Source organism: Clostridium sp. CTA-7 (assembly GCF_054768095.1).
Genome location: NZ_BAAAAV010000002.1, coordinates 57,672 through 288,357 on the forward strand (window position 1 = coordinate 57,672; position 230,686 = coordinate 288,357).

Annotated in this window: 223 protein-coding genes, 3 tRNA genes, 1 riboswitch and 1 other annotated feature (1 of these 228 running past the window's edge); of the genes, 193 read left to right on the forward strand and 33 right to left on the reverse strand. The window is 27.9% G+C overall.

Annotated features, from left to right (window positions below):
- From ACYUEX_RS03280 to yaaA, 15 genes are all read left to right on the forward strand, one after another.
- Positions 1 to 280: the final stretch of a two-component regulator propeller domain-containing protein gene (locus ACYUEX_RS03280; RefSeq protein ID WP_460286555.1), read on the forward strand. The gene continues 2,960 nt to the left of window position 1, outside the view; only the last 280 of its 3,240 coding nucleotides appear in the window; its start codon lies off the left edge, out of view; the stop codon is at positions 278 to 280.
- A gap of 215 nt (positions 281 to 495) precedes the next feature.
- Positions 496 to 1,344 carry a BglG family transcription antiterminator LicT gene (gene licT, locus ACYUEX_RS03285; RefSeq protein WP_411168960.1) on the forward strand — a complete coding sequence of 283 codons (849 nt, stop codon included), beginning with the start codon at positions 496 to 498 and terminating at the stop codon, positions 1,342 to 1,344.
- A gap of 75 nt (positions 1,345 to 1,419) precedes the next feature.
- Positions 1,420 to 3,462, forward strand: coding sequence for a glucose-specific PTS transporter subunit IIBC (gene ptsG / locus ACYUEX_RS03290; RefSeq protein ID WP_460286556.1), 2,043 nt, complete (start codon positions 1,420 to 1,422; stop codon positions 3,460 to 3,462).
- Positions 3,463 to 3,611: 149 nt separating this feature from the next.
- The gene (locus tag ACYUEX_RS03295) at positions 3,612 to 3,794 is read left to right on the forward strand and encodes an alpha/beta-type small acid-soluble spore protein (RefSeq protein ID WP_322389989.1); all 183 of its coding nucleotides are present in this window, start codon (positions 3,612 to 3,614) and stop codon (positions 3,792 to 3,794) included.
- Positions 3,795 to 4,135: 341 nt separating this feature from the next.
- Positions 4,136 to 4,510, forward strand: coding sequence for a GntR family transcriptional regulator (locus tag ACYUEX_RS03300; RefSeq protein WP_460286557.1), 375 nt, complete (start codon positions 4,136 to 4,138; stop codon positions 4,508 to 4,510).
- Positions 4,503 to 5,201: an ABC transporter ATP-binding protein gene (locus ACYUEX_RS03305; protein ID WP_460286558.1), complete on the forward strand. Its 699-nt coding sequence runs from the start codon at positions 4,503 to 4,505 to the stop codon at positions 5,199 to 5,201. Before ACYUEX_RS03300 ends, ACYUEX_RS03305 begins: the two co-directional genes overlap by 8 nt.
- Positions 5,202 to 5,215: 14 nt before the next feature.
- Complete coding sequence (locus ACYUEX_RS03310) at positions 5,216 to 5,914, forward strand: hypothetical protein (protein ID WP_460286559.1); 699 nt, start codon at positions 5,216 to 5,218, stop codon at positions 5,912 to 5,914.
- Between the two features lie 11 nt (positions 5,915 to 5,925).
- Entirely contained in the window at positions 5,926 to 6,705 is a 780-nt protein-coding gene (locus ACYUEX_RS03315) for a DUF4097 family beta strand repeat-containing protein (RefSeq protein WP_460286560.1), read from the forward strand.
- 183 nt (positions 6,706 to 6,888) lie between these two features.
- A complete protein-coding gene (locus tag ACYUEX_RS03320) occupies positions 6,889 to 8,019 on the forward strand; it encodes a metallophosphoesterase family protein (RefSeq protein ID WP_460286561.1) in 1,131 nt (376 codons plus the stop codon).
- On the forward strand, positions 8,006 to 10,750 hold the full coding sequence (locus ACYUEX_RS03325; RefSeq protein ID WP_460286562.1) for an ATP-binding protein: 2,745 nt from the start codon (positions 8,006 to 8,008) through the stop codon (positions 10,748 to 10,750). The genes ACYUEX_RS03320 and ACYUEX_RS03325 overlap by 14 nt, the downstream gene beginning before the upstream one ends.
- A gap of 76 nt (positions 10,751 to 10,826) precedes the next feature.
- Positions 10,827 to 11,756: a metal ABC transporter substrate-binding protein gene (locus ACYUEX_RS03330; protein WP_460286563.1), complete on the forward strand. Its 930-nt coding sequence runs from the start codon at positions 10,827 to 10,829 to the stop codon at positions 11,754 to 11,756.
- A gap of 225 nt (positions 11,757 to 11,981) precedes the next feature.
- Positions 11,982 to 13,784 (forward strand): MutS-related protein, encoded by a 1,803-nt coding sequence (locus ACYUEX_RS03335; RefSeq protein ID WP_460286564.1) that lies wholly within the window; start codon positions 11,982 to 11,984, stop codon positions 13,782 to 13,784.
- Between the two features lie 134 nt (positions 13,785 to 13,918).
- Positions 13,919 to 14,812: a 3'-5' exonuclease gene (locus tag ACYUEX_RS03340; RefSeq protein ID WP_460286565.1), complete on the forward strand. Its 894-nt coding sequence runs from the start codon at positions 13,919 to 13,921 to the stop codon at positions 14,810 to 14,812.
- Positions 14,813 to 14,927: 115 nt separating this feature from the next.
- On the forward strand, positions 14,928 to 15,344 hold the full coding sequence (locus tag ACYUEX_RS03345; RefSeq protein WP_411168949.1) for a CBS domain-containing protein: 417 nt from the start codon (positions 14,928 to 14,930) through the stop codon (positions 15,342 to 15,344).
- 25 nt (positions 15,345 to 15,369) lie between these two features.
- Positions 15,370 to 16,134, forward strand: a complete 765-nt coding sequence (yaaA, locus tag ACYUEX_RS03350) for a peroxide stress protein YaaA (RefSeq protein ID WP_460286566.1) — start codon at positions 15,370 to 15,372, stop codon at positions 16,132 to 16,134.
- A 53-nt stretch (positions 16,135 to 16,187) separates the two neighbouring features.
- Here the strand turns inward: yaaA and ACYUEX_RS03355 are convergent, their stop codons facing one another.
- From ACYUEX_RS03355 to ACYUEX_RS03365, 3 genes are read right to left on the reverse strand one after another with little or no spacing between them, the layout of a single operon-like run.
- Entirely contained in the window at positions 16,188 to 16,835 is a 648-nt protein-coding gene (locus ACYUEX_RS03355; protein WP_460286567.1) for a DUF1292 domain-containing protein, read from the reverse strand.
- A gap of 8 nt (positions 16,836 to 16,843) precedes the next feature.
- Entirely contained in the window at positions 16,844 to 17,497 is a 654-nt protein-coding gene (locus ACYUEX_RS03360) for a PspA/IM30 family protein (protein WP_411168946.1), read from the reverse strand.
- Positions 17,498 to 17,513: 16 nt separating this feature from the next.
- Positions 17,514 to 17,660 carry a hypothetical protein gene (locus tag ACYUEX_RS03365; protein ID WP_460286568.1) on the reverse strand — a complete coding sequence of 49 codons (147 nt, stop codon included), beginning with the start codon at positions 17,658 to 17,660 and terminating at the stop codon, positions 17,514 to 17,516.
- Between the two features lie 67 nt (positions 17,661 to 17,727).
- On the opposite strand from ACYUEX_RS03365, the gene ACYUEX_RS03370 reads away from it, so the two are divergent.
- On the forward strand, positions 17,728 to 18,480 hold the full coding sequence (locus ACYUEX_RS03370; protein WP_460286569.1) for a hypothetical protein: 753 nt from the start codon (positions 17,728 to 17,730) through the stop codon (positions 18,478 to 18,480).
- 476 nt (positions 18,481 to 18,956) lie between these two features.
- Positions 18,957 to 20,105 (forward strand): 30S ribosomal protein S1, encoded by a 1,149-nt coding sequence (rpsA, locus tag ACYUEX_RS03375; protein WP_460286570.1) that lies wholly within the window; start codon positions 18,957 to 18,959, stop codon positions 20,103 to 20,105.
- 98 nt (positions 20,106 to 20,203) lie between these two features.
- Here the strand turns inward: rpsA and pyk are convergent, their stop codons facing one another.
- Entirely contained in the window at positions 20,204 to 21,622 is a 1,419-nt protein-coding gene (gene pyk / locus ACYUEX_RS03380; RefSeq protein WP_460286571.1) for a pyruvate kinase, read from the reverse strand.
- Between the two features lie 157 nt (positions 21,623 to 21,779).
- On the opposite strand from pyk, the gene ACYUEX_RS03385 reads away from it, so the two are divergent.
- From ACYUEX_RS03385 to ACYUEX_RS03510, 26 genes are all read left to right on the forward strand, one after another.
- Positions 21,780 to 23,234, forward strand: coding sequence for an aminoacyl-histidine dipeptidase (locus ACYUEX_RS03385; protein WP_460286572.1), 1,455 nt, complete (start codon positions 21,780 to 21,782; stop codon positions 23,232 to 23,234).
- Positions 23,235 to 23,444: 210 nt separating this feature from the next.
- Complete coding sequence (locus tag ACYUEX_RS03390) at positions 23,445 to 24,152, forward strand: SPOR domain-containing protein (RefSeq protein WP_411168941.1); 708 nt, start codon at positions 23,445 to 23,447, stop codon at positions 24,150 to 24,152.
- Between the two features lie 243 nt (positions 24,153 to 24,395).
- The gene (locus ACYUEX_RS03395; protein WP_460286573.1) at positions 24,396 to 24,962 is read left to right on the forward strand and encodes a Maf-like protein; all 567 of its coding nucleotides are present in this window, start codon (positions 24,396 to 24,398) and stop codon (positions 24,960 to 24,962) included.
- Positions 24,963 to 25,018: 56 nt separating this feature from the next.
- Positions 25,019 to 25,708 carry a RadC family protein gene (gene radC / locus ACYUEX_RS03400; RefSeq protein WP_460286574.1) on the forward strand — a complete coding sequence of 230 codons (690 nt, stop codon included), beginning with the start codon at positions 25,019 to 25,021 and terminating at the stop codon, positions 25,706 to 25,708.
- 17 nt (positions 25,709 to 25,725) lie between these two features.
- Positions 25,726 to 26,745, forward strand: coding sequence for a rod shape-determining protein (locus tag ACYUEX_RS03405; RefSeq protein ID WP_411168938.1), 1,020 nt, complete (start codon positions 25,726 to 25,728; stop codon positions 26,743 to 26,745).
- On the forward strand, positions 26,745 to 27,596 hold the full coding sequence (gene mreC / locus ACYUEX_RS03410) for a rod shape-determining protein MreC (protein ID WP_411168937.1): 852 nt from the start codon (positions 26,745 to 26,747) through the stop codon (positions 27,594 to 27,596). Before ACYUEX_RS03405 ends, mreC begins: the two co-directional genes overlap by 1 nt.
- Positions 27,597 to 27,606: 10 nt before the next feature.
- Positions 27,607 to 28,098, forward strand: coding sequence for a rod shape-determining protein MreD (mreD, locus tag ACYUEX_RS03415; RefSeq protein ID WP_460286575.1), 492 nt, complete (start codon positions 27,607 to 27,609; stop codon positions 28,096 to 28,098).
- On the forward strand, positions 28,095 to 31,079 hold the full coding sequence (locus ACYUEX_RS03420) for a penicillin-binding transpeptidase domain-containing protein (protein WP_460286576.1): 2,985 nt from the start codon (positions 28,095 to 28,097) through the stop codon (positions 31,077 to 31,079). Before mreD ends, ACYUEX_RS03420 begins: the two co-directional genes overlap by 4 nt.
- A 145-nt stretch (positions 31,080 to 31,224) precedes the next feature.
- Positions 31,225 to 31,866, forward strand: coding sequence for a septum site-determining protein MinC (gene minC, locus ACYUEX_RS03425; protein ID WP_460286577.1), 642 nt, complete (start codon positions 31,225 to 31,227; stop codon positions 31,864 to 31,866).
- A 17-nt stretch (positions 31,867 to 31,883) separates the two neighbouring features.
- Positions 31,884 to 32,678 carry a septum site-determining protein MinD gene (minD, locus tag ACYUEX_RS03430; protein ID WP_411168933.1) on the forward strand — a complete coding sequence of 265 codons (795 nt, stop codon included), beginning with the start codon at positions 31,884 to 31,886 and terminating at the stop codon, positions 32,676 to 32,678.
- A gap of 16 nt (positions 32,679 to 32,694) precedes the next feature.
- The gene (gene minE, locus ACYUEX_RS03435; protein WP_411168932.1) at positions 32,695 to 32,961 is read left to right on the forward strand and encodes a cell division topological specificity factor MinE; all 267 of its coding nucleotides are present in this window, start codon (positions 32,695 to 32,697) and stop codon (positions 32,959 to 32,961) included.
- A 156-nt stretch (positions 32,962 to 33,117) separates the two neighbouring features.
- Entirely contained in the window at positions 33,118 to 34,245 is a 1,128-nt protein-coding gene (rodA, locus tag ACYUEX_RS03440) for a rod shape-determining protein RodA (RefSeq protein WP_460286578.1), read from the forward strand.
- Positions 34,246 to 34,639: 394 nt separating this feature from the next.
- A complete protein-coding gene (locus tag ACYUEX_RS03445; protein ID WP_460286579.1) occupies positions 34,640 to 35,131 on the forward strand; it encodes a peptidase M23 in 492 nt (163 codons plus the stop codon).
- 101 nt (positions 35,132 to 35,232) lie between these two features.
- Entirely contained in the window at positions 35,233 to 36,081 is an 849-nt protein-coding gene (locus tag ACYUEX_RS03450; RefSeq protein ID WP_460286580.1) for a site-2 protease family protein, read from the forward strand.
- A 155-nt stretch (positions 36,082 to 36,236) separates the two neighbouring features.
- Positions 36,237 to 38,090: a TIGR03960 family B12-binding radical SAM protein gene (locus ACYUEX_RS03455; protein WP_460286581.1), complete on the forward strand. Its 1,854-nt coding sequence runs from the start codon at positions 36,237 to 36,239 to the stop codon at positions 38,088 to 38,090.
- On the forward strand, positions 38,074 to 38,775 hold the full coding sequence (locus ACYUEX_RS03460; protein ID WP_460287049.1) for a TIGR03936 family radical SAM-associated protein: 702 nt from the start codon (positions 38,074 to 38,076) through the stop codon (positions 38,773 to 38,775). Before ACYUEX_RS03455 ends, ACYUEX_RS03460 begins: the two co-directional genes overlap by 17 nt.
- A 13-nt stretch (positions 38,776 to 38,788) precedes the next feature.
- Entirely contained in the window at positions 38,789 to 40,237 is a 1,449-nt protein-coding gene (locus ACYUEX_RS03465) for an Rne/Rng family ribonuclease (protein ID WP_460286582.1), read from the forward strand.
- A 132-nt stretch (positions 40,238 to 40,369) separates the two neighbouring features.
- Positions 40,370 to 40,681 (forward strand): 50S ribosomal protein L21, encoded by a 312-nt coding sequence (gene rplU, locus ACYUEX_RS03470; RefSeq protein WP_322413093.1) that lies wholly within the window; start codon positions 40,370 to 40,372, stop codon positions 40,679 to 40,681.
- Positions 40,682 to 40,686: 5 nt separating this feature from the next.
- The gene (locus tag ACYUEX_RS03475; protein ID WP_322545663.1) at positions 40,687 to 41,061 is read left to right on the forward strand and encodes a ribosomal-processing cysteine protease Prp; all 375 of its coding nucleotides are present in this window, start codon (positions 40,687 to 40,689) and stop codon (positions 41,059 to 41,061) included.
- Position 41,062: 1 nt separating this feature from the next.
- Positions 41,063 to 41,362 (forward strand): 50S ribosomal protein L27, encoded by a 300-nt coding sequence (rpmA, locus tag ACYUEX_RS03480; RefSeq protein ID WP_008676729.1) that lies wholly within the window; start codon positions 41,063 to 41,065, stop codon positions 41,360 to 41,362.
- A gap of 233 nt (positions 41,363 to 41,595) precedes the next feature.
- The gene (obgE, locus tag ACYUEX_RS03485) at positions 41,596 to 42,885 is read left to right on the forward strand and encodes a GTPase ObgE (RefSeq protein ID WP_460286583.1); all 1,290 of its coding nucleotides are present in this window, start codon (positions 41,596 to 41,598) and stop codon (positions 42,883 to 42,885) included.
- A gap of 11 nt (positions 42,886 to 42,896) precedes the next feature.
- Positions 42,897 to 43,193 (forward strand): ribosome assembly RNA-binding protein YhbY, encoded by a 297-nt coding sequence (gene yhbY / locus ACYUEX_RS03490; protein ID WP_411168926.1) that lies wholly within the window; start codon positions 42,897 to 42,899, stop codon positions 43,191 to 43,193.
- 13 nt (positions 43,194 to 43,206) lie between these two features.
- Positions 43,207 to 43,821: a nicotinate-nucleotide adenylyltransferase gene (gene nadD, locus ACYUEX_RS03495; protein ID WP_460286584.1), complete on the forward strand. Its 615-nt coding sequence runs from the start codon at positions 43,207 to 43,209 to the stop codon at positions 43,819 to 43,821.
- 34 nt (positions 43,822 to 43,855) lie between these two features.
- Positions 43,856 to 44,422 carry a bis(5'-nucleosyl)-tetraphosphatase (symmetrical) YqeK gene (yqeK, locus tag ACYUEX_RS03500; protein WP_460286585.1) on the forward strand — a complete coding sequence of 189 codons (567 nt, stop codon included), beginning with the start codon at positions 43,856 to 43,858 and terminating at the stop codon, positions 44,420 to 44,422.
- 48 nt (positions 44,423 to 44,470) lie between these two features.
- On the forward strand, positions 44,471 to 45,820 hold the full coding sequence (locus tag ACYUEX_RS03505; RefSeq protein WP_460286586.1) for an LCP family protein: 1,350 nt from the start codon (positions 44,471 to 44,473) through the stop codon (positions 45,818 to 45,820).
- Positions 45,821 to 45,865: 45 nt separating this feature from the next.
- On the forward strand, positions 45,866 to 46,762 hold the full coding sequence (locus tag ACYUEX_RS03510) for an RluA family pseudouridine synthase (protein WP_460286587.1): 897 nt from the start codon (positions 45,866 to 45,868) through the stop codon (positions 46,760 to 46,762).
- 84 nt (positions 46,763 to 46,846) lie between these two features.
- On the opposite strand, the gene ACYUEX_RS03515 is transcribed toward ACYUEX_RS03510, so the two are convergent.
- A complete protein-coding gene (locus tag ACYUEX_RS03515) occupies positions 46,847 to 48,112 on the reverse strand; it encodes a D-alanyl-D-alanine carboxypeptidase family protein (protein WP_460286588.1) in 1,266 nt (421 codons plus the stop codon).
- A 171-nt stretch (positions 48,113 to 48,283) separates the two neighbouring features.
- Between ACYUEX_RS03515 and ACYUEX_RS03520 the strand changes: the two genes are divergently transcribed.
- The 8 genes from ACYUEX_RS03520 to ACYUEX_RS03555 all read left to right on the forward strand — a co-directional run bounded on the left by ACYUEX_RS03520 (position 48,284) and on the right by ACYUEX_RS03555 (position 56,564).
- Positions 48,284 to 48,967: a helix-hairpin-helix domain-containing protein gene (locus ACYUEX_RS03520; protein WP_460286589.1), complete on the forward strand. Its 684-nt coding sequence runs from the start codon at positions 48,284 to 48,286 to the stop codon at positions 48,965 to 48,967.
- A gap of 92 nt (positions 48,968 to 49,059) precedes the next feature.
- Positions 49,060 to 49,275 (forward strand): DUF350 domain-containing protein, encoded by a 216-nt coding sequence (locus ACYUEX_RS03525; RefSeq protein ID WP_411168919.1) that lies wholly within the window; start codon positions 49,060 to 49,062, stop codon positions 49,273 to 49,275.
- A gap of 163 nt (positions 49,276 to 49,438) precedes the next feature.
- Complete coding sequence (locus tag ACYUEX_RS03530) at positions 49,439 to 50,107, forward strand: hypothetical protein (protein ID WP_460286590.1); 669 nt, start codon at positions 49,439 to 49,441, stop codon at positions 50,105 to 50,107.
- Between the two features lie 36 nt (positions 50,108 to 50,143).
- Complete coding sequence (locus tag ACYUEX_RS03535; protein WP_460286591.1) at positions 50,144 to 50,557, forward strand: hypothetical protein; 414 nt, start codon at positions 50,144 to 50,146, stop codon at positions 50,555 to 50,557.
- A gap of 19 nt (positions 50,558 to 50,576) precedes the next feature.
- Entirely contained in the window at positions 50,577 to 51,938 is a 1,362-nt protein-coding gene (rlmD, locus tag ACYUEX_RS03540) for a 23S rRNA (uracil(1939)-C(5))-methyltransferase RlmD (RefSeq protein ID WP_460286592.1), read from the forward strand.
- 162 nt (positions 51,939 to 52,100) lie between these two features.
- Complete coding sequence (locus tag ACYUEX_RS03545) at positions 52,101 to 52,364, forward strand: DUF4190 domain-containing protein (RefSeq protein ID WP_411168915.1); 264 nt, start codon at positions 52,101 to 52,103, stop codon at positions 52,362 to 52,364.
- Between the two features lie 475 nt (positions 52,365 to 52,839).
- Positions 52,840 to 55,128, forward strand: a complete 2,289-nt coding sequence (locus ACYUEX_RS03550; RefSeq protein ID WP_460286593.1) for a glycoside hydrolase — start codon at positions 52,840 to 52,842, stop codon at positions 55,126 to 55,128.
- Between the two features lie 695 nt (positions 55,129 to 55,823).
- Positions 55,824 to 56,564, forward strand: coding sequence for a TMEM164-related integral membrane acyltransferase (locus ACYUEX_RS03555; protein ID WP_460286594.1), 741 nt, complete (start codon positions 55,824 to 55,826; stop codon positions 56,562 to 56,564).
- Between the two features lie 139 nt (positions 56,565 to 56,703).
- On the opposite strand, the gene ACYUEX_RS03560 is transcribed toward ACYUEX_RS03555, so the two are convergent.
- Entirely contained in the window at positions 56,704 to 56,829 is a 126-nt protein-coding gene (locus tag ACYUEX_RS03560; protein WP_460286595.1) for a hypothetical protein, read from the reverse strand.
- A 194-nt stretch (positions 56,830 to 57,023) separates the two neighbouring features.
- Here ACYUEX_RS03560 and ACYUEX_RS03565 point away from each other — a divergent pair, with 194 nt between their 5' ends.
- The 24 genes from ACYUEX_RS03565 (at position 57,024) to ACYUEX_RS03680 (ending at position 85,337) form a co-directional block, all read left to right on the forward strand.
- A complete protein-coding gene (locus tag ACYUEX_RS03565) occupies positions 57,024 to 57,257 on the forward strand; it encodes a hypothetical protein (RefSeq protein ID WP_322390298.1) in 234 nt (77 codons plus the stop codon).
- A 50-nt stretch (positions 57,258 to 57,307) separates the two neighbouring features.
- Positions 57,308 to 58,714: a GH1 family beta-glucosidase gene (locus tag ACYUEX_RS03570; RefSeq protein WP_460286596.1), complete on the forward strand. Its 1,407-nt coding sequence runs from the start codon at positions 57,308 to 57,310 to the stop codon at positions 58,712 to 58,714.
- 126 nt (positions 58,715 to 58,840) lie between these two features.
- Positions 58,841 to 59,734: an ROK family protein gene (locus ACYUEX_RS03575; protein ID WP_460286597.1), complete on the forward strand. Its 894-nt coding sequence runs from the start codon at positions 58,841 to 58,843 to the stop codon at positions 59,732 to 59,734.
- 87 nt (positions 59,735 to 59,821) lie between these two features.
- Positions 59,822 to 60,553, forward strand: coding sequence for a MurR/RpiR family transcriptional regulator (locus ACYUEX_RS03580; protein WP_460286598.1), 732 nt, complete (start codon positions 59,822 to 59,824; stop codon positions 60,551 to 60,553).
- Between the two features lie 262 nt (positions 60,554 to 60,815).
- Entirely contained in the window at positions 60,816 to 62,255 is a 1,440-nt protein-coding gene (locus tag ACYUEX_RS03585; protein ID WP_460286599.1) for a glycoside hydrolase family 1 protein, read from the forward strand.
- A gap of 36 nt (positions 62,256 to 62,291) precedes the next feature.
- Complete coding sequence (locus tag ACYUEX_RS03590; RefSeq protein ID WP_322459296.1) at positions 62,292 to 62,597, forward strand: PTS sugar transporter subunit IIB; 306 nt, start codon at positions 62,292 to 62,294, stop codon at positions 62,595 to 62,597.
- A gap of 46 nt (positions 62,598 to 62,643) precedes the next feature.
- On the forward strand, positions 62,644 to 63,981 hold the full coding sequence (locus tag ACYUEX_RS03595) for a PTS sugar transporter subunit IIC (RefSeq protein ID WP_460286600.1): 1,338 nt from the start codon (positions 62,644 to 62,646) through the stop codon (positions 63,979 to 63,981).
- 292 nt (positions 63,982 to 64,273) lie between these two features.
- Positions 64,274 to 64,822, forward strand: coding sequence for a phosphatase PAP2 family protein (locus ACYUEX_RS03600; RefSeq protein WP_460286601.1), 549 nt, complete (start codon positions 64,274 to 64,276; stop codon positions 64,820 to 64,822).
- Positions 64,823 to 65,061: 239 nt separating this feature from the next.
- Positions 65,062 to 66,009: a PucR family transcriptional regulator gene (locus tag ACYUEX_RS03605; RefSeq protein WP_460286602.1), complete on the forward strand. Its 948-nt coding sequence runs from the start codon at positions 65,062 to 65,064 to the stop codon at positions 66,007 to 66,009.
- A 119-nt stretch (positions 66,010 to 66,128) separates the two neighbouring features.
- Complete coding sequence (locus ACYUEX_RS03610; RefSeq protein WP_460286603.1) at positions 66,129 to 67,337, forward strand: sugar ABC transporter substrate-binding protein; 1,209 nt, start codon at positions 66,129 to 66,131, stop codon at positions 67,335 to 67,337.
- A 64-nt stretch (positions 67,338 to 67,401) separates the two neighbouring features.
- Positions 67,402 to 68,319 carry an ABC transporter permease subunit gene (locus ACYUEX_RS03615; RefSeq protein ID WP_460286604.1) on the forward strand — a complete coding sequence of 306 codons (918 nt, stop codon included), beginning with the start codon at positions 67,402 to 67,404 and terminating at the stop codon, positions 68,317 to 68,319.
- 1 nt (position 68,320) lies between these two features.
- A complete protein-coding gene (locus ACYUEX_RS03620) occupies positions 68,321 to 69,214 on the forward strand; it encodes a sugar ABC transporter permease (RefSeq protein WP_460286605.1) in 894 nt (297 codons plus the stop codon).
- A gap of 93 nt (positions 69,215 to 69,307) precedes the next feature.
- Entirely contained in the window at positions 69,308 to 70,327 is a 1,020-nt protein-coding gene (locus ACYUEX_RS03625; protein WP_460287051.1) for a LacI family DNA-binding transcriptional regulator, read from the forward strand.
- Between the two features lie 206 nt (positions 70,328 to 70,533).
- Positions 70,534 to 72,009 (forward strand): 4-alpha-glucanotransferase, encoded by a 1,476-nt coding sequence (gene malQ / locus ACYUEX_RS03630; RefSeq protein WP_460286606.1) that lies wholly within the window; start codon positions 70,534 to 70,536, stop codon positions 72,007 to 72,009.
- Positions 72,010 to 72,130: 121 nt separating this feature from the next.
- Positions 72,131 to 72,418 (forward strand): DUF503 domain-containing protein, encoded by a 288-nt coding sequence (locus ACYUEX_RS03635; protein WP_411168901.1) that lies wholly within the window; start codon positions 72,131 to 72,133, stop codon positions 72,416 to 72,418.
- 93 nt (positions 72,419 to 72,511) lie between these two features.
- Positions 72,512 to 72,659: riboswitch (SAM riboswitch) on the forward strand.
- Between the two features lie 95 nt (positions 72,660 to 72,754).
- On the forward strand, positions 72,755 to 73,792 hold the full coding sequence (locus ACYUEX_RS03640; RefSeq protein WP_460286607.1) for a methionine ABC transporter ATP-binding protein: 1,038 nt from the start codon (positions 72,755 to 72,757) through the stop codon (positions 73,790 to 73,792).
- Positions 73,792 to 74,427, forward strand: coding sequence for a methionine ABC transporter permease (locus ACYUEX_RS03645; RefSeq protein WP_460286608.1), 636 nt, complete (start codon positions 73,792 to 73,794; stop codon positions 74,425 to 74,427). The genes ACYUEX_RS03640 and ACYUEX_RS03645 overlap by 1 nt, the downstream gene beginning before the upstream one ends.
- A 137-nt stretch (positions 74,428 to 74,564) precedes the next feature.
- Positions 74,565 to 75,392, forward strand: a complete 828-nt coding sequence (locus ACYUEX_RS03650) for a MetQ/NlpA family ABC transporter substrate-binding protein (RefSeq protein ID WP_460286609.1) — start codon at positions 74,565 to 74,567, stop codon at positions 75,390 to 75,392.
- Between the two features lie 189 nt (positions 75,393 to 75,581).
- Entirely contained in the window at positions 75,582 to 76,781 is a 1,200-nt protein-coding gene (locus ACYUEX_RS03655; protein ID WP_460286610.1) for an alanyl-tRNA editing protein, read from the forward strand.
- 516 nt (positions 76,782 to 77,297) lie between these two features.
- Positions 77,298 to 78,071 carry a Na-translocating system protein MpsC family protein gene (locus ACYUEX_RS03660; protein WP_460286611.1) on the forward strand — a complete coding sequence of 258 codons (774 nt, stop codon included), beginning with the start codon at positions 77,298 to 77,300 and terminating at the stop codon, positions 78,069 to 78,071.
- A gap of 494 nt (positions 78,072 to 78,565) precedes the next feature.
- On the forward strand, positions 78,566 to 82,756 hold the full coding sequence (locus ACYUEX_RS03665; RefSeq protein ID WP_460286612.1) for a MucBP domain-containing protein: 4,191 nt from the start codon (positions 78,566 to 78,568) through the stop codon (positions 82,754 to 82,756).
- Positions 82,757 to 83,262: 506 nt separating this feature from the next.
- Positions 83,263 to 83,955: an N-acetylmuramoyl-L-alanine amidase family protein gene (locus ACYUEX_RS03670; RefSeq protein WP_460286613.1), complete on the forward strand. Its 693-nt coding sequence runs from the start codon at positions 83,263 to 83,265 to the stop codon at positions 83,953 to 83,955.
- Positions 83,956 to 84,408: 453 nt separating this feature from the next.
- Positions 84,409 to 84,675 (forward strand): hypothetical protein, encoded by a 267-nt coding sequence (locus ACYUEX_RS03675; protein ID WP_460286614.1) that lies wholly within the window; start codon positions 84,409 to 84,411, stop codon positions 84,673 to 84,675.
- A 194-nt stretch (positions 84,676 to 84,869) separates the two neighbouring features.
- Positions 84,870 to 85,337, forward strand: coding sequence for a hypothetical protein (locus tag ACYUEX_RS03680; RefSeq protein WP_460286615.1), 468 nt, complete (start codon positions 84,870 to 84,872; stop codon positions 85,335 to 85,337).
- Positions 85,338 to 85,381: 44 nt separating this feature from the next.
- On the opposite strand, the gene ACYUEX_RS03685 is transcribed toward ACYUEX_RS03680, so the two are convergent.
- Positions 85,382 to 87,142 carry an ATP-dependent metallopeptidase FtsH/Yme1/Tma family protein gene (locus ACYUEX_RS03685; RefSeq protein ID WP_460286616.1) on the reverse strand — a complete coding sequence of 587 codons (1,761 nt, stop codon included), beginning with the start codon at positions 87,140 to 87,142 and terminating at the stop codon, positions 85,382 to 85,384.
- Between the two features lie 223 nt (positions 87,143 to 87,365).
- On the opposite strand from ACYUEX_RS03685, the gene ACYUEX_RS03690 reads away from it, so the two are divergent.
- The 6 genes from ACYUEX_RS03690 (at position 87,366) to ACYUEX_RS03715 (ending at position 92,588) form a co-directional block, all read left to right on the forward strand.
- A complete protein-coding gene (locus ACYUEX_RS03690) occupies positions 87,366 to 87,827 on the forward strand; it encodes a hypothetical protein (protein ID WP_411168890.1) in 462 nt (153 codons plus the stop codon).
- A 25-nt stretch (positions 87,828 to 87,852) separates the two neighbouring features.
- Positions 87,853 to 88,809, forward strand: coding sequence for a YkvA family protein (locus ACYUEX_RS03695; protein ID WP_460286617.1), 957 nt, complete (start codon positions 87,853 to 87,855; stop codon positions 88,807 to 88,809).
- Between the two features lie 32 nt (positions 88,810 to 88,841).
- A complete protein-coding gene (locus ACYUEX_RS03700; protein WP_460286618.1) occupies positions 88,842 to 89,468 on the forward strand; it encodes a ribonuclease H1 domain-containing protein in 627 nt (208 codons plus the stop codon).
- An 82-nt stretch (positions 89,469 to 89,550) separates the two neighbouring features.
- The gene (locus ACYUEX_RS03705; protein ID WP_411168887.1) at positions 89,551 to 89,724 is read left to right on the forward strand and encodes a YtxH domain-containing protein; all 174 of its coding nucleotides are present in this window, start codon (positions 89,551 to 89,553) and stop codon (positions 89,722 to 89,724) included.
- A gap of 284 nt (positions 89,725 to 90,008) precedes the next feature.
- Entirely contained in the window at positions 90,009 to 91,310 is a 1,302-nt protein-coding gene (locus ACYUEX_RS03710; RefSeq protein ID WP_411168886.1) for a helix-turn-helix domain-containing protein, read from the forward strand.
- Positions 91,311 to 91,328: 18 nt separating this feature from the next.
- On the forward strand, positions 91,329 to 92,588 hold the full coding sequence (locus tag ACYUEX_RS03715) for a helix-turn-helix domain-containing protein (protein ID WP_460286619.1): 1,260 nt from the start codon (positions 91,329 to 91,331) through the stop codon (positions 92,586 to 92,588).
- A gap of 304 nt (positions 92,589 to 92,892) precedes the next feature.
- On the opposite strand, the gene ACYUEX_RS03720 is transcribed toward ACYUEX_RS03715, so the two are convergent.
- Positions 92,893 to 94,959, reverse strand: a complete 2,067-nt coding sequence (locus ACYUEX_RS03720) for a helix-turn-helix domain-containing protein (RefSeq protein WP_460286620.1) — start codon at positions 94,957 to 94,959, stop codon at positions 92,893 to 92,895.
- Between the two features lie 184 nt (positions 94,960 to 95,143).
- Here ACYUEX_RS03720 and clpB point away from each other — a divergent pair, with 184 nt between their 5' ends.
- The 4 genes from clpB (at position 95,144) to ACYUEX_RS03740 (ending at position 98,142) form a co-directional block, all read left to right on the forward strand.
- A complete protein-coding gene (clpB, locus tag ACYUEX_RS03725; RefSeq protein WP_460286621.1) occupies positions 95,144 to 97,747 on the forward strand; it encodes an ATP-dependent chaperone ClpB in 2,604 nt (867 codons plus the stop codon).
- A gap of 135 nt (positions 97,748 to 97,882) precedes the next feature.
- Positions 97,883 to 97,959, forward strand: a tRNA-Arg gene (locus ACYUEX_RS03730).
- Positions 97,960 to 97,970: 11 nt separating this feature from the next.
- Positions 97,971 to 98,046 (forward strand) — tRNA-Lys (locus ACYUEX_RS03735).
- A gap of 21 nt (positions 98,047 to 98,067) precedes the next feature.
- Positions 98,068 to 98,142, forward strand: a tRNA-Cys gene (locus tag ACYUEX_RS03740).
- Between the two features lie 40 nt (positions 98,143 to 98,182).
- Here the strand turns inward: ACYUEX_RS03740 and ACYUEX_RS03745 are convergent.
- The 3 genes from ACYUEX_RS03745 to ACYUEX_RS03755 all read right to left on the reverse strand — a co-directional run bounded on the left by ACYUEX_RS03745 (position 98,183) and on the right by ACYUEX_RS03755 (position 99,426).
- Positions 98,183 to 98,365 (reverse strand): alpha/beta-type small acid-soluble spore protein, encoded by a 183-nt coding sequence (locus ACYUEX_RS03745; RefSeq protein ID WP_411168882.1) that lies wholly within the window; start codon positions 98,363 to 98,365, stop codon positions 98,183 to 98,185.
- Between the two features lie 38 nt (positions 98,366 to 98,403).
- A complete protein-coding gene (locus tag ACYUEX_RS03750) occupies positions 98,404 to 98,586 on the reverse strand; it encodes an alpha/beta-type small acid-soluble spore protein (protein WP_411168881.1) in 183 nt (60 codons plus the stop codon).
- A 213-nt stretch (positions 98,587 to 98,799) separates the two neighbouring features.
- Positions 98,800 to 99,426, reverse strand: coding sequence for an ECF transporter S component (locus ACYUEX_RS03755; protein ID WP_460286622.1), 627 nt, complete (start codon positions 99,424 to 99,426; stop codon positions 98,800 to 98,802).
- A gap of 250 nt (positions 99,427 to 99,676) precedes the next feature.
- On the opposite strand from ACYUEX_RS03755, the gene ACYUEX_RS03760 reads away from it, so the two are divergent.
- Positions 99,677 to 100,390, forward strand: a complete 714-nt coding sequence (locus tag ACYUEX_RS03760; protein WP_460286623.1) for an ABC transporter ATP-binding protein — start codon at positions 99,677 to 99,679, stop codon at positions 100,388 to 100,390.
- On the forward strand, positions 100,383 to 101,981 hold the full coding sequence (locus tag ACYUEX_RS03765; RefSeq protein WP_460286624.1) for a putative ABC transporter permease subunit: 1,599 nt from the start codon (positions 100,383 to 100,385) through the stop codon (positions 101,979 to 101,981). The genes ACYUEX_RS03760 and ACYUEX_RS03765 overlap by 8 nt, the downstream gene beginning before the upstream one ends.
- A gap of 40 nt (positions 101,982 to 102,021) precedes the next feature.
- Here ACYUEX_RS03765 and ACYUEX_RS03770 read toward each other — a convergent pair whose 3' ends face one another.
- Entirely contained in the window at positions 102,022 to 102,219 is a 198-nt protein-coding gene (locus ACYUEX_RS03770) for a PspC domain-containing protein (protein ID WP_411168877.1), read from the reverse strand.
- A gap of 165 nt (positions 102,220 to 102,384) precedes the next feature.
- Between ACYUEX_RS03770 and ACYUEX_RS03775 the strand changes: the two genes are divergently transcribed.
- From ACYUEX_RS03775 to ACYUEX_RS03805, 7 genes are all read left to right on the forward strand, one after another.
- Complete coding sequence (locus ACYUEX_RS03775; protein ID WP_460287052.1) at positions 102,385 to 102,765, forward strand: GntR family transcriptional regulator; 381 nt, start codon at positions 102,385 to 102,387, stop codon at positions 102,763 to 102,765.
- A gap of 10 nt (positions 102,766 to 102,775) precedes the next feature.
- Entirely contained in the window at positions 102,776 to 103,906 is a 1,131-nt protein-coding gene (locus ACYUEX_RS03780; RefSeq protein WP_460286625.1) for a DUF1648 domain-containing protein, read from the forward strand.
- A gap of 28 nt (positions 103,907 to 103,934) precedes the next feature.
- Positions 103,935 to 104,390 (forward strand): hypothetical protein, encoded by a 456-nt coding sequence (locus ACYUEX_RS03785; protein ID WP_460286626.1) that lies wholly within the window; start codon positions 103,935 to 103,937, stop codon positions 104,388 to 104,390.
- 65 nt (positions 104,391 to 104,455) lie between these two features.
- Positions 104,456 to 105,001, forward strand: coding sequence for a DUF5808 domain-containing protein (locus tag ACYUEX_RS03790; protein WP_460286627.1), 546 nt, complete (start codon positions 104,456 to 104,458; stop codon positions 104,999 to 105,001).
- A gap of 36 nt (positions 105,002 to 105,037) precedes the next feature.
- Positions 105,038 to 105,838 (forward strand): YhfC family intramembrane metalloprotease, encoded by an 801-nt coding sequence (locus tag ACYUEX_RS03795; RefSeq protein WP_460286628.1) that lies wholly within the window; start codon positions 105,038 to 105,040, stop codon positions 105,836 to 105,838.
- Positions 105,839 to 105,944: 106 nt separating this feature from the next.
- Positions 105,945 to 106,409: a GNAT family N-acetyltransferase gene (locus ACYUEX_RS03800; RefSeq protein WP_460286629.1), complete on the forward strand. Its 465-nt coding sequence runs from the start codon at positions 105,945 to 105,947 to the stop codon at positions 106,407 to 106,409.
- A gap of 52 nt (positions 106,410 to 106,461) precedes the next feature.
- Positions 106,462 to 106,965 carry a GNAT family N-acetyltransferase gene (locus ACYUEX_RS03805; protein WP_460286630.1) on the forward strand — a complete coding sequence of 168 codons (504 nt, stop codon included), beginning with the start codon at positions 106,462 to 106,464 and terminating at the stop codon, positions 106,963 to 106,965.
- A 109-nt stretch (positions 106,966 to 107,074) separates the two neighbouring features.
- On the opposite strand, the gene ACYUEX_RS03810 is transcribed toward ACYUEX_RS03805, so the two are convergent.
- Positions 107,075 to 107,842 (reverse strand): PHP domain-containing protein, encoded by a 768-nt coding sequence (locus tag ACYUEX_RS03810; protein ID WP_460286631.1) that lies wholly within the window; start codon positions 107,840 to 107,842, stop codon positions 107,075 to 107,077.
- 148 nt (positions 107,843 to 107,990) lie between these two features.
- Between ACYUEX_RS03810 and ACYUEX_RS03815 the strand changes: the two genes are divergently transcribed.
- The 14 genes from ACYUEX_RS03815 (at position 107,991) to ACYUEX_RS03880 (ending at position 122,480) form a co-directional block, all read left to right on the forward strand.
- Positions 107,991 to 108,332 carry a hypothetical protein gene (locus ACYUEX_RS03815; RefSeq protein ID WP_411168869.1) on the forward strand — a complete coding sequence of 114 codons (342 nt, stop codon included), beginning with the start codon at positions 107,991 to 107,993 and terminating at the stop codon, positions 108,330 to 108,332.
- A gap of 150 nt (positions 108,333 to 108,482) precedes the next feature.
- Positions 108,483 to 109,595 carry a TcaA 3rd/4th domain-containing protein gene (locus ACYUEX_RS03820; protein ID WP_460286632.1) on the forward strand — a complete coding sequence of 371 codons (1,113 nt, stop codon included), beginning with the start codon at positions 108,483 to 108,485 and terminating at the stop codon, positions 109,593 to 109,595.
- Positions 109,596 to 109,612: 17 nt separating this feature from the next.
- A complete protein-coding gene (locus ACYUEX_RS03825; protein WP_460286633.1) occupies positions 109,613 to 110,953 on the forward strand; it encodes a murein hydrolase activator EnvC family protein in 1,341 nt (446 codons plus the stop codon).
- Between the two features lie 415 nt (positions 110,954 to 111,368).
- Entirely contained in the window at positions 111,369 to 111,548 is a 180-nt protein-coding gene (locus tag ACYUEX_RS03830; RefSeq protein ID WP_411168866.1) for a hypothetical protein, read from the forward strand.
- A gap of 77 nt (positions 111,549 to 111,625) precedes the next feature.
- Positions 111,626 to 112,426, forward strand: a complete 801-nt coding sequence (locus ACYUEX_RS03835) for a hypothetical protein (RefSeq protein ID WP_460286634.1) — start codon at positions 111,626 to 111,628, stop codon at positions 112,424 to 112,426.
- A 109-nt stretch (positions 112,427 to 112,535) separates the two neighbouring features.
- A complete protein-coding gene (gene tig / locus ACYUEX_RS03840; protein WP_460286635.1) occupies positions 112,536 to 113,819 on the forward strand; it encodes a trigger factor in 1,284 nt (427 codons plus the stop codon).
- A gap of 156 nt (positions 113,820 to 113,975) precedes the next feature.
- Positions 113,976 to 114,578 (forward strand): ATP-dependent Clp endopeptidase proteolytic subunit ClpP, encoded by a 603-nt coding sequence (gene clpP, locus ACYUEX_RS03845; RefSeq protein WP_411168863.1) that lies wholly within the window; start codon positions 113,976 to 113,978, stop codon positions 114,576 to 114,578.
- Positions 114,579 to 114,607: 29 nt separating this feature from the next.
- Entirely contained in the window at positions 114,608 to 115,903 is a 1,296-nt protein-coding gene (gene clpX, locus ACYUEX_RS03850) for an ATP-dependent Clp protease ATP-binding subunit ClpX (RefSeq protein ID WP_411168862.1), read from the forward strand.
- Between the two features lie 203 nt (positions 115,904 to 116,106).
- Entirely contained in the window at positions 116,107 to 117,783 is a 1,677-nt protein-coding gene (lonB, locus tag ACYUEX_RS03855) for an ATP-dependent protease LonB (RefSeq protein WP_460286636.1), read from the forward strand.
- A 269-nt stretch (positions 117,784 to 118,052) separates the two neighbouring features.
- Complete coding sequence (gene lon / locus ACYUEX_RS03860) at positions 118,053 to 120,383, forward strand: endopeptidase La (RefSeq protein WP_460286637.1); 2,331 nt, start codon at positions 118,053 to 118,055, stop codon at positions 120,381 to 120,383.
- Entirely contained in the window at positions 120,379 to 120,987 is a 609-nt protein-coding gene (gene yihA / locus ACYUEX_RS03865) for a ribosome biogenesis GTP-binding protein YihA/YsxC (RefSeq protein WP_460287054.1), read from the forward strand. The genes lon and yihA overlap by 5 nt, the downstream gene beginning before the upstream one ends.
- Positions 120,988 to 121,142: 155 nt before the next feature.
- Positions 121,143 to 121,571, forward strand: a complete 429-nt coding sequence (locus ACYUEX_RS03870; RefSeq protein WP_460286638.1) for a hypothetical protein — start codon at positions 121,143 to 121,145, stop codon at positions 121,569 to 121,571.
- 25 nt (positions 121,572 to 121,596) lie between these two features.
- A complete protein-coding gene (locus ACYUEX_RS03875; RefSeq protein ID WP_411168858.1) occupies positions 121,597 to 121,836 on the forward strand; it encodes a hypothetical protein in 240 nt (79 codons plus the stop codon).
- A gap of 107 nt (positions 121,837 to 121,943) precedes the next feature.
- Positions 121,944 to 122,480: a hypothetical protein gene (locus tag ACYUEX_RS03880; RefSeq protein WP_411168857.1), complete on the forward strand. Its 537-nt coding sequence runs from the start codon at positions 121,944 to 121,946 to the stop codon at positions 122,478 to 122,480.
- A 159-nt stretch (positions 122,481 to 122,639) separates the two neighbouring features.
- On the opposite strand, the gene ACYUEX_RS03885 is transcribed toward ACYUEX_RS03880, so the two are convergent.
- Positions 122,640 to 123,569 (reverse strand): hypothetical protein, encoded by a 930-nt coding sequence (locus ACYUEX_RS03885; protein ID WP_460286639.1) that lies wholly within the window; start codon positions 123,567 to 123,569, stop codon positions 122,640 to 122,642.
- A gap of 93 nt (positions 123,570 to 123,662) precedes the next feature.
- Entirely contained in the window at positions 123,663 to 124,070 is a 408-nt protein-coding gene (gene perR, locus ACYUEX_RS03890) for a transcriptional regulator PerR (RefSeq protein ID WP_411168855.1), read from the reverse strand.
- Between the two features lie 305 nt (positions 124,071 to 124,375).
- Here perR and ACYUEX_RS03895 point away from each other — a divergent pair, with 305 nt between their 5' ends.
- From ACYUEX_RS03895 to ACYUEX_RS03905, 3 genes are all read left to right on the forward strand, one after another.
- Positions 124,376 to 124,708 (forward strand): hypothetical protein, encoded by a 333-nt coding sequence (locus ACYUEX_RS03895; RefSeq protein WP_411168854.1) that lies wholly within the window; start codon positions 124,376 to 124,378, stop codon positions 124,706 to 124,708.
- A 109-nt stretch (positions 124,709 to 124,817) separates the two neighbouring features.
- The gene (locus tag ACYUEX_RS03900) at positions 124,818 to 126,023 is read left to right on the forward strand and encodes an EAL and HDOD domain-containing protein (protein WP_460286640.1); all 1,206 of its coding nucleotides are present in this window, start codon (positions 124,818 to 124,820) and stop codon (positions 126,021 to 126,023) included.
- Between the two features lie 117 nt (positions 126,024 to 126,140).
- Positions 126,141 to 126,362, forward strand: coding sequence for a hypothetical protein (locus ACYUEX_RS03905; protein ID WP_322379512.1), 222 nt, complete (start codon positions 126,141 to 126,143; stop codon positions 126,360 to 126,362).
- A 21-nt stretch (positions 126,363 to 126,383) separates the two neighbouring features.
- On the opposite strand, the gene ACYUEX_RS03910 is transcribed toward ACYUEX_RS03905, so the two are convergent.
- Complete coding sequence (locus ACYUEX_RS03910) at positions 126,384 to 127,850, reverse strand: nicotinate phosphoribosyltransferase (RefSeq protein ID WP_460286641.1); 1,467 nt, start codon at positions 127,848 to 127,850, stop codon at positions 126,384 to 126,386.
- 160 nt (positions 127,851 to 128,010) lie between these two features.
- On the opposite strand from ACYUEX_RS03910, the gene ACYUEX_RS03915 reads away from it, so the two are divergent.
- The 6 genes from ACYUEX_RS03915 to ACYUEX_RS03940 all read left to right on the forward strand — a co-directional run bounded on the left by ACYUEX_RS03915 (position 128,011) and on the right by ACYUEX_RS03940 (position 136,212).
- Positions 128,011 to 130,002 (forward strand): ATP-dependent helicase, encoded by a 1,992-nt coding sequence (locus ACYUEX_RS03915; protein WP_460286642.1) that lies wholly within the window; start codon positions 128,011 to 128,013, stop codon positions 130,000 to 130,002.
- A gap of 63 nt (positions 130,003 to 130,065) precedes the next feature.
- Complete coding sequence (locus ACYUEX_RS03920; RefSeq protein ID WP_411168850.1) at positions 130,066 to 130,224, forward strand: hypothetical protein; 159 nt, start codon at positions 130,066 to 130,068, stop codon at positions 130,222 to 130,224.
- 38 nt (positions 130,225 to 130,262) lie between these two features.
- Positions 130,263 to 132,287 carry a cell division protein FtsA gene (locus ACYUEX_RS03925; protein WP_460286643.1) on the forward strand — a complete coding sequence of 675 codons (2,025 nt, stop codon included), beginning with the start codon at positions 130,263 to 130,265 and terminating at the stop codon, positions 132,285 to 132,287.
- Between the two features lie 66 nt (positions 132,288 to 132,353).
- Positions 132,354 to 133,544, forward strand: a complete 1,191-nt coding sequence (locus tag ACYUEX_RS03930; protein ID WP_460286644.1) for a M20 metallopeptidase family protein — start codon at positions 132,354 to 132,356, stop codon at positions 133,542 to 133,544.
- Positions 133,545 to 133,610: 66 nt separating this feature from the next.
- Positions 133,611 to 134,582, forward strand: coding sequence for an RluA family pseudouridine synthase (locus ACYUEX_RS03935; protein WP_411168847.1), 972 nt, complete (start codon positions 133,611 to 133,613; stop codon positions 134,580 to 134,582).
- A gap of 13 nt (positions 134,583 to 134,595) precedes the next feature.
- A complete protein-coding gene (locus ACYUEX_RS03940) occupies positions 134,596 to 136,212 on the forward strand; it encodes a putative polysaccharide biosynthesis protein (protein ID WP_460286645.1) in 1,617 nt (538 codons plus the stop codon).
- A gap of 114 nt (positions 136,213 to 136,326) precedes the next feature.
- Here ACYUEX_RS03940 and spoVB read toward each other — a convergent pair whose 3' ends face one another.
- A complete protein-coding gene (spoVB, locus tag ACYUEX_RS03945) occupies positions 136,327 to 137,826 on the reverse strand; it encodes a stage V sporulation protein B (protein WP_460286646.1) in 1,500 nt (499 codons plus the stop codon).
- A gap of 176 nt (positions 137,827 to 138,002) precedes the next feature.
- On the opposite strand from spoVB, the gene ACYUEX_RS03950 reads away from it, so the two are divergent.
- The 23 genes from ACYUEX_RS03950 to ACYUEX_RS04060 all read left to right on the forward strand — a co-directional run bounded on the left by ACYUEX_RS03950 (position 138,003) and on the right by ACYUEX_RS04060 (position 161,440).
- Positions 138,003 to 139,295: a hypothetical protein gene (locus tag ACYUEX_RS03950; protein WP_460286647.1), complete on the forward strand. Its 1,293-nt coding sequence runs from the start codon at positions 138,003 to 138,005 to the stop codon at positions 139,293 to 139,295.
- A gap of 148 nt (positions 139,296 to 139,443) precedes the next feature.
- Positions 139,444 to 139,938, forward strand: coding sequence for a hypothetical protein (locus tag ACYUEX_RS03955; protein ID WP_460286648.1), 495 nt, complete (start codon positions 139,444 to 139,446; stop codon positions 139,936 to 139,938).
- A 22-nt stretch (positions 139,939 to 139,960) separates the two neighbouring features.
- On the forward strand, positions 139,961 to 141,631 hold the full coding sequence (locus ACYUEX_RS03960) for a B12-binding domain-containing radical SAM protein (RefSeq protein ID WP_460286649.1): 1,671 nt from the start codon (positions 139,961 to 139,963) through the stop codon (positions 141,629 to 141,631).
- A 206-nt stretch (positions 141,632 to 141,837) separates the two neighbouring features.
- On the forward strand, positions 141,838 to 142,164 hold the full coding sequence (locus ACYUEX_RS03965; RefSeq protein WP_411168841.1) for an ATPase: 327 nt from the start codon (positions 141,838 to 141,840) through the stop codon (positions 142,162 to 142,164).
- Positions 142,151 to 144,106 carry a V-type ATP synthase subunit I gene (locus ACYUEX_RS03970; RefSeq protein WP_460286650.1) on the forward strand — a complete coding sequence of 652 codons (1,956 nt, stop codon included), beginning with the start codon at positions 142,151 to 142,153 and terminating at the stop codon, positions 144,104 to 144,106. Before ACYUEX_RS03965 ends, ACYUEX_RS03970 begins: the two co-directional genes overlap by 14 nt.
- A gap of 13 nt (positions 144,107 to 144,119) precedes the next feature.
- Entirely contained in the window at positions 144,120 to 144,605 is a 486-nt protein-coding gene (locus ACYUEX_RS03975) for a V-type ATP synthase subunit K (RefSeq protein ID WP_411168839.1), read from the forward strand.
- Positions 144,606 to 144,623: 18 nt separating this feature from the next.
- Positions 144,624 to 145,214 (forward strand): V-type ATP synthase subunit E, encoded by a 591-nt coding sequence (locus ACYUEX_RS03980; protein ID WP_460286651.1) that lies wholly within the window; start codon positions 144,624 to 144,626, stop codon positions 145,212 to 145,214.
- 12 nt (positions 145,215 to 145,226) lie between these two features.
- Positions 145,227 to 146,228 carry a V-type ATP synthase subunit C gene (locus ACYUEX_RS03985; protein WP_411168837.1) on the forward strand — a complete coding sequence of 334 codons (1,002 nt, stop codon included), beginning with the start codon at positions 145,227 to 145,229 and terminating at the stop codon, positions 146,226 to 146,228.
- A complete protein-coding gene (locus ACYUEX_RS03990) occupies positions 146,221 to 146,532 on the forward strand; it encodes a V-type ATP synthase subunit F (protein WP_460286652.1) in 312 nt (103 codons plus the stop codon). The genes ACYUEX_RS03985 and ACYUEX_RS03990 overlap by 8 nt, the downstream gene beginning before the upstream one ends.
- Positions 146,533 to 146,549: 17 nt before the next feature.
- A complete protein-coding gene (locus ACYUEX_RS03995) occupies positions 146,550 to 148,328 on the forward strand; it encodes a V-type ATP synthase subunit A (RefSeq protein ID WP_460286653.1) in 1,779 nt (592 codons plus the stop codon).
- Complete coding sequence (locus ACYUEX_RS04000) at positions 148,321 to 149,703, forward strand: V-type ATP synthase subunit B (RefSeq protein ID WP_411168834.1); 1,383 nt, start codon at positions 148,321 to 148,323, stop codon at positions 149,701 to 149,703. Before ACYUEX_RS03995 ends, ACYUEX_RS04000 begins: the two co-directional genes overlap by 8 nt.
- A gap of 2 nt (positions 149,704 to 149,705) precedes the next feature.
- A complete protein-coding gene (locus ACYUEX_RS04005; protein WP_411168833.1) occupies positions 149,706 to 150,347 on the forward strand; it encodes a V-type ATP synthase subunit D in 642 nt (213 codons plus the stop codon).
- A gap of 149 nt (positions 150,348 to 150,496) precedes the next feature.
- On the forward strand, positions 150,497 to 151,450 hold the full coding sequence (locus ACYUEX_RS04010; protein WP_460286654.1) for an MraY family glycosyltransferase: 954 nt from the start codon (positions 150,497 to 150,499) through the stop codon (positions 151,448 to 151,450).
- A 190-nt stretch (positions 151,451 to 151,640) separates the two neighbouring features.
- Complete coding sequence (locus ACYUEX_RS04015) at positions 151,641 to 152,183, forward strand: GNAT family N-acetyltransferase (protein ID WP_460286655.1); 543 nt, start codon at positions 151,641 to 151,643, stop codon at positions 152,181 to 152,183.
- A gap of 257 nt (positions 152,184 to 152,440) precedes the next feature.
- Entirely contained in the window at positions 152,441 to 152,917 is a 477-nt protein-coding gene (locus ACYUEX_RS04020) for an NADH-quinone oxidoreductase subunit NuoE family protein (protein WP_460286656.1), read from the forward strand.
- Between the two features lies 1 nt (position 152,918).
- Positions 152,919 to 154,823: an NADH-ubiquinone oxidoreductase-F iron-sulfur binding region domain-containing protein gene (locus ACYUEX_RS04025; protein ID WP_460286657.1), complete on the forward strand. Its 1,905-nt coding sequence runs from the start codon at positions 152,919 to 152,921 to the stop codon at positions 154,821 to 154,823.
- Entirely contained in the window at positions 154,819 to 156,549 is a 1,731-nt protein-coding gene (locus ACYUEX_RS04030) for an NADH-dependent [FeFe] hydrogenase, group A6 (protein WP_460287055.1), read from the forward strand. The genes ACYUEX_RS04025 and ACYUEX_RS04030 overlap by 5 nt, the downstream gene beginning before the upstream one ends.
- Before the next feature lie 273 nt (positions 156,550 to 156,822).
- Complete coding sequence (locus tag ACYUEX_RS04035; protein WP_460286658.1) at positions 156,823 to 157,383, forward strand: DUF5317 family protein; 561 nt, start codon at positions 156,823 to 156,825, stop codon at positions 157,381 to 157,383.
- A gap of 12 nt (positions 157,384 to 157,395) precedes the next feature.
- Positions 157,396 to 157,857 carry a hypothetical protein gene (locus ACYUEX_RS04040; RefSeq protein WP_460286659.1) on the forward strand — a complete coding sequence of 154 codons (462 nt, stop codon included), beginning with the start codon at positions 157,396 to 157,398 and terminating at the stop codon, positions 157,855 to 157,857.
- On the forward strand, positions 157,850 to 158,527 hold the full coding sequence (locus ACYUEX_RS04045; protein ID WP_460286660.1) for an accessory gene regulator ArgB-like protein: 678 nt from the start codon (positions 157,850 to 157,852) through the stop codon (positions 158,525 to 158,527). The genes ACYUEX_RS04040 and ACYUEX_RS04045 overlap by 8 nt, the downstream gene beginning before the upstream one ends.
- The gene (locus tag ACYUEX_RS04050; protein ID WP_460286661.1) at positions 158,511 to 158,645 is read left to right on the forward strand and encodes a cyclic lactone autoinducer peptide; all 135 of its coding nucleotides are present in this window, start codon (positions 158,511 to 158,513) and stop codon (positions 158,643 to 158,645) included. The genes ACYUEX_RS04045 and ACYUEX_RS04050 overlap by 17 nt, the downstream gene beginning before the upstream one ends.
- A gap of 57 nt (positions 158,646 to 158,702) precedes the next feature.
- Positions 158,703 to 160,400: a bifunctional diguanylate cyclase/phosphohydrolase gene (locus tag ACYUEX_RS04055; RefSeq protein WP_460286662.1), complete on the forward strand. Its 1,698-nt coding sequence runs from the start codon at positions 158,703 to 158,705 to the stop codon at positions 160,398 to 160,400.
- A gap of 131 nt (positions 160,401 to 160,531) precedes the next feature.
- A complete protein-coding gene (locus tag ACYUEX_RS04060; RefSeq protein ID WP_460286663.1) occupies positions 160,532 to 161,440 on the forward strand; it encodes a Gfo/Idh/MocA family protein in 909 nt (302 codons plus the stop codon).
- Between the two features lie 24 nt (positions 161,441 to 161,464).
- Here ACYUEX_RS04060 and ACYUEX_RS04065 read toward each other — a convergent pair whose 3' ends face one another.
- Complete coding sequence (locus ACYUEX_RS04065) at positions 161,465 to 162,604, reverse strand: AI-2E family transporter (protein ID WP_460286664.1); 1,140 nt, start codon at positions 162,602 to 162,604, stop codon at positions 161,465 to 161,467.
- A gap of 163 nt (positions 162,605 to 162,767) precedes the next feature.
- On the opposite strand from ACYUEX_RS04065, the gene ACYUEX_RS04070 reads away from it, so the two are divergent.
- The 17 genes from ACYUEX_RS04070 to ACYUEX_RS04150 all read left to right on the forward strand — a co-directional run bounded on the left by ACYUEX_RS04070 (position 162,768) and on the right by ACYUEX_RS04150 (position 177,618).
- Positions 162,768 to 163,358: an NUDIX hydrolase gene (locus ACYUEX_RS04070; RefSeq protein WP_460286665.1), complete on the forward strand. Its 591-nt coding sequence runs from the start codon at positions 162,768 to 162,770 to the stop codon at positions 163,356 to 163,358.
- A 155-nt stretch (positions 163,359 to 163,513) separates the two neighbouring features.
- Complete coding sequence (locus ACYUEX_RS04075) at positions 163,514 to 164,503, forward strand: alpha/beta fold hydrolase (RefSeq protein ID WP_460286666.1); 990 nt, start codon at positions 163,514 to 163,516, stop codon at positions 164,501 to 164,503.
- 137 nt (positions 164,504 to 164,640) lie between these two features.
- Entirely contained in the window at positions 164,641 to 165,192 is a 552-nt protein-coding gene (locus ACYUEX_RS04080) for a GNAT family N-acetyltransferase (protein ID WP_460286667.1), read from the forward strand.
- A gap of 17 nt (positions 165,193 to 165,209) precedes the next feature.
- On the forward strand, positions 165,210 to 165,647 hold the full coding sequence (locus ACYUEX_RS04085; RefSeq protein WP_411168819.1) for a MarR family winged helix-turn-helix transcriptional regulator: 438 nt from the start codon (positions 165,210 to 165,212) through the stop codon (positions 165,645 to 165,647).
- Between the two features lie 114 nt (positions 165,648 to 165,761).
- Positions 165,762 to 166,154, forward strand: a complete 393-nt coding sequence (locus tag ACYUEX_RS04090; RefSeq protein WP_460286668.1) for an HsmA family protein — start codon at positions 165,762 to 165,764, stop codon at positions 166,152 to 166,154.
- A 236-nt stretch (positions 166,155 to 166,390) separates the two neighbouring features.
- The gene (gene sufC, locus ACYUEX_RS04095) at positions 166,391 to 167,143 is read left to right on the forward strand and encodes a Fe-S cluster assembly ATPase SufC (RefSeq protein ID WP_460286669.1); all 753 of its coding nucleotides are present in this window, start codon (positions 166,391 to 166,393) and stop codon (positions 167,141 to 167,143) included.
- A gap of 16 nt (positions 167,144 to 167,159) precedes the next feature.
- A complete protein-coding gene (gene sufB, locus ACYUEX_RS04100) occupies positions 167,160 to 168,569 on the forward strand; it encodes a Fe-S cluster assembly protein SufB (RefSeq protein WP_411168816.1) in 1,410 nt (469 codons plus the stop codon).
- Entirely contained in the window at positions 168,569 to 169,675 is a 1,107-nt protein-coding gene (gene sufD, locus ACYUEX_RS04105) for a Fe-S cluster assembly protein SufD (protein WP_460286670.1), read from the forward strand. Before sufB ends, sufD begins: the two co-directional genes overlap by 1 nt.
- The gene (locus ACYUEX_RS04110; protein WP_460286671.1) at positions 169,668 to 170,897 is read left to right on the forward strand and encodes a cysteine desulfurase; all 1,230 of its coding nucleotides are present in this window, start codon (positions 169,668 to 169,670) and stop codon (positions 170,895 to 170,897) included. The genes sufD and ACYUEX_RS04110 overlap by 8 nt, the downstream gene beginning before the upstream one ends.
- Before the next feature lie 5 nt (positions 170,898 to 170,902).
- The gene (sufU, locus tag ACYUEX_RS04115) at positions 170,903 to 171,334 is read left to right on the forward strand and encodes a Fe-S cluster assembly sulfur transfer protein SufU (RefSeq protein WP_411168813.1); all 432 of its coding nucleotides are present in this window, start codon (positions 170,903 to 170,905) and stop codon (positions 171,332 to 171,334) included.
- Positions 171,335 to 171,553: 219 nt separating this feature from the next.
- Positions 171,554 to 172,885, forward strand: coding sequence for a hemolysin family protein (locus ACYUEX_RS04120; protein ID WP_460286672.1), 1,332 nt, complete (start codon positions 171,554 to 171,556; stop codon positions 172,883 to 172,885).
- A 185-nt stretch (positions 172,886 to 173,070) separates the two neighbouring features.
- A complete protein-coding gene (locus ACYUEX_RS04125; RefSeq protein ID WP_460286673.1) occupies positions 173,071 to 173,307 on the forward strand; it encodes a DUF1292 domain-containing protein in 237 nt (78 codons plus the stop codon).
- 313 nt (positions 173,308 to 173,620) lie between these two features.
- Positions 173,621 to 173,851 carry a hypothetical protein gene (locus tag ACYUEX_RS04130; protein WP_460286674.1) on the forward strand — a complete coding sequence of 77 codons (231 nt, stop codon included), beginning with the start codon at positions 173,621 to 173,623 and terminating at the stop codon, positions 173,849 to 173,851.
- Positions 173,852 to 173,942: 91 nt separating this feature from the next.
- Positions 173,943 to 174,617, forward strand: a complete 675-nt coding sequence (locus ACYUEX_RS04135) for a hypothetical protein (protein ID WP_460286675.1) — start codon at positions 173,943 to 173,945, stop codon at positions 174,615 to 174,617.
- Between the two features lie 117 nt (positions 174,618 to 174,734).
- Positions 174,735 to 175,502: a TMEM164-related integral membrane acyltransferase gene (locus ACYUEX_RS04140; RefSeq protein WP_460286676.1), complete on the forward strand. Its 768-nt coding sequence runs from the start codon at positions 174,735 to 174,737 to the stop codon at positions 175,500 to 175,502.
- 58 nt (positions 175,503 to 175,560) lie between these two features.
- A complete protein-coding gene (zupT, locus tag ACYUEX_RS04145) occupies positions 175,561 to 176,361 on the forward strand; it encodes a zinc transporter ZupT (RefSeq protein ID WP_460286677.1) in 801 nt (266 codons plus the stop codon).
- A gap of 90 nt (positions 176,362 to 176,451) precedes the next feature.
- Positions 176,452 to 177,618: an AI-2E family transporter gene (locus ACYUEX_RS04150; protein ID WP_411168807.1), complete on the forward strand. Its 1,167-nt coding sequence runs from the start codon at positions 176,452 to 176,454 to the stop codon at positions 177,616 to 177,618.
- 40 nt (positions 177,619 to 177,658) lie between these two features.
- Here the strand turns inward: ACYUEX_RS04150 and ACYUEX_RS04155 are convergent, their stop codons facing one another.
- Entirely contained in the window at positions 177,659 to 178,447 is a 789-nt protein-coding gene (locus ACYUEX_RS04155) for a TPM domain-containing protein (protein WP_460286678.1), read from the reverse strand.
- Between the two features lie 2 nt (positions 178,448 to 178,449).
- Positions 178,450 to 179,019, reverse strand: coding sequence for a LemA family protein (locus ACYUEX_RS04160; protein WP_460286679.1), 570 nt, complete (start codon positions 179,017 to 179,019; stop codon positions 178,450 to 178,452).
- 243 nt (positions 179,020 to 179,262) lie between these two features.
- Between ACYUEX_RS04160 and ACYUEX_RS04165 the strand changes: the two genes are divergently transcribed.
- From ACYUEX_RS04165 to ACYUEX_RS04210, 10 genes are all read left to right on the forward strand, one after another.
- A complete protein-coding gene (locus ACYUEX_RS04165; protein ID WP_460286680.1) occupies positions 179,263 to 180,312 on the forward strand; it encodes a galactose ABC transporter substrate-binding protein in 1,050 nt (349 codons plus the stop codon).
- 81 nt (positions 180,313 to 180,393) lie between these two features.
- The gene (mglA, locus tag ACYUEX_RS04170; RefSeq protein ID WP_460286681.1) at positions 180,394 to 181,893 is read left to right on the forward strand and encodes a galactose/methyl galactoside ABC transporter ATP-binding protein MglA; all 1,500 of its coding nucleotides are present in this window, start codon (positions 180,394 to 180,396) and stop codon (positions 181,891 to 181,893) included.
- A gap of 16 nt (positions 181,894 to 181,909) precedes the next feature.
- The gene (gene mglC, locus ACYUEX_RS04175) at positions 181,910 to 182,932 is read left to right on the forward strand and encodes a galactose/methyl galactoside ABC transporter permease MglC (protein WP_411168802.1); all 1,023 of its coding nucleotides are present in this window, start codon (positions 181,910 to 181,912) and stop codon (positions 182,930 to 182,932) included.
- A gap of 21 nt (positions 182,933 to 182,953) precedes the next feature.
- Entirely contained in the window at positions 182,954 to 183,118 is a 165-nt protein-coding gene (locus ACYUEX_RS04180; RefSeq protein ID WP_460286682.1) for a hypothetical protein, read from the forward strand.
- A 182-nt stretch (positions 183,119 to 183,300) separates the two neighbouring features.
- Complete coding sequence (locus tag ACYUEX_RS04185) at positions 183,301 to 184,911, forward strand: response regulator (RefSeq protein WP_460286683.1); 1,611 nt, start codon at positions 183,301 to 183,303, stop codon at positions 184,909 to 184,911.
- Positions 184,912 to 184,921: 10 nt separating this feature from the next.
- On the forward strand, positions 184,922 to 186,712 hold the full coding sequence (locus ACYUEX_RS04190) for a sensor histidine kinase (protein WP_460286684.1): 1,791 nt from the start codon (positions 184,922 to 184,924) through the stop codon (positions 186,710 to 186,712).
- Entirely contained in the window at positions 186,712 to 187,683 is a 972-nt protein-coding gene (locus tag ACYUEX_RS04195; RefSeq protein WP_460286685.1) for a geranylgeranylglyceryl/heptaprenylglyceryl phosphate synthase, read from the forward strand. Before ACYUEX_RS04190 ends, ACYUEX_RS04195 begins: the two co-directional genes overlap by 1 nt.
- A gap of 26 nt (positions 187,684 to 187,709) precedes the next feature.
- A complete protein-coding gene (locus ACYUEX_RS04200) occupies positions 187,710 to 188,756 on the forward strand; it encodes a galactose ABC transporter substrate-binding protein (protein ID WP_460286686.1) in 1,047 nt (348 codons plus the stop codon).
- A 144-nt stretch (positions 188,757 to 188,900) separates the two neighbouring features.
- Positions 188,901 to 189,138: a binding site (T-box leader), on the forward strand.
- Positions 189,139 to 189,263: 125 nt separating this feature from the next.
- Complete coding sequence (locus ACYUEX_RS04205) at positions 189,264 to 190,562, forward strand: dicarboxylate/amino acid:cation symporter (protein ID WP_460286687.1); 1,299 nt, start codon at positions 189,264 to 189,266, stop codon at positions 190,560 to 190,562.
- 216 nt (positions 190,563 to 190,778) lie between these two features.
- Positions 190,779 to 191,048 carry a TIGR04540 family protein gene (locus ACYUEX_RS04210; RefSeq protein ID WP_460286688.1) on the forward strand — a complete coding sequence of 90 codons (270 nt, stop codon included), beginning with the start codon at positions 190,779 to 190,781 and terminating at the stop codon, positions 191,046 to 191,048.
- Between the two features lie 125 nt (positions 191,049 to 191,173).
- Here ACYUEX_RS04210 and ACYUEX_RS04215 read toward each other — a convergent pair whose 3' ends face one another.
- Positions 191,174 to 192,175, reverse strand: a complete 1,002-nt coding sequence (locus tag ACYUEX_RS04215) for a glycosyltransferase (RefSeq protein WP_411168794.1) — start codon at positions 192,173 to 192,175, stop codon at positions 191,174 to 191,176.
- 242 nt (positions 192,176 to 192,417) lie between these two features.
- The gene (locus ACYUEX_RS04220; RefSeq protein ID WP_460286689.1) at positions 192,418 to 193,767 is read right to left on the reverse strand and encodes a [Fe-Fe] hydrogenase large subunit C-terminal domain-containing protein; all 1,350 of its coding nucleotides are present in this window, start codon (positions 193,765 to 193,767) and stop codon (positions 192,418 to 192,420) included.
- A gap of 314 nt (positions 193,768 to 194,081) precedes the next feature.
- Here ACYUEX_RS04220 and ACYUEX_RS04225 point away from each other — a divergent pair, with 314 nt between their 5' ends.
- Positions 194,082 to 194,843 (forward strand): DUF2087 domain-containing protein, encoded by a 762-nt coding sequence (locus tag ACYUEX_RS04225; protein ID WP_460286690.1) that lies wholly within the window; start codon positions 194,082 to 194,084, stop codon positions 194,841 to 194,843.
- Positions 194,843 to 195,706: a GNAT family N-acetyltransferase gene (locus ACYUEX_RS04230; protein WP_460286691.1), complete on the forward strand. Its 864-nt coding sequence runs from the start codon at positions 194,843 to 194,845 to the stop codon at positions 195,704 to 195,706. The genes ACYUEX_RS04225 and ACYUEX_RS04230 overlap by 1 nt, the downstream gene beginning before the upstream one ends.
- Before the next feature lie 399 nt (positions 195,707 to 196,105).
- Here the strand turns inward: ACYUEX_RS04230 and ACYUEX_RS04235 are convergent, their stop codons facing one another.
- A complete protein-coding gene (locus ACYUEX_RS04235) occupies positions 196,106 to 196,651 on the reverse strand; it encodes a DUF3231 family protein (protein WP_460286692.1) in 546 nt (181 codons plus the stop codon).
- A 434-nt stretch (positions 196,652 to 197,085) separates the two neighbouring features.
- Between ACYUEX_RS04235 and ACYUEX_RS04240 the strand changes: the two genes are divergently transcribed.
- The 3 genes from ACYUEX_RS04240 to ACYUEX_RS04250 all read left to right on the forward strand — a co-directional run bounded on the left by ACYUEX_RS04240 (position 197,086) and on the right by ACYUEX_RS04250 (position 200,840).
- The gene (locus ACYUEX_RS04240; protein WP_460286693.1) at positions 197,086 to 197,289 is read left to right on the forward strand and encodes a hypothetical protein; all 204 of its coding nucleotides are present in this window, start codon (positions 197,086 to 197,088) and stop codon (positions 197,287 to 197,289) included.
- Positions 197,290 to 197,788: 499 nt separating this feature from the next.
- Complete coding sequence (locus ACYUEX_RS04245; protein ID WP_411168788.1) at positions 197,789 to 198,745, forward strand: SGNH/GDSL hydrolase family protein; 957 nt, start codon at positions 197,789 to 197,791, stop codon at positions 198,743 to 198,745.
- A 28-nt stretch (positions 198,746 to 198,773) separates the two neighbouring features.
- Positions 198,774 to 200,840, forward strand: a complete 2,067-nt coding sequence (locus ACYUEX_RS04250; RefSeq protein WP_460287056.1) for a methyl-accepting chemotaxis protein — start codon at positions 198,774 to 198,776, stop codon at positions 200,838 to 200,840.
- Between the two features lie 340 nt (positions 200,841 to 201,180).
- Here ACYUEX_RS04250 and ACYUEX_RS04255 read toward each other — a convergent pair whose 3' ends face one another.
- From ACYUEX_RS04255 to ACYUEX_RS04270, 4 genes are all read right to left on the reverse strand, one after another.
- Positions 201,181 to 202,608 (reverse strand): 6-phospho-beta-glucosidase, encoded by a 1,428-nt coding sequence (locus tag ACYUEX_RS04255; protein WP_460286694.1) that lies wholly within the window; start codon positions 202,606 to 202,608, stop codon positions 201,181 to 201,183.
- Positions 202,609 to 202,625: 17 nt separating this feature from the next.
- Complete coding sequence (locus tag ACYUEX_RS04260; RefSeq protein ID WP_460286695.1) at positions 202,626 to 204,527, reverse strand: beta-glucoside-specific PTS transporter subunit IIABC; 1,902 nt, start codon at positions 204,525 to 204,527, stop codon at positions 202,626 to 202,628.
- Positions 204,528 to 204,718: 191 nt separating this feature from the next.
- The gene (locus ACYUEX_RS04265) at positions 204,719 to 205,459 is read right to left on the reverse strand and encodes a MerR family transcriptional regulator (RefSeq protein WP_460286696.1); all 741 of its coding nucleotides are present in this window, start codon (positions 205,457 to 205,459) and stop codon (positions 204,719 to 204,721) included.
- A gap of 345 nt (positions 205,460 to 205,804) precedes the next feature.
- The gene (locus tag ACYUEX_RS04270) at positions 205,805 to 206,254 is read right to left on the reverse strand and encodes a VOC family protein (RefSeq protein ID WP_460286697.1); all 450 of its coding nucleotides are present in this window, start codon (positions 206,252 to 206,254) and stop codon (positions 205,805 to 205,807) included.
- 121 nt (positions 206,255 to 206,375) lie between these two features.
- Here ACYUEX_RS04270 and ACYUEX_RS04275 point away from each other — a divergent pair, with 121 nt between their 5' ends.
- The 3 genes from ACYUEX_RS04275 to ACYUEX_RS04285 all read left to right on the forward strand — a co-directional run bounded on the left by ACYUEX_RS04275 (position 206,376) and on the right by ACYUEX_RS04285 (position 208,392).
- Complete coding sequence (locus tag ACYUEX_RS04275) at positions 206,376 to 207,314, forward strand: helix-turn-helix transcriptional regulator (protein WP_460286698.1); 939 nt, start codon at positions 206,376 to 206,378, stop codon at positions 207,312 to 207,314.
- 75 nt (positions 207,315 to 207,389) lie between these two features.
- Complete coding sequence (locus ACYUEX_RS04280) at positions 207,390 to 207,800, forward strand: peptide deformylase (protein WP_460287057.1); 411 nt, start codon at positions 207,390 to 207,392, stop codon at positions 207,798 to 207,800.
- Between the two features lie 64 nt (positions 207,801 to 207,864).
- Complete coding sequence (locus tag ACYUEX_RS04285; protein WP_460286699.1) at positions 207,865 to 208,392, forward strand: putative immunity protein; 528 nt, start codon at positions 207,865 to 207,867, stop codon at positions 208,390 to 208,392.
- An 80-nt stretch (positions 208,393 to 208,472) separates the two neighbouring features.
- Here ACYUEX_RS04285 and ACYUEX_RS04290 read toward each other — a convergent pair whose 3' ends face one another.
- Positions 208,473 to 209,051 carry a manganese efflux pump MntP gene (locus tag ACYUEX_RS04290; protein ID WP_460286700.1) on the reverse strand — a complete coding sequence of 193 codons (579 nt, stop codon included), beginning with the start codon at positions 209,049 to 209,051 and terminating at the stop codon, positions 208,473 to 208,475.
- Between the two features lie 412 nt (positions 209,052 to 209,463).
- On the opposite strand from ACYUEX_RS04290, the gene ACYUEX_RS04295 reads away from it, so the two are divergent.
- From ACYUEX_RS04295 to ACYUEX_RS04340, 10 genes are all read left to right on the forward strand, one after another.
- Positions 209,464 to 210,129, forward strand: coding sequence for an ATP-binding protein (locus ACYUEX_RS04295; protein WP_460286701.1), 666 nt, complete (start codon positions 209,464 to 209,466; stop codon positions 210,127 to 210,129).
- 14 nt (positions 210,130 to 210,143) lie between these two features.
- On the forward strand, positions 210,144 to 210,353 hold the full coding sequence (locus ACYUEX_RS04300; RefSeq protein WP_460286702.1) for a 4Fe-4S dicluster domain-containing protein: 210 nt from the start codon (positions 210,144 to 210,146) through the stop codon (positions 210,351 to 210,353).
- Between the two features lie 9 nt (positions 210,354 to 210,362).
- Positions 210,363 to 211,430 carry a 3-methyl-2-oxobutanoate dehydrogenase subunit VorB gene (vorB, locus tag ACYUEX_RS04305; RefSeq protein ID WP_460286703.1) on the forward strand — a complete coding sequence of 356 codons (1,068 nt, stop codon included), beginning with the start codon at positions 210,363 to 210,365 and terminating at the stop codon, positions 211,428 to 211,430.
- 1 nt (position 211,431) lies between these two features.
- Positions 211,432 to 212,181, forward strand: a complete 750-nt coding sequence (locus ACYUEX_RS04310) for a thiamine pyrophosphate-dependent enzyme (RefSeq protein ID WP_460286704.1) — start codon at positions 211,432 to 211,434, stop codon at positions 212,179 to 212,181.
- 1 nt (position 212,182) lies between these two features.
- On the forward strand, positions 212,183 to 212,731 hold the full coding sequence (locus ACYUEX_RS04315) for a 2-oxoacid:acceptor oxidoreductase family protein (protein WP_460286705.1): 549 nt from the start codon (positions 212,183 to 212,185) through the stop codon (positions 212,729 to 212,731).
- Positions 212,732 to 212,797: 66 nt separating this feature from the next.
- Entirely contained in the window at positions 212,798 to 212,971 is a 174-nt protein-coding gene (locus ACYUEX_RS04320; protein ID WP_411168779.1) for a (2Fe-2S)-binding protein, read from the forward strand.
- A 148-nt stretch (positions 212,972 to 213,119) separates the two neighbouring features.
- On the forward strand, positions 213,120 to 213,299 hold the full coding sequence (locus ACYUEX_RS04325) for a hypothetical protein (protein WP_411168778.1): 180 nt from the start codon (positions 213,120 to 213,122) through the stop codon (positions 213,297 to 213,299).
- Between the two features lie 285 nt (positions 213,300 to 213,584).
- Entirely contained in the window at positions 213,585 to 213,974 is a 390-nt protein-coding gene (locus ACYUEX_RS04330) for a zinc-ribbon domain-containing protein (protein WP_460286706.1), read from the forward strand.
- A 106-nt stretch (positions 213,975 to 214,080) separates the two neighbouring features.
- Positions 214,081 to 214,764, forward strand: a complete 684-nt coding sequence (locus ACYUEX_RS04335) for a response regulator transcription factor (protein WP_460286707.1) — start codon at positions 214,081 to 214,083, stop codon at positions 214,762 to 214,764.
- The gene (locus ACYUEX_RS04340; RefSeq protein ID WP_460286708.1) at positions 214,765 to 216,138 is read left to right on the forward strand and encodes a sensor histidine kinase; all 1,374 of its coding nucleotides are present in this window, start codon (positions 214,765 to 214,767) and stop codon (positions 216,136 to 216,138) included.
- A 332-nt stretch (positions 216,139 to 216,470) separates the two neighbouring features.
- Here the strand turns inward: ACYUEX_RS04340 and ACYUEX_RS04345 are convergent, their stop codons facing one another.
- On the reverse strand, positions 216,471 to 218,237 hold the full coding sequence (locus ACYUEX_RS04345) for an urease accessory protein UreH domain-containing protein (RefSeq protein WP_460286709.1): 1,767 nt from the start codon (positions 218,235 to 218,237) through the stop codon (positions 216,471 to 216,473).
- Between the two features lie 314 nt (positions 218,238 to 218,551).
- Here ACYUEX_RS04345 and ACYUEX_RS04350 point away from each other — a divergent pair, with 314 nt between their 5' ends.
- The 4 genes from ACYUEX_RS04350 to ACYUEX_RS04365 all read left to right on the forward strand — a co-directional run bounded on the left by ACYUEX_RS04350 (position 218,552) and on the right by ACYUEX_RS04365 (position 221,903).
- Positions 218,552 to 219,169 carry a superoxide dismutase gene (locus ACYUEX_RS04350; RefSeq protein ID WP_460286710.1) on the forward strand — a complete coding sequence of 206 codons (618 nt, stop codon included), beginning with the start codon at positions 218,552 to 218,554 and terminating at the stop codon, positions 219,167 to 219,169.
- A gap of 294 nt (positions 219,170 to 219,463) precedes the next feature.
- The gene (locus ACYUEX_RS04355; protein ID WP_460286711.1) at positions 219,464 to 220,564 is read left to right on the forward strand and encodes a peptidase S41; all 1,101 of its coding nucleotides are present in this window, start codon (positions 219,464 to 219,466) and stop codon (positions 220,562 to 220,564) included.
- The gene (locus tag ACYUEX_RS04360) at positions 220,561 to 220,992 is read left to right on the forward strand and encodes a ribosomal maturation YjgA family protein (RefSeq protein ID WP_460286712.1); all 432 of its coding nucleotides are present in this window, start codon (positions 220,561 to 220,563) and stop codon (positions 220,990 to 220,992) included. Before ACYUEX_RS04355 ends, ACYUEX_RS04360 begins: the two co-directional genes overlap by 4 nt.
- A 182-nt stretch (positions 220,993 to 221,174) precedes the next feature.
- A complete protein-coding gene (locus ACYUEX_RS04365) occupies positions 221,175 to 221,903 on the forward strand; it encodes a glycerophosphodiester phosphodiesterase (protein ID WP_460286713.1) in 729 nt (242 codons plus the stop codon).
- A gap of 215 nt (positions 221,904 to 222,118) precedes the next feature.
- Here ACYUEX_RS04365 and ACYUEX_RS04370 read toward each other — a convergent pair whose 3' ends face one another.
- Positions 222,119 to 222,931, reverse strand: a complete 813-nt coding sequence (locus ACYUEX_RS04370) for an alpha/beta fold hydrolase (protein ID WP_460286714.1) — start codon at positions 222,929 to 222,931, stop codon at positions 222,119 to 222,121.
- A 189-nt stretch (positions 222,932 to 223,120) separates the two neighbouring features.
- Between ACYUEX_RS04370 and ACYUEX_RS04375 the strand changes: the two genes are divergently transcribed.
- On the forward strand, positions 223,121 to 224,038 hold the full coding sequence (locus ACYUEX_RS04375; protein WP_460286715.1) for a DUF2935 domain-containing protein: 918 nt from the start codon (positions 223,121 to 223,123) through the stop codon (positions 224,036 to 224,038).
- 187 nt (positions 224,039 to 224,225) lie between these two features.
- Here the strand turns inward: ACYUEX_RS04375 and ACYUEX_RS04380 are convergent, their stop codons facing one another.
- Positions 224,226 to 225,686 (reverse strand): hypothetical protein, encoded by a 1,461-nt coding sequence (locus ACYUEX_RS04380; RefSeq protein ID WP_460286716.1) that lies wholly within the window; start codon positions 225,684 to 225,686, stop codon positions 224,226 to 224,228.
- Positions 225,687 to 225,867: 181 nt separating this feature from the next.
- Positions 225,868 to 226,554, reverse strand: coding sequence for a hypothetical protein (locus ACYUEX_RS04385; protein ID WP_460286717.1), 687 nt, complete (start codon positions 226,552 to 226,554; stop codon positions 225,868 to 225,870).
- A gap of 366 nt (positions 226,555 to 226,920) precedes the next feature.
- Between ACYUEX_RS04385 and ACYUEX_RS04390 the strand changes: the two genes are divergently transcribed.
- Positions 226,921 to 229,446, forward strand: coding sequence for an MGH1-like glycoside hydrolase domain-containing protein (locus ACYUEX_RS04390; protein ID WP_460286718.1), 2,526 nt, complete (start codon positions 226,921 to 226,923; stop codon positions 229,444 to 229,446).
- Positions 229,447 to 229,587: 141 nt separating this feature from the next.
- On the opposite strand, the gene ACYUEX_RS04395 is transcribed toward ACYUEX_RS04390, so the two are convergent.
- Complete coding sequence (locus ACYUEX_RS04395) at positions 229,588 to 230,184, reverse strand: hypothetical protein (protein WP_460286719.1); 597 nt, start codon at positions 230,182 to 230,184, stop codon at positions 229,588 to 229,590.
- Positions 230,185 to 230,236: 52 nt separating this feature from the next.
- Here ACYUEX_RS04395 and ACYUEX_RS04400 point away from each other — a divergent pair, with 52 nt between their 5' ends.
- Positions 230,237 to 230,407: a hypothetical protein gene (locus ACYUEX_RS04400; RefSeq protein WP_460286720.1), complete on the forward strand. Its 171-nt coding sequence runs from the start codon at positions 230,237 to 230,239 to the stop codon at positions 230,405 to 230,407.
- The gene (locus ACYUEX_RS04405) at positions 230,404 to 230,547 is read left to right on the forward strand and encodes a hypothetical protein (protein ID WP_460286721.1); all 144 of its coding nucleotides are present in this window, start codon (positions 230,404 to 230,406) and stop codon (positions 230,545 to 230,547) included. The genes ACYUEX_RS04400 and ACYUEX_RS04405 overlap by 4 nt, the downstream gene beginning before the upstream one ends.
- The last annotated feature ends 139 nt before the right edge of the window (positions 230,548 to 230,686 follow it).

Below are 230,686 nucleotides of genomic sequence, written 5' to 3' on the forward strand. Positions count from 1 at the left end.
AGGGAAAATAGAAGTAAGAATAGTAGATATGGGGAAATTAGTAAGAATATCAGTTAAAGATTCTGGAATCGGAATAGATAAAAAATATCATAAAGCAATATTTGATAGATTTGGACAAGCTTATAATGATATATCAGAAGAGCATGGTGGAAGTGGACTTGGATTAACACTAACAAAACAATTAGTAACACTTCACAATGGAAATATAGTTGTTAAGAGTGAGCCAGGATTAGGTAGTGAGTTTATAATTATATTACCAACTAAGCAAAATACAAAGTAATTAGAAATAGATTGAATATTAAAATGATTACATTTTTTTATTGTCTGATATAATGTACAAGAGTAATACTATCTTGACACTACATATTCTCAATGATAATATGATAGATATATGGGTACATGGATTTTTACTGTAAAGTAGATAATACCTAAATTAGGGTGATTTTTATCTTAATTTAGGTATTTTATTTTCCAATGCAAGGAGAATGAGAGAATATGATTGTAGAAAAAATATTAAACAATAATGTTGTTGTCTCAATAGATCCTAAAACTAAAAACGAAGTTATCGTTATGGGATCTGGAATTGCTTTTAAAAGAAAAGTAGGTCAAGAAATAGAAGAAGACAAAATTGAAAAGATATTTGTAGTAGATGATAAAAGAATGGGAAATAAGCTTAAAAAACTTATAAACCAAATACCAGATGGTATATTTGAATTGTCACATGAAATTATATCTTATGCTAATAAACAACTAGGTAGAAATTTGGATAAGCAAATATATATTTCTTTATCAGATCATATTGCCTTTGCAATTAAAAGATATAAAAGTAATGTGCAAATAAAAAATGATTTTCTAAATGAAATAAGAAGAATACATAGGGAAGAGTATAAAGTTGCATTATGGGCTGTTGATTATATAAATAAAAGATTAAAGATAAACTTGCCAGAAGACGAAGCAGGGTTTATTGCATTACATTTAGTTAATGCAAGTTATCAAGAAACAGCAAAAGAATCATTAATATCAACTAATATAATTAAAGGGATTTTGAATATAATACGATATTATTATTCAGTTGAATTTGATGAAGAAGATATAAACTATGATAGATTATTAACCCACCTTAAGTATTTTGCGAAAAGAGTGATTACAAATAATCAAAATGAAGATAATAATAGCGAATTTTTAGAAATGGCATTAAAGAGCTATCCAGAGGCTTATAATTGTGCTGAAAAAATAAAATTATATATAGAAAGTAGTTATGATTACAAAGTAAATGAAGATGAAATAGTATATCTAACAATGCACATACATAGAGTTATTTCAGTGTTAAGAAATAATCATTAGTACGCACAATGGGACTTAAGCTAAATATTTTGATGCTTAAGTCTTTATTTAAGTGTAGAGTTCTTAGGAGGAAACATGAATACTATATTTTTAAAGAAGTCATTTGGAATACTTCAAAGAATCGGTAAATCTTTGATGTTACCAGTTGCATTATTGCCGGCTGCTGGACTTTTAATAGGATTAGGCACAGTATTACAAAATCCAGATATAATAAATAATATTCCAATTCTAGCAGGGGATAAAATTCAATTAATAGCAAATATAATGTCATCTTCTGGAAATATTATATTTTCTAATCTTCCTTTAATTTTTGCTGTAGGAGTAGCAATAGGAATGAGTAACGGAGATGGAGTAGCGGCATTAGCATCAATAGTTGGATTTTTAATAATGAATATGACTATGGGAATAACTGCAGGCGTAGACTTATCACAGGTTGGTAAAAATCCAATGTATGCTACTGTATTGGGAATTCCTACTCTACAAACAGGAGTGTTTAGTGGAATAGTAATGGGAATAACTTCAGCAATAATATATGAAAAATTTTACGATATTAAATTGCCGGAATTTTTAGGCTTTTTTTCAGGGAAAAGATTTGTACCAATAGTCTCAGCTATATCAGGTGTCCTATTAGGAATTGTAATGGCAGGAATATGGCCACCAATTCAAAATTTTTTACTGAACTTTTCTAGAAGTATGATAGGAGCAAATGAAACAATTTCGGCATTTATATTTGGGGTAGTACAAAGAGCATTAATACCCTTTGGATTACATCATATATGGTATAATCCATTTTGGTATCAATTTGGTGAATACACAAATTTAGCAGGTCAACTTGTAATTGGAGATCAAGCAATATTTTTTGCTCAATTAAAAGATGGAGTTGAGTTTACAGCAGGTACATTTATGACAGGCAAATTTCCCTTTATGATGTTTGGGCTTCCAGCAGCAGCTTTAGCGATGTATCATGAAGCTGATGAGGATAAGAAAAAATTAGTTTCAGGAATATTATTTTCAGCAGCATTAACATCATTTTTAACAGGTATAACAGAACCAATAGAGTTTATGTTTTTATTTGTTGCACCAATATTATTTGCGATACATTGTGTATTTGCAGGATTATCTTTTATGATAATGCAGCTATTAAATGTAAAAGTCGGATTAACATTTTCAGGTGGACTTATAGACTTTATATTATTTGGTGTATTACCTAACAGAACAAAATGGTGGTGGGTAATAATAGTTGGAATAATATTTGCAATTATATACTATATAGGTTTTAGATATGTAATAAGGAGGTTAGACTTAAAGACTCCTGGTAGGGAAAGGGAAGAAAGTGAAGTAGATATAGATATATCAGATGGAGATTTAGCTTATAAAATTTTAGATGCCTTTGGAGGCTCTAAGAATATAACATATTTAGATGCATGTATAACTAGATTGAGGATTACTGTAAGAAACTTAAAATTAGTAAATAAGAGCAAACTTAAAACTTTTGGATCAGCAGATTTAATGATAATAGGAGATAATATACAAGCTGTATTTGGACCGAAATCTGATATGCTTAAAGAGCAAATGAAAGATATTATTAATGGAAAAGAAGTTATAGTTAAAAAAGAAAAAAAGATAGACTTAATTAAAAAAGGAATAAAGATTGAGAGTTCAATTATGATTCCTGTTACTGGAAAACTTTTAAGGTTAGAAGAAGTTCCTGATGAAATATTTTCTATGAAACTTATTGGTGATGGATTTGCTATAAACCCTAAGAAAAATATTTTAATATCGCCTATAAAAGGTACTATATTAACTATATCACCTACAGGTCATTCAATAACTGTTAGAGGATTAGATGGATTTGATATATTTATTCACATAGGAATAGACAGTATAAATTTAAAGAGTAATGAATTTAAAGCATTTGTTAAAGAAGGAGACTTAGTAGAAGAAGGTGACTTGTTAATAGAGTTTTCATTAGAGGAAATGATGAAAAAACTAAAATCACCTATTATAGCAATAATATTTAAAGGTTTGCCAAAAGAAAAATTTATTTATTTTAATAGTGATATAGATGTAATTTCTGGAGATATAAATAAAGTAGAAATACATAAAAAATATGATTAATTAAATATAACAAAATATCTATAAATTACTAAGTATACAAATTTATATTCAGGTTAATATAATAGTGTAAACAAAAGAACTTTTAAACGAGAGGGAGTTCAACTTTAAAAGTATGTTTACAAAACCAAAAGCCAAGGGAGGGATTACAAATGGCAAAAACATTAGTTCCAGAAGCAAGACGAGGGTTAAGCGTATTCAAGAATGAAGTTGCAGCAGAGTTAGGAGTACCATTTAGTGATTATAATGGTGACTTAACATCAAAACAATGTGGTTCCGTAGGTGGCGAAATGGTAAAAAGAATGGTTGAACAATACGAAAATTCAATAAAGTAAGCCACAGGAACAATTTAACTAGGGTTTAATAGACAGGATGGATATACCGCCAAAGAATTAAGTATTGTAACCATTCAAAAAAAGAGAAGGCTATTTCAAAATAAAAACTATGTTTTAATTTTGAGTAGCTTTCTTTTTTGTATAATAAAGTTATGATAACGATATATAACATTAAATTTATTCTTATAATATATTAGCATGAAAAATAAAGAAAATGCATAAAAAATAGAGATAAACTAATTTAACATCAAATTATTGTACTAAATAAAAGTAGCAATAAACTCAGTGTTAGTGTACTATTTAATTAATACACTAACACTGTCGAGAAAGGAGATAAGCTAATGGTACTTGAATTAAATTCAAAGGAGCCCATATATCTTCAAATAATTGCTTATATAAAAAAGAAAATAGTTTCAGGTGAATTAAGAGGGGGAGAGAGAGTCTTGTCAGTAAGAGAATATGCAACTGAATTAAAGGTTAATCCAAATACAGTACAGAAAGTCTATGCAGAGTTGGAAAATCAAAATTTAATATATACTCAAAGAGGAATAGGAAAATTTGTTACGGAAGATGAAAATATAATTAATGATTTAAGACAAGAGCTATTTAATGAAACTATAGATAAATTTATTGAAGACTCTAAAGGACTAGGATTCACAAGAGAAACAATATTAGCAATTATATCAGAACGATATAAGGAGGATATAAATGAGTAATTTATTAGAGGTTAATGATATATACAAAAAAATTAAAGGAAAACAAGTTTTAAATGGACTGAGTTTTAATTTAGAAAAGGGTAAAGTACTAGGAATTATGGGGCCTAATGGCCAAGGAAAAACAACATTATTAAATATAATACAAGGTTTTCTAAAAGTTGATAAAGGAACTATAAAACTTGATGAAATTTCAATAGGAACAGAAACTAAAAAATATATTGCTTTTTTACAAGATAGAAATATTTTTGATAAATCAATGAAAATAAAAGATGCTATAAATTTATACTCAGATTTTTTTAAAGATTTTAATAAAGAAAAAATGAAAAATTATTTAAAGTTCATGGGTTTAGATGAGAATGCAAGAATAAAAGATTTATCAAAAGGAATGAGCGAGAAATTTAGCTTATCTTTAACTCTAAGTAGAAAAGCTAAGTTATATATGTTAGATGAGCCTATATCAGGAGTAGATCCTGTTTCAAGGGAGAAAATTCTTGATGCCATATTAGAAAATTTATCAGAAGAAAGCTCCATGATAATAACAACACATTATATTGGAGAGCTAGAAAGAATTTTTGATGAAGTTGCATTTTTAGGAGAAGGTAAAATAATAGAAAGTGGAGATGCAGAAGAACTAAGAGAAAAATATAAATCATCAATAGATGAAATTTATAGAAAAATATTTGCAGAATAAAAGGGGAAGTGCATATGAATAATGTTTTAAATATTTTAAAATATAATTTCGGAAAATATAATTCAGGAATAAGCAAAATATTATATATTATAGCTTTTATAATTTTATGTTTATTATCCTTTGGAACTTTCATAAAAATACCTTTTATAGGAGAGATTGTTTCAGTAATTAATATTGCAGTTATTTCAACATTTTTAGCTGTTAACCTAATAGTATCAATAATAAAGTTTTCATTACAAATTTCTAAAGAACAGGGGAAACTACTATTTACATTACCAGTTAATTCATGGGAATATATAATCGCTAAATATATAGAATTTACAATCTTACAAGGTAGCATAGTGCTTGTAGTATATATAATATCAATTTTCTCAAGAAATTCTATGGCTAATATAATTAATTTAGTTTCAGCATCAACTGCCTTTGGAACTTTAATTGCATATATTATAATTACGTCATTTATAACAATATTTTCATCATATATTCATAATACAGCATTGTGTGTACTAGCAGTTATATTTTTAGGTGGAATTATCCAAAGTACTGTTGAGATAATTAAATGGATTATAACTGGATCACTTCCATATGTTTATTTAAGAATAGGATCTTTTATAGAAATTGATTTAATATCAACAATGTTGGGAGCGGTATGGCTAGTTGCTATTGTTTCATTATCGGTAAATCATTTAGGCAAAAAATTAGATATTAGATAGGGGGAAATAATATGAAAAAAGTTGTAAAAATACTATTGGCTTTATCACTAAGTACAATACTAGCAGGATGTAGCATAAAATTTGGTGTTGAAAGTAGAAAGTCAAGTAATTATGCTGGTAAAAGTATAAATCAAATAGAGTCTATAGAAGGAATAAATAATCTTAATATAAATATAGATGTTAGTAATGTTGATATCAGATATTATGAAGGAAAAGATATAGAGATTTCTGGAGTACTAGGAAATTTATCTAAGGGAATAACGGTAGATAGAAACTCTAGTGAGTTGGATATAAATGAAAGGTCTAATAGAAGTGTAAGCATTAAGAAAGATACAACAAGTAATTTAAAGATTAATATACCCAATAGCTATAATGGAAATATAAAGCTTACATTGGGAGTTGGAGAATATAAAGTAAATGATGTAAAAGCTGATAATATGAAAGTAGAAACAGGTGTAGGTAAATTAAGTATGAGTAATATATCATTTAATAGATTGGATTTAGAAAGTGGTGTTGGAGAAGTTGATATTGATACAAAAGAGAAGACTGGGGAAATAATTATTGATGCAGGAGTCGGAGATATTAATATAAAGCTAGGTAATATAAATGGTAACTTAACATTTGATGGTGGCATGGGGAGTACAAGAATAAGTATTCCACCTGATTCACCAGTAAATATAAAAACAAGTTCTGGACTAGGAGAAAGTAATGTAACTGCAAAGACATCAGGAGAAAATAAGTACATTTTCGATGTTAGTATGGGAATTGGAGAATTAAATATAACAAACTAATTGTTTGCAGGTGAATATCACCTGCATTTTTTATTTTAAAATATAAATACAAATATAAATTTTATTAATTTAATTTGTTATAGTTAATAACTCAATAATACGTTTTATTATTGTCTATTCAAAAGAAAAATGATAAAATGAGAACAAAAGTTCGTTTGAAATATTGAAAATAAAGGTGATAATATGAAAAAAGTTAAGATATTACAAGCTGGAGATTTACATTTTGATACTCCATTTAAGGATTTAAATAAAGAAATATCACTAATAAGCAAAGAAGAGCTTTTAGAGGTATTTAGCAAAATAATTAGCTTATGTTTAGATAATTGTGTTGATATTTTATTATTAACTGGGGATATTTTTGATAACTTAACAGTAAATAAGAAAACATTAGTTTTTATCAAAGACCAATTAAAGAGAATAGATACTATAAAAGTATTTATAGCACCAGGAAATCATGATCCATATAATGAAAAATCATTTTATAAAATGGTAGATTGGCCTAGTAATGTACACATTTTTAAGGGAAATGTTGAAAAAGTATTTTTAGATAATTTAGGTGTAGTTATATGGGGAGCAGCATTTAATTCCCATCATATCCAAAAAAGTATGCTTAAAAATATAGAGGTTGATGATAAGCTTATAAATATTATGACTATTCATGGAGACATATCTAATAATGATGAAGGAAATGAGTATAATCCAATAACTTTAAGGGATATAGAAAATAGTAAATTAGATTACATAGCAATAGGACATAGACATAATTACAGTGGTATATTAAGAGAAAAAAATACTTGTTATGCATATTCAGGATGTCCACAAGGAAGAGGATTCGATGAACTTGGAGATAAAGGAGTAATAGTTGGGGAAGTATCCAAAGAAACTGTAGACTTGAGGTTTATTAAAACATCTAAAAGAAATTACTATGTAATAGAGATTGATATAAGTAATTCTATTAGCTACGAGGAAATTAAAGATAAAATACTAGTCTCTATAAATAAAGAAGAAAGAAATAACAATTTATATAAAATTATTTTAAAAGGAGAAATAGAATCATACATAAAATTAAATGAAAATGTGATACTTGAAAAAGTAAAAGATTACTTTTATTTTGTAAAAATAGTAGATAATACAGAAGTTAAATTAGATTTTGATAAAATATCAAAGGATTATTCAATTAAAGGTGTTTATGCAAAGAAACTTCTAGAGAAATTAGAGGATGATAATTATGACGATGAAATTGTAAAAATGGCTTTGAAAATAGGAATACAATGCCTATCTGATGAGGAAGTGAATTTAAATGATTATAAATAAAATACATATAATATCTTTTGCTGGGTTAAAGGATAAAATAATAGATTTAACTGATGGAATAAATTTAATATATGGTGAAAATGAAAAGGGAAAAAGTACAATTCAAAACTTTATAAGAATTTGGTTATATGGAATGAATTCTAAAAGGCGTAGAGATATTAAAAATAATGATAGAGTTAGATACATGCCTATCGATGGGGATAAAATAAGAGGAGAACTATATGTTTTTCATAATGGAAGAAAATATATTATAAGAAGAAGCTTTGGAACAACTAAAAAAGAAGATATAGCAGAAGTTTTAGATGCAGAATCAGGGGAAGTAGTTTTAAATATACCAAATGATGAACCAGGAAAATATTTTTTTAATGTAAACTCATCAACTTTTGTAAAAACCTTATTTATAGGTCAATTAGGAGTATCCATATCTAAAGATAAGGAAGAAGAAATAATAGATAAAGCTGCTAATCTATTAGGAAGTGGAGAAGAAAAGGTATCAGTACAAAAGGCTTTAGAAAAATTAGAAGTTATAAAGAAGTCTCTAACTACTTCAAGGAAAACAGGGGAATTAGATTTACTTAGAAATAAATATAATTCATTAATTGAAGAAAGATATGAAGGATATAAACTATCGGAAGATAACATAGAAAAAGAACAAAGATTAATAAACTTAAAAGAAAAAAGAGAAGAGTTAAGAAAAGAACTTAAAAATTTAGATATATATAAGAAATATATGAAAAAAATAAAGCTTCAAAAGGAATATGAAGAAATAACTGAGTATTTAAAGAAGAGAGAGGAACTAATAAAGAAAGAAAGATACATTGAGGAGAGTATTTCCTCAAAAAATGGAGTAATAGATGAAGGATTATTAAATGATATAAAAGACGAAAATTCCTTATATCTTAGTATCCTAGACATGTATAAGGAAGCAGAAGAAAAATTAATTAATAGTAAAGAGATTTATATAATAAAGAAAAATGAGTTTAAGGATATATTTTTTATAGATGATTTATCTATTGAAGATAAAAATAAATTTATAAAATCTGTTATGGAGCAGGAAACTTTAAATGAGAAAATAAAAAGCCATGATTCTTTAGTCGATGATATAAATATAATAAAGAATGATATACAAAAAAAGAAAGAATTTATAGGAAGTTCAATAAAGTTTAATGAAATAAGAGAAGAAGTTGGGAATCTATTAGAAAAATACGAAGACAAATTAAAAGAGCTTAAGTTTAAAGTTGAACATTATTCACATAGTTCAAAGGATGAAAATATTAGTAATAAAACTGATAATAGATATAAGTATATAAATATTTTCATTGCTATAGTATCTATTTTATTAACATTAACTATTATTAAAAATAACTTACTTTTAATAATACCTTTATTTAGTCTATTAATATTTTTAATCTTCAAATTCATAACTCTAAAAATAGCAAAAAAGTCTACTGGCAAATTAAATAGTAATATATTTAGCATAGATAAATTAGAAGAAGCTATAAATGAAATTGAAAAAGAAATATTTAGATATACAAAGGTAGTAGGGGCAACTTCATATGAAGATTTTATTAGAAAGATAAAACTTTTTGATGAATTTACTTTATACGAAGAAAAGCAAAATATAAAAATAAATGAAAAAGAAATTCAATTATCCTTAATAGATATAAAGGCTATAAAAAATAATTATAGAATTAATGAGGAGTATATAAATCACATATTAGATTTAGCTCAAACATCAGATGTAAATCAAGTAATATGTATGTTATCGGAATATGAAAAAGTTAGTAAAGAAATTTTATCAATAAAAATAGATATAGAAAAGGAAGAAGAGTCAATAAAAAAATTAGAAAAAGAACTGGCTATAAGAGAAAAAAGAATTAGGGAAAAGCTAGAATTTATTGGTTTAGAAGATATAGGTTTATTTAGTTTAGAAGAAAAATTACTAGATCTGAAAGAAAAAATAAATCAAAGGCATGAAATAATAAGAAGTTTAAAAAGCATAGAAGAAACCTATAAAGCATTAACTAAAGATAAGGATATAGAAACAATAAAAGAAGACTTAAAAGATATAATAAATGAAAATATAAATTATACTTATTCTTCAGAAGAAGAGATAGATAAACAAGTATCATTGAAATCAAATGAATTAATTGAAGCTGAAAAGACTATAAAAGATGTAGAAAATGATATAAATAATAGGTTTATAGGAAAAAGATTTATACCACAAATTGAAGAAGATATAGAAGAGGTTAAAGAAAATATTAATAAACTTGAGATTAAACTGAAAGCAATAGAATTAGCTATAGAAAAAATGAATGAAGCTTTAAGAGAAGTTAGGGGAAATTTCGGAAATATTTTAAACTCTAATGTTATAAGTTATTTTAAGGAGTTAACAGCCGAAAATTATGATGATGTCATGGTTTCGGATTCATATGAGATGAAAGTAAGGAAGGGGACAGAGGTATTACCTGGTGGTATATTAAGCAATGGAGCTAATGATCAACTATACCTATCGTTAAGATTAGCTTTTATATATATGATATATAAAGATATAGAATTTCCAGTTATATTAGATGATGCATTTATTCAATATGATGATAATAGAACGGAAAAAGCAATTGATTTAATAGTTAGATGCAAATTTAAACAACTAATAATATTTACATGCCAAAGAAGAGAGGAAAGTATATTAATAAATAAAAATATAGAAAGTAATTATATTTATTTGTAGTATTGACAATAATAGTATAAGAGTATAGAATTATATCAGTAAATAATGCGAATCATTTGCAAGAAGAGGTGGAAGAATGAAGAAAAAGTTATTAGCTGTAACTCTTATACTAGGAGTTATACTTTCCTTTTCTGGATGTATAAATAAAGGGAATAATGATAATGGAGAAAAATTAAGAGTTGGGGTTACTATAAGTCCTCTTAAGGATTTCACAGAAGCTATAGGGGGAGACAAAGTAGAGGTGTTTTCAATAATCCCTAATGGAAGTGATGCACATAGCTTTGATCCTAAGCCAAAGGATTTAAAGGACTTAATAAACACTGATATGTTTATATATAACGGACTTGGAATGGAAGAATGGATTGATTCTGTTTTAGGAACTATAGAGGGAAAAAACATAAAGGTAGTGGAAGCAAGCCAAGGTATAGATTTTATAAATACATCAGAAGAAGATTTACATAGTGATGAACATGGAGAAGAAGAACATAATCATGGAGGAAAAGATCCTCATGTTTGGTTAAGTTTAGAGGGCGCAACAAAGGAAGCAGAAAATATAAAAAATGCTTTAGTTGAAATAGACCAAAAAAACAAAGAATACTATGAAAAAAATTATCAAAAATTAAAAGAAGATTTCAGTACTCTTCAAGCTGAATATAGAAATAAGTTTTCAGAATTAAAAAATAAGGATTTTGTTACTGGACATGCGGCCTTTGCTTATTTATGTAGAGATTTTGGATTAACTCAAAAAAGTATAGCAGATGTATTTGGAGAAGGAGAGTTAACGCCTAAAAACTTAGAATCTCTTATAAAGTATTGCAGAGAGAATAATGTTAAAGTAGTATTTAACGAGTCAGCAGCAAGTTCAAAAGAATCAGAGACTTTAGCAAAAGAAGTTGGAGCAAAGGTAGAAAAAATATATAGTCTTGAAACTAAAGAAGATGATAAGAGTTATTTAGAAGGTATGAAATATAATTTAGATACTATATATAACTCATTAAAAAAATAATAACATTTAAAAGAGTGGATTTAATTCTACTCTTTTTATAGTATAGAAAATTATAAAATTTCTACTTTAGTAACCTTAAGTGTGGATAGTAGTTTTATGGGACTTGGAGCGAAGTGACAGAGTAAAGAAAATTACTATCCATACTTTTCAATTAGATTAAATATATTTTCATTAGATTAAATATATTTTCATGTGGTAAAATAATGGAATAAGGGTGGTGTAAATATGAGCAAAGCTTTAGAGTTTTATGAAGAACAAATAGAAAAATATAATAAAGATATAAAAGAGTTAAATGGTGATATATCTAAATTTTCTATTTTAAGATTAATTATAGTTATAATGGTAGCTATAACTTCTTATTATTTTTATAGAAAAGAAAATATTATTTATTTAATTTTATCCATATGTATATTCGTGACAATATTTATTTTAGTGGCCTATTATCATAATAGAAAAATAAATAAGAAAAAAGAATGTGAAGTATATGTAAAAGTAAATGAGACTGGAGTTTCTAGAATAAATGGAAGTTTTAAAGATAAAGAAGACAATGGAGAAGAGTTTATAGATGATAAACATGCCTTTATAAATGATTTAGATGTATTTGGCAGAAACTCTCTTTTTCAAATGATAAATTCAACTAAAACCAAATTTGGTAGAATAAAATTATATGAGATGCTAGGCTTGAAAAGGACTCCTAGTAAAGATGATATATTAAAAAAACAAGAGGCAATTAAAGAACTAGGAGATAAAGTTGAGTGGAGACAAAGGTTAGAAGTTAAGTCAACTCTTAAAAAAAGTGGATCAAAAGATATAGATGATCTTTTAAAGTGGGCAAAGACAAGTGGAAATATAAATAAAGCATTTGAAATAGTTCCATATTTATTTATAGGACTTACTATGATCTCTTCATTATTAGTAATTTTAAGAATATTACCAATAAGTTATCTGATATTAATATTCATGATTAACTATCTTGTTGTAAAAATACTTACAAAGGATTTAGTACCAGTAATAAAGTTATTTGATAAACATAAAAAAGACATAGAAGCATACACAAATTTATTAATATTAATAAATCAAGAAAATTTTGATTCTAAACTTTTAAATGAATTAAAATCAAAGTTAAATAGTATTGAAAGTCAAAGTTGTGTTGAGAAAATGAAAGCTCTTAAAAGATTAGTTGATTGGTTAGGTGACAGCTCATCTAATGCATACTATCTATTATTAAATGTAACAGTATTATCTGATATCTTTATATTAAGAAATTTAGAACAATGGAAAAGAGAAAATGGAAAAAATTTAGAAAATTGGCTTAATATAATGGGAGAAATTGAAGCATTGTCAAGTATAGCTAATATTACATTTGACTTTAAGGAATGGAGTTATCCTACAATAAGTAATAGTAATATAATAGAAGGAATAGATATAGGTCATCCTATGCTAGGAAAAAAAGCTGTTGTAAATAGTTTTAAATTAGATTCACAGGCAAAGGTAGCATTAATTACAGGTTCAAATATGTCAGGAAAAAGTACATTCTTAAGAACTATAGGATTAAATTTACTATTAAGTTATATAGGTGCTCCAACTTATAGCGAAAGCTTTAGTTGTGGAATTTTTAGTATATACACATGTATGAGAACAAAGGATAATTTAGAAGAAAGTATATCATCATTTTATGCTGAAATACTAAGAATAAAAATACTTATAGAAGCAGCAAAAAAAGGGGAAAAGGTATTTTTCTTATTAGATGAAATATTTAAAGGAACTAACTCAAAAGATAGGCATGAAGGAGCAAAGGTTCTTATAAATCAATTAGTAAATAATAAATCTGTAGGGATTGTATCAACCCATGATTTAGAATTATGTGATTTAGAGAAAACAAAGGTTTGGTTAAAAAACTATAATTTTCAAGAGTATTATAAGGAAAATAATATAAAATTTGATTACAAACTAAGAGAAGGAAGAAGTAGGACTCAAAATGCAGTTCATTTAATGAAGCTAGCTGGTATTGATTTTAATGATAACTAGAAAAGTGAAAGTAGCAAAGTCTTGCTACTCTTTCTTTTTAAATTTATTCAAGTAAAAATCCCATTTTATAGTGAAAAGTATCAAGAAAAATGGCATAATATACCTATGAGTATAATTGATTGAGGGGTATATCAATGGCGTTTATAATAATTGATTTAGAATTTAATAATTTAGAAGGAATACATAAGTATTATCCAAATATATTTAAGGAATATCCAAATTTAAAGAGTCTAGAACTAGATAACGAGATAATAGAAATAGGTGCGATAAAACTAGACAACTATATGAAACCAATGGAAGAATTCAAAACATATATTAAACCATCTTTAATTACTGTATTAAATCCCAAAATATCTGAAATTACAAATATAAAAGAAAGTGATTTAGAAAATGGAGTAACATTTCAGGATGGTATAGAACAGTTAGCTACTCTTATAGATGAGGGAGATATTATTTGCTCATGGGCGAAGGATGATATTATAGAAATAATAAATAATGCAATATATCATAAATATGATAATTTAAACTGGTTAAAAAATTATCTGGATATACAAGAATATTCAACTAAGATATTAGCTAAAAAGAAGTCTTTAAGCTTGAAAAATGCTCTTGAAGAGTTGAAAATAAAAGTTGATAATGATAAATTGCATGATGCGTTAAATGATGCTATATATACTTCCCTTGTTTTTAAAAGAATATATAACTCAAGAGTATTAAAAAACTATATTATAAAAGATATTTATAATATGCCAGCAGTAGATGTTAAGAACTTAGAAGAATATGAGCTAGATGTAAATAAGATTAAAGAAAAATGTCCAAAGTGCAATATTGATTTACAAATTGAATACAATTTAAGACCTATAAAATGGAGATTTGTTTCAATAGGAAAATGCCCAAAATGCAATAATAAGGTTATTAATGAAGTGATAATAAAAAAGACTTTTACAGGTGAAGAAGTTTACAAGGAAATTTCTACAATTATTAATGAGGTAGAATATATGAATTATAGCTATAGGATGGAAAAGTAGATCATAAATTAATAAACTATTAAATAATTAAAATTTTAAAACAATTACATTATAATTATGATAAAATGTATATGTGATCGAGTTTTAAATTTGATGTATGGGAGAATGATAAAATATGAATATAGCATTTTTTTTAACACCTAAAAATGAAGTTATATATGAATATTTAGATGCAACTATGAGACAAGTTATAGAGAGAATGGAACATCATGGATATACAGCTATTCCTTTAATAGATAAAGAGGGAAAATACGTAGGAACGCTTACTGAAGGTGATTTGCTTTGGAAACTTAAAAGTACACCTGATTTAAATTTTAAAAATACAGAAAATGTAAAAATTATAGATATTCCAAGAAAAAGAAAACATAAGAGTGTTTCAATAAATTCAGATGTAGAAAGTTTAATTTCACTTTCTACAAACCAAAATTTTGTACCAGTAGTAGATGATGAAGGAATATTTATTGGTATAATAAAAAGAAGTGATATAATTAATTATTGCTATGGTGAAATGATAAAAAAGAAAATAGTATAATTTTAAATATAAAGGAGGATTGGTTATGATAATAGTTATTTCTCCTGCAAAAACTTTAGATTTTGAAGAAAAAGATAATAACTTACCAATGAATGAACCAAGATTTTTAGAAAAATCCAAGAAGATAATGAAGGAACTTACTAATTTTGATAGCTATTCTTTAGAAAAGCTTATGAAAATAAGCAGTAAACTAGCAGTATTAAATAAAGAGAGATTTGAAAAATGGACAACTAATTTAGAAACTTCCAAACAAGCATTATTGGCTTTTAGGGGAGATGTATATAGAGGGATGGATGTAGGAAGTTTATCACATTCAGAACTTTTTTATGCAGATGATCATTTAAGAATTCTATCTGGATTATACGGAGTATTAAGACCTTTTGATGGTATTAGTGAATACAGATTAGAAATGGGAACAAAGCTATCTGTAAATAATTTTAAGGATTTATATGAGTTTTGGGGCGATACTTTAGAAGAAAGCATTTTACAGGAGCTAAATACTCATAAAAATAAAACTTTAATAAATTTAGCATCACAAGAGTATTTTAAAGCTATTGAAGGTTTAACTAAAAGTCAAGAAGTAAATGTAGTTACTCCTATATTTAAAGAGTTTAGAGGAGATAAGTACAAGATAATATCTTTAAATGCAAAGAAAGCTAGAGGCATGATGACTAGATATATAATTCAAAATGAAATAGAAGATATTCAAGAGATTAAAAAATTTGACTTAGATGGATATCAATATAATGAAGAGTTATCTACAGAGAAAGAACTTGTATTTACAAGATAATTAACTTAATAAATTAAAAAATATACCCCGCCTTTTTAGGTGGGGTATATTTTTTAAGCTTGTTCATAAGTTTCGACAATAAGATTAAACTCATTTTCATCGGTTATTTCACCAAATTCATCTGATGAAATTCCAGGGTAGTAATATAAGATGAATTTATCATTAGAATCTTGAATGTTTTCTAAGACTATATATAATCTATCATCTTCACAGTTTTCTAATGTGGCTAAAACTTTATATCTACTTGCTTTACCTGTATTATTATTAGTTAAATCTAAAATGAAATCTTTATGGGACCTAACATTTAATTTAGATTTATCACAATTTTTTATATATGAGTTAAATCTACAACCACTGCAACTTTTAAATTTACATTCTTTTATGCAATTTAAACATGAGCATTTGGAACAATTGCTAAACTGATTAAATGCCTCAAGGTTATTTTGTTTATAGTCTGTTAAATTTAATATGGTGTCATCTTTTTTAAAGAAGCTAAATTTTTTATTTCTAGCAGAATACTCTTCATCATTTAACATTTCCATATACTTCTTTAAAATAGGGAGCTTAGAATAATACTTTCTTTTTCTTAAGATACTTTCATCAAGAAAAGGACTGACTTCACTTATTGCATATGTTATATCAGTATAAACTTTTCCAATGCTATCCTTTTCCTTATTTATAAAATCAATAGTATTTGACATTTAATCACCTAATTTAAGTTTTTATATTTTTCAAGTTCTAAATCTAAATCAACAGTATCTAAAGCTTCAAATTCACTATCAAATGTATCAACATCTTTAAGCTCACCTAATCCGTTAGCTAAGGCTTCATGTTTTTGAATTTTTCTTTCTATGCTATCAATTTCGATGGAGTTTGATTTTGTTTGAACATTAGCAAGAACTTCATTAACCTTTTGCGTAGCTTGTGCATTACTATATCTAGCAGCAGCTTCATCTCTATAATTTCTTGTTTTTTCAATTTCTGATTCTAATTCAGCAAGATTTTTCTTAATTGCATCAGCTTGGCTTCTTGCAGTTTCATAACTAGATTTTAAGCTTTCATATTTCTTTTCAGCTTCAATTTTCTTTGCTAAAGCTCTTTTAGCTAAGTCTTCATTATTTTTAGAAAGAGCTAACTTAACTTTATCATCAAAATCTTTTACTTCTAATTGTGAAGCTTCCATTTTCTTTTTTATTTCATGTGCATTACCGATTATTTGAGCAGAGTTTAATTTAGCTGAGTTAAGTTGTTTTTCCATATCCCTAACTTTTTGATCTAGTAATTCTATTGGATTTTCCATTTCGTCTAAAGTAGAATTAACTTTTGATTTAAACATATTTGACATTCTTGTAAAAATACCCATAATGATCCTCCTAAAATTAATATTTTCTATTTTTTAAATAAACCTTTACTACAACAACTATAATTATAAAGATTAGTGCTACGGTAAATATTGATCTAAAAGAGAAACCAGTTCCCCCTCTGCCAAAGCCAAAATGTCTCATAGCAGATAAACCATAGGCCATTTCACCAAAAGATGATCCACCACCATAACTACTTGTTGTGTTCTTATAATCTTTATCTTGGGTGCTTTTGTTTTCATTTGAAGAACTATCTGAACTATCTTTCTTCTCATTATCAGTAGTGCTGAATGAACCAGATGAGAAGTTTTTAGAAGATCCAGATTTTCCTTTATCTACATCGCTAAATGAACCACTCTTATATCCACTTGATGAAGTAGACTTTGAATCTGAACTTTTAGTATCAGTTTTGTTATCACTTGTTTTAGAACTAGTAGAGCTACTAGAATTACTTGTTTTAGAACTACTAGATCCATTACTAAAAGATCCACTTTTAAAAGAGTTTGAAACATTTGATTTTCCACCACTAGACTTAGAAGTGCTGGAGCTAGATTTAGAGCTAGAACTAGATTTAGAGCTAGAGCTAGACTTGGATCCTCCAGAACTTGTAGGTTTAGCTGATACTTCTTTTTTCTCATTATCATTAGTGCTAAATGAACCGGATGAGAAGTTTTTAGAAGATCCAGATTTTCCTTTATCTACATTGCTAAATGAACCACTCTTATATCCACTTGATGAAGTAGATTTTGAATCTGAACTTTTAGTATTAGCTTTGTTATCACTTGTTTTAGAACTAGTAGAACTACTAGAATTACTTGTTTTAGAACTACTAGACCCATTACTAAAAGATCCACTTTTAAAAGAGTTTGAAACATTTGATTTTCCACCACTAGACTTAGAAGTACTGGAACTAGATTTAGAGCTAGAGCTAGATTTGGACCCTCCAGAACTTGTAGGTTTAGCAGATACAGTTATCTCTCCATGAGTAACATTATCAAAAATAGATATTGTATCAATTAGAAAACTAGAAGTTAGAAAAACAAAAGTTAAAATTAAGGTAAATATTAGTTTTGTATTATTCTTTTTTATATATGTCACCTCCAAGAATAAAGATTGTATTTATATATTATAGTAAAAAATGTAATTCCTCAAAACTGATTTAAAGGCAAATTTGGGTAAAAAAATAAGAAATATCTCTTAAAACTTACATTTGCTTTTGAAATCGTAATTATACTTACATTTAAGGATAATATTAAACTTATTAAGAGTTAATACATAACCCTTAAATAGTATTTTCTAAACTACTTAATTTAATAATATACTTAATTATAGCATATTTAAATTCAATAATAGTAATGCTATATTTAATTATCAAAATATTAATAATCTTAAATACTTGTAATCAATATCATATTATTCTAAAATTAATTTATGATACAACAATTTTAAGGAGTGAAATACATGACAAATCAAAATTTTGAAGAAACAATGGGGGATTTATTAAAAGATTTCGATGTTAAAAGAATAAGTACAGGAGATATTTTATCTGGTGAAGTAATCGATGTTAATGATAAAGAAGTTATGGTAAATATCAACTATGCATTCGATGGAATTATTTCTAAGGGGGATTTAACTAATACTGATAAAAATCCAATGGAAGTCGTAAGTAAAGGAGATAAAATAAAAGTATATGTTTTATCACCTAATGATGGAGAGGGATATGTTAAGCTTTCAAGAATAAGAGCTTTAGAAATAGCTGAAAAAGAAGAGATTGAAAAAGCTTTTAATAATGAAGAAAACATAACTGTATATGTTAAGGAAGAAGTTAAGGGTGGATTAGTTTCTTACTACGGAAATATAAGAATATTTATACCAGCTTCATTAGCTTCAAGAGAAAGAATAGAGCTAAGTACATTAGTAGGAAAAGAAATAGAAGTTAGAATTATAGAGTTAGATTTTAAATCAAGAAGAATAGTTGCATCAAAGAGAGTTTTAGAAGATGCTATATATGAAAATAAGAAAAAAGAGTTATGGAAATCAGTTAAATCAGGAGAAAAGAGAACTGGAGTAGTTAAAAAAATAATTAGAGCTGGAGCAATAGTTGATATTGGAGGAATAACTGGCTTAATTCATTTAAATGACTTATCTTGGGGCAGAGTACACAGAGCGGAAGATATAGTTAATGTAGGCGATAAAGTTGAAGTATTTATTGGAGAAGTAGATAGTAAAAATCAAAGAGTATCTTTAATATTAAAAGACATAGATAAAGATCCATGGGAGACAAATGGAGCAAACTTAAAAATAGGAGAAATTTTAGAAGGCAAAGTTGTTAAATTCCTTAACTTTGGAGCATTTGTAGAGTTATTTCCTGGAGTGGAAGGGTTAGCTCATATAAATGAAATATCAGAAGAAAACATAGCTAAACCATCAGATGTATTAAAACTAGGACAAAATATAAAAGTTAAAGTTTTAGATGTTGATAAGGCTAATAAAAAAATATCATTAACTATAAAAGATGCGGAAGAAAAATCAAAGGAATACTTACAATATAATGATTCAGATGAAGGCGTATCCTTAGGGGACTTATTTAAAGGATTATTTGAAAAATAAAGAATTAATTAAAAAACTCCCAAATGGGAGTTTTTTAATTTTTTGTAATTAAGAAATGATTAATTATAGAATTAAGTAATATAGTTACTAATTTAATATTATACTTTTTCAATTTTCAACATATTAGTTCCACCAGTAGTAGCACTTGGCATTCCACCAGCAATTATTATATCATCACCTTTTTTAGCAAATGATAAATTAGTTGATACCTTTTTTGCTTCACTTAATATTTCATCAGTAGTAGTAAATATTTCGCATTTAGTAGGAAAAATACCAAAATTAAGGTTTAATCCTCTTCTAACTTCTTCATAAGGAGTTATGGCTATAATAGGACATTTTGGTCTGTATTTAGATATAAGTTTTGCTGTTGCGCCACTATTAGTAGCAGCAACAACTGCTTTTGCATGTAAAAGGTTTGAACTTCTACAAGCAGAATGACTAATTGCTTCAGAAAATGAAGTTAATGATGGTTCTTTTAACCTCTTATTTAAATAATTATAGTCTAAATTTACCTCTGTTTCTATTGCAATTCTAGACATAGTTTCTGCAGCTTCTATAGGGTAATTTCCACTTGCGCTTTCTCCACTTAGCATTATTGCATCAGTTCCATCGAATATTGCATTACATATATCGCAAGCCTCTGCTCTAGTAGGAAGAGAGTTTCTGATCATAGAGTCTAACATTTGAGTAGCTGTTATAACTATTTTACCAGCTTCATTACATTTTCTAATTATGTTCTTTTGAATTATAGGAACTTTTTCAATTGGAATTTCAACTCCCATATCACCTCTAGCTACCATAATTCCATCTGAAGCTTCTATAATGGAGTCAATATTATCTACACCTTCTTGGTTTTCTATTTTAGCAATTATTTGTATATAATTTCCATTATGGTTTTTTAGTACATTTCTTACATCTTCTATATCAGAAGCTTTTCTTATAAAGGATGCTGCAACAAAATCAATTTTATTTTCACAGCCAAAGACTAAATCTTCTTTGTCCTTTTCTGTAATTGAAGGTAGATTAATCTTAACATTAGGAACATTAACTCCCTTATGGTTTTTAATAGTTCCTCCTACAGTTACCTTACATTGAATTTCGTTGCCTTTAACATTTTCAATTCTAAATCTTAATAAGCCATCATCAACTAAAATTTCACCACCAACTTTTACATCTTTGCAAAGGTCTAAATAAGATATAGTACACTTTTTATTATCTCCAAGAATTTCATCTCCACAAATAAATGAAAAATCTTGTCCTTCGTGCAATTCAACTCCATCATTTATAAAATTATGAGTTCTAATTTTAGGACCTTTAATATCCAATATAATTGCAGTAGGAGAGTTCATGTCTTCCCTGACTCTTTTTATAAGATCTATTTTCTCTTTATGTGTTTCATGAGTTCCATGTGAAAAATTTAATCTAGCAGCACTCATTCCAATTTTAATAAAATTTCTTAGAGTTTCTTCATTATCACTTGCAGGGCCAATTGTAAAAATCATTTTTGTTTTTTGCATAAAAATCACCTCACACTTAAAATTATTATGATGATAAAATTAAGAATATTTTGAATAATTATAATAAAAAAATAGAATTTAAGTATCATATATACTATGATATACTTAAAGCTATATAATAATTCTAACATAATTTACTAGGAAGGGAGAAAAAAACATGAATATTTTACAAAATTTAGAGCCTAAAAATGTTTTTAGATACTTTGAAGAAATATCACAAATACCTAGAGGATCAGGTAATGAAAAAGTCATAAGTGATTATCTAGTTAATGTTGCTAAAAAATTAAATTTAGAAGTTATTCAAGATGAGGCACTAAATGTTATTATAAAGAAGTCTGGAACAAATGGGTATGAAAACTCCAATACTGTAATACTTCAAGGTCATATGGACATGGTTTGCGAAAAGAATAAAGGAACAAATCATGATTTTGCAAAAGACCCATTAAAATTAAGAATTATTGATGATATGGTTTATGCAACAGACACAACTTTAGGATCAGACAACGGAATTGCAGTAGCATATGCCTTAGCTATATTGGATTCAGCTGATATACCACATCCACCACTTGAAGTTTTAATAACAACGGATGAGGAAACAGGAATGTCAGGAGCAATGGCAGTTTCAAAAGAGCATATAAAGGGTAAAATATTATTAAATCTAGATAATGAAGAAGAAGGACATCTTTTAGTAAGTTGTGCTGGCGGTATTAGAAGTAGGCACATTCTAGATGTAGAATTAGAAGAAGCAAATACTTATAATAGTTTTTTAAATATAGCAGTAAGAGGATTAAAGGGTGGCCACTCTGGAATGGAGATAAACAAAGAAAGAGGAAACTCTAATAAAATAATGGGAAGAATTTTAAAATCTTTATCATCAAATATAGATTTTAGATTAGTTTCATTAAATGGTGGATCAAAAAATAATGCTATACCAAGAGAAGCAGATGCATTAGTAGCAATAAAAGCAGATGACATAGAAAAAGCTAAAGATATAGTAATTAAGTGGAATGATATTTTATTAAATGAATTAAAAACACAAGATCCTGGAGTTAATATTTCTATTTCAGAAAGTAATGAAGTTATAGAAAAGGTATTTACAAAGGAATCAACTGATAAAGCTATTAATTTATTATATTTAATACCAAATGGAATAAATACAAATAGTTTAGAAATAGATGGATTAGTTGAAAGTTCAACTAATTTAGGTGTAGTTACAACTAATAAGGATAAAATTGAGTTCGATAGCGCTATAAGAAGTTCTGTTGCATCATTAAAGGACGAAATAGTTTTAAGAAGCAAGACTGTAGCAGATATCATAGGAGCAAAATTTAAAACAACTGCTGGATATCCAGAATGGCAATATGATAGCGATTCTAAAGTAAGAGAAATTTGCCAAGATGTGTATAAGAGAATGTATGGAAAAGATGCTAAAATAGTTGCAATACATGCAGGTGTTGAGTGTGGACTATTTAATGAAAAACTGGGTAAACTAGATATGATTAGTTTTGGACCAGACCTTTATGATGTACACACACCACAAGAACATATGAGTATAAAATCAGTAAAAAATGTTTGGGAATACTTATTAGAAGTTTTAAAAGAATTAAAGTAATTTTATGAATAAATAAAAATATATTTAAATAAAAAATAGTTAGGCTAGAAATTTAGCCTAACTATTTTTTATAGCTTTAATATTTGTACTTTCAAGAAATTTTTGTATTATAAAAAAATATATTAAATAATTTGAAAAATAAATTTACATAATGAATATTATTAAATGCAAAAGAATATATATTAATATAAAAGTGAGAGGGAGGATAAAATGAAGTACACGAAATATCAATACAAAAAGAAAAATGAAGGAGCAAAATTTTTAACTTCCTTGATTATGACTACTTTAACAGCAGTAGTTATAGGGATAATTGCAGCTTGGATATTATTAAAAATTATTCCTAATATAAATAATAGTGGAATAGCTGAAGAACCTGGGATAAATGTAAGTAATAATACAGAAGTTAACACACAAGTAAAAGAACAGAAATTTTCACTTATACAATGCGGTTATTTTTCAAAAGAAGATAATGCAAAACAGGTATTGGCTAAAATAAATAGCGATTTAAATTCTTTTATAGTAAAAGATGAAACAGGAAAGTTTAGAGTTTTAGCTGGAATATTTAAAGAAGAAGAAAGTGATAAAATAGTAGAAAAGCTAAAGGGAAAGGGGATAGAAAATGCTAAGATAAGCTTAGCATTAGATAAAAATGATAAAGTTCAAGGACAAATAGGTGCTATAACAGAAGGATATTTACAAATAATAAACACTGTAAGTGAAGATGAAGTGAAAGGTATAAATACAACTGATTTTAAGAAATGGACAAAAGAGTTAGATGAGATAAAAAGTGGGGATGGAATAGATGTTTTAAAGGAATATAAGAATCACATAGAAGCCTTACCAGAAGAAATAAGCAAAGAAAATACTGTAACTGAGTTAGAGTATATTTATTCAGTATTAAGCAAGATTAAAAAGTAAAAAAATAAGCTTTGGATAAAAATTACAAAACTATTACAAATAAATAAAAATTAAATAAAGAAAGGCAAAGCCACTTGTTTGAAATCTTATATAATGATAAACTATATAAGATATAAGATTGGTATAAGTGGCTTTGCCATTATATCTATGCATTGCTAATTTAAGTATTTTAAGATTTGCGTGTTTAAACCATACCATTTTGTCAATACTATAAAATATGTATAAAAATAGGATGTGATAGGTTTGAAATATGTTTTAGCGTCAGGATCAGAAAGACGACAAGAACTATTACACAGAATAGTAGATGAGTTTGACATAATAGTAAGTGACTTCGATGAAAGTAAGGTTTTATTTAAAGATAATATAGATGATTATGTAATTAATTTAGCTAAAGGAAAATCCCTTAGTGTTAAAGAGAGTCTAAGAGAAGATTCTATAATAATTGCAGGGGATACGATTGTTGTTTTAGAAAATAAAATCTTAGGCAAACCTAGTAATGAAAATGATGCGTATAACATGTTAAAGTTACTTAGTGGAAAAACTCATAGAGTTTATTCAGGAATAGTAGTTATAAACATGTATAATAAAAAAATAGAACAAGAATCTCTTTATACAGAAGTAAAATTCTCAAATTTAAGTGATGAAGAGATAAAAGCTTACATAAAAACTGGAGAGCCATTTGATAAAGCAGGAGCTTATGGAATACAAGGGTATGGTGGAGTATTTATAGAAAGTATAAATGGTTGTTATTACAACGTAGTAGGATTACCGTTAAATCTTTTAAATAAAATGCTTAATAAGGTTAAATAGTAATAATTAAGGGTATATTTATTAATAAAACTATTATTATTTTGAGGTGTAATTATATGAATAATAGTATAAAAGTTATAGATATACCAAAAGAAGAAAGACCTATAGAAAAATTATTGGTTAATGGACCTGAAGTATTAAGTAATGCAGAACTTCTTGCTGTGATTTTAAGAACAGGAACAAGAGGAGAAAATGTAATTTCACTAAGCACAAGGATACTTTCTGAGTTTGATGGACTAAATGGATTGTTGGAAGTAGGAATTAGTGAAATAACTAGTATAAAGGGAATAAAAAACATAAAAGCAAGTCAAATTTTAGCTGTGGTAGAACTTTTTAAGAGATTTAATACTTTAAAGCTAACCAGAACAAACCAAAGAATATCATCTCCAAATGATATAGGAAGGCTTTTAATAAATGAGATGATGAATTTAAAACAAGAAGTGTTAAAACTAATAATGTTAGATACAAAAAATAATATTATAGGTATTAAGGATGTATTTAAGGGAAGTTTAAATGCATCAATAGTTCATCCAAGAGAAGTATTTAAAGAAGCTCTTAAAAAAAGTAGTTCAAGCATAATAGTTTGCCATAATCACCCTTCAGGAGATCCTACGCCAAGCAAAGAAGATATAAATATTACAGTAAGATTAAAAGAGTGTGGTAGAATAATGGGGATTGATTTATTGGATCACATAATAATTGGAAAAGAAAAATTTATAAGTTTAAAAGAAAAAGGAATAATATAAACGAAAGGGGAATTCATATGGGATTTTTCAGTAGTAATAAGGACATGGGAATAGATTTAGGAACAGCAAATACACTTGTGTTCGTTAAAGGAAAAGGTGTAGTTTTAAGTGAGCCTTCAGTAGTGGCTATAAATAGTGCAACAAGAAGACCTTTAGCTGTAGGGGCTGAAGCTAAATTGATGATAGGAAGAACTCCAGGGAATATAGTAGCTATTAGACCATTAAAAGATGGTGTTATAGCAGACTTTGATATAGCACAAACAATGTTAAAAAAATTAATTGAAAAGGTAAGTAGTAAAAGTGCATTTACTAGCCCAAGAATTATAGTTTGTTATCCATCAGGAGTAACAGAAGTTGAAAGAAGAGCAATAGAAGAGGCGGCTAAATTTGCTGGTGCAAGAGATGTAGTTTTAATGGAAGAACCTATGGCAGCTGCAATTGGAGCAGGACTTCCAGTTGGCGAGCCAACAGGAAGCATGATAGTTGATATTGGTGGCGGTACAACAGAAGTTGCTATAATCTCACTAGGGGGAATAGTTACTAGTAAGTCATTAAGAGTAGCTGGAGATGAATTAGATCAAGGAATAATGGCATATATAAAGAAAGAATTTAACTTAATGATAGGTGAAAGAACAGCAGAGCAAGTTAAGATGGAACTTGGTTCAGCATATAAAATTGATGATGAAGAAATCAGCATGGATATCAAAGGAAGAGATATGATTACTGGATTGCCAAAAACGGTGACAGTTACAGATACTCAAATTAGAGAGGCATTAAAAGAACCAGTATATGCCATCATTGAATCAATAAAGACAACTTTAGAAAAGACACCACCTGAATTAGCAGCAGACATAATGGAAAAGGGAATAATGTTAGCTGGTGGAGGAGCTCTACTAAGAGGGTTAGATATGTTAATTAACCACGAAACAAACATGCCTGTTCATATAGCAGAATCTCCACTTGATTGTGTTGTTTTAGGAGCAGGTAAGGCATTAGATAACTTTGATGAATTAAGTAAGAGTCAAAGAGGTCAATAATGAAGCTTCTAAAAAATAAACTGGCAGTTACTATAATAGTGCTGTCAGTTGCCTTTTTAGGCATAATTATTTATACAATAAATAATGAACAAAAACAGTTTGTTTCAAGTGGTGTAGGGAGCGCTGTAAATCCTCTTCAAAAAGTAGTTTATACAGTAAACAGCAAAATAAAGGGAACAGTAGATTTCTTTTTAAATTTTTCAAAGGTGAAAGAAGAAAATGAAGAATTAACTAAAGAAAATATAGAATTAGAAAACAAGTTATTAGAATACGATAAGCTAAAAGAAGAAAATGATAGATTAAGAGAAGTTTTAAATTTTAAAAATTCAAAGAATAATTATGAATATTTAGGCTGTGAAATAATTGGATATAGTGGAGAAAGCTTCTCGAGTGGATATATAATTGATAAAGGTGAAAATGTAGGGTTAAAGAAGGATATGGTTGTTATATCTAATAAGGGGCTTGTGGGACAGGTTACTACCGTTGGATCAAATTGGGCGAGAGTTGAAAGCTTATTAAATGAAAATATAGCAGTTTCTGTAATGGTAAATAGCACCAGAGAAACCACTGGAATACTAAAAGGATATATAACACATAGTAGTGAAAATTTAACTAAAGTTACTAATTTACCTATGGATTCAGCAATAAAAGAAGGGGATGTCATAGTTACTTCTGGCTTAGGACAAATTTATCCAAAGGAAGTTAGAATAGGTGAAGTAACTTCTGTTGAGACAGATGAAGTTAAGGTGATGAAAACAGCTATAGTTAAGCCATATGTTGACTTCAACAAATTAGAGGAACTTTTTGTTGTTATTCCAAAGGAATCAAGAGAAGTAAAATATGATAATTAGAGGGTAGTATATGAAAAAATGGGTTTTAATTTTAATTTCATTAGCACTTTTAATACTCGATAATTCTCTTATGCCATTTTTTGCTATAAAAGGGGCATTTCCAAGTTTGCTTTTTACTTTCGCAATAGCTTATTCTATAATAAATGGAAAATCAGAGGCGATATTTATAGGTGTAACTACAGGTTTAATGCAGGACGTATTTTTTTATAATGGATTAGGAATAAACGCTTTTGTAAATATGCTCATTTGCTTAATTGCAGCTTTTATAGGAGAAAATATATATAGAGAAAAAAGATTTATACCAGTAATATCAGTTATATTCTTATATATAATAAAGGTATTAGCTATATTTGTAATATTTAAGCTTGTTGGAAGAACAATAAATATCAAAGTAGGAATGATTACTGCTTTATACAGTGCAGTAGTAATGTTTTTAGGGTATAATTTTGTTTTAAAGCTTTATGATATAAAATATAAAAATAGATCATGGAGGTTTAAATGATAGTAAATAAGCCGAAAAAGAAAAAAAAGATTTCAAGATATACAGTTTTAAATATTATAATGCTATCACTTTTTACTGTAATAATGTCAAAGCTTTTATATATTCAGGTTTATAAGCATGAAGACTATAAGGAAAAAGCTGATATTAGTTCAACTAGGTTTATAGCAGAGAATGCACCTAGAGGTAAGATATACGATAGTAATGGAAATGTTCTAGCAACTAATATTCAAACATTTACACTAACTTATACTAAGCCAAGCGATGAAAAAGAAAATTTTTATGAGACAATGAATAAGGTTTTTAAAATTTTGTCCGAAAATGGAGAAAAGTTTAAAGATGATTTAATGCTTAAATTAGATAGTAGTGGAAAGTTTTATTTTGATTTTAAAACTGATGATATAGAAACTAAAAAAATAGTTGAAGTAAGATTTAAAAGAGATAGAGGTTTAAATGAGATAATAGAAAAAGAAGAGTTTCCAGATAAAAAATCTGATTTTACTGATGATGAAATCTCAAAGATAGATAGTGAACTTTTAAAATTATCTCCAGAAGAAACTTTTTATCAATTAGTTAAAGTATATAATATGCAAGAACTTATAAATCCAGCGCCTGTTCAAGAGGAAGGTGAAACTGATAAAGCCTTCAAATCAAGAGTCGAAGCATATGATGATAAAATGAAAGCTTACAAAGATATATCTGGAAAAGAAATACTAGATGAACTCTTAAAGACATATTCAATAAATGATATAAGAAATTATATGGTAGTTAAAGATGCAATAAAAATGCAAAGTTTTAAAGGCTACAGAGCAGTTACCATTGCATCTAATATAAAGAAGGATACAGCTTTTGTAATTTATCAAAAATTAAATGATTTACCAGGAATAGATGTTAGAGAAGAACCAATTAGATACTATCCATATAATAATCTTGCTTCTAGTTCAATAGGATATTTATCCTCTATTGATGGATCAAAAGAGGCAAATTATGAATTGAGAGGATATGATGTATCATCAGATTTAATAGGGGTAGCAGGAATAGAATCCTCCTTTGAAGACCAATTAAAAGGCACTAAAGGAGGGACAACTGTTAAAGTTAACTCAAAAGGAAGAGTAACAGAAGAGTTATTTAAGTTAGACTCTTATCCTGGAAACAATGTTCATTTAACAATAAACAAAGATGTTCAATATGCAGCTGAGCAAGCTATGAAAGATACAATGGAACGTATTAAAGGAACTCTTGCACCAAATGCAACTAGAGGTGCTGTTGTAGCAATAGAAGTTAATACTGGAAGAGTAATTGCCATGGTTAGTTATCCCGATTATGATCCTAATACATTTTCAATACCAGGAAGGCTAACAGAAGATTTATCTAAGCAATATTTTAGTCCTGATATAGAAAGTTTTGCTAAGGAATATATGAAAAGAACTGGGGCTACAGGAAATGTAGACGAGTTATTTCCTGTGGATGAGAACACAGGAAAAAGGAAAGATGGAATAGATGTTTATCCGAAGAGTTTCTTCAATTATGCTACTCAAGGTCTATTACCTCCAGGATCAACATTCAAACCGCTTACAGCAGTAGCCGGTCTAATGGAAGGGGTAGTTAAGCCTGGAGAAGTAATGAACGATACAAGTGGTACTTGGAGTAAAGAAGAGCTAAAAGGTATGACATTAAAGAACTTTGAAGGTGTAGCTAATGGGCCAACTGATTTAAGAACAGCCTTAGAATTATCATCAAACTATTATTTTTATGAACTAGGATATAGATTATATAAAAATAGTGGCGGAGATGTTAGTGGAGGAAATCTAGAAGCATTAGATACATTAGCTAAGTATGCATGGAAATTTGGCTTTGGAGTTGACCCTGCAGAGCAAGATACTAAAAGTTTATCAACAGGAATTCAAATTGAAGAAAACTTCGGTCAAGTATATAACTTTAAATCATGGAAAGATAAAATAGTAAATAGACCAATGTACGAAATAGTAGAAGCTTTACAAAAAGGAAGTTATTATTCATATTCATTTATTCCATTAAATATAGAAGCTAATGAAGCGGATAGTGATGAACTAAAAGAGGCAAAGACAGCTCTTAAGAATCAAATGAAAGCTGCGTTAGAAAAGGTTGGAACAGATGAAGAGATTTATGATAAAACGTCATATGCAGAGAGTCTAATTCCACATTTAAAGAAAATAATGGATTTATCAGAAGAGTATAAAGCCAAGGTAGCTGAAACTTCACTAAAAAGAAAAGTAGATTTAGATGAAGAGGCAGAAGTAATTTCTGATGCTATATCATATTATGTTTTAGATAATTTAACATCAGAAATAAAAACACCAGGACAAATAATATCTAGCGCTATTGGACAAGGAATGAATTCATTTACTCCTGTACAGATTGCAAATTATGTTGCAACTTTAGCAAGTGGAGGAACAAGATATAATGTAAGTATTGTTGATAAGATAACATCACCAACAGGTGAAGTTATAAAGGAATATAAACCTGAAGTTGTAGATAAGTTAGATATACCACAAGAATATCTTCAAGCAATAAAGGATGGTATGTATAGAGTTAATACAAACCCGCATAATGGTACTGCTTATACATCTTTCGCTAATTTTCCAATTAAGGTTGGAGGAAAAACAGGTACAGCTGACTTTAGTACAGATGAGCAATACGTTATTCAAGGAAGATCAGCTTATGGTAATTATATAAGTATGGCACCTTTAGATGATCCTAAGATAGCTATATTCTCTACTATTTATGATGGGAAAAGAGGTAGTGAAGGAGCAACAATACACAAAGCTATATATGAAGCATTTTTTAAAGAAGAATTATTAAAAATGGATCCATCATATGCTTCTAAATCACAATCTTTTAGAAAGTATGTTATGGAATCTCCATTAAAAGATAATAAAAATGATAGTATAAAGTTAGATAATGGAACAACAAATAATAGTAGTTCAAATACAAATAACCAATAAAAACCATGTTTTCACATGGTTTTTTTTATTTTACTATAAATTATGTAAATTATTGTTGTTAAATGATATAATGTAATTGTATAATTATAAATGTGTAACAAAGTTTATAATTATTGAATCTTTGATTATTGGTGGAGGGTAGCCAATGAATGACGATAGAATTCAGATAAAAGGTACAAAAGAAGGTATCAATGCAACTATTAATATGGAGAGATTTAGCAACTTTGATGATATGCTGGGAGTGTTATTAGATAAGTTAACAGCAGGAAAAGGATTTTACAAAGGAGCCTCTCTTAAAATTACTGCTAATTTAAAGAATTTGAATGAATATGATATATGTAAATTAAAAGATATTTTATTTGAAAAGATACAAATAAAAGAATGTATATTTGAAGAAATAAAACAAGAAGAGCAAAAAGAAAGTAAAATTTTTAATGGCGTATATGAAGGGAAAACTAAATTTATAAAGAAAACAATAAGAGGTGGACAATTAGTAAGGTATCATGGAAATATTGTTATAATAGGTGATATAAATAATGGAGCTGAGGTCTATGCAGGTGGAAACATAGTTGTTTTAGGAACAATTAGAGGTCAAGTGCATGCTGGAGTAGGTGGTAATAAAAAAGCTATAATTTCAGCTTTTAATCTTCAACCAGAAATACTTCAAATAGCTGAGATAGTTACTATAGCGCCAGATGATGGTGTTAAACCATCATATCCAGAATTAGCAAAAATTAAAGAAGATATAATCGTGGTAGAGCCATATTTACCAAAGAAATATATATAGCGTTGGAGGGAGAAAAAATGGGAATTTCTATAGTTATTACATCAGGTAAGGGCGGAGTTGGAAAAACAACAACTACAGCTAACATTGGAACTGCTTTAGCTGCACTAAATAAAAGGGTGGTAGTTGTAGATGGGGATACTGGTCTTAGAAATTTAGATGTTTTGATGGGACTTGAAAATAGAATAGTTTATACAATAACAGATGTTATAGAAAATAGATGTAGACTTAAACAGGCTTTAATAAAGGATAAGAGATATCAAAACTTATGTTTACTACCTACAGCTCAAACAAAGGATAAAGATGATATTAGACCACAAGATATGTTAAAATTAATAAATGAGTTGAAAGAAGATTTTGATTATATCCTAATAGATTGTCCGGCTGGAATAGAACAAGGATTTGAAAATTCAGTTATTGGTGCTGATAAAGCAGTAGTTGTAGTAAATCCTGAAATAACATCAGTAAGAGATGCGGATAGAGTTATTGGTAAATTAGATGCAAAAGGGCTAGAGGATCATTCAGTAATAATAAATAGATTAAATTATGAAATGACTCAAAGAGGAGATATGCTAGATATTTCTGATATAATAGAGACTCTATCAGTTGAATTATTGGGCGTAGTTCCAGATGATAAAAACATAACAGTTTCAACTAATAAGGGAGAACCGATAGTACTTGATGATAAATCATTATCAGGACAAGCTTTTAAAAATATAGCTAGAAGATTAACTGGTGAAGAAGTTCCTCTTTTGGATTTAAAACCAGAAGGAGAAGGATTTTTCGCATCAATAAAGAAATTATTTAAACGTTAATAGGGGGTTATGAGAGGTGGAATTTTTTAAGAAGTTTTCAAATAAGCCAACACCTAAAGAGGTTGCAAAAGATAGATTAAAGTTAATATTAATACATGACAGAGGTGATTTGCCTCATGAAACCCTTGAAAAAATAAGAATAGAGATACTAGAAGTGTTATCTAAATATATAGAAATAGATACTGAAGATGTTGAAATAGCTGTAAGTAAATCTGAGAGAATGGAAGGGAATAGTCCAGCTTTAGTAGCTAATATTCCTATAAAAAATATAAAGCAGTCATAAAAAGGAAAAGTTAAAGAAAAAGTATGAAAATGCTTTTTCTTTTTTTGATAATTTAATTAATATTTTATTAAATTTTAGCTATTTATTTAAATTGGTATAGAGAAAGATATGTTTTTTAGATATAATAAATCTTAGGTTGAAAGATGGAGGTGAAATATGTTATCAAAATTTAAGATAGACTTTAAAAAATTAAAAGAGATAGATAAAGTAATTCTATTTTCTATGATAGCATTAATGATATTTGGAATAGTTAATATATACTTAGCAAGTGCAGCAGAATATGGTACTTTATTTTTAAAAAGGCAATCTATTTGGTTTGTGGTTTGTTTAGTAGCATTATATTTTGTCGTAGCAATTGATTATACATTCTTAAAGTCATATACTCCTCTTTTTTATTGGGGCTCTATACTTTTGCTTATAGTTACTATTTTTATAGGAACTGATATAAATGGAGCAAGAGGTTGGATTAGACTTGGACCATTATCTTTTCAACCATCTGAATTGGCCAAAATGGCTACAATAATGATGTTAGGTAAGACTTTAGAAGAAATGAATGGAACTATAAATGAATGGAAAAACTTTTTAACTATGGCCTTTTATGCTATAGTACCAGCTACTTTTATAGTTATACAACCAGATATGGGGATGACTATGGTTTTATTCTTTATAGTTGTAGGAATATTTTTTATTGCTGGACTAGATATAAAGATTATTGGTGGAGGCTTATTGTCGTTATTTTTAGTTGTTATACTTGTTTGGAATTCTGGATTAATTCAAGATTATCAAAAAAAGAGACTAACATCATTTTTGAATCCCGAATCAGATACTTCCCAATCTGGATATCAACTAAGACAATCACTTATAAGTATAGGAAATGGTGGAACTTTTGGATTAAAGGGATCTACTACTAAAGACAATTCTGTAGGCTATGCAGCTCAGTATGTACCTGAGGTACAAACAGACTTTATATTTGCTAGTATAGGAGAGCAATGGGGACTAGCTGGATCAGCATTTTTACTATTGCTATATGGACTTTTAATTTCTAAGATGATAGCTATAGGAAGAACTGCTAAAGATGCCTTTGGCTCAATTATATGTGTTGGTATGGTATCATATTTTCTATTTGCACTAATGCAAAATATAGGTATGACTATAGGACTTATGCCTATAACAGGAATAACATTACCTCTTCTTAGTTATGGAGGAACTTCATTGCTTACAACAGTAATGTCAATAGGATTAGTTTTAAATGTAGGAATGAGAAGAAAGAAAATATACTTCTAAGTTGCTAAGAATTAGAATTTGGAGTAGAAGAAAAAGCACTTTAAAGTTTTAAGTTTAAAATTTTTATAGCTCTCTTTTTAGTGGCTAGGAAGTTATAAAAGTTTAGAGTTTTGAAAATGTTAATATATAAGGCTTTTAACAATTGGATTTAGAAAAGTATATTTATTTAATACTTTCTTTGCTTTCAGTTTGGAAGTGGACATATGTAAGTTTTGCGTTGACTTGGAGCGGAGCAACGGAATAAGTAAACTTATATATGTCCACTTTTTTATTTTAATAATACATCTTATCTTAATTATTACTTATATTTTAAATTCTAAATTTTAAATTAGGATAGCATAAATAGGCGGTATCCAAAATATAAATACAATATTAAGAGTTAGGAGTGAAGTGTATGGGGGTGTACAGAGAAGAGTATAAAGAATACTACGAAGGAATAAGAAAAAAAGTTAAGAGCAAGACAAGTAAGTCTAATAAAGCTATTAGCGCTAGACAAGATATATATCCAAGTGTTAGAAATGTACAAAATTTTACTTATCAAAGAGGGAGCTATGGATTAAATACTAAAAAAGGTAACATGGGATATATAGATAAATTTATAATTAGACTGATATGCACTTTTTTATTGTTTTTATTAGTTTTTATTTTAAAAACTATACCTAATAGCAGTGCAGAGAGGCTTTATAGTATGTGTAAAACTACAATTAGTACAAATTTTAAATATGAGAGCTTATTGCTTAGTATGGATAAGATGGGGATTAACTACAAAGAGGTAGTTGATGTTATAGAAGAAAAATACACTGATGTTATGAGTGAAATTAAAAAACTAGATAGTGGAGTTCCAAGCTTTAAGGAAGATGGAGAAAAAACAGTTGAAGAATCTTAACATGTAAGAATAGAAACTCAATAAATTAGTCTAATAATTAAAATATATTATAAATAGAAGGTGATTAATAGAGGAACACAGCAATTTTTAGGGAGATATAAATGAAAAGAGAAACTAGAAAAATATTTGCAGAAATAGTGTTAATAATATTAGTATGTAGTTATAATAGTATGTTTATATTTGCACTCATTTGGGTATTTTTACATGAACTAGCACATATATTAGTTGCATTAAAATTTGGATGTAAATTTTATAATATAGAATTCCATGTTTTTGGGATAAGGGCAGAACTTTCAGATATAGATAGTTTAAAGGATAAAGAAAAATTGCTAGTGTATTTAGCAGGAGCATTGCTAAATATATTTATTTCAATTTTATTTTACATTATAGGTATTAAATATCCTTCTAATTTTATAGAAACTAGTATGAATTTAAACATAGGTTTAGCAATATTTAATTTATTGCCTGCATACCCACTAGATGGATCTAGAATACTTGAAATACTTCTTTCAAAAAAGATATTATTTAAGAAAGCACAAAAAATAATTAGCATAATTAGTTATTCAATAGCTAGCTTATTTATTATTATATCAACGATTATTTATATATTTCTACATAGTCTAAATATTAGTATGATTATAGGTGCAATAATCATAGTTTATATTACTAGAATAGAAGAGCACACTACAATGTATATAACTATGGGAAACGTAGTTAAAAAAAGAAATAAACTTTTAAAAAACAAGTATATAGAAAATAAATCCATATCAGTATATTGCAAGCAGGGGCTCGTTAATGTATTAGCTTTAGTTGATAGAAACAAATTTAATACATTTTATATTTTAGATGATGATATGAAACTTATCTATATATTAAATGAAGATGAGTTAATTGATGCTTTAAAGGTTTATGGAAATATGACTTTAGAAGAGTATATAGAGAAGAAATAGTTGATATATTTAATAGAATTGATTTATTAACTTTATATAATGAGTAATAGATTTACTTTTTAGATGCATATATGCTAGAATAGAAAAGATATAAAGGAAGTATAGAGATATACTTCTTTTTTAATGGATAATTCTCACTTTTAGGAGGAAAGATTATGAAGAAAATTACAGACCATATTTTACATAAGGTTGAAAAGCCATCAAGATATGTTGGCGGTGAATTAAACCAAGTAGTTAAGAACCCAAAAGATGTTGATATAAGATTTGCATTTTGTTTTCCTGATGTATATGAAGTAGGAATGTCTCATTTAGGAACGAGAATTCTTTATCATACTATAAATGAAAGAAAAGACACGTATTGTGAAAGAGTATTTGCACCATGGCCAGATATGGAAGCAGAGCTTAGAAAAAATGAAATACCTTTAATGACATTAGAAACTAAAGATCCTATTTCAGAGTTTGATATGATAGGATTTACGCTTCAATATGAAATGAGTTATACAAATATATTAAATATGCTAGATATGGCCGGTATTACAATAAGAGCTTCTGAAAGAGGAGAGGATGAATCAATAATTATGGCTGGAGGCCCTTGTGCATACAATCCAGAGCCTTTATATGATATAGTAGATTTCTTCGAAATTGGAGAAGGCGAAGAAATGATGAATGATGTTCTTGATGTTTACAAGAAATATAAGGGTAAAAGAAGCAAAAAGGAATTTTTAAGAGAAATATCAAAGATAGAAGGCATATATGTTCCTTCATTATATGATGTTACATACAACGGTGATGGAACAATAAAAGAATTTAAGCCTAAGTATGATGATGTTCCAGCTAAAATTAAAAAGAGAATAATTAATAATTTTGATAAAGTAGATTTTCCACTAGATATGATAGTTCCATACTCTGAAATAGTACATGATAGAGTCGTTTTAGAAACTTCAAGAGGATGTACAAATGGATGTAGATTCTGTCAAGCTGGTATGATTTACAGACCTGTTAGAGAAAAAACTACTGATACATTATTAGATCAAGCAAGAAAAATGATAGATGCAACTGGATATCAAGAAGTGTCATTAGCATCATTAAGTATTTGTGATCATTCAGATATACAGAATCTTGTAAGCAATTTAATTTTAGAACATAGTGCTAAAAATATAGGGGTAGCTCTTCCATCTATAAGAGTAGATGCTTTTTCTGTTGATTTAATAAAAGAAATACAAAAGGTTAGAAAAACAGGATTAACTTTTGCACCAGAAGCTGGATCTCAAAGAATGAGGGATATTATAAATAAAGGACTTACAGAAGAGAGAATACTAGAAGCAACTAAAAGTGCTTTTGAATCAGGTTGGAGTACTATAAAGCTATATTTCATATTAGGGCTTCCTTATGAGGAAGTAGAGGATGCAGCTGGAATAGGTCAGCTTGCAGAAAAGATGGCAAATGTTTATTATGGAATTCCAAAGGAAAAAAGACAAAAAGGATTAAAGATTAATGTAAGTACATCAATATTAGTTCCAAAACCATTTACTCCATTCCAATGGGCTCCTATGGCTAGACCAGATGAAGTTTGGAATAAAATAGATGCAGTAAAAGGTGCAATAAAATCAAGAGCGATACATTATAACTATCATGAGCAAAAGACTTCATTTATGGAAGCTGTTTTTGCAAGAGGGGATAGAAGAACTTGTGACCTTTTAATTAAGGCTTTTGAAAAGGGTGCTAAGTTTGATGGTTGGTCAGAGCACTTTAAGTATGATATATGGATGGAAGCAATGCAAGAATGCAATATAGATGAAGATTTCTATGTATATAGAGATAGAAATTATGATGAAATACTTCCATGGGACTTTATAGATATTGGAGTAAATAGAAAATATCTAGAGATAGAAAATGAAAAAGCAAAAAGAGCAGAGCTTACACAAAACTGTAGAAAAGGATGCACAGGTTGTGGAGTAAATGTAAACTTTAAAGAAGGGAAGTGTTTTGAAGGTGCGTTATGTAATTAAATTTACTAAGGAATCTAGTATTAAATTTATATCTCATTTAGACTTAATGAGAACAATACAAAGAGTAATAAGAAGAGCTAATCTTCCAATGGAGTATTCAAAGGGGTTTAATCCCCATATGGCGTTATCTATAGCACAACCTTTATCTGTTGGAGTTTATTCTGACGCTGAATATATGGATATAGTTTTAGTAGAAGAGTTAGAAGAAAAAGAAATAATAGATATGTTAAATACTAAGACGGCTGCAGGAATTAAGTTTTTAACTGCAATTAAAGTAATAAATAAAGAGGGAGAAAAGAAATTACCCCAAACTATGGCTTTAGTTGATGCAGCTAGATTTACCATAAAAATGCTTTGCTCAGATTCTAATAAAGTTGAAAGTAAAATGGATGAACTTATTAATAAGTCTGAATGGAATACTATAAAGAAGAGTAAAAAAGGCGAAAGAGAAGTAAATCTAAAGACTATGATAAAAGATATGAAACATTGGATAAGTAATAATGAATTAATTTTAAATGTAGTAATATCATCAGGAAGTAGGGAACATCTATCTCCAGATTTATTAGCAGAATATATAAAAAGTAATATTTCTGAAATAATAGAAGATGCTTTTGTAGATATAAAAAGAGAAGAAATGTATGTTCTAGATAATAATAAGTATATGCCAATATATAAATGTATTTAGGGAAGTGTATCTTATGAGAGAGATTTTCATTGAAAGAGATGAACCGCTTTTAAGAATTGCTATAAAAGATAATGGGGTTTTAAGTGAGTGCTTTGTAGAAGAGCACTCATCAGGTCCTAAGTTTGGTGAAATATATAAAGGAAGAGTTAAGAATATAGTTCCAGCTATTAACTCTATTTTTATAGATATTGGCTTAGACAAAGAAGCTTATATGTATTTTAGTAATGAAATAAAAAGTGAGGGAATAAAAAAGGGTGATGAGTTACTTGTTGAAGTAATAAAAGAGCCTATAAATAATAAAGGTGCCAAAGTAAGTAAGAATATAAGTATTCCAGGAAGATTTATGGTACTTACATTAGGTGAATCTGGAATAAATTTTTCTAAAAGAATAAATAGCATAGAAGAAAAAGAAAGAATCAAGAAGGTTATTAATGATATAGATGGATATGGGATAACCATAAGAACAGAAGCAGTACATGCAAGTTATGAGGATTTATTAGAAGAAAAATTGAACCTTTTAGAAGAAATTAAATTAATTACAAAGAAGTTAAAATACAGCTTGAAGCTAGGAAAAGTTTACGGAGAAAATATAATTTTAAATAAAGTAATAAGAGAAAATATAAGTACTGAAAGTAAAATAATAATAAACCATGAAGAAGACTTAAATGAAGTTAAAACTTTATTAGAATATAATGATAAAATAATTATAGAAAAATTTAATAATAATAGAAGCTTATTTGATTATTATGGAATAGAAAAAGAAATTTTAAAGTTAAGACACAAAAAGATAGCTTTAAATTGTGGAGGAAATATAGTAATTGACAAAACAGAAGCTATGTATGTAATAGATGTAAACTCATCTAAAAATATTAAAGGTAGAAGTTTTGATAAGACTATATTAGAAACAAATATAGAAGCAGCAAGAGAAATAGGAAGACAAATTAGGCTTAGAAATCTTGCTGGAATAATAGTTATAGACTTTATAGATATGAGAGATTTCTCTCAAAAAGCATTAGTTATGGATGCTTTAAAAGAATCTTTAAAGAAAGATAAAGGAAATATAAAAATTTTTCCACTTACAGAATTAGATATTGTTCAAATAGCAAGAAAAAGAAGAGGAAAGTCAATATACGAATATTTAGAAGAAGGCTGTAAAAGATGCAATAAAGAAGGCTATGTTCTAAAGTTATCTTATATAGAAAAGTTAATAAGAAATGAAATTATTAAATGTGAAGAAGAAAACTCAATTAACTCATTTTATATAGAGTTAGATAGAAATTACGAGGAAATGGTAAGAGGAGATATCTTTTCGTTTTTAACTAATACCAATTCATTAAATAAGGAAATTTATATGAATTTTATAGATGGAATCGAAGGTTATAAAATAGAGCCTTTAATATTTAATAGTCAAAAAGAAAATATAAAAGATTTCAAAGTAAATGGCTATGAAAAATATGAATAAACTTCTTTACAATCTATGTAATAGTATGATACAATATCAAATGTTAAACCGCACATAAGAGGTTTTTATTTAAACAAAGTTTAGAGCTTTGTACCTCGGTTGGCGAGACCGTAATAAGAGGAGGTGTTTTTAATGTACGCAGTATTATCTACAGGAGGAAAACAATACAGAGTTCAAGAAGGAGACGTAATATTCGTTGAAAAACTTGACGCTGAAGTTGACTCAACAGTTGAATTAACAGAAGTATTAGCTGTTTCAAACGGTGAAGCTTTAAAAGTTGGTACACCAGTTGTAGAAGGTGCTAAGGTTGTTGCTAAAGTTGTTGCTCAAGGCAAAGCTAAGAAGATCACAGTATTCAAGTATAAGGCAAAGAAGGACTACAGAAAGAAGACTGGACACAGACAACCATACACTAAATTAGTAATTGAGAAAATCGAAGCTTAATTATTATGATTAAGATAAGAATTTTAAAAAAAGATGATTTACGCCTTGGTTTTAAGATAAAAGGTCATGCTTTATCAAGAGTTGAAAGAGAGAAATCAGGAGATGCATATGATTTAATTTGCAATTCTGTTTCAGTACTATCTCAAAGTTCCTTAATAGGAATTGAAGAAGTATTAAAGCTTAAAGTTAAGTATGATATAAATGATGGATTTTTACATATTAATTTATCAGATCTTAGTAACGAGGATATAGAGAAGTGCCAAGTTTTACTTTTAACATTTGAAAAAAGTATAGAAAGCTTGATACAATCTCTTAAATTAAGTTTTGGAAATGACAAATACAGTGAATATATAAGATTGTTGAAAGAGGAGGTGCAATAGTATGTTAATAATGAACCTTCAATTATTTGCCCACAAAAAAGGGGTAGGTAGCTCAAAGAACGGTAGAGATTCAGAATCAAAGAGATTAGGAGTTAAAGCTGCTGACGGGGAGTTCGTTTTAGCTGGTAACATTTTAGTTAGACAAAGAGGAACAAAGATTCATCCAGGAACTAATGTTGGTAAGGGTGGAGATGACACTCTATTTGCTAAAGAAGACGGAATCGTTAGATTTGAAAGAATGGGTAGAGACAAAAAGAAAGTTAGCATTTACCCAGTGAATGTTGAAGAAATAGCAGAATAATATTATTTTTTCTAAAAAAGCACCCTGATTTAGGGTGCTTTATTTTGTAAGAATGAAAATGGGCAATTGACAATGAATAATCCTTGCCCATTGTACACTGTCAATTGTCCATTTATTTAATGGATTAGAAATTTATTTCATTATGATATAATAAACATTGAAAATAATGAAATAATATAAAATAAGTATGTATTTATATTATTATAAATAATTTTAGAAAGATAGGTGATTTTATGTTTATAGATAAGGCTAAAATATTCGTTAAATCCGGTAATGGAGGAAACGGATGTGTATCATTTAGAAGAGAAAAATATGTTCCACTAGGAGGACCAGACGGAGGCGATGGAGGAAAAGGTGGAAGTGTAATATTTGAGGTAGATCCAGGTTTAACTACACTTTTAGACTTTAAATATAAGAAGAAGTTTACAGCCGAAGTTGGTGGAAAAGGTGAAGGATCAAAATGTTATGGTAGAGATGCAGATGATCTTAAAGTTAAAGTTCCTATGGGAACAATAATTAGAGATTTTGAAACTAATAAGATTATAGCAGACCTTTCACATAAAGATGATACTTTTGTAATTGCAAGAGGAGGAAAGGGTGGAAAGGGAAACTGTAAATTCTGTACACCAACAAGGCAAGCTCCACACTTTGCAGAGCCAGGGATGCCAGGTGAAGAAAGATGGATTACTTTAGAACTTAAGTTACTTGCAGATGTTGGATTAGTAGGATTCCCTAATGTAGGAAAATCAACTTTCCTTTCAACAGTAACAGCAGCAAAACCAAAGATAGCAAACTATCACTTTACAACATTAAAACCAAATTTAGGTGTTGTAAAAGCAGAAGGTATGAATGCTTTTGTAATGGCAGATATACCTGGAATAATTGAAGGTGCATCTGAAGGTGTAGGGTTAGGTTTAGATTTCTTAAGACATATTGAAAGAACCAGATTACTAGTACATGTAGTAGATATATCAGGAATAGAAGGTAGAGATGCCTTTGAAGATTTCGTAAAGATAAATGAAGAACTTAAGAAGTATTCAGTTAAGCTTTGGGATAGACCACAAATAGTTGTAGCAAATAAGGCTGATATGCTTTATGATGAAGAAGTTTTTGAAGATTTCAAAAAGAAAGTAAATGAGTTAGGCTTTGATAAAGTTTATAAAATGTCTGCAGCTACTAAATCGAATGTTGAAGCAGTGATTAAAGAAGCTGGAAGAATGCTTTTAGAAATTCCAATAAAGGAATTAGAAATAACAGATGAAGAAAGATTTGTACAAGAAGAAAGAAGATTTACATATGATGTATCTATAGAAGATGGAGAAGAAAATAATAAAGTATATGTAGTATACGGATCATTTGTAGATAGATTATTAGATTCAGTAAATATTCATGATGCAGATTCATTAAGATATTTCCATAAAGTATTAAGAAACAAAGGCGTATTTGATAAGCTAAGAGAAATGGGAATAGAAGATGGAGATATGGTAAGACTTAACGATTTTGAGTTTGAATACATTTTATAGGAGGAAAAATAATGATAACAGGAAAGCAAAGAGCTTATTTAAGAGGGCTTGCTAATAATTTAGATCCAATATTTCAGTTAGGAAAAAACGGTATAGAGGAAGCTTTTTTAAAACAATTAACTGAAGCATTAGAAGCAAGAGAACTTATTAAAATAAAGGTGCTTGAAAATAGTGGATTAGCAGCAAGAGAAGCATCAAACTATATATGTGAGAAAATTGGCTGTGAAGGAATTCAAGCTATAGGAAGCAAAATAGTTTTATATAAAAAATCCTCAAAAAAACCAAAGATAGAAGTACCTAATAAATAAAGAGTTTTATTATATGAAAAAAATTGGCATAATAGGAGGAACCTTTAACCCTATTCATTTAGCACATATTTATATAGCATATGAAGCTAAGTGTCAATTAAATTTAGATAAAGTGATTTTTATGCCAGTAGGAAGTCCACCTCATAAAAGAAAAGAAGGTATTTTAGAGGCTTCCTTAAGGTATAAAATGGTAGAAAAGGCTATACAAAATTATGAGGATTTTGAAATAAGTGATTATGAAATAAAAAAAGAAGGTTACAGTTATACTTATGAAACTTTGGAGTATCTTAAATCAAAAGATAATGAGATATATTTTATAACTGGTGCAGATTGCCTTATAGATATAGAAAAGTGGAAAAATCCAGATAGAATATTAGAGTTTTCTAAACTTGTAGTATTTAATAGAGCTGGATATAACAAAGAGTTATTAAAAATTCAAAAAGACAAAATAGAAAAAATATATAGCACAACTATTAACTTTTTAGATATAATGGACTTAGAGATTTCATCATCTATGATAAGATATAGAATAAAGGAAGGGAAAAGAATTGATTTCTTTATTCCTAAAGATGTTTTAGATTTTATTATAGAAAATAATATATATAATTATTGTGATTATATAAAATAGATGAGTTTGAAAGAGATATTTAAGGAGAATATATATGATTAGTATAGATGAAATGAAAAGCTATATTAAGAAGAACTTAAGAGAAAGTAGATACAATCATGTTTTAGGAGTAGTTGAGACAGCTGTTAAATTAGCAGAAATTAATATGGTAGATAAAAAAAAAGCTGAAGTATCAGCTTTGACACACGATATAGCTAAGAATATGACTATATATGAATTAAAGAATATTATAGATAGAAATAACATAAAGTTATCTTATGATGAGGAAAAAACTCCTGAGTTATGGCATAGTATTGTTTCACCAATATTAGGAAAAGAAATTTTTAAAATAGAAGATGAAGAAATACTAAGTGCAATGAGATGGCATACTACAGGAAAAGAAGATATGAGTAAATTGGATAAGATAATTTATATAGCAGATATGATAGAGCCAAGTAGAAGTTTTCCTGGGGTAGATTTAATTAGACAAGAAAGCTTTAATGATTTAGATAATGGAGTTCTTCAAGGGTTAACTCATACTATTAAATATTTATTAGATAAAGGGTTTCCTATTGATATAAATAGTGTAAAAGCTAGAAATTATTTATTGATAAATAAGTAATACCAAATACTATTTAAACTATTAAAAGAATCAGAGAGGAATTAAAGGATGGGTAATAGGAGAGAGGATCTGGAAAATAGGGAAAGAAGAAGACCTTCTAAAGAAGAGCAAATAAAAAGAAAAAAAATACAAGCTAGAAAAAAGAAGCTAAAAAGAAAAAGAATTGCTACAGCAATAATAACAATTCTATTAGCTTTTATATTAGGAACTGCCTTATATATTTATACATTTTTATCAGGATTAAAAACTAATAATTTAGGAACAGGCATAGCGCCAGCATCATCTAAAGACCCTGTAAATATTTTAATTTTAGGTATGGATATAGGAGATGCAGATAATCAAGGAAACAAAGCAGGTAGAAGAAGTGATACTATAATGGTTTTAAATTATAATCCTAATACAAAAAAGGTCCATATAGTTTCTATACCAAGGGATATTCTTATTGAAGTAGATGCAAAATTAGATAGTGGTGAATATAGAAGGTATTGGAAGATAAATACTGCATATGTTTTAGGTGGAGAAGAAGAGGTTAAATCACATGTCGAAAATCTATTGGGTATAAATTTAAATTATATAGTAGAAGTAGATTATAATGCGTTTAGAAGTATAGTAGATGCTTTAGGTGGAATAGAAATGAACATACAACAAGATATGTTCTATGATGATGATGAACAAAACCTTCATATAAACTTTAAAGCTGGAGAAACTGTTCAGTTAGATGGCAAAAAAGCAGAAGAGTTCTTTAGATGGAGAAAGAACAATGATGGAAGTGGAGGGGAAGAAGGTGATTTAGGTAGAATTAATAACCAACAACAATTCATTAGTAAGGTTATAGATAAAGCTTTAAGTCCAAGTATAATTTTTAAAGCCCCAAAAATCTTAAAAGCTATAAGTGAAAATGTTGAGACTAATATTCCAGCTAAGAATTTAGTATCTCTTGGTATGAAGATTATAAGATTAAAACCAGAAGATATAATTATGAAAACTCTTCAAGGAGAAGCAGAATATATTTATGGAGAATCCTTCTTAATTGCTGATAAAAATTTAAATAGAGAGTTAATAGATGCATTGAATGCAGAAAGTTCTTCATCAGCTCCAAATATAACTTCAATAGAAAAAAATAAGCTAAAGGTTTTAGTGTTAAATGGGACTAAAATAGATGGATTAGCATCAACTGCAAAAGAGCATCTACTTTCACTAGGATATACTAACATAGAAGTAGGAAATACTGAAGAAAGTATAGACAAAAGTATAATACAAACCAATAATAAAGACTTAAAAGACTTACTTAAAAGTGATATAGATATAGAAAAGTTTGAGAAAATAAGTAAAGCAGAACATAAGCAATATGATGTTGTAATATTATTAGGTAAAGATTATAACTTATTTGGAAACTAAAAGGTAGAAAACTTAAGGTTTTCTACCTTTTTACTAGGAGGAAAAATGAGTACTATAAATAAGATTGTTGAAAAAGAATACGAAGGTAGAAAAATTAGAGAGTTTTTAAAAGAAGAATTAGGCCTATCTTCTAGATTGATAAGAGGGGCTTCAATAGATAAAAGAATATTTGTAAATAATAAAGCGGTAAAAATGAATTATGTGCTGAAGGCAAATGAAAAAGTATTAATAGATTTAGCGAAAGAAGAAACACAAAATATAGATCCTGAAAAAATAGATATAGACATTGTATATGAAGATGAAGACATTATAGTTGTAAATAAAAGCCCTAATATGGTAGTTCATCCAACTAAAAGGTATCAATCAGGAACTTTAGCAAATGCATTAATGTATTATTTTAAAGAAAGTAATCAAAAATGTATTGTTAGATTAGTTAGTAGGTTAGATATGGATACTTCAGGACTTATTATAATAGCTAAAAATCAATATGCTCATATGGAGCTATCCAAAGAAATGACTTTAAATAAAGTTGAAAAAAGATACCTTGCAGTAGTACATGGACATATGGAAAATCAAGAAGGAACTATAGACTTACCTATTTATAGACCAGAAGAAGAAGGAACTATAAGAAGGATTATTGATGAGAGAGGACAAAGAAGCATAACTCATTATAAGGTTATTGAAAGATTTAAGGATTCAGATTTGGTAGAATGTTTATTAGAAACAGGTAGAACTCATCAAATAAGAGTTCATTTAAGTTCATTAGGGCATCCTATTTGGGGAGATACTTTATATGGTAATGAAGCGGATGGAGAAATAATAAATAGGCAGGCTCTTCATGCATATGGATTAGATTTTAAGTCTCCAAGAACTAAAAAAGAGTTAAGTCTTAGAGCAAAGCTACCAGAAGATATAAAAAAAATAATTGAATATTTAAAGTAGATTTTATAATTGTATATAAAAAAAGGACTTATATAGTTTGCTGTTGCATACAGTAAAACTTCTATAGTCCTTTTTTTATATAATTTATCTGAAGTTTGGTCTTTTTTTTCTTAGATTTCTTCTTTTTATAGAAAGATAAATGTAGCGAATAAGAATTATTAAAATAACTATTGATACTAATATTACTGAAATATTTGATTGATTAAATAATGAAGAAAAGCTTTCTGTAATTTTTGCCTTAAGATCATATTTTCTATCACATCCACTTACTAGATCAATTGATGAAACAGTTTTTCCATCAACATTTACCTTAGCTTTAAAAAGAGTATCTCCATTAGAAATATCTTTCTTACTTATATCTTTATTTGCGTAATCTATAGAATACGTAGGAGTTTTTTCGAGTTTTGATTTAGTATAATATAATTCATCCTTAGCAACTAATGGAATAGTGAGGTCATCATTAATTTTATATTTAGAAAGCACATCATTTTTGCTTATAAGCTTTATAGTTTCAAAGTTATCAAATCCATAATTAAATAATGGTCCTATATTAGTATAGAAGTTATCTTTATCAGTTGCATTTAGTAATGCAGTAACTAATAATTGTCCATCCTTTAAAGCTGAAGCTGTATATGTATGATTAGCTTCTGGAGTATATCCATTTTTACCAGTATAGGCATATTGATAAAAATATGGGCTATATTCATTAAAAAGCTGGTTTCTATTAGTTGCCCATTTTTCACTACCATCAGAAAATGGATGATTAACATACTTATGGGAATCTGTTCTAGAAATTCTTACATAATCTTCATTTTGTGAAGCTGCTCTCATTATAAGGGCTAAATCATATGCTGTAGTTAAGTGACCTTCCTCATGTAGTCCACTAGGATTTTTAAAATTAGTATCCAGTGCTCCTAACTCTTTAGCTTTATCATTCATAAGTTTTGCAAATGCTTCATTAGATCCTGCAACATGTTCAGCAAGTGCTTCAGCACAATCGTTTCCAGATTCTAATAAAAGACCAAGCAGAAGTTCTTCTACAGTATATACTTCCCCTTTAGCTATACCAATTTTACTTCCATCTACTAAAGTTGGTTTTTCACCAATAGTAACTTTATCTGTTAATTTAGTATTTTCCAAAACTATTAATGCAGTCATGACTTTTGTTGTTGAGGCAGGCTCATATTGAGTATGCTCATTTTTTGAATAAATAACTGTACCTGTCTTCCCATCCATTAAAACTGCACCTTCAGAATATACAGTAGGTAATTCTGTAGCTTTTACTGTAGTAGTAAAAACATTAGTTACAACTATAGTGGATAGAAATATTTTCCTCATAAATTTTTTCATATCAAATCTCCCAAAATAAACTTATTGCATATAGACAAAAATATTTTATCAAAAAAAGGGTTGTCATTCTATAACTTATGAATATTTAAAGTGAAATTAGGTATAATTTTAATAAAAAGTTAATAATTAAAATGAAAAATTATAAAAGTGAGGTATTTTATGGAGAAGATAATGAAAAAAATTGTAAACAAACGTAATGTTACGTTAATTATATTAGCCGTATTATTTTTAGCAACATCATCTATTTTATATGGAAAAAATAAATCTAAAGTGTTTAAAGATGATTATATGAAAAATATATTTGTAGATGAAGAGGATACTAACAATGAAAATAAAGCCACTAATATTAATAAGGAAGAAATGAAATCAGTAAAAGATAAAGAAGAAAGTAAAATCTCAATAAATAATAAGATGATAGTAGTAGAAATAAAGGGAGAGGTTGCTAACCCAGATGTATATGAATTAAGTGAAGGAAGTATAATTAGAGATCTAATTAATAAAGCAGGAGGGTTAACTAAGGATGCAGGTATAGATAAAATTAATAGGGCAGATAAGCTAAAAGCAAATCAATTAGTAGTAATACCAAACAAAGAAAATAAAGATAGTAATGAAAATACAAGCATTGCTACAACATCGAATATATCAGGCAGTACATCAGAGAATGGAGTAATAAATATAAATACAGCAAACTTAGATGAGCTTAAAAAAATAAATGGAGTAGGAGAAGTAAAGGCAAAAAATATAATTGAATATAGAGAAAAAAATGGAGGGTTTAAATCTATAGAAGAAATTAAAAATATAGAGGGCATAGGAGAGAAGACATTCGAAAAATTAAAAGATAAAATAACAAATTAATTTAATAAAATTAAGGAAAGTTTTATATTATAGTAACCAGATTTATGATAGAATTTAAATATATAACTTCTAAATTAAAAGGGGGAAGGGTTTTGGACATATTTTTAAATACTGTTATGAATTTAGGCCTAAGTTTATTATTTGGAGCAGTAGGGATATTAGTATTAGTAATTGGATATAAGATTTTTGATGCAATAATACCTGCTGATTTTAATAAAGAGTTAGAAAAAGGTAATACAGCGGTTGCTATTTTTTTAGCTGGGGCATTAATTGGCATAGCAATAATAGTATCACAAGTTGTAAAATAAGTTGTTTAAATAATGGGCAAGGGATAAATATCCTTTGCCCGTTGGCACTTATATGGCAGTTATGTGACAGAGACTTTTAAAATAAGTTCTTTAATGTTATAATAAAATGAATTTAGGAAAACATAGAAACAAAAGATTAGAAAAAATCCTAGGGGGAATTACTATGATAAAAAAAATAGTAACAATATTAATTTGTGGATTAATTACTACATCACTAATGGCTTGTAGTAGTTTAAGTGATAAGAAGGTAAAAGAAGAACCAGCACCAGCTAAAGTTGAGGAAAAGCAATTTATAGGAGAAGGTGAGTGGGCAAAAAATTATACAAAGGATGAAGTAACAGCTTTAAATAGTGAAATATTTACAAGAGTTGAAGAGGTAGCTAACTTTTATGGATTAGAATACTCTAAAGAGGAAAAGGTGAAAGAAGAAAACGGAGAAACGGTGAATAATAATAATATATACGTGGATAATTTAAATCCAGAGCCAAATAGAATGGAAAGTATGTATTATGGATTTAAAATTTATGGTTCGGATATGTCTAAAGGAAGCTTAAATTTAAAAATAGGATTTAAGCTAGATATAAACCAAATAAAGACAGAGGAAAAATTTGATTTTGCAGAAACTTCAATAGCTTCATTTTCAGAAGCGATGACAAATGACAAGGAAAGAGATTACTCTGATTTAAATAAGCAGATAATAGATATAGTTTTAAATAAAAAATCAGAGGGAACAATAGAAACTAACTTGAATGGTTTAGTAGAAACTATAACTATAAAAAATGACTTTTTATTATATAAGTTAGATTCTAAAAAATATGACTTTAAAAAGTAATACATATTTAAATTTATAATTTAGGAGGATATAGAATTGGTAGATAACGAAGGGTTAGAAATGAACAACGAATATATATCTAAAAAAGATGATGTAAACAAAGAAATAGATTCAAATGAATATTTTGAAGATAATTCTATTAACGAAGGTAAAATAATTGAAGCTGTAGATGAAGAAGAAATTCAGAAAGATGAATCTAAGGAAGATATCAAAGATATAAAATTTGTAGAAAAAATCTTAGCTACAATAATAGATCAAATAATATCTTTATCAGTAGCATTAGTTTTATTAATTGTGTTTGATTTTACACTAAAATTATTAGGATTTTATATTGCTGAAAGACAACCAATGTTCCTAATAGTGTATATTATAGTTAATATAATTTATGCTCCAATTTGTGAGTCAACAGGACTTAAAAAAACTATAGGAAGAAAACTAGTGTTAAAATAAACATTAATTAGGAGATAGAATGAGAAAAGGAAGTACAGTACAAGTTAAAATAGATAAAACAGAATTTCCATCAGTTGGAGTAGGCACTCTAGAAGGAAGAAAGATATATGTAAAAGGTGCTTTTCCTGGGCAATTAGTAAGCGGAAGAGTTAAGAAGAAAAGAGAAGGCTATGCAGAGTTAAAGCTTTTATCAGTTGATGAAAAATCAGATTATGAAATAGATAAGGCTTGCGAACACTTTGGAGTATGTGGTGGTTGTACATCACAAAACTTAACTTATGATAAGCAATTAGATTTTTTAAGTGAAGAAGTAAAAGAATTATTTAAAGATGCCAATATCACTATGGGAAATTACTTAGGTGTTGTAGGAAGTAAAGAGCAATGGGAATATAGAAATAAAATGGAATTTACCTTTGGAGACTTTGAAAAAGGTGGAGAATTAACTCTAGGTATGCATATGAAGGGAAAATCTTTTGGTATTATAACAGTTGATAAATGTATGATAGTTGACGAAGATTTTAGAACTATAATAAGAGAAACTGTTAATTACTTTAAGGATAAAGAATTACCATACTATAGAGTTATGAAAAGAGAAGGATATTTAAGACACCTAGTAATAAGAAAAGCTATAAATACTGGTGAATTAATGGTTAATTTAGTTACTACAACTCAAATAGATTTTAACTTGAAAGAATATGTAGATTTACTAAAGGAACAAAATTATAAAGGTGAATTAGTATCTATACTACATACTGAAAATAATTCTTTTTCAGATGCGGTAATCCCAGAAAAAGTAAATTTATTATTTGGTAAAGACTATATAATAGAAAATTTACTAGGTCTTAGCTTTAAAATATCTCCATTTTCATTTTTCCAGACAAATACTAAAGGAGCAGAAAGTCTTTATAGTATAGTTAGAGATTTTATGGGAGAATCAAATGATAAGGTAGTATTTGATCTTTACTGTGGAACAGGTACAATAGGTCAAATAGCAGCTTCAAATGCTAAAAAGGTAGTAGGAATAGAGCTTATAGAGGAAGCTGTAGAAGCGGCAAAGGAAAATGCTAAGTTAAATGGATTAAATAATTGTGAGTTTTTAGCCGGAGATGTTGCAGAGATAATAAAAACAGTTAAAGATAAACCAGATATTATAATATTAGATCCACCAAGAAGTGGAGTACATCCTAAAGCATTAGAATATGTAATAAAGTTCAATGCTAAGGAAATAATTTATGTATCATGCAATCCTAAAACTTTAGTAGAAAACTTAAAGGACTTAATATCATCAGGATACACAATAGTTGAAAGTTGCGTTAAGGATATGTTCCCAAACACGCCACACGGTGAAGTTGTAATAAAGCTACAAAGAAAACAAAGTTAGAACCTTGAGAAATCATGGTTCTTTTTTTATTTTCTAGAAATTAGTGAGCCTTTTGATGAATATTAATATTATAAATGCACATATTATTTAGTTTTATAATATATATATCATTAATAAATATAAATTAGCTTAGTGATTAAATAATTAAAAGGGGGATTCAATTTGGGTGAGCAAAATAATAATGGCTTAGAAATCAAAAATAATTCGACTAATGGTATGGCAATAGTTGGACTTGTTTTAGGTATTGTTTCATGGTTTTTAAATTTTTGGGGAATCGTTGGAATATTAGCAATAGTTTTTTCTGCAATTGCTTTATCACAAGTTTCAAATACTTCTCAAAAGGGAAAAGGTTTTGCAATTTTTGGTCTAGTATCTGGTATTATTAATCTCCTTTATGCCTTTATTGTAATAATGTTTATACTTTAGTGTTTTTAGGGAGAGGAATATGAGATAAAATTTAAAGAACAAATAATCACAGAAATAATACAAATAATTAATGAAGATTTAATAAGAGACTTAAAATATTATTTGAAGAATAATACAAATTTAGATATCCTTTACCAAGGTATAAATAAATATGAGGAAAATTTTAACTACTAGATTATAAGATTTCGTATTAAGAGATACGAAATCTTATTTTTATGTTCAAAGGTTTAGTTAAAGTGAACATAAAACGTAAAATTTACTTCTTAAGAATGGCCTAAAATGGTGATTGTAATTTATTTTATAAAAAATTTTTTTATAAGTATGCCAAGAAAATATGTCGTTTTTTTCTTTTTTTTCAATACATAATATGACATAAGGAAAGTGTTTTAAGTGATAAAATTATTGTAACAAGCTTGTTATAACAATTTAGTTGCCGACTCAATATTAATATAAAAATATTAGTAGAGGTGAGAATGTGAATAGAAGGAAAATATTAAATCAATTAATTTCAACTTCTGTAATTTTTACAATGTGTTTGTCAGCAGTACCCACTATGCATGCTAAAGCTAGTACAAATATATATGTAAATCCAGCAGCTCAATATCAAACTATGGAAGGTTGGGGAACAGCTTTAGCATGGTGGGCAGACATTGTTGGAGGCTGGTCACAACCGAATAAAGATGCAATTATGGATACACTATATGATGCTAATAAAGGACTAGGTTTTAATATTGCAAGGTATAACATAGGAGGAGGGGAGAATCCTAATCACCAGCATATGAGAGCAGGAGGAGAAGTACCTGGTTTTCAACCAGAAAATGGGGTATGGGATTGGAATGCAGATGACAGACAAAAAAGTATTTTATTAGAAGCAAATAAGAGAGGGGCTAACATACTTGAAGCATTTTCTAATTCACCACCATATTGGATGACAAAGAGCGGTTGTACTTCAGGTAAAGGATTAGCACCTATATTTGGAGTTAATAATCTTCAAGATTCTAAGTACACAGATTTTGCTGATTATTTAACAGAAGTTGTAAAGCATTTTAGGGACTATGATGGAATTAATTTTACTACCTTATCACCTATAAATGAGCCTAATTCTCCTGCTTGGTGTTATAATGGTGCACAAGAGGGATGTCATTGGGATAGAAGTAATCAAAATACTATTATGAAAGAAGTTGGAAAAAAGATAGAAGAAAAAAATCTTGATACAATACTTTCTGGACCAGAAGAGAATACTATTGATGAAACTATAGATTCATATAATTATTATGATAATACAGCAAAGTCATATATTTCTCAAATAAATACTCATTCTTATGCTGGTAGTAAACGTTATGAACTTAAAGAACTCGCAGCAAGAGAAAATAAAAATTTATGGATGTCAGAGTATGGATGTGGAGGAGATTGGAGAGAACCTATAAGTTCTCATGATCATTCTTCTATGAAGTGGCCATTGAGGCTTGCAAATACAATAACCAGTGATATAAATGATATGGGAGTTCCTTCATGGATTTATTGGCAGGCTGTAGAAGGTGAAGAAGGAGCTGTATCAGGAAAACATTCATGGGGACTAATTCACGCAACCTTTGAAGGTGGAAAAGAAGAATATTGGTATACTAATCAATATTACGTAATGGGTAATTACAGCAAGTTTATAAGACCAGGTGCTAAGATTATAAATTCAGGTAATAATAAGACTGTTGCAGCTTATGATGAAAATAATAATACATTAGTGTTAGTTGTGACAAATGATACAACTTCAGCACAAGAATATAATTTTGATTTATCAGCATTTAATACTTTAGGAACAAGTGCTAATGTATACAGAACATCTTTTAGTGAAGCTTTAAGTAAGGTTAATGATGTAAATATTCAAAATAAAGCTTTGAGTGTTACAGCAAACCCTGAGTCAGTTACAACGTATGTAATTTCAAATGTTAATTATAATGGTATGAAAAGTATAAATGATACTATTGTTGGAAATCAGCAAGAAAAATTCAACTATGTGGGAAACTGGAATTACAAAGCAGGTATATCAGCTTTTTCCAATGACTGTCATTGGACTGAGACAGCAGATAGTTATTTTGAAAGCAAATTTACAGGAACTCAAGTATCTCTATATGGAGAAAAGAATACTTACCATGGCATAGCAGCAATATCTATAGATGGTGGGCCAGAGGTTAAAGTAAATTGTTATGCTCCAACTAGGGCAGATAACACTTTATTATATACAAGTCCTCTATTAGAATCAGGGGAGCATACTATAAAAGTAAGAGCAACTGGAGAAAAGGATCCTAATTCAACGAGTATAGTATTAACAGCAGATAGATTAGATGTGTATAATGATGGTTTAAGGAACCCGATAAATTTAGCATTAGGAAAACAAGCTACAGCAGATAGTGTAGAAGGCCGAAAAAAACATTACGCTAATAATGCCACTGATGGTCTTACAAATACGGAATGGATTGCTAATGATGGATATTGGACTCACTGGTTACAGGTGGATCTTGGTGATATTTATAGTGTGGATTCAACTGAGATAAATAGAGAATCTAATGGAAGCCCATATAAATATTACATTGAAACATCTACAGATGGAGTTAATTGGGCGATTATAAGTGATAAACGACAAAATATGAATGCAGACAATATGCAAGCTGATAAATTTAATGCTATACAAGCTAGATATGTAAGAATACAATTTACTGAAGTAAATGGATGGGTTAGCTTAAGAGAATTTAAGGTTTTTGGATATTAATAGATAAAGAGAAGTATATTTAATTAATAAATCTATGTTTTAGGTTAATTTTAAATACGGGTTTAAATTGTAAAACCTAGATAATTACAAAGCTTTTAAAGACATAAACTTTAGATGAAAATCTTAAGTTTATGTCTTTTTATTTTTAAATGATTAGTGACAAAAGAGTACTCATACCTGTTTTAGTTATGGTTGGTGTCAAGAAGTAATATTCACTTAGATGCAACACTAAAAGGAGAATGGTGTTAGTAAGATAATAGAGTTATTGTATATTTAGAAGATGTTGTTGAGGAATTATGGCTTATGTTTAGAAAACAATATATAATAATATATTAAGCGGTGAGAATATGAAAATTAAGTAAATTAAAAGTAGAGCTGTATGCCTTCTATATAGTACAAAAATCTTTTGGATTTTATTTATTTTTAAATTTGATACTTTTTTATTAAAAGTAGATGGACAAGTACTATCTTTAGAGTAACAATATTTGAAAGTACAGTCATTTGCTAATCTATTTAGTATGATATATAATCTTTATTTGAGCTTTTAGTAATCCCAATATAGAATCGATTATTATTAGTTTATAGGTTAGGGTTAATGATGTATAAAGATATAAACATATATAAATTATTTTTAAGCATTTATTTGTTCGCGAAATATAATTATAAACATAAGATAAAATGATTGGAGGGGAAATATGAATTTACTTAAAGAACTTTTTAGAAGTAATCCGGATAGATATGTATTCGATAATTTTGGATTTATACATATAGTAATTTTGATAATAACATTTAGTGGTTGTTTTATTATTATAAAGAAGAGAAGAGTGTTTAAAGAAAATAGTATTCTCTGTAAAAAAATTAAAAATACTATGATAATAATTATGCTAACACAACAAGTTATTTTATATTTATGGTATATATTATCAAGATATAATACATTAAGCCAGGGGCTACCACTTTATAATTGTAGAGTGGCTATTATATCAATAGCTATAGGGTTATTAATAAATAATAAAGCGTTAAAATCATTAGGAGTATATTGGGGGTCTTTTGGAGCAATTTTTGCACTAGTAATGCCGGGCGTAGATCCATTTAAATTTCCACACTATACTCAAATTTCATATTTTGTAGGTCATATATGTTTATTGTGGTCTATAACGTATATTTTAGTAATTGAAGATTTTAAATTCACAGTTACAAGTTTAAAAGAAATTTTAATATTCACTAATGTTTACCATGGAATAGTTTTTATTATTGATATAGTAATTGGAGCTAATTATTGTTATTTAATAGAGTCACCTATAAGATTATTTATGAACATGCCACAATTATTATATACATTTACTTTTATGATGATATTTAATATAGCTATTTTAGTAAACTATAAAGTTTGTAAATCACTCTTATATAGAATATATAAGAGTGATTTACTCTAATATGAACAACTAAATTCAAATCATTTCTATAATAGCCATTAACAAATATTATGTTTCTATATTTTTTACTAATTATAATAATCTGATTACTATGATACGAAAATACAAATTTATAGTGAGATTCAGAATTTTTTTCATTTTAATTAAACGGTGTAGCTAAAAACTTATCTACAAAATCTAGTTTAAATCTATCTAAATCATATTGAATGTAATAACGCCTTACTCTAGGCCAGGTCTCCTTTTTATTATTTTTATATTTTCCCAATTTACATATTTGATCTTCATGCAATTTAGTAAATATTTAATATGATAAATATAACAATATGTTACAAGAATAAAACAAATTATAAAAAATGATATTTGTTTTATTAATTTATAAAAATAGGTTTTAAATAAAAAAATATTATAAAATTATATTAGGTAAACTAACAAAAATTAATTGATATAGGGGGATTGTTTATGTATAAAGTAGAAATAAATGGAGTTCAAATGAAATTTATAAGAGAATTCTTTGACAATTATGAGGATAACAAGGTTAAGCTTATAGTAAACGATGATAGCAATAGAATAAAAATAGTTTATTCAGCAGAAACAAGCTTAACAGCTAATGAGTTAGAGGCTTACTTAAAATCAGAGTTTAAGACTAAATCAAAATATGGAACAACACTTTATTACACACTTAATGTTAAGTAACATATTAAAATAGAAAATAAGCTTATTTTTATAAATTGGAGGAAAAATAAATGAAGTTTTCAAATGATTTTTTATTTGGAGCAGCATCTGCATCATATCAAATAGAAGGAGCTTGGAATGAGGATGGAAAAGGGCTATCCAATTGGGATGTGTTTTCTAAAATTCCAGGAAAAACTTTTGAAGGTACTAATGGTGATATAGCAATAGATCATTATCATAGATATAAAGAGGATATAAAACTAATGGCAGAAATGGGATTAGAATCTTATAGATTTTCAATTTCATGGCCTAGAATAATACCAAATGGAATAGGAGAAGTAAATCAAAAAGGGATAGAATTTTATAATAATATAATAGATGAATGTTTAAAATATGGGATAGTTCCTTTTGCAACTTTATATCATTGGGATTTGCCACAAGTATTAGAAGAAAAAGGTGGGTGGACAAATAAGGAAACAATTGAGTCTTTTGTAAAGTATTCAGAAATTTGTTATAAAGCTTTTGGTGATAGGGTTAAGCATTGGATTACATTTAACGAAACAGTAGTATTTTGTGGATTAGGATATTTGGCAGGGGCACATCCTCCAGCTATAGTAGGGGATATTAATAAGTATTTCCAAGCTACTCACAATGTATTTTTAGCTCATGCAAAATCAGTTGAATTGTACAAAACATTAAAGCAATATGGAGAAATAGGAATTACACATGTATTCTCACCAGCCTTTAGTATAGATGATAAGGAAGAAAATTTATTAGCTGCAGAGCATGCAAATAAAGTAGATATGCATTGGTATTATGATCCAATATTAAAAGGTGAATATCCTAAGTATGTTGTAGATCTTATTAGTAAAAAAGGTATTACTATTGATTGGACCAGTGAAGAATTAGAAATAATAAAAAGAGCAGCAGATAAAAATAATTTTATTGGACTAAATTATTATCAACCTCAAAGAGTAATGAAAAATAATATAGATGAACAGGTTGAAAGAAGTAGGGAAAATTCAACAGGAGCGCCTGGAAATCCGTCTTTCGATGGATTTTATAGAACAGTTAAAATGGATGATAATCAGTACACTAAATGGGGATGGGAAATATCTCCTGAAGCATTTTTAGATGGATTAAGAATGTTAAAAGAAAGATATGGAGATGTGAAGATATATATAACAGAAAATGGATTAGGAGATGAAGATCCTATTATAGAAGGTCAAGTAGTGGATATACCTAGAATTAAGTTTATAGAAACACATTTAAGAGCTGTTAAAAGTGCAATTAAAGAGGGAATAAACTTAAAAGGCTACTATGCATGGTCTGCTATAGATTTGTTAAGTTGGTTAAATGGATTTAAAAAACAATATGGATTCATATATGTTGACCATAAAAATAAGTTAAATAGAAAGAAAAAAGCCTCTTTCTACTGGTACAAAAACGTAATAGAGACAAGAGGAGAAGATATTTAGATATAAAATTTAAATATACTTACATTGGCTGAAGTCTTTATTAATATAGATTTCAGCCTTTTATAAATATCTATTTAATAGTATAAAAATTTATTTATATCAAGTTGGTAAGAAGGGTGGAGTAATATGAGTAAATATTTAGGAATTGATATAGGTGGAACGTTTATAAAGTATGCCATTGTTGATGATAACTATAAAATATTAAAGAAGTGGAAAGTTGAATCTATTAAATTTGATACAAAAGACAAATTTTATGATTATATGTGCCAAAATATCAGCGAATTAGAAATGATAGAAAGCATTGGAGTTAGTGCACCAGGGCTTATAGATGAATATGGAAATGTAAAATCAGATGCTGCTCCAAATGTAAAAATAATGCGTAATTCAAATATTAACGAAGAAATATCAAAAAGAACAGGTAAAAGAGTACTTTCTATAAATGATGCAAAATCAGCAGGGCTTTGTGAACTGAAAATTGGAAATGCAATGGGTAAAAAAAGTTCAGCTTTTCTAATAATAGGTACAGGCACTGGGGGATGCATTTGTGATGAAAATGGTGTTATATATGGAAATGATAGCTTTGCAGGTGAGTTTCATCATTTAACTTATTTTGATAATTTAAATAAAAGGTTTAATAAAATGGGAGATACTGCATCAATAGCTGGATTAATAAATATATATAATGAAAAGGTAAATGAAAGTGATAAAGCTTTATATGGCAGAGATATTATTTTAAAATATCTAAATAAAGAGAAATTAGCTATAGAAAGTATAGAGCAATGGATAAATAATATAGTTGCACAATTAGTGACAATAACAGCATTTTATAACCCTGAAACCATATATATAGGCGGAGGAATATCAGAGGAAGAGTGGCTGATTAATATTATTAATACTAAATATAAAGAAGTGTGCAATAAGAATTTAGGAGAGTATATTAAAACGAAAATAGATAGATGCAAATACAATAACGATGCTAATATACTTGGTGCCATAATAAATGTAAAATGTAATGCTTAAATGAACTTTTATATTGTTAATAGGAATTTTAAGTGGTATAGATATAACTATGTACATTATTTTTAATTTAAGAAAAGGGGATTAGTAATGTTTAGTTATAATAAAATACAAAGTTTGAATGAATTGGAATTATCACTCTATAACTATATAATGAAAAATAGTGAAAAAGTAATTTACATGAGGATAAGAGAATTAGCAAATGAAGCTCACGTATCTACTACAACTATATTAAGATTTTGTAAAAAACTAGATTGTGAGGGCTTTTCTGAATTTAAATTAAAATTCAAAATGTATATAGAAGAAGGTGGAGGAAAGGAATTAACAGATAACACTTCAATGATAATTGACTTTTTAAAAAAAGCACAAACTAAAGACTATAGAGAAAAAATAGATATGGTTTGTGATGAATTAAATAAAGCAAGTACTATAATATTTGTTGGAATAGGCTTTTCAGGAATACTTTCTAAGTATTCAGCAAGGTATATTTCTGCTATAGGAAGAAATGCAATATATATTGATGATCCATTTTATCCAATTAATTTCAAATACACAGAAAATTATGTAACAATTGCCTTTTCTGTTTCGGGAGAAACACCAACTGTAATAGATCATATAAATGGCTTAAAGAGAAAAGGTAGCAAAATCATAAGTATAACTAATAATGAAGATTCAACTTTAGCAAAGATATCTGATATAAATATTGGATATTATGTGCAACAAGAGAAAACAGAAGAAAATGATATTACGACTCAAATTCCAGCATTATATATAATTGAAACTATAGGAAGAAAATTATATAGAAATTATAAGGGTAGATGATTTTTCATCTACCCATTATTTTTTAATAACAATATGTATTTTATAAGATTTTTAAATTTATAGTATTTAATTAAATTATATTATTTTAACTAATACGAGCAGAGAAATAATATAAGAAATATGTTTTGAAGGAAACAATTTGTTACATAAATGTAACAAGTTATAAAGAGTTGAGGTATGTTTTTTTAAGCTTTGAAAATGATTACAAGGATATTTTTATAAGTTATAATATGAACATCAAGGGAGAAAGGAGGAGGTAATCTTGATTTATGAAAAACTCGATAAATTTAAAGATGGGTTCTTATGGGGAAGCGCTTCTGCAGCATATCAAGTTGAAGGATCTTATGATATTAACGGAAAAGGCTCGAGTATTTGGGATAAATTCACTGAGATACCAGGCACAACTTATAAAGGAACTAATGGAAAAGTAGCAGTAGATCACTATCATAGATACAAAGAAGATATAGAATTGATGAAGGAGATGGGATTAAAAGCCTACAGATTTTCAATAGCATGGAGTAGAATTTATCCGAAAGGAAGAGGAGAGGTAAATGAAAAAGGTCTAGAGTTTTATGATAAGTTAATAGATGAACTTATTGCTAATGACATAAAACCAATTATAACTATATATCATTGGGATCTACCACAACACCTTCAAGAGTTATATGGAGGTTGGGAATCTAGAGAGATAATAGAGGATTTTAATAATTATTGTATAACTCTCTATAAAAGATATGGTGAAAAAGTTAAATACTGGATAACTCTAAATGAACAGAATGTATTTATACTTTTAGGATATAAGATTGGAATACATCCTCCTAAGGTACAGGATGATAAAAGGATGCTTAAAGCGAATCATATTGCAAGTTTAGCTAATGCAAAGGCAATAGAATCATTTAGACAATATGTATCAAATGGAATGATAGGCCCAAGTTTTGCTTTTACTCCTAATTATGCTTATACATGCAAACCAGAGGATGCTTTAGCTAGAGAAAACGCTGAAGATATGAATTGTCATTGGTGGTTAGATGTATATTGTTTTGGAAACTATCCAGCATTTGCATTAAGTAGATATGAAAAACAAGGGATAGCACCAGAGATTGAGGATGGAGATTTAGAACTTTTAGAGAGAGGAAAACCTGATTTTATTGGGATAAATTATTATAGAAGTGAAACGGTTGAGGCAAATGCAATAGGTGGACTTAATAATTTTGAAGAAATAAATACATCAGGTAAGAAGGGAACTGCTAAAGATTACGGAATACCAGGTAGCTTTAAGAGTATAAAAAATCCTTATTTAGAGAGAACGAATTGGGATTGGGAAATAGATCCTACAGGTCTTAGGATTGGCATTAGAAGGATAAATAGTCGATATAGACTACCTATATTAGTCACAGAAAATGGACTTGGAGAATTTGATAAGCTCGAGGATGGGGACATAATAAATGATGAATATAGAATAGATTTCATTAGAAATCATATTAAAGCTTGTAAAGAAGCAATAACTGATGGAGTAGAATTATTAGGATATTGTACATGGTCCTTTACAGATTTATTAAGTTGGCTTAATGGATATCAAAAAAGATATGGATTTGTTTATATAAATAGAAATGAAAATGATGAAAAAGACTTAAGGCGTATAAAAAAGAGAAGTTTTTATTGGTATAAAAATGTTATAAGAACTAATGGAGAAGAGCTTTAGTTATGTTTTGAAAAATAAATTTTAGGAGGAATTATAATGAAAAATATTTTACTAGTATGTGCAGCAGGAATGTCAACAAGTCTTTTGGTAAATAAAATGAAAGGTGCAGCAAAAGAAAAAGGAATAGAAATAAATATTGAAGCTCTACCAGTTTCAGAATGCTCAAGAGTTATAGATAAGGTAGATATAGTATTACTAGGACCACAAGTAAGATTCCAAAAACCACAAGTGGATGCATTAGTTAAAGGAAGAATACCTGTAGAAGTAATAGATATGAGACTATACGGAACTATGAATGGCAAAGCAATTCTAGAAAATGTATTAAAAACACTTGGTTTATAATCAAGATTTTAATAAGTAAGTAATATTTATGAGGGGGAATAAAAATATGAGCATTATGACGAAATTTGAAAACGGCATAGAAAGAGTACTTGTACCTGTAGCAACAAAGTTAAATTCACAAAGACATATTTGTGCTATTAGAGATGCATTTATCTTAACTTTTCCATTAACAATGGCTGGGTCATTAATGGTATTATTAAACTTTGTTTTATTATCACCAGATGGATTTATAGCGAAATTATTAAAATTAGGCACTTTAATACCTAATCTAGCAGATTATCAAGCAATATTTGCACCTGTATTAAAAGGATCCTTAGATATTTTAGCAATTTTAATAGTGTTTTTAATAGCAAGAAATCTTGCAAGAACCTTAGGTGCAGATGACTTATTAACTGGACTTACTGCTGTTTCAGTTTTCTTTATCATATATCCAGCAGGCAAAGATGGGGCAATTTCAACTCAATATATGGGACCGCAAGGATTATTCGTTGCAATAATTGTTGGCTTATTAGTTGGAGAAATATTATCAAGACTTTCTAAAAGTCCAAAGCTTGAGATAAAAATGCCTGAACAAGTACCACCAGCAGTTGCAAGAACTTTTAAAATATTATTTCCAATAATAATAGTAACAATTAGTTTCTCAGTTGCAAATTTCTTATTATTAAAGGTTACTGATGGTGGTGGAATTCATACATTAGTTTACAATGTATTACAAAAACCATTAACTAAATTAGGAACAAGTGTATTCTCAGTTATTGTATTTGCAGTAGTATCTAACTTGCTATGGATAATGGGAATACATGGACCCAATACAGTTGCAGCTGTAAGAGATACTATGTTTGCTGAAGCTAATGCAGCTAATTTAGCTTATGTACAAGCTAATGGAAGTGCATGGGGAGCGCCTTTTCCAACGACTTGGGCATTAAATGATGCATTTGCAAATTATGGTGGATCAGGAATGACATTAGGGTTAATAATAGCAATATTTATTTTCTCAAGAATGAAAGATCAAAAAGATATAGCAAAACTATCAATTGCGCCTGGATTGTTTAATATTAATGAATCAGTAATATTTGGTTTACCAATAGTATTAAACCCAATATTTATAATTCCATTTCTACTTGTACCAGTAGTAAATATTTTAATTGGTTATGGAGCTATTATGTTAAAAATAATTCCACCAGTAGCATATGGAGTACCGTGGACTACTCCAGGACCATTAATTCCATTTTTAGGAACAGGAGCGAATTTTATGGGGCTTGTTGTTGGATTAGTTTGCTTAGCTGTTAGTGTTCTTATATATGCACCATTTGTTATTGCATCTAATAAGGCAGCTGCGAAAATGCAAGAAACTCAGGAGTATTCAGATATAGAAAGTATGTAATAAAAAATAATGCATGCAGAAGACCAATTAATTAGTGCAGAAACTATAAAAGATATAGCGGTAGAACTTGTAGAAATGAGCAAAATATTTAAAAAGAATTAAATATAAATCTTAAATAATAGAGGTAGTATCAGCAAAAAACTGACACTACCTCTAGATTTTTTCTTAATAATTATGAGATAATACTATAGTAATTATATAATAAAATAAAAATGTATATAATTAAAGAATAATAAATCAAAATAAAGAATAAATAACAAATATATTATGTAAAATTTTTAGTGGAGGAAATATGGTATTAAATATAAGTAGCATAGATATAAATATTTTAAGGTTTATAAGTGATAATCTATCAAGTCCAATTATGGATAAAATAATGAGTTTTATAACAGCATTGGGAAATGGTGGGCTTATATGGATAATTATAGGGATAATCTTATTATTTAGTAATAAGTATAGGAAAATAGGAATCACAATGTTAGTAGCCCTTTTGATAACAAGTTTATTTGGAGAGGTAATTATAAAAAATATAGTAAAAAGACCAAGACCTTTTATTACATTTCCTAATATGAAAATTATGATAAAGGCACCATTATCATATTCATTTCCATCAGGACACACAGCGTCTTCGTTTGCAGCAGCAGTTGTACTTAGTCATTATATAAAGCAATGGAAATATCTATTTTACTCTTTAGCATCACTTATTGCATTTTCTAGATTATATCTTTTAGTGCATTATCCTTCTGATGTATTGGGAGGAATAATATTAGGAGTTGTATGTAGCTTAATTACTATTAAAATAATTGATAATATTAAATTAGAAAGGCTGTCCAATGAGTGATGGCCTTTTAAAATTATTAATAAATAAGCCTTAAGTAAGCTTTTTGTAAAAAAGTACAAAAAAAATGTTAGTAATTGTGATAAAATACTATTGAATAAAAACGTTTTCACCAGTATAATTTAAATATAAGATAAAGGAAATATATAAAATAAGAGTTTTAATTTTTAGTTTTTTGGAAACGTTACCTGTTTCGTGAAGGTTATGAAAACATTAAAAATTTTATCTGGTGGGGGAAACTTATGTATGAGTTAAAAAACTCTTTTCAAAAAATAAGTGAAGAAATTCAAATTCCCTTTAAAATAAGTAAGAAAGATGGATCTGTAATAGCTGATTTTATGCAAAGAAAAAATTGTAATGTTATTAGTAGTATTTTAAAAATTTCAACTGAAGAATTGCTATTAGAAACATACGATGATTATAGTAATTGTATAAGTTTGTTGAAATACTGTTTAGAACAACAGCTAAGCAATGTAGTCAAATCAAAAGAAGAAATAATAGCAGATATAATAAAGGGAAAAGAATTTTCCAACGATGTTCTACAAGAAGTTATTAAGGATAAGCCCTTTAAATTAATACTTATTTATTTGAGGGACAAGCAATTTAAAGCTCTAAAATTAATAGAAAAAAATTATTTAAGAAACGAGAGTATAATTGTATATCATGATGAATATATTCTTATAGTAAGCAAAAATGATATTAGTAAGGAAAAAATTAAAGAATTATACATTGAATTAAAAAAGAATGTAACAGAAGAATGTTGTATAAGTTATTGTAAGATAAATGAATACAATGAATTTAAGGAGAAATTTGAATATCTTAAGGAAAATTTAGAAGTATGTCTAAAGTATAATTTACCATCGAAAATATATACAGAAAATTCATTATTATTAGAAAAAATTATAAAAAATGTAGATGAAAAAGAGATTAACAGAGTATATAAGCAATATAATGAGGTTTTTTCTAAATTGGATGATGGTTTAATAAAAACTATAGAAATATTTTTCAGTGAAGGTTTAAAGATAAGCGAGTCTGCAGATAAATTATATATTCATAGGAATACTTTATTTTATAGAATTGATAAAATAAAAAAAATAGTTAATTATGATATATCTAATTTTAATGAGGCAATAGAGTTTAAAATATTATTTTTACTTTGGAAAGAAGCAAGATTTAAGAATAAAGTTTAAAGTTTTATGGAAACGGTACCGGTAAGGTTACCTGTAAATAATATAATTAATTAAGTTAATAAGCCTAAAAAGGTTTATAAATATAAGAGTCTAAAATTAGATTTTGGGAGGAATTTATTATGGTAAAACGTTCAAAATTGTTAGCAGTTTTAATTGCTGGTGTAATTGCAACAACTTCTTTAGTAGGTTGTGGTGGAAAGAGTGATACAACTGGAAATAAAGGTGGAGAAAAGAAGACATTAACAGTTTGGTCACACTTCACAGCTAACGAAGTTAAAGAATTTGAAAAAGTAGCTAAGTCTTGGGGAGAAGAAAACAATGTTGAAGTAAATGTTGTTGAAGACCAAGGAAAGTTCCAAGAAATGATCCAAGCTTGCCAAAGTGACAATGGTCCAGATCTTATATTAGGTGTACCGCATGATAATTTAGGAACATTCCAGAAGGCAGGAGTTACTGCTGAAGTACCAGCAGGTATGGTTTCTGCTGATAAATATACTTCTCAAGGGATAGTTGATGCTATAACAATAGGTGGAAAACAATATGCTATACCGTTTGCTCAAGAAACAACAGCGATGTTCTATAATAAAGATAAAGTTAAAGAAGTTCCAAAAACAATGGAAGATTTAGTTACAATGGCAAAAGAAACTGGATTTGAATATGACGTAAATAACTTCTTCTTCTCATATGCATTCTTATCAGCTGGTGGTGGATATGTTTATAAGAATAATAATGGAACATTAGACCCATCAGATATAGGACTTGGAAATGAAGGGTCAGTAGCAGGACTTCAATTCATTTCAGATTTAGTTAACAAGAATAAGTTAATGGCAGCAGATATAACTGGTGACATAGCTAAAGGAGATTTCACATCAGGTAAAGCTGGATTCTACTTCTCAGGTCCATGGGATGTTGCAGGTGCTAAAGAAGCTGGATTAAACTTTGGTGTAATTCCAATGCCAACTTTAAATGGAAAAGTTCCACAAACATTCTTAGGTGTTCAAACTGCATTTGTTAATGAAAATTCAAAGAATAAAGATATAGCTTGGAAACTTATGGAGGAATTTGTTAATAAGGGACAAGATATAGTATATAAAACTGGTAGCAGAATTCCTGTAGCTAAAGGCTATACAGTTGATGATGAATATACAAAAGCATTTATGGAACAAGCAAAAGTTGCTATGCCAATGCCAAATGTAGTAGAAGTTCAAGCTATGTGGGAACCAGCAGGAAATAACTTGAAGTTATTAACTTCAGGTCAAATAGATGCTAAAACAGCTGGAAAGAATATAGTTGATCAAGTGAAAGAAGGCATTAAACAAATAAAATAATATATGCAGCTAAATAGAGATAGGTAGTTTACCTATCTCTATATAAAATAAAGGGGGATTTAACATGGGCATGAAGAGTAAAAGTCATAAAGCTTACTATTTCTTAGCACCAGCGCTTATTTCAATATGTATATTCACATTACTTCCAGTATTATCAACAATATACTATGCTTTTACTGATTATACTCAGTTTTCAAAGGGTGAAATCAATTTCATAGGGTTAGCGAATTTTATAGAAGTTTTAACCGGACCTTTTAAAGAAACATTTTTACCTGTATTTGCATGGACAATGGTTTTTGCAATATTATCAACGCTTGGATGCTTTTTTTTAGGGTTAATAATAGCATTAGTTTTGAATAATCCTAATATAAAAGAAAGAGGGTTTTATAAAGGAATATTAATTCTTCCTTGGGCTTTACCAGCATCTGTTGCAATTTTATCTTTCCAAGGTTTACTTAATGGAAGCTACGGACAAATAAATAATTTACTAATGCAGTTGCACATAATACAAGAACCTATAAAATGGTTAGCAGATCCTAATTTAGCTAGAATGAGTATAATATTAGTTAATATATGGCTTGGATTTCCGTATATGATGAATGTTTGTTTAGGATCATTATCAGCAATACCAGAAGTTTATTATGAAGCAGCTATGGTAGATGGTGCAAGTAAATGGAAGCAATTCACAAGTATTACATTACCAGCACTAGCTAAAACTGCTTATCCACTAGTCATATCATCTTTTGCATTTAACTTTAATAATTTTGGACAAGCTTTTTTAATAACAAATGGAGGACCTCCAAGATTAACAACACAGTTTGCAGGGTACACAGACATACTAGCATCAGTAAATTATAAACTTTCAATACAATTTGGAAGATTTGATATTGCAGCAACACTTAGTATAATAACATTTATAATAATTGCATCAATTTCATTTATTCAAATGAAAGCGTCTGGCCAGTTTGAGGAGGTTGATTAATATGCAAACAGAGGTAAATTTAAAGAGTATTTCAACAAAACAAAAAAAGGTAAGATATAAAAAGAAATTAAGACCTGATGAAATTAGAACAGCTTGGCTTGGTAGAATTTTTATATGGATAATGATAGCAATAACATTAGTTCCTATAGTAGCTGTAATTTCTTCTTCAATGGCTAAAGGACAAGCGTTTACTCAAACAACTTTCTTTCCAATGGAATGGAGTTTGGAAAATTATAGAAAAGTATTTGAAAAAACAAACTTCTTATTATGGCTAAAAAATTCACTAATAATTTGTACAATAGTAGCAACAGTTCAATTACTATTATCTGTACCAGCAGCATTTGCTTTTTCAAAATTAAGATTTTGGGGAAGAAAAAATGGATTAATGAGTTTATTAATACTTCAAATGTTCCCAGCAACTATGGCGTTACCAGCAATAATGGGGATAGTTTTCACATTAAATTTAACAAACAAACCATGGGTATTAATATTAATACTAGCAGGTGGAAGTGCTTATAATATATGGCTTTTAAAAGGAGCGGTAGATGGAATTCCAGAGGAGTTAGTTGAAGCTGCTTATATAGATGGTGCATCAACATGGAAGGTATTTACTGTAATAATATTACCATTACTTAGAAATATGTTAATAGTTATATTCTTATTTGCCTTTATAGGAGCTTATAGTGAATTTATGTTTACTTCAGCAATATTAAAAAATGCAGAAGTACAAACTATAGTAACAGGACTTCAAAAGTTCATTAAAGATCAATTTTCTGCAAATTGGACAATGTATTCATCAGCAGCAGTAATGGCGGCTTTACCAATAGTAGTAATATTTATGCTTTTACAAAAATATATAGCATCAGGGTTAGTTTCAGGATCAGTAAAAGAGTAAGAAAGTAATCTTAACTTAAGTGTTATGGTACAAAAAATTGAATAATAATGAAGTTTATATCGAATACTTTATCGAAACTTGGAGGGAGTTATGATAAACATAAGAGATATTGCAAGAATAGCAGGGGTAGGGGTTAGTACAGTATCAAGAGTAATTAATGATCATCCAGATGTAAAGGAACAAACTAGAGAACGAGTATTAGAAGCAATAAGAGAAAATAATTATATACCGAACAATAGTGCAAGAAATCTTAAAAAAAATAATACAAATAACATTGGAGTCTTAATAAAAGGAGTTTTTAATCCATTCTTTTCAGAAATGTTAGATTATATAAGTAAAAGGATTTCTAAGGCTGGATACTCTATGATATTAGAACATCATGATTACTTAAGTGATGATGAAATGAATAACCTAATATCTATGATAAAAGAAAAGAGATTACAAGGTGTAATTTGTTTAGGTGGAAACTTTACAGAAGTAAAAAATGATGATTTTAATGATATTGATGCACCTGTAGTATTAACTTCTATAAATCATAAATATGGGAAAGAGTTTTCAAATTTTTCTTCAGTGTCCATAGACAACGAGGAGGCAGCTTATTCTGCTACTAAATATCTAATAGAGTGTGGACATAGGAACATAGCTATAATGCTAGGTGATGAAAATGACTTTGGAATTGGATATCTAAGAGAAGCTGGTTATTTAAAAGCATTAAATGAAAATAGTATTAAGTTTAATGAAGGTTATAGAGTTTTAGGACACTATGATTATAGAGGAGCATACGAAAAAACTAATAGTTTATTAAAATATAATAAAGATATAACAGCTATATTTGCTATATCAGACATAATGGCTGTAGGGTGTGCAAAAGCTATAAAAGATAATGGCTTAGAAGTAGGTAAAGATATTTCAATAATAGGGTTTGATGGGATGGATATTAGCGAATTCTATAATCCTACAATTACAACAGTTGTACAACCTAAAGTAGAGATGGCAAAAATAAGCGTTGATTTATTGTTAGACCTAATAGTAAATAAAACAGATAACAAGCACATAATGCTTAATACTGAACTTGTACAAAGGGAATCAACTAACTTTAATGTGAATAGATAGAAATATTTAGTCAACTCATATAGTAATACCTTTGATGTTATGAGTTGGTTAATATAAATAATATAGATTTAAAATGTATTATTTAAAACTCTCACTAATATTTATAAAAAATCTCTTATGAAAGTAATAAACCTATTATCAAATAACCTTCACGAACATAGTAATTATAATATAGAATAGGCTTTATGAGAAATGAGGTAAAATTTATGGAAAGAAGTAGTGGAATATTAATGCATATTTCATCACTACCAGGAAAATATGGAATAGGAACATTTGGAATAGAAGCCTTTGCCTTTGTAGATTTTTTAAAGAAAAGTAGACAAAAGTATTGGCAGATACTACCTTTAGGACAAACTAGTTATGGTGACTCACCATATCAATGCTTTTCAGCATTTGCAGGTAATCCATATTTTATAGATTTCGAAATATTAGAAGAAGAGGGGTTATTAGAAGAAGAAGATTATTCTAATTTAGATTATGGCTTAGATGAAAATTGTGTAGATTATGCTAAGTTATTTGTAAATAAAAATAAAATACTAAAAAAAGCATACCATAATTCAAAGAATAAATTTAATAATGATATAGAGGATTTCAAAGAAAAAAATAAGTTTTGGTTAAATGATTATTCTCTATATATGGCTGTGAAAAATCATTTTAACTTAGTTAGTTGGCAAAAGTGGGATGATGATATAAGATTAAGAAAAGATGAAGCCATAAATTATTATAAAAAAATGTTAAAAGATGAAATTGATTATTGGGTATTTGTACAATATATGTTTTTTAAACAATGGTATAGTTTGAAGAAATATGCTAATGAAAATGGAATAAAAATAATAGGAGATATTCCAATATATGTTTCAGAAGATAGTGCAGATATTTGGAGCAATCCTAAGTATTTTAAAGTCGATGAAAATATGATTCCAATAACTGTTGCAGGTTGTCCTCCGGATACTTTTTCAGCTACTGGCCAACTATGGGGAAATCCTATTTATAACTGGGATAATTTAGATAGAGATGGATATGGTTGGTGGATTGATAGAGTTAGAGAAAGTTTTAAATTATATGATGTAGTAAGAATAGACCATTTTAGAGGGTTTGAAGCATATTGGGAAATACCATATGGAAACAAAACAGCAGAATTTGGGCAATGGACAAAAGGGCCTGGAATTAAATTATTTAATGCTATAAAAGATAATCTTGGAGACGTGAATATAATAGCAGAAGATTTGGGAATGATGACAGATGACGTAATAGAGCTTAGAGATAAAACAGGATTTCCTGGAATGAAAATTTTACAGTTTGGATTTGGCGGAGAAGATAGTGTAGACTTACCACATAATTATCATGCTAATTGTGTGGCTTACACAGGCACACATGATAACGATACAAATTGTGGATGGTATAATGTAACTGGAAGTAAAAATGAAATAGAAAAAGCTAAAAAATATTTAAATTTAACTTATGAGGAAGGAATATCAAGAGGATTAATAAGAGGAGTTTGGGGAAGTCAAGCTTATTTAGCAATAACCACAATGCAAGATTTTTTAGGATTAGGTAATGAAGCTAGAATGAATTTACCTTCTACATTAGGTGGCAATTGGACTTGGAGAGCTTCAAAAAAAGATTTAAACGATAAATTAGCAGAGGAAATATTTGAATTAACTAGATTATATGGTAGATAATTTAATTAAATTATAAATAAATCCCGGATAAAAGTTATAAATAAAGCTCATGGAGAATATTCTCCATGAGCTTTATTTATAATAATATTAAGGTACATAATATTTAAAGAGGTGATTTAAAATGAGAGTCCTAGTAATGAGTATAAATTTAAGAGCAAGTTGGGTACACTCTTTAAAAGAAAAGAGAATGGTGGTTAGAAGTATAACTCAAAAGTTAAAAAATAAATTCAATATTTCTGTAAGTGAGATAAGCGATCAAGATATTCATCAAAGTATTGTAATTGGAATTTCAGGAATATGTGCAACTAATGCTCAAGTAGATTCTACTATGGAAAATATAATAAATTTTATAGAAGAAAATACAGATGCAGAGCTTATAAAAATAGATAAAGAAGTAATAATGTTTTAAAATTTATAAAAATAAATTTTAAAATGTTGTTGACAAATATAATTAATAATCGTATATTAATATCAATATAAAAATTAAATATTTTGATTACGTTTCTTATCAAGAGTGGTGGAGGGACTGGCCCTGTGAAACCCAGCAACCTGTAATAGGATTATAAGATAAGTCTAATTAATGTTGGACTAAAACTATATTCTATTAAGTTTGGTGCTAAATCCTGCAGCTTTAAGCTGATAGATGAGAGAATAAATTAGTATGTGAGTAATTATACGCACTAGAGATTTATTCTCTAGTGCGTTTTTTGTTTTACTTTAAGTTTCTTTAAAGGGGGAATCAATTGTGATAGAAATTAATAACTTAAGTAAAAGCTTTGACAAAGTAGAAGTTATAAAGAATGTTTCGCTTAAGATAGAAGAAGGACAAGTGTATGGAATTATAGGACATAGTGGGGCAGGGAAATCAACTTTATTAAGATGTATAAATGGGCTAGAAAGTTATGAAGATGGATCTCTTACAGTAATGGGTAAAGAGGTTAAAGATTTAAGTGGAATTGAGCTTAGGGAATTTAGAAAAGATCTTGGTATGATATTTCAAGGGTTCAATTTATTAAATAGAAAAAATGTATTTGAAAATGTAGCATTACCACTAGAGGTTTGGGGCTATGAAGAAGAGTATAAGGAATACAAAGAAAAATGCAAGGGAAAAGGGGAGAGTTTTTGTAGTTACAAAAAATTTAGAAAAGAAAAAATATATAATAGAGTAACTGAACTTTTAAAGTTAGTTGGACTTTCAGAAAAAGCAGATGCAAAACCATCTAATTTAAGTGGAGGCCAAAAGCAAAGAGTGGCTATAGCACGAGCTTTAGCATTAGAGCCTAAAATTTTACTTTGTGATGAAGCTACATCAGCATTAGATCCTAAGATCACAAAGGATATATTAGAACTTCTTTCAAAGATAAATAAAGAGTTAGGAATTACAATAGTTATTGTTACCCACCAAATGGAAGTAGTTAAAGAGGTTTGTGAAAAAGTTGCATTAATAGAAGGGGGTATTTTAAAAGTACAAGGCAATTCAGAAGACTTATTCTTAAAACCAGGAGTATCGCTTAAGAAGTTTTTAGGTGAACAGGATGAAGAACTACTACCAGCAATAGGAATAAACATAAAATTATTTTTTCCAAGCACATCATCAGAAAATGCGCTTATCACGAAAATGTCAAGAGAGCTAAATATAGACTTTTCAATAGTTTGGGGCAAATTAGAAAAGTTTAGAGATGATGTACTTGGAAGTTTAGTAATAAACATAGAAGAGGAAGATAAGGAAAGGGTAATAAATTATTTAGAAAAGAAAAATGTAATATTGGAGGTGCTTAATTAATGTTAGATATGCTATTAAAGGCTTTAAGAGAAACAATTATAATGGTATTTTTCTCAACTGTATTTTCAGTAATATTAGGATTCGTACCAGCGATAATTTTAATAGTTACAGCACCAAAGGGATTAAAACCTAATAAATTTATTTATAAAATATTAGATACTATAATAAATATCCTAAGAAGTTTTCCATTTATAATATTAATGGTGTTTATGGTACCTTTAACTAGGTTAATAGTAGGAAAATCAACAGGAATACAAGGTGCAATAGTCCCTTTAACTATAGCAGCTGCTCCATTTGTAGCAAGAATAATAGAATCTGCCTTAAAAGAAGTAGATCCAGGTGTAGTAGAAGCAGCAAAATCTTTTGGAGCATCAAATACTCAGCTAATATTTAAGGTTATGCTTAAAGAAGCTGTTCCATCAATAATTTCTGGATTAACTTTAACTGTAATTAGTATAATAGGCTATTCAGCTATGGCAGGAAGCATAGGTGGTGGCGGACTTGGGGATCTTGCCATAAGATATGGTTATCAAAGATATCAGACAGATGTAATGATTGTAACAGTTTTAATTTTAATAATAATTGTACAGGTGTTGCAATCTTTAGGAAATTACTTATATAAAAAACTATCATAATAAAGTTATAAAAATAATTAAAATATAAAAATAAAAGCAATTGATATAGGAGAATAAATTTAATTAAATAAAAATTAAAGAAATTTAAATTGTCTAATTTTAAATGTCAATTGTACATTAAAAAGGGGGCTTTCAATATGAAAAGAAAATCAATATTAACATTATTATTAACAGGGGCTTTAGTAATAAGCTTAGTAGGTTGTGGAAGTAAGGGAAAAGAAACAGGCTCAGCAGCTGAAGATAAAACAATAACAATAGGGGTTACACCGGTTCCTCATAAGGAAATAGTAGAACAAATTGTACCAGATCTTAAAGAAGAGGGGTACACATTAAAAATAGTAGAATTTACAGATTATGTAACGCCAAATACAGCCTTAGCGGAAGGGGAATTAGATGCGAACTATTTTCAACATATTGCATACTTAAATGAGACAAATGAAAGTAAAAAGCTAGATTTGACTTATACAGCAGAAGTTCATTTAGAACCAATAGCAGCATACTCTAAAAAAGTTAAAGGTATAAATGAAATAAAAGATGGGGCTAGAGTTGCAATTCCAAATGATCCATCAAATGAAGCAAGAGCATTAAGACTATTAGAAAAACAAGGACTAATTAAAGTTAAAGAAGGCGAATTAGTAACGCCTAAGGACATAACAGAAAATAGTAAAAACTTGAAATTTGATGAATTAGAGGCAGCTCAACTACCAAGAGTATTAGAAGAAGTAGATTTAGCTGTTATAAATGGTAACTATGCTATAGAGGCAGGATTAAATCCATCTAAGGATTCATTAGCAATAGAAGATAAAGATGCAGAAGCAGCAAAGGTTTATAGAAACATATTAGCTGTTAAGAAGGGGAATGAAAATAGTGAAAAAATTAAAGCTTTAACAAAAGCTTTAACATCAGATAAAGTTAAGAAATTTATAGAAGAAAAATATAATGGAACAGTAATTCCAACTTTCTAAATTCCATATTCAACTATTAATGGTTAGGTATTAAAGGGATAAGAGTGAGTAGTAATGTTTTGATAGAACCTTACTACTCACTCTTTAATTTGTATGAAGAATTGATTTAATCCTTTTATGATATAATAGCAAATATATCAAAAGGGATATGTTTTATTGTTGAAGAAAAGAATGGATAGGTGAGATAGTATGGAGAAGTTATATTATAAAAATCAATATATAAAGGAGTTTGAAGCAGAGATTATATCTATAAAAAATACAGATAATAAGTATCATGTAGCGCTAGATAAAACAGCATTTTTTCCAGGAGGTGGAGGTCAATCCTGTGATTTAGGAGAGATAGATGGAAAAACTGTAATTGATGTCTATGAAGAAAAAGGAATAGTTTATCATGTTCTTTCAGAAGAAATTATTAATAAAAGATGTATTAAGGGAAAAATAGATTGGAATAGAAGAGAAGATGGTATGCATCAACATTTTGCTCAGCATGTACTTTCTGGTTGTTTCTTTAAATTATTTAATGCAAATACAGTAAGTGTTCATTTAGGAAGAGAAATTAGCACAGTAGATATTGTTGGTTATTTAAACGAAGATCAAATAAGAAAAGCAGAAAAAATGGCAAATGATATCATAAGGCAAAATATATTAGTTGAGTTTATGACACCTGAAGCTAATGAATTAAAAAATCTAAACTTAAGAAGAGACTTACCAAATACTGAAGATGAAATAAGAGTAGTTAAAATAGGAGAGCTTGATATTAATGCTTGTTGTGGAGTACATCCTGCCAAAACATTAGAGTTAAGAATGATAAAGATTAGAAAATACGAAAAAAATAAAGGTAATACTAGAATAGAATTTTTAGCAGGAGAAAGAGCAATTAAAGATTCTTTGAGTAAAGATAAAATATTAAGAGATATTTGTGTTTATTTAAGTAGTAGTGAAGAAGAAGCATTAAATAGCATAAAAAACTTAAAAAATAATATAGAAGATTTAATAAAGGAAAAAAAGAAAATAGATGAAGAGCTTATGCAATATGAAATAGATGAGCTACTTTTGAATTCTAATAAACATGGAGAAATCATAATTTTAAAGAAAATATATGAAGAAAGAGATATTAATTATGTTAGAAAGCTTCTTAATAAATTAAATGATAAAGATAATGTAATTAGTTTAATTGCAGTTAAAAATCATAATAAGGTAAATGTATTGTTTGGAGCTTCTAAAAATATAGATTTTGTGAATATGGGTAATTTATTAAAAGAATTAATTAAATTTATAAATGGAAAAGGTGGAGGAAATAAGTTTTTAGCTCAAGGCTCTGGAGATAATATAAATGTAGATGAATTTTTAAATCATGCTTATAATGAAATAAAAGAAAAGTTAATTTAGTTAAAAAGTACTTTGAAATATATAAAAATTTCAAAGTGGCTTTTCCTTTTATTAAGATAGTATTACTATATACATAGTAAATACTATTAATGTACGTGAGATTATTGAATTATAAGTAATATATTAAAGAAGAGACATTGCTAAATTAAACTTTCTAGCATTATCATTATTTGATATAATAAAACTAATAATAAATAATTTTTTTAGTGTTATGCTTTTCGAAATTTTATTATCCCAAAGTTGATGTTTCTTTATTTTATTTATTAAAAGTACAAGCTTTTGCCTTAATATTGATGTGTGAAAGTTGAGTTATATAAATTATAATTTTAAATTGCCATTTTTTTAAAACTTATACAATTTATAATAATGATAATGGGGGTATTTTACTTTTTCTATTGTTATTATAATTTCAAAGGAAAGTATTTAGATTCTGTCAAATCTATTATATTTTATTATATCTAGAGTTCAATGTTAATATGACTTAGCAAAACTTTAAATTATACTAGGAGGAATGTAATGAATAATTCTAATATATTATCTTCGTTAAAAATTTTATATGTTGAGGATGAGCCAATTACAAGAGATTATGTTTCAAAGTATTTGAAACAACAAGTAGGAAGAGTTATATTAGCGGTGGATGGAAATGATGGTATAAAAAAATTCTCTGAATTTGATCCAGATATAATTATAACAGATTTAGTTCTTCCAGATATGAGTGGAATTGAAATGATGGCAAAAATAAGAGAAAATAAAGTTAAATGTCCTGTTATAATAACTTCAGCATTATGTGATTCACAAACTATTTTAAAGAGTATAGATTTAAAAATAGATAAATATTTAGTAAAACCAATAGACTTGAATATCCTATTGAAAACATTATTAAGTATTTCAGTTCAATTATTAGAGGAGAATCACGGTGTTCTTGTAATAAATGAGGAACTTATTGTTTCAAAGGAAAATAAAGATAAGTTGGAGTTAGATATAAGGAATATATATTCCAAATATTTAAAAAGCGTTACTGGAAAAGGAGCTAAAACCATACAGGTTTTTATAAAAGGAAAAGTAATAGAAATTGTTTCAAAAGAAAATTTAACATTAATTGAAGAAAGTTTACTTAATGCAGGAAGACATAGTAAAGACGTTGAAATTATTAGAAAGGTCATATATGAGAATACAAAGTTACTTATTGAACAGGAATTAGAAAAATTAATTGATAGAAAAGTGGTGATGGATAAAGTCGAAATTTATCCATATGAAAAATACGAAAAGATTAATTTTAATATTAAATAATACAAAAAAGGTTTAATTTAGTTGAAAAGTAATATTTAGTATAAAAAATGCTACTATTAATAGATTAATAGTAGCATTTTTTAGTGTTTTTTTAATTAGGTTTACTTTCAAATTAATTACTACTATAGACAAATTTTTTAAAAAAAGTTAAACAAAATTATAATTTTCATTAAATTTTATTATATAATAAAATTTATAAAAAAATATTTACAAAATATTAACTTATTGATATAATCAAAACATAAAATTAAAGTTTAGAATTATAATTTATATTGCTAAGAAAAGATAGATATATTTTTATAAGCTGTTTTTTTTATATAAATTATAATTGAAATTTAAAATTTAATATTTTATGGACTAGCTTTTTAAAACAATTTTGAAATTGTAATTTATAAAGCCCATAACAAAACTTGAAATAGTTTTTGTTATGGGCTTTTTTTATTAAAAAAATTTATTTTAAAAGGTAGTAAGTATTATAAAGAGAGGATATTACTATGATTAAAAAAATTAATTTATTTGTTCTATTAGCTTTTTTTATGAATATACTTGTTCAGGGTTTAAACTTAAAGAGTGTATCGGCCAATGAAAATGTAAATTTAGAAATTAACCTAAAAAAAGCTATTACAGGAACTGCGCCGTTCAATACTACGGGCATGGGACCGGGGCTACATCCTGGAGATGATTATAGTGATAATGATAATTATGTTCGAACAATGGACATAATTACTTATGAGATTCACTATTCAGTAAATCCAGCAGGAGGAGTAGCAAGCAATACTGTTATAACAAGTACAATACCACTTAATGCTGAAGGAAAAACCGTCGCTGTATGGGAAGATAAGTTAACTAATATGTATCCAGGGCTTATTATTTCAGATGGTGGAAGAACTTTAACTTATAATATTGGTAATGTGACAGCGGGAAATGCTTATACATTTTCACCTACTGCAAAAGTTTTAACCACTGCAGGAAATGGAGAGACATTTTCAGTATCAGCATCAATTAGTGCTGATAATGCGAATGTAAAAACTACACAACCATATACAGCTACAGTATCAGCACTGCCGAAGGTTGACTTAAGTAAACAGACAGATGGAAGCTTTGATGCACTGGGGCCTAACGGAGAAAAAGGAAAAGTTTATACCTTTGCCATTGGACTTACGATTGGTGATGGAAAAGGTGGGGAGGCTGTACCAGGTACAATAACTTTTACAGATGATTTGAGTAATTTTGGATTAGCAAATGCAAGATTGTATAACTTTGATGGTAAACCAGCGGTTGGAGTTAATGGAGATGGTAGATGCCTAGTATCTTTACCAAATGGGAGAACTGATACTACTCAGTACGATGAATTTTCAGTATCAGGAACACCAACAATATCAGCTACTCAATCCTCACCAGGAGCAAATGTAGACATAAGTATTAGCAATATAGATCAAGAGGGGAGATATTTCCCAACAAAAAATGCAAATGGTACTGCTATTTCAGCAGATAAAAAATATATATTTGCAGGATATATATCACTTTGGGTTGATTATAATGATATTCCTGTAGGTTATACCGATGTAATTAACAAATATACAAATTTATCTTTAACTGGAGTAAGTGGAACTCAAAATTATGGGGGGCAGCCGGAACCTTTAGATAATAATGTGATTAAATTTAATGTGTATAGAGCACCAGAGGGAACAGGAAATTTTTCTGCAAATTACCTTATGTACACCATAAGTGCAGATGAGTATAGGAGTTTACCTACTCAAATGGATATTTTATCAGGTGATGGAGTAGTGTATCCAGGACAGGTATTTGGATTGACTGCAACAAGCGGTAATGGAGGAAATATTCCATTAAATAATTATGAAATGCTTATTAAGATAGATCCAAGCAGGCTTAAGGTTACTGATTTGCAAGGTAAACCAGGTGTTGCATATGTACTTAAAGGTACCCCTGGATTAGATGATATTCTACAAGTACAATATGGAACAGGTACCTATGATAATTTTGATATACAACAAAATGACAATGCTAAAGATGCAACTTGGTATAATAGCACTACAGAAGCTTTAGATTCAGGAAGTGGACCTATAAATAAGGTTAGGCTTATTACAAAGCCAGGAAAAAGCCTACCTGTCGGTGCTGATAATATTATGTTTGGAGTAAATGTTGCAGCTTTAAATAATCCGATTAATACGGTAATACCTTCAGTTATGGCTGTTAGAGCTGACGAAGTAAATAGTGGAAACTGGCAAATGTCGAATTATGACCCAATAAATCATAACAGAAATTTAGGGGATAGGGTATTTATAACAGAAGTATTATCTAGAATACAAAAAGATACAGAGCCATCTGGAATTAAGACTTCTGAAGTTAATAAGGAAGTTACTTTTAAGATAACTCCTACATTAACTACAGATTCTAGATATACAAATGTTACTACAGTAGATAATGTTACTGTAACAGATACATTGCCAAAGGGGCTTACGTATATTCAAGGAAGCGGTAGTTTAGAACCAGACAGCGTAGTTAAAAATCAAGATGGAACCACAACTATTCAATGGACTTTAATAAATGTTAATATAAATGCACCTATTGAACCAATATTATATAAAACCATTGTTGATTTTAATGTTAAAAATGCAACGGTTTTAGAGAATAAAACGGTTATTAGTACACCATTAGACAGCAGTGCAGAAGCATTTAGGACTTCTAAGTATGGATTAAATATTGTAAATTTAAGTGCTTGGGGTATAGGTAAATTTACACCTGAACCTACTGTTGAATTAGGTGATGATTTAACATACACCTTAAAATATGCAGTGTTTAAGGAAGAAGCATTTAGTGATTTTAACCTCATAGATATACTTCCTTATAATGGAGATACAAGAACTCCTGCAAGTAATTTTAACGGCGGATATACAATTAAAGAACTTTCAGGAACTAATGGAGAAATTTTTTATTTTACAACAGATCCTCAAAGTAGTATAAATAGAGATCCTTCATTGAATACAAATACATGGATACCATATACACCTGAGGTAGCTATAGGTAAAAACATTACAGCTATAAAAATTCATGCAAATACTCTTACTTCTACTGATGGAGCAAAAGAAGTTACAGTTAAATTAGCTCCAGCTAATAATAAGGGTGGAGATATATACACAAATAATTTTAGTGGTAGAGTTTCAAATGTAAATGCTATTGTATATTCTAATGATGTTCCTATAACAGTGGTTTCAAGTTCTATAGGCGACTATGTATGGAATGATGCAAATGGTAATGGAGTAAAGGATTCAGGTGAATTAGGAATTCCTAATGTAACAGTAAATCTTTTAGATCAACAAGGGAATAAAATAACATCTACTGTAACGAATAGTGAAGGTTATTATAGCTTTAACGAATTACATTCAGGAAGTTATCAAGTGAAAGTTGATGAAAGTACATTACCTAATAATTTGATTCAAACTTATGATTTGGACAAGGTTTTAGATAATTCAACAATAATTCAGCTTGATGCTAATACACAGAATCATGATGTAAATTTTGGATATAAAGAAAAACTAGGAAATCTAGTAGTAAAATACTTGGAGAAGGGAACAAACAAAGAGCTTGCACCAGAGGTTATAGATATTCAAAAAGTAGGAACAGATTATACAACAAAAGCAGAAATAATATATGGATATAGCTTAGTAAGCACACCATCAAATGCAACAGGAAAGTATATAGATGGAACTGTAGAAGTAATATATTATTATACAGAAGCGATACCATGGATACCACTACTGCCAGCTGAAAAATTAGGAGATCTAGTAGTAAAATACTTGGAGCAGGGAACAAACAAGGAACTTGCACCAGAGGTTACAGATAAGGAAAAAGTAGGAACAGATTATACAACAACAGCAGAATCAATAGATGGATATAGTTTAGTAAGCACACCATCAAATGCAGCAGGAAAGTATGTAGATGGAACAGTAGAAGTAATATATTATTATGCAAAAACAATACCATGGACACCGTTAGAGCCAGCTGAAAGGTTAGGAAATCTAGTAGTAAAATACTTGGAGCAGGGAACAAACAAGGAACTTGCACCAGAGGTTACAGGTAAGGAAAAAGTAGGAACAGATTATACAACAAAAGCAGAAGTAATAGATGGATATACTTTAGTAAGCACACCATCAAATACAACAGGACAATATATAGATGGAACAGTAGAAGTAATATATTATTATACAAAAACAATACCATGGACACCATTAGAACCAGCTGAAAAGTTAGGAAATCTAGTAGTAAAATATTTGGAGCAAGGAACGAACAAAGAACTTGCGTTACAAATAGGAGATAAGGGTTTAGTAGGAACAGAATATTTCACAACAGCAAAAGATATTGATGGATATGAGCTGGTTGCAGTACCAAGTAATGAAAAAGGAAAGTATATAGATGGAACAGTAGAAGTAATATACTTCTATTCCCCAAAAAAAGTAACTATATCACAAAGTACAGCGCCACAAAACACAGTGCCACAAAAAGTATCACAAGGCATAGTACAACAAGATAAAATTGAAGAAGAAGCACCTTTATTGCCAAAGACTGGTGAAGAAGGTTACATTTTATATTATGTTTTAGGGGCATTGTTTTTAATCGCTGGATTAAGACTAACTTCAAGAAAAAGTAAAAAAAATATAGTGTAATTTAATAATTAGGCCTCTATAATGTATTCTATTTAATATATTATAGAGGTTCTTTTTTCAGTTTTAGAGTTTATATAATTTGTATTACATGTTGTATTACATGTTGTATTAAGGAATTGAACTTATACAATAAAAGTAGATTATATGAAATTGTTATTTTATTGAATAATGATATTTCTTTTTGGGATTAGTGAGCTTCCAGAAAGAAGTTTTGTTTGTTTTGTGCTATTAACAATATTTCTATTAAGAAAAATTTTTTCTTAAACTAAATGAATGAATCTAAGTAATTAATTATAAAAAAATTTACTATTTATTAAGATGATATAACTAAAAAAATTTATTGTCGTAAATAGCTAGTACTTTTTTATATTTGTAAAAACAACAGATATAAAAATTAATTTTGTAACCAAGTTTAAATATCTCCAGTATACTAAATTAAGAATTAATATAATAATTGTATATTTATATATCTGCATATTTATATATGAAGAACAGGAGGGATGGAAGTGGCAAAGTGGGTACTAGATGCAGGACATGGTGGCAATGACCCAGGGGCAATAGGTAAACATGGTAGAAGGGAAGCAGACGTAGTTTTAGAAGCAGTGTATGAGGCAAAAAGATTATTAGAAAGAAACGGAGAAATAATATTACTGACTAGAGCATCAGATGTAACGGTAGATTCAAAAGATAGAGCAAGTATAGCTAATAATTGGAATGCAGATTACTTTATTAGCTTCCACATGAATTCCTTTGTTGAAGAGTCAGTAAAGGGAAGTGAAATAGTAATATTCGAAAAAGGCCATAAATCAGAAGAACTAGCAAAATTTATAAAAGATGAGCTACTTGCAAATCTAAAATCTAATGATAGAGGAATAAAAGAAGCTAGCTATACTGTTTTAAGAGAGACAAGTATGCCAGCAGTTATTATAGAAGCTGAATTTATATCTAATGAAGACATAGAAAAAAACTTTAGTAGTATTAAATACGGGTACATGGTAGCCAAAGCTTGTTTAGCTATGGTTGATAAGGTTTTACTAGATGCTCCACCAAAAAAACCTAAAACTCCTACAAGAGAAGGCTGGAGAATTTGTATAGGATATTATCAGGATTATGAAGAGGCAGAAGTAGAATTAATGAAATTAAATAAGAATGGATTAAAAGAAGCTTATATTGTTCCTTATCCAGAAGAAAGTAAATGAGTAGCAGTTTAGAAAATAATTAGTCTGATTCTAATAAGTAATTAAGTGACAATTTTGGATAGGCTAATTATCTAATTAAAATTTTGAATTAAGATAAGTTTGTTTAACTCTAATATATTTTATTTAAATTTAATTTTAGACATTAATCTATAATTTAAAATTAGTATGCTAAAAAATTAAAAGCTATAATTCTGTATTGATATACGTGAAATTATAGCTTCTTTATATAAGTTTATTCAGAGTAAATAAAAATACATGATATTAAAATATTAAAAAAATAATAGCTCTTAAATGTATTAAAATATTAATTTTTTATTTTAGTGTAAAATTTTAAGTTAGAGAAATTATAAAAATTGACTATGTTACATGGTATAATTTGTATATAAAATAACTTAGATTAATGAATAATTGCAATTGATTGAGAAGGGAGTTATATTCTAAAGAGGAGTTTTCATGGAGATAATATTTGAGTTTTTATTTACTATATTGATTGAAGGCTGTTTTGAGGTGATTTCCAGTCAAAAAGTTAATATTGTAATTAGAAAAATTATTTTAGGCATTATTACACTTTTTTATGTTTGTTTAAGCATATTATTTATTATACTTTTGGTTAAAGTTAATAGCATTGTAGCTAAAATGATTTTGGGGTTAGCCATAACATTAATTTTATCAATTCTAATTAAGTTATGGGTAAAGTTATATAAAAACAAAGTATTTTAAGCAATGAACAATTTTAACTTAAGACTAGCTATTTAAATCATTAAAGCTAATGATTTTGTATTATTAATTAAAGGAGTTTTTAGCTAAATCAATATTATAAAAAATTTTAATTATTACATACTAAATAGTGGTGAAGAAGAAAAAAATGAATTTATTGAAAAAATAAAATCAATTATCTATGAAAGGAAATTATTATGAGTATTATAGATGTTATTATTCCTTTAATTTTTATTGTTATAACCCTTGATCAATTTAGATATATAAAGAAATTATTAGTAAGGACAAGAAAAAGCTTTACTGAAATATCTATTGTAGTACTAGGTATATTTATTTTTATAGGTATTACATATTTTTATGCAAGGGCTTGGATTCACTATATAATAGGAGTATTAGGTATTTTTATGTTTATAAGTATGTGGATTAAACAGGGGATTACCTTGAATGGTTTTACATCAATGTACAGGTATAAACCGTGTATACTATGGAGTGAAATTCAAAAAGTTTCGGTGATTTATGGAAAAGATATAAAGGTTAAATTATTTGGTGGCTTTATGGAGCAAGCCTTCCGTTTTAAAAAGAGTGATTATGAGAAAGTTACTGATATTTTAAGAGAAAAGCTACCTGCACAAGTACACTTAGATTTGATATATAATAAAGAATAGTAAAAAAATCTACTGATGTTTCAGTAGATTTTTTTAGAGGAATTTTATAGATTAATTTTTTCTATCATTAAAAGCTTGTATATTTCTTCTTCATCAAGAGTTTCTTCTTCTATAAGATTCATAGCTAATTTATTTAGAGTTTTTTTATTAGATTTAAGCAATTCTAGTGTTTCTTCATAAAGAGAGTTTACTAGTTCCCTACATTCTTCAACTACTGGATTTCCATAACTATTTGAAAGAGGACCTAGGCTTGAAAGTTTTAATAGTCCTAAGGTTTTACCCATACCATACTCTGCGATCATAGACATAGCTATTTCTGTAGTCTGGCTTAAGTCACCTTGAGCTCCAGTTGAAATTTTATCAACTCCAAATATGATTTCTTCAGCCGCTCTACCTCCTAAAAGAACCATAATTCTATTTTTAAGATAATCTAACCTTTGGTAAGAACTATCTTTAGGAATAGTTAATGTGTATCCGCCAGCTCCTTTAGTAGTTGGAATAATAGTTATTTTTGAAACTTTATCCTCTGGAGTTTTGAATATAGAAACAAGAGCATGTCCAGCTTCATGATAAGAAGTTAATAGCTTATCTTCTTCAAGATAATGACTTCTTTCTTTTTTTTCATGACCAGCAAGAACAATTGAATAAGCTCTATTTATGTGGTCTTGTCTTAATAATGTTGAATTATCTTTTGCTGCAATTATTGCAGCTTCATTAATCAAATTTTCTAATTTTGCACCAGAGAAATAAGCTGTTTTTCTAGCAATATCCTTTAAGTTCAGTTTATCATGTGGCTTATTTTCTAAGTGTAATGAAATTATTTTTTCTCTTGCACTAATATCAGGTAAGGCTACTTCTATATGCCTATCAAATCTACCGGGTCTTAATAAAGCTGAGTCAAGAGTGTCTAGTCTATTAGTTGCAGCAATAACAACTATACCTTCCTTTTCACTAAAGCCTGACATTTCTGTTAATAAAGCATTTAATGTTTGATCTCTTTCATCATTTCCACTAGAGGAACTTGAGCCACCTCTTTTTTTACCTATTGCATCTATTTCATCTATGAAAATGACAGCTTTACCTTGAGACTTTGCTTTTTTAAATAAATTTCTTATCCTAGCAGCACCAACCCCTACGTAAACTTGTACAAAATCTGATCCACTTAATGCATAAAATGGAACATTTGCTTCACCTGCAACAGCTTTTGCTAGTAAAGTTTTACCAGTTCCTGGAGAACCATAAAGTATTACACCTTTAGGCATTCTTGCACCGTAATTTTTATATTTTTCAGGATTTTTAAGAAAATCAACTATATCCATTAAGCTTTCTTTAGCTTCTTCATTGCCAGCAACTGAATTAAAGTTAAATAAATTATTAGTGTCTTCAGAAAAATCCTTAATATCTAAATTAGTTATACTTGATGCTCCAAGATTTTTTTTCTTTAGAGAAATAAAAACTATTGCAATAACTGATATTAAAAGAATGCTAGAAGAAATTGTTTTAGTAGGACTCATCACATTCGCATCTAGTACTTCTATATTGTTTTTTAATAACTCCTCTTTTAACGTAGGACTATTAGGATTATTAGTTGAATACTTTGATCCATCTTTCAAAAATATAGTTAAATTAGAATTATTATTAATTACTACTTTAGAAATATTATTAAGGGTTATATCTTCTAAAAAGCTTGAATATTGTTTATTATGGTTAGCTTTAGATGCAATGCTTGTATATCCTAAAAATATAGTAGAGAAAATTGCAGTAGCTATTGGTATCCAAATTAAATTTTTCTTTAGTTTGTTCATCATTACCTCCTAAATAGAAGATGAATTTTCAAGAATATTGTAACACTTTAAAATATTTAGTCTACTTAAAATCATATAATTTTCCAATGTAAGTATTGGTTCATTTGTAAAATCAAAATAAATCTTTTAAGTTCATTATAAATGGAGTATACTTTAAGTAAAATAACTGACTAATTAGACTAATATCTTTAATAAGTAATATAGCAAGGGGAGATTTTATAAAATGATTAACTCAACTGCGTTAACATCAGAAGATATTATTGAAATAGTTAATTTAAAATGCAAAGAAAAAGGAATAGAGGTAACCCATATAGAAATAACTAATGGAATAAAATTTTCAGGGAGAATAAATGCTAAAATAAATAGCAGTTTTAATGGTACACTATATATAAGAGAATTTGTTCATAATAAAATAATACTAGAACTAGATAGATTAAATATAACAAGCTTTGGAGTTTTAAAAAAGGCCAGTAATATAATTTTAAAAGCCATGATAAAGCTTCTTGGAGAAGATTATTTAAATATAAAAGGAAACAATATAATTATTAATTTAGAAAAGATAAATAGTGATAGTATTAGTTACAATAAATCAAATATATCAAACACATCAATAACTGATGTATATATTAAGGACAAGTACTTATATATAATTGGTACAAACTTAGATATGTATTTAAATGCATAAACGACTTTTATAATAGGAGGTAATTATGAATATATCAGGAATTAAGGTTTTGTTAACAGGAGATGATTTACTTAGTATAATAAATGATTTTGTAAAAGTAGACGGGTTAAATTTATCAAATATTGAAATTGGAGAAGAAATAAAATTACAAGGAAACTACAAAAAAGGGTTTAACCTAGAATTTATTGCAGGAGTAAAGCTTAAAAGAGTAGAAAATGGAATTATACATGGAGAAGTGTCATCCTTTAAGATAGCAAAAATGAAAATATTCTCTTTAGTAAGAAAAATGGCCTTAAAATATGCACTTAAATCACTAGAAGAAAAAGGTATTCATTATGAAGCTGGTAAGGTAGTAATAAACTTAAAAAGTATATTAAAGAATGTACCATATGTAGATTTAGATATTTCAGATATACATATTAAACAAGATATATTAAATGTAGATGTATCAAATATTAATATTTCCTTAGATGGAAGCATAAAGAAGGAAGAAATAGAAGTTGTAGAAGTAGAAGAAGTAGTTGAAGAAATAAGTGAAGATATAGAAAAAATCAAAGATTGTTATAGTAGTGGTAGAGGATATTTAGAAAATAAATTACCTCAAAAAATAAAGACATATAGTGATTATCTATTTATAATACCTGATATGACAGCTTTGTTATACAGGCTTTTAAAGGATAAGAGGGTACCAGTGAAAACTAAACTAATAATATCAGGTACAGTTGCATATGTAGCATTCCCAACAGATATTATACCTGACAACATTCCTTTTATAGGTAAAATTGATGAAATAGCAGTAGCATTTTTTGCTTTAGATAGAATTGTAGCTGATGTGCCAATTAATATAATATTAGAAAATTGGGAAGGAAAAAATGATATAATATTAGTTATTAAAAACATACTAGAATATGTAACTAACTTTACTGGAGCAAGAAATGTTGAGAAAGTATATAACTTTGTAGAAGAAGTAATGTCGTTGTAAAATTAGTAGATCTAGTTTTAAGGAGGATAATTTTGAAGTACTATTCAGTTTATAGAGGAAAATCGGAAGTACCTAAAATATTTACAAGCTGGGAAGAATGCAAAAAAGAGGTAATAGGACAAAAAGGAGCCATATATAAAAGTTTTAAAACAGAAAAAGAAGCCATTGAGTTTTTATCTTTAATGGCAAATGGAAGAAGTGGAAGCAAGGAAGTTAGAAAAGAAGAAGAAACTTTAAGTGAAAAGGGTCTTATTATATATGTAGATGGAAGCTTTATGCTTGATAAGGGAAATTTTTCTTATGGATTAGTAGCTATAAATGATGGAGAAGTAATACATAAAGAAAGTGGTGTAGGCTTTGACGAAGAAGCTATACCATTAAGAAATGTTTCTGGAGAAGTTTTAGGTGCTATGAAGGCTGTAGAATTTGCAGATAAAAATAATTTTAAAGAAGTAACAATAGCTTTTGATTATCAAGGTATTGAATGTTGGGCTTTAGGCACATGGAAAAGAAATAATAAGATAACAGCTTCATATCATGAATTTATGAAGGAAAATATGAGAAATATGAAGGTGAAATTTAAAAAGATAAAGGGTCATAGTGGTAATACTTACAATGATATGGCAGATAAGTTAGCAAAGGAAGCACTTATAAAGTAGTTCCATAAATTTCATGGATAAAGACATTAATATTACTAATAATAACTATATCAACTTTAAAATAATTATAGAGGTGATTTATATGTCAAAAATGATGAGAAATATGGCTGCTGGAGCAGTATTAGGTGTGGCAGTAAGTGCAATGATTTTACCACAACTAGATAAAAAGTCTCAAAGAAATATGAAAAGAGCTGGAAGAAGGGCTATGAATATGGCAGGAGACGCATATGACACAATAATGGGTTATATGAAATAAAACATTTAAAAGAGTAGGAAAATCCTGCTCTTTTTTCTTTTAATATTAAAGTTATATTGCAATTTTAAGCGGATTTAATTACAATATTTTTAATTTATTCCATGAATTAAATAAGTTTAATAAATAAAAAATAAAAAAATTATTGCAAAATTTATAATTTGACGAAAAACATCTAATTTATAGAGTGATTTATAATAATAACTATTTAAGTTTGTTAAATTATGATATAATTGAATAAAAACAAGAAAATTATTAATATATAGGAATGAAAAGGAAGAGTATTGATGGAAATTCTTGCATTAGGGGAAAAAATAAAGAGAAGAAGAAAAGAATTAGATATGACTCTTAAGGATTTAGCTGGAGATAGGATTACCCCCGGCCAGATAAGTTTGGTAGAATCAGGTAGATCAAATCCTTCTATGGATTTATTAGAATACTTGGCAGGTGCATTGCAAACTTCAGTAGAGTATTTAATGGAATCTGAAGAAACTCAAGCTGAGAAGATTAGTATTTACTATGAACAAATTGCTCAATCATACATTCTATCAGGAGATTATATAACTGGAGAAAAATATATAGAAAATGCTTTATACTATGTAGAAAAATATAACTTAGAATATAGAAAAGCCAAGATCCTATATCTGCGTGCTCAAATATATGTGGAAAAGAATGAGTTGACTTTGGCTCAGCAATTTTTCTTATCATCAAATGTAATATTCATTAAAAATAATAACTATGAAGAAGTAATAAACACTTTTTTAAATTTGGGAAAAATAACACTACATTTAAAAGCATACTATTCTGCAAGTAGTTATTTAAGACAAGCTGAAAAGGTCTACTTAGATAACAATATAGGAAATGATTCATTACTTGGTGAAATATACTACTATATGGCTAAATCCTATTTTAAGACTGAGAATATAGGAAAGGCTATAGATTATTCTTTTTTAGCAAAAAGTAAGTTTGAACAAGTTCATAATAGAGAAGAATATGCTAAGACACTTCTATTAATATCAGAAGAGTATAATAAAAAAGGTGACTTATCTAATGCTATAAAATATTCTCAAAAGACTTTGGAAGTTTACAAAGAGTTAGAAGAATTAAGCAATATTTCAGAAATAGAAAACAATTTAGGAAAGCTATTTTATGAGTTTGAAAATATAGAAGAATCTTTTAAGCATTATGAAATTTCCAAAGAAATTAGAATAAGAAGAAAAGATACTAAAATAATAGATACATTAATAAATATTTGTGAGAATTATATTAAATTAAAAAACATTCCAAAGTGTGAAGAAGTGTTAGAAGAAATAAGTTATTACTTAGAAGAAGATGATATGGGAAGATTAATAGATTTAAATATATTATGGTACAGAATTTATACTATAAAAGAAATGTCTAAAGAAGCAGAGTATATTTTATTAGATACATATAAATTAGCTAAAGCAAATAATTTGTATAATCAAGCTGGACAATTAGCTATTATGATAGGTAAATTCTATATAGATAATAAAAAAGATTTTGAAGCAGCTAAATATTTAGATGAGGGAGTTAATATTTTTAAGGAAATAGGAATACTTAAAAATTAATTCAAGCGGGGGTTTTAAATGGAAATATTATCAACTGGAGAGAAAATAAAGAGGGCACGAATATATCAGGGGATAACTTTAAAGGAATTATGTGGAGATAAGGTGTCCATATCAAAGATGAGCTGCATTGAAAATGGTAAGATAAAAGCTGATAAAGAGATTTTATACTATATATCTAATAAGCTTGGAATTGATTATGACTATTTAGTTAGAGATGTTGAGGAACAGATAGTTAGCAATCTTGAGTTAATAAGAAACAATTTAGTATCAGAAGATGAAATAGATAATGTAATAAATCATAATTTAAAGTATGCATTAGAATATTCCTATAATGATTTAGCTTTTGAACTTATACATAGACTATTTAATTTTTATGTAGAAAATAATAAGGTTGAAAATATACAGCTAATAATATCACAATATTATGACTTATATCAAAAGAACAATACTCGAGAGAATACAATAATTTATTATATAGATATGGCTACATTTTTTTATAGCATAAAAGAGTACAATGAAGCTGTAAATTATTATAGTAGAACAAAAGATTTTATAAAAGATTCTAAGGATTTTGATAAAATAAAGTACGCTTATATTTGCTATAAAGAAGGAAAGTGTTATGCAAAATTAGCATTTCTAGAAGAAGCATATACTTCATTAAAAGAATCAGTAAAATATATTGATTATATTACTGATTCTATGGAAAAGGGTGACATATATCATTGTTTTGCTATAGTTAGCATAAGATTAAAGAAAAAAGATGCTGATAAGTATATAAATATGGCTTATGAATATCAAAAAGAAGATTCAATGGTTATGGCAATAGCAAAAGGAAAAAATAGTGAGAGCTATTTTTATGTAAATGAAAGAGAAAAAGCAATTCAAGAAATTAAAGAGGGAATAAGTTTATTTCCATCTAATAATAAGAATAAATATGTTAAGTTTTTAAATAAGTGTATAAGAACACTATATAATAATGAAGAGTATGATTATGCTTATGAAATTTCAGATACAGCCTTAAACCATGCTATTGATACAGATGATATAGTTTTAATAGAAGATGCTTATTACTTAAAGGGAATGATTTTACAAAAAAAAGGCTTATATGTTCAAGCAGAGATGTATATGAACTTGTCGTTAGATTCTCTTTTTAAATTTGGTAATAAAGAAAAGAGATATAAAAGGTACTTGGATATGGCAGAGATGTATTATAAGCTAGGAGAAGTAAAGGATTCATTAAAATACTTTACATTAGCTATGAAGGTAAGTAAAGATTAATAAAAGGTAGTGTAGCACTACCTTTTTAACATTTAAGAATATTTATTTATATGGATGAAAAATTGATGTTAAAATACTTATTAATGAATAATTTGATAAAATACCAGGCATAAAGAATAAGCCTCTCATTGAAAATCAATCCTTTCTAAAATTTGAAAGTTATACTTATAATTAAATTATAATGAAATATAAGTATAAAAGAATTGACTTAAGTGTTAATATTTGAGTACATTTAAGTTATTAAAATTTAAAAAAATAATTTGAAAAAGTACAAAGAAACCATGAAATTTGGTCTCTTTGTACTTTATTTAATATTTTTTATTAAAATTAACTTAGCTGCATATCCTCTAAGTTCTGTTATTATATTTAATATGGTATTTTTCTTTGAGTACTTAAAATCTATTTTAGGGAAAGATGCCTTATGCAAAATTTCTTTTTCTTCCTTGTTTAACCTGTCTGGTGATCCCATAGATAGCCAGTAATTATAAGAAGATCCAACCTTTTCACTAATTTCATAAGTTATTATTCTAGAGGATTTTTTTATATTTTCAATATTTAAAGAAAATTTTCTTTTATATATTTTTCTTTTACCTCTTTTAGTAAATATATCATCATATTTTTGAAGTTCATTTATTTCATCTGTATAAGAATAAAGTAAAATACAGTATTCATCATCTTTTTTTGTAACTATATAGCCGTTCTCCATAGCAACAATTTCATTGCCTAGCTTACTAAGCAAATAATATGCATAATATGAAGGCTTTCTAATTCCCATGTCATTAACAAGTCCTGGAGCACCTATAAATACTTCATTAGTTAAACTAATTTCTTTTTCTAAAACATCAAAAGCTCTTAAAAAGCTTAAGGAGTCTTTATTAAAGATGGTATTATGAATTATATAGGGAAGCATATAAGTTGTATCATAAATTTTGTTTAAATTTTTAGCACATATAAAGTTATCTTCAATTACATCTAAATTACAATCCTCAATAAGGAAGGGTTGTAATGATGTTTTTATATCTGAAGATATAGCAGGAGTAAATTGAAATTTAAATTTAGATATATCAATATAGTCTATTTCTGAGAAATATTCAAAAAAGCTATTTAAAACTTGCTTATATTTATCAGACGTAAAATTAGAGTTATCAATTAATATAATAGGCTTTAAACCTATATAATCTAAAAATTCTATAACACTCTTCGCTTTATTCCAATTATAGAAATCAGCCTTAGGAAAAACCCCCATATCACTATTAAACATATTTTCAAGTCTTGCATAACTAAAATGAAGCTCCTCTTGAATTTCTTCTAGTATATCTTTGTTATCTTCGAGCAATAAATCAAAAGCATCATCTAGATTTATTACTTCACTATAGCTTTTATCAAAGTCTTTTAGGGTTGTATCCATATCTATATGAATTTTCCAAAGTTTATTTTCATAATTAAATCTTTCATAATCTTCTAATTCATATGAAAGATATTCTAGAGCATCTTCTAATTTTAACATTTCAATTGATTTAATTTCTTCAAGTTCAGCATCGGTCAATTTATTTTTTTTCCTAAACTGAAGAGGAGTACAACCGTAATAATTTTTAAAATTTTTATTTAGATATCTAACATGAGAAAAGCCAACTTCATCAGATATATCAGAAATACTTAAATCACTATCTAATAATAATTTTACAGATTCCTCAACTCTAGTAAGATTAACTAAGTCAGTAAAGCTATATCCAGTAGCATATTTTATTTCATGTGATAAATAGTGTGGACTCAGAAATTCTTTTTTAGCTATTTCTTGTAATGTAATATTACTATCATAATTATTAAATATATATTTAGAAATTCTATGATATCTAGCAAGTTGTTCTGTTTTTTCTTTTAGCTCTTCTTTTTCATAAGTAAGATAATGAAAATTATTTATAAGATGATAAAGCAAATCAACTAAAATAGATTCTATTTCTTTATCATAATCATCTATTTTTTGAACTGATTCACATAAAAGCTTCACTAGAAAATTTCTAAGTAAGTCATATTCATCTCCCTCTTGAGCTCCATCATCAGTGGAATTTGTATAAAAGAATATATTATTTATATCTTTATAGTATTTTTCGAAAAAGTAAGGATCTATATGAAATATTAAAACCTTGTTATCCTCATTACTATAGATTCTATGAGATTCATCAACATTTATAATTTCAAGTTCTTTTTCTAATACTTCAAATGAGTCTGTATCTATATTTACATTTATACTTCCTTTTAGAACATATAATATCTCTATTGAGTTGTGCCAATGTATTGGGTATTCTTTGATATTTGCATAGGATATTTTAACTGGAGAATCTAGTGGATATGTTATATACTCTTTTCTCATAAAATCACCTCTTTTATAACTAAATTAAACTATAATTTAATTATAGCCTATTTTATATAAATAAGAAAATTTTAAGTGAAAAATTCAAAAAAATATACTTTGACTTACTTTGACTTTTATATTAATATATAAATATAGAAGAAAATAAAAGTAGTAAAAAAGTAAAGATAAGGAGGAGTGAAGCATGAATATTGAGAAAATGACATTAAGAGTACAACAAGCTCTAAATGATGCTAGTTTAGTTGCAGTTAAATATAATCATCAGCAAGTAGAGTTAATACATTTATTTACAGCATTAGTCCAACAAGAAGATGGGCTAATACCTAACATAATAACTAAAATAGGCATTAGAGTTAAATCATTAGAGGAAGATTTAATTAAAATATTAGAAAAGATGCCAAGGGTTTTAGGTGAGGGTGCTAACTCTTCAGGTGTTTATGCAACAAGACAAATAGAAGAAGTTTTAGTAAAAGCAGAAGAGATAGCTAAGAAGTTTGAAGATTCTTATATTAGTGTTGAGCATATAATGCTTTCAATAATTGAAGTAGATAAAGGTGGAGAAGTTAAAAACTTATTAAATAAATATAATATAAATAAAAATACTTTTATGGAAGTTTTAAAAGAAGTTAGAGGCAATCAAAGAGTAGAAACACAAGATCCTGAAGGAACTTATGAGGCTTTAGGAAAGTATGGTACTAACCTTACAGATCTTGCTAAAAAGCATAAGCTTGATCCTGTTATAGGAAGAGATGATGAAATAAGAAGAACAATAAGAATTCTTTCAAGGAGAACTAAAAATAATCCAGTATTAATTGGAGAACCAGGAGTAGGTAAAACTGCTATAATAGAAGGTTTAGCTGAAAGAATAGTTAAAGGAGATGTACCAGAAGGGTTAAAGAATAAAGTTATTTTCTCTTTAGATATGGGTTCATTAATAGCTGGAGCAAAATATAGAGGTGAGTTTGAAGAAAGACTTAAAGCAGTTTTAAAAGAAGTTCAAAGTAGTGAAGGAAGAATAATATTATTTATAGATGAGATCCATACTATAGTTGGTGCAGGAAAAACTGATGGGGCTATGGATGCTGGTAATTTAATAAAACCATTATTAGCAAGAGGAGAACTTCACTGTATAGGTGCTACAACCTTTGATGAATATAGAAAATATATGGAAAAAGATAAGGCATTAGAAAGAAGATTTCAACCAGTAATTATAGAGGAACCAACAGTAGAAGATACTATATCTATACTAAGAGGTTTAAAAGAAAGATTTGAAATTCATCATGGGGTAAGAATACATGACTCTTCATTAATAGCAGCTGCAAAATTATCACATAGATATATTCAAGATAGATATTTACCAGATAAAGCTATAGATTTAATAGATGAAGCTGGGGCTATGATAAGAACAGAAATAGATTCATTACCAACTGAACTTGATAATATAAGGAGAAAATTATTCCAATTAGAGATTGAAAGAGAAGCTCTAACTAAGGAAAGTGATGAAGGTTCTAAGAAAAAACTATCAGTATTAGAAAAAGATATAGCAGAGTTAAAAGCTAAAAATGATGAAATGACAGCAAAATTTGAAAAAGAAAGAGATGCTATAGTAAATCTTAGAGATTTAAAGTCTAAACTAGATGGTGCAAGAGGTGATTTAGAAGCAGCTCAAAGAAATTATGATTATAATAAAGCTGCTGAAATACAATATAGTTTAATTCCAGCATTAGAAGAAGAAATAAAGCAAAAGGAAGTAGAAGTAAAAGAAAGCTATGAAGATGCTCTCTTAAAAGAAGAAGTAACAGAAGCAGATGTTTCAAAAATCCTTTCTAGATGGACTGGAATACCTGTTACTAATTTATTAGAAGGTGAAAGAGAAAAGCTATTAAGGTTAGAAAACGAAATGCAAGAAAGAGTAATTGGGCAAGAAGAAGCAATTACAGCAGTGTCTAATGCAATACTAAGAGCTAGAGCAGGATTAAAAGACGCAAATAAACCAATAGGATCATTTATATTTCTAGGACCTACAGGGGTAGGTAAAACAGAACTTGCTAAAACTTTAGCTAGAAATTTATTTGATGCTGAAGAAAATATAATAAGAATTGATATGTCTGAATATATGGAAAAACATTCTGTATCTAGATTAGTTGGAGCTCCTCCAGGATATGTAGGTTATGATGAAGGTGGCCAGCTTACTGAAGCTGTTAGAAGAAATCCGTATAGTGTAATATTATTTGATGAAATAGAAAAAGCACATGAAGATGTATTTAATATTTTCTTGCAAATCTTAGATGATGGTAGATTAACTGATAATAAAGGAAAAACAGTTGACTTTAAGAATGCTATAATAATTATGACATCTAATATAGGAAGTAACTATCTTCTAGAAAATAAAAGCGAAGAAGGCATAGGTGGAAATATAAGAAAACAAGTTATGGATGAAATGAAATTAAGATTTAAGCCAGAGTTCTTAAACAGAGTAGATGACATAATAATGTTTAAGCCTTTATCAGAAAATGGAATTAAAAAGATAATAGATATTTTCTTAAGAGAAGTTTCTAATAAATTAAAAGATAAAAATATTACTTTAGAAGTAACTGATTCTGCGAAGACAATAATGGCAAGAGAAGGCTATGATGTAGTTTACGGAGCAAGACCTTTAAAGAGATATATTCAAAATGCACTTGAAAATAATTTAGCAAGAAAAATTATAAAAGATGAAATAGGTTATGGATCAAATGTTATTGTAGATATTGAGGATGAAGAAGTAATCATAAAGGCTAATATATAGAAAATTAGAAAAATATAAAAAGTTAAGGATTTCACCTTAACTTTTTATATTTGAATTACTTATATTTAATTTTTAAACAAAAAATTATTGACAAAATACGACTTGATGATGTATCATAAACAACGTAGCAAATTCGCGTGTTTAGCTCAGCTGGATAGAGCAACGCCCTTCTAAGGCGTGGGCCAGGAGTTCGAATCTCTTAACACGCACCATTTAAATTTATGGTTTACTAGCTCAATCGGTAGAGCACTTGACTTTTAATCAAGGTGTACCGGGTTCGATTCCCGGGTAAGCCACCATTTTAAATGATGTTTGTATTAGCGAAAGTGGCTCAATGGTAGAGCGTCACCTTGCAAAGGTGAATGTTTCGGCTTCGAGTCCAGTCTTTCGCTCCATAAAAAAGAGAAGTGTTTATAACTTCTCTTTTTTATTTTATTATTTTATAGTAGACTCATATTGTTGAACCATTCTCTTAACCATTTCTCCACCAACGCTACCGCATTGCTTAGAGCTAAGGTTTCCATTATAGTCAGTGAAAGGTACTCCCATTTCGCCAGCTACTTCATTTTTGAACTTAGCTAATCCATTTTTAGCTTCGGGTACTAATTTCTTTGCCATAATAAATCCCTCCTTAATTTGATACACTGAAATACAGGTTATTTTAATGTAGATTCATATTGTTGAACCATTCTCTTAACCATTTCTCCACCAACGCTACCGCATTGCTTAGAAGAAAGGTTACCGTTGTAATCAGTGAAAGGTACACCCATTTCACTAGCTACTTCGTTTTTAAATTTAGCTAATCCATTCTTAGCTTCAGGTATTAATTTTTTTGCCATAATAAATCCCTCCTTAAAACTTGTAAAAGTTTTGTATTGAGTTTGTTTTACAAAGCTTGTTTAACTTTGTACTATTATATTATGTAAATAAATTCTTAATAAACTATTAAATTTAAGACATTAAAGGGAAATGACTCTTAAGTAAGAAAAAAATGGTACAGACTATAAAAAAGGGTTATTTGAAAGACATTTTCAAATAACCTTTTATAATATTTAATTATTTCTTTTTTGCATTTTAAATATTGCTATCACAACAGGTATAGAGATTAGAGCTGATAATACTGCTTCTGCAATGCCGTTAGTACCTACTATAGATAATAAGGCAAAGGTGACAGTACCTCTAGAATAGGATGTAATAGAACCTTTTTCCATAAGTATAGAAGCATAATCTTTAAAATAAATTAAGTAAATACTACCAAGAACTCCTATTGTATTAGTTAATGAACCCAAAATAGCAGCAATACCTATAGAGATTTTACGATTTTTAAATTTTGTTTTTAAAAAGCTGTAAATATAATAGGAAACTACTCCTATTAATACTCTAGGAAGTATAGAAACTAATGGGTTATAAAAAAATGGAGACATTGGAGTAGGAGTAGTTACATTTTGATATATTGAAAATAATCCAAAAATAAAACCGATTGCAGCTCCTGCTACAGGTCCTTCTATTATAGCTCCAATTATTACAGGCAAATGTAAAATGGTTAGCTTAAAAAGGGGCAATGGTATAAAGCCAAGTCCTGTTAAGCCTAAAAATAAACAAATACCTGATAGCATTGCAACTACTACCATCTTTCTAACATTTTCACGAGATTTTCCCATCCCTCTGGTGTTTAACATTTTAATTCCTCCGTTCTTATTCCATTTAGGATATAATTCGGCAAAAAATGAATTTTTGCATTAAGTTCAGTTTCCTTAGAATACCGACTACTTTATTTTATCATATATACATAAACTGTAAAGAGAAATATTTAGACTTAAAAAGACTATAAAATAATAAAAGAAAATTTTAAAAGATATTGTAAACTTATTATACTTGTTATAGTATATATATAACAGGTATAATAAAATTAATGAGAGGGAGAATAGCATGTTAGATATAATAAATTTTTCAAAGTCATATAAAAATGGGAAAAAGGCTGTAAATAATATCTCAATTAAAGTCAATAGTGGAGAAATATTTGCATTTATAGGTCATAATGGGGCAGGAAAAACAACTACTATAAAAGCTATCGTTGGAATTTTAGAGTTTAACGAAGGCGATATTTTAATTGATGGAGATTCAATTAAAGATGAGCCTATTAAATGTAAAAATAAAATAGCGTATATACCTGATAATCCAGATATATATGAATCTTTAACAGGAATTCAATATTTAAATTTTATTGCTGATATATTTAAAGTTCAAAAGGAAGAAAGAGAAAAATTAATAAAGCTATATTCAGAAAAATTTGAAATTACATCAGCTTTAGGAGATTTAATTTCCTCATATTCTCACGGAATGAAACAAAAGTTGGTTATAATTTCTGCTTTAATTCATAAACCTAAACTTTTAGTTTTAGATGAACCATTTGTTGGACTAGACCCTAAAGCATCACATATTTTAAAAGAAGAAATGAGAAAGCTTTGTAATGATGGAATTGCAATATTTTTCTCTACCCATGTTTTAGAAGTAGCAGAAAAGTTATGCGATAAGGTAGCAATAATAAAAGATGGAAATATAGTATCTCAAGGCAAGATGGGTGAAGTAAAAGGAAATAGTTCATTAGAAGATATATTTATGGAGTTGATAGATAATGAATAATTTAGGAAATCTTTTAAAAATTAGATTTATTAATTCTAGTGGTATTAATAAATTTACTAAAGAGAAATCAAAGACAGAAAGAAATAAGGCTATTTTTATAACTGCTACAATTGGGTTTTCTATAATTGCATTTTTAGTAATGGCAGTACTATATTCAGAGATTTTAGCTAAGGGATTACAACAATTAGGACTATTAGATATACTTTTAGTTATGGGTTTTATGTTAAGTTCAGCAATGATACTTTTTACATCTATTTATAAAGCTCAAGGAATATTATTTTCATTTAAGGACTATGATTTGTTGATGAGTTTACCAATTAAGAAAAGTGATATTTTAATTTCAAAGATGATATATCTGTTAGTAATTAATTACTTTTTCTTATTATTTACGTTACTACCACCAGCAATAATTTATTTTAAATATACAACAGTATCACCTGTATTCTTTCTAAATTTATTATTAGTATTTTTAGCATTACCGCTTATTCCAATAGTTATATCATCTGTGGTTGCTTTTGGGATAAGCTATATTTCATCACGATTAAGGCATAAGAATTTGATTATTACTTTAGGAACTTTAGGTGTTATATTTATTATATTTATAATATCCTTTAGATCAGGTGACCTTATACAAACATTAATAGTAAATAGCTCATCTATTAGTGATGGAATTTTAAAGATTTATCCACCAGCAATTTTAGCTGTAAGAGGATTAACTAATAGTAGCTTTTTAGATATTTTATTATTTTTATTATTATCAATTTTAGTATTTGCATTATTTGTGCTTATATTTAACAAGAGCTTTAAGAGCATAAGTGCAAGACTTCAAGAAAGTTACAAAAAGACTAATTATAAAGTAAAGGAAATGAAAAGTTATTCTCAATTAATGGCGTTATTTAAAAAAGAAATAAAGAGATATTTTGCTTCACCTATATATGTAGTAAATACCATAATTGGACCATTATTATTATTAGGAGTTTCAATAGCAACTTTATTCTTAGGAGAAGACATACTTACAACTATATTTGAAGTAGAAGTAGTAAAAGAAATTATGCCTTTATTTATTATAGTTATTGTATGTGGAATTTTAGCTATATCTTGCACAACCAATTCTTCAATATCATTAGAAGGAAAAAATTTATGGATATTGAAGTCAAGTCCTGTTAAACCAGTGGAAATATTTAAGGCTAAGATAATGGTGAATTTAATGTTAATTTCACCAAGTGTAATTATTGCAGATATTATGTTTACATTTTCATTAAAACTATCAATAAATCAACTAATATGGCTTATTATTATTTCAATACTATATTCTTTCGTAGTTCCTATATTAGGAATAATAGTTAACTTATATTTTCCTAATTTAAATTGGGTTTCCGAAACTGCTGCAGTAAAACAAAGCGCAAGTGTTTTAATTCAAATGCTTATATCAGCATCAGTTATAGCAGTTCCTGTAGTTATATTTATATATGGTAATATATCAAATGTTACTATGTTTTTATTAGGTGTTTTAATATATGAAGCATTATTATTAGGAATATTAATGACGCTTTTAAATACTATTTCTGTAAAGTTATTTAATAGACTATAATTAAAAACTGACAATTACTTTTAGTAATTGTCAGTTAAATTTACATTATCTCAGATTTATCAGGCATTATAAGGGCACATCCTAAATAGAATATTAATCCTATAGAAAAAGAACAAAGAATTATTAATAGGGCTAAAACCCTAATTAATGTTACATCAGCATTAATATATTCTGCAAAGCCAGCACATACACCAGCTACTCTTTTTTGAGCAGAAATTTTATAAAGTTTTTTATTCATTATAACCCCTCCTCAATGATTTTATTATAATAAAGGCTATATACTTATATTATACTTTATTATTCTAATATATAATGTAATTATAATACAAATTTTTTCTTAAGTTTTACTTTAGATAAAACTTAAGAAAATCTTAAATTAATTATGGACAAAAGAGGTGATTTAGTGATTTTGAGGATAGACTTCGATTCGGAAGTTCCAATTTATATTCAAATAAAAAATCAAGTCATTGAAGGAATAGCAAGGGGAGAGATTGAAATAGATGAAGAATTACCTTCAGTTAGAGCCTTAGCTGAAGATATAGGGGTAAATATGCATACTGTAAATAAGGCTTATACCATGCTTAAAGAAGAAGGATATATAAAGATTGATAGAAGAAAAGGTGCCGTAGTTTCCTTAAGTTTAGAGCAATCCATGGAAAGGTTTAAAGAAGATTTAAATGATAACTTATATTATTATATGGCTCAATGTTTTAATAGAGGTATAAGTAAAGATGAAATTAAAGATTATATATATGAAGTATTTTTAGATTTTAATAAAAAGTAGGTGAGGATTAGTGGAAAAGATAATAATTTTAGGAAGCACTATTTTTGTAAGTATAATTCTATTTTTTTCAACTTTTCTTGTAAATAAGTTTTCTAATAATGGAATCATTTTTGGAGTTAGAGTTCCAAAGGAATATGAAAGAGATGAAGATATAGTTAGTCTAGAAAAAGAGTATAAGAAAAATTATTTAATATTTATTTTACCACTAATTATTATAATTAATATACTTGTATTCTTTACTTCTAAGATTTCTATATTTCTTTTATTAACAATTATTTTAATTATAGTAACTAATATTCCTATATTTATTTATTGGAAAAAAACAATGAGGCTTAAGGAACAAAAAGGCTGGAAAAGCCTTGGTAAGAATGTAGTTCTTGTGGATACTACAATTAGAAAACCAAAAGTAAAAGATGATGATGTTGTAATAAAAACTAAGACTTTTTTATTATTATTAATTATTCCTTTAATAACAGTTATATTAACTCTTATTGCTTATAAAAATGTACCAGATCCTTTTCCAATTCATTATAATGGCGAAGGAATAGCTGATAGTTTTGTAAATAAAGAAGGTTTTAAAGGTTTTTTTTACTTAGTTTTATTTCCGGTCTTGTTTCAAGTTGGAATGATAATTTTTTTAACTGTAATAAATAAATTTGCTATAAATAGTAAAGTTGAAATTAATAGTGGAACATTAGAAGAAATTAAGAAACAAAGAAAAGTTTTTAAAAAAGTTAACTCTATACTTTTATTTATAATTGCCTTAGAAATTTCATTGATGTTTACATTAATACAATTTTGTACTATTTATTCTTGGAATACTAATATGATAAATATAATTGGTTTATCAACAATAATATTAACAGTAATTATTTTTTCAATTATAAGCTATAAAATAGGGCAAGGTGGGAAAAATATTAAATTTAATAAAGAAGAAAAAGAAATATATAGGGATGATGATAAAAATTGGATATTTGGAAACTTTTATTATAATAAAAAAGATCCAAGCATATTTGTAGAAAAAAGAATAGGTGTTGGATGGGATGTGAATTTAGGAAATCCAATAGGAATGATTTTTATGGGATTACCTATAATTTTAATATTAATAGTAATAATATATTTAGCTGTAAGAGGAATATAATAAAAAGCGAATAGGGGGTGGATTTATTTTGCAAAGCTTTATGATTATATTAACTTCAAATATTATTATAATAATTATGGTTCTTTTATCATATTATTTGAATAGTGCTTCTAATAAGGGGATATATTTTGGAGTTAGAATTCCTAAAAAATATCAGGAGTCAAGTGAAATAAAAACCTTAGATAAAGACTATAAAAGAAAGATACTTTATATATTCGGGGTTTATTTTGCAATAACTAATGTATTTATAATTTCTAATTTGAAAGCTAGTGAGTCTATATTGTCCATGATAATGACAATATCATTAATAGGAGCTCTTTTAATTCACACCATTTTATTTGGTATTTACTATAAAAAAATAAAAGAATTAAAAGGAAATAATAATTTGAATTATAAAACTAATAATGTTGTAGTTGTAGATACGACATTAAGAAAACCAAAAAAAAATGAAAGATATAAAGCACTAAATCAAAAGTTTTTTTAATTCCAATCTTAATTTCTATTATTATTTTAGTATTAACTATTTTAAGAAGAGAATATATTATAAATATGAATCCATATGATATTTATAAGATACCTGTAAATCAAATTATAATGTGTATATCCATATTTGTACTAATTAAGATAACATTAAATTCAAAAGTTGATTTAAATAGTGGAAATATTGAGATAGCAGTAAAAAGAAAAAAGAGATTTAGAAGACTAATTTCTATATTTATATTTATAACTGAAATTGAAATGTTGTTATTATATTCAACAATACAACTTGGAATAATTTATGAAATTTATACAAAATCATTAGAAGGATTTATAAATATTGTTATATCAATTAGTATGTTAATATTTATAATTGCATTTATACTAATAGGACAAGGTGGAAGAAATATAAAAGAAGATAATGAGGGAGATGACCTATATAAAGATGATGATGATAAATGGGTATGGGGAATGTTTTATTACAATAAGAATGACCAAGCATTGATGATTGAAAAAAGAGTTGGAATAGGATACACAATTAATTTTGCTAATAAAAAAGCAATAATATTATTAGTTTTACTTATAGTATTAATAATTATTTTTTCTATATATGATTAGAAATTTAATGCTTAAATTTAAGAAGGGGGATTAAATATGGTCAGTATCTTATCAATTACTTTTATGGTATTTAGCTTATTAGTAAGTGTAGGACTACCTATAGGAGGGCTTATATTTTTAAAAAAGAAATATAATGTTAGTATAAAAATATTTTTTATAGGAGCTATAGCATTTTTTGTATCAACACAACTTTTAGAAGCACCAATACATTTTTATTTCTTAAAGCTGAACAATGAAACTTCAGGTTTTCTATTAAATACACCAATAGCATATATGTTATATGGTGGATTAATGGCTGGAATATTTGAAGAAACAGCAAGGTTTATATCTTTTAAGTTTCTAATAAAAGATAGAGATTTGTTAGGCGGAATAACATATGGAGTTGGGCATGGTGGAATTGAAGCTATATTGATTGGAGGAATAGGCAGTTTAAACTCAATAGTGTATGCTATGTTGATAAACAGAGGTGGATTCGAGTCAATAATGGAAGGAGCATTAGTTCCAAAGGAGGTTATTAGTGCAACTTATAATCAATTTGTAAATAGTAGTCCATTTATATGGGGTGCTCCTGGAGTTGAAAGAATATTAGCCATATTAATTCAAATAGCATTATCTATTATAGTTTTATATTCAGTAAAAGAAAGAAAATACATTTACTATGTAATAGCAATACTATTACATGCAGTAATAAATTTCCCAGCAGTTTTATATCAATTAGGAATAATTAAAAATATATTTGTAATTGAAGGTATTTTGCTGACTGAAGTAATAGTCCTATTAGGATATATATTTAGAATTTTCATAAAAAAATTTAATAATATTGATGAAATATTATAAAAAAACCGTTATAATATTATTAAATTATTAAACTTATAGGAAGATTAATAGATTTCTATTTTTATAGGAATCTATTAATTTATCTGGAAGAATAGGGGGCTAACTTATGAAAGATATTATAATAAGAAAGGCTATAATTGGAGATGAGCCTAAAATACTAAATTTAGTAAAAGAAGTCTTAAATTTTTATGAACTAGATTTAAATCCAGAATGTGAAGATTTAGATATAACGGATATATATAAATATTATTTTAATAATAACGGGGATTTTGAAGTAATAGAGTTTAAGGGAATCATAATTGGCACATATGGTATTTATAAAATTAATGAGGATACTTGTGAATTAAGAAAAATGTATTTAAATCCAAGTTTCCAAGGAATGGGATTAGGAAATATAATGATGGAAAATTCCTTTAAATTAGCTAAGGCACTCAATTATAAAAAAATAATACTACAAACAAATTCAGTTTTATATAAAGCGGTAAAGCTTTATATAAAATATGGATTTAAGGACTTTGATGATGATGTATGTTCTAGATGTGATATAGCAATGATAAAGGATATTGTTTAATAAAAAAAAAATTTTTATGCTATTTAGTTCTATCTAAAAGAAGGGAGAGTTTATGAGATATTACGACACTGATATGGAAAATTTAAAAATAAGAGAAGCTATAGAAGATGATACTCAACTAATATTATCATTAATTAAAGAAATAGCAGAATATGAAAACATGTCTAATGAAGTTATTGCAACAGGTGAAACTTTAAGAGAATCTATTTTTGAAAATAATAGGGCAGAAGTAGTTCTAGTAGATTTAGATAACAAAACTATAGGTTATGCAGTATATTTTTATAATTTCTCAACATTTATTGGAAGAAACGGATTATATATAGAAGATATATTTATAAAAAAGGAAGCTAGGGGTAAAGGCATAGGTAAGGAAATATTTAAGTTTTTAGGTAAGAAGGCGAAAGAAGAAGGATGTAAAAGAATGGAATGGACATGTTTAAATTGGAATGAGCCTTCAATAAAATTTTATAAGTCTTTAGGAGCAGTTCCAATGGATGAGTGGACAACTTATAGACTTAATGAAAAAGAAATAGAAAAACTGACCGAACTAAAATAAATATATTACAAAATATTTCATTAAAAAAATTAATAAATATCTATATTATTAAACAGATAATATAGATATTTATTTTTTATGATAAATTTAAAATATAATAAGGTTTGTATTAAAAGTATTTTAAATTTCTTTTATCAAAATAAACCCCTTTTAAACCAATATGCTCCATAAAATTTATTGCAATATCAAAATTTTTAGAGATACTTCTATAATTATGTGCATCTGAGCCAAGAGTAACATATTTTCCGCCTAAATCTTTGTAAAGTTTATATATATCTGTTAAAGAATCTTGTGCTGACTTTATATGAAGTCTACTTGAGTTTAACTCTAGAACCTTACCCTTACTTATTAAAGTAGTAAAGATTTCAGAAAGTAAATCTTTAAATTCTGAAACTATAATTTCTTTATTATCAAAGGAACAATATCTACAAGGATAATCTATATGAGATAAGGCATCAAAGTTATTATAGAACTGTACACATTTAAGCATATCTTCGAAATAATAAGAAAAAAAATCATGTTTGTTGTAGCCTTGGTTAATAAACTCACCATAAATATCTAAATTTCTAACTGCATGAATAGAGCCTAAAATAAAATCAAAATCATATTTAAAGGCTATAGCTTCATTTTCTAGAAGTTTATTTTCAGTTAATCCAATCTCTATTCCTAATTTCACCTTATCTGATCTATAACTTTCATAATCACTAAAGTATTTAGGTATGTCAAATCTAAACTCATTGTCTAATGGATAATCTAAATCCATATGATCTGTTATTATTATTCCAATATTTTTATTTTCACTAAAAGATATTGCATCTAATATATTCATAGTACTATCTGTAGAAAAACTAGAATGCATATGACTATCAAATATCATAAAATCTCTCCTTCATATTAGCAATTTATTTTAAAATTATAACATATAATTCTTATTGAGTTATTATTATATAAAATCTCCTTGATAAATAGTATTATTAAATATAAAATTAAATCAAAGTAAAAAATATAGATAAAGGTGTGTTATTATGAAGAAATTATTCGAAATAAAAGACTTAGTATTTTACAAAGAAGAATTTTTAGATGATTTAAGTGAATTTGAAGATATAATATCTATAATAGAAGAACTTAGTGGAGAATTAACATATGAGGAAATTGAAGTAGTAGGAATGAATGATTGCTGTGACAAGACAAATAAAAATTATATAGTTGAAATACCAGGATTTTTAGATGAGGATGATGAATTTATAACAAAATCAGAGGCTGAACAATTAATTAATTCTGGTAAAGAGAAAATGTTAGACTTATTTGTAATAAGACTTTATAAATGTGTAGAGTGTAATAAATGGATAATAGATATTTTAGAGTAAAGAGAGTTGAGAGTTTTGGAGAAATTTTATAAATTATTAAAAAAATCAAAAGAGTGTGTATCCATTATAAGCAAGGATATTAAAAGTTTAAATTTTAATAATATTAAAGAATTTCTATTTAAAAGAAAAATTTTAATCCTCTTTCTTTTTTTGTTTTTTATTCTAATAGGTTTTAGAGTTGGTAGCTACAGAGCATCAAGAGATATAGTACTAAAAAATTTAGAGGTAGCTTTAAAAGAAAACAAGCCCCAAAAAATATATAGAAATATTAGAATTGAAGAGAAAAAGATAAATAAAAAAGACTTAGAGCCATTAACTCAATATTATTCAGAGAATACTACACAAGTTGACAATATAATAAATGAATTAAAAACTAGTGGAAAGAGTGGATTCTTTCTTTTAAAAGAAGATAAAAGGCTATTAGGAGATAATTATACAATAGAAATGGAGCCTGTGGCTATAAAAGTCAATACAAACTTCAATGAAGCTAAAGTTTATTTAGATGATGAGATTATAGCTGCAACAAAGATAAAAAGAGGTCTAATTCCCGGGAAATATAAAATAAGAGGAGAATTAGATACCTTGTATGGTAAAGTTTTTGAAGATCAGGAAATATTTTTAATGGAAAATCAAGAATTTAATTTAAATTTTCAGGCGATAAATATAAATTTATCATCAAATTTTGATGATGCAAATGTATTTATAAATGATGTAGATATAAATAAAAAGGTGGAAGATATAAAAAAATATGGGCCTTTACCATTAAATAAAGATATCTATGTACATTTAGAAAGAGAGTTTCCATGGGGATTAATAAAAAGTGAAAAAGTAGCTATAGGAACATTACCTGATATAAAGATAAATATAGACATGGTTAATGATGATTTAATTAAAGACATAGAAAACTTATCAAACAGCTTTTATGAAAGTGTTTTTAATGCTTTAAATTCAAATAATTACTCTTTGATAGAAAATGCAGAAGAAGAAGCAAAAAGTAAGATTTACGATAGCATAAGAAGGGAAAGTTTATTTTTAAAAAACAATTATGAGCTTAGTGAGCTAAAAACAGAAATAAAAAGCAGTGAATTTGCTTATGAAAATAATACATATAAAGCTAATATAGTTATAAACCTAAATTATAGTGTAAGTAAAAAGCTTATTCCATTTATTAAAAGTAATGTTGATGAAATGTTTTTAACTCAAATGAAATATGTTAATGGAAAATGGGAAATAACTGATGTACAAAAGTTTAATTTAGAGTAAGGGTAGGTGTAATACTTATGAATAAAAAATTAAGAGCGATAACATTATCAATTGCAATAATTTTTTCTAGTAATACAATTGCATTAGCAGAAAATAGTAGTTCATTACAAGATAAAATAGATCAGAATACAAATGATATTAATAACCTAGAGAACGAAAAAAATAAGGTAAATGGTGAAATAGAAAATCAATCAAAAGAACTAGAAGGAATCTTAAGTGAAATAGATGAAAAAAGCAAAGACTTAGATGCAGCAAAGGCTGATGTAAACTCATATCAGGTTAAAATAGATGAAGTTCAAAATGAAATTAACAAAATAAATAATGAAATTGCAACTACTCAGGATGAAATTAAGACTAAAGAAAATCTTATACTACAAAAAGAAGAAGAAGGTAAGAAAATAAAGGAATCATTAGATAAAAGGGTGAGAAGCTATTATAAGATGGATGTAACTTCAAACTACATATATATGTTATTAAAAAGTGAAAGTATAGTGTCTCTTTTTAATAACATAGAAAATATATTTAGAATAATGAATTTAGATAAAGATTTAATAAAGTCAGCTAAAGAACTTCAAAAGCAATTAGAAGAAGAGAAGGTTGAAATTGCAAAAAAATTAGAAAAGATCGAAAGTGATAAGAATGAAGTAGTATTAAAGCAAGATGAACTAAAAGATGCACAGAAAGAATTCATAGTTAAAGAAGAATTTCATAAAAATAAAATGGACGAACTCCAAGGCCTAGAATCACAAAAGTCAGGCTTAATCTCATCTTTATCAGGTAAGGAAAAGGAAATAGAAGACAAAATTGGAGATTTGGTTTCATATAATAGAGAATTACAACAAGCTTTAGATGATATATTTAATCAAATAAATAATGGAAATAACGGTGGAAATAATTCAGGCGGTAATAACTCAGGAGGAGACAACTCGGGAGGAGGTAACTCAGGTGGAGATATAACTCCAGGTGATCCAAGTAGTGAAAGCTTTTTAAGACCAGGTAATGGTATAGTAACTGATCCATATGGACCAAGAATAAATCCTGTAACAGGTGAATCTGGATTCCATACAGGTGTGGATTTAGGAGATCCTTCTGGAGCACCTGTAGCAGCATCAAAAAGTGGGGTAGTCGCATATTCAGGCTGGATTTCAGGATATGGAAATACAATAATAATAGATCATGGTGGTGGAGTTCAAACTTTATATGGACATAATAGTAAGTTACTAGTTGATGTTGGACAAACTGTTGCGAGAGGCCAAACTGTTGCGAAAGTTGGCTCAACAGGAATGAGTACTGGGCCGCATATTCATTGGGAAATAAGAGTTAATGGACAACATACAAATCCAATGGGATATTTATAAAATTAATTTTGAAAAAGACTTCTTTAGTTATTTTTATATACTAAAGAGGTCTTTATTTAAATAAAAATAAAGAACCTGCACAAGAAATTGCACAGGTTAAAGGGTTTTTATGTTCATTTAAGAAAGGGAATAAATGAACATATGTGGGGTTTTATTAAAACTGCTAATAATAAATTACTAACAGTAGTATGGGCTGGTAAATATAATGTTATATAATTAATAAAATAATTGTAAAATTTATATATTTATTATATTATATTTAGTCATAAAATCCAATAGTTTTTATAAAATTTATCGAAAATAAGATTTTTTTAGAAAATATTATCATTTTAGAAAATAAAAATATTTAAAAATATATAAAATATATAGAGATTTACACAAAATAAGTTATATAATATAAATTGAGGTGATTTAAATGATAAATTTAAAAAATGAAGATATATTAAGGGATACACCTGACTATGAAGATTACACTGAAAATGAAGCTAAGTTATCAGTTGAAGAAATGAGAGAACTTGGCATGCTAAAGTGTGGGGGATGTTGTAGTAGTAAAGGTAGTGGATCAAAATGTGGTTGTAAAAGCAAGAGAAAATAATATCATATAAATGTATTTTATAATAGATAATTGTAAATGCTCTTAATATAAATATAAAGCTATAGGAGGTATTAGGTGTGAGAAAACCTAGCATATTCAGTAGAGATTATGAGAGGAAAATGAGAAAACGAAGAAGAAGAATAGCTATTATTTTAGTAGTAATATTTTTAGTAGTTGGACTTTTATTTATGAGAATAGCTATGAGCAGCATAAATATGGATACACTTAGGAATAAAGTCCAAATGTGGATTGATGAAGATAAAATTTCAGAGGATAAAAACAATACAACTGATAATTTAAATAATAGTGAAAATACTGAAGTAGTTGAAGAAACACCTAAAGAACCGGAAATTAAGCTGATTGAGCTTAAAGTTAATGATAATGCTATACTAAAAGTAGAGTATGAAGAGATAAATGGTGAGTTAAAGTTTAAGGAAGTAAAAGATGTTCCAAATAATATTTATTATTCTATAAGTCAATCTAAAAAACTAATTTTAACTATAGATGAAAAACAAAATATGAAGCTTTTTGATATAAATAAAAAAGAAACAACTTTAACTAAGGATAAGTATATTGCTCCTAATGGAGAAGCATTTAATAAGGATTCAGTATTAGAAACGTATAAAGGATACTTATGGAATGTAGAGGGGAAATTTATAACTGATACAAAAATTGCATATGTAAGTAATGTTCCTTATTTTGGATATGATTTAAATAAATACATATGGGTTATAGACTTAAATAATAATAGTCATACAACATTGTGGAACTCTAAAGGAAAAGAACTTAAATTTGGAGATTTCAAAGACAAAGGATTAGAAGTTAAAATTGATGGCAATGTTAAGTATATAAGTCCTAATGGAGAGTTAATTAACTAAAGGAAAAAATTAACCAAACAAATATTTGAAAATAATTAATATTATATGGTATAATAACGTAGTTATATCAATTATGATAGTATCTTACTATTTTAGGAGGAAGAGTACAATGGAAGCTAAAATGGAAAAAATAGAGAAGAATGTTGTTAAGTTTGAAGTAAAGGTTGAGGCTGAAGAATTCCAAGAAGCTATAAAAAGAGCTTACAATAAGAATGTTAAAAGTTTTAACATTCCAGGATTTAGAAAAGGAAAGGTTCCTATGGCTATAGTAAAAAAATACTATGGAATAGGAGTTTTAATTGAAGATGCAGTTAATTTTGCTATAGAATCATCATATTCAAAAGCATTAGAAGAAAACAGCATAATTCCTGTTGATTATCCAAAGATAGATGTAATAACAGCAGAAGAAGGAAAAGATTTTGTATATACTGCAGAAGTTACTGTTTATCCAGAAGTTGAATTAGGAGAATACAAGGGATTAAAAGTAGAAAAGCCATCATATGAAGTTACAGAAGATGCAATAAACGAAAAGTTAAAAGAAATGCAACAAAAAAATGCTAGAGTAGAAAATAAAGAAAATGGAGAAATTGCTACTGGTGATACAGCAGTTATAGACTTTAAGGGCTTTATTGATGATGTAGCATTTGAAGGTGGAGAAGGTAAAGATTATTCCTTAGAAATAGGATCAGGTACTTTCATAGACACTTTTGAAGATCAATTAATAGGATCTAAAGTAGGAGATAAGGTAGAAGTTAATGTAACTTTCCCTGAAAACTACGGTAGAGAAGAATTAAATAATAAAAAAGCTAGATTTGAAGTATTAGTAAAAGAAATAAAGATAAAAGAGTTACCAGAAATAGATGATGAATTTGCTAAGGAAGTATCAGAGTTTGACACTTTAGTAGAGTTAAAAGAAGATATCACTAAGAAAATGGAAGAATCTAATAAGGTTAGAGAAGAAAAAGAATATGAAGAAGCAGTAATAAAAGCTGTTGTTGAAAATGCAAAAGTAGAAATACCAGCTGTAATGGTTGAAAAAGAAATTGATACAATGGTAAAAAATCTAGAGCAAAGACTTCAATATCAAGGATTAAATCTAGAACAATACTTCCAATTTACTGGAACAGATGCAGCGAAAATGAGAGATTACATGAAAGAAAATGCTGAAGTTAAGGTAAAAACAGATTTAGTTTTAGAAGCTATAGAAAAAGCTGAAAATATAGATGTAACTGAAGAAGAGTTAAAAGAAAAAGCTAAAGAAGTTGCAAAAATGTACTCAGCTGGAGAAGATGAAAAAATGGTTGATTTATTAATGAACAGCCAAAAAGCAGCACTTGTAGCTGATGTTAAAGTATCAAAGACTATAAACTTCTTAGTTGAAAATAATAAATAATATATAAAAGTAATTGCCAGAATAAAATTCTGGCAATTATTTCAAATATCCATTAACAAAATAAATAAAATTTTATATAATTTAATATAATTAGTTTTTTATTAATATGGATATATTATAAAAGAAGGTAGAAAATAGAGAAGGAGGGAATAAAGAATGAGTTTAGTTCCTATGGTTGTAGAGCAAACTAGCAGGGGAGAAAGATCTTATGACATTTTTTCAAGATTATTAAAAGATAGAATAATTATGTTAAGTGGAGAAATTAATGATAGCATTTCTAACTTAGTAGTAGCTCAATTATTATTTTTAGAAAGTGAAGATCCAGATAAGGATATATACATTTACATAAATAGTCCAGGAGGGTCAATAACAGCAGGAATGGCTATTTATGATACAATGCAATATATTAAGCCGGATGTATCTACTATATGCATAGGCATGGCAGCTTCAATGGGATCATTTTTACTTTCATCTGGAGCAAAAGGAAAAAGATTTGCATTACCTAATAGCGAAATTATGATTCATCAACCTCTAGGTGGATTCCAAGGTCAAGCAACAGACTTTGATATACACGCTAAGAGAATATTAAAAATTAAGGAATCATTAAATAAGATATTAAGTGAAAATACTAATCAGCCTCTAGAGAAAATCAAAGCAGATGTTGAAAGAGATTATTTTATGTCAGCAGAAGAAGCTATGAATTATGGGTTAGTAGATAAAGTGATTACTAAAAATGATAAAGGTAGCAACAAAATATAGTTCTATCTTAACCTAAGTGAGGTGAATTTATGGCTAAATATGATGATAAGAAACAACTGAAATGTTCTTTCTGTGGAAAGAATCAAGAACAAGTTAAAAGATTAATAGCTGGACCTGGTGTATATATATGTGATGAATGTATAGATTTGTGCTCAGAAATAATAGCAGATGAATTTGAAGAAGGTATTGAATTAGATACATCAACAGTTCCAAAGCCAAATGAAATAAAAAACTATTTAGACCAGTATGTAATTGGTCAAGAGAAAGCTAAGAAATCACTATCTGTTGCAGTTTATAATCACTATAAAAGAATAAACTCAAATATGGTAGATGATGATATTGAATTACAAAAGAGTAACATACTTTTATTAGGTCCTACAGGTTCCGGTAAAACTCTTTTAGCTCAGACATTAGCTAAATTTTTAAATGTTCCATTTGCAATTGCAGATGCAACCACATTAACAGAGGCTGGATATGTAGGGGAAGATGTAGAAAATATTCTATTAAAATTAATTCAAAATGCAGACTATGATATAGAAAGAGCAGAAAAAGGAATAATTTATATAGATGAAATAGATAAAATTGCTAGAAAGTCAGAGAATCCATCTATTACTAGAGATGTTTCCGGAGAAGGTGTTCAACAAGCCTTATTAAAGATATTAGAAGGAACTACAGCTTCAGTACCTCCACAAGGAGGAAGAAAACATCCACATCAAGAGTTTCTTCAAATAAATACAGCAAATATATTATTTATTTGTGGAGGAGCATTTGATGGAGTAGATAAAATAATAGAAAAGAGAACTCAAACAAGTTCTATGGGGTTTGGAGCAAATATAGCATCTAAGCAAACTAAAGATGTAGGTAAGTTACTTAAAGATATAATGCCAAGTGACTTATTGAAATTTGGTCTTATACCGGAATTTGTAGGTAGATTACCTGTAGTAGTAACTTTAGAATCATTGGATAACAATGCTTTAATAAATATATTAACTCAGCCTAAGAATGCTTTAGTTAAACAGTATAGAAAGTTATTTGAAATAGATAATGTTGAGCTAGATTTTACTGAGGATGCATTAAAGGCAATAGCTAATGAGGCTATTGAAAGAAAGACAGGAGCCAGAGGGTTAAGATCTATAGTAGAGGAAATGATGACAGAAGTTATGTTTGATATTCCTTCTGATGAAACTATATCTAAGGTAATTATAGATGAAGGTTGCATAAAAGATAAAAGACAACCAGAAATAGTTAGATTAGTAGAAGGGGAAGTAAGACCTCAACTAAAAGCTAAGAAAACTAAAAAAAGAAAAGGCATAGAAACTGCCTAATATAAAAACATCTTATTGTTAATAATTAACTTTAAGATGTTTTTTATTTTATATAAAACTTATAAAACATAATATTTTGGAGAAAAATCATGGTAATTAATCCTTTTTTTATAGAATATTAACTTATGATTAAGTTAATAATATGTATATGATTAAGAGAAGGGAGGGACGCATTTACTTTTTAAAAGTTTAATGCAAAATTTATGACCGAAGTATTAGTAGTATTACAAATAACAACAATGCTAGTGTTTATATATTATATGGTTAATAATAATAAAGGACATAGTAATAATAAAGTTGTTATAGAGAAAGAAAACATAAAAGAGATGGATAAGTTAAATAAAATGAGGAGCATTCAGTTAACCCAACCATTAACAGAAAAGAGTAGACCAAGTAAGTTTGAAGAAATAGTTGGTCAAGAAAATGGAATAAAAGCATTGAAAGCTGCTTTATGCGGACAAAATCCGCAACATGTTATAATATATGGGCCACCAGGGGTTGGAAAAACAGCAGCAGCTAGATTGGTATTAGAAGAAGCTAAAAAAATGGAAAAATCCCCTTTTAAGAAGGAAGCAAAGTTTATAGAAATAGATGCAACAACAATAAGGTTTGATGAAAGAGGAATAGCAGATCCTTTAATTGGTTCAGTACATGATCCAATATATCAAGGGGCAGGGTCATTAGGTATTGCAGGAATACCTCAACCAAAGCCTGGGGCAGTTACAAAAGCCCATGGGGGCATCCTATTTATGGATGAAATAGGAGAATTACATCCAATTGAGTTAAATAAGCTATTAAAAGTATTAGAAGATAGAAAAGTATTTTTAGATAGCTCTTATTATAGTAGTGAAAATCCCAATATGCCAGATTACATAAAAGAAATATTTGATAATGGATTACCAGCAGATTTTAGATTAATAGGCGCAACAACAAGAAGTCCGGAAGAAATAGTTCCAGCAATAAGATCAAGATGTGTTGAAATATTTTTTAGATCACTTCATCCAGAAGAAATTAGGACAATAGCAAAAAATGCAGCTAACAAAATAGGATTAGATATAAATGATAAATGTTTAGACTTAATTTCAAAATATTGCACTAACGGTAGAGATGTTGTTAATTTAATACAACTTTCGTCTGGAGTTGCAATGAATGAAAATAGAAATGATATAAATATAGATGATATACAATGGGTTATAGAAAATGGAAACTACACACAGATTCCTGACAAGAAAATAAGGGAAAAACCAGAAGTAGGAGTAGTAAATGGGTTGGCTGTTCACGGTGCTAATATAGGAATATTAATGGAAATAGAAGCAACAGCTAAAAGGGTATCACATAGAATAGGAAATTTAAAGGTTACTGGAATTGTTGAAGAAGAAGAAATAAGTAGTAATAATAGAAAGATTAAAAGAAAAAGCACAGCTTACTCATCCATACAAAATGTTCTTACAGTGTTAAATAATATATTTAATTTAGAATGTGAAAATTATGATATACATATAAATATTCCTGGTGGAATGCCTGTAGATGGTCCATCAGCAGGTGTAACAATAGCAACTGCTATATATAGTGCTGTAAATAAAATTAAAATAGATAATAAGGTTGCAATGACTGGTGAAATAAGTCTTTTAGGAGAAGTTAAACCAATAGGTGGAGCAGGAGCTAAAATATGTGCAGCACAAAAAGCAGGAGCAACTAAAGTGATTATACCAATAGAGAATTGGCAAGATAATTTTAAAGATATAAAAGACATAAAAGTAATACCAGTAAAAAATTTAAATAAGGTAATAGAAGAAGTAATAATAAAAGAATCAATATCAGAAGAGTTAGTAGTTAACAATAATCTAGATATATTATCTGCTAAGGGAGAAAATAATTAAATTTAAAGAAAAAATCTGTTGAAAAAGCAACAGATTTTTTTCTTTAAATTTCTAATAAAAAATACTAAATTTTCATTTAACATTATTGTCCATTGCCAAATTTCAACTATGTATTATAATATTAATAAATCTATAATAATAATTAATATCATTTATTTTAAATAGAAAAGTAAATTATTAGGTATTACTTAGTTCAAATAGATTGAAAAATAATAATTTTATGTGTATACTATAAAAGTTACATAATAATACAAGGAGGATGGGAATAAATGAGTGAACAATTAATAACTCTGCCTTTGATTCCTCTAAGGGGAATTAGTATTTTTCCTAATATGATAATACATTTTGATGTAGGAAGAGAAAAATCTAAAGCAGCTATAGAAGCAGCTATAGAAAATCAAACAGATATATTCTTAGCAACTCAAAAGGATTATGAATTAGAGGAACCGTCTATTGGAGATATTTATAATATAGGAACTATATGTAAGATTAAACAAATAATAAAGTTACCTAACGATATAATAAGAGTGCTAGTAGAGGGTACAGATAGAGGAGAAATTAAAGGATTAGATACAGAGAAACAATACCTACAAGTTTGTGTAGAAAGAATAGAAGAATCTTCTAACGATGAGTATGAAGATATTGAGGCTTATATTAAAACTCTTAAAAAGAGTTTTAATAATTATATGAAGGCTTCAGGAAATATAAAAAATAATGTAATATCTATTTTTGATAGTATAAAAAACTATAGTGAATTAATAGATGTAGTTGCATCTTATGTAATTTTTGATGAAGATAAAAAACAAGATATATTACAAGAAATAGATTGTATTAAGAGAATAGAAAAGTTATTAGTTATAATAGAAAATGAAATTGAAATACTTAATGTTGAGAAGAAAATAGGTAAAAAGCTTAGAGAAAGTGTTGATAAATCACAAAAAGAGTATTATATAAGAGAGCAAATAAGAGTTCTTCAAGAGGAAATTGGAGAAGAAGATGATGATAAGAAGGAAATTTCTAAATATGAAGAAAGAATAAAGAAAGCTAAGCTACCTAAGCATGTAAAAGAAAAGGTTGAAAGTGAATTATCAAGATTAAAAGCTACATCAGGGCAAGGTTCAGAAAGTAATGTTATAAGAACTTATCTAGATTGGATATTAGATATACCTTGGAATAAATCAACAAAGGACAATTTTGATATTAAAGAAGCAGAGAAGATTTTAGATAATGATCATTATGGATTAGAAGAAGTAAAGGAAAGAATAGTAGAGTATTTAGCTGTTAAACAATATACTAATAGCTTAAAAGGACCTATAGTATGTTTGGTTGGACCACCGGGTGTTGGTAAGACATCAATAGCTAAATCAATAGCTAATGCAACAAATAGAAAATTTGCTAGAATGTCCTTAGGTGGAGTTAGAGACGAAGCTGAAATAAGAGGGCATAGAAAAACTTATGTTGGAGCAATTCCAGGAAGATTAGCTTATGTTTTAAAGGAAGTTAAGGTTAACAATCCACTTATTTTATTAGATGAAATAGATAAATTAGGATCTGACCATAGAGGGAATGTTTCAGATGCACTTTTAGAAGTACTAGATAGCGAGCAAAATAATACTTTTAGAGACCATTATTTAGAGCTAGATATGGATTTATCTAAAGTATTATTTATAACTACAGCAAATTCACTAGATACAATACCGGCACCACTTTTAGATAGGATGGAGATTATAGAGGTATCAGGTTACACTTATGAGGAAAAATATAATATAGCCAAAGCTTATCTTATACCTAAGCTACTAAAGGAGCATAAACTAACATCAGATCAATTTAAAGTATCAGAAAGTGCAATTAAAGAAATTATAAATTGCTATACTAGAGAAGCTGGTGTAAGAAGTTTAGAAAGAGTTTTAGGAAAATTAATTAGAAAAACTCTTACTGAAATGATAAAGAATAATAAAAAAACTATATCTATATCTGCTAATAGAATAGAAAAATATCTAGGAAGTAAAATTTATACATTTGATATAAAAGAAAAAGAAGATAGAGTTGGAGTAGTAAAAGGAATGGCGTGGACTGCAGCTGGTGGTGACACATTGCCAGTTGAATCTGTAATTATGAAAGGAACAGGTAAATTAATACTTACAGGGCAACTAGGTGATGTTATGCAAGAATCAGCAAAAATTGCATTTGGATTTGTAAGAGCTAATGCAGTGAAATATGGAATTGATGAGGAATTCTATAAGAACACAGATATTCATATACATTTCCCAGAAGGCTCTATAAAGAAGGATGGACCTTCAGCAGGTGTTACTATAATTACCTCTATTGTTTCAGCATTAACAAACAAAAAAGTAAGAAGTAATGTAGCTATGACTGGAGAAGTTACTTTAACAGGAAGAGTACTTGCTATAGGTGGATTAAAAGAAAAGTCAATAGCAGCATTTAGAGCTGGAATTGATACTATAGTAATTCCGAAAGAAAATGATAAAGATTTAATTAAAATACCTGCAACAATAAAAAATAAGCTTAATATCATTGCAGTGGATCATGTTAATGATGTATTAAATAAAGCTATAATTGGAGTTGATACTATTGATTAAAATTAAAAACTCAGATTTTGTTATATCTGCAGTTAAAAGAGAGCAATATCCTATAACAGGTTTGCCAGAAGTAGCTTTTGTAGGACGTTCTAATGTTGGAAAAAGTTCTATAATAAATGCTATAACTAACAGAAAAAAACTTGCGAAGGTTAGCCAAACACCTGGTAAAACAAGATTAATAAACTTCTTTATAATAAACGGAGATGAATTTTATTTAGTAGATTTACCTGGATATGGGTATGCTAAGGTTTCAAAAACAGAAAAGGCAAGTTGGGGAAAGACTATTGAAACATATTTAAATGGTAGGGATGAATTAAAAAGAGTAGTTCTTTTAGTAGATTCTAGACATAAACCAACAGCAGACGATATACAAATGCATGAGTGGATTAAATTTTATGGGTATGATGAAGTTGTTATAGCTACTAAAAGTGATAAACTTTCTAATAATGATTTAAGAAAAAGCGAAAAAGTAATTAGAGATACATTAAAATTAACAAAAGATGATAAGTTATATTTCTTTTCTTCAGTAAATAAGAAGGGGAAAGATGAGTTAATAGATAATCTTTTTAGAGATATAATTGAGAATAGAGAAATAGAAATTTAGTAATATTATTTAAGGAGCTTATAGATAATTCTATAACTCCTTTTTTATTGTTAAAAATTTAAAATATTACAATAAAAAACAGTGGCAATTATTATTCGAGAGAATAGTATATATTATAAAAATAAAAAACTAAAAATCCCAAGGAGGAGTAAGTTATGGAAATGAATGAAATTCTAAATGGTTTAAATTCATGTGACTTTAGCGATAGTACTACAAGCGGCATATCACCAACAACATGTACTAGTTCAGGATCTAGCTGTAGCGGATTTGGCAACGGATTTGGCGGCGGATTTGGTTGTGGATTCGGAAGTTGGATATGGATTCTTTTAATACTATTCTATAGTGGAGGATTTGGTAGAGGAAATAAAATGATGTGTTGCTGTAAGAAAGAAATGAAACATGAATCTTGTTGTGAGCCATGCTGTTGTGACGGTGGCGGAGGATATGGAGGATATGGCACTGGAAGTGGAAGCTGCTCATCTTATCTATTCTTACTAGTAATTCTATTCCTTTGCAACGGTTGTTCAGGTTTTAACAACTTTGGAAGCTGCGGAAACGGAAATGCATTTAGCGGATGCTGCTAATTTAAATTAGAAAGGAGAGATAGTCATGTCAAAAAAACATCATGGAGAAAAATATGAATGCTGCTGTTGTGAACCAGTATCATGCTGTGGAAGTGGAAATGTATTTAGTGGAGTAAACAGTTGTGTTGCACCTATAATATTCTTATTAATAGCATGTGGTTCAGGTGTTTTAAATAATAATTGTTCATTCTTAATAATTTTATTATTCTTACTATGTGGAGATTGTTTCGGAAACTTATTTGGTGGAGATGGATTCGGCTACTAGTATAGAGGATGGAGGGCACTGCCCTCCAAAAAAATGTTCAAAATCATAAACATATTAGATAGTTTTACATATAATAAATCAACAGAGATTTAATAGGAGGAACCTAGATGTCAAAAAAGAAGAATAGACATAAAGGGGAGAGAATAAATAATGAGAATTCTAGCAATAGAATTAATAATGCTCCATTTGGTATAAATCCTGCTCAGCTTATGAGTATGTTAGGGGGCAATATAGATATGGGTCAAATCGGCAATATGCTTTCATCTATGAAGATGGATGGATTAGATTTAAATAATTTTAACCTAGGGCAACTAGGAAATAATGCACCCAATAAAGGAAGCAGTACAAGTAATAGAATTGGATTTGACTTAGGGTCACTACAAGGCATGATGAACAATTTAGGCATGGGAGGATTTAATTTAGGAAATAATAATTCTCAAAATCTAAATTTTAATAATCTAAATTCAGAAAATGATAATAATTTAAACATAGCAAATGAAGAAAATAATAATTCAAGAGATGAGTCAATATATTATGATGAGAACATACAGATGTTAGTCGCTATAAAGAGCATAGTTGACTCTAAGAAAGCTATATTTTTAGATAAGGTAATAGAAGCATATAATAATGGGCATTTTAAATGAAGTTTCAAATAATGACTTTAAAGAGTATAAAAAAATAGTATTATGTAAAGAATATTACTGTACCGGAGAAGTATTCTCCTATAGCAAATGAAGAAAAATCTTCATTTAAGCTAAACCCCCCCATCCCCCTTTTAGGCCGCTAATAGCGGCCTTTTAATTTCATAATTTTTTTATTGAGGATATTTTAAGAGAACCATAGCCGTCTTCTTGAACAGTTAAATAGAGCACTAACTCTTTAACAGAAGATGAATCATTTGTATTTTTAACACATTCAAATGATAATATCCAATTAATTCCTAAGGAATTTCCGTTAGTATCCCATTTAAAATCAGTAAAATATCCATTTTGAAAAGAGTATCTAAAATTTTCTTTATCTAGCCCCCATAGTGTTGCCAGTTCGGTGCTTTTAATATTTGAAGTAAAAATATTAGGAGCTTCGGAGAGTTCGTAAGGTGCTTCGATTATATCTATAAATCCTTGAATAGATGAAAGACCGGGGACCTTGGGCTTTGAAAATGTTATATCTTTTAAATATTCTCCTAAAAACATAAACCCCTTTGTAGACTCATCTCCTTTACTAGAAGATAAAGACAGCAATCTAGGCGTTTTATTGTTGTTAGAGTCTAATATTCCTATTATATTATCATTGGACACAAAAGTATTTATAAACTCGGATCCATTCCATGAAAATACATAATTAATTGGAGTTTTGTCTTTAGATAATCTAGCGATTACCTCAGGTATATTATTTCTAGATAAATCAATCATATCAACTTTCATAGGCCATTTTGAAAGGGAATCTCCAAGTAATTTTGAACCATCTCTATTAACTAATGAATAATTTTTATCTTTAATTTTTATATTTAATATGTAGCTATTACTTTCCTTAGATATTTCAAATTTATCACTTTCACCATCACCATTTAAATCAAAATCAGTATCATTTTTAGAAGTTAATGGAGTTATAGTTTGAATTGAAGCATAATCTTTAACAAAAAAATAAGTAGATGAAACTAATACAAAAAGTATCAGAAAAGTTAGTATATAAGATAATACTTTATTTTTTTTTATAATTATAAACTTTGACATACAATCACCTCATTTTATTATATGAAGGTGATTAGTAATTAATTCAATATAAATAAAAAGCTAGAAATTAATTAAAATTTCCAGCTTAATTACTTATTGGCAATCTTTACATAATCCGTAAAAGAATATTTTGTTTGATAAAACTTTATATTCTGAGCACTCCTCAGCAGTACGATTAAGAGTAGAAAATGATACGTTTTCTAAATCATTTACCTTACTACAGTTTATACACTGAATATGAGCATGTTCATGTGAATTAGCATCATATCTAAAATTACCTTCACCAACATTAATTTCTTGAACTAAGTTAACTTCTACTAAAGTCTTTAATGCTTTATAAACTGTAGCTAAACTCATAGTAGGATATTCAGGTTGAAGTGCTTTGTATATAATTTCTGCAGAAGGATGTTCATTTGTACTCATTAAATATTTATAAACTGCTAATCTTTGGGGAGTAAGTTTAAGTTTCTTTTCTCTAAAGATAGAAGTTATATTCTCCATAATACACCATCCTTTTATATTCTTTCTACAATTATATAATAGAAAATGTTATAAGTCAATATGTATTTTTTAGTAGCAAATACTAATAAATAATAAATATTAATTATTAGAAAATTTCATATTTTATAACAAAATCTTCTTAATAAGTATTGTAATTCTAAATTTAATATGATAATATAATGTTGAGATTGTTAATAAATTAACAACTTGTAAAATTATCATATTTAAAAAGTATGAAATAATAATATCATAAAAATTAGCAATAATATATAATAAATATAAAATATTTATGAGGAGGAATTGGAATGTCAAAATATAAGGTTGGTGACGAATTAATTGTAATTAGTAATGCTTCAGAGGAAAAAGTTAAATTAAGAGAACTAACACAGCTTACAACAGATGGAGATTATGCCCAAATATCATGGGGATTGAAAATAGTTAAAGTTGAATATGACAAACCATATGTAACTTTAACATATAGAAACTTAGATGGTGAATTAAATAAAGTATTTGCAGAATGTAGAGATATAGAAAATTTTGATCAAGAGATGGTTTTAGAAAAAGCACTTCTTAAAGCATTTACAAATGAAATAATAAATATATCAGTAGTTAAAAATAGTAGTCATTGCAAAAGATAAAAAAGGAGAGTAATCTCCTTTTTTAATTTTATAAAAAATGTAATGCATTCTTTAAAATTGAATAGTATTATTATATAATTATTATAAATTAATAATTGAGGATGAGAAAATGGATATTTTTATAGCAAGGCAAGGAATATACGATGTAGAAGAAAAAGTAATAGCTTATGAATTGCTTTATAGAAATTCATTAAACAATAGCTTTAACGGATCTATAGAGGATGAAGTAGCTACATATAAAGTAATAGAAAATATATCTTCATTTGGACTTGATACATTAACTGACAATAAGAAAGCTTTTGTTAATTTCCCAGAGAAGCTAATAGAAAAAGATATTGCTACATTATTACCGAAGGAAAAAGTAGTGATAGAAATATTAGAAACAGTGTATCCATCTGAAGAAATAATAGAAAAGCTGCTCTTATTGAAAGAGCTTGGATATTATATAGCATTAGATGATGTGGTAGATGAAAATCATGTTACAAATTTTATTGGAGTTATAGATATAGTAAAGGTTGATTTTATACTTTCTTCAAGGGAATCAAGAAAAAAGATAGCATTTATATGTAAAAAAAATAATATTAAGATGTTAGCGGAAAAGATAGAAACATTAGAAGGCTTAGAGGAAGCAAAAGAGTTAGGATTTGATTATTTCCAAGGGTATTATTATAGTAAACCATCTATATTTTTAGGGAAAGATATTGCAATTAAAAATACTAGTATTTTTAATATATTAGTGGAATTAATAAGGGAAGATTATGATTTAGACAAGGTAGAATATATAATGAAGACTGACGTTGCACTTACATATAAGTTTTTAAGATTTATAAATTCATCTTATTTTAATTTTCTTCAGGAAATAAAATCTATAAAGCAAGCTATTATCTTAATAGGGAGAGAAGAGCTTAGAAAGTGGTTATCAATTTTATCAGTTGTAGAGATTTCATCAGGAAAAAATGATGAATATGCAAAAAACATAGTAATACGTGCAAAATTTTGTGAGGGAATAGCTAATATATTATCTCCTAAAGATAGGGCATCAGCATTTATGGTTGGATTATTCTCTAATTTGCATCTAATGATGGAAAAAGATATTGAATATGTTGTAGAAAACCTACCTGTTAATGTAGAAATAAAAAATGCCTTAATGGGAGAAGAAAATTTTTTAAGAAGTATATTAGGATTAGCCTTAGCTTACGAAATATTAGATAATGATAATATAAGAATTCAATGTAATAAATTAAAAATTAAGCAAGGGTTACTATGGGATGTATATTGTGGTTCTATTGAGTGGAGTAAAAATATAGGGAATTAAGTCGATAATTTCTTTTCAAAAATATCCAGAAAACACTTTCTTTTACCAAAAAGATGTACTATAATATAAGAAAATTCTGATTTCGTTTTCACGTATTGGGTATTGGGAGGGGAAGTTATGAGTAAGTGTCCATTTTGGTCAACCAATAAAGAAAAAGTAGGTTGCTACAATGCATGTCCAATGCATTCGGTAAGTAATGAAAGTGAACCATGTCCATTTAAGGAATTTTTATCTTCAAATAATAAAGTAACATTTGTTGATAATATGGATGAAGACTTATTTTATTCACAAGATAGATATTTAAATTATGATATGAATGAAAAAGTTATTAATTATTAAAAAGAGTGCATAAGCACTCTTTTATTTTATACATTTATGAAGTAGGTCTTGTTTTAATGTCCATAATTCACTAGATAAATCAACATAATAAGTATGAGGATTCTCAAATCTTAATATTTCAGGCCACATCCTTAGACTTTCACTTTTTGAAAACTCTTTTATTTCTAAAACAGAAGGACTAGTATAAACTTGAGATCCTTTATCAAAAATTTTAACCATTAAATCTTTAACATAAAAGTTAGTAACTAACTTTCTTTTCCAAGTTTCTATAGGGTGAAATATTTCAAGTGGCTTAGATTCATCAATAGCCTCATGATTTAAAGCTATAAGGTCAGCAATTGCATTATTTGTCTCTTTATCATAAATTCTATATATCTTTTTAAAGCCTGGGTTAGTTATTTTTTCGCTATTTTCACTTATTTTTATTTTAGGAATAATTTTATTATTATTTTCTACGGCTACAAGCTTATAAACGCCACCGAAAACAGGCTCTGATTTAGCAGTAATTAATCTTTCACCAACACCAAATGAATCTATGCAAGCACCTTGATTTAAAACATCTCTTATAATATGTTCATCTAATGAGTTGGATACTATTATTTTACAGTCAGGATATCCAGCTGAATCTAAGAGTTTCCTACATTTCTTAGTTAAATAAGTTATATCTCCAGAATCTATTCTAATTCCATTAGGTCTTTTACCTATAGGTTTTAATACTTCATCAAATACTTTTATAGCATTTGGTAATCCGGATTTTAATACATTATATGTGTCAATGAGAAGTGAACAATTATCAGGATATACCTCTGCCCAAGCTTTAAAAGCCTCGTACTCTGTATCAAATAGTTGAACCCAACTGTGAGCCATTGTTCCAACTGCAGGTACATCAAAATATTTATCAGCAATTGTACATGCTGTTGAATCACAACCTCCAATTATTGAAGCTCTAGCACCATAAATTGCACCATCATATCCTTGAGCTCTACGAGAACCAAATTCCATAACTGTTCTACCAGCAGCAGCTCTACATATTCTATTAGCTTTAGTAGCTATAAGAGTTTGGTGATTAATAGTAAGTAGTATCATAGTTTCTATAAATTGAGCTTGAACAACAGGACCTTTAACTATTACTAATGGTTGATTTGGAAAAACGAAGTTTCCTTCAGGTATTGCCCAAACATCACATTCGAATTTAAAGTTCTTTAGGTATTTTAAAAATTCTTCTGAAAATAAATTTTTACTTTTTAAATAATCTATATCTGATTCAGTAAATTTTAAATTGTTTAGATATTGTATTAATTGATCTACACCAGCCATTATACAGTATCCACCGCCATCTGGAACTCTTCTAAAATACATATCAAAATATGCAATTTTATTTTGGATCTCTTTATTAAAATATCCATTAGCCATTGTTAGTTCGTAAAAATCTACTAACATAGTAAGATTACGTTCGTTAGTAACATCAAATCTAATTAAGTTTTCCATGTTTTTCTCCTCTTATAATAAATAACATTCAAAATAGTAAATTCATTAATTCATAGAGTACATTAATATATAAATATATTGTACATCTATACATAAATTATTACAATATAGTTATTTGTACTATAAAAAGGTTAATAATATAAGATAAAAAGGAGGCAGTATGAAGATTAGTTTGGATAAATATCAAGATGAAGCCGTATATATAAAAGATAAAAATGTATTAGTAGTTGCTGCACCAGGATCTGGAAAAACTACTGTTATAATTAACAGAGTAAATTATTTAGTAAATCAGTTAAGAGTAAAATTAGGAAATATAATAATAATAACTTTTACAAGAGCTGCAGCTGATAATATGAAAAATAGGTACAAGAACGTATTTAATAGAGAGATTGCACCTTTTTTTGGAACTTTTCATGGATTGTTCTATAAAATCCTTTTAAGGGAAGGCTTTAACATATCAATAGTTGAGGGAGGAGTTTCTCATAGAATAATTAAGTCTGTATTATCTAAGTATTCAGATGATGTAAGTGAAGATAAAATAAAAGAGGCTTTAAATAATATTTCATTTTTTAAAACATCATTAAAAAATATTGAAGACTTTACTCCAACTATGGCTAAAGATATTTTTATTGAATGTCTTAACAAGTATGAAGGATATAAGTCAAAGAATGGATTTTGGGATTTTGATGATTTATCTATAAAGGTTATAAATTTATTTGAAAATGATAATAGAGTACTAAATAAGTATATAAGCGTATTTAAATATATTTTAGTTGATGAATTTCAAGACTGTGATGAGTTACAAATGCGATTTTTAAAGCTTATAAATAAAGGAAACTCTCTATTTGCTGTTGGTGATGAGGATCAATGCATTTATAGTTTTAGAGGATCTAAACCTGAATATATGGTAAGCTTTGATAAAAATTTTCCAAGTGCTAAAAAAATATATTTATCTATTAATTATAGAAGTAATGAAAATATAGTTGAAGCTTCAAAGGAAATAATAAAGCATAATAAAAGTAGAAATAACAAGATTATACATTCGTATAAAAGCTCAATTGGAATAATAAAGTTTAATACTCCATATGATGAAAAAATGCAAGGGGAAGAGATAGGTAATATAATAGAGAAATCTATAGATGGTTTAAGTGAAAATGCAGTATTGTATAGAACTAATATGGAGGCTAGAAGCATGATAGATACATTTACTCGTAGAAAGATTCCATTTGTGCTTTTAGATAAAGGATATAATTTTTTTGAACACTTTATATGTAAAGATATGTTTTCATACTTAAAGCTTGCAATTAATATAAAAGATAAAGAAAATTTTTTAGCAGTAATAAATAAACCCTTTAGATATATTAGCAAATCAAATTTAGAATATATAAGAAGATCTTTTGAAGATAAATCACCATTTGATATTTTAATAGAAAAAAATGATACACCGCCATATCAAGCCAAAAAACTTAACGAACTAAAGAGAGACATAAGTTATCTTAATAAGTTATCTTTATCTGGTGCAATACAGTATATTATTTCTGAATTAAATTATATAGATTACTTAAAAGATTATGGAGAAAGATATAAACAAAGTATAGAGGAATTGGAAGAGATATTAGAGGAATTTAAAAGTGCAGCAGATGGATTTAAAACAATAATGGAGTTACTTGTACATGTAGAAAGAGTAAAAGAAAAAATAGAAGAAAGTAAGGAAGTAGAAGAAGGAGTAATTTTAAGTACAATTCATGGTGTTAAAGGCATGGAATTTAAAAATGTTTTTATAATTAACTCAAATGAAGAAACAATACCACATAAATCATCTATGGAAGATAATATAGAAGAAGAAAGAAGACTATTTTATGTTTCTGTAACCAGAGCTATAAATAATTTATATATATTCTCTCCTAAAACTCAAAGGGGGAGATTTAGAGATATATCTAGATTTGTTATTGAAGGTGGTTTTAAGGAGATAAATAAAAATGAGGATTATGGAATAAAGGTTAACGATATAATTCATCATAGAACTTACGGAGAGGGTAAGGTTTTATCAATAGAAAAGGATGTAATTAAAATAGATTTTGGTGATTACTTAAGCAAAAGTTTCTCTTTAAAGGTGCTAATGGAAAATAATCTTATTATAATAATAAACTAAGTGTTCACTATTCTTTTTTTAGGATGTATAATCTTATTATGGTAATAAAAGGGGGATTTGTAAGTGGCTTATATTTTAATAGGAATATTATTATTTGTTGTACTTTATTTCGTTATAACATTTGCAGTAGAAAGTGGAGTTTATTATGCCCTACTTAAATTCGAGAAGGTTAGAAAAAAAGATGATATAGATAATTTTTTAAAAGATAATGATAACCTTTAATAGATAATATATGATAGTAAATTATGAGGTGATAGCAAATGAATAATGTAAGTTTAAAGGATATTAAATTTGCACTAGATGTAGGAACAAGATCTATTATTGGAAGTGTAGGAATAGTAGAAGAGAATAAATTTAATGTTATATGTGAAAAGTACTTAGAGCATGAAGAGAGAGCAATGGTAGATGGACAAATTCATGACATAGAATTAGTAGCTAAAGGTGTAAAAAAAATAGTAGATTATATAGAGGCAGAAATAGGAATCCAATTAGAAAATGTTTCTATTGCAGCAGCAGGTAGATTTTTAAAAACAATCAATTCTCAAGGAGAAATGGAATTGGATTCAGAAGAAGAAATAACAAAGGAAGATGTAAGAAAGTTAGAACTAATAGCTCTAAAGAAAGCTGAAAATGAAATAAATAAGACTACAGAAGGAAAGTTATATTGTGTTGGGTATTCTGTAAAAAACTACTATTTAAATGGGTTTGTAATATCTAATTTAATTGGACATAAAGGTGAAAAGGTTTCTGTAGAAGTAATAGCAACTTTTTTACCTAGATCAGTAGTTGATTCATTATACACAGTTATGAAAAAGGTTGGACTTAGAGTAAGTAATTTAACTTTAGAACCAATAGCTGCAATAGAAGCAGTTGTTCCTAAGAACTTAAGGCTATTAAATATAGCATTAGTTGATATAGGAGCTGGGACATCAGATATAGCTATAAGCTCCAAAGAAAGTATATCTTCTTATGGGATGGTTCCACAAGCTGGAGATGAAGTGACAGAATCTATAGTTCAAGAGTACTTAGTTGATTTTAATACTGCTGAATACATAAAAAGAAGTTTAGAAAAAGAAGATGAAATAACATATATTGATATACTTGGTTTAGAAAATAAAATAAAATCAGAGGATATAAAGAAACTAATAAAACCAACAGTTAGAAAAATTGCTGAGGGAATAGCTGCAAAGATAATAGAGCTAAATGCAAATAAGTCACCAAGTGCTTTATTTTTAGTTGGTGGTGGAGCACATACTCCAGGAATAATTGATGAGCTTAGTGATAAATTAAATATGCCAATTCAAAGAATAGCTATAAAGGATAGAAAGTCTGTAGTTGAATGTATTAGTGATAATAATTTAGGCTCAGCAGGGGTTACAGTTTTAGGTATTGCATTAACAGCTTTGAAAAATGGTGAAAATGATTTTATAGATGTAATTCTAAATGGTAGTCCAGTAACTATGTTTAATTCACATAATCACACTATTATGGATGTTATAATTCAAGCAGGTATAAATCCAGTTATGCTTATAGGTAAAAATGGAAAGAATTTAAGATATAAGTTAAATGGTGTGAAAAGAATCGTGTTTGGTGAAAAGGGAAGAAATCCAATTATAAAACTTAATGGCAAATTAGAAAGTATGGATAAGAGAGTTAAGGCTGGAGATGATATAGAAATATCTTATGCTATTACAGGAAAAGATGCAAAATCTAAAATAGTAGAACAAATAAAGGAGTTTAATAGTATAAGTATATATATAAATAATAATTTAGTTAGTCTAGAGCCTATAATATTTGCTAACGATAGTATAGTTAATTTAGATTACTTTATAAATGAGGATGATGATATTAAGATAATACTTCCAAAATCAATTTCGGATATAAAAAACTATGTAATAAAAGAAGAGGTAGTTATAGAAAAGGATGGTATTAAATTATTAGAAGATTATGTTGTTAATGAAGGGGATAAGTTAACATTATATTATAATGATTCACTGAGTAATGAAGTTTCTGTTGAAGTAGATAAAACTTTAAGTACAAGTTATTCAAAAGAAAATGATAAAAAAACTAACGCTGAAAATTATAATGAGATTAAAGTAACAGTTGATAATAAGTTAGTAACACTTAGTGGACAAAAAGACTATATATTTGTGGATATTTTTAACTATATTGATTTTGATTTAAAAGAAGCAAAGGGGATAATAAATTTATTCCTAAATGGAAATAAGGTTGGATATACAGAAAAGTTAAAATCAGGAGACCATATTGAAATATTATGGAGTTAGACTTTATTAAAAATCAAATATTATAGCTATAGGAGTGGTTGGGTGAAATAAATAGGGGGCAAAAACATGAATTTTAAAAATCAAGCAATAAGCCTAAAAGAGGAACTAATAACTATAAGAAGAACCCTTCACCAATACCCTGAATTAGGTATGGAGGAATTTGAAACATCTAAATTTATAAAAAACTTTTTGAAAAATGAAGGAATAGAATTTATAGAAGTTTCTAATACAGGTGTATGTGGGATAATAAATGGAACTAAAGAAAATATTAAAATTCATAAAAAAACTATAGCTTTAAGAGGAGAGATAGATGGATTACCAATTGCAGATAAAAAGCAGTGCAATTATTCATCAAAAATTATAGGAAAGATGCATGCATGTGGACATGATGCTCATACTACAATATTACTTGGAACAGCTAAAATATTAAATAAAAACAAACATTTATTTAGTGGAAATGTAAAATTATTATTTGAACCAGCAGAAGAAACTATAGGTGGAGCTAGGTTTATGATAGAAGAAGGTGTACTTGATAATCCTAAAGTTGATTGTATATGTGGGCTTCATGTTGAAGAAACATTAGAATGCGGAACAACAATGGTTAAACATGGAGTGGTTAATGCAGCATCTAATCCATTTACAATTAGGATAAAGGGCTCAGGTGGACATGGAGCTTATCCTCATACAACTGTTGATCCAATTGTTATAGCTAGTCATGTAGTATTAGGGATACAAACAATAGTAAGTAGAGAAATCAATACAATGAATCCAACTGTTATAACAGTTGGTAGTATTCATGGTGGAACAGCAAAAAACATAATACCGGAGGAAGTAGAAATAAGTGGTATTATACGAACTATGAGTAAAGAAGATAGAGCTTTTGTTAAAAAGAGATTAGTTGAAATTGTTGAAGGAATATGTAAATCTTCAAGGGGAAGCTGTGAAATAGATATAGATGATTCGTATCCTAATTTATATAATGATAACTCTATGGTTGACTTATTTAAATTAGGAGCAAAGAAAATAATAGGAAAAGAAAATATATTACTTCAAAAAAATCCCAAAATGGGAGTAGAGAGTTTTGCTTATTTTGCAAATGAAATACCAGCAGTATTTTACTTTTTAGGTTCAGGAAACAAAAATAAAAATATAATTTATCCTGCACATAGTAGCTTATTTGATATAGATGAAGATTGCTTACCATTGGGGGTTGCAATGCAATGCCAAATAGTATTTGAATATTTGACAAGAAGCTAATTTAATATTAATCTATAACAATGGAGAAAATATAGTTAGAATACTAAAAAACTAGGAGTGATTAGTTTGAGAATAGAAATAGGCACAAATGAAGCAGGTCAAAGATTAGATAAATTTTTAAGAAAATTATTAAAGGATGTTCCTTTAAGCAAAATTTTTAAAGCTTTGAGAAAAGGCGATGTAAGGGTTAATGGTAAGAAGCAAAAAGAAAATTACTCTTTGCAAATAGATGATGTAGTAGAAATAAAATATATACAAAGTAATAAAGAAAAGCCGGAAGAAAAATTTATTAAAGTTAATGCTAGAGGAATGAAAATTACTTATGAAGATGCTAATATACTAATAGTTGAAAAGTGGCCTAATATTTTAGTTCATCCTGATGAAAAAGGAAAAGAACCAAGTTTAACTGATTATGTTTTATCGTATTTAAATGAAAAGGGAGATTACTTACCTGAAAATGAATTAACATTTACTCCTGCACCATGTAATAGATTAGATAGAAATACTTCAGGAATAGTTATATTCGGTAAAAACTTTGAAGCTTTAAGATCAATGAATGAAATGATAAGAGAAGGCAAAGTAGAAAAGTATTACAATACCTTAGTTAAAGGTAAAATAAAAGATGGCTTATACAAAGGATATATTCATAAAAATGAAGAAGCTAATATATCAAAAATATATGATGAAAAAATATCAGATTCAAAAGAAATAGCAATGGAAGTTAAAACTATAAAAACAAATGGGGCATATTCATTTTTAGAAATAGATTTAATAACAGGAAGAAGTCATCAAATTAGAGCACACTTATCACATTTAGGAACTCCTATAATTGGTGATAACAAATACGGAGATAGAAAATTAAATTCATTTTTTGCAAATAAGTTTGGACTTGATTGTCAATTCTTATACGCTTATAAATTGATTTTTAGAGATGCACCAGATAAATTAAGCTATTTAAACAATAAAACTATAATAGAAAGCTTACCACCAGTATTTAAGAAGATTAAAAATGATGTGTTTAAATTCACAATAAAATAAAAGGTGATTAGGTATGGAACAAAAATCAGCCGGACGTGGCTTTTTAATATTATCAATTGCAGGTATTGCTGGTAAATTATTATCAGCAATATATGTTCCTTTATTGACAGCTGTTTTAGGTGAAACAGGTTATGGAATATATGTTGCTGGATATGATATATTCGTTTTCTTGATTGCAGTAACTAGTCTAGGAGCACAGCCTGCAGTTACAAAAGTTGTAACTGAACTTAGAGCAATGGGAAATCATAAGGATGCTTTAAGAGCTATGAAGCTGGCAATAAAGTATTTAGGTATGATAAGTATAATAATTGCAGCTATTTTTATGGCTATAGCATTTCCGCTTTCCAAAATTATTAGTGCAGAACAATCAGCTTTAACATTTGTATTTTTAGGACCAGCAATAATTTTTGCAGCTATTTTGGCAGGATATAGAGGATATATGCAAGCTGTTGAAGAAATGGAGACATTAGCTATATCTCAAATTATAGAGCAACTAATAAATGTTGTACTTAGTTTAGTATTTGCAGGTATATTAATTACTATAACAAGTGATGATGCGTGGGGAAGTGCAGGGGGAACGATAGGTACATCTTTAGGAGCAGTAGTTGCAATAATATATATAATATACATATATGAAAAAAGAAATTATAAGGAAGAAGCAGAAAAGAATCATGATCCAAATAGAAGAAGAGTTTCTGATAAGAAAATAGTTAAAAAGTTATTTATGTATGCAATACCTATAACTTTAGTTGCGGGAGTACAAAATTTTGCTGGAGTTATAGATACTATGACTTTAGGAAAAAGCTTAAGTTCAGCAGGATTTAATGATATACAGGTTAATGATTTAAGGGCAGTTTTATCTTACTATAAGACACTTATATATGTTCCATTAGCTATAGTTACTGCACTTGGAACTTCAATTTTTCCTAAGGTTATACAAGCATTTGTACATAAGAATAAGAAAGACTTAAAGCAACAAACAAGCTATGCATTTAGAATAATGTATATCATTGTAATGCCAGCTGTATTTGGGTTGGCGATATTAAGTAAGGAAATATATAAATTTTTATTCCCTTCTTGGGATGGATATTATTTACTTATGTTTGGTTCAACACTTTTAATATTTATGTCTATAACTACGATACAAAATGTTATACTTCAAGGAATAAATAAATTATATTTAATAATATTATCTGCAAGTGCTGGGTTAGTAGCTAAAATATTAATAAATATTTTATTAGTACCCATCCCAAAAATAAATATAATGGGAGCAGTAGTAGCAACCTTTGTATCATTTATTATACCAACAATAATAAATCATAGAAAAATAGAAAGCTTTTTTAAGGTAAGAATACCAATAATAAAGCAAGCTATAGTACCAACAATATGTTCTATATTAATGGCTATTGTAATATTCTTAGTAAAATTCCCAATTATTAAAGTTGCAGATATGATTGGTGGAGGAAGGATAGTAATAGCTATAGCAACATTAATTTTAATAGGTATAGGTGGCGTAGTTTATTTATATACAATGGTTTACTTTGGAGGAATAAGAAAAAAAGATTTAGATTTAATTTCACCAAAACTTTTTAGATTCTTACCAAGAAGAATAAGAAAAGAATTAATTTAAGTGTAAAATAATAAGAAATTAAAATATAATTAAATTAAGTTAAAAAATAAAGGGTAGAAATAAGTTTAATTTCTATCCTTTATTTTTATAAATTTAAAAGAAGATTTATATTAGCTATTGTTCTTCAATTCCAAAGAAACTTAAAAATGTAAATATAATAAATGTTAGGCTAATTATTATTAAGTTTTTAGCTATAAACATATTACCAAGGAAATTGTTTGTAAATACTTTTAGTATCATAAATATTAATATTGATAATAGTAAAAATATACTTATATTACTTTTAGATAAATCTAAGTATATATGCTTTTGAACTTCTCTAAGATTTATAAATAAGCTTACACTAGAGGTTATGAATATACTTATGGCATAGCCCATTATATTTACTCCAGGTATTCCAACAAATATAAATAAGCATATAATTTCTAGTAATGAAACTATTAAGGAATTTTTTAATATTATACCTTGTTTATTTAATCCATTTAGTATTCCAAACATTGTGCTTGCAGTAAAGAATATAGGGGCGCTTAATGAGGCAACTTTTATATATTCTCCTAAGTCATCTCTTCCATAAAACATTTCTCCTAGAGAGTGAGGAATAATATTACAAATTATAGTTGTAGCAAGTCCAAGTAAAAATGCTATTTTCATTACCTTTTTAATTCTTATAGTGGCATTATAGTAGTCACCTCTGCTTAAGGTTTCTGACAAATCAGGAACTATAAGAGAGTTTATAGACATAATAACTATCATTGGGAAGGTAACTATTGTTAAAGCCATTCCAGTAAATTTACCTATCATGCCTAAAGCTGTTACAGAATCAAATCCAGCAGCAGCTAACCTTCTTGGTACTAATAATGTTGAAGCTGTACCAAACAAATTACCTAGAAATCCATTAACACACAAAGGAAGTGCAATTATTAATACATTAAATAATAATTGTGAAGCTCTCTCTGGTTTTTCAACTGATGGAGTTACTTTTCTAGAGAGATTTTTATAGTAAATGTACAATAAAATTAAGCTTTGAAGTTCCCCAATTGCTAGCGACAAATAAGCTAAAGTTACTAAAGAAGTAATTGAAGTAGCCTTAAACATATAAATTAATATTGCAATAGTAATAATACGCATTGCTTTTTCTAAAATATCTATAAATGAAGGAACTACTATTTTAGAAACTCCATAAAAGTAACCTTTTAATATGTTAGATAAAGCTATAAAGACCATAGCTGGACAAGTTATTCTAATAGCATTAACAGTTCTAATGTCATGTATTCCATATTTACTTATGTAAGGAGACAAAAAGAATACCATAATACCTATAGCGATTGCCCATATTACATTGAAGCTAGCAACTGTTTTTATAGTTTTACTTATATTATTATATTGACCTTTAGATTTGTATATTGCAGATACTTGTGATATGGCAGCTATAATTCCAGCAGTCATTAAACAAATGAAAAGGTTATATATAGGCATTACTAAGCCGTATAGTCCCATTCCTACAGGACCTATAAGTTTTGATAAGTAAATTGAAAATATAAAGCCTAAAATTCCAGTGGTTATATTAGACGCAGTAAGAAGAAAAGAATTTCTTACAAAACTATCTTTTTCCAAAGTATATCACCCCCAAATTAGTACATTTATATGTATTCTAAAATAAAAAGAAATATACCATTAGTAATCATTAAGAAAATAAGTAGAATATGAAGGAAAATTAAATAATTCTAAAAGTAATAATTTATATATTTCAAAATATAAATTAAACATAAATAAAAAATTAGGAGGAGCTCATGAAAAGGTTTATTAAATTTTTACTTATTTCAATTATAGTAGTGACTATGGCCTTTGGGATTTTTAAGGTTACAAATAAATATAATTTAGATATTCTAAATAAAAATATAGATTGGTCAATAAGCCTTAAAGGATGTGAAGGAGCTAAAAGCTTTGATTTTGATGAAGAGGGGAATTTGTATCTGGCATTTGATGATACAATTAGAATAGTAAATAAGGATGGTAACGATGGGGTTATAATAAGAGAAAGTAAGTTGAACATTTTAGATATAATATACAATGATAAAAAGTTATACATATCTACAGATAACAGGATACTGGAGTATGATATAGATGAAAAATCATATAAAGAGCTTGTAAGTGAAATACCCAATAATGGTATAAATAAAAAAATAAATTTATTACTTCATGAAAATAAACTATATTTCTCAGTTGGAAGTAACACAAATGCTGGAATAGTTAATGAAAAAGGAGAAGCCTTTGACATAGCAACAGGTGAATGGATATTATATGGGAATAATTATGGAGAAAATAAAACAGGAGCTTTTTCACCGTATGCAGTGACTACAGAAGTTGAAGAAAAAGCGCAATTTCAAAAGTTAGGGAATGCAGCTATATTATCTTATGATTTAAATAATGGAGAAATAAACTTATTTGCTCATGGAATTAGAGATATAAAGGGATGGGATATAGATGATAAGGGAGAAATAAATGGAATCGTGGGGGGGATGGAAGATTTACCTCCAAGAAACATAAAGGATGACAAAGATTATATATATAATCTACAAAAGGAAGATTGGTATGGATGGCCAGATTATAGTGGGGGAGATCCTATAACATCACCCAGATTTACAGATTTAATAAAACAAGAATACCTAATAAAAAATCATCCAGATAAAAATCCAAGTAGGCCTATATATCAAGATAATGATGTTTCATCACTACAAGGGCTAGCTATAGATAAATATGGAAAATGCTTTGATAAAAATACTATGATATTTGGAAATAATAAAAAAGGGTTTATATATGCATTAAATGAAAATGGTATAGTAAAAGATTTAGTTGATTTAGGTGATAAGAGTAGGATAGAAAAAATATTATTTTACAAGGATAGCTTCTACGTATTAGATAGTAATGCTGGATGCTTATATAGCCTTAAATCAAATGAATCGATAGGAATTTTTAAGTTACCTAAGATATTCTGGATTTTTTCTATAGTATTTGTAATAGTAATAATAATATGTGTATTAATTAAAAATAAAGAACATAAGATAAGTAGTGCTAATAAATAGATAAAAGAGAAGAGTTGGGCTCTTCTTTTTTTATTTATAGGAAAGGATAAAAGCTTAAATCTTTAAAAGTTTAACAAAAAGTATTAATAAATTCTGAGGTTAATAAATATAAATATAATATAACTTATGTAATTGGAGGTAAAGTGAGATGGGTAAAACAATAGTACTTAATTTATCAGATGTAAAATTGAATGGAGATATACTAGATGTTGGAGAAAGTTTTGGAGTTATATATAATATATCAAAGGATGTAATGGATGAAATTTCAGTAGATTATGTGGGAGCAGAAAATTCAAACATGCTTAAGGAAGAAGATTATGATACTTGTACAATGTTTTTTCATTTAAGTAAACTATGGAATAATTCCTCTAGATTAAAATTAATTGAAGAAGTAACTAAATATATTAAGGTTGGAGGATCAATATATATATGGGACATAAATAAAGAAATTAAGAGTATAGTAAATAACAAGATAATGGCTGTACTACCATCAGGTAAGGTAAGGGAATTTGAATTTAAAAATTTAAATCCTTTAATAAAGTCAGATATGGAAGAAAATAAAAAATTTCTTGAAAAATACTATGAAATAGAAGAAACTAAGTTATGGGAGGATATACATTTTATAAAGGGTATAAAACTTTAATTTTGAAAGGAAGAAGATACTTATGAAAATTTTACTTACAGCTATAAATTCTAAATTTGTTCACAGCAATTTAGCTGTTAGATACTTAAGGGCTTTTACAAAAGATATGAATTATGATTGTAAAATTAGAGAGTTTTCTATAAATGATAGAGAAGAAAAAATATTAGAAGAAATAATAAAAGAAAAACCTAACGTAGTAGCTTTTTCTACTTATATTTGGAATATAGAAATGATAAAAAAATTATCAAATCTTATAAAACTTGTAGATGAAAATATAGAGATATTATATGGAGGTCCAGAAGTATCTTATGACAGTCAAAACATACTAAGAGAGCTAAATGGAGAATATATTATTGAGGGAGAAGGAGAAAAAACATATAGAGAATTTATAGATTATAAGTTAGGGGAAAGAGATATAAATTCAATAAGAGGTTTTTACTACAAAAAGAATGGTGACATAATATCAAATGGAAAAAGACCTCTAATGAATATGAATGAGCTAGTGTTTCCTTATGAAGAAGATGAAATCTTAGATAATAAAATAGTATATTATGAAGCCTCAAGAGGATGTCCTTTTAATTGCAAATATTGTTTATCATCTACAACTCACGGAGTTAGGTTTTTAGATATTGATAGGGTAAAGAAAGAATTAAAATATTTTATTGATAAGGAAGTAAGGCTTGTTAAGTTTGTAGATAGAACTTTTAATTGTAATAATAAATTTACAATGGCTATCTGGAAATTCCTTATAAATCAAGATACAAAAACACAATTTCACTTTGAAATATCTGCAGATATATTAAAAAAATCAGAACTAGATCTTTTAAGAAAGGCACCAAAGGATAGATTCCAATTTGAAGTTGGAGTTCAAACAACAAATGATGATGTACTAAATAGAATAAATAGATTTGTTAATTTTAGTGATATTAAGGAAAAGGTTGAAGAACTCCTTCAAATTAGAAACATAAAACAGCATCTAGATTTAATTGCAGGCTTGCCAGGAGAAGATTATAATTCATTTAAAAAATCATTTAATGATGTTTATAGTATAGAGCCAGAAGAAATTCAATTAGGGTTTTTAAAGCTTTTAAGGGGTTCATCTATGAGAGAAGAAGCAGAGGAATATGGAATGAAGTATTCTCCATATCCACCATATGAAATATTGAAAACTAATAATATAAGTTATGATGAATTAATAAGGCTTAAGAAAGTGGAGGAAATGGTCGATAAATATTATAACTCTCAAAAGTTTAGTAACATAATAAAATATTTAGTAGAGAAGTTTGATAATCCTTTTAATTTTTATTATAAATTGGGTTCTTATTTTGACTCTAAGGGATATTTCAATAGAAATATAGGAAATAGTGAGTATTATAAAGTATTTTTAGATTTTAATATGGAGATATTAAAAGAAGACAATTTTATATTAAATCAAATTTTAAAATTTGATTATTTAAGATTTAATAAAAAAAGAGGAATACCAGAGTTTATAGAAAAAAATTTAGATAAAGAAGAAGAAAAAAATATAAAAGAACAATTAAGAGACTTATATTCTTTTAAGGATTATCATTTAGAAGTCTTTAGTATAAATATACATAAATTTATGCAAGATTCTATTATAATTATGGAAAAAGATTACTACTTATTTGGACATGGAGGTGATGTTATAAACGTAACTGATAAATTAAAATAAATTCAAAAAATTTTAAAATTTAAGTTAAATAAAGAAAGAAAACAATTACAATACTTGAAAAATTGTTCTTATTTAACTAAATGAAGAATAAAAATGTTGAAAAAAATATTAAATCATGTATAATGGATAATAATAAAGAGTAATTAATACTATATAAAGTATTAATTGCTATATTATTATTTTACAATAATAAAGGTGGTGAGATTTTGGCATTAGAAGCAATAAGTGAAATTAAAAGAGCTGAAGAAGAGGCAGAGAAGCTAATTCAAGAAGCTACAATAAGTTCAAAGGAAATATTAAAGAATGCAAATATTAAAGCTGAGGAAGAATATAATAAAATTTTAAATGAAGCAAATTTAAATAAAAGTAAAATAATTTCTGAAGCTGAAGAAACAGGAAAATTAGAATCAGAACCTATATTAAGAAAAGGTGAAGAAGAAGTATTAAGCATTAAAGGTATTTCTGATGAAAAGAAAAATAATGCTATTAATTTAATCGTTGAGAGGATAGTGAAGATTCATGGCAATAGTTAAGATGAACAAATTCACTTTGCTTACCTTTGAATCTAAAAAACAAGATATCTTAAAGAAAATACAAGGGTTATCTAATGTAGAATTTATTAATTTACAGGACGAGGAATTCCTTGAAAAATATGATGAGTTGAAAGGCTTATCTAATGATGATATAGATTTAGAGTGTTCAAAGTATGAAGAAAATTTATCAAAGGCTAAATTTGCCCTAGAATTTCTCGCAAGATATGTTCCTAAAAAATCAGGAATAAAGGCATTAAAGGAGGAAAAGCTAACGTTAACCTTAGAAGAATTAGATAATAAGGTTAAAAACTCAAATTGGAATAAAGGCTATGAAAAGGCAAAGGAAAGAGAGTCGCAGTTAGCAAGTCTAGATTTAAAGGTTACAAAATTACAAACAGAAATAGATACATTAACTCCTTGGCAAGATTTAGATGTAGCTTTTAATGAACTAATACAATTAAAAAATACATCTTATTTTTTAGGTACTATAGCAAAATCTTATGAAGATTCATTAATGGAACAATTATCAAATGTATATGTTGAAATAATATCAAGAAATAACAATGATATTAATCTTTTAATTTTATCTAATAAAGAAGATGGAGAAAATGTAGCAGAAATTCTTAGAGGTTTTGGATTTAGCAGTTTTAAAACAGAACATAAAGATGTTCCTATGAAGCTTATTTTAGATTTTAAGCATCAAATAGAAGAGTTGCAAACAAAAAAATTCTTTGTTCAAGAAGAAATTGCAAATTTAGAAGAAGATTTAAGAAATTTAGAAATAGCTTATGACTATTTTGCGAGTAAAGTTGAAAGAATTAAAGTTTCAACAAATTTCTTAAAAACAAAAAATATATGTGCAATTCAAGGTTGGATAGCACAAGAAGATACTGAAAAACTAAAATCTATATGTAGCGAAATTCTTAAAGATGATTACTACATAGAATTTGAAGAAGTAAAAGAAGAAGAAATAGATGATGTACCAATAAAACTTAAAAATGGTGAACTTGTATCAGCTTTTGAAAGTGTAACAGGAATGTACAGTTATCCAAAGTATAATGAAATTGATCCAACTCCATTACTTGCACCATTCTATTTAATATTCTTTGGAATGATGGTAGCAGATGCTGGTTATGGATTAATAGTTTTAATAGGATCTGGATTAGCACTTAAGTTTTTAAATCTTGATGATAGCAAAAAAGATTTTGCTAAGTTTTTCTTCTACTTAAGTTTCCCAACAATATTTTTTGGGCTAATTTATGGATCAGCATTTGGAGATGCTATAAAACTGCCAACACAAATTATAGATACTAACAAAGATGTAAATACAATATTAATTTTATCTTTAGCATTAGGTATAATACAAATATTCTTTGGATTATTTATAAAAGTATATAATCTAACAAAACTTGGTAAAGCTAAAGATGCATTTTATGATGCAGGTTCATGGATAATTACATTAATATCAATAGGTGGATTAGCAGCAGTTAAATTTTTAAACTTACCAGCTGTTTTAGGGACTATATTTACAATAACTATGGTATTTGGAATGATTGTTATAGTTTTAACAGGTGGTAGAGACGAAGAAACTAAAGGGGCACAAATAGGTCAAGGTTTATATGCCTTATATGGTATAACAGGATATGTAGGTGACTTAGTATCATATACAAGACTTATGGCTTTAGGTTTAGCAGGCGGATCTATTGCAGGAGCGTTAAATTTATTAATACACACTCTTCCAGGGGTGGCTGCAATAGTAATAGGACCTGTATTGTTTGTACTATTCCATATATTTAACTTAGGATTATCATTACTTGGAGCTTATGTTCATACAGCAAGACTTCAATATGTTGAATATTTCTCAAAGTTTTATGATGGCGGTGGAAAACCATTTAAAGCATTTAAAGGTTCAGAAAAATATATAAAGATCAAAAGAAATTAGGAGGAATTATAAAATGGAAATGTCATGGATTCAATTTTTTGTAGAAAATAATGGTGGATTAATATTTGCAGCTATGGGAATAGCTTTAGCTGTTGGATTATCTGGTATAGGTTCAGCTAAAGGTGTTGGAATAGTTGGTGAAGCTGCAACAGGATTAGTTACAGAAGAACCAGAAAAGTTTGGTAAGGCATTAGTTCTTCAACTATTACCAGGTACACAAGGTTTATATGGTTTCGTTATAGGATTCTTAGTATTTACTAAAATGGCTTCAGGTATGCCACTAGCTCAAGGTTTATACTTATTAGGTGCTTGCTTACCAATAGCATTTGCAGGACTTTGGTCAGGTATAGCTCAAGGTAAAGTTGGAGCAGCAGCTATTCAAATATTAGCTAAAAACCCAGAACACAATACAAAAGGTATTATATTAGCTGCAATGGTTGAAACATACGCATTATTAGGATTCGTTATTTCATTCATGTTAGTAAGCAAAGGATTCTAGGATTGGAGAGAATAGGCTATGGCAAGTGTAAATAATCTAACTTCAAAAATCCTTAGGGATGCTGAAGAAAGAAAGGAAAGTATTTTAGCTTCTGCTGAAGAGGAACAAAGTAAGATTCTTTCTAAAAGAATAGCTAAGTCCAAGGAGCTTGAAAAAGAAATTATACAAAAGGCTGAGCTTGAAGCTAAAACAAAAAAAGAAAGAATTTTATCTTCTGCTTCTCTTAAGGTTAGAAATGATAAATTATCAGCGAAGCAAGAAGTTATAGAGGAAGTTTTTCAAAAAAGCATAGATGCTCTATTATCTATATCAGGAGAGGATTTTTTTAAATTTATAAGAAATTCAATTCTTTCTCTTGGAGTAATAGGAGAACAAAAATTAATTTTAAACAAAGATGGAATGGAATTAGTAGATATTACTTTTATATATGAATTAAATCAGGCACTAGGAGAAAAAGGAAATATAAAATTAAGCTCAAAAGAGGGTAATTTTAAAGGTGGATTTATTCTTGAAAGTAATGGTATAGAAATTAATAACACATATGAAGCTTTAGTAAGTTCATTAAGAGATGAATTGGAGTTTGAAGTAGCAAGAGTGTTGTTTAGTTAAGGAGGGTAAGAGATGGATGTAATGAAATTTACCCAAGCTGTATCAAGAATATGGGTTTTAGAAACAAGACTCCTTGATAAAGCCAAGATAGACAGAATGATAGAAGCTCCATCAGCAAATGAAGTATTAAGAATACTAAATGAAACAGAATATTCAAATGCTTCAGCTAATGTAAAAAGGTCTGAAGATTATGAAGAAATTTTAACAGCAGAACTTAAAAGGATATATGATTTAGTTTATGAAATAAGTCCAGTTAAAGAAGTTGTTAAACTAATGAGTCTTAAATATGACTATCATAATATCAAAGTACTTTTAAAAGGAAATGTATTAGGAAAAGATTTATCTTCAATGCTTATACAATTAGGTAATTTAGACTTACAAGAAGTTAAACATAAAATAGATGGAGATAATTTTAAAAGCTTAAATGGAAACCTTGGAAAAGGAGTTCAAGAAGCAATGAAAGTTTTTGAGGAAACAAAAGATCCTCAAAAAATAGATATAATAATAGATAAATATATGTTTAAAGAATTAGTAGAAATAAAAAATCAATTAAACTATAAATTCATAGATAATTTAGTTAAAGCAATGATAGATTCTACTAATATAAGAACTTTACTTAGAATAAAGAAACAAAATAAAGGAAGAGACTTTGCACAAGAAGTAATAGTTGATGGTGGAGCAATAGATAGTAGTAGAATTATTTCACTACTTAATGAATCACCAGAAAATATAATGGCTAAGCTTCAAAGTACTATTTATTCAGATTTAATAAAAGAAGGTTTTGAAGGATACATAGCCACTGAATCTGCAAGTCTTTTAGAGAAATTAAGTGATAACTATATAATGGAATTGATGAAAGGTTCTAAGTTAGTTACATTTGGACCAGAAAAAATATTATCTTATATCTATGCAAAAGAAACAGAAATAAAGGTAATAAGAATTATAATGGTTGGCAAGCTTAATAATATTGCTGAGGAAGTAATAAGGGAAAGGCTGCGTGATATATATGTATAAGAAAATTGGAGTCGTTGGAGATAAAGATTCAGTTTTAGCATTTAAAGCTTTAGGAATAGATGTATTTCCTGTTATAGAAGCGGATGAAGCTAGAAGAGCAATTGATAGATGTGCGATGAATGATTACGCAGTAATATTTGTAACTGAGCAAGTAGCTCAGAATATAGAAGAAACTATAGCTCGTTACAATGAACAAATGCTTCCTGCAGTAATATTAATTCCAAGTAATCAAGGGTCATTAAATATAGGGCTAAAGAGAATTAGTGATAGTGTGGAAAAAGCTGTTGGCGTTAATATTTTATAGGAAGGTAGGTTAGTAAGTTGAAGACCGGAAAGATAATTAAGGTTGCAGGTCCTTTAGTTGTTGCTGAAGGAATGGAAGAAGCAAATATATACGATATGGTTAAGGTTGGAGATAATGGACTTATTGGCGAGATTATAGAAATGAGAGCTGATAAGGCATCAATCCAAGTTTATGAAGAAACTACAGGAATCGGTCCTGGGGATCCAGTTGTTACAACAGGAGAACCACTAAGTATAGAGTTAGGACCAGGTCTTATAGAATCAATGTTTGATGGAATTCAAAGACCACTTGATGCAATAGAAAAGGCTGCAAATTCACCGTTCTTAAAGAAGGGTGTATCAGTTAAGTCATTAAATAGAGAAAAGAAATGGGAGTTCAGACCAACTGCTAATATAGGAGATGTTGTAGAATCTGGAGATATAATTGGTACAGTTCAAGAAACTACAGTTGTTCTACATAAAATAATGGTTCCAGTAGGAATAGAAGGAACTATTAAAGAAATTAAAGCAGGTGAATTCACAATAGAGGAAACAGTTTGTATCATAGATACAGTGGCTGGACCAAAGGAAGTAATGATGATGCAAAAATGGCCTGCAAGAAAAGGTAGACCATTTGCAAGAAAAATGAAACCAGAACAACCAATGACGACAGGACAAAGAGTTATAGATACATTCTTCCCAGTAGCTAAAGGTGGAGCTGCCGCAGTACCAGGACCATTTGGAGCTGGTAAAACAGTTGTTCAACATCAGGTTGCTAAGTGGGGAGATACTGAAATAGTTGTTTATGTTGGATGCGGAGAGCGTGGTAACGAAATGACAGACGTTCTTAATGAGTTCCCAGAACTTAAGGATCCAAAAACTGGTCAAAGCTTAATGAAGAGAACAGTTCTTATAGCTAATACTTCTAATATGCCAGTTGCTGCTAGAGAAGCCTGCATATATACAGGAATTACTATAGCTGAATACTTCAGAGATATGGGATACTCAGTTTCAATAATGGCTGACTCAACATCAAGATGGGCAGAAGCATTAAGAGAAATGTCTGGTAGACTTGAAGAAATGCCTGGTGACGAAGGATATCCAGCTTATCTAGGATCAAGACTTGCCGATTATTATGAAAGAGCAGGTAAGGTTGTATGTTTAGGTAAAGATGGCAGAGAAGGTGCTGTAACAGCTATCGGAGCAGTTTCACCTCCAGGAGGAGACCTTTCAGAACCAGTTACACAAGCAACACTTAGAATAGTTAAAGTATTCTGGGGACTTGATGCACAACTTGCATATAAGAGACACTTCCCATCAATTAACTGGTTAAATTCTTATTCATTATATGCAGATACTATTGATACATGGATGAATAATGAAGTTGCTTCAGATTGGGGAAGCTTAAGACAAGAAGCTATGACTATATTACAAGAAGAATCAGGACTTCAAGAAATTGTGAGCCTTGTTGGTATAGATGCATTAAGTGAAAAGGATAGATTAAAGTTAGAAGTTGCTAAATCATTAAGAGAAGATTACTTGCAACAAAATGCTTTCCATGAAATTGACACATATGCTTCATTAGATAAACAATATAAAATGCTTAAGCTAATACTTTTATTTAAAAATGAAGCTGAAAGAGCTTTGCAAGCTGGAGTTTACTTAAATAAAATATTAGGATTAGATGAAGTTAGAGATAAAATTGCTAGAAGTAAATACATTCCAGAAGATCAAATAAATAAAATGGATGATATTGCTTTAGAATTAAAGGTTATTATAGATACATTAATCAACGAAGGAGGGGTTCTAGATGCTTAAGGAATACAGAACAGTAACGGAAGTTGTTGGACCTTTAATGGTAGTTGAAGGTGTAGAAGGTGTTAAATATGATGAACTAGTTGAAGTGGAACTTCAAACTGGTGAGCATAGAAGAGGTAAGGTTCTTGAAATAAACGGATCAAAAGCAATGGTACAGCTTTTTGAAGGTTCTTCGGGAATTAACTTAAGAGGAACTAAGGCTAAGTTCTTAGGAAGACCTCTTGAACTTGGTGTATCAGAAGATATGTTAGGTAGAATATTTGATGGTATGGGTAAGCCAATTGATAATGGACCCAATATAATACCAGAACAAAGAGTAGATATAAATGGAGAAGCTATAAATCCAGTATCTAGAGATTTTCCATCAGAGTTTATCCAAACAGGTATCTCAGCAATTGATGGATTAAACACTCTAGTTAGAGGACAAAAGTTACCTGTTTTCTCAGGTTCAGGGCTTCCACACAAAGAATTAGCTGCTCAAATCGCAAGACAAGCGAGAGTTTTAAATTCAGACTCTAACTTCGCAGTTGTATTTGCAGCTATAGGTATTACATTCGAAGAGTCACAATTCTTCGTTGATGAATTCCAAAAAACTGGTGCTATAGATAATGCAGTATTATTTATGAACTTAGCATCTGACCCAGCTATCGAAAGAATAGCTACACCAAGAATGGCATTAACAACAGCTGAATTCTTGGCTTATGAAAAAGGAATGCAAGTTCTTGTTATAATGACGGATATCACAAACTATGCAGAAGCATTAAGAGAAGTATCTGCAGCTAGAAAAGAAGTTCCAGGAAGAAGAGGATATCCAGGATACCTATATACTGACCTTTCTACATTATATGAAAGAGCAGGAAGAATTAGAGGTAAAGAGGGTTCAATAACTCAAATTCCTATATTAACAATGCCAGAAGATGATAAGACTCACCCAATTCCTGACTTAACTGGATATATTACAGAAGGACAAATAATTCTTTCAAGAGAATTATACAAGAAGGGTATTATGCCTCCAATAGATGTTCTTCCGTCATTATCAAGACTTAAGGATAAAGGTATTGGTAAAAATAAAACAAGAGAAGATCATGCTGATACAATGAACCAATTATTCTCAGCTTATGCTCAAGGTAAGCAAGCAAAAGAATTATCAGCAATATTAGGAGAATCAGCTTTATCAGATATAGATAAGCAATATGCTAAATTTGCAGAAGCTTTTGAGGAGCAATATGTTTCACAAGGCTTTACAGCAAATAGAAGTATAGAAGAAACATTACAATTAGGATGGAAACTTTTGAAGATACTTCCAAGAACAGAGCTTAAGAGAATAAGAGATGAGTATCTTGAAAAGTATATGCCAAAGGGAGATGAAGAATAGCCATGGCAAGATTAAATGTCAATCCTACTAGAATGGAGATGTCTAAGCTAAAAAAGAGATTAGTAACAGCTACAAGAGGACATAAACTTTTAAAGGATAAGCAAGATGAGCTTATGAGACAATTCGTTAATCTTGTTAAATACAATAATGAATTAAGAAAATCTGTAGAAGCAGAGCTTCAAGGGTCTCTTAAGGACTTTGTTATGGCTAGAGCTGTTATGAGCTCAGAATTTCTAGAAGAAGCAGTGTCTTATCCAAAGGAAAGTATATCTGTTGAAGTAGGAACTAAAAATATAATGAGTGTTAATGTTCCAGAAATGAATTTCCATAGACAACTTGAGGGAGATGAAGGAAGTATATTTCCATATGGATTTGCAAGTACATCATCTGAACTAGATGATTCAATAGCGAAGCTTTATGGAATATTACCAAAGTTATTAGAATTAGCAGAAGTAGAAAAATCAACTCAACTTATGGCTGATGAAATAGAAAAGACTAGAAGAAGAGTTAATGCTCTTGAATATATGACTATTCCTTCATTACAAGAAACTATAAAGTATATAAGAATGAAGCTTGATGAAAATGAAAGAGGAGCTTTAACTAGATTAATGAAAGTTAAAGATATGATACAAGCAAGAAATTAAAAGCGTCCCCTATAAATAGGGGCGTTTTTTATTTAGTATGATAAACGTAACTGTTTTGTAATTGATAATCCAAGCTATTAATAGTATAATAAGATAATGATTTAATTAACATAATAAATAAGTAGCATTTGAGAGTTAAGGAGTAAATTATGCAATATATACTATCTTTTATATTAGCATTTTTAATAGTTTATTTAATAACACCATTTTTAATTAAACTATCTTTTAGATATAGTTTTACAGATAAACCAACTAAAAGGAAAAAACATAGGGGCGAAACTCCACTTTGTGGTGGGTTATCTATGTTTATAGGTTTTTTTATAGTATATTTTACAGTTAATAATTATACACCATTAAGAGAAAAAATTTGGATATTAATAGGAGCATCATTAATTTTATTAATAGGATTAATAGATGATAGTTTTAAAACTAGAGGAAAAGAGTTTCCTATATATCCAAGATTAATAGTTCAATTATTAGCAGCATTTATTATATTTAAAGCTGGAATAGTTTTTAGAGGATTTATGAATCCATTTACAGGAGTGTACATACAATTATCAGGTTCAATACAATTTTTGCTTACAATTACATGGATATTTGGAGTAACAACAGTTATAAATTGGTCCGATGGTATGGATGGATTAGCTGGAGGATTATCATTAATATCATCTATAACATTTGCAGGGGCAGCAATAATATTAAAACAAAGTGAATCTGTTAATATGTCATTAATAGTATCTGGAGTAACTTTAGGATTTTTACTATATAATAAGTATCCAGCAAAGATATTTATGGGGGATTCAGGAGCAAATTTCTTAGGGTTTATTTTAAGTATAATAGCACTAGATGGAGCTTTTAAACAAGCTACCTTAATGAGTTTATTTATACCTATTTTAGCGCTTGCAATACCTATTTTTGATAATATTTTTGTTATAGTAAAAAGATTTTTAGAGGGAAAGCCTGTATACCAAGCAGATAGAAGTCAAATTCACTATAGGCTAGAAGCAAAGGGGTTTACTCCTAAACAAGTAGTAACATATATTAATATGGTTAGTTTAGCATTTAGCGCCATATCAATAATATTATTATTGATAAAAAAGTAATGAAACTTAAAAATAAATATAACATGGAGCTCCATAGGAGTTCTTTTTTTATATAGAAATTTAAAATATAAATTGTAAAAAGATTTAAATTAATTAAATTAAAAGCTATATAGAGAAAGTTATAAATACGTTGACTCGCAAATATTTAAATGATATTATATTGAGAAATATCTAAAAGGGGGCGGAATATATGTATAGAGGTAAAATGGTTAAATTAAGGGCTTATAAGGAAGAAGATGTAGAAAGAGCAACACAATTTATAAATGATGAAGAAGTTAAAAAGCTTTTGGATTCTAATGTTCCTTTTCCAATTACTAAGTTGCAAGAAGAGGAATGGATAAAAAGTAGAAAAGCAGGAGGAGACTTCACTTATGATTTTGCAATTGAAGATATAAAAAGTGGTAAATATATAGGTGGGTGTAGTATTAATGAGTTGGATATAAAAAATAGAAATTGTGTAATAGGTATAATGATTGGCGATAAAGAGTACTGGAGCAAGGGATATGGAAGTGATGCTTTAAGAACTCTGCTGAAATTTATATTCGAAGAAATAAATATGAATAAAGTAAAGTTAAAAGTATTTTCTTTTAATGATAGGGGTATAGCATGTTATAAGAAGATTGGATTTAAGGAAGAGGGCATATTAAAGAAAGAGCTATATAGAAATGGAAGCTATCATGATGAAGTACTTATGGCTATATTTAAAGAAGAGTTTTTAAAAACAGTAAATTAATAATAAAACATTTTAATATACATTCAAATAAATAAATTTTAAAGCTGTGTCTTAGGCAAATTGTCATTAAGATATAGCTTTTTTATTTTTTAAAAGGAGAATAAAATAGATATAAAAGAATATAAATTTTTAGTGTGATATAAATAACAATATCTAATCTTATATATTTAAAAATAATAAAAAATATGTTACCATTTAATTAGTTAAAATATTTAGAAAATTTACAAAATTAAGAAAAATGAAGTGGGGGAGATAATTTGAAAGATATATGTGGCAAATTTAAAGATTTAGAATTATTTATCCAAGAGGGAAATAATGATGAAAGCTCACTAATTGCTGTATTACATCACGCACAAGGATTATATGGATATCTTGGAAGAGAGGTACAGGAATATATAGCGGAGAGATTAAAGATACCTACATCAAAGGTCTATGGTGTAATAACATTTTATTCTTATTTCTCTACAGAGCCAAAAGGAAAATATGTAATAAGTATTTGTACTGGAACTGCATGCTTCGTAAGAGGTGCTTGTGACATCTTAGAAGACTTTAAAAAAATATTAGGAATAAAAGAAGGAGAAACAACATCAGATGGACTATTTACATTAGATACATTAAGATGTGTTGGATCATGTGCAATTGCGCCTGTAGTTCTTGTAAATGATAAGGTATATGGATACTTTACTAAGCCTCAAGTAAATGAATTAATAAATAATTTAAGGGAGCAAGGTTAGTATGGAAAGAGTAGTTAATTATAGTAATTTATTAGAAAAGGTTGAGAAATGTAAAAGAAATATAGAGGTTAGACAAAATCCTGATAAATTTAATAAAGGTGATATAAAAGAAAGGCATATACTTATTTGTGGTGGACCAGGCTGTAAAGCATCAAATGCAGATAATATTTTAAGAGCATTTAATGAAGAAATATCTAGATTAAATTTAGAAAATGATATAAAAGTAATAATGACAGGATGTTTTGGATTTTGTGCAAAAGGGCCAGTAATAGAAATTATGCCTGATAGAGTATTTTATATAAAAGTAACAGAGGAAGATGTTAAAGAAATAATAGAAAGCCACATATTAGAAGGCAGAGTTGTTGATAGGTTACTTTATGAAAATGAAGAAACGAAAGAAAGAATAAAAATAAAAGAAGAAATTCCTTTTTATAAGAAGCAAGTGAAAATAGCATTAAAAAATTGTGGAGTTATAGATCCTGAAAATATGGAAGATGCATTAGCAGTTGGAGCTTACACAGCATTAGGGAAAGTTATTACCACTATGACTCCAGAAGAAGTTGTAAAAGAGATAAGTGAATCAGGTCTTAGAGGAAGAGGGGGCGGTGGATTCCCAACAGGTAGAAAGTGGGAAACTGCGAGACGAGCTATTGGAGATATAAAATACGTAATTTGTAATGCTGATGAAGGAGATCCAGGAGCCTTTATGGATAGAGCTATTTTAGAAGGAGATCCAAATTCAGTTCTTGAGGCAATGGCTATTTGCGGTTACGCTACTGGAGCAAACAATGGATATATATATATAAGAGCAGAATATCCATTAGCTGTTCAGAGACTGAAAATAGCAATAGGTCAAGCGAGGGAGCTTGGATTATTGGGGAATAATATATTGGATACAGGCTTTGATTTTGATATTGAAATTAAGTATGGAGCAGGTGCCTTTGTATGTGGAGAAGCAACTGCCTTAATACATTCAATTGAAGGATTAAGAGGAGAGCCTACAATGAAGCCACCAAGAACATCAGAAAAAGGATTGTGGCAAAGACCTACATGTGTTAACAATGTAGAAACTTTTGCGAATATTAGTCAAATAATTAACAATGGAGCAAAGTGGTATAGATCAATAGGAGCTGAAAAATCAGCTGGAACAAAGGTATTTGCTTTAGCAGGTAATATTAATAATGTTGGTCTTGTAGAAATCCCAATGGGAATTCCTTTAAGAGACATAGTATATGAAATTGGAGGAGGAATATTAGGAGATAAAAATCTAAAAGCCATACAAACTGGTGGACCGTCAGGTGGATGTATTCCAAAAGAATATCTAGATTTGCCTATAGAATATGATACTTTAACATCAATTGGTTCAATGATGGGATCTGGTGGAATGATAGTAATGGATGAAGATAACTGCATGGTTGATATAGCAAAATTTTATTTGGAGTTTAGTGTAGATGAATCCTGTGGTAAGTGTACCCCTTGTAGAATAGGAAATAAGAGAATATTAGAATTATTAAAGAAAATTACAGAGGGAAATGCTGTGGAAGAGGATTTAAAAAAACTTAAAGAACTATGTGAAGTGGTTAAGGATGCATCACTTTGTGGATTAGGAGAAGCAGCACCAAATCCAGTTTTAAGTACTTTAAAGTTTTTTGGTGAAGAATATAAGCATCATGTAGTGGAAAAGACTTGTATAGCAGGAGTTTGTAAAGGATTAGTTAAATATGGAGTTACAGATGATTGTATAGGATGTACAAAATGCTTAAGAGCATGTCCTGTATTAGCTATTAAAGGAAAGGTTAGAGAAAAGCATGTAATTGATGTTAAGAAGTGTATAAAATGTGGTTTGTGTTACGAGGCATGTCCGGCTAAAGCTATAATAAAAACAAGCTTAGGAGGTGAAAATTAAAATGGTAAGTATAAAGGTTAATGGTATAGATTTAGAAGTTGAAAAAGGGACAAGTATTTTAGATGCATCAAAAAAGTTAAATATCAACATTCCAACATTATGTCATATGTATATGGCGGATGGAAATACAAGAAATTGTAAGGGAACTTGCAGAGTATGTTTAGTTGAAGTAGAAGGCTGGGAAAGATTAGTTCCTTCTTGTGCAACAGAAGTAAAAAACGGTATGTCAATTAAGACTAGTTCTCTTAAAGCAATTAAAGCAAGGAGAACTATTACAGAATTATTGTTATCAAATCACTCAAAGGACTGTCTAGATTGTGACAGAAATACAAATTGTGAACTACAAAAATTAGCAGCAGATTTAGGTATTAATGATGATAGGTATGAAGGTGAATGTGTAAATTTTGATTTAGACATTTCAGATGGATTTATAAGAGATAGAGAAAAATGTATATTATGCAGAAGGTGTGTAACTACTTGCAATGAGGTGCAGAGAGTACACGCTATAACAGTTGCGGATAGAGGATTTGGAACTAATATTTCAACATTTTCAAATGATCCTATAAGAGATACTAACTGTACTTATTGTGGACAATGCGTAGCAGTATGTCCAACTGGTGCATTAAGAGAGAAAAGTGACTATAAGAAGCTTTGGGAAATTTTAAATGATTCTAATAAATATGTTATTGCTCAAATTGCACCAGCTGTAAGATCGGCTATTGCAGAAGAGTTTGGGCTACAATCAGGAGAGTTATCTACTGGCAAAATTATAAGTGCATTAAAGATGTTGTCATTTAATGAAGTGTTTGATACTAATTTTGCAGCAGATTTAACGATAATGGAAGAAGCAAATGAATTTATAGAAAGATTTACAATAGGAGAAAACTTACCACTTATAACTAGCTGTTGTCCAGCATGGGTAAATTATGCTGAAAACAATTATTCAGAAAATATGAATCTTGTATCAAGTTGTAAATCTCCTCAACAAATGTTTGGTGCTATAGCTAAAAATTATCTTCCACAAGAGCTTTCAATAAAAAGAGATGATTTATTTGTAGTATCAATCATGCCTTGTATAGCCAAGAAGTTTGAAGCAAATAGACGGGAAATGATTAGTAATGAAGGCATAAAGGATGTAGATTTAGTTATAACTACAAGAGAACTTGCTAAGATAATAAAAGAAAGTGGAATAGATATAAAAAATTTACCAGATGCAGAATTTGATAATCCATTAGGAGTATCAAGTGGAGCAGGAAGTTTATTTGGAACTAGTGGAGGTGTTATGGAAGCTGCCCTTAGAACATCTTATGAATGGATAACAGGAAAAACATTAGAAAAAATAGATTTTGAAAATGTTAGAGGGTTAGAGGGACTTAAAGAGGCTACAATAAGCTTAAATGGCAGAGATATTAATGTAGCTGTTGTCAGCTCCCTTGGAAATGCTAAAAAAATAATGGACGAAATAAAAAATGGAAAATCGAAATATCATTTCATAGAAGTTATGGCTTGCCCAGGTGGATGTATTGATGGTGGAGGACAACCGTTTATAAAATCTGATAGAGAGATATTAAAAAGAAGGATGAATGCTATATATAATGAAGATAAAAATAAGAAAATAAGAAAAGCACATGAAAATCCTATGATAGATAAGTTGTATAAAGAATATTTACAAAAGCCAAATAGTTATATAGCGCATCATATATTACATGTAAATTATAAAAAATAAGATATTATTAAATATAGTGAAAGGTAGAAAGGAAAAAAATAATAATGCTTAAATAAAAAAAGGAAACTATAGGTTTCCTTTTTTATTACAATAAAATCAGTAAAAAACAAAATACGAGTAAAAATATCAAAAAAAGCGTTTTAGCTGAAAAAAGTATGGAAAAGACTAACAATTGATAGTATAATTATTGTAGTCAAAAAGATACAGCGCTATAAATAATTAGGAATAATTTACAATAAAACTTTATAATTATAGATATAGAAAGGATAAGATATGATAGAAACTATATTAATTTCATTCATATTTTGTAAAATAAAAGGCTTTAAATTAAAACCTTTATTTAAAAGTTGGTCAATATATCCAGTAATGGTAATGGAGCTAATTTATTTAATCGTACAGATTAATATTTTTATGGAAAATTATGTTGTAATAAACTATGTTGGTATATTAAAAACTCTATACTTATGTTCTTACTTACCATTAATATTCACATATAAGCAGTATATAGCAGCCATAATAGGATCAGTATTTGTTATAATTGGAGGAATATTAAATGATATAGCAATTTGGGCTAATAATGGATATATGCCGGTATTTCCTACAATTTCATATTTTACTGGATATGCAAAGCCAGACGCCTTTAATAAGGTAAATGATATACATATATTGGGTGACTCTACAACGAAATTAAAACCTTTAACAGATATATTTGATATAGGATATAGTGTGCTTAGTGTTGGAGATATCTTTATTAGGTTATATATTTTCATAATAATATATAATGTAGTAAAATTATTAAATAAATCAAAAGAAGAAAAAATAAGTGTTTTGTAAAGGAGACAAAAGATGCTAAGGTTACAGCCAATAGAATTTTTTTTAAGAGCAATACCAGAAGGATTTTTATTTATATTTGCTATATATGTATTTTCTAAAGAGATGATAGATAAAAGAAAATATGTTATTTCAAGTATTATATATAGCACAGCTATATTTCTAATTAGAATGTTACCTATAAACTACGGAGTACATACAATATTGGCGGTATTATTTTTATTATTTTTAACTATAACATATAATAATATAGATGTTATAAAAACAATGAGTAGTACAATAATAATATTTATAGTTCAATTTTTATCAGAAGGAATAAATATGTTGATAATTCAATTTTTGCCTGATATTGACCAGTTATTTAAAGATCCAGTACTTAAAACTATTTTGGGATTACCATCCTTAATTATTGCAAGTTTAATTACATATATTTTTTATAAAAAAATTAATAAGAAAGATGTATTGAAAGATGTATGATGTTGAAAAATTATCAAGAGATATAACTCACAACTTAAAGAATAAATTAAATTTAGACTATGAAAAATCAGTAGTTGTAGAATATGGATTATATGCCTTTTTTCACATGATGATATCAATTATATTAGTAGCAGTAATAGGTGCTATATTTAATGTTATGATTGAAGCTTTAATTATATCATTTACAATAAGTATCTTAAGGAAATCATCAGGGGGAGCACATGCAAGTTCGGCTTTAAATTGTGCACTTATAGGGGTAATGGTATCGGTTATTCCTGCAATGATTGTTACTAAATATATACTAAATATTAATTATTTGGTATTAATTGGGTTAATGGTATTTATATCAACTAGTATAATAATTTATAAATTAGCACCAGTAGATAGCCCTAACAAGCCAATAAAGAAACAGGAAAAAATTAAAAGATTAAAAAAAGGATCAATTATTACATTACTAATCTATATGTTTATAGTAGAATTAAACATAGCTATATATTATTTTAATAAAAGTAATATATCTCTAGTATATTCATTGTGTATTTATATAGGAATAATATGGCAAGTATTTACTCTCACTAAATTAGGTCATACAGTAGTTAATTTAATGGATTCTTTTTTTATAAAGTTATTAAGTGTAAAAGGAGGGAGAGAAAGTGAAAAAGTTAAATAATAAGGTATTAATGGCAATAGCTGCATTTGCTACAGTTATAGCTTCAACAGTTGCAACATCAGCATGTTGGTGGTGTTCATACCAACCAGAAGAGCCAAAATGTTTAAGGGATGAGTAGAATTCAAATAAAGATCGGGAAACCGATCTTTATTTGGAGTAGATTGAGGTGATGACTATGAAAAGTGTTAAGAATAATAGATTAAAACAGATAAATGATATGGTTTCAATAGTAAAATTAGCAGCTTTAATGTTTACTGGAATCATATTTTTTGAGTATTTTTTTGATGAGAATAAGCTTTATTCAGATGTAGTTTATACTCAATATTCTTCTATGACTGTATTTATTGCAGGCTTAATTCTATTATTTATATATTTTATATGGTCTGTTTCTTCCAATAATAAGTTCAATAAGAAAAATTATAAATACAAGATCTGGATTGAGAATATAGCATTTACTATAATATTTTTTGCTACCATAATATTTTCAGGTGCAAATGAAAGTGAGTATAAGTTTATATTTTTATTTATAATAACTAGTGCAACAATACAATCTGGGCTAAAGAATGGTATAGCTATTGCAATAATATCTTCAGTATCAATACTTATAATGGATATATTATGTATGCCTAAAGTTTTAGTTAATAAAAATTTCCAAAATGATTTAATATTATCAGGAATATTTCTCCTTACAGCATGGACTTTAGGCTTTTATGTTAAAATTGAAGGAGAACATATAAGTAGATTAGAAGAGCTTGTAAATAAAGACGGATTAACAGGAGTATTTAATCATAGGTATTTTCATGATACATTAAAAGAGAAAATAACATTATCAGAGAAATTAAAAGAAAAGATTTCTATGATATTTGTTGATATAGATTATTTTAAACATTACAATGACCTATACGGACATCAAAAAGGTGATGAAGTTTTAAGATGTATAGGAAGTATATTAAAGAAAAATATAAGAGAGCATGATATTGTAGCTAGATATGGTGGAGAAGAATTTGCAATAATATTACCTAATACTACTGAAGAAGAGGCAATATTAGTTGCAGATAATATAAGGCATATTATAGAAACTACTAAGTTTTATGGAGAGGAAAATCAACCAAGAGGATCATTAACAGCTTCTATGGGAGTTTCTGTTTATCCAGATAAAGCTAAAAATGATGTAGATCTTATAAAAAGTGCTGATGATGCTCTATATAGAGCTAAATTTTTTAATAAAAATAGAGTTGAAACATATACATCAATATTAGATGAATTAAAAAATGATATTGATGAAAAAGACATAGAGTTAGTTACATCAATTAAAACACTTATAAGCGTTATTAATGCTAAGGATAAATTTACATATGGTCACTCGGAGAGAGTAGTATTATACAGTAGATTATTAGCAGAAAAATTAAATCTAAACAAAATAGATAAGGATACACTAATATATGGAGCCTATATGCATGATATAGGTAAAATAAATATATCTCAAGAAATATTAATGAAAAAGATGCCACTAACATCTGAAGAGTGGGAGATAATAAAGCAACATTCAGAAAATGGTGTTGAAATTATTAAACCAGTTAAATCATTAGAAAAGATGATACCAATTATACTACATCATCATGAAAAGTATAATGGTATGGGGTATCCAAGAGGGCTAAAAGGTGAAGAGATACCTTATTTAGCAAGAGTACTTACAGTAGTAGATAGTTTTGATGCAATGACATCAAATAGACCTTATAATAAGAGAAAAACTTATGATGAAGCTATTATAGAATTAAGAAAGTGTAGTGGAAGTCAATTTGACTCAATTATTGCAGAAAAGTTTATAGAAGTAATACAAGAAAATAAAGATAAATTAGATAGTTTAATTTAAGTGGGAGGAAAATGCTTCTCACTTTTATTTTATATAATTTAAAAATAGAAAATATATAAGATACCTAATTATAGGATTTATTAATATATGCTAAAATATAATAAGAATATATTTTAAGAGAGGTAAGGCTAATGAGAATAGGGATAATTGGTTTGGGAAACATATGTGAAAAAGCTTATCTTCCTGTTATTACGGCTATAGAGGGAATAGAAATAGTTTTTTGCACTCGTAATAAGGAAAAGTTAAATAGTTTATCAAAGAAATATAGAGTAAGTGAAGCGGTATCTACAGTAGATGAATTAATTAGCAGGAATATTGATGCTGCTTTCGTTCATACATCAACAGAAAGCCATGTTAATATAATAGAAACGCTTTTAAAAAATAATATTCATGTTTATGTTGATAAACCTATAAGTTACAGTTATGAAGACAGTATAAGAGTTTCTAAATTGGCAAAAGATGCAAATAAAATATTAATGGTAGGATTTAATAGAAGATTTGCACCTATGTACTCAAATCTAAAAAACTATGTTAATCCTTCAGTTATTAAACTAGAGAAAAACAGAGTAAATAGTCCGAAGGATTCAATAGTATTTGTTTTAGATGATTTTATTCATGTTATAGACACACTAAGGTTTTTATCAAGTGATGATATAGAAACAATAAATGTAAATGGATCGAAAAAAGATGGATTAATTTATAATTTAGTTGTTACAATGACTACTAAAAATACAACATGTATAGCTATGATGAATAGAGATAGTGGGGCTAATGAAGAAGAACTGGAATATACTTCGTCAGGGAAGAAGGTAATAGTTAAAAATTTAATGGACTCAAAGATATTGATAAATAATGTAGAAGAGAATATAAGATTTAAAGATTGGGATACTATCTTATATAGAAGAGGTTTTGAAAGTATAATAAATGAATTTATAAGGGCTGTAGAATCAGGGATACAGCCAAATCCAACAATAGAAGATGCTTTGAAAACTCATAAAATATGTGATGAAATTTTAAAGAAAATAGATGAAATTCAATAAGGAAGTGAGAGTTCTCTCACTTCCTTATTGAATTTCTATGTGATTATTTTTTAACCTTTTATTTGTATGTTCTTTCATAAGTTGATAAGCAACACTAAAGGTTGGAATTCCAATCAGCATACCAACTAATCCTAAAGTACTTCCGCCAACTAACATGGCAAGCATAACCCAAATTGCAGATAATCCAACAGAATTACCAACTACTCTAGGGTATATTACATTACCTTCAAATTGTTGTAAACATAATATAAATACGATGAACCAAAGTGCTTGTATAGGATTAATTATAAGAATTAAGAATACAGCAGGAATTGTTCCTATAAATGCACCAAAAACAGGAATTAATGCAGTAACTCCAATAAGTACACTAATTAATAAAGCATAAGGCATAGATAAAATATTCATACCTATAAAGCAAAGACTTCCTAATATAAAGGCTTCAATGCATTGTCCAGTTATAAATTTGGAAAAGGTTATATTTGAAAGCCTACCTATGTTTATTATCTTGTCAGCCAAAGGTTTTTTTGTAAAAGCATATAAAAGCTTTTTGAAATTATATATTAAAGTTTCTTTACTAGCCAGCATATAGATTGTTAATACTATAGAAAGAACAAAATTTATAACTCCGCTAGTTATACTTACAGTAGTATTTAATATTCCTGTAAGAGATGTTGTTAGCAATTGTCCAAAAACCTTAAGTAATTCCCTCCAAGTGCTGACTAAAGTATTATATACATTTTCAAGTATTTCAGTTGATGAAGCATATTGATTAATTAAAGCTTCAAATGATTTTATATAGTCAGGAACAGTTTCAAGTAAAGTTGATATACTGGAAACAAGCTGAGGAATAACGAATAAAGCTAAAGCTATTATTAAGCCTATAACAGTAATAAATGTTGCTAAAATAGATAAAGGTCTTTTTAAGCATTTAACAAAACTAGATTTTTGGTTATCTAAAAAATAGAATACTTTATTCTCAAATAACTTCATTGGTAAATTAAGAACAAATGCCATTGCAAAAGCAATTATAAATGGCTTTATAATCCCTAAAATATTTCCGAATGTAGATGATATATACTTTATATTTAAAAGTATAAAGTAAAGAATAATTAAATATGTTCCGAGTAAAATATTTTGTTTAAGTTTATTATTTACTTCTTTCAAATTTACACACCTTTCAATTGTTTGTTAAGAAATATTATACAGATAATATAATTTTAAAACAATAATGTTTTTGACATTAGATATAGATACTAAATCATTTGTAAAATAAAAATATTATATATATAATATTTTATAGAGCATTAAAAATAATGGAGTTGGTATTATGAGTAAAGTAAGAGTAAATAAATTAACAACACTAGCAGATACAAAATATTTAAAGTTATATAATGCAGAATACATAAACAAAAGTGGTACTTTAAGAAATTGGAGCATAGCATCAAGAAAAAATTTAGAAACAATAAATAATAAATTTTTTAATGGTGGAAATGAAACAATAGATGCTGTAGTAATAATTGCAAAGCATATTAGAGAAGAAAAGCTAGTTATAATAAGACAATTTAGAGTACCTATAAATGATTACGTTATAGAACTGCCAGCAGGTCTTATTGATGGAAAAGAAAGCTTTGAGGAAGCAGTAAAAAGAGAGCTAAAGGAAGAAACAGGATTAGATTTAATAGAAATAGATTATACAAAGACAAAAGAAAAGGTATATGTTTCAGTAGGTATGACTGACGAATCAGTTGCACTTGTAAATTGTCTTTGTGATGGTATTATGTCAACTGAAAATTTAGAAGAAGATGAAGATATAGAAGTTATGATGCTCTCAAAGAATGAAGCAAAGGAACTTTTAAATTCTAATGAAAATATAGATGTAAAAGCATTACTAGCAATACAAAATTTCATAATTAGTTAAATTGGAAGTTTGGGTGTTTATTACACCCTTTTTATTTTATATAAATTTATAGCCTTTAAAAATCTTCTTAATTATAAGGATATAGGACTTTTCAGGAATAGAATCTAGAAAAAGAGACAAAATATTAAGGATTATTGTATATAGAGGTGCTGGATATGAAAGCTAAAGATATAAACAATAAAAGAGAATATTTCTATAATTTTGGAATGGATGAAGATATAGTTGAAAATGTAAAAAGTCATCTTAAATATATAAGAGAAAAGGGACATTTTAAAGGAGAAAATAACTTAAAAATATATTATGAAAAATTTAAAGTGAAAAATGAAATAGGCAAAATTATTATTTCTCATGGATTTACAGAGTGTATAGAAAAGTACACAGAAATAATATATTACTTTATAAAAGAAGGATATTCTGTTTTTATAATGGAGCATAGGGGACATGGTAGATCAGGAAACTTAGGTAAAAGACATGAAACTCAAGTTAATGTTGAAGATTTTAATTATTATGTTGATGACTTGAAAAAATTTATAGATAATGTAGTGAAAAAAAGTAATAATATATATTTATATTCTCACTCTATGGGGGGAGCTATAGGTGCAATGTTTTTAGAAAAATACCCAGATTATTTTAAAAAAGCCGTATTGTCTTCTCCAATGCTAGAAATATCAATAGGTAGAATACCTAATTTCTTGGCAAGAATAATTAGTAAAATAGTTATTTTACTAGGTAAGGGAGATGAGTTTATATTTGGGAATATGCCCTTTGAAAGTACTTATGATTTTTTATTTTCACATACATCTAATGAGAACAGGTATAGGAGTTACTATCAAGAAGTAATATGTAATTCAAATATTCAAAGAGGTGGAGGCTCTTTCGTATGGCTATATGAATCACTTAAAGCAATTAAATCTATATTTAAAAAAGAAAATATATCTAAAATAAATATACCAGTTTTAATTTTTCAGGCAGGGAAAGATTCACTAGTTGGCAAAAAGGGAGAGAATAAATTTTCTAAGAAGTGTAAATCCTGTGAATTAGTTAGATTTGAGAATGGAAAACATGAACTTTATTTAGAAAATGACGATATACTAATTCCATATATAGAAAAAATATTTGATTTTTTAAAAGATAAAACTTATTAATATATGAAATTAGTAAAATAATAAAGCAGTTATCTAAATGAAACAGGATATATAAAGAAATATTCCTGTTTTTATTATAAAGAGTATTATTACTATTAAAATATGATATTATATAATTTGTAAGGAGGTATACTACAATGCATGATATACTAATGTTAAAAAATAAAAGTGGAAGTACAGTAAAAGCAAGTCACAAAGTGCTTGATTTAAGTTATATAGAAGAAATAATGAAATTACAAGACATAATAATGGAAGACCTAGAAGATAAGCAATTATATGCTCCAACTGATAAAGAAGAATTTATAGAGTATTTCGAAAAGGGAGCAAAAGTAATAGGATATTTAGATGAAAAAGATGATTTAATTGCAATGGCAGTTTATATAAAAAAAGGATATGAAAAAGGAAACTATGGTTATGATTTAGACTTAGAAGGTGAAAGGTTGCTTGATGTAGGACAAGTTGAATCAACTGTAGTTAGAAGTGACTATAGAGGTAATGGGCTTCAAAAAATACTTTGTGGGAAGGTTGAAGATATAGCAAGAAATGAAAAAGTTAAGCTATTAACGTCAACAGCATCACCATATAATAAATATAGTGTGAATACATTTAAAAATTTGGGATATGAAATTAAAAGAGATAAAATTAAATATGGTGGACTAAGAAGATATGTATTAGTAAAAGAATTATAGATAATATGGAGGAGAATATGAAGAGTAAATTTGATTCCTTTGAAATGGCCATGTTAATAAAAGAGATATATGCAAATACAATGAATATAATAAGTAGTAGCCTAAAAGATAGTGGATTAACCCATCAGCAGATAATGGTTATAAAAATAATTGGACATAACAAGGAAGTTACAATTTCACAACTTTGTGAAGAAATGTCTTTAGCAAAAGGAACAGTCTCAGGAATTGTACAGAGGTTAGAGTTAATGGGATATGTTGAGAAAATAAAACATGAAGGAGATAAAAGAAATACTTATGTTAGATTTTCTAGTAAAGGGTTAGAATTTGCTAAAGAATTTAGAAGTAAAATAAACGAAAGCTTTGATAAGGTGTTTGATAGTTTTACTGATGAAGAAGGGCAAAGAGTAATGGAGGAGTTAAGAAGGATAAAAAATAAAATAAAAAATATTCAATAAGATATATTAGTATTTAACTAATTTATCTTATTGACATATTTCTATTTAAAGATTATAATAGTTTGCATACGAACTAAATAGTTTGTGTGCAAACTAAAGTTGGAGGGATGAAAAATGGATTCAAAATTAATTTTGGCTATAGTAACAATAACATTAGCTCTAGTATTTTATACAATAGGAGTATTTGGAGAAAGGAAAGCAAAAAGCTTAGAAAAAAAGCATGTCATAATTTTTTGGCTAGGTCTAATTTTTGATACATTAGGAACATTAACAATGAGTAAAATAGCACAAGAAGGAATAAAAGAGGCATCTAATATTTCTCAAACAATACATGGTATTACTGGAGCATTAGCTATAGTATTGATGTTATTTCATGCTGGATGGGCAACATGGGTTTTATATAAAAATGATGAAAAGAAAAAAGCTACATTTCATAAATTTAGTATTACAGTTTGGTTAGTTTGGTTAGTACCTTATGTAGTTGGTATGATAATAGGAATGATGTAAAAGTAAGGCTTATTCGTTTGAATAAGCCTTTATTTTATAAGAAAATAAAAAGTAGAAAAATTAAGATAATAAAAGTTATTAAATAATAATTAGGAATTATAAGTCAAATTAAAAAAAATATTAGTTGATTAAATCTGAGCAGTTTAGTATGATATAATTAATTCAGAGTGAACTAATAAGAATTAAATAAACTTAAATATAAATAAACTTAAATATAAAATTAAGGAGATGTAAATATGAGTGATGTTTTATTAAATATAGATGGGTTAAAGACAGCGGTAGAAGGAAAGGAAATATTAAAGGGGTTAAATTTAAAAATAAAAAAAGGTGAAATACATGTAATTATGGGACCAAATGGTGCTGGAAAGTCAACACTAGCAAATACATTAATGGCTCATCCAAAATATAAGCAAGTTGAGGGCGAAGTTACATTCGAGGGTGAGGATATTACAGAACTTAAAACTGATGAAAGAGCGAAAAAAGGATTATTTTTATCATTCCAACATCCAGAAGAAGTTCCAGGAATAACTGTTGAAAACTTTATAAGAAGTGCTAAAACAGCAAAGGACGGACAATTACTTAAATTCTTAAAGTTTGATAAAGACTTAAAGAATAATATGAAAGAGTTAAAAATAGATAATGAATATGCAAAAAGATACCTGAATGTAGGTTTCTCAGGTGGAGAAAAGAAGAAGAATGAAATTTTACAAATGCTTATGCTAAATCCTAAGCTTGCAATATTAGATGAAACAGATTCAGGATTAGACGTTGATGCTATAAGAATAGTTTCACAAGGGATAAAGATGTTTGCAAATGAAGAAAATGGAGTTTTAATAATAACACATAATACTAAGATACTTGAAAATTTAAAAGCTGATTACGTTCATGTTTTAGTTAATGGAAAAATAGTTAAAACAGGAGATGCAACATTAGCTAAAGAAATTGAACAAAATGGATATGAAGCTTTTAAATCAGAAGCAGCAATGTAGTGTGGAGGTGAGCACTTTGGAAATAAAGAAAAAGACTTATGTAGATGATATGGATAGAGGTGTCTACGATGTAAAAAATGAAGACAGATTTGACTTTAAAGCTGATAAAGGATTAACAAAAGAAATCGTAGAAACTATATCCAAAGAAAAAGATGAACCAGAATGGATGAGAGAATTTAGATTAAAATCTCTTGATATATATAATAAAATTAAGCTTCCAACTTGGGGACCATCATTAGATGAGTTAGATATGAATAATATAGTTACTTATGTTAGACCAAAATCAAAGCTTAATGAAAACTGGGAAGAGGTTCCAGAAGATATTAAGAAGACTTTTGATCTTTTAGGAATACCAGAAGCAGAAAAAAAATCATTAGCTGGAGTTGGAGCACAATATGATTCAGAGGTTGTTTATCACAGTATAAGAGAAGATCTTGTTAAGCAAGGTGTAATCTATACAGATATGGAAACTGCAGTTAAAGAATACGAAGATATAGTTAAAGAGTACTTTATGAAATGTGTTGCACCAAGTGATCATAAGTTTGCTGCACTTCATGGAGCAGTATGGTCAGGTGGATCATTTGTATATGTACCAAAAGGTGTTAATGTGGATATACCACTGCAATCTTATTTTAGATTAAATTCACCAGGTGCAGGACAATTTGAACATACTTTAATAATAGTTGAAGAAGGAGCTACTCTTCACTTCATAGAAGGATGCTCAGCACCTAAATATAATATGACTAACCTTCATGCCGGATGTGTTGAGTTATTTGTAAAAGAAGGAGCTACTCTTAGATATAGTACAATTGAAAACTGGTCAAAGAATATGCTTAATTTAAATACAAAGAGAGCAATAGTTGAAAAGAACGGAAGAATAGAATGGGTATCAGGATCATTTGGATCAAAGATATCAATGCTTTATCCTATGAGTATTTTAAGAGGTGAAGGAGCAAGAGCCGAGTTTACAGGAGTATCTTTTGCTGGTAAAGGACAAAACTTGGACACTGGAGCTAAGATAATTCATGCAGCACCAAATACTTCTTCAACAATAAACTCAAAATCTATTTCTAAAAATGGTGGAGAAGCTACTTATAGAGGAGTTGTAAAAGTAAATGCAAATGCATACAACTCTAAGTCTGTAGTATCATGTGAATCATTAATGTTAGATAATTTATCTAAATCAGATACTATACCAGTTATAGATTTAATGAACGATGATGTTGAAATAGGACATGAAGCTAAAATAGGTAAAATAAGTGATGAAGCTATATTCTATCTAATGAGCAGGGGAATAAGCGAAGAAGAAGCTAAATCAATGATAGTAAGAGGATTCGTAGAGCCTATATCAAAAGAATTACCGCTAGAATATGCAGTAGAAATGAATAATTTAATTAAGCTTGAATTAGAAGGGAGCATTGGATAATGGTTAATGATTTAAAATTTAATAACTTAAATAAGACTCCTGTAAGAACAAAAAGCTGGTTAAATGTTAATGATGTAACATTAAGAGATTATAAAGCTCCTGAAATAGGAAACTTTAATAATGTTAAAATAACTGGTGAATATTTAGAAGGAGTAACAATAGAAAAGCTGAATAAGGAAAATGTATTTCCATTAAATAAGAAGTTTATCTATGGAGTTTCAGATGAAATAGTAAGCCAAGGTGAAATAGAATTTAACCAAGGCTATATAATAAATATAGATAAAAAGGCAAAAATAGAAGAGCCAATAATAATAGAATTTAATATGGATAAAGATAACAATACATTAGTTGATAACATATTACTAGTTGCAGAAGAAGAATCATCTGCAAAAATAATAGTAAAATACAATTCTTTAGATGATAGTGAAGGATACCATAACGGAGTATGTAAGATTTTTAGCAAGAATAATAGCAATATTCAAGTTGTTAAAGTTAATTTATTAAATAACAATACTATGAATTTAGATTCAAATCTTTCTGATGTTGGATACAATGGTAAAGTTGATTTTGTTTCAATAGATTTAGGTGGAAGAAACAGTATTACAAACTATCATGGTGATTTACTTGAAGATAGTTCAGAGTCATCACTTAGCTCAATTTACCTAGGTGGAGATAAGAAGATTATAGATATGAATTATGTTATGACTCATAAAGGAAGAAGAAGTAAATCAGAAATAACAACTAAGGGAGCATTAAAAGGAGAAGCAAATAAAATATTCAGAGGAACTCTTGATTTTAAAAGAGGAGCTTCAAGAAGTGTTGGAGTTGAAGATGAATATTGTATGATATTATCTCCAAAGGTAAAGGGAAAAGCACTTCCATTACTACTTTGTGAAGAAGATGATGTATCTGGAGAACACGCAGCAGCTTCAGGTAAAATAGATGAAGGAAAACTATTCTACTTAATGAGTAGGGGATTTAGCTATAATGATGCTAGAAGAGTTATTATAGAAGGAGCATTTAACCCTATAATAGATAAAATAGAGAATGAAAAAACAAGGGAAGAAATTCTTGCTTCTATAAAGGAATGTTTAGATAATGAATAATAAAGATTTTTTTAAGGATTTTCCTACTCTAAATATAGAGAAAAATGGAAAAAGAATAGTTTATTTAGATAGTGCTGCAACTACACAAAAGCCAAAGGAAGTAATAGAGGCTATAAAAGAATATTACGAAAAATTTAATGCGAATCCACATAGAGGAGCATATGATTTAAGTGTTGCTGCTACAGAAGCTTATGATGAAGCAAGGGAAAAGGTTAAGAAATTTATAAACTCAAAATATAGAGAAGAAATAATCTTTACTAAAAATGCTACAGAAGCATTCAATCTTTTAGCAATGTCATATGGAATGAACTTTATAAATGAAGGTGATGAGATAGTAATTTCAATTGCAGAACATCACTCTAATTTGATTCCATGGCAACAAGTAGCAAAAACTAAAGGTGCAATTCTAAAATATATGTACACTGATGAAAATGGTGAACTTACAGAAGAAGAAGTAAAAAGCAAAATTACTGATAAAACTAAATTAGTAAGTATAACGCATGTATCTAATGCTTTAGGTACAGTTAATCCAGTAAAAGAAATTGCAGAATATGCACATTCAAAAGGAGCTGTAGTTATAGTTGATGGAGCGCAAAGTGTTCCACATATGAAGGTAGACGTAAGAGATATAAATGCAGACTTTTTAGTAATTGCAGGACATAAGTTATTAGCTCCTATGGGTATAGGAGTATTATATGGTAAAAAAGAATTACTAGAAAAAATGCCACCTTTAATGTTTGGTGGAGATATGGTAGAGTATGTATATGAACAAGAAACTACATTTAATGTATTACCATATAAATTTGAAGCAGGAACTCAAAATGTTGAAGGTGCAGTAGGATTATCAAAAGCAATAGATTACTTAAATAATATAGGTATGGAAAATATAGAAAAAATAGAAAAAGAATTAATGTCTTATGCTTTAGAAGAAATGAATAAGCTACCATATGTAAAAGTTTATGGACCAAGAGAAGTTGAAAAAAGAGGTGGAGTTTTATCCTTTGAAATAGAAGGAGTTCATCCTCATGATGTAGCATCAATATTTGATACTTTTGGTGTTTGTATAAGGGCTGGTAATCACTGTGCACAACCTCTAATGAGATATATGGGAATAAATGCAACATCTAGAGCAAGTATATACTTTTATAATACAAAAGAAGATGTTGATAGATTAGTAGAAGCAGTAAAGCAAGCATATGATATGTTTGCAAAATGGAGGTAATATTAATGGATTTAAATGCTATATATACAGAACTTATAATGGAACATAGCACTTCAAGACATAATAGAAGAAAGCTAGAGAATCCAGACCTATGTGAAAAAGGCCATAATCCAAGTTGCGGTGATGAAATAACTTTAGAGCTAAAATTAAATGGAGATATTATAGAAGATTTAGCATTTACTGGTCAAGGATGTGCAATATCTCAAGCATCAACATCAATGATGATAGATTTAATAAAAGGAAAAAATAAGGAAGAAGCATTGAGCATTGTAGAGACATTTATTGGAATGATAAAAAGAGAAATAAATGATGAAGATGAGCTTGAAGCTTTAGAAGATGCTATAGTTCTTAAAAATATATCAAATATGCCAGCTAGAGTAAAATGTGCAGTACTTGCTTGGCATACACTAAAGGAAGCTTTTGGAGAAGAAAGCTAATAAAAGGTTAGGAAACTTTTGATTTCCTAACCTTTTATTATAGACATATGTAATAATCATTAGTTTTAGAAGATATAGATTAATATATATAAGTATTTTATAATAATTTAAAAAATTAAGACTATTTAATCTGTAGTGTTAAAAATACGTATTTGAAAGAACAAGCTTTTATATGATAGAATTATCTCACTATATTTTAAATTTAAGGAGAATGAATAAATGGAAGGAAGTCCCGGGAGTAGTTTTATTTTAATTCTGATATTAGTAATTATTAATGCATTTTTTGCATCAGCAGAAATGGCAATAGTATCATTAAATAAAACCAAAATAAACATATTAGCAGAGGAAGGAAATAAGAAGGCAGGATTATTAAGAAACATACTAAAAGAGCCGAATAATTTCTTATCTACAATACAGGTTGGAATAACATTTGCAGGTTTCTTTGCATCTGCATCAGCTGCAACATCAATTTCAGTTGGATTTGCAAACATATTAAAGGAAGTTAATATTCCTTATAGTGAAAGTATTGCATTAGTTATAACAACAGTAGTTATTTCATATATAACACTAGTTCTTGGGGAATTAGTACCTAAGAGAATAGCACTTCAAAATTCAGAAAAGGTTGCAATGTTTTCTATAAAAACAATAATTTTAATATCAAAAATAACTAAACCATTTATATGGTTTTTATCATTTTCAACTAACCTTATTCTTAAGATTTTTGGATTTAAAACAGAGGGAATTGAAGAACGAATATCTAGAGAAGAGATTAGAAGCTTAATAGAAATTGGCGAAGAAAATGGTGCTATAAATCAAGTTGAAAGAGAAATGATAGATGGAATAATCGAATTTGATGATACTACAGCTAAAAAAATAATGACACCAAGAACAGAAACGTTTTTATTAGATGTAGATGATGATATTAGAGATTGTATTAAAATTATCTTAGATGAAAACTTCTCAAGAATACCTGTATATGAAGAAGAAATAGATAATATTATAGGTATATTGCACATGAAGGATTTATTTGCAAGTATCGTTGAAAAAGGTATAGATAATGTAAAAATAAGAGATCTAATAAAAGAGCCATGTTTCTTTATTGAAACAAAGAGCATAGATGACGTATTTAAAGAATTAAAAGATAAGAAGGCTTATATAGCTATTTTAATAGATGAGTATGGTGGATTTTCAGGTATAGTAACAATGGAAGACATCATAGAAGAAGTAATGGGAGAGATCCTAGATGAGTATGATGATAATCTAGATGTTGAAAAAATAGATGATGAGAATTATATTGTTAGTGGATTAATGACTTTATCAGATATTAATAATTATTTAGATATAGAATTAGAGTCAGAAGTTGCTGATACAATAGGAGGATTCTTTATCGAAAAACTTGGAGAGATTCCAACTACAACTAAAAATTGTGAGGTAATGGAAGGCGATATAGCATTAAAATTATTAAAGTTGGATGAAAGAAGAATAGATAAGGTTCATTTAATTATAAATAATAAAGACAAAAGTAGAGATAGAAGTGAAATTAAGGAATAAATAGTGTTCTTTTAATGTATAATACTTCTTAGTATTATAAAAAATACTATAAATGAGAGTAATATTACGCAAAAATATTTAGTTCAGATGCATTAAAGTTATATATTTAAAATTCAATTAAATGTGCATAAATTTATTTTATTAAAGCAAAATAAACTTAGTAAAGTAAAGGAGTGTATTTAATTATGAATGAAAAAATAATGTCTTTTAACGATGAGAATGGGAAAAAGATAGATTATGCAATATTAGAGCAAAGGTTAATATGTGGTAACGAGTATGTGGCAATGGCTCCAGTTAAAGACAGATCACATATTGAAATATATAAGATAAAATTTGATAAAGATTGGAATGAAAGCTTAAGTGAGGTAGAATCTCAAAGTGAGATAGATATGTTTAAGCAAGCTTCAAAATTAAAGTTTTAGTATAAAAATAAGTCAGTGTATTCTAGTAATACATTGGCTTATTTTTTAATATTTAGGAAAGTATAAAAGTTTAAAGCTTCGGAAATGTGATTATATAAGACTTTTAGCAATTCAATTTGAAAAAGTAGATTTTGCTTTATACTTTATTTACCTTCAGTTTGTAAGTGGACATATGTAAGTTTGCGTTGACTTGGAGCGGAGCAACGGAATAAGTAAATTTGCATATGTCCACTTTTTTATATAAAGAAAGGTAACAAATAAAATTATTTATGAATAACATAAATTAAAACAATAATTGTAGGAGTAATAAATAATGAATGCTTATGACTTAATAAGGAAGATTCAAGGAAGAATGCAAGATCCTTTATTTGCAGAAAGATTTAATAAAATAGTGTCTGACTTCAATGGTATTCCTGGGGTTCAACAAGAAGTAATGAGAATAGCTCAAATAGAAGATGAAAAGAAGAGAGAAAAAGCTATTTCAAAGCTTCCAGATAGAGCTAAGAAATTAGTTAGAGAATTGAACTCATTATTAAACGAATAAATATATTAATATATATTATAAAAATTATTAACAAAAGAATGAAGATCGTCATATTATGTATTATAAATCATATAACAAGGAGATAAAAAAGATGGAAGCGAATTATGAAAATTTAGAAGAACTAATAAAGAAAATGCAAGAATATGATGACGAAAAATACTTTGACGAAGAAAATAATTATGAAGAATATAACGATAAAGAAAATAAATACGATGAATATGATGACTATTATGAAAAAGATAATTATTATGACTATAATCATAAAGATGAAGATGATGAAAAATGCGAGCATCATAAGAAGCATGAAAGATGTGAAAAGCATGAACATCATGAGGAATGCGAACATCATGAGAAATGCGAAGATCATGAGCATAATGAGAATAGGTGTAGTAAAGGAAATTGCAGAGAATGCTTCGAAAAAGGATTTAGAGAAGGATTTAAAAAAGGATTCAAATGTGGATTCATTAAAGGTAAAGAAGAAGGATTTGAAAAAGGATTTAAAAAAGGCTGCAAAGAAGGATTTGAAAAAGGATTTAGAGAAGGATTTAGAAAAGGCTTTAAAGAAGGATTTGAAAAAGGATTTAAAAAAGGCTGCAAAGAAGGTTTTGAAAAAGGATTTAGAGTTGGATTTAAAAAGGGTCGTGAAGATGCAATTAGAGATATAATAAAGTGCATAAAAAAGATGAGTGAAAAAGATAAAGATAAAGATTGTGATAGAAATAAAAATAGAGATAGTCATAGAAATTCTTGCTGGAGAGAATGCTAAAGTAAGAAATATAGCCTAAATATTTGATATAGGTCAGTATAGCTTTTGTTATACTGGCCTATTTTTAGAATTATTTTAATATTTACTTCATATTCATAAATTAGAGGTGAGAAATTTATGAAAGAATTTTTTATATTACAAAGACCAAGTAAAGACTATGATATGAACAATTTCGAACAATTTATACCTATTATGATAACGATAATAATACTACTAAGTTTAATTATATATAAAAATAAAATAAGAAATAATAGTAAAATTGAAAAGCTAATAAGGTATTCTTTAACCATTATATCTTTAGCTATTTTTATGCTATATTATTTAATAATATGGACAATAATAGGTATAAAATTAGATAACTTACCCTTACATCTATGCTATATATGCAATATATTATGTGTTATTTTAGGATTTACTAAGAATAAAAAAATATTTAATTTTGTCATTATATTAGGAGTAATGGGGGGGATAGGAAGTTTAGTCTCAATGGATACTTCATTATCTAGTATGTATTTTAAATATTATCAATTTATGGTATCTCATATTTCAATAATAATAATTCCTATATATTTTCTTTTAATACATAAATATTATTTATATAAAAGAGAGGTTATAGAAGTATTTATAGTATTAGAAATTTTAGGTATATCTATGGGGTTTTTCAATTTTATATTTGAAACAAATTATTTTTTTGTAAGTTTTAATTCAAACCTAGCTGCAAAGGGAACTATATTAGAATGGTTAGGAGAAGGTTATAATTATTTTATAAATTTAGAATTAATAGCTATAGTATATATGGGGTGCTGCTATTTATTTGTAAAGATACTTGAAGAGAAAATTAATAGAAAGTCAAAAGTTTTAGAGAATAAACACGATTATAATTGAAGGGATATAGTATTTAGTGTAATATAAGTATATAAAACAAAATATGGAGGATAAAAATATGAGCAATGTAGCAGTAGCTTTTTTAATAACTTTATTTGCTGGACTTGCAACAGGTATAGGTAGCTTAATTGCTTTCTTAGCAAAGAACACAAATAAGAAATTTTTATCCATAAGTTTAGGTTTCTCAGCTGGAGTTATGATATATGTATCAATGATAGAGATATTTAGTAAAGCTAAAGCTTCATTAGTGCTAGCTTTAGGAGAAAAGGGTGGAAATTACATAACAGTAATTTCATTTTTTGCAGGTATGTTTTTAATTGCAATAATAGACAAGTTTGTGCCTAGTGGAGAAAATCCCCATGAAGTTAAAGTACTACCATCAGAAGGTAAAGATGAAAAAAATACAGATGCTCTTTTGAGAACAGGAGTATTTACTGCATTAGCAATAGGGATTCATAATTTCCCAGAAGGATTAGCTACTTTTGTATCAGCTTTAGGTGATATGAAAATCGCAATACCAATAGCAGTTGCAATTGCAATTCACAATATTCCAGAAGGAATATCAGTATCAGTACCAATTTACTATGCGACAGGTGATAAGAAAAAAGCATTTATATATTCTTTTTTATCAGGTATGTCAGAACCAATTGGTGCAATTGTAGGATATGTATTTTTAAGAAATTATTTTAATGATTTAACATTTGGAATAATATTTGCTATGGTAGCAGGTATAATGGTATTTATCTCATTAGATGAGTTATTACCAGCAGCTAAGGAATACGGTGAGCATCACCTATCTATATATGGATTGATTTTAGGAATGATAGTAATGGCAGTAAGCCTTTTATTATTTATTTAAAAAATAAGATTGTCAAAATATTTGTTATTTGGACGATCTTTTTTACTCTATAGGAAATCATAAATAATACATAGTAAAGAGAGGAAGAAAATGAAAGTAAATTGGAATAGTAAGTACACAACAATAGCAATTTATTCATTTATAGTTGCAATTTCAGTTATAGTATTTTATTTAGCCATATCACAGGTATCTATTTTTACAGATAAGCTTGATTCTATATTAATAATTATGCAGCCTTTTATTATAGGTTTTTCTATTGCATATATAGTTAATTTTTTATTAGACTTCTATGAAAAAAAAGTTTTTCAATTAAAGTACATAAAAAAATTGAAAATAAAATCAACAAGAGGCTTGGCTATATTATTTTCTTATATAACAGCATTTTTTATAATTGGTATGTTTATTAAGTTTTTATTACCACAGCTTATCGATAGTGTAGTAGGATTGGTAAATGATATACCTACCTACATAATAAATTCTAGAAAGTTTTTTAATGAAGTAATAATAGAGCTAGATTTACACGAAGAGAATTCGCAAATATTAATAGATAGCTTTAATAACTTAGTTAACTATGTAATAAGATTTGCAACTAATTTAATACCAGCTTTAGGAGGATTTGTTGCTCGAATTCTTTCAAGTATATGGAATGTAATTTTAGGAATAGTAATATCAGTATATTTATTAATAGATAAAGATAATCTTTGTGCATTAAGTAAAAAGGTTACATTTGGATTATTTCCAGAATCCTATGCAAATGAATTAGTAAAGCTAGTACATAAAAGTAACTATACTTTTGGGAGATTTTTAGTAGGAAAGATTATAGATTCAATGATTATAGGAGTATTAACATTTATAATATTAACAATATTTAAAATGCCATATACACTTCTAATATCAGTTATAGTTGGAATAACTAATATTATACCTTTCTTTGGACCATTTATAGGAGCTATACCATCTTTTATAATAATATTATTTGTATCACCAGTTCAAGCACTATGGTTTTTATTGATAATATTCCTTATACAACAATTAGATGGAAATATAATAGGACCGAAGATTTTAGGGGATACAATAGGAATATCAGCATTCTGGATATTATTCTCTATATTAGTAGCAGGAAAATTATTGGGAGTAGTTGGGATGATAATAGGGGTTCCATTATTTGTAATAATATATTCAATAGTTAAAGAATTTATAGAAAATAAATTAAGAAAAAAAGGATTAAAGATAGAAACTAAAGATTATATGAAATAAAAAAAGCTACTGATATATAAAAATATCAGTAGCTTTTTTGTTACCAACCTCCAGAGGAACCACCACCACCAGAAGAACCACCGCCAAAGCCGCCAAAGCCACCACCTCCGCCAGAAGAACCACCAGGGCCACCTCTTCTTCCAATATTACTCCAAAATATAATTTTTAGAAGGGTGGAGGATATTCTAGCACCATTAAAAAACATGTCTAGTGCAAAGAAAACTATTAAAATTCCAATTAAAATACCTCCTGAAAAATTATTAGAAGATTCATTTCCTCCATTTGGAATTTTTATATCTAGTGATTTGTCTAAAGTAACATCATATTCTTTTGCAATTAAATCAGTAAAAGCACTATAACTTTTAATAATTCCAGAACCATAGTCTCCATTTTTAAAATCATCCTTTGCTAAAGACTCCATAACTCTATTACTTAGTGCGTCTGGTATAGCTCCTTCTAAGCCTCTTCCAACTTCAACTCTCCAATGTCTATCATTTATCGCAACTAAGATTAATAAGCCATTATCTTTAGACTTTTGACCTATTCCCCAATTACGAAATAAGTCTATGGCATAATCCTCAATAGGAACATCATTTGTAGAATCTATAATTACTACAACCCCTTGAGCTCCAGTTTTATCTTCAAGCTCTTTTCCTAATGATATAATAGTTTCTATTTCTTTAGAACCTAATATACCTACATAATCATTTACATATTTATAATTTGTAGGTGAAGGATAGTTAACACTAGCTAAAGCAATTGAAGAAAAGCAAAATATTATTAAAAGAGAAGATAATGATATTTTTTTTAGCTTATTCAATGTATTCATAGCTATCTAGAAAAATCTACTGAAGGCACTTCACTAGCACTATCACTTGCTTTATAAAGAGGTTTTTCTTGAAAACCAAATATTGAAGAAATTATATTAGTAGGGAATCTTCTCCTCGTAGTATTATAATTAGTTACAGCTGTATTATAATCTTGTCTTGCAACAGCAATTCTATTTTCAGTTCCTTCCAACTGAATACTTAAGTCCTTAAAGTTTTCATTAGACTTTAAATCTGGATACTGTTCAACTATAACTAATAATCTAGAAAGAGCATTAGATAATTGAGTATCTGCATTTGCTTGTTCTGATATATTTGATGCTCCAGATAATTTACTTCTTGCATTAGCTATATCAGTAAATATATCTTTTTCCTGAGAAGCATATCCTTTAACTGTACTAACCAAATTAGGTATTAAGTCAGATCTTCTTTGCAATTGCGTATCTATATTAGACTGGGCGGTATTTACCAGTTGCTCTAAAGATACTAATTTATTGTAGCTAAATATTATAGGTAAAACTAATACAAGAATAACTATAATTACAGTTATTAGCGATTTAGATACATTTTTCATAAAACAATACATCTCCTTTCTACATATAAATTATTATATGTAGAAAGGAGATGTATTATTAATATTCATACTATATAAGGCGAATATATTAGATATATTAAATTTATATAAATTTATTATCTAAGAATTTCGATAGAAGTGTGAAGTTTTTCGTATGGAAATTAATGGGCTTGGAAATTATAATTATAAATGTAAACGAAATCAAATGGGTATTAAGTATTTTATAAAAGATGGAGGGTTAATATGAAAAAAGTTAAAAGATTACTTACAATGGTAATGGCTACCGTTATGGTTACAGCTTCATTAGTTGGATGTGGAGGAAATAAGGCTACTACTGAAGGTGGTGGAACTTCAAAGGGCGATAAAGTTAAGGTTGGAGTATGTTTATACAAATTCGATGATACTTATATTTCAACAGTTCGTCAAAATCTAGAAAAGATTCAAAAGGAAAATTCAGATAAAGTTGAATTTACTTTTTATGATGGAAAAGGTGACCAAGCTACTCAAAATGATAGTATAGACACATTACTTCAAAAAGATGTAGATCTTTTATTAGTTAATTTAGTTGATACAGGCGCTGCACCAACAGTAATAGATAAAATTAAAACTGCTAAAAAGCCTGTAGTACTATTCAATAGAGAGCCATCAGCAGATGCAATAAAAGCATATGACAAGGCTATATTTGTAGGAACAAATGCAAAAGAAGCTGGAGTTATGCAAGGAGAGATACTTTCAAAGGTATGGGAAAAAGATACAAAAGCTGTAGATAAAAATGGAGATGGAGTACTACAATACGTTATGTTACAAGGTGAGCCAGATAATCCAGAAGCAGTTGCAAGAACTAAATATTCAGTTTCTACTTTAAATGATAAAGGAATAAAAACTGAAGAGTTAGCAAAACAAGTTTGTAACTGGGACCAAGCTTTAGCTCAAAATGCTACTGAAGCATGGTTCTCAAAATTTAGTGATAAGATTGAAGCTGTAATAGCTAACAACGATGGTATGGCTCAAGGTGCTATAGCTGCACTACAAGCTCAAGGATATAATAATGGTGATGCTGCAAAGACTATTCCTGTTTTAGGTGTTGATGCTACAGCAGCAGCTCAAGATTTAATAGCTAAAGGCTTTATGTTAGGATCAGTTCTTCAAGATGCAGAAGGAATGGCTAAAGCTTTATATGAAACTGGAATGAATTTAGCAGCAGGTAAGAGTGCTATAGAAGGAACTTCATATAAGTTTGATGATACAGGTGTTGCTGTACGTATTCCATATCAAGAATATATTAAAAAATAATATATTATATAGAATTAAAAAACTGCATAGTATTTGTTACTATGCAGTTTAATAAATAATAGAAAAGTGGTGAAGTAAGTTATGGCAGATAAAAAATACGTTCTTGAAATGATAGATATATGCAAGGAATTTCCAGGGGTTAAAGCCTTAGATAAAGTTCAATTAAAAGTAAGACCAGGAACTGTACATGCTTTGATGGGTGAAAATGGAGCAGGTAAATCTACTTTAATGAAATGTTTATTCGGGGTTTATATTGAAGATGGTGGAGAAATTTTAATAGACGGTGAAAAAAGCAAATTTTCTAACCCAAAGCAAGCCATGGATAATGGAGTTGCTATGGTTCACCAAGAATTAAATCAAGTTTTACAAAGAAACGTTATGGATAATATATGGCTTGGAAGATATCCAGGAAATGCTGGAATTGTAAGCGAGAAAATAATGTATGAAGAAACTAAAAAAATATTAGATGAACTAGAAATAGAGGTTAATCCTAAAGTTAAGATGGCAAAATTGTCTGTTTCTCAAAGACAAATGGTTGAAATTGCTAAAGCAGTTTCTTATAATGCTAAAATTCTTGTTTTAGATGAGCCAACATCATCATTAACTACAGAAGAAGTTAATCATCTATTTAGAATAATAAATAAATTAAAATCTAAGGGCTGCGGTATTATATATATTTCTCATAAAATGGAGGAAATACTAGAAATTTCTGATGATGTTACAATAATGCGTGATGGTAAATGGATAGATACAATTCCTTCTAAGGATCTTACTACAGATAAAATTATTAAATTAATGGTTGGTCGTGATTTAACAAATAGATTTCCACCAAAGACAAATAAACCAGGAGAATTAATATTAGAAGTTAAAAATCTAACAGGTACATATCAACCTTCAGTACAAAACGTATCCTTTGAACTTAAGAAAGGGGAAATTTTAGGGGTTGCAGGACTTGTTGGATCAAAAAGAACGGAGCTTTTAGAAACTATATTTGGAATTGCTGGGCACAGTGAAGGTGAGATAATATTACATGGTAAAAAGGTAGAAAATACAGACTCAAGAAGAGCAATAAAAAATGGGTTTGCATTATTAACAGAAGAGCGTAGATCTACAGGAATATTTGGACAACTTGATATAAAATTTAATACAATAATTGCTAATATAAATGGATATAGCAAGTTTGGTATATTAGATAATAAAAAGATGACAGAAGATACTAAATGGACAATAGATAGTATGAAGGTAAAAACTCCAAGTCAAAAGACTGCTATTAGAACTCTTTCAGGAGGAAACCAACAAAAAGTAATAATAGGAAGATGGCTTTTAACTAATCCAGAAATACTTCTATTAGATGAGCCAACAAGAGGAATAGACGTTGGAGCTAAATATGAAATTTATCAGCTTATTATAGATTTGGCTAATAAGGGCAAAGGGGTTATAGTTGTGTCCTCTGAAATGCCAGAATTATTGGGAATTTGCGACAGAATACTTGTAATGTCAAATGGAAAAGTTGCTGGTGTTGGAGAACCAGACAAGCTATCACAAGAAGATATTATGACTATGGCTGCAAAATATATTTAGAATAGAGGTGTAACTTATGAATAAAGTTAAATTTAATAAAGAGTCTTTACAAAATTTCTTGCTAAATTATGCATTATATATAGTACTATTTATGATGATAGTATTCTTTGTTATAAAGGAACCAGGTTTCCTTTCACTAAAGAATTTTACTAATATTTTAAGCCAAGCATCAACACGTGGAATACTTGCCTTAGGAGTTGCAGGATTAATAGTACTGCAAGGTACAGACCTTTCTGCAGGGCGTATATTAGGATTTACAGCTATAATATCTGCATCATTGCTACAATCAACAACTTATGCAGCTAGAATGTATCCAAATTTAAAAGCATTACCATTAATAGTACCAATGTTTATAGCAATAATAATAGGTGGTATATTTGGAGCCATTAATGGATTTGGAGTTGCAAAACTTAAGGTGCATGCTTTTATCATTACATTAGGTACACAACTTATAGCGTATGGTGCATCCTGTTTATATATAGATAGACCGCCATTAGGAGCTCAACCAGTAGCTAACTTAGATGAAAGATACACAAACTTTGTTAATGGTTCTTTAAAATTAGGAAGTATTGAAATACCATATTTAGTTTTTTATCTTGCAATTGTTGCAGCTATTATGTGGTTTGTATGGAATAAAACTAAATTAGGTAAAAATATGTTTGCTATCGGAGGAAATCCAGAAGCAGCAGCAGTTTCAGGTGTTAACTTAGTAAAAAATATAATGATTATATTTATAATTTCAGGTGTGCTTTACGGACTAGCTGGGTTCTTAGAGGCAGCAAGAGCAGGATCTACTACAACAAGTACAGGTTTTAACTATGAACTAGATGCAATATCAGCCTGTGTTGTTGGGGGAGTATCCTTTACTGGAGGTATTGGAACAATACCAGGAGTTTTAATAGGTACAGTTTTACTTCAGGTTATAAATTATGGATTGAACTTTATTGGAGTTAATGCTTACTGGCAATATATAATAAGAGGTCTAATAATAATAGTAGCTGTTTCATTAGATGTAAGAAAATATATAGCTAAAAAATAATTAAAAAGGAAATGATGCTAAATGGAAAAAGAAGCTATAAAGGAAAATGAAAGTAGCTTACCTAAAAAGACAATGAGAGATACTATATATGGAAATTTAGATGTATCGGTTAAAACAATGGATAGATTTATTACAGTAGTATTGATGTTATTAACATTTTCAATTGTAATAGGTGTATTAGTATAAAAGATTAAAATTATTCATAGAAATAGGATGAGATTTAAAATATCCATCCTATTTTTATTTTTTGATAATATTTACATAAAAATATGGTATAATTATTTTGAATATTTAGTAAAAAAGTAGAATTTGATTTTATTATTTTTTATATAGATATTAAGATTAAATATTATCCAGGAGGATTATTTATGAGGCTATATAAATTGATGATCGTAGATGATGAGGAAGAGATAAGGCTTGGAGTAATAAAAAAAATTAATTGGCAAGAATATGGTTTTGTTGTTATAGGAGATGCAGAAAATGGACAAGAAGCCTTAGAAATGGCAGAAAAACTTCATCCAGATGTTATAATGACAGATATAAAAATGCCTTTTATGGATGGATTAGAACTAGGTAGAAAAGTTACGGAAATAATGCCTTCTACTAAAATAATAATATTTTCAGGATCAGATGACTTAGATTATGCACATGAAGCAATTAAAATTAATGTAGTGGAATATGTTCTGAAACCGATTAATTCCCTTGAGCTTATAGAGGTTCTAAAAAGGTTAAAAGAAAAATTGGACAAGGAATATGATGAAAAAAGAAATATAGAAGTATTAAGAAACCACTACTTAGAAAGTATTCCTGTAATAAGAGAGCAATTTTTAATAGGAGCATTAGAGGGAAGAATAAGTAAGAATCAGTGGAAAGAAGAAGAAGAAAAGTTAGGTTTAGATTTTATAGATAAATATTTATCTGTAGCATTAGTCAGTGTTGATGGAATTGCAAATTTTAATGAAAAAGAAATAGGATTACATAGGAATATAGGATTAATATCAATTTCTATAAAAAAAATAGTAGATGAAACTATGAATAATTATTGTAAGTTTATTAGTTTTCCATATCTAGATAAGATAGTAATTTTAGCAACCTTTTATGAAAAGGATAACATAATGAATTTTATAAAAGGATTAAATGAAGTTTGCAAAATATTTGAGTGCGTTTTTGGTGAAACAGTATCTGCAGGTATTGGAAGAGTTTATGATGATATATCACAAATAAGATATTCTTATAGCACTGCACAAAGTGCATTGAGTTATAGACCTATTTTAGGTACTGGAAAAACTATATATATAGATGATGTAGAACCAGATAACTCAATACAGCTTCAATTTGACGAGCAAGAGGAAATAAAATTTCTAAATGCTATAAAGTTATCATCACAAGATGAAATAAAAGAAATCGTAGAAAGTATTTTTAAAAAAGTAGAGGAACATTTTATATCATTAGATAAATATAGAATTTATATAATGGAGATAATGACAGCATTACTTAAATTAACACAAGCTTATAATATAGATATAAGAGATATATTTGGAGAAGACTTTAATTGTTATTCATATTTAGATAAATTAGATTCAATTAAAGAAATAAAAGAATGGTTTATAGAGAAGGCAATAAAATTAAATGAATTTATAAAAAAAGAGCGCGTCAATTCTTCAAAGTTATTAGTGGAAAAGGCTAAGGAATATATAAAAAATAATTATAGTGATTATGAAATATCAGTAGAAAAGCTTTGTTCAAAACTACATGTGAGTCCTACATATTTTTCTACTATATTCAAAAAAGAAACTAATATGAGCTTTGTAAATTATCTCACAGATATTCGTTTAGAAGAAGCTATAAAGTTGTTAAATACAACAGATGATAAAACTTACATAATTGCTTTAAAGGTTGGATACCAAGAAGCAAATTATTTTAGCTATGTATTTAAGAAAAAATTTGGTATATCACCATCAAGATACAGAAAGAATTGAGTGAAATAAAATGCTAAACTCTGTTAGAAGTAAAATAATAAAATATTATAAAAAAGCTAGTATACAATATATTATATCGGTATCATTTACAATAGTAGCAGTTGTTGGAATGATAGTAGTTGGTGGAGCTCTTTATTTAAGATTTACAAATTCAACAGAAGAGATGGTATCAAAAAATAATAAATCTATATTAGAACAAGTAAACTTAAACTTAGATACTTACTTGCGAAAAATGATGAAAATATCAGATACTATATATTATAGAGGAATAAAGAAAAAGGATTTATCCTTTGAAGATATAAATAAGGAAATGGATTTGATTTATGAGGCTAATAAAGACTATCTTATAAGTATAAGTTTATTTTCAGATTATGGTGAAATAATAGCGTCTTATCCATTACAGCAATTAAAAAATAATGTTCATGCAATGGAGAGTGAATGGTTTCAAAGTGCAATAAACAAAAGAGAAAATTTACATTTTTCAACTCCACATGTACAAAATTTATTTTATGATCCTAATTATAAATATACTTGGGTTGTATCCTTAAGCAGAGCTGTTGAATTAACTGAAAGTGGTAAAACAAATGGTGGAGTTCTTTTAGTAGATATGAATTTTAGTGGTATTGAGCAAATATGTAAAAATGTTGATATGGGCAAGAACGGATATGTTTATTTAATAGACAGTACTGGTGAAATAATATATCATCCAAGGCAACAATTAATATATTCAGATTTAGTAAAAGAAAATAATTATGATGCAGCAAATTATGAAGATGGAAATCATATAGAAAAATTTCAAGGAAATAAGAGATTAGTGACTGTAAAGACAGTTGGATATACTGGGTGGAAGATAGTTGCCATATCTCCAATGTCAGATATTACAGCAGATTATTATGAAATGAAAATATTCGCAATATTTATAATGTTCTTTGCGATTTTTACTTTAATATCAATTAATATGTTTGTATCGTCTCGTATAGCTAATCCAATAAAATCTTTAGAGAAATCAGTTAAGCAGTTTGAAAATGGTATAGCAAATTTAAATATATCAGAAAGTGGCTCTTATGAGATACAACATTTAGGAAAAGCTATAAGATCCATGGTAAATGAAATGAACATATTAATGGATAATGTAATGAAGGAACAAGAAGAAAAGCGAAAAAGTGAATTAAATGCATTACAAGCACAAATAAACCCCCATTTTTTATATAATACTTTAGATTCTATTATATGGATGATAGAGAATGAAAATTATGATGGAGCTATAGTGATGGTAACAGCTTTAGCTAGGTTTTTTAGAATTAGCTTAAGTAAGGGGAAAAATGTAATAACTGTTAGAGATGAATTGGAACATGCTAGAAATTATTTAACAATTCAAAATATACGTTACAAGAATAAGTTTACTTATGATATAAAATCAGAGGAAGAAACTTTAAACCTTACTAGCATTAAGTTAATAATTCAGCCTTTAATTGAAAATGCAATTTATCATGGAATGGAATATATGAGTGGTGATGGAGATATATTAGTAAAATCTTATATTAAAAATAGTGAGCTATATATAGATATTATTGATAATGGCTTAGGAATGCCTCAAGAGGTAGCAGATAAACTTTTAACCAATGAAAGTAATTCCCAAAAGAAGGGTTCTGGAATAGGGTTAAGGAATGTACATGAAAGAATACAATTGTACTTTGGAAAAGATTATGGATTACAGATATATAGTGAGCCTGATGAGGGCACTACAATAAGAGTTCATATGCCATGTATAGACTTTTACAGTATTAAGGAGAATAAATAGTGAGATTAAAAAAGAAAGCAGTTTTTATATTTCTATTTATCATGCTTATCTCATCTTTTATATTACTTTTAAATAAGGAAAATAAAAAAGAGGTTAAAGTGTATGATGTTTCAGTAATAATAAGAGGAAGAAATAGTGAAAGCTGGAGGATAATAAAAGAAGGAATGGATCAAGCAGCTTCAGAAATGAATGTAAATATAAGATTTCTAACTTTATTAGAAGAAAATAGTGTTGAGGAGCAAATTGAATTAATAGAGAGAGAAATAAGTGATGGAACAGATGCAATATTAATATCACCAGCAGACTACAAGCAGATGGTAGATAAAATAGAGGATGTAAGAAAAAAAGTTCCTATAGTCCTATTTGAATCCAATATAGAAACGAAACAAAATATTCCATATATATCATGTGATAATTACAAGCTAGGAAAAAGTCTTGCAGAAGAAGTTGTTAAAAATGGAAATACAAGAAATAAAATTTATATTGCAAAAAGTGATCTAACTTGCAGTAGTATAGACGAAAGATATATGGGTTTTATGGAGGAGATAAATAAAAGTAAGAATAGCTGTGAATTCTTAGATTTACCAAAAGATGAAGGGGAATTTTATAATAAAATTAGATCTATTATAGATAAAGATGATAAGAAGGTAATAATTGCATTTGAACCTAACCTTCTAGAGCGTATTGGAAAAGCTAAAAAATATATTGAGAATAGTAATGATATAAAATCTAATATTGAACTATATGGTACTGGAAGTACAAGCTTAATAATTTCTTTAATTGAAGAAAATATAATAAATTCAATTGCAATGCAAAATGAATTTAATGTAGGTTATTTAAGTGTAAAAACTTCTGTATCAGAAATTGAGGGAAAGGGAATTGATAAGAGTGTGATAACATCAACAATAATTAACAGCAGAAACATGTACTCTAAGGAAAATCAAAGAATGCTATTTCCATTTGTTAGATAAAAAATGTTTTATGGGGAGAGGTTAGGGTGAAAAAGGGTAAAAAATTAATTAGTTTATTAAGTATGATCTTAATATCAACTCTTGCTGTAGGCTGTAATAAAGAAACTAACATAAAATCAAAGAAAGAAATAAAAATAGGGGTAACACTTTATAGGCAAGATGATGTCTTTATATCTACAATTACTAAAAATTTAGAAGAAATAGCTAAGGAAAATGAAAATAATAGCAAATCTAAAATAACTCTTGATTTTGTAGATGCAAAGGGGAGTATAATAAATCAAGGTAATCAAGTAGATAAATTTATAAACCAAGATTATGATGTTATATGTGTAAATTTAGTAGATAGAACTGCTGCTGCGACTATAATTGATAAGGCAAAGTCAGCTAACATACCATTGATATTTTTTAATAGAGAGCCTGTAGAAGAGGATATGAATAGATGGGATAAAATATATTATGTAGGAGCACAGGCAGAACAATCAGCAAGGATGCAGGCTGATATAATAATAGATCAATGGCTTTCAAAAAAGGATTTAATAGATAAAAATAAAGATAATAAAATTCAATACGTTATGCTTGAAGGAGAACTAGGACATCAGGATGCTTCTATAAGAACAGAATACTGTATAAGAGCTATTACTGAAAAAGAAATTCAAGTAGAAAAACTAGCAGATGATAGTGCAGATTGGCAAAGTGACCAATCTATATCTAAAATGAATCAGTGGATTAAGAAATTTGGAGATAGTATTGAGGTGGTATTTAGCAACAACGATTCTATGGCACTTGGAGCAATACATGCTATAAACTCTAGTAATGAATTCACTAATAAACCTTTAGTTGTTGGAATAGATGGAATAAAAGAAGCAATGGAGTCGGTTAAGAAAGGTGAAATGACTGGAACTGTGATAAGTGATTCTAAGGCACAAGCTAAAGCAATTTTTGATATCTCTTTAGCAGTATCTACTGGAAAAAATTTAGAAGAAATAGAGGGAATTAAGGATAAAAAATACATTAAAATACCACATACTAAAATAACAAAAGATAATGTAGATTCATATATTGATAATAAATAAGTGTTTTAAGAGAGTAAATTTTAAATTTTACTCTCTTAAAATATACCAAAAAATACCGTTGAAATATATAAATTAAATCTATAATTTATATATTGACAATAGAAAAAATGATGCTATAATTAAATCATAGTAATCCGATATGAATTATAGACGATGAAGAGGGAAAGTAATTAATGATAATTATCACAGAGAAGGTTAAGTTGCTGAGATAACCTATAATTTTATTAATGAAGTGCCCCTTGGAGTTTAAGTCCCGAATTAAGTAGGGGTTTATGGGATCTCCCATTATAGAGATAAGGTATTATTGTACCGAAGAATGAGATAGATATTTTATAATATCTAATCAGAGTGGAACCGTGGAAGTTTGCCTTCTGCCTCTGTATAGCACAGTGGTAGTAGGTTTTTTTATTTATAAAATTGCTTAAAATATTTAAGTGATTTTATATAAAATAAGTTGCAGGCCAGCAAAAAAATAATAATAAAATATAAATACTAGGAGGAAATAAAATGAATATTAATTTGATATTAGCTATTATTTTATCAATAGCAGCACTTTATATAATTTATTTAGTAAAAGCAAAAACAGGAAAGTTTTCTTATGCAACATTAACAGCATTAACAATAGGTTTAATACTAGGAGCTGTGTTTAAAGAAAATATAAAATTCCTTGAAGTTGTAGGTAAGGGGTATATATCATTAATTAAAATGATAGTAGTTCCTTTAGTTATGGTATCAATAATAACAAGTATAATTAGACTTAAAAACTTAGATACTTTAAAATCAATCGGTCTTAAAACATTAGCAATATTACTTGGGACAACAGGGGTTGCATCAATAATAGGAATAGTTATGGGTAAGATCTTTAAATTAGGAGAAGGAATAAGCTTTGTTGGAGCAGAAGGATTTAAAGCAAGAGAAATACCGGCATTCTCAAAGGTATTATTAGACTTTTTACCATCAAATCCAGTAGCTTCGATAGTTAACAATCAAATAATCCCAATAGTTATATTTTCACTTTTCATAGCAATAGCTTTAGTAATTGAAGATAATAATAATCCAGAAAAGGTTAAACCATTTAAAGATTTTATATTATCAACTTATGAGTTAGTTTTAAGTATAACAAGAATAGTATTAAAATTTATACCATACGGAGTTTTTGCACTAATTGCAACAACTGCAGCAACAAATGGGATGGATACAATAAAATCATTAATCAATGTTATATTAGCAGTATATATAGCTTGTATATTACAAATAGTATTAGTTCATACTCCTTTAATAGCATTTGTTGCAAGAAAAAATCCATTAAAGTTCTTTAAGGATATATTCCCAGCTCAAATTGTAGCTTTTACAAGTCAAAGTAGTTATGGAACATTGCCTGTAACAATTAAGAGCTTAGTAGAAAATGCTAAGGTTTCTGAAAATATAGCAAGCTTTGTAGCTCCTCTTGGATCAACTATAGGAATGAATGCTTGTGGTGGATTATATCCAGCAATAGTTGCAATTTTTGTAGCAAATGTATTTAATGTTGATATGACAATGTACCATTACTTCTTAATAGTATTAACAACAATTATATCTTCAATAGGTATAGCAGGGGTTCCTGGTGCCGCAACTATGTCAACAACAGTTGTATTATCTACTTTAGGATTACCTATAGAAGGTATGGCAATGGTTATGGCTGTAGATGCAATTATAGATATGATGAGAACAGCAACAAATGTAACTGGATCAGCAGTAGCTGCTTTAGTTGTAGATGAAACAGAAAAAAGAAAAATAGATAAAAAAAGTATAAGCAATAAATAAGGAAATAAAAGGTGATTAGAATAATTTAAATTATTCTAATCACCTTTTTAACATATAGAACTTATTTAATTAAGATACTAAAAATTATTTAAATAATAAGTTTTGTTTATATAATAATTAAATAAAAATTAAGAACTTTATTACATATTGTGTATAGTATATTTTTAGTATAAAATATATGTTAAAAAGTAGATTTTTTTAGGGAGGATAATATTCTTGAATAAGGGTGGAATTAGATTATATTATAAAAATCAAGAGGAACTTAGTTATGCTTTAAGAGACTATATAGATGATTATTTTGAAGGTAATATAGAAGATGAAGCATTAGAAGAAAAGATATTTATGGTCATAGAAGCAAACAAAGCAAAATTTTATAAAGACAATGAAATAGCTAAGAAGCCAAAACAAATTTTGGGAAAAACTAGATTAAATGTATTAGAACAAATAATAAAGAAAAAAGGGGCGAATAACCTAAAAAAATTATAGTAGTATGCAATAATTTATATTTTATAAAACTTTAAATGGTTCCACTAACATTTTGTAAAGTACTTTAATAATAATTGAAAATTATCAAGGAGGAAAAGTATTGAAACTTATCCTCCTTTTACCATTTAGTTTAAGTGTTTTAAAGTTTCTATATTAAACCCAAACATTTCAGGTATTAAGTTTTTCATATTTATATAATCTAAACTAAAATAATAGTTGGAGCCTTTAGTGAATAATTTTAAATATTTTCTAAGGTTTTCTTTAGACTTATCTAAATTACCTATTTTCTCGTAACATATTCCAAGTAAAAGATATATTTCTCTAAAAGCATCATACTTATCTAATAACTTCTCACCTATTAAAATTGCGGTATCATATTTTCGCATTTTAAAGTAAGCCTTTATTATTGTAAAAGTAATATAACTATTTATAAAAAAATTATCACTTAGGTAAATTGCTATAATATAATTATCTATAGCCTTTTTTAGATTCTTTAAAAGGAAATACTCATTTGCCAAGTTGTAGTAATACAGATAATCTTTTTCTTCATCTTTGTAGCTTAAGTATATAGAAATATTTCTATTACATCTATCATATAATTTCTTTTGATTTAAATCGTAGCCATAGTTATATAATATAATATCTAGGTTTAGAATATTATTTTCATAAGAATCAGTATATATTGAGTTTTTTATAGTTTCATTAATTTTTCCAGAAAAATAAAATCCACAATTATTCTTAATTAGCCTAAGTAAATATTCACCGCAATAAGGTTTGTTATCAATTATGTTTATAAGTTTTAATCTAAAGCCTATATGAGAAGATTTATCTAATATATTCTTTAGAGTATAAACTTGAGTAATATCTAATGATTCATCACAATCAATGTATAAAATCCAATCTTTAGTTGCATTTTCTAGCGCCTTATTTCTTGCTAAGCTAAAGTCATTATTCCATGGAAACTCTATTATATTAGCATTAAATTTTTGGGCTATAGTAATTGTATTATCAATAGATCCAGTATCAATTAGTATTATTTCATCAGCAATATCTTCTATGCTTTTAAGACATCGTAATATGTTTTCTTCCTCATTTCTAGCTATAATACAAACGCTTAAAGTATCCAAAGAAAATGTACCTCCAACAAAAGCTCTTCTATATATAGAATATGATAATACATAAAATCTGCTAACAATAGAAAAATAGATAATATTATTTATTTCTACTTAAAGCTACTTATTAGAGGTTATTTTATTAAAAATAATCATAATATGATAGTCAAAAACAATAATTAAAGATAAACTTTTCTTATATATTTATTTTTTTATATGCAATATATAAGAATGTACATAAGCTAAAATTTTCGGATTTAAAAGTTTCTATGAAAAATAGAAGTTTTACTATCATCTTCAAAATCTTTTAATGATGTTATATGGAGCTCTTCTAAAACATTATCCATTGTAGAACTATGAGTAGCTACTTTTATAGGAGAATTATAAGCAAAATTATCTACTGATATTTTTCCTTGTTCCCTAGGAATAATTGCTTTAGGTCCACCAACACAACCACCAATACAGCCCATGCCTTCTATAAAGTTTGCTTCTATTTCACCATTTAATGCCTTACTTAATAATTCTTTACATTCCCTAACACCAGAAGCTTTAATAGGTTTAAAGAGTTTATATTTTTCAGGATAGAGCTCACTAACAGCTTCTCCTATAGCTATAGATACACCACCTGTACGAGCATATAATCTACCACCTCTAGAAGCATAGTCTTTAGAAGGAATTCCCTGCAATTCTTCAGGATTAATTTCTAATAATTTGAAGATATTGTCTAGCTCTTGAAAGGTTAATACAAAGTCGATATCACCAACTAAATCAGGTTCCTTTGCTTCAGCTTTTTTTGCTATACATGGTCCTATAAAAACAACTTTAGCCTCTGGATTTAATTTCTTTATCACCCTTCCAGCAGCTATCATTGGTGAAACAGAAGGAGACAAATCGGGAACTAATTCTTTATATACCTTTTTAAGCATACCAACCCACATAGGGCAGCAACAAGAAGTAATCATTAGATCTTTAGGGCCATTAACATGATTGTTAAACTCAACAGCTTCTTTAATTGTAAGCATATCAGCAGTAAAAGCAACTTCAACCATATCCGTAAAACCTATTTTAATAAATGCTGCACGTAGCTGATCCATTGATACATTGTCTCCAAATTGCCCCATAATTGCAGGAGCAACAGCTGCTATAACCATTTTATTATTTTTTATTAAATCCACAATAGGAATGGAGTCAACTTTATCCAATATCTTACCGTATTTACAAGAATCTACGCATAAACCACAACCAACGCATAAATTGTAATCTATGTATGTTGATTTATTATCTTCATCATATAATATTGCATCAAATGGACAACTTACTTGACAATTAAATTTTTTATTATCATCTTGTTTACAATTAACACTACAACTATCAAGCTTTTCTATAAATCTCTTATTAACTTCATAGTTAGTAATTGCTTTTTTTAAGTTATATATATAATTATTATCAAAGTCTATTGATACTCCACAAAGAGATGTAATTATTTTAAAAGTTTCTTGTGGAGAAGTTTCATGGCATACCATAATTCTAGAAAGAGTTTCATCAAAGTTGTCTTCATAGTAAGATCTTATTAAAGCGTCAAAAAGATCATTATATTTATTATGCATTAATGTACCTCCAAATAATAAATTTTCTATAGTTTAGTATACATAGTTTACTAATTATTAATACTAAGAATTTTACAATATTATAATAATTATAGAATTTAATTAATATCTATATAATTTATAGATATATATAAATACTTTTATTTCATCAATATATATTATTGGTTCTTATTAATATATTTAAAACTTAATTATATTATAGACTCCTCTATCTTAAAAATACAAACTTAATTATGAAATGTTTATTTATATATAGACTAATTTGCCATTTTGTTTTATTATAAATATATAAGGAATAATTTGGAGGTATAATTATGGAGAATGAGTTTTTTTGGAGAGCTTCTATAGATGAAATAGAAAAGGGATTTGTAGAAACAGAAGAATATATAAAATGTATAGTATGTGAAGAAATATTTATTAAAGGAAGAATATATGAAATAGGTGGTAACTTATATGATGCAAAAAAGGCTGATGAGCTTCATATAAAGGAAAAGCATAAATCTATGTTAAGTTATTTATTAAATATGAATTCACTTTATACAGGGATATCATCATCTCAAAAGGCAGTAATTGAATTAATAGCTTTAGGACTTACAGATAAAGAAATAGCAGCAAAGTTAGGTATTGCCAATTCTACTATTAGAAACCATAGATATAAATTAAGAGAAAAGGAAAAACAAGCTAAGTTATTTTTAGCAACTATGAATTTACTTGCTAAAGATACAAATAAGGATATAAATGTGTTAGAAGAAGATGTTATTTGTGATGCACACAAAGGAGCAACAACCTTAGATGATAGATTTAATATAACTAAGGAAGAAAAGATTAAGGTAATAGAAACTTATATAGATGAAAATGGTGCGTTAAAAAGCTATCCAGCTAAAGAAAAGAAGAAAATTATACTATTAGAAGAAATAACTAAAAATTTTAATGTAGGAAAGAAATATTCTGAAAAAGAAATAAATAGAGTATTAAAAAGAATATTTGAAGACTATGCAACAATAAGGAGAGCTTTAATTCAATATGGATTTTTAGATAGATCTAAAGATTGTAGTGAGTATTGGGTGAAGGAATAATGATAAGGAGTTTTTTAGAGTTAAATAATGATGAAAAAATCTTAGCATTAGAGTTTATAAAGAAAAATGAAAATACTGATTTATCTTTAGTTGAAATTGAGGAAGAGATTAAAGGGAAGTTATGCAATTCTGGAGAAGGTGTCTTATTCTATTTTGATGACAATATAATATCAGGCAAGATATCAGTTATATTAGAATTAGTAAATAAATTAAAAACAGTTTATATAACTGGATTAATCTGTCCATTAGATAATGAAAAAATATTAAAATCATTAATTAATGAGGCATTAGAATTATCTAATAAATATTATGCTAATAAGGTTTTGCTTGGGATAAGAAATAGTAATTTGTTTAATTTGTCTGAAGATATTGGACTAAAAAGAAGTTATTCATCCTTCAATATGATTTTAAATAATAGAGAAAAATCAAATGATGTGTTAGATAAGATCAAGTTATCAAAAGAAAATATTGAGGAATATGTTGATGTATATAATAAGTCTTTTATGGATATGCCTCATGGAACTTATATAGAAATAGAAGATGCAAAAGGTTATTTAGCAAATGAAAATGACAATGACAATGAAGATTATTTTATTGTAGTAGATAAAGATGAAAATATAGGTTTTTTAAATACAATTATTAATGATAAAAAAGCTTTTTTTGATATAGGATTAATAAAAGAGTATAGGGGAAAAGGCTATGGTAAAAAATTATTAGAAACAGCAATACAATTCTTAAACGAAAAGCAAGTAGAAGAAATTTGCTTAACAGTAATAGAAAAGAATAGTATTGCCTATGAAATGTATAAGGGAAGAGGGTTTAAAGTTTATAATAAACTGAGTGATTGGATAGAATTAATGTAAATTCAAAGGGGGCGCGAAATGCGACTTCCTTTGAAAATTGTGAAAATTAATTTTTAAAATAGTTAAGTTGAGAGGAGTAGTATTCATATCTTACTAAATAATGAAGCTATTGACAATAGAAAGTGTGGTGTCTATGGTTATATTATTTAGGATTAAGAATGAGGAACCGTAGCACAAGTAAATGAGGTCTTTTGTAATACAGTGGTTCAATAAGATTCTACTCCACCATTTAAATGTACAAAAAAGAGGATAAGATTAATTTCTAGGCGAATCCATTATTTTGGGGATTTGCCTTCTTTTCTTCTACAACTAACGCCTTACGTTGGTTAAATAATATAAAAAAAGTAGAAAGCAGATATTTGTATCTGTTTTTCTACCCTTTTACAAACTTGTTATTAATTATTGTTGTTTTGTTTCATGATGAAGTGGTGGTGGAACTAGCCAACCTTTATCTTTCATAATTTGTAATAATGCTGCACCATCTTTTGCTTTTTTTGCACCCATTTGGCCAAATAATAACCCAACATCTTCACGAATTGCTTGACTCATTCCTTGACTACTTGCTATAACAGCTGCTGCTATATCAGCAGCTACTATATAAGCTATTTGTGCATCTTGCAATCTAGCTCCAACTGGAATTTGTTCAAGGTCTGCTTCAGGTCGTTCTGCTGGCGTGGGTGGAACCGCGATATCGTTATGTAGTAATACTTCTTCTATGTCTTTTATTGATGGTTTGATTGATGATTCAATTACTTGTTTTAAAAATGCTTTTAACTCTTGGTCACCAGTATGATTAATAAGAACTTGATAACTGTCTAATGCACCTTTTGCAACTGATAAAGAGCTCCATAGTCCAAATACCTCTCCATAATGTAAAGGCTCATCTTGAGGATTTCCACTTAAAATTCCCATAATAATATTACTTCCTTTCGTTATTAGATTCATAGAATTCTCCTTCTCATAGAATAGTCACAAAACTATTATTTGTCTAATAGTAGATTTTATACATATGATGTGGTAGAAGACTTGTTAATTATGGGAGAGAAAGTAGTAGCAGCAATTACGAAGATTCAGAAGATTTATACCCCTTCATCAATGCAATGAAGGCTCATAATATATTAAAAAACCTCACTTACTACCGATACGGAGAAGCGTACCTGTGGAGAACCAAACTTAAAAGAAAGATATAAAACATTAAAATCAAGCCAATAATATAACATAATAGAATTTGCTTATGATATAATTGGTTTAGTGAATTTTTTGAAGTGTAGATAAATAGGACTTTGAGGGAGGGTTTATGAATAAGAAATAAATAACTTTTCTGATTATATTTACATTAATCGCAAAAAAATAAACTTGAAAATATAGATTTTAAAGATTTGATTATTGAATTAAATGAGTGGTTTTTAGATACAGAAAAAGATGAAATATATCCTAACCTTAGGAAGTGGATTAGATATGAATCTTTAGGAGAAGATGCAGATATCAAACGAAGAACCCAAGGTGAAAACCCTAATATTATTTCAAAGCTAAACTGGTATGAAGAAAATACTAAGCCTAAATATGTTTATGCGATTATATGAACCACGTGGAGTAAATCATCTATGGATTCTAGAAAATATGAATTATGTTTTTTACTATAAATCTCAAACTCATTGAAGTTTGGGATTTATTTTTTTGCAAAAATTGAAGCTGTGCACTAATTACTTAGTGAGACAGACCCTAGTAACCAAATAAATATAAGATCTTGCTGAGAATGGCTTAATAAAAACCTCTAATTAATACAAAAATCTGGGATATTACGGACAATCCTCAATATCCTAAATTTTCCATTTTTCTTATAATTAACAAACTTATATTTACTTATATTATGTAATATTAAGGGTGATTAAAAAAAATTGCAAAATAATCCTTAATATGACATAATAATTGTATATATTAACCATATAAGTATCGAATTTTATAAAATTCAGGAGGTGAGATCTTAAGCATATACTCTTTATAATTAATACTAATGATAAAAGGTTTTCTTATATGGCTTATAGAATATTAACAACTATTTGATAAAGGAAGTGAAGAATAATGAAAAAAAATTTTAAATTTATGGTTGCAATTTTTTTAACATGTATTTTAGTTTTTAGTGGAGGTATATATCTATTAAAAAAAGAAAAAGTTAGTGAAAAGTTTACTCAGGTATTTGCATTTGGAGATAGTTATTCTGACAATGGAGAAGCAAAAAAAATCAGCGCACAAATTATGGCAAGCGCTAATAGACCTGATGATGCATATTTAAAACCTTCTGATGAATTATATTGGAAAGGTAGATATTCAAATGGTCCTACAGCTGTTGAAGTATTAGCAGAAAATTTAGGTGTACCATTAGTTAACTATGCCACAGGTGGCGCAACTAGTGGAGAAAAAAACTATTCTGAGTGGATGGATCACTTAGGAAATACAGGGGTTCTCGGACAAATTGAAAAATTCGAAAATAGTTTAAAGGAAGGTAAGGCTGATCCTGATGCATTGTATTTTATTTTCGCTTCTGCCAATGATTATTTTTCGTTCATGGATTATTCATTACCAGGTACAGTTGAAGATGTGGCAGATAAAGCTGTTGATAATATAAATAATGCTATTAAAAGATTAGTCACACTTGGAGCAAAAAACTTTTTTGTAGTAAACAGCAGTGATTTATCACTTGTACCTTATGAAATTACTAGCAATAGAACAGAATCTGCTGAAGTTTTTGTAAAACATGTGAATAAAAAACTTCCTGAATCCATAAAAGAATTACAAAAAAACTCAAATATAAAAATAATGATGTTTGATCTCCCTGCAATTAGTGACAATATAATGAAAAATCCAAGCAAATATGGATTAGTTGAACTAGATAAAGAAGCTCAAAGTACTTATCCAGAAGTTAAACCAGCAAGTGCTAATCCAGAACAATATTATTTTTGGGATGAATGGCATTATACTTCTACTGTGCATAAAATCTTGGGAGAAGAAATGTATGATAAGGTGAGAATGTTTAAATAAAGAAACATAATATAAGGAGGTAGTTACTCTGATTAAGAAATTTAAAAGTATTAAAACTCAATTTTTAATTATTACTATATTTATTATAATATTAGCACTAGCAATTGTTGGTATTAGTATTAGCTATCAAGCAAATACGCAAGCTAGAAAAGATTATCTTAATAATTCTCAAGAACAGATGAAATTGGCTGAGCATTCTATCCAGACTTTCTATGATCAAATTGATAAAAATATAGATATGCTAGCCACTAATCCGTTAATAGTTCAAGCAAACAAGGGTAATATTACCAGTTATGTCAATACTACGGAAGATACTAAAATGACACCCTCTAAGAATGGACAAATAGAACGTGACATTTATAATATATTTGATCAATATGCAAATTCACATCCGGGTACCATGTATGTTTATTTGGCTACTAAAGATGGTGGTTATCTAAATTGGCCAGAAACTAATATATCAAAAAAATATGATCCAACTTCTAGGGATTGGTATCAAAAAGGTATAGAAGGAAATGGGGAAATAATAAGAACAGCTCCATACAAAGCCGATACTGGTTCAATGATTATAAGTAATGTACGTTCATTAACTGATTCTAATGGAAATATATTAGGTGCAATAGGAATTGATGTTGAACAATCTGTTATTAGTGACATGTTAAGTAAAATGAAAATAGGTAAAACAGGTTTTTATATGCTTGTACATAATACAGGAATGATTATGGCAGATGGAAATAATGCTGATAATAATTTTAAAAATATAGAAGAAATTAATATACCAGGAGTAGAAAAAGTATTGTCAAAAGATTTAAAGTCTTTCGATGTAAATATTAATCAAGAAAAATATATTGGTAATACATATGAAATAAAGGGTACTGACTGGGTTTTAGCATCTTTTATGTCAGAAAATGAATTAATAGCAAGTGCTAAAAAAACATCTTTTATAGTCTTTGTTATTTCAATATTTATGTTAATTCCAACATTTATTTTAATTAACATTAGTACAAAGCGAATTACTAATCCAATAATTAAATCTTCTGAATATTTAAAAATACTTGCGAAGGGTGATTTCTCCCAAGAACTTGATTATGAATTATTGTCAAGAAAAGATGAAATAGGGTCCATTACCAATGGTATTAATAATATGAAAAGTTCATTAGTGAATTTAGTGGATAGTATTAAAGCAGAATCCTCCGCTATGGAACAGAAAGTGAATAATATTGTAGATAATGTTCAGATATTAAATAGAGACTTAGAAGAAATATCTGTAACTACAGAAGAATTAGCTGCAAGTATGGAAGAAACCTCAGCCGCATCTGAACAAATGTCAGCAACTTCACAAGAAATGGAAATAGGGATTCATTCCATAACGCAAAGATCAGAAAAAGGTGCTATTGCTGCTAATGAAATTAGTAAAAGAGCAACTTCCATTAAAGAAAATACCACTATTGCTCAAAAGAAAACTGCTAACATACTTCTTCATACAAAAACACAACTTGAGCAAGCAATAGCAGATTCAAAGATAGTTGGCGAAATTGATATCTTATCTAAAGCTATCATGGATATAAGCGAAAAAACTAATTTACTTGCATTAAATGCTGCTATTGAGGCTGCAAGAGCTGGTGAATCTGGAAGAGGGTTCTCCGTTGTTGCTGATGAAATAAGAAAGCTTGCAGAACAATCAAAAGATACAGTGCTAAAAATACAGGCTGTAACAACAAACGTTATATCTTCAGTAAATAATCTTTCTAACAATTCTAATAATTTATTAACATTTGTATCTACAGATGTTGCTAATGATTATCAGATGATGTTAGATGTTTCAGAAAAATATAACGAAGATGCTAAGTTTATAGATGAACTAGTAACAGAAGTTAGTGCTACTTCGGAGGAACTTTTTGCTTCAGTTCAAGAAGTTTTAGGAGCTATAAATAACGTGGCCATGGCCGCTAACGATGGAGCTTGTGGAACTACAACTATAGCAGATAGAGTTGCAAAAGCAACCTACAAATCAACAGATGTTATGCAGGAAGTTTTAAAGTCAAAAGAAAGTACTGATAAATTAGAACAAGAAGTAAATAAATTTAAAATATAATCTATTTTAGAGCGTGTAAATAAAAGAGAGTTCCGGTAGATAAGCTAAAAGAGTCTATCTTAATTTTTTATGAAAATGTAATAGAAGCTTAAAATTGAAAATATATTAATTATATTGTATATGGGAAAGTTTATATTTTTTACCTTAGGGTATGGTGAACCGTATCATAAGTAAATGAGGTTTTTACCAAAATTGTAAATAATAAATGTATTGATAATTTTAGAGACAAAAGGAATTAAAAAAGCTGACTCCGCTTTGAATAGGGGGTCAGCTTTTATCTTATTAACTATTCTTTTATTATTTTTGATAAATAAGAGAAGTTTAAAAAAGTGGATTTATGCTAATCTAAATTTTCTCCATTAGTACTAATTACTTTTTTATACCATTCGAATGATTTCTTTTTACTTCTCTTTAAAGTACCAACACCATTGTTATCACGATCAACATGAATAAACCCATAACGTTTTTTCATTTCTCCAGTACCAGCACTAACAAGATCAATACATCCCCACATCGTATAACCGAATAAGTTGACTCCATCTTGTTCAACTGCATCTTTCATAGCTTGTATATGACTTCTTAAATACTCAATACGATAATCATCTATAATCTCACCATTTTCATTAGGAATGTCATTTGCTCCTATCCCATTTTCTGCGATGAACATTGGTTTCTTATAACGATCATTAAATATATTTAGAATTAGTCTTAATCCAAGTGGATCAAATTGAGATCCCCACTCACTTGCTTTTAAATATGGGTTCTTAACAGTTGCAAAGGCAGCTCCATCTTTTTGAATATTATCTTCTAATCTAGAACTCATGCAACTAGAATGATAATAAGAAAAAGCAATAAAATCTACTGTATTATTCTTAAGTATTTCAAAATCGTCAGAACCAGTTTCAAGATTGAAGCCTTCGTTCTTTAACATTGTTAATACATGGGTTGGATATTCTCCATTAGCTTGGACATCTGTAAAGAAGTAGCTTTCACGATTTTTATTAAATGCATACCAAATATCTTCTGGAGAACATCTTCTTGGATATATTAATGCAGAATTAATCATGCATCCAATTTGATTGTCTGGATCAATTTCATGCGCAAGATTAGTTGCTAGAGCACTAGCTAGTAATTGATGGTGCGCAGCTTGGTACTGAACATGCTTTTTATTTTCTCCATCCTTAAAGATTACACCTGCTCCTAAAAATGCTCCATGGAAGATCATATTAATTTCATTAAATGTAATCCAATGCTTTACTTTTCCTTTATAACGAGAAAATAGAACTCTACATAGTTTTTCGTAGAAACCTACTAATTCTCTGCTTCTCCATCCACCATATTCTTTTATTAAATTAAGAGGACAATCAAAGTGAGCAATTGTTACTAAAGGAGTAATATTGTACTTCTTACATTCATCGAACACACTATCATAAAATTTTAATCCTTCTTCATTAGGTTCAGCATCATTTCCATTAGGAAAAATTCTAGACCATGAAATTGACATACGGTAGACTTTAAATCCCATTTCTCCAAATAATGCTATATCTTCTTTATAATGATGATATAAGTCAATTGACTCCTTTGATGGATAAAAATGATTATCATCAAATTCTAAGTTAACCTTCTCTCCTCGTATAGTAGGATGTCTATCAGGTCCAATTGGAATTAAATCAACATTTGATAAACCTCTTCCATCTAAATTATAAGCACCTTCACATTGGTTAGCGGCAGTAGCTCCTCCCCATAAAAAATCTTTTCTGAATGCCATATAAGTTTCTCCCTTCATTACTGTCTTTTAATCTTAAATAATAAATCATTTTCCTTTACTGTCTTTTTAGTTGTTGGGGAAATATCATACCCTTCGTCCATATTTGTAACAACTATTGGAGTTTCTACTATATATCCTTCATTTTTGATTTTTTCTAGATCAAATTCTAAAAGCAATTGCCCCTTATTAATCTTATCACCTTGAGCAACTTTTAAGTCAAAGTATTTACCTTCTAAATTGACTGTATTTAATCCGACATGTATTAATAATTCTACACCTGTATCAGATACAAGCCCAATAGCATGTTTAGTAGGGAAGATTGAAACAACAGAACCATCAAATGGAGCTCTTACGACACCTTCAGATGGCAAAACAGTCATTCCATTTCCTAATAATCCATCAGCAAAAGCTTCATCTGAAGTCTTTTCTAAAGGAATTACATCACCTTTAACTGGTGAAATAATTGATTCTTCTATCTCGATGTTTTCAACAGTAGTTACAGTATTTGCTGTTTCTTCTTCTTTCCAAAACATCATTGTTAATGTAAAGCCAACAACCATTGCAACAATAGATGCGATTACTACGATAATAAATCCACTTGCATCACCATTCGTTGGATCAAGGAAGTTTACTAGACCGATTAGTCCTCCACCGCCCATTGCGAATCTTTTTACATTAAATAGTCCAATGATAGCACCAGCGACACCACCACCAATCATTGAAAAGATAAATGGTTTTTTCCTTGGTAATGTTATTCCGTAAATTGCAGGCTCTGTTATCCCAAACATTCCTGATATAATTGCAGGGATACATAAAGCTTTAAACTCTTTGTTTTTTGATTTTACATATAAAGCGATAACAACTGCAGTTTGTGCAAAAGTAGCTCCAAATGTACCGCAAAGAACTTGGTCAAATCCTAAGTTTCCGATATTCATTAGAACAATTGGTACTAGTCCCCAGTGAATGCCAAACATAACCATTACTTGCCAGAAAAAACCGATAAGCATTCCACAGACAATAGGACTAAATAAATATAATTGTGCAAACATCGTACTAACTATATTCGCTGCAAAGGTAACAATTGGGCCTATTACAATTAATCCCAATGGAACAGTAATCAATAATACTATAAAAGGAGTTAAAATTGATTGAACTATTGGAGAAATATATTTTTGTACTCTTTTCTGAACTACACTTGCGAACCATGTAACAAAAATTACTGGAATTACACTTGATGTATAAGTTATACCAATTAAAGGAATACCTAAAAATGTTGTGTAAACTTTTGATGTAAAAATAGTTCCTTCAAACAATGTCATCAAAGGTTGCGCGTCATTTAGCTTAGACAAAGCGCCGCCTTGTAGTGTTGGATAACATAGTACAGCACCTATTACCATACCAATAAATGGATTTAGTTTGAATTTATTGGCAGCTGTATACCCAATCATAATAGGCATGAAGAAAAACAATGCGTCTCCAAGTGCATTTAAAACAATAATTGTTCCTGATGTAGGTGGGAAAACTTTTAACATTAATAATAATGCAGTTACACCTTTAATAACTCCTGTTGCACACAATGGTCCTAATAGAGGTTGAAATACTCCTGAAATAATATCTACCAGCTTGTTAAATACACCTTTTACCTCTTCTTCAGAATCAGATACATTTCCAAGTTGAGGCATAATATCATCATAGACTTTTGAAACATGACTTCCTATTACAACTTGATATTGTCCACCACTCTTAACAACAGTAACAACTCCATTCATATTCTTTAATGCTTCCGTGTTTGCTTTGTTTTCATCTTTTAATTTAAAACGTAATCTTGTCATACAATGTGTAAGACTTATAATATTTTCTTTTCCACCAACATTTTCAATTATATTATTAGCTAATTTACTATAATTTTGTTTTGACATAACTCTCTTCCTTTCTAAATCAATAATAATAAACCATTAATTAAATTTAAAATTAAACGATTTCCATATAGCTCAATCCTTTCTATTATTTTTATAATAATAGTTTAAAGGGTGAACTAGGTTTAATGTAAAGAGCTTTTAATAATTTTAATATGAGAATTGATGGAATATTTAATATATCAAATAAAATCTTAGACTAACTCAATCCAAGCTTGATAATAAGAATAATCGCTATCATTCATCAAGAAGCGAGCAATTATTCTTCCCAACTTAATTTCTTTACTTTTTTCAGCTAAAACAGCTTGAATACTTTCTATATCAATTTTCCTATCAGCTACTTTTAATAAAAAGGGTATATATTTGCACTTAATTTCATTGATATCCCATAATACTTCTCCAATAAGATTAGCAGATTCTTTAGAAGAAATAATTCCAAAATGCTCTAGTTTATCATCTCCTATAGAAAAAACAGTTGCTAAGAGATGATGGTTGTTTGTATACTTTAATACATTATCTTTATAGTTCATATGAAGATGATAAACTTTATTAAAGTTTGGATATGTATGATGAAATACTCCGTTCATCATTTCTTTTAAAAGGTAAACATTACTTAACTCTTTTTCAACCCTATTTTCGCTTTCTTGTAATTCATTCTTTTTTACGATTATTTCATCAAACATTTCTTTTAATAGAATTTCTTTTTCTTCAAGTGAAAAAGTCTCTATATTTCTTAAAGATTTTATAGAATAATTAGTAAATCTATAATACAAAATATCACTAATTTTTAACAAATCTTTTTTTGTATATTCTCGATAAGCGTTAATATCATTTCTGTTGGGGTTAATGATACCTTTTTTTTCCCAAAATCTAAGTGTTGATTTAGGAATATTAAATAGTTCAGTAACTTCTTTTAATGTATATTTATCAGACATAAGACCACCTCATTTTTAACCTATTTATATTTTATATAATTATATTTTAACTTATAAAAATGAATCTTGTAAATCGATATCATATGGTATAAATTGTAAAATGAGGTTATTGGATTTATAATTTAGACAATATAATAATTTAAAACATAGCAAAGAATAACTATATTATGATTAAGATATATATTGAATAAAGAAATTATTTATAAAAGCTCCTATACGGAGAACCAATCATAAGTAAATGAGGTTTTATACATTGAATTATTACTAAAGTTTATTTACATTTGAATAGGAAGTAAAAGTTTCAGCATACAGATCACATTGAAAATGTGTAGCATGCTGATTTTTTTATTTCAATCTATTATCAAACATTAGTTGAATTTGAATACCAAAAGGGTCTTCAATAATCCCGTATGCTTTACTAAACACATTATTAGATAATGGAACGATGATTCTAACTCTGCTATCTGTAATTAAGCTATTATAAAAATGTTCAATTTCGTTTAAGTCAGCACTTTGAATACATAATGATGTGTTATTACCAACTTTATATTTTTCATTAGTATCCATTGTATCTTCTGCAATCATTACTCTAGTTTTTCCAATTGATAAAACAGAGTGAGAGATATAATTTTTATTTTCATCGGTAATCTGTATTGTATTATCTCTTTTTGCCATGTCCTGGTATGTTACTAGTAATAATTCCTCTGCATTGAAATGTTTTTTATAGAAATTTATAGCTTCTTGTGCTTTTCCATTCATTGAAAGAAAAATAGCAATTTCTAGTGTTGTACTCATAGTATCAATCTCCTTTTGTATAATATTTTTAGGCACATATTTTATAGTATTGATATATTGCTTTAGGTTTATTATAATACATAAAGGTAGCAAAATATGACACCTTTTAAAGGGGGATTGTATGAAAAAATCAGAAAGATTAAATGACATGATACGATACTTAAATGGCCGAGAGTTTTTTAATTTGGGTGATTTAATGGATAAATATAATATATCAAAAAGTACAGCTTTGCGTGATATTAGCTCATTAGAGCAATTGGGTATGCCTATTTTTTCGGAGTATGGTAGGCATGGAAGATATGGTATTTTAAAAAACAGGTTATTATCACCTATTATCTTTACACTTGATGAAGTGTATGCTTTATATTTTGCGATGTTGACGTTAGAGGCCTATCAATCTACGCCATTTCATTTAAGTGTTAATAAGCTAAATGAAAAATTCGAAAGTTGTCTGTCTAAAGAACAAATAAAACAAATTCATAAAATGAAAAAAGCATTGCAATTTGAAGCATATCAGCACAATAATGTTAGTCAGTTTTTAGATAAAATTCTACATAGTATTCTTAATGAAGTTAGTTGTAAAATTCAGTACTTTAAAAATAATAAACAAGTAAGTTATCATATTCAGTTTTTTAAAATTTCTGCTAAATTTGCACAGTGGTATGCTACTGGAATAGAGCTGAATACAAAAAAACATAAAGTTTTTAGATGTGATAGAATAACTTTGCTAGAATTTCATAATAATAAATCACAAATTTCCGTAGAAGAACTTATCCATAGTTCCTTAGAGCTTTATCAATCTGAAAAAAGTATTCAGTTTGAAGTAGAAATTTTAGAAGAAGCAAAGGATATTTTTTATAAAGAGCGTTATCCATCAATCAACATAGAAAGTGGAACTAAAACAATTATAAAGGGGTTCTATAATTTAGGCGAAGAAGAATTTATATCTAATTACTTTATTAGATATGGTAGTTCTATTACGTCAGTAAAACCTGAATCGCTAAAACACCTTATTCAAGAAAAAGCAGAGAATTTATTAAATTATTATCAAAAAATATAAATAAGCATGCAGATCACAATACTGAGAAGTATTCTAATATCTTTATATAAGAAAACTAGAAAGGTTGGAATAAAAATGATAAGACCGGTTGTAAAGGATATATTATTCCTAGGACAGAAATCAGAGCCTGCTACTAAAGCTGATGTAGCAGTTATTGATGATTTAGTGGATACGTTAAGGGGAAATTTAGAGTATTGTGTTGGTATGGCTGCTAATATGATAGGAGTTAAAAAACGTATCCTTGTATTTAGTGTAGGTGATATCATAGTTCCTATGGTTAATCCAGTTATATTAAAGAAAGAGAAAGGTTATGAGACAGAAGAAAGTTGTTTATCTTTAACTGGCTTCAGAAAAACAATGAGATATGAAGCAATTGAGGTAGAATATCTTGATAGAAACTTTAAGAAGCATAAACAAACATTTACTGGATTTACTGCACAGATTATTCAGCATGAAGTAGACCATTTCGAAGGTATAATAATTTAAGCGATAAAATTGCTTATGATGAGATTTTTAAATTTAAAAAGATATTTAAGAAAAAGGGGTTATTATGGCTAAAGTACGAAAAATGATTGGAAAAGCAGATTCACCATATATTGTTTCTCTTATGAGATTAATAGAAACACAAAGCAAAAATACAATTGTAAAATGGTGTAATGAATATGCAAGGGAGAATATTCTACCTATTTATGAAAAAGATTATCCTGAGGATTCTCGTTTAAAAAGTGCATTGAATGCAGTTAATGAATGGTTAGAAGGAAATATGAAATTAACAGAGGCAAAGAAAATTATTAAGGAAGTTCAAATAGCTGCTAGAGAAGTAGAGGAAAATCCAGCTGCACAAGCTGCAGCTAGAGCAATTGGAGCAACGACGGCAACAATTAATACTGTAACGAGTTCTTTAGGACTTGCATTTTATGGTGCTGCAGCAATAGCATACTCATCTATTGGTGTTAATGAGAAGAGTGAGGTTTATGATGAAATTGCAGCAAGAGAGTGCAAAAACATGGAGGAAGATTTACGTAAAATTTCTATAATAGATGAGCCTAATCCAGCAAAAATAAATTGGAATTGCTAAATATGAAAATTTATTTAAGAATACGCAGCATTGAATCTGCGTATTTTTTATATTTCTTGATTGTGCTACAGCTACATTGTCTACATTAAGTGTTCAAATAATATCTTAATTCCTATAACTATTAAAATAATTCCACCAATTATTTCAGCATAATTTTGCACATACTGTCCAAGCTTTTTGCCAAGAAAAACTGCCAAGAAGCTTAATACAAAAGTAGTTATTCCTATTATTGTTATAGAAGGAATAATACTAACACTTAGAAATGCAAAACTAACTCCAACTGCTAAAGCATCGATGCTAGTTGCAATAGCTAATATAGTTAGCTTCTTATAAGAGAATTCATCTCTTTCACATTCTAGAGGGACATCATTCTCTCCACCACGCATCTCCCTAATAGATTCTATTAACATTTTTCCACCTATAATTCCAAGTAGTATAAAAGCTATCCAATGATCAAAAGATTTAATATAGCTTTCAAAATATCTACCACACCACCAGCCTAATAAAGGCATAAAGGCTTGAAAGCCACCAAAGAATAAAGCAACTCTAAAAGAGTATTTAAATTCATCTTCTTTTAAGCAAATACCTTTAGCTAAAGAAACAGCGAAGGCATCCATAGATAAGCCTATTCCTGTCATAAAAATTGAAAAGAAACCCATAATATGTAACTCCTTTATTATAGAATTTATTTCAAAATACTAATTAATATTTAGGATTTTATTGACTTTTATAGATGATAAACAAATAAAAAAGACCTATACGTAGCAAAGCCACGCATAAGTCTCGTTATTCAATACTAAGCCAGAACCAAGTTCAATATGTTGACTTAGTAACTCATTCTAAAATAGAGCTAACTACTCCCCTATACATAAAAAAAGTATTTATTACATCTAAATATGATATCAAATTATAATGAATATATCAATAGTTAAAACGAAATATATAGATGATTAGTAACAAAAAACATTATAGTAAAAATCTAAGAGAATTTTGTTATAACACCTTTTATTATCATAAGATACAAAATAGAAAATATAATTTAAATAAGAATGTTTAAGAAGGAGTGTTAGTGTGAGTAGGATTAAGATATTTACTGGACACTTTGGTAGTGGTAAGACAGAAATTGCAATTAATTATTCTATTAAGAGGGCTAAAGAAGGTAAAAAGGTAGCATTAGTTGATATGGACATAATTAATCCTTATTTTTGTGTAAGAGATATTAAAGAAACTCTAGAAAATCATTATAAAATAAGGGTTATAAGCTCTAGAAAAGATTTAGTTAATGCAGAACTTACGGTGCTATCAGGAGAAATTTTATCTGTATTTAACGATAAATCTTATGAAGTTATATTTGATATTGGTGGAGATGATGTAGGGGCAAAGGTTCTGGGTGTGTATAGCAAGTACTTTGAAGATGAAGATTATTCAATGTATTATGTTTTAAATAACTCAAGGCTAGAAACCTTAAATTGTAGTATGGCAAGTAAATATCTAAAATCTATAGAATTATCTAGTAAGTTAAGAGTTACTGATATTATATCGAATACTCACATGATGAAGGAAACAGAATATAAACATATATTGAAAGGAGATATGGAATCTTTGAATTTATCTAAGTTTTTAAGCATTCCTTACAAATATACTGTGTGTACCAAAAACTTTGAGAGGGTAATAGAAGATAAAGTTAATGGAGAAGTGTTACCTATAGAATTATATATGGACATTCCTTGGGAATAATAAGGAGGAATCAAATGGCTAAGGTTATATTTAAAGAGGAAAGATGTAAAGGGTGTGAGCATTGCATAAATATATGTCCTAAAAAAATTATAAGTTTTAAAGAGAATTTTAATAGCAAGGGATATCACCCAGCTGGAATAAAGGAGAATCTTATGAGTGAATGTATAGCTTGTGCATCTTGTGGGAAAATTTGTCCTGATTGTGTAATAACGATTGAAAGGTAGGAGATAACTATGGGTGAAAAGTTTCTAATGAAAGGAAATGAAGCAATAGCAGAAGCTGCTATTAGGGCTGGATGCAAATGCTTTTTTGGATATCCTATAACTCCTCAAACTGAATTAATAGCATATATGGCAAAGAACATGCCAAAGGTTAATGGAGTTTTTTTACAAGCAGAAAGTGAAATTGCAGCTATTAACATGGTATATGGTTGTGGAGGGACAGGGGTTAGATGTATGACTTCATCATCTAGTCCTGGAATAAGTTTGATGACAGAAGGGATATCATATTTAGCAGCTGCACAAGTACCTTGTGTAATAGTTGATGTAGTTAGATGTGGTCCAGGTCTTGGTGGAATACAACCTGCTCAATCGGATTATTTATTTGTAAATAAAGGATTAGGACATGGAGATTTTAATATACCAGTTTATGCTCCAGCATCTATTCAAGAAATGATAGATTTAATTTGTGAGGCATTTGATGTAAGCGATTTATATAGAACACCTGTAATGATAATGGCTGATGGTATGCTAGGACAAATGATGGAAGGTGTTGAATTTAGGGATAATAAAAAAAGAATATTACCAGAAAAAAGTTGGGCTGCAAATGGTTTAGGAAAGAGAAGTAAACATAATATAATAAATTCATTGGAGTTAAATCCAGAGAAGCTTGAAGAACTTAATATGGAGCTTCAAGGAAAGTATAAAATAATAAAAGAAAATGAAGCTAAATATGAATTATATAACTGTGAAAATTCCTGTGATCTAATATTAGTTTCTTATGGGATAACGGCTAGAATATGTAAAAGTGTTATAAGTCTTGCAAAGAAAGATGGAGTGAACTTAGGATTAATAAGACCTATAACAACATGGCCATTTCCTAATGAATCATTCGCTAAAACATTAGGAAAAAGTAAAAATGGTTATTTGTCTGTAGAAATGAATTGTGGGCAGATGGTTGAAGATGTGAAGCTAGCTGTAAATGGAAAAGAAGAAGTTAGATTCTATGGTAGAACAGGTGGAATTGTGCCAACAGTAGATGAGATATATAAATATATAAAATCTATTATTGGAGGTATATAAGATGAGCATTATTTATAAACCAACAAAGGTACTTTTAGATGTTCCTACACATTATTGTCCAGGATGTACTCATGGAATAATTCATAAGTTAGTAGGAGAAGTAATAGAGGAATTAGAAATATTAGATAAGACTATAGGAGTTGCATCGGTTGGATGCTCTGTACTTGCATATAATTATTTTGCTTGTGATATGTTCCAAGCACCACATGGAAGAGCACCAGCAGTAGCTACAGGTATAAAAAGAGCTAATCCAGATAAAGTAGTTTTTACTTATCAAGGAGATGGGGATTTAATAGCAATAGGTACTGGGGAAGTTATTCATGCAGCAGCAAGAGCAGAGAATATAGTGACTATCTTTGTAAACAATTGTATATATGGCATGACAGGAGGACAAATGGCACCTACAACTTTAGAGGGGCAAGTTACTGAAACATCCCCATATGGAAGAGATATTAAAGTACAAGGATACCCAATAAGAGTATCAGAAATGATAGCAACATTAGATGGCACATGTTATGTTGAAAGAGTAAGTGTAGATAATATACCTAACCTAACCAAAGCTAAAAAAGCTATAAAAAAAGCCTTTAATAATTCAATTCAAGGATTAGGTTATTCTTTTATAGAGGTATTATCTACATGTCCAACGAATTGGGGCTTATCTCCAGTTGATTCTTTAAAGTGGCTTAGAGAAAATATGATTCCATATTATTCATTAGGTGTTAAAAAGGATTGTAAGAAGGAGGATAAGTAGAATGATTAAAAAAGAAATTATATTTGCAGGTTTTGGGGGACAAGGGATATTAACAATTGGAAAGCTGTTAGCTTATGCAGCTATGGATAAAGGATTAAGCGTTTCGTGGTTACCATCTTATGGACCTGAAATGAGAGGTGGAACAGCAAATTGCTCAGTTATTATTTCAAGTGAAGAAGTTGGGTCTCCTGTTATATCAGAAGCAGATGCAGTTGTAGCTATGAATAAGCCTTCTTTAGATAAGTTTGAAAAACTGTTAAAGAAAAATGGAACTTTAATAATAGATTCAGATATGATAAAGGATGAAGTTCTTTTTGACAGTGTAGAAGTATATAAAATTGATGCTGAAACAAAGGCAGAAAGGCTCGGAGATAAGAGAAATGCTAATATGATACTACTTGGATTTTTAATTAAGAAAATAAATATAATTTCAATAGAAGATATTCTAAACTCTATTAAGAAGTATGGAAAAAAAGAAAATTATGAATTAAATAAATTAGCAATAGAACTAGGAGCAAAAATAGCAGAAGAAAAAATTAAAAATATCTAGAAACTATAATAAAAAAACCTCTTTTGAAAATAATAAATATGATAATATTATAAAGAGGTGATTAATATGGATTTAATTTGTCTATGTAAAGGTGTAGAAAAAGATGTAATAGTTAAAGCTATTAAAGATGGTGCTGATACATTTGAAAAAGTTCAAGAAGCAACTGGAGCTGGAACAGGATTTTGTGGAGCAAGTAGATGTAGAGATAAAATAGAAGCTTTAATAGAAGAAAATAAATAAAAATATTACTAAAGAGCTTTGGAGTTAATCTAAAGCTTTTTAATTTCTTAAGATTTAATTAAATATGCTAAAGTTAGAATAATTTGTAACGAAAATGTCAATAAATCATTTTATAATAATAGTATAAGTATAATAAGGAGGTGATTTAATGATGAAAAAAATAGATACTAATAAGCACTGTAGCTTAAATAAATCCATAAGAAACTTATTTTATAAAAAGCAGGATATAAATAATTCAATTTATTATACTGAAGAAGAAAAGAAAGTTTTAACAAGTCAAATAGAAAAAGATATTTATGATACATGGAAAAAGATAAGATATACCTAAAATAAATAAAGAATAAAACATAATGTATCTAAAATATAATAAAATGATAGTAAATTTATGTAGGAGAATATATTTTAGTGATCAGTAATAGTAAAGTTCATATTAAAATTTTAACAATCGATTACAACTATAAGAACAAGGTTAATAAAATAAGAGGAAATATGGATAAAATTAAATATTATTTTTGAATAAGAAGTTAGAGTTATTATAAATTCTGACTTCTTATTTATTTTAAAGATGATAAAATAAATATAATAAACTAAGTATTGTATAAGGAGAATAGCTATGTTTTTTATAGGGATTTTTGGAATAGAAAATAAAGAGAAAGAAATTAAAGTAATAAATAATTTAACATGTAAGAGTTGTAATAGATTAAGTATGGCTAGAGTTATAAAGCATTATGAATTTTTCCATTTCTTTTTTATACCTATTTTCAAATGGAATGAAAAATACTATGTAGAATGTGGAAGTTGTAAGAAGATATTTTCTATTTCAAAGGAAAAGGGAAAGATGATAGAAAGAGGAGAAAATATAGATATAACATATTGGGATTTAAATGAAGTTAATAATGCTTATGGTTATGATTATAATATAAATAGTGTTTGTAAAAGTTGTGGTAAGGTAGTTGATTCAGAATATAAATATTGTCCATATTGCGGACATGAAATTAAATGATAGTTTAAATTAGATATTTAGAATATCTTCATAATACCTTCAAAAGAATTTGATAAAGTTTATATGATTAGATATATGACTGAATATTAAAAGAGGGAGGTTTAACATGAGTAATATTTTAATAATTGAAGATGAAGAAAGTGTAGCTAATGTAATAAAGGCATATTTAGAAAAAGATAAATATAATGTAGAGGTATGTAACTCTGGAATTAAAGCATTAGAAGTTTTTAAGGAAATAGATTTCCAGCTTGTTATATTAGATTTAATGCTACCAGATATAGATGGAGAAGAGATTTGTAAAATTATAAGAAGAACTTCTAATGTATATATATTTATGTTAACATCAAAAGCTAGTTTAAATGATAGAATTGTTGGCTTAGATATAGGAGCTGACGAATATTTAGTTAAGCCATTTAGCCCAAGAGAACTTACAGCAAGGGTAAATGCATTATTTAGAAGAATAAATACAAGTAATAAAATAAGTGATATTTTTAATGATGGAATACTAAGGATAGATTATGAAAAGAGAATAGTAGAGCTTAAAGGCAAGGAAATACCATTTACACCAAGTGAATTTGATATTTTATATACTCTATTAATTAATAAAGGAAAGGTTTTATCTAGAGAGCAATTAATTGAAAATGTGTTTGGGATTGATTTTGATGGATATGATAGAACTATAGATGTACATATAAAAAATATAAGAAAGAAAATAGAGGAAGATACTAGAAATCCTAAATATATCTTAACAGTAACAAAGGTTGGATATAAGTTCGGTGGTGATATATAAATGCAAAGCATAAGAAAAAGACTAAGCATATTATTTGTAATATCATCCATTTCAGCAATTATATTAATTATATTATTTGTTAATATGACTATAAATAATAAGTTTAATAAATATATGATAGATGTTCAAAATAAAAGAAATGAAAGAATAGTTTCGTACTTTGAAGAAGCATATAAAAGAGATAAAAGATGGACTGAAAATTCTGGAGTTGAGCTAATGCATGAAGCATATATGGGAAATTATTGCTTAACTTTAAGAGATGCTGATGGAAATGTAGTTTGGGGAATGGATCCAGCTGATATAAAAGATAATAGTAATTTAAAAAATATGAATATAGAGGATAAGGGAGTATATGTTACTAAGAACTTTAACATAGTACTAGACGGAAAAATTGTGGGAAATGTAGAGTTAGGTCAATATTCTTCTATATTATTAACAGAAGAAGATTTAGAGTTTAAGTCATCTATAAATACAAGTATAGTATTAAGTGGTATAGGTACATTATTAATTATAATTATAATAAGCTTATATATTTCAAAGCAATTATCAATCCCAATAAAAAAGGTAGCAAGTATATCAAAAAGACTTTCAAGAGGAGATTTTGAAGCAAAGTCTAATGCAAAAAGTGATATTGAAGAAATTGAAGAGTTAAGGGAAAGTATAAATATATTAGGTGAGAAGTTAAAAAATCAAGATATGTTAAGAAAAAGGCTTGTATCTGACATATCCCATGAAATAAGAACTCCACTTAATGTTCTGCAAAATAATCTAGAAGCAATGATAGATGGAATTTTTCCAGTATCTAATCAAAGATTATCTTCCTTAAATGATGAGGTAATAAGGTTTGGAAAATTGTTAAATAACTTAGATGTATTGAAAGAATTTGAAGATGAAAGTATAAATTTGGAATTTGAAGAAATTTTATTAGATGAATTTATTATTGAGTTAGCTCAAGATTTTTATTTAGAAGCTAAAAGTAAAAACATAAATTTTGATTATAGTATAGAAAAAAATGAAACTTACATTATTCCAGGAGACAAAGATAAGTTAAGACAAGTATTTATAAATTTAATAACTAATGCAATTAAGTTTACAGGTAGTGATGGAATGGTAAGAATTAATTTATATAAAGAAAATAATAAAGTTATAGTAGAAGTTGTAGATACAGGAGAAGGAATAAAAGAAAAGGATTTACCTTTTATATTTGAAAGATTATATAGAGGAGATAAGAGTCGTCAAAAAGTAGAAGGTAATGGTATAGGCTTAACAATAGTAAAGAAAACACTAAGTTTACATTATGCTAATATAGAAGTGAAATCTAGTGAGGGTAAAGGCACAACATTTAAGATTATTTTTGACAATGTAATAATGTAAATAAGAGGGTGCTTTATAATTTTTCTATTTACTAGCAGAATATATTAAAAAAGATTTATATATTGCATATGTTAATAGTAGAAAGTTATTAGAATTAGTAAATTTAGTAAAATGTGAAGGGGTGCGCGTTTAGTGCACCCCTTTATATTTATATACTGAGAGAATATATAATTACACAAAATTATATATTTTTCATATTATAATAGTTTTGAATTTTACATTAAGTGACGTTCTAATACCAAGATTATTAAGTTAAGACTTATTATATTGGTATCAGAACGCCATTTAAATTTTTATTGATGTTGAAATTGAAATTATTAGCTTAAAAGTATCTAATTAAAACTAATATATTTATTTAGAATTCCATCAAAATTAATATTATCCATGTTATCAACTACTTCAATTATACAAAGAATTTCACCGTTTTTAGTTATTGCATATCCGCCAGGATTATTGAAGTTTAATTCAATTTGAAATATTGATTTTTGTCCAGTAAGTGATGTTACTAAACTTCCATCTTTGATATTAGATATTATATATTCACCTTCATAATTAGTATACTTAGTTAAGTCTACAGTCAGTTTTAAGTTAAGATTATTTTTTGCAACTAGTATTAATGGCTGAAATTCATTACCTACACCATTGATAATAGCAGCCTGAAATTTTTCAGTAACTTTTGAAGTTGTAATTAAGCTTTCAGGATAAGTAGAAGATCCAGTTAAAGAACCAGTATGACAGCTAGGTCCATTACTAGCACTAGGAAGTGATGGATCATACTTAGATGCATCCACTGAAGATAGGTCGTCAACCACCTTAATTACGCCTCTAATCATTCCCATCCAGCAACTAAAATTTATATCTGTATCATTAGGCGTAAACTCTATTACATTTTCACCACTTTTAAGTTTTTGTTGAATATTTAATGAGTTAGCTACTATTGAATTGTTACAATAGTTAAGACTTTCACCATTAATCACCCACTTAACAGGTACTCCCTTCTGAACATAAAATACATTAGGGCTGTAACCATTATTATTAGCAGTCATATTTATAACTTGAACTCCATTTTCTAGAACTGCTTTGGAGGAATCTGTGCTAGCATTTGATGCAAAAGAATTTTTCATCATAAAGCCTGATGGACTTAGATTTATTCCAGAAAGAGCTAAGCCTCTATTACCCATTATTATTCCTAAAACTATAATAAGAACACCACTAAACTTAACAAGTTTTTTAGTATAGCCTTTGCTTAAGAAACCAGAAATTGCACCAAAAGTAAGCATTAGAGGAACAGTACCTAAAGCAAATATAAACATTGATAAAGCTCCTTTTAATGAACTTCCAGTACCAAGAGCGAAAAGCTGCATAGTTTGAAGTGGACCGCAAGGCATAAATCCATTTAAAAGTCCTACAATGAAAGGAGAATTAAATTTTCTTTTATACTTAGATAAAAAGTTAGGAATTCTTATACTAAACTTTCTAAAAAATTTAAATCCTGATATGTTTAAACCCATTATAACCATAAATATCCCAGCAAATATTTGAATAAATGCTTTTGCAGTAATTGATAATGAAAATACTGAGCCTATACCACCGATTATTCCACCTAAAATAGTATAAGAGATAACTCTACCAACATTGTATAATAGAGAAGGAGTTATGGATTCAAGTTTGGATTTACTTTCTTTAGCAAAAGATAAACTTTGAGAGAGCATTATACCTCCACACATTCCCACACAGTGGATGGATGTAAATATACCAACTATAAAAAGAAAAGCATATGAAGCATTACTAAGTTTTGATTCCATATCAAAACCACTAGTTCTGAATCCAAGAATTAATATAATAAATATTATTGCAAGTATTCCTATAGATTCAAAGTTGCTAGAAGATTCAGTGGAATATCCAGCTTTATTTATAGCTTTTTTTATTTCATCTAGAGTGCATATATTAGTATCATATTCAATTTCTAAAATTTCTTTAGTATAGTTTGCTTTGCCACTTATTATGCCATTAATTTTTTTCACAGAGTTTTCAATTCTTTTTTCACAAGATGTACAAGTCATTTCATAAACTTTAATTTTTTCTCTTTTAATACTCATAGATATCCTCCTAATTACTAATTAAAAAAAGTATATGAAATAATTGTGTTATTTTTATGAAGATAATAATTATCAAAAGTTTTATATACTAAAAGTGATAACTTAAACTTAGTCAAGCTATAAATAAAATTGGAGAATTAGCTTAAAGGTGTACCTAAATATGAATATGAATCAATGAAGAGATGCTTATGTGAAATAGAAAACTAAAACAATCTAATAAAGTTAGTGGCTTAATATATACATAATAATTACAGTATATGGGGAAAGTAATAATAGCTTTTAAGTAAAAGATTGAGATAAAGGAGAAATAAGTTATGTATAATAAAATAAACTTACCATATGCATTTAATGCATTAGAGCCCTATATAGATGAAGAAACTGTAAGAACTCATTATGAAAAACATCTACAAACATATGAAACTAATTTAAATAAAGCTTTAGAAGGATATGAAGAATATACAAAAGGAAAAACATTAGATCAATTAATAAAAGATATAGAAGATCTACCAGAGGAAATAAGACCAGGTGTTGTAAACAATGGTGGAGGAGTATCAAATCATAATTTATATTTTTCCATACTTTCACCAACTCCTAAAAAAGCTCCAGAAGGAAAGCTACTTGATGAAATAAATAAAACCTTTGGAAGTGTTGAAAATTTAAAAGAAGAATTAAGTAATGCAGCTATAACTCAATTCGGATCAGGATATGGTTTTCTAGTTAAGGATAAGAATGGAAAATTATCTATAGTTAAAAGAGTTAATCAAAACTCACCTGTAATGGATAATCTTATACCTATTCTAACAATAGATGTATGGGAGCATGCTTATTACTTAAAATATAAAAACTTAAGAGCTGAATACGTTAAAAATATATGGAATGTAATAGATTGGGAAAAGGTTCAAGGTCTTTACGAAGATTGTCATAATATTTAAAAGCTAATGAAAAGTACACCAAACTAATAATTTGGTGTACTTTTTTATTAATTAAACTCTATGAGTAAATATTTAAAAGATATAAATATAATTAATGTTATTACTAATCATATAGAGAAAATAATAGACATATTTATTTTAATTAAAAAGCATAGGTTTAGTTAAGGTCTATGTGTTCTAAAAGTTAATAAGGCTTTGACAAACAGTAATTTAGATAAACTATATTTACTATATAAAGAAAGTAAAAATTAATTTATAATATTAATATAATTATTAAAAAAGTAAGGAGCTAGAATGAGCAGTAAATGGGAAGAAAAATGGTTTGAAGATATAGATTATTTGAAGAGAAATTTAATAAAAAGACATAAAAATTTATTTTTTAACACATCAAGAGAAGAATTTGAAGAAAAAATAAAGTATTTAAAATCAATTGTAAATAATCTAGATTATGATGATATGAAGGTAGAGTTAAGTAGAATTGTTGCATCGGTTAAAGATGCACATACTTCTATTATTTTTCCAGTAAAAAAGTATTTACCTTTTAAGTTTTATTGGTTTCAAGATGGTATTTATATAATAAAAGTAACAGAAAAGTATAAAAGTGTATTATATAAAAAGGTAATTTCAATTGAAGGTGTATTTGTATCTGAAGTAATAGATGAATTAAAAGAAATAATATCATATGAAAATGATTTTTTATTTAAAGAACAAAGTATGAGATATATGCAAGCTGCTGATATACTATATGGATTATTGTTAATAGACTCAGTGGATAGAGTTAAGATTCAATTAGAAGATTGTGAAATTAACGTAGAAACTGTATCCTTAGATGAATTAATATATAATGAAGAATATAAATTACCTATGTATGCAAAAAATGAGTTTAAAAATTTTTGGTATGAACATATAGAGAATACAAAAGAAATATATATAAAATATAATTCCTGCAGAGAAGATGGAATTATAGAGTTAAGTGAAAAAATAAATGAAGTTATAGAATATATTAATAAAAACTCAATTGAGAAATTAATTATAGATTTAAGTGATAACCTAGGGGGAGATTCCAGATTAATTAGACCACTTATAGATTTTATTAAAAAAAGTACATGCATAAATAGAAAGGAAAATTTAAGTGTTATAATTGGTAGAGGAACTTTTTCTTCAGCGCTATTAAATGCCTATGAATTTAAAAATGAAACTAATGCAAAACTTATAGGAGAGCCATCTGGTGGAAAGCCTAATTGTTATGGAGAAATATTAAAATTTCAATTGCCAAATAGTAAATTTGTAGTTACCTATTCAACAAGGTATTATAAGTTAATAGAAGATGATTCTGTTATAGCATTATATCCAGAAGAAATATTTTATAGAAAAATAGAGGATTATACTAAATGATATCATTGAGAGATTTATTTAATAGTAGAGAAAGTAGTTTTATTAGGAAGAGAATAATTTATTTCTTACTTACTTTAGTGGTAATGTGTTTAGGATTGGCATCGAGAAGATACATTGATTATTTGCCTAGTTTTATTGCGAACTATGCAGGGGACACCTTATGGGCGACAATGGTTTACCTTGGAATTGCTTTTCTATTTAATAAGCTTTCCATAAGAAAGGTTACAATAATATCTTTAATCTTTTCTTATACAATAGAAATTTCTCAGCTATATCAAGCAAGTTGGATTAATGAAATAAGAAGCACCTTATTAGGATCATTAATATTAGGACATGGTTTTTTATTCTCTGATTTAATTTGCTATACTGTTGGTATATTTATAGGAATAGTAATAGATAAACTAATATTAAGGATAAAATTTAATTAATGTTAATAAACGCATATACTAATAAATATATATATGGGAGATACAATTTTGTAATATAAATTTAAAAGTATTGTTTTATATAGAGTTAAGGTAAATTAACCTTAAGACAATAAGAATTTAATTATTTTATATTATAGTATAAATATATTGAATTAATTTTAAGGTATATAAGGAGGAAAATTATGATAAATTTTGCACATAGAGGAGCAAGCTTTGATTATCCAGAAAATACAATGCTTTCTTTAAAAAAAGGAATTAAAGCAGGAGCAAGTGGATTAGAAATAGATGTGCATAAAACTAAAGATAATGAGATTGTAGTTATTCATGATGAGAATATAGAGCGTACTTATATTGGAAGAGGTTTGGTTAAGGATTTTACACTTAAAGAATTAAGACAGTTTAAAAACAGAAAAAAACTTTTTAGAGATCATCCAGAATGTTATATTCCTACATTAGAAGAAGTTTTATCAATAGTTAAAGAAAATAATATAATGTTGAATATAGAATTAAAAACAGATGAAATTCATTATAAGGAAATAGAATCAGATGTAATTAGCTTGATAAATGAATATAAATTAAATCAACAAATAATTCTATCAAGCTTTAATCATGAATCTATAAGAATAGCAAAAAAGCTAGACAGTAGCATAAAGACAGCAATACTATATGACAAGCCTATAGAAAATGTAATTAAATATGCAAAAGATTTAGATGTAGATGCAATTCATCCAGATTTAACTCTTGTATCAGAAGAATTAATTAAAGAAGCTCATAAAAATAATTTGAAAGTAAATATATATACAGTTAATAATCCAATGTACATGAGACTACTTATTAACAATAAGGCAGATGGACTATTTACAGATTATCCAGAGTTATTAAGTGAAATATTAAAAGAAGAAAAAATATAAGATAATATAAAAGCTAATTCGTTTTAAAATATGTTCTTAATTAAGGATATATTTTAAAACGAGTTAGCTTTTTAACTTAGGCTCTATTAGATATTTTTGATAATATGATAGTTACATAATCACATATGAGAAAGTTTTTATAATTTTATATTTCTTTAGTAAATATTTCATTAAGAAGTTTTAATCTTTGAATATTTACTATATTTATATGTCAATTACATTTCAACGAATTTTATAATATGGTTATTCACTTTATCCTTTTCTTCAATAAAAGCACCATGACCACTTTCAGTTAGTGGAACAAGAATAGAATTTTTAATATTTTGATTTAAATACTGAGCAAATTCGTATGGGCAAATTTTATCATGTGTTCCATGAAGGATTAATGTAGGAATTTTTATATTAGGTATATCATTAAATAATCTTTCATCACGAAGACTCATTAAACATTGAGCAGTAGCCCATCCAGAAGCTGATAGGCATATATCAAAGAACCAGTTTAAAAGAGGTTGGGATACGTATTTATAAAAGAATGAATTAGAAACGTCACTAATGAGTTTAGGTCTATCGCTGAGAGATTGGTCTATAAACATATCAACTTCTTCCTTAGTGTATCCATAAGGCCAATTTTCTGTCTTAATCCAACTAGGTGCAGCAGCACCTATTAAACAAATTTTAGAAACCCCAAAGGAGTTATATTTTGATACATATCTTATTGCGAGGGCTGCACCCATAGAATGTCCAACAAGCGTTATGTTATCTAATTTAAGTACATCTATTATTTTTTTTATATCAGATGCCATTGTATTATAGTCGTAACCAGTATAAGGTCTATCAGATTCACCGAATCCTCTCAAATCAACTCCAATACATCTATATCCTTTTTTAGGTAAAGTATTTAATTGGTATTCATAAATATTGTGATTTAGTGGCCAGCCATGTATAAACAGAAGGGTTTTTTCGGCATCATAGTTTAAATCTTCAATTAATACTCTTGAATTATCTGTTGTCTTAATAAAATATTTCATAGAGGTCTCCTATATAAAATTTATTTATAGTAATATATTCAATTATAAGTAAACATGTTAATAAAGATACTAATATAGTAAAGTAAGCTTTAAATTTCAATAATTACTCTTCAAATAAGTAAAATTTTAATATGAACATAAAGACATACTTAGGAATAGAATATAGTAAAATTTTTATGGAGGAAAACTATGCTAAGTCGTCGAAGATATGTTAGTTTATCTTTAGAGTTGCACCTATTTTTTGCACGAATCATGAAAGAACACTCTCTTTTTTTAGAGGCAGGATTTACACCTAAAAATACTAAACTTTCTAAGGAAGCAGATGATTATAAAGTACAATTTGAAAAGCTTCTATTAGATGTAGTTAAACTAAGTAATGGAAAAGTTAGAGAATGTGTACTAGATTCTGGAGAAATTTTTACTGATTATACATTAAGCACAGAAAGAAAAACAGAGTACTATACAGGAATAGAAATAAACTCCAAAATAACTATTATGGAGTCAAAGCTAGAAGGTAAAGATAATGCAGAATTTGATGATAAAATAATATGTTGTGTAAAAAAAATTAATAATAGAGCTATAAAATTACTAGATGGCCTTATAGATTTAAAGACGAGGGTCTTAAATGGAATGTTATCTTGTAAATTATTTACAGTAAATTATCCTTTGCTTATTGAGCATATAATACGTGAAGCTAATTTATATCGTTCATATATATATGCAATTGAGAATAATGAGGATATTGAAACAGAAAATATCAGAGATACTGAATTATTCTGGGATCAAATTATGATGGAGCATGCCTTGTTTATCAGGGGATTACTTGATCCAAGTGAAGATGAATTGGTAAACACTTCAAATAATTTTGCAAAAGAGTATGCTGATTTAATTGAAAAAGCAAATAATATGACTTATGCAACAATGTCTACTGTTACTGATGCCACATTAATGGAAACAATCAAATTAAGAGATTTTAAGAAGGCGGGTACAGAAGGAATAGATGCCTGTAAAATAAAATCTATAATATTACCACTTCTAGCTGACCATGTACTAAGAGAAGCTAATCACTATATACGCTTATTAAAAAAGTGTGAAGATATGGATTGATATGGGTAAATATATAATTAAAAACAAAACATAGTTGGAAATGCAGTATGAAATTAAGAAAAAGCTAAAATTTTTAACTTATGGAAAAGTAATAGTAACCATCATAAATTAGGTGGTTATTATTATTTTATAAAGATAAAAAAGAAATAGGAAACATTATTGCAGTCTCCTATTACATACATTAAAATTAATTTTTAAAGATAGAACTAAATTTATTGAAGGTCTTTTTTATATCAAAGCCATTGATTTCTTGTAACTTTATATTACTTAATTCTTCCTTTAATAATTCTAATTCATTTTCTTTTTCAATATATATCATTTGAAGTTCATTCAATTTTTTTTCCTTGTCTAGGAGACTATCTTCAAGAAGTTTTATACCTTCATTTAATTCATTTTTGTTTTTATTAAACTTTGCTAGGTTTTCATTTACTGCCTTAAATTTACTTTCATAAGACACCAATTTACTTTCTTTTTCTTTTACCATATTATAAAGCTTCTCAATTAAAATATCTCTTTCTGCTATAGCTCTTTCCACTATATCACTTTTATAGTGGTTATCTTCTTTATTAAGTGCTGATATAAAATATTGAAGATAAAATAAATAACTATTATTTTTATTGTTTCTATGAACTATTCCATAAATATCATCAATTACTAAACAGTGAGGATAATCAACATTTTTTAAAAATAATTCGCCTCTGCATATATCCTTATTATTTTCTAAGAAATTTGATAAATAGGTTAATTTAGATATATTTTGTGAATCTATTAATTCAACTTGAGGAGGAGTACTAAATACATTACCTCCATCAATAGAAACAGTACTATAAATTTTATTATCTTGAATCCATAAACACCAAATATGCTTATCTATTATAAAAAAAGCAGAAGAAATAATATTTCTATGACTGCAAATATTATTGTAATTATAAGATGATGAGTTACCTTCACAATGGATTAATGAATATATATCATTGTCATCTTTTTTTATATAAAGTGAGTGTATTTTATCTTTAAGGGATAATAAAGAATATTCTTCGAAGGGAGAAGAACAATCATCAATTACATGAAATTTAGACCAATTTTTAGAAGAATCATCTAATATCCTATAGCCTAGAAGATAATTATTTTCTTGTTTTTGGTACATAATGTATAATATATTTTCAGTTGAAGTATAAATGTAAAATGGAATATCATATTTAAAATTAACATAATCAATTAATTTCGGTGGAGCTAAATTTCCTCTCTCATCAACTAATTGAGAAACTATTGTTAGTATATTAGTGTTTTTATTGTAAATACTGTAAAATAAAAATAATTCATTTTTATAGAAAAGAGTTTTAAAATAAATGTCTATTTTTTCTTTTTCATCATTTTCAATAAGATAGTAGCTATTCCACTTTTTATGGTCGTATAAGTTCATAATTAAGTTTCCATCTAAATCTTCATAAACAAGGCATATATTATCATTTGGTAATAAATTTACTGAAAAATTTCCAGTAGTTGCTCTTGTTAATGTATTATAATTTGCCCACATTTCTCCTTTTAAAATCTTATATACAATACCAAATCTTTTATCGAACAAAAAATTCCATATAGTACCATTAGATTGTTTTAGAATATATACATTTTTTTCTAATGATGCCATGAATTTCACCTCTCTGTATAAATCTCTTTATATAAAGTATGCATATTATATAGAATGTTATAACTTTATTTTATTATTTATGAAATTATAAAAGTTTTTTATTATATACATGATATAAAATAGAACTTTAAAATAAGATAAGTCTCTGCAAAATGCAGAGACTTATTAAAAAAATTTATAATTATGCAGGATTACAATTGTTTCCTAAAGGTGGATTACAATTTGGAAGCGTGAAGCTACCTGTAAATACTAATACACATGCAGAAGCACCAGCACCACGAGTAGCAGTAACAGTTGCAGGTACACAAGCACAGTTTGCTAACTTAGTTTTTATAAGTTCACATGCAATAATAGCTTCTCGTTCAGTACATTTATTACAAACAACGTTATTTACGCATACACTACCTTCGCAGCATATACGTATAGTGCTATTAGGAGGCTGAACACATTGTTGTGGTTGTCCTGTAACAACATCTGCATTAGCAATAAATGGAATTGTACCAGCTATCTTTATATCGAATCTTGGTGTTCCATTACAACAACATTCATCTACGAAACAATTTAAGCAGCTTAAATCATATAATATTCTTGCATTAGGATTATTTTGATTAAAATGAAAATTTGTTGCTAAATCTGTTGAACAACAAAATGGTACATTACGACTTTGAGGATTAGCACATGCTGGGCTATTATCAGTAGTACAAGGAGGTGGATTAGTTGGGGTATCAGTAGTAGTACAAGGAGCTGAATCACCTGACATCTCTACATCTACTATTTCTCCATCTACTATTTCTTCATTATTCAATGTAACTGCAATTTGCTCACTTAAAGTATTCATCTCATTCATTATATCTTGGATATTTTTCATATGGATTCCCCTTCTTTATACATTTTTTTTAATAATTCTTTATAAGATATAGTATGTATTTTGCAAAAAAATGTACCTAATATAAAAATAGATCTCTGTATTTATAATGAAAAACATAGCATGTTGATATAACTAGAATACACAAAAAATAATAGTTAATAGAGCAGTAAAATTTTACTAAAAAATATATTGACAATATTTACAATAAAATATAATATATAATTATAAACGATTACAGAAATAGGATTGTTACTGGAGAAGGCAATACCTAAACAAGGAATAATTTTTGTTGTTCCTTGTTTGGGCGTTGCCTTTTTTAGATATTGTAGTCGTTAACTAAAAAATATTATTAAAGGAGAGGGAAATATGGCTTTTAGACTTAATAAAAAATCAATAGGAGCAACGATATTAGCTGCTACTTTGGTTTTAAATTTATCATCTGTAAACGTTCTTGCTGTTGATAAAAGATCGGAGGTATTAGAATTTAGTAATGTATTAAATGTATCTGCCAATCCAACTAATTTATTATACGGAAGTTATTCTACTAATAAGTATAATAACTTCTCAGATATGGGGGCATGGCATGGATACTATTTACCTGAAAAAGATGCTACAAATCTTTATGGAGGATTTGCTGGTCCTGTAATTATAGCAGAAGAGTATCCGGTTAATTTAGGAGATACTATAAGTAAGGTTAACATTATAAATGCAGATAATGGAGAAGCTTATGATTTAAGTAAAGCAAAAGTATCATTCGATTATTATCCAGGAAAATTAGTACAAACATATGACTTAGAAAATTTTAAATTAACATTAGAATTGATTTTTGCGACTAATAGAAGTGCATTAATAGAAACTAAAATAGAAAATAAAACGAATAATCAATTAAATCTTAAATTAGAGTGGACAGGAAATATATTTAATCAATTTATAGAAAAAGAAGGTGGAAAAGTTTACGACCTAGGTCAAACTTTAGAAGCTACTAAAAATGGAGTTCAAGTTAATTTTTCAAATATAAGAGAGACTTGGAGATTTTTTTCAACAGAAGAAACTAAGTTTGTTGTAAACTATAAAGGGAATGTTGAAACAGCTGTAAATGGAAATTCTTATACAACTAAGCTTAAGGATAATGTAAAAATAGGAGCAGGAGAAAAATTTGAAACTTACTCAACTCAAAGCTATACATTTACAAAAGAAGAGTTAAGTGCTGAAAAAGAAAAAGTTGATGATTTAATATTAAATTCTAAGAATCATTTTGTGGCTAATAACACTCGTTGGCAAGGATATTTAGATAAGACATTCGCTAATGCTGAAAAGACTACAGACAAAAGCTATAAAAATGCAGCTGTAAAGTCTATTGAAACATTAACAACTAACTGGAGAAGTTCAGCTGGAGCATTACTACATGATGGAGTAGTTCCTTCAATGTCATACAAGTGGTTTATTGGAATGTGGGCATGGGATTCATGGAAGCAGGCTGTTGCAACAGCTAGATTTGATGGTGAATTAGCTAAAAACAATATAAGAGCTTTATTTGATTATCAAGTAACAGAAGACGATGCTATAAGACCACAAGATTCTGGAGCTATTGTAGATTGTATTTTCTATAATAAAGATGGTGCTAGAGGAGATGATGGTGGAAACTGGAATGAGAGAAATTCAAAGCCAGCATTAGCAGCATGGTCAGTATGGAATGTGTACAAGTCTACAGGAGATACAGCATTCTTACAAGAGATGTATCCAAAATTAGTTGCTTACCATAACTGGTGGTACACAAATAGAGACCATGATAAAAATGGTATAGCTGAATATGGTGGAATGGTGCATCAGGACAATAATAGTAAGGATGAAATAATAGCAGCAGCAGCATGGGAAAGTGGAATGGATAATGCTCCAAGATTTGATGTTCAAGGATATGGAGAAGGAGATACTGGTATAGATGTTTTTGAGAATAAAGATAAAAACGGAACTTTATTAGGATACTCAATAAACCAAGAGTCAGTAGATTTAAATTCATATCTTTATGCTGAAAAAGGATTCTTAAAATCAATGGCTGAAGTATTAGGAAATACAGGAGATGCTAAAAAATATGAAGAAGAAGCTAACAACGTAAGAGAATATGTAAGTGAAAACATGTTTGATGAAGAAACAGGATTCTTCTATGATTTACAAATAAATAATGATGGTTCAGAAAAGAAAATATTAGTTAATAGAGGAAAAGGACCAGAAGGATGGATACCATTATGGGCTAAGATGGCAAAACAAGAAGAGGCAGATAAAGTTGTAGATAATATGCTTGATGAAGGGAAATTTAATACATTTGTACCTTTTGGAACTGCATCTCAAGATAATCCAAGCTTTAATGCAAGTAAGTATTGGAGAGGCCCAGTTTGGTTAGACCAAGCTTTATATGGGGTTGAAGCACTACAAAATTATGGATACTATGATGATGCTGTAAGAATGTCTAAAAAGATGTTTGATAATGCAGAAGGGTTACTAGGGGATGGACCTATTAGAGAAAACTATAACCCATTAACAGGAGAAGGATTACACACTAAGAACTTTAGTTGGTCAGCATCAGCATATTACCTAATGTATCAAGATACATTAGCTGGTAACTCAACAACGTCACAAGAAGGATTAGCTATTCCGAAAAAAGAAGTGCCAGAAACTAAGCCAGAAGTACCAGAAAAACCAGAAGTGCCAGAAAAGCCAGAAACTAAACCAGAAGTACCAGAGAACCCAGAAACACCTGGTGATACAAACAATGATTCAGGAAAGACAGGAAAACTACCTAAGACAGGAGCTGTTGTTGGAACAGGATTCTTAGCGATGCTAGGAATTGGATCAATTGGAGCAGGAGTGTTACTAAGAAAGAAGAGAAGAAAATAAATATAGAAACAATCTGTTAAAAGAAAAATATAAAAGGTAGTCCCATAGGAAGAATGTATAACTTCTTTCTATGGGACTACTAATTATATTTGTACTCTGTAATATAAATCATAAAATATTGCATTGAGTTTTAAATAGCTGCTATGGGCAAGCTGGAAGTTTAAAAGTACCTGTTATTTTTACAAAGCAATCTCCTGTATTAAATGATAGAGCAAGGTTTGACACAAAAACGCTAGCACAATCGAAAATAATTTTAGACTGAGAAATTACTGCACCCTCATAGGTACATTTATTACAAATAACTCTATCTACACATACACTATTAGAACAACATGTAGCTATCGTAGAATCACTAGGATCAGGGCAAACTCCAGTATTATCAATATCTATATTTACAATAAATGGAATGCATCCAACTATTCTTATATCCCACTTTGGGACTCCATTACAACAACATGGTTCAATTATAGCTTTTAAACATCTTGGATCTAGTAGAACTTTAGGCCGTTGAGAAAGAACAGGAAGAAAATTTCCAGGTATAGGCACAGAACAACAAAATGGTATATCACGGCTAGTATCAGTAACAGTGCCACATGTGGTTGAATGATCTACACATGAAGGGCTACCTTGAACTGCAGCTTTTAATTCCTCTGGTTCCTTTAATTCATTGTTTATTGTTACTGCAATTTGTTGATTGATATTATTCATTTCTTTCATAATTTCTTTGATTTTTTTCATATAGATTCTCCTCATATATTATCTTTTGAAATAGGAACTTATATAATATATTATGCAAAGCAAATCCGGTTGTTCGTTGATAAGAATATTCTATACCTATGCATTTAATTATGGAGCATTATTTATTAGAAGACTATCAGATATTAGTGAAGATAAATTAATAAATACTGCATATAAATTTGAAAAAGAGTATTTTGATTTAATTGAAAAGGTAAAAATATGACTAGTGCAGCAATTTCAAGTGTTAGTGATGAGACATTAATTGAGACAATTAAATTAATGGGCTTCAAAAATGTAGGAACAGAAGTAAGAGAAGAGTATGAAAAAACTATTACGCAATGTTGTAATAGTTTTTTATTTTAAATAATTATTAATGCTGAAATATATAATATTAAGATATTACTACAGAAATACAAAAAATTTATATATAATAAAATAATATTTGATAAATTTGTTAAAAATAAGAAATTTTTAAGAATTTAATAAGGGAATCTTATACTAA

What these genes read in the sequence shown, in the direction of transcription:
- licT (WP_411168960.1), top strand. Translation starts at nt 496, where the DNA reads ATGATTGTAGAAAAAATATTAAACAATAATGTTGTTGTCTCAATAGAT.
- ptsG (WP_460286556.1), top strand. Translation starts at nt 1,420, where the DNA reads ATGAATACTATATTTTTAAAGAAGTCATTTGGAATACTTCAAAGAATC.
- ACYUEX_RS03295 (WP_322389989.1), top strand. Translation starts at nt 3,612, where the DNA reads ATGGCAAAAACATTAGTTCCAGAAGCAAGACGAGGGTTAAGCGTATTC.
- ACYUEX_RS03300 (WP_460286557.1), top strand. Translation starts at nt 4,136, where the DNA reads ATGGTACTTGAATTAAATTCAAAGGAGCCCATATATCTTCAAATAATT.
- ACYUEX_RS03305 (WP_460286558.1), top strand. Translation starts at nt 4,503, where the DNA reads ATGAGTAATTTATTAGAGGTTAATGATATATACAAAAAAATTAAAGGA.
- ACYUEX_RS03310 (WP_460286559.1), top strand. Translation starts at nt 5,216, where the DNA reads ATGAATAATGTTTTAAATATTTTAAAATATAATTTCGGAAAATATAAT.
- ACYUEX_RS03315 (WP_460286560.1), top strand. Translation starts at nt 5,926, where the DNA reads ATGAAAAAAGTTGTAAAAATACTATTGGCTTTATCACTAAGTACAATA.
- ACYUEX_RS03320 (WP_460286561.1), top strand. Translation starts at nt 6,889, where the DNA reads ATGAAAAAAGTTAAGATATTACAAGCTGGAGATTTACATTTTGATACT.
- ACYUEX_RS03325 (WP_460286562.1), top strand. Translation starts at nt 8,006, where the DNA reads ATGATTATAAATAAAATACATATAATATCTTTTGCTGGGTTAAAGGAT.
- ACYUEX_RS03330 (WP_460286563.1), top strand. Translation starts at nt 10,827, where the DNA reads ATGAAGAAAAAGTTATTAGCTGTAACTCTTATACTAGGAGTTATACTT.
- ACYUEX_RS03335 (WP_460286564.1), top strand. Translation starts at nt 11,982, where the DNA reads ATGAGCAAAGCTTTAGAGTTTTATGAAGAACAAATAGAAAAATATAAT.
- ACYUEX_RS03340 (WP_460286565.1), top strand. Translation starts at nt 13,919, where the DNA reads ATGGCGTTTATAATAATTGATTTAGAATTTAATAATTTAGAAGGAATA.
- ACYUEX_RS03345 (WP_411168949.1), top strand. Translation starts at nt 14,928, where the DNA reads ATGAATATAGCATTTTTTTTAACACCTAAAAATGAAGTTATATATGAA.
- yaaA (WP_460286566.1), top strand. Translation starts at nt 15,370, where the DNA reads ATGATAATAGTTATTTCTCCTGCAAAAACTTTAGATTTTGAAGAAAAA.
- ACYUEX_RS03355 (WP_460286567.1), bottom strand. Translation starts at nt 16,835, where the DNA reads ATGTCAAATACTATTGATTTTATAAATAAGGAAAAGGATAGCATTGGA.
- ACYUEX_RS03360 (WP_411168946.1), bottom strand. Translation starts at nt 17,497, where the DNA reads ATGGGTATTTTTACAAGAATGTCAAATATGTTTAAATCAAAAGTTAAT.
- ACYUEX_RS03365 (WP_460286568.1), bottom strand. Translation starts at nt 17,660, where the DNA reads ATGGCCTATGGTTTATCTGCTATGAGACATTTTGGCTTTGGCAGAGGG.
- rpsA (WP_460286570.1), top strand. Translation starts at nt 18,957, where the DNA reads ATGACAAATCAAAATTTTGAAGAAACAATGGGGGATTTATTAAAAGAT.
- pyk (WP_460286571.1), bottom strand. Translation starts at nt 21,622, where the DNA reads ATGCAAAAAACAAAAATGATTTTTACAATTGGCCCTGCAAGTGATAAT.
- ACYUEX_RS03385 (WP_460286572.1), top strand. Translation starts at nt 21,780, where the DNA reads ATGAATATTTTACAAAATTTAGAGCCTAAAAATGTTTTTAGATACTTT.
- ACYUEX_RS03390 (WP_411168941.1), top strand. Translation starts at nt 23,445, where the DNA reads ATGAAGTACACGAAATATCAATACAAAAAGAAAAATGAAGGAGCAAAA.
- radC (WP_460286574.1), top strand. Translation starts at nt 25,019, where the DNA reads ATGAATAATAGTATAAAAGTTATAGATATACCAAAAGAAGAAAGACCT.
- ACYUEX_RS03405 (WP_411168938.1), top strand. Translation starts at nt 25,726, where the DNA reads ATGGGATTTTTCAGTAGTAATAAGGACATGGGAATAGATTTAGGAACA.
- mreC (WP_411168937.1), top strand. Translation starts at nt 26,745, where the DNA reads ATGAAGCTTCTAAAAAATAAACTGGCAGTTACTATAATAGTGCTGTCA.
- mreD (WP_460286575.1), top strand. Translation starts at nt 27,607, where the DNA reads ATGAAAAAATGGGTTTTAATTTTAATTTCATTAGCACTTTTAATACTC.
- ACYUEX_RS03420 (WP_460286576.1), top strand. Translation starts at nt 28,095, where the DNA reads ATGATAGTAAATAAGCCGAAAAAGAAAAAAAAGATTTCAAGATATACA.
- minC (WP_460286577.1), top strand. Translation starts at nt 31,225, where the DNA reads ATGAATGACGATAGAATTCAGATAAAAGGTACAAAAGAAGGTATCAAT.
- minD (WP_411168933.1), top strand. Translation starts at nt 31,884, where the DNA reads ATGGGAATTTCTATAGTTATTACATCAGGTAAGGGCGGAGTTGGAAAA.
- rodA (WP_460286578.1), top strand. Translation starts at nt 33,118, where the DNA reads ATGTTATCAAAATTTAAGATAGACTTTAAAAAATTAAAAGAGATAGAT.
- ACYUEX_RS03445 (WP_460286579.1), top strand. Translation starts at nt 34,640, where the DNA reads ATGGGGGTGTACAGAGAAGAGTATAAAGAATACTACGAAGGAATAAGA.
- ACYUEX_RS03450 (WP_460286580.1), top strand. Translation starts at nt 35,233, where the DNA reads ATGAAAAGAGAAACTAGAAAAATATTTGCAGAAATAGTGTTAATAATA.
- ACYUEX_RS03455 (WP_460286581.1), top strand. Translation starts at nt 36,237, where the DNA reads ATGAAGAAAATTACAGACCATATTTTACATAAGGTTGAAAAGCCATCA.
- ACYUEX_RS03465 (WP_460286582.1), top strand. Translation starts at nt 38,789, where the DNA reads ATGAGAGAGATTTTCATTGAAAGAGATGAACCGCTTTTAAGAATTGCT.
- rplU (WP_322413093.1), top strand. Translation starts at nt 40,370, where the DNA reads ATGTACGCAGTATTATCTACAGGAGGAAAACAATACAGAGTTCAAGAA.
- ACYUEX_RS03475 (WP_322545663.1), top strand. Translation starts at nt 40,687, where the DNA reads ATGATTAAGATAAGAATTTTAAAAAAAGATGATTTACGCCTTGGTTTT.
- rpmA (WP_008676729.1), top strand. Translation starts at nt 41,063, where the DNA reads ATGTTAATAATGAACCTTCAATTATTTGCCCACAAAAAAGGGGTAGGT.
- obgE (WP_460286583.1), top strand. Translation starts at nt 41,596, where the DNA reads ATGTTTATAGATAAGGCTAAAATATTCGTTAAATCCGGTAATGGAGGA.
- yhbY (WP_411168926.1), top strand. Translation starts at nt 42,897, where the DNA reads ATGATAACAGGAAAGCAAAGAGCTTATTTAAGAGGGCTTGCTAATAAT.
- nadD (WP_460286584.1), top strand. Translation starts at nt 43,207, where the DNA reads ATGAAAAAAATTGGCATAATAGGAGGAACCTTTAACCCTATTCATTTA.
- yqeK (WP_460286585.1), top strand. Translation starts at nt 43,856, where the DNA reads ATGATTAGTATAGATGAAATGAAAAGCTATATTAAGAAGAACTTAAGA.
- ACYUEX_RS03505 (WP_460286586.1), top strand. Translation starts at nt 44,471, where the DNA reads ATGGGTAATAGGAGAGAGGATCTGGAAAATAGGGAAAGAAGAAGACCT.
- ACYUEX_RS03510 (WP_460286587.1), top strand. Translation starts at nt 45,866, where the DNA reads ATGAGTACTATAAATAAGATTGTTGAAAAAGAATACGAAGGTAGAAAA.
- ACYUEX_RS03515 (WP_460286588.1), bottom strand. Translation starts at nt 48,112, where the DNA reads ATGAAAAAATTTATGAGGAAAATATTTCTATCCACTATAGTTGTAACT.
- ACYUEX_RS03520 (WP_460286589.1), top strand. Translation starts at nt 48,284, where the DNA reads ATGAAAAAAATTGTAAACAAACGTAATGTTACGTTAATTATATTAGCC.
- ACYUEX_RS03530 (WP_460286590.1), top strand. Translation starts at nt 49,439, where the DNA reads ATGATAAAAAAAATAGTAACAATATTAATTTGTGGATTAATTACTACA.
- rlmD (WP_460286592.1), top strand. Translation starts at nt 50,577, where the DNA reads ATGAGAAAAGGAAGTACAGTACAAGTTAAAATAGATAAAACAGAATTT.
- ACYUEX_RS03555 (WP_460286594.1), top strand. Translation starts at nt 55,824, where the DNA reads ATGAATTTACTTAAAGAACTTTTTAGAAGTAATCCGGATAGATATGTA.
- ACYUEX_RS03565 (WP_322390298.1), top strand. Translation starts at nt 57,024, where the DNA reads ATGTATAAAGTAGAAATAAATGGAGTTCAAATGAAATTTATAAGAGAA.
- ACYUEX_RS03570 (WP_460286596.1), top strand. Translation starts at nt 57,308, where the DNA reads ATGAAGTTTTCAAATGATTTTTTATTTGGAGCAGCATCTGCATCATAT.
- ACYUEX_RS03575 (WP_460286597.1), top strand. Translation starts at nt 58,841, where the DNA reads ATGAGTAAATATTTAGGAATTGATATAGGTGGAACGTTTATAAAGTAT.
- ACYUEX_RS03580 (WP_460286598.1), top strand. Translation starts at nt 59,822, where the DNA reads ATGTTTAGTTATAATAAAATACAAAGTTTGAATGAATTGGAATTATCA.
- ACYUEX_RS03590 (WP_322459296.1), top strand. Translation starts at nt 62,292, where the DNA reads ATGAAAAATATTTTACTAGTATGTGCAGCAGGAATGTCAACAAGTCTT.
- ACYUEX_RS03595 (WP_460286600.1), top strand. Translation starts at nt 62,644, where the DNA reads ATGAGCATTATGACGAAATTTGAAAACGGCATAGAAAGAGTACTTGTA.
- ACYUEX_RS03600 (WP_460286601.1), top strand. Translation starts at nt 64,274, where the DNA reads ATGGTATTAAATATAAGTAGCATAGATATAAATATTTTAAGGTTTATA.
- ACYUEX_RS03605 (WP_460286602.1), top strand. Translation starts at nt 65,062, where the DNA reads ATGTATGAGTTAAAAAACTCTTTTCAAAAAATAAGTGAAGAAATTCAA.
- ACYUEX_RS03610 (WP_460286603.1), top strand. Translation starts at nt 66,129, where the DNA reads ATGGTAAAACGTTCAAAATTGTTAGCAGTTTTAATTGCTGGTGTAATT.
- ACYUEX_RS03615 (WP_460286604.1), top strand. Translation starts at nt 67,402, where the DNA reads ATGGGCATGAAGAGTAAAAGTCATAAAGCTTACTATTTCTTAGCACCA.
- ACYUEX_RS03620 (WP_460286605.1), top strand. Translation starts at nt 68,321, where the DNA reads ATGCAAACAGAGGTAAATTTAAAGAGTATTTCAACAAAACAAAAAAAG.
- malQ (WP_460286606.1), top strand. Translation starts at nt 70,534, where the DNA reads ATGGAAAGAAGTAGTGGAATATTAATGCATATTTCATCACTACCAGGA.
- ACYUEX_RS03635 (WP_411168901.1), top strand. Translation starts at nt 72,131, where the DNA reads ATGAGAGTCCTAGTAATGAGTATAAATTTAAGAGCAAGTTGGGTACAC.
- ACYUEX_RS03645 (WP_460286608.1), top strand. Translation starts at nt 73,792, where the DNA reads ATGTTAGATATGCTATTAAAGGCTTTAAGAGAAACAATTATAATGGTA.
- ACYUEX_RS03650 (WP_460286609.1), top strand. Translation starts at nt 74,565, where the DNA reads ATGAAAAGAAAATCAATATTAACATTATTATTAACAGGGGCTTTAGTA.
- ACYUEX_RS03655 (WP_460286610.1), top strand. Translation starts at nt 75,582, where the DNA reads ATGGAGAAGTTATATTATAAAAATCAATATATAAAGGAGTTTGAAGCA.
- ACYUEX_RS03660 (WP_460286611.1), top strand. Translation starts at nt 77,298, where the DNA reads ATGAATAATTCTAATATATTATCTTCGTTAAAAATTTTATATGTTGAG.
- ACYUEX_RS03665 (WP_460286612.1), top strand. Translation starts at nt 78,566, where the DNA reads ATGATTAAAAAAATTAATTTATTTGTTCTATTAGCTTTTTTTATGAAT.
- ACYUEX_RS03675 (WP_460286614.1), top strand. Translation starts at nt 84,409, where the DNA reads ATGGAGATAATATTTGAGTTTTTATTTACTATATTGATTGAAGGCTGT.
- ACYUEX_RS03680 (WP_460286615.1), top strand. Translation starts at nt 84,870, where the DNA reads ATGAGTATTATAGATGTTATTATTCCTTTAATTTTTATTGTTATAACC.
- ACYUEX_RS03685 (WP_460286616.1), bottom strand. Translation starts at nt 87,142, where the DNA reads ATGAACAAACTAAAGAAAAATTTAATTTGGATACCAATAGCTACTGCA.
- ACYUEX_RS03690 (WP_411168890.1), top strand. Translation starts at nt 87,366, where the DNA reads ATGATTAACTCAACTGCGTTAACATCAGAAGATATTATTGAAATAGTT.
- ACYUEX_RS03695 (WP_460286617.1), top strand. Translation starts at nt 87,853, where the DNA reads ATGAATATATCAGGAATTAAGGTTTTGTTAACAGGAGATGATTTACTT.
- ACYUEX_RS03705 (WP_411168887.1), top strand. Translation starts at nt 89,551, where the DNA reads ATGTCAAAAATGATGAGAAATATGGCTGCTGGAGCAGTATTAGGTGTG.
- ACYUEX_RS03710 (WP_411168886.1), top strand. Translation starts at nt 90,009, where the DNA reads ATGGAAATTCTTGCATTAGGGGAAAAAATAAAGAGAAGAAGAAAAGAA.
- ACYUEX_RS03715 (WP_460286619.1), top strand. Translation starts at nt 91,329, where the DNA reads ATGGAAATATTATCAACTGGAGAGAAAATAAAGAGGGCACGAATATAT.
- ACYUEX_RS03720 (WP_460286620.1), bottom strand. Translation starts at nt 94,959, where the DNA reads ATGAGAAAAGAGTATATAACATATCCACTAGATTCTCCAGTTAAAATA.
- clpB (WP_460286621.1), top strand. Translation starts at nt 95,144, where the DNA reads ATGAATATTGAGAAAATGACATTAAGAGTACAACAAGCTCTAAATGAT.
- ACYUEX_RS03745 (WP_411168882.1), bottom strand. Translation starts at nt 98,365, where the DNA reads ATGGCAAAGAAATTAGTACCCGAAGCTAAAAATGGATTAGCTAAGTTC.
- ACYUEX_RS03750 (WP_411168881.1), bottom strand. Translation starts at nt 98,586, where the DNA reads ATGGCAAAAAAATTAATACCTGAAGCTAAGAATGGATTAGCTAAATTT.
- ACYUEX_RS03755 (WP_460286622.1), bottom strand. Translation starts at nt 99,426, where the DNA reads ATGTTAAACACCAGAGGGATGGGAAAATCTCGTGAAAATGTTAGAAAG.
- ACYUEX_RS03760 (WP_460286623.1), top strand. Translation starts at nt 99,677, where the DNA reads ATGTTAGATATAATAAATTTTTCAAAGTCATATAAAAATGGGAAAAAG.
- ACYUEX_RS03765 (WP_460286624.1), top strand. Translation starts at nt 100,383, where the DNA reads ATGAATAATTTAGGAAATCTTTTAAAAATTAGATTTATTAATTCTAGT.
- ACYUEX_RS03770 (WP_411168877.1), bottom strand. Translation starts at nt 102,219, where the DNA reads ATGAATAAAAAACTTTATAAAATTTCTGCTCAAAAAAGAGTAGCTGGT.
- ACYUEX_RS03790 (WP_460286627.1), top strand. Translation starts at nt 104,456, where the DNA reads ATGAATCCATATGATATTTATAAGATACCTGTAAATCAAATTATAATG.
- ACYUEX_RS03795 (WP_460286628.1), top strand. Translation starts at nt 105,038, where the DNA reads ATGGTCAGTATCTTATCAATTACTTTTATGGTATTTAGCTTATTAGTA.
- ACYUEX_RS03800 (WP_460286629.1), top strand. Translation starts at nt 105,945, where the DNA reads ATGAAAGATATTATAATAAGAAAGGCTATAATTGGAGATGAGCCTAAA.
- ACYUEX_RS03805 (WP_460286630.1), top strand. Translation starts at nt 106,462, where the DNA reads ATGAGATATTACGACACTGATATGGAAAATTTAAAAATAAGAGAAGCT.
- ACYUEX_RS03810 (WP_460286631.1), bottom strand. Translation starts at nt 107,842, where the DNA reads ATGATATTTGATAGTCATATGCATTCTAGTTTTTCTACAGATAGTACT.
- ACYUEX_RS03815 (WP_411168869.1), top strand. Translation starts at nt 107,991, where the DNA reads ATGAAGAAATTATTCGAAATAAAAGACTTAGTATTTTACAAAGAAGAA.
- ACYUEX_RS03825 (WP_460286633.1), top strand. Translation starts at nt 109,613, where the DNA reads ATGAATAAAAAATTAAGAGCGATAACATTATCAATTGCAATAATTTTT.
- ACYUEX_RS03830 (WP_411168866.1), top strand. Translation starts at nt 111,369, where the DNA reads ATGATAAATTTAAAAAATGAAGATATATTAAGGGATACACCTGACTAT.
- tig (WP_460286635.1), top strand. Translation starts at nt 112,536, where the DNA reads ATGGAAGCTAAAATGGAAAAAATAGAGAAGAATGTTGTTAAGTTTGAA.
- clpP (WP_411168863.1), top strand. Translation starts at nt 113,976, where the DNA reads ATGAGTTTAGTTCCTATGGTTGTAGAGCAAACTAGCAGGGGAGAAAGA.
- clpX (WP_411168862.1), top strand. Translation starts at nt 114,608, where the DNA reads ATGGCTAAATATGATGATAAGAAACAACTGAAATGTTCTTTCTGTGGA.
- lonB (WP_460286636.1), top strand. Translation starts at nt 116,107, where the DNA reads ATGACCGAAGTATTAGTAGTATTACAAATAACAACAATGCTAGTGTTT.
- lon (WP_460286637.1), top strand. Translation starts at nt 118,053, where the DNA reads ATGAGTGAACAATTAATAACTCTGCCTTTGATTCCTCTAAGGGGAATT.
- ACYUEX_RS03870 (WP_460286638.1), top strand. Translation starts at nt 121,143, where the DNA reads ATGGAAATGAATGAAATTCTAAATGGTTTAAATTCATGTGACTTTAGC.
- ACYUEX_RS03875 (WP_411168858.1), top strand. Translation starts at nt 121,597, where the DNA reads ATGTCAAAAAAACATCATGGAGAAAAATATGAATGCTGCTGTTGTGAA.
- ACYUEX_RS03880 (WP_411168857.1), top strand. Translation starts at nt 121,944, where the DNA reads ATGTCAAAAAAGAAGAATAGACATAAAGGGGAGAGAATAAATAATGAG.
- ACYUEX_RS03885 (WP_460286639.1), bottom strand. Translation starts at nt 123,569, where the DNA reads ATGTCAAAGTTTATAATTATAAAAAAAAATAAAGTATTATCTTATATA.
- perR (WP_411168855.1), bottom strand. Translation starts at nt 124,070, where the DNA reads ATGGAGAATATAACTTCTATCTTTAGAGAAAAGAAACTTAAACTTACT.
- ACYUEX_RS03895 (WP_411168854.1), top strand. Translation starts at nt 124,376, where the DNA reads ATGTCAAAATATAAGGTTGGTGACGAATTAATTGTAATTAGTAATGCT.
- ACYUEX_RS03900 (WP_460286640.1), top strand. Translation starts at nt 124,818, where the DNA reads ATGGATATTTTTATAGCAAGGCAAGGAATATACGATGTAGAAGAAAAA.
- ACYUEX_RS03905 (WP_322379512.1), top strand. Translation starts at nt 126,141, where the DNA reads ATGAGTAAGTGTCCATTTTGGTCAACCAATAAAGAAAAAGTAGGTTGC.
- ACYUEX_RS03910 (WP_460286641.1), bottom strand. Translation starts at nt 127,850, where the DNA reads ATGGAAAACTTAATTAGATTTGATGTTACTAACGAACGTAATCTTACT.
- ACYUEX_RS03915 (WP_460286642.1), top strand. Translation starts at nt 128,011, where the DNA reads ATGAAGATTAGTTTGGATAAATATCAAGATGAAGCCGTATATATAAAA.
- ACYUEX_RS03925 (WP_460286643.1), top strand. Translation starts at nt 130,263, where the DNA reads ATGAATAATGTAAGTTTAAAGGATATTAAATTTGCACTAGATGTAGGA.
- ACYUEX_RS03930 (WP_460286644.1), top strand. Translation starts at nt 132,354, where the DNA reads ATGAATTTTAAAAATCAAGCAATAAGCCTAAAAGAGGAACTAATAACT.
- ACYUEX_RS03940 (WP_460286645.1), top strand. Translation starts at nt 134,596, where the DNA reads ATGGAACAAAAATCAGCCGGACGTGGCTTTTTAATATTATCAATTGCA.
- ACYUEX_RS03950 (WP_460286647.1), top strand. Translation starts at nt 138,003, where the DNA reads ATGAAAAGGTTTATTAAATTTTTACTTATTTCAATTATAGTAGTGACT.
- ACYUEX_RS03955 (WP_460286648.1), top strand. Translation starts at nt 139,444, where the DNA reads ATGGGTAAAACAATAGTACTTAATTTATCAGATGTAAAATTGAATGGA.
- ACYUEX_RS03960 (WP_460286649.1), top strand. Translation starts at nt 139,961, where the DNA reads ATGAAAATTTTACTTACAGCTATAAATTCTAAATTTGTTCACAGCAAT.
- ACYUEX_RS03970 (WP_460286650.1), top strand. Translation starts at nt 142,151, where the DNA reads ATGGCAATAGTTAAGATGAACAAATTCACTTTGCTTACCTTTGAATCT.
- ACYUEX_RS03975 (WP_411168839.1), top strand. Translation starts at nt 144,120, where the DNA reads ATGGAAATGTCATGGATTCAATTTTTTGTAGAAAATAATGGTGGATTA.
- ACYUEX_RS03980 (WP_460286651.1), top strand. Translation starts at nt 144,624, where the DNA reads ATGGCAAGTGTAAATAATCTAACTTCAAAAATCCTTAGGGATGCTGAA.
- ACYUEX_RS03985 (WP_411168837.1), top strand. Translation starts at nt 145,227, where the DNA reads ATGGATGTAATGAAATTTACCCAAGCTGTATCAAGAATATGGGTTTTA.
- ACYUEX_RS03990 (WP_460286652.1), top strand. Translation starts at nt 146,221, where the DNA reads ATGTATAAGAAAATTGGAGTCGTTGGAGATAAAGATTCAGTTTTAGCA.
- ACYUEX_RS04000 (WP_411168834.1), top strand. Translation starts at nt 148,321, where the DNA reads ATGCTTAAGGAATACAGAACAGTAACGGAAGTTGTTGGACCTTTAATG.
- ACYUEX_RS04005 (WP_411168833.1), top strand. Translation starts at nt 149,706, where the DNA reads ATGGCAAGATTAAATGTCAATCCTACTAGAATGGAGATGTCTAAGCTA.
- ACYUEX_RS04010 (WP_460286654.1), top strand. Translation starts at nt 150,497, where the DNA reads ATGCAATATATACTATCTTTTATATTAGCATTTTTAATAGTTTATTTA.
- ACYUEX_RS04015 (WP_460286655.1), top strand. Translation starts at nt 151,641, where the DNA reads ATGTATAGAGGTAAAATGGTTAAATTAAGGGCTTATAAGGAAGAAGAT.
- ACYUEX_RS04025 (WP_460286657.1), top strand. Translation starts at nt 152,919, where the DNA reads ATGGAAAGAGTAGTTAATTATAGTAATTTATTAGAAAAGGTTGAGAAA.
- ACYUEX_RS04035 (WP_460286658.1), top strand. Translation starts at nt 156,823, where the DNA reads ATGATAGAAACTATATTAATTTCATTCATATTTTGTAAAATAAAAGGC.
- ACYUEX_RS04040 (WP_460286659.1), top strand. Translation starts at nt 157,396, where the DNA reads ATGCTAAGGTTACAGCCAATAGAATTTTTTTTAAGAGCAATACCAGAA.
- ACYUEX_RS04045 (WP_460286660.1), top strand. Translation starts at nt 157,850, where the DNA reads ATGTATGATGTTGAAAAATTATCAAGAGATATAACTCACAACTTAAAG.
- ACYUEX_RS04055 (WP_460286662.1), top strand. Translation starts at nt 158,703, where the DNA reads ATGAAAAGTGTTAAGAATAATAGATTAAAACAGATAAATGATATGGTT.
- ACYUEX_RS04060 (WP_460286663.1), top strand. Translation starts at nt 160,532, where the DNA reads ATGAGAATAGGGATAATTGGTTTGGGAAACATATGTGAAAAAGCTTAT.
- ACYUEX_RS04070 (WP_460286665.1), top strand. Translation starts at nt 162,768, where the DNA reads ATGAGTAAAGTAAGAGTAAATAAATTAACAACACTAGCAGATACAAAA.
- ACYUEX_RS04075 (WP_460286666.1), top strand. Translation starts at nt 163,514, where the DNA reads ATGAAAGCTAAAGATATAAACAATAAAAGAGAATATTTCTATAATTTT.
- ACYUEX_RS04080 (WP_460286667.1), top strand. Translation starts at nt 164,641, where the DNA reads ATGCATGATATACTAATGTTAAAAAATAAAAGTGGAAGTACAGTAAAA.
- ACYUEX_RS04085 (WP_411168819.1), top strand. Translation starts at nt 165,210, where the DNA reads ATGAAGAGTAAATTTGATTCCTTTGAAATGGCCATGTTAATAAAAGAG.
- ACYUEX_RS04090 (WP_460286668.1), top strand. Translation starts at nt 165,762, where the DNA reads ATGGATTCAAAATTAATTTTGGCTATAGTAACAATAACATTAGCTCTA.
- sufC (WP_460286669.1), top strand. Translation starts at nt 166,391, where the DNA reads ATGAGTGATGTTTTATTAAATATAGATGGGTTAAAGACAGCGGTAGAA.
- sufD (WP_460286670.1), top strand. Translation starts at nt 168,569, where the DNA reads ATGGTTAATGATTTAAAATTTAATAACTTAAATAAGACTCCTGTAAGA.
- ACYUEX_RS04110 (WP_460286671.1), top strand. Translation starts at nt 169,668, where the DNA reads ATGAATAATAAAGATTTTTTTAAGGATTTTCCTACTCTAAATATAGAG.
- sufU (WP_411168813.1), top strand. Translation starts at nt 170,903, where the DNA reads ATGGATTTAAATGCTATATATACAGAACTTATAATGGAACATAGCACT.
- ACYUEX_RS04120 (WP_460286672.1), top strand. Translation starts at nt 171,554, where the DNA reads ATGGAAGGAAGTCCCGGGAGTAGTTTTATTTTAATTCTGATATTAGTA.
- ACYUEX_RS04125 (WP_460286673.1), top strand. Translation starts at nt 173,071, where the DNA reads ATGAATGAAAAAATAATGTCTTTTAACGATGAGAATGGGAAAAAGATA.
- ACYUEX_RS04130 (WP_460286674.1), top strand. Translation starts at nt 173,621, where the DNA reads ATGAATGCTTATGACTTAATAAGGAAGATTCAAGGAAGAATGCAAGAT.
- ACYUEX_RS04135 (WP_460286675.1), top strand. Translation starts at nt 173,943, where the DNA reads ATGGAAGCGAATTATGAAAATTTAGAAGAACTAATAAAGAAAATGCAA.
- ACYUEX_RS04140 (WP_460286676.1), top strand. Translation starts at nt 174,735, where the DNA reads ATGAAAGAATTTTTTATATTACAAAGACCAAGTAAAGACTATGATATG.
- zupT (WP_460286677.1), top strand. Translation starts at nt 175,561, where the DNA reads ATGAGCAATGTAGCAGTAGCTTTTTTAATAACTTTATTTGCTGGACTT.
- ACYUEX_RS04150 (WP_411168807.1), top strand. Translation starts at nt 176,452, where the DNA reads ATGAAAGTAAATTGGAATAGTAAGTACACAACAATAGCAATTTATTCA.
- ACYUEX_RS04155 (WP_460286678.1), bottom strand. Translation starts at nt 178,447, where the DNA reads ATGAATACATTGAATAAGCTAAAAAAAATATCATTATCTTCTCTTTTA.
- ACYUEX_RS04160 (WP_460286679.1), bottom strand. Translation starts at nt 179,019, where the DNA reads ATGAAAAATGTATCTAAATCGCTAATAACTGTAATTATAGTTATTCTT.
- ACYUEX_RS04165 (WP_460286680.1), top strand. Translation starts at nt 179,263, where the DNA reads ATGAAAAAAGTTAAAAGATTACTTACAATGGTAATGGCTACCGTTATG.
- mglA (WP_460286681.1), top strand. Translation starts at nt 180,394, where the DNA reads ATGGCAGATAAAAAATACGTTCTTGAAATGATAGATATATGCAAGGAA.
- mglC (WP_411168802.1), top strand. Translation starts at nt 181,910, where the DNA reads ATGAATAAAGTTAAATTTAATAAAGAGTCTTTACAAAATTTCTTGCTA.
- ACYUEX_RS04180 (WP_460286682.1), top strand. Translation starts at nt 182,954, where the DNA reads ATGGAAAAAGAAGCTATAAAGGAAAATGAAAGTAGCTTACCTAAAAAG.
- ACYUEX_RS04185 (WP_460286683.1), top strand. Translation starts at nt 183,301, where the DNA reads ATGAGGCTATATAAATTGATGATCGTAGATGATGAGGAAGAGATAAGG.
- ACYUEX_RS04190 (WP_460286684.1), top strand. Translation starts at nt 184,922, where the DNA reads ATGCTAAACTCTGTTAGAAGTAAAATAATAAAATATTATAAAAAAGCT.
- ACYUEX_RS04205 (WP_460286687.1), top strand. Translation starts at nt 189,264, where the DNA reads ATGAATATTAATTTGATATTAGCTATTATTTTATCAATAGCAGCACTT.
- ACYUEX_RS04220 (WP_460286689.1), bottom strand. Translation starts at nt 193,767, where the DNA reads ATGCATAATAAATATAATGATCTTTTTGACGCTTTAATAAGATCTTAC.
- ACYUEX_RS04225 (WP_460286690.1), top strand. Translation starts at nt 194,082, where the DNA reads ATGGAGAATGAGTTTTTTTGGAGAGCTTCTATAGATGAAATAGAAAAG.
- ACYUEX_RS04230 (WP_460286691.1), top strand. Translation starts at nt 194,843, where the DNA reads ATGATAAGGAGTTTTTTAGAGTTAAATAATGATGAAAAAATCTTAGCA.
- ACYUEX_RS04235 (WP_460286692.1), bottom strand. Translation starts at nt 196,651, where the DNA reads ATGAATCTAATAACGAAAGGAAGTAATATTATTATGGGAATTTTAAGT.
- ACYUEX_RS04245 (WP_411168788.1), top strand. Translation starts at nt 197,789, where the DNA reads ATGAAAAAAAATTTTAAATTTATGGTTGCAATTTTTTTAACATGTATT.
- ACYUEX_RS04255 (WP_460286694.1), bottom strand. Translation starts at nt 202,608, where the DNA reads ATGGCATTCAGAAAAGATTTTTTATGGGGAGGAGCTACTGCCGCTAAC.
- ACYUEX_RS04260 (WP_460286695.1), bottom strand. Translation starts at nt 204,527, where the DNA reads ATGTCAAAACAAAATTATAGTAAATTAGCTAATAATATAATTGAAAAT.
- ACYUEX_RS04265 (WP_460286696.1), bottom strand. Translation starts at nt 205,459, where the DNA reads ATGTCTGATAAATATACATTAAAAGAAGTTACTGAACTATTTAATATT.
- ACYUEX_RS04270 (WP_460286697.1), bottom strand. Translation starts at nt 206,254, where the DNA reads ATGAGTACAACACTAGAAATTGCTATTTTTCTTTCAATGAATGGAAAA.
- ACYUEX_RS04275 (WP_460286698.1), top strand. Translation starts at nt 206,376, where the DNA reads ATGAAAAAATCAGAAAGATTAAATGACATGATACGATACTTAAATGGC.
- ACYUEX_RS04280 (WP_460287057.1), top strand. Translation starts at nt 207,390, where the DNA reads ATGATAAGACCGGTTGTAAAGGATATATTATTCCTAGGACAGAAATCA.
- ACYUEX_RS04285 (WP_460286699.1), top strand. Translation starts at nt 207,865, where the DNA reads ATGGCTAAAGTACGAAAAATGATTGGAAAAGCAGATTCACCATATATT.
- ACYUEX_RS04290 (WP_460286700.1), bottom strand. Translation starts at nt 209,051, where the DNA reads ATGGGTTTCTTTTCAATTTTTATGACAGGAATAGGCTTATCTATGGAT.
- ACYUEX_RS04300 (WP_460286702.1), top strand. Translation starts at nt 210,144, where the DNA reads ATGGCTAAGGTTATATTTAAAGAGGAAAGATGTAAAGGGTGTGAGCAT.
- vorB (WP_460286703.1), top strand. Translation starts at nt 210,363, where the DNA reads ATGGGTGAAAAGTTTCTAATGAAAGGAAATGAAGCAATAGCAGAAGCT.
- ACYUEX_RS04310 (WP_460286704.1), top strand. Translation starts at nt 211,432, where the DNA reads ATGAGCATTATTTATAAACCAACAAAGGTACTTTTAGATGTTCCTACA.
- ACYUEX_RS04315 (WP_460286705.1), top strand. Translation starts at nt 212,183, where the DNA reads ATGATTAAAAAAGAAATTATATTTGCAGGTTTTGGGGGACAAGGGATA.
- ACYUEX_RS04320 (WP_411168779.1), top strand. Translation starts at nt 212,798, where the DNA reads ATGGATTTAATTTGTCTATGTAAAGGTGTAGAAAAAGATGTAATAGTT.
- ACYUEX_RS04325 (WP_411168778.1), top strand. Translation starts at nt 213,120, where the DNA reads ATGATGAAAAAAATAGATACTAATAAGCACTGTAGCTTAAATAAATCC.
- ACYUEX_RS04330 (WP_460286706.1), top strand. Translation starts at nt 213,585, where the DNA reads ATGTTTTTTATAGGGATTTTTGGAATAGAAAATAAAGAGAAAGAAATT.
- ACYUEX_RS04335 (WP_460286707.1), top strand. Translation starts at nt 214,081, where the DNA reads ATGAGTAATATTTTAATAATTGAAGATGAAGAAAGTGTAGCTAATGTA.
- ACYUEX_RS04340 (WP_460286708.1), top strand. Translation starts at nt 214,765, where the DNA reads ATGCAAAGCATAAGAAAAAGACTAAGCATATTATTTGTAATATCATCC.
- ACYUEX_RS04345 (WP_460286709.1), bottom strand. Translation starts at nt 218,237, where the DNA reads ATGAGTATTAAAAGAGAAAAAATTAAAGTTTATGAAATGACTTGTACA.
- ACYUEX_RS04350 (WP_460286710.1), top strand. Translation starts at nt 218,552, where the DNA reads ATGTATAATAAAATAAACTTACCATATGCATTTAATGCATTAGAGCCC.
- ACYUEX_RS04355 (WP_460286711.1), top strand. Translation starts at nt 219,464, where the DNA reads ATGAGCAGTAAATGGGAAGAAAAATGGTTTGAAGATATAGATTATTTG.
- ACYUEX_RS04360 (WP_460286712.1), top strand. Translation starts at nt 220,561, where the DNA reads ATGATATCATTGAGAGATTTATTTAATAGTAGAGAAAGTAGTTTTATT.
- ACYUEX_RS04365 (WP_460286713.1), top strand. Translation starts at nt 221,175, where the DNA reads ATGATAAATTTTGCACATAGAGGAGCAAGCTTTGATTATCCAGAAAAT.
- ACYUEX_RS04370 (WP_460286714.1), bottom strand. Translation starts at nt 222,931, where the DNA reads ATGAAATATTTTATTAAGACAACAGATAATTCAAGAGTATTAATTGAA.
- ACYUEX_RS04375 (WP_460286715.1), top strand. Translation starts at nt 223,121, where the DNA reads ATGCTAAGTCGTCGAAGATATGTTAGTTTATCTTTAGAGTTGCACCTA.
- ACYUEX_RS04380 (WP_460286716.1), bottom strand. Translation starts at nt 225,686, where the DNA reads ATGGCATCATTAGAAAAAAATGTATATATTCTAAAACAATCTAATGGT.
- ACYUEX_RS04385 (WP_460286717.1), bottom strand. Translation starts at nt 226,554, where the DNA reads ATGAAAAATATCCAAGATATAATGAATGAGATGAATACTTTAAGTGAG.
- ACYUEX_RS04390 (WP_460286718.1), top strand. Translation starts at nt 226,921, where the DNA reads ATGGCTTTTAGACTTAATAAAAAATCAATAGGAGCAACGATATTAGCT.
- ACYUEX_RS04395 (WP_460286719.1), bottom strand. Translation starts at nt 230,184, where the DNA reads ATGAAAAAAATCAAAGAAATTATGAAAGAAATGAATAATATCAATCAA.
- ACYUEX_RS04400 (WP_460286720.1), top strand. Translation starts at nt 230,237, where the DNA reads ATGCAAAGCAAATCCGGTTGTTCGTTGATAAGAATATTCTATACCTAT.
- ACYUEX_RS04405 (WP_460286721.1), top strand. Translation starts at nt 230,404, where the DNA reads ATGACTAGTGCAGCAATTTCAAGTGTTAGTGATGAGACATTAATTGAG.